The sequence below is a fragment of the Variovorax sp. Varisp46 genome (assembly GCF_059491885.1).
Genome location: NZ_CP168515.1, coordinates 2232443 through 2455188 on the forward strand (window position 1 = coordinate 2232443; position 222746 = coordinate 2455188).

212 protein-coding genes, 4 tRNA genes, 1 other RNA gene and 1 pseudogene (2 of these 218 running past the window's edge) are annotated in these 222746 nt (G+C 66.1%); 100 read left to right on the top strand and 118 right to left on the bottom strand.

Going from position 1 to position 222746, the window contains the following annotated elements:
- Both smpB and ACEN9N_RS10535 read left to right on the top strand, forming a co-directional pair.
- A protein-coding gene (gene smpB / locus ACEN9N_RS10530) for an SsrA-binding protein SmpB (RefSeq protein ID WP_007832247.1) crosses the window boundary here: on the top strand, nucleotides 1–408 show its 3' portion. 69 nt of this gene lie to the left of the window's left edge; 408 of the gene's 477 nt are visible here — the last part of the coding sequence; its start codon lies beyond the left edge, outside the window; the stop codon is at nucleotides 406–408.
- 178 nt (nucleotides 409–586) lie between these two features.
- Entirely contained in the window at nucleotides 587–982 is a 396-nt protein-coding gene (locus ACEN9N_RS10535; protein ID WP_007832248.1) for a COG4315 family predicted lipoprotein, read from the top strand.
- A 98-nt stretch (nucleotides 983–1080) separates the two neighbouring features.
- Here the strand turns inward: ACEN9N_RS10535 and ACEN9N_RS10540 are convergent, their stop codons facing one another.
- From ACEN9N_RS10540 to ACEN9N_RS10595, 12 genes are all read right to left on the bottom strand, one after another.
- Nucleotides 1081–1998: a DMT family transporter gene (locus ACEN9N_RS10540; protein WP_413311702.1), complete on the bottom strand. Its 918-nt coding sequence runs from the start codon at nucleotides 1996–1998 to the stop codon at nucleotides 1081–1083.
- Nucleotides 1999–2023: 25 nt separating this feature from the next.
- Nucleotides 2024–3862: a translational GTPase TypA gene (gene typA, locus ACEN9N_RS10545; RefSeq protein WP_007832252.1), complete on the bottom strand. Its 1839-nt coding sequence runs from the start codon at nucleotides 3860–3862 to the stop codon at nucleotides 2024–2026.
- Nucleotides 3859–4815, bottom strand: coding sequence for a tRNA pseudouridine(55) synthase TruB (gene truB, locus ACEN9N_RS10550; RefSeq protein WP_413311699.1), 957 nt, complete (start codon nucleotides 4813–4815; stop codon nucleotides 3859–3861). The genes typA and truB overlap by 4 nt, the downstream gene beginning before the upstream one ends.
- A 2-nt stretch (nucleotides 4816–4817) precedes the next feature.
- Nucleotides 4818–5189: a 30S ribosome-binding factor RbfA gene (rbfA, locus tag ACEN9N_RS10555; protein WP_007832256.1), complete on the bottom strand. Its 372-nt coding sequence runs from the start codon at nucleotides 5187–5189 to the stop codon at nucleotides 4818–4820.
- 21 nt (nucleotides 5190–5210) lie between these two features.
- Nucleotides 5211–8198, bottom strand: coding sequence for a translation initiation factor IF-2 (gene infB, locus ACEN9N_RS10560; RefSeq protein ID WP_413331717.1), 2988 nt, complete (start codon nucleotides 8196–8198; stop codon nucleotides 5211–5213).
- 24 nt (nucleotides 8199–8222) lie between these two features.
- A complete protein-coding gene (gene nusA / locus ACEN9N_RS10565; protein ID WP_056596656.1) occupies nucleotides 8223–9716 on the bottom strand; it encodes a transcription termination factor NusA in 1494 nt (497 codons plus the stop codon).
- 16 nt (nucleotides 9717–9732) lie between these two features.
- Nucleotides 9733–10380, bottom strand: a complete 648-nt coding sequence (gene rimP / locus ACEN9N_RS10570) for a ribosome maturation factor RimP (protein ID WP_042673195.1) — start codon at nucleotides 10378–10380, stop codon at nucleotides 9733–9735.
- 195 nt (nucleotides 10381–10575) lie between these two features.
- On the bottom strand, nucleotides 10576–11778 hold the full coding sequence (locus tag ACEN9N_RS10575; RefSeq protein ID WP_007832268.1) for a YbfB/YjiJ family MFS transporter: 1203 nt from the start codon (nucleotides 11776–11778) through the stop codon (nucleotides 10576–10578).
- A 16-nt stretch (nucleotides 11779–11794) separates the two neighbouring features.
- Entirely contained in the window at nucleotides 11795–13432 is a 1638-nt protein-coding gene (locus ACEN9N_RS10580) for an ABC transporter ATP-binding protein (RefSeq protein WP_495656035.1), read from the bottom strand.
- Nucleotides 13429–14448 carry an ABC transporter permease gene (locus tag ACEN9N_RS10585; protein ID WP_495656036.1) on the bottom strand — a complete coding sequence of 340 codons (1020 nt, stop codon included), beginning with the start codon at nucleotides 14446–14448 and terminating at the stop codon, nucleotides 13429–13431. Before ACEN9N_RS10585 ends, ACEN9N_RS10580 begins: the two co-directional genes overlap by 4 nt.
- A 16-nt stretch (nucleotides 14449–14464) precedes the next feature.
- Entirely contained in the window at nucleotides 14465–15499 is a 1035-nt protein-coding gene (locus ACEN9N_RS10590; RefSeq protein ID WP_413311690.1) for a microcin C ABC transporter permease YejB, read from the bottom strand.
- A gap of 27 nt (nucleotides 15500–15526) precedes the next feature.
- Nucleotides 15527–17326 carry an extracellular solute-binding protein gene (locus ACEN9N_RS10595; RefSeq protein WP_495656370.1) on the bottom strand — a complete coding sequence of 600 codons (1800 nt, stop codon included), beginning with the start codon at nucleotides 17324–17326 and terminating at the stop codon, nucleotides 15527–15529.
- 37 nt (nucleotides 17327–17363) lie between these two features.
- Here ACEN9N_RS10595 and fabI point away from each other — a divergent pair, with 37 nt between their 5' ends.
- Both fabI and ACEN9N_RS10605 read left to right on the top strand, forming a co-directional pair.
- Nucleotides 17364–18146 carry an enoyl-ACP reductase FabI gene (fabI, locus tag ACEN9N_RS10600; RefSeq protein ID WP_413311688.1) on the top strand — a complete coding sequence of 261 codons (783 nt, stop codon included), beginning with the start codon at nucleotides 17364–17366 and terminating at the stop codon, nucleotides 18144–18146.
- Between the two features lie 62 nt (nucleotides 18147–18208).
- The gene (locus ACEN9N_RS10605) at nucleotides 18209–19051 is read left to right on the top strand and encodes a DNA ligase (protein WP_495656037.1); all 843 of its coding nucleotides are present in this window, start codon (nucleotides 18209–18211) and stop codon (nucleotides 19049–19051) included.
- Nucleotides 19052–19079: 28 nt separating this feature from the next.
- Here ACEN9N_RS10605 and ACEN9N_RS10610 read toward each other — a convergent pair whose 3' ends face one another.
- Nucleotides 19080–21377: an Orn/Lys/Arg family decarboxylase gene (locus tag ACEN9N_RS10610; protein WP_413311685.1), complete on the bottom strand. Its 2298-nt coding sequence runs from the start codon at nucleotides 21375–21377 to the stop codon at nucleotides 19080–19082.
- A gap of 216 nt (nucleotides 21378–21593) precedes the next feature.
- Here ACEN9N_RS10610 and ACEN9N_RS10615 point away from each other — a divergent pair, with 216 nt between their 5' ends.
- The 5 genes from ACEN9N_RS10615 to ACEN9N_RS10635 all read left to right on the top strand — a co-directional run bounded on the left by ACEN9N_RS10615 (nucleotide 21594) and on the right by ACEN9N_RS10635 (nucleotide 24144).
- Nucleotides 21594–22019, top strand: coding sequence for an NfeD family protein (locus ACEN9N_RS10615; RefSeq protein WP_495656038.1), 426 nt, complete (start codon nucleotides 21594–21596; stop codon nucleotides 22017–22019).
- Nucleotides 22020–22055: 36 nt separating this feature from the next.
- Entirely contained in the window at nucleotides 22056–22985 is a 930-nt protein-coding gene (locus ACEN9N_RS10620) for an SPFH domain-containing protein (protein WP_007832284.1), read from the top strand.
- Between the two features lie 25 nt (nucleotides 22986–23010).
- Nucleotides 23011–23101 (top strand) — tRNA-Ser (locus tag ACEN9N_RS10625).
- 197 nt (nucleotides 23102–23298) lie between these two features.
- Nucleotides 23299–23655: a hypothetical protein gene (locus tag ACEN9N_RS10630; RefSeq protein ID WP_413311681.1), complete on the top strand. Its 357-nt coding sequence runs from the start codon at nucleotides 23299–23301 to the stop codon at nucleotides 23653–23655.
- 99 nt (nucleotides 23656–23754) lie between these two features.
- A complete protein-coding gene (locus ACEN9N_RS10635) occupies nucleotides 23755–24144 on the top strand; it encodes a response regulator (RefSeq protein WP_413311679.1) in 390 nt (129 codons plus the stop codon).
- Nucleotides 24145–24232: 88 nt separating this feature from the next.
- Here ACEN9N_RS10635 and ACEN9N_RS10640 read toward each other — a convergent pair whose 3' ends face one another.
- From ACEN9N_RS10640 to ACEN9N_RS10655, 4 genes are all read right to left on the bottom strand, one after another.
- Nucleotides 24233–25438 (bottom strand): branched-chain amino acid ABC transporter substrate-binding protein, encoded by a 1206-nt coding sequence (locus ACEN9N_RS10640; protein WP_007832287.1) that lies wholly within the window; start codon nucleotides 25436–25438, stop codon nucleotides 24233–24235.
- A gap of 136 nt (nucleotides 25439–25574) precedes the next feature.
- Nucleotides 25575–25970, bottom strand: coding sequence for a hypothetical protein (locus ACEN9N_RS10645; RefSeq protein ID WP_007832288.1), 396 nt, complete (start codon nucleotides 25968–25970; stop codon nucleotides 25575–25577).
- Nucleotide 25971: 1 nt separating this feature from the next.
- Nucleotides 25972–26412 (bottom strand): DNA polymerase III subunit chi, encoded by a 441-nt coding sequence (locus ACEN9N_RS10650; RefSeq protein WP_413311677.1) that lies wholly within the window; start codon nucleotides 26410–26412, stop codon nucleotides 25972–25974.
- Nucleotides 26409–27923: a leucyl aminopeptidase gene (locus tag ACEN9N_RS10655; RefSeq protein ID WP_495656039.1), complete on the bottom strand. Its 1515-nt coding sequence runs from the start codon at nucleotides 27921–27923 to the stop codon at nucleotides 26409–26411. Before ACEN9N_RS10655 ends, ACEN9N_RS10650 begins: the two co-directional genes overlap by 4 nt.
- A gap of 21 nt (nucleotides 27924–27944) precedes the next feature.
- Between ACEN9N_RS10655 and lptF the strand changes: the two genes are divergently transcribed.
- The 6 genes from lptF to ACEN9N_RS10685 all read left to right on the top strand — a co-directional run bounded on the left by lptF (nucleotide 27945) and on the right by ACEN9N_RS10685 (nucleotide 33019).
- Nucleotides 27945–29066 (top strand): LPS export ABC transporter permease LptF, encoded by a 1122-nt coding sequence (gene lptF / locus ACEN9N_RS10660; protein ID WP_007832293.1) that lies wholly within the window; start codon nucleotides 27945–27947, stop codon nucleotides 29064–29066.
- Nucleotides 29063–30172, top strand: a complete 1110-nt coding sequence (gene lptG, locus ACEN9N_RS10665) for an LPS export ABC transporter permease LptG (RefSeq protein WP_007832294.1) — start codon at nucleotides 29063–29065, stop codon at nucleotides 30170–30172. Before lptF ends, lptG begins: the two co-directional genes overlap by 4 nt.
- Nucleotides 30169–30531: a sirohydrochlorin chelatase gene (locus ACEN9N_RS10670; RefSeq protein WP_007832296.1), complete on the top strand. Its 363-nt coding sequence runs from the start codon at nucleotides 30169–30171 to the stop codon at nucleotides 30529–30531. Before lptG ends, ACEN9N_RS10670 begins: the two co-directional genes overlap by 4 nt.
- 63 nt (nucleotides 30532–30594) lie before the next feature.
- On the top strand, nucleotides 30595–31536 hold the full coding sequence (locus ACEN9N_RS10675; RefSeq protein WP_007832298.1) for a CysB family HTH-type transcriptional regulator: 942 nt from the start codon (nucleotides 30595–30597) through the stop codon (nucleotides 31534–31536).
- On the top strand, nucleotides 31533–32705 hold the full coding sequence (locus ACEN9N_RS10680; RefSeq protein ID WP_495656040.1) for a pyridoxal phosphate-dependent aminotransferase: 1173 nt from the start codon (nucleotides 31533–31535) through the stop codon (nucleotides 32703–32705). Before ACEN9N_RS10675 ends, ACEN9N_RS10680 begins: the two co-directional genes overlap by 4 nt.
- Before the next feature lie 155 nt (nucleotides 32706–32860).
- Nucleotides 32861–33019: a DUF3309 family protein gene (locus tag ACEN9N_RS10685; protein ID WP_082572211.1), complete on the top strand. Its 159-nt coding sequence runs from the start codon at nucleotides 32861–32863 to the stop codon at nucleotides 33017–33019.
- Between the two features lie 60 nt (nucleotides 33020–33079).
- On the opposite strand, the gene hrpA is transcribed toward ACEN9N_RS10685, so the two are convergent.
- Nucleotides 33080–36859, bottom strand: a complete 3780-nt coding sequence (hrpA, locus tag ACEN9N_RS10690; RefSeq protein WP_495656371.1) for an ATP-dependent RNA helicase HrpA — start codon at nucleotides 36857–36859, stop codon at nucleotides 33080–33082.
- A gap of 444 nt (nucleotides 36860–37303) precedes the next feature.
- Here hrpA and ACEN9N_RS10695 point away from each other — a divergent pair, with 444 nt between their 5' ends.
- The 10 genes from ACEN9N_RS10695 (at nucleotide 37304) to ACEN9N_RS10740 (ending at nucleotide 49473) form a co-directional block, all read left to right on the top strand.
- Complete coding sequence (locus tag ACEN9N_RS10695) at nucleotides 37304–39289, top strand: AAA family ATPase (protein WP_495656041.1); 1986 nt, start codon at nucleotides 37304–37306, stop codon at nucleotides 39287–39289.
- 49 nt (nucleotides 39290–39338) lie between these two features.
- Nucleotides 39339–40685, top strand: a complete 1347-nt coding sequence (gene argA / locus ACEN9N_RS10700; protein WP_007832305.1) for an amino-acid N-acetyltransferase — start codon at nucleotides 39339–39341, stop codon at nucleotides 40683–40685.
- 36 nt (nucleotides 40686–40721) lie between these two features.
- Nucleotides 40722–41363, top strand: coding sequence for a LysE family translocator (locus tag ACEN9N_RS10705; RefSeq protein WP_413311670.1), 642 nt, complete (start codon nucleotides 40722–40724; stop codon nucleotides 41361–41363).
- A 71-nt stretch (nucleotides 41364–41434) separates the two neighbouring features.
- On the top strand, nucleotides 41435–42664 hold the full coding sequence (gene dapC, locus ACEN9N_RS10710; protein WP_495656042.1) for a succinyldiaminopimelate transaminase: 1230 nt from the start codon (nucleotides 41435–41437) through the stop codon (nucleotides 42662–42664).
- A 40-nt stretch (nucleotides 42665–42704) separates the two neighbouring features.
- Nucleotides 42705–43529, top strand: coding sequence for a 2,3,4,5-tetrahydropyridine-2,6-dicarboxylate N-succinyltransferase (gene dapD / locus ACEN9N_RS10715; protein WP_495656043.1), 825 nt, complete (start codon nucleotides 42705–42707; stop codon nucleotides 43527–43529).
- A gap of 63 nt (nucleotides 43530–43592) precedes the next feature.
- Nucleotides 43593–44741: a PilT/PilU family type 4a pilus ATPase gene (locus ACEN9N_RS10720; protein WP_495656044.1), complete on the top strand. Its 1149-nt coding sequence runs from the start codon at nucleotides 43593–43595 to the stop codon at nucleotides 44739–44741.
- A gap of 16 nt (nucleotides 44742–44757) precedes the next feature.
- Nucleotides 44758–45936 (top strand): succinyl-diaminopimelate desuccinylase, encoded by a 1179-nt coding sequence (gene dapE / locus ACEN9N_RS10725; protein ID WP_413311665.1) that lies wholly within the window; start codon nucleotides 44758–44760, stop codon nucleotides 45934–45936.
- Nucleotides 45933–46820 carry a 50S ribosomal protein L3 N(5)-glutamine methyltransferase gene (gene prmB, locus ACEN9N_RS10730; protein ID WP_495656045.1) on the top strand — a complete coding sequence of 296 codons (888 nt, stop codon included), beginning with the start codon at nucleotides 45933–45935 and terminating at the stop codon, nucleotides 46818–46820. The genes dapE and prmB overlap by 4 nt, the downstream gene beginning before the upstream one ends.
- A gap of 126 nt (nucleotides 46821–46946) precedes the next feature.
- Entirely contained in the window at nucleotides 46947–48941 is a 1995-nt protein-coding gene (locus ACEN9N_RS10735; protein ID WP_495656046.1) for an ABC-F family ATP-binding cassette domain-containing protein, read from the top strand.
- A 28-nt stretch (nucleotides 48942–48969) separates the two neighbouring features.
- The gene (locus tag ACEN9N_RS10740) at nucleotides 48970–49473 is read left to right on the top strand and encodes a hypothetical protein (RefSeq protein ID WP_007832320.1); all 504 of its coding nucleotides are present in this window, start codon (nucleotides 48970–48972) and stop codon (nucleotides 49471–49473) included.
- A 187-nt stretch (nucleotides 49474–49660) separates the two neighbouring features.
- On the opposite strand, the gene ACEN9N_RS10745 is transcribed toward ACEN9N_RS10740, so the two are convergent.
- Nucleotides 49661–49894: a helix-turn-helix domain-containing protein gene (locus ACEN9N_RS10745; RefSeq protein WP_413311658.1), complete on the bottom strand. Its 234-nt coding sequence runs from the start codon at nucleotides 49892–49894 to the stop codon at nucleotides 49661–49663.
- A gap of 68 nt (nucleotides 49895–49962) precedes the next feature.
- On the opposite strand from ACEN9N_RS10745, the gene ACEN9N_RS10750 reads away from it, so the two are divergent.
- Entirely contained in the window at nucleotides 49963–50679 is a 717-nt protein-coding gene (locus ACEN9N_RS10750; RefSeq protein WP_007832324.1) for a helix-turn-helix domain-containing protein, read from the top strand.
- A 44-nt stretch (nucleotides 50680–50723) separates the two neighbouring features.
- Here the strand turns inward: ACEN9N_RS10750 and ACEN9N_RS10755 are convergent, their stop codons facing one another.
- The 10 genes from ACEN9N_RS10755 to tolB form a co-directional block, all read right to left on the bottom strand.
- On the bottom strand, nucleotides 50724–50915 hold the full coding sequence (locus ACEN9N_RS10755; RefSeq protein WP_495656047.1) for a hypothetical protein: 192 nt from the start codon (nucleotides 50913–50915) through the stop codon (nucleotides 50724–50726).
- 659 nt (nucleotides 50916–51574) lie between these two features.
- A complete protein-coding gene (locus ACEN9N_RS10760) occupies nucleotides 51575–51817 on the bottom strand; it encodes a hypothetical protein (protein WP_495656048.1) in 243 nt (80 codons plus the stop codon).
- Nucleotides 51814–52386: a hypothetical protein gene (locus ACEN9N_RS10765; RefSeq protein ID WP_495656049.1), complete on the bottom strand. Its 573-nt coding sequence runs from the start codon at nucleotides 52384–52386 to the stop codon at nucleotides 51814–51816. Before ACEN9N_RS10765 ends, ACEN9N_RS10760 begins: the two co-directional genes overlap by 4 nt.
- A 32-nt stretch (nucleotides 52387–52418) precedes the next feature.
- Complete coding sequence (locus ACEN9N_RS10770; RefSeq protein ID WP_495656050.1) at nucleotides 52419–53441, bottom strand: transglutaminase family protein; 1023 nt, start codon at nucleotides 53439–53441, stop codon at nucleotides 52419–52421.
- A gap of 181 nt (nucleotides 53442–53622) precedes the next feature.
- Nucleotides 53623–54063 (bottom strand): hypothetical protein, encoded by a 441-nt coding sequence (locus ACEN9N_RS10775; protein WP_495656051.1) that lies wholly within the window; start codon nucleotides 54061–54063, stop codon nucleotides 53623–53625.
- Between the two features lie 391 nt (nucleotides 54064–54454).
- A tRNA-Lys gene (locus tag ACEN9N_RS10780) sits at nucleotides 54455–54530 on the bottom strand.
- A 48-nt stretch (nucleotides 54531–54578) separates the two neighbouring features.
- Nucleotides 54579–55418 carry a tRNA threonylcarbamoyladenosine dehydratase gene (locus ACEN9N_RS10785; protein WP_495656372.1) on the bottom strand — a complete coding sequence of 280 codons (840 nt, stop codon included), beginning with the start codon at nucleotides 55416–55418 and terminating at the stop codon, nucleotides 54579–54581.
- Between the two features lie 34 nt (nucleotides 55419–55452).
- Nucleotides 55453–56202, bottom strand: a complete 750-nt coding sequence (ybgF, locus tag ACEN9N_RS10790; protein ID WP_042672779.1) for a tol-pal system protein YbgF — start codon at nucleotides 56200–56202, stop codon at nucleotides 55453–55455.
- Nucleotides 56202–56720 carry a peptidoglycan-associated lipoprotein Pal gene (gene pal, locus ACEN9N_RS10795; RefSeq protein WP_495656052.1) on the bottom strand — a complete coding sequence of 173 codons (519 nt, stop codon included), beginning with the start codon at nucleotides 56718–56720 and terminating at the stop codon, nucleotides 56202–56204. The genes ybgF and pal overlap by 1 nt, the downstream gene beginning before the upstream one ends.
- A 28-nt stretch (nucleotides 56721–56748) precedes the next feature.
- Complete coding sequence (tolB, locus tag ACEN9N_RS10800; protein WP_007829189.1) at nucleotides 56749–57975, bottom strand: Tol-Pal system beta propeller repeat protein TolB; 1227 nt, start codon at nucleotides 57973–57975, stop codon at nucleotides 56749–56751.
- A 254-nt stretch (nucleotides 57976–58229) separates the two neighbouring features.
- Between tolB and msbA the strand changes: the two genes are divergently transcribed.
- Nucleotides 58230–60014, top strand: a complete 1785-nt coding sequence (gene msbA / locus ACEN9N_RS10805) for a lipid A export permease/ATP-binding protein MsbA (protein WP_495656053.1) — start codon at nucleotides 58230–58232, stop codon at nucleotides 60012–60014.
- On the opposite strand, the gene rng is transcribed toward msbA, so the two are convergent.
- The 8 genes from rng to ACEN9N_RS10845 form a co-directional block, all read right to left on the bottom strand.
- The gene (gene rng, locus ACEN9N_RS10810; RefSeq protein WP_413331568.1) at nucleotides 60011–61537 is read right to left on the bottom strand and encodes a ribonuclease G; all 1527 of its coding nucleotides are present in this window, start codon (nucleotides 61535–61537) and stop codon (nucleotides 60011–60013) included. The two genes, msbA and rng, sit on opposite strands and share 4 nt — an antisense overlap.
- Nucleotides 61538–61544: 7 nt before the next feature.
- A complete protein-coding gene (locus ACEN9N_RS10815; protein ID WP_413331567.1) occupies nucleotides 61545–62147 on the bottom strand; it encodes a Maf family protein in 603 nt (200 codons plus the stop codon).
- A gap of 113 nt (nucleotides 62148–62260) precedes the next feature.
- Nucleotides 62261–62740 carry a 23S rRNA (pseudouridine(1915)-N(3))-methyltransferase RlmH gene (gene rlmH, locus ACEN9N_RS10820; RefSeq protein WP_056598898.1) on the bottom strand — a complete coding sequence of 160 codons (480 nt, stop codon included), beginning with the start codon at nucleotides 62738–62740 and terminating at the stop codon, nucleotides 62261–62263.
- Nucleotides 62737–63420 (bottom strand): ribosome silencing factor, encoded by a 684-nt coding sequence (gene rsfS / locus ACEN9N_RS10825; RefSeq protein WP_413311649.1) that lies wholly within the window; start codon nucleotides 63418–63420, stop codon nucleotides 62737–62739. The genes rlmH and rsfS overlap by 4 nt, the downstream gene beginning before the upstream one ends.
- Nucleotides 63420–64049, bottom strand: coding sequence for a nicotinate (nicotinamide) nucleotide adenylyltransferase (gene nadD, locus ACEN9N_RS10830; protein WP_413311647.1), 630 nt, complete (start codon nucleotides 64047–64049; stop codon nucleotides 63420–63422). Before nadD ends, rsfS begins: the two co-directional genes overlap by 1 nt.
- Nucleotides 64046–64963 (bottom strand): oxygen-dependent coproporphyrinogen oxidase, encoded by a 918-nt coding sequence (gene hemF, locus ACEN9N_RS10835; RefSeq protein WP_495656054.1) that lies wholly within the window; start codon nucleotides 64961–64963, stop codon nucleotides 64046–64048. The genes nadD and hemF overlap by 4 nt, the downstream gene beginning before the upstream one ends.
- On the bottom strand, nucleotides 64963–66261 hold the full coding sequence (gene purD / locus ACEN9N_RS10840) for a phosphoribosylamine--glycine ligase (protein WP_007829213.1): 1299 nt from the start codon (nucleotides 66259–66261) through the stop codon (nucleotides 64963–64965). Before purD ends, hemF begins: the two co-directional genes overlap by 1 nt.
- A 46-nt stretch (nucleotides 66262–66307) precedes the next feature.
- The gene (locus ACEN9N_RS10845) at nucleotides 66308–67033 is read right to left on the bottom strand and encodes a YebC/PmpR family DNA-binding transcriptional regulator (protein ID WP_007829214.1); all 726 of its coding nucleotides are present in this window, start codon (nucleotides 67031–67033) and stop codon (nucleotides 66308–66310) included.
- Nucleotides 67034–67150: 117 nt separating this feature from the next.
- On the opposite strand from ACEN9N_RS10845, the gene ACEN9N_RS10850 reads away from it, so the two are divergent.
- Genes ACEN9N_RS10850 through ACEN9N_RS10865 form a run of 4 tightly spaced genes read left to right on the top strand, consistent with a single transcriptional unit; the run spans nucleotide 67151 to nucleotide 70558 of the window.
- Nucleotides 67151–67939: a class I SAM-dependent methyltransferase gene (locus ACEN9N_RS10850; protein ID WP_413311640.1), complete on the top strand. Its 789-nt coding sequence runs from the start codon at nucleotides 67151–67153 to the stop codon at nucleotides 67937–67939.
- A gap of 2 nt (nucleotides 67940–67941) precedes the next feature.
- Complete coding sequence (locus ACEN9N_RS10855) at nucleotides 67942–68976, top strand: chorismate transformation FkbO/Hyg5 family protein (RefSeq protein ID WP_495656055.1); 1035 nt, start codon at nucleotides 67942–67944, stop codon at nucleotides 68974–68976.
- A 41-nt stretch (nucleotides 68977–69017) separates the two neighbouring features.
- Nucleotides 69018–69815: a lysophospholipid acyltransferase family protein gene (locus ACEN9N_RS10860; RefSeq protein WP_007829217.1), complete on the top strand. Its 798-nt coding sequence runs from the start codon at nucleotides 69018–69020 to the stop codon at nucleotides 69813–69815.
- Nucleotides 69782–70558 carry a glycosyltransferase family 2 protein gene (locus ACEN9N_RS10865; RefSeq protein ID WP_413311636.1) on the top strand — a complete coding sequence of 259 codons (777 nt, stop codon included), beginning with the start codon at nucleotides 69782–69784 and terminating at the stop codon, nucleotides 70556–70558. Before ACEN9N_RS10860 ends, ACEN9N_RS10865 begins: the two co-directional genes overlap by 34 nt.
- A gap of 51 nt (nucleotides 70559–70609) precedes the next feature.
- Here the strand turns inward: ACEN9N_RS10865 and ACEN9N_RS10870 are convergent, their stop codons facing one another.
- The 8 genes from ACEN9N_RS10870 to ACEN9N_RS10905 form a co-directional block, all read right to left on the bottom strand.
- The gene (locus ACEN9N_RS10870) at nucleotides 70610–71113 is read right to left on the bottom strand and encodes a disulfide bond formation protein B (RefSeq protein ID WP_413311635.1); all 504 of its coding nucleotides are present in this window, start codon (nucleotides 71111–71113) and stop codon (nucleotides 70610–70612) included.
- Nucleotides 71110–72207 carry a sulfate/molybdate ABC transporter ATP-binding protein gene (locus ACEN9N_RS10875; protein WP_413311633.1) on the bottom strand — a complete coding sequence of 366 codons (1098 nt, stop codon included), beginning with the start codon at nucleotides 72205–72207 and terminating at the stop codon, nucleotides 71110–71112. The genes ACEN9N_RS10870 and ACEN9N_RS10875 overlap by 4 nt, the downstream gene beginning before the upstream one ends.
- Before the next feature lie 21 nt (nucleotides 72208–72228).
- Entirely contained in the window at nucleotides 72229–73131 is a 903-nt protein-coding gene (gene cysW / locus ACEN9N_RS10880) for a sulfate ABC transporter permease subunit CysW (RefSeq protein WP_413311631.1), read from the bottom strand.
- Between the two features lies 1 nt (nucleotide 73132).
- Entirely contained in the window at nucleotides 73133–74023 is an 891-nt protein-coding gene (cysT, locus tag ACEN9N_RS10885) for a sulfate ABC transporter permease subunit CysT (RefSeq protein WP_413311630.1), read from the bottom strand.
- The gene (locus ACEN9N_RS10890; protein WP_007829223.1) at nucleotides 74023–75039 is read right to left on the bottom strand and encodes a sulfate ABC transporter substrate-binding protein; all 1017 of its coding nucleotides are present in this window, start codon (nucleotides 75037–75039) and stop codon (nucleotides 74023–74025) included. Before ACEN9N_RS10890 ends, cysT begins: the two co-directional genes overlap by 1 nt.
- Nucleotides 75036–75611 (bottom strand): RBBP9/YdeN family alpha/beta hydrolase, encoded by a 576-nt coding sequence (locus ACEN9N_RS10895; protein WP_413311628.1) that lies wholly within the window; start codon nucleotides 75609–75611, stop codon nucleotides 75036–75038. Before ACEN9N_RS10895 ends, ACEN9N_RS10890 begins: the two co-directional genes overlap by 4 nt.
- 139 nt (nucleotides 75612–75750) lie before the next feature.
- Entirely contained in the window at nucleotides 75751–76392 is a 642-nt protein-coding gene (locus ACEN9N_RS10900) for a peroxiredoxin (protein ID WP_007829225.1), read from the bottom strand.
- 154 nt (nucleotides 76393–76546) lie between these two features.
- Nucleotides 76547–77461 carry a LysR family transcriptional regulator gene (locus tag ACEN9N_RS10905; RefSeq protein WP_007829226.1) on the bottom strand — a complete coding sequence of 305 codons (915 nt, stop codon included), beginning with the start codon at nucleotides 77459–77461 and terminating at the stop codon, nucleotides 76547–76549.
- 136 nt (nucleotides 77462–77597) lie between these two features.
- Between ACEN9N_RS10905 and ACEN9N_RS10910 the strand changes: the two genes are divergently transcribed.
- Nucleotides 77598–78245, top strand: coding sequence for an FMN-dependent NADH-azoreductase (locus tag ACEN9N_RS10910; protein ID WP_007829228.1), 648 nt, complete (start codon nucleotides 77598–77600; stop codon nucleotides 78243–78245).
- Between the two features lie 71 nt (nucleotides 78246–78316).
- Here ACEN9N_RS10910 and ACEN9N_RS10915 read toward each other — a convergent pair whose 3' ends face one another.
- Complete coding sequence (locus tag ACEN9N_RS10915) at nucleotides 78317–78871, bottom strand: NADPH-dependent FMN reductase (protein WP_413311623.1); 555 nt, start codon at nucleotides 78869–78871, stop codon at nucleotides 78317–78319.
- Nucleotides 78872–79181: 310 nt separating this feature from the next.
- Here ACEN9N_RS10915 and panE point away from each other — a divergent pair, with 310 nt between their 5' ends.
- Both panE and ACEN9N_RS10925 read left to right on the top strand, forming a co-directional pair.
- A complete protein-coding gene (panE, locus tag ACEN9N_RS10920; RefSeq protein ID WP_495656056.1) occupies nucleotides 79182–80117 on the top strand; it encodes a 2-dehydropantoate 2-reductase in 936 nt (311 codons plus the stop codon).
- Nucleotides 80118–80121: 4 nt separating this feature from the next.
- Nucleotides 80122–80517 carry a hypothetical protein gene (locus ACEN9N_RS10925; RefSeq protein ID WP_495656057.1) on the top strand — a complete coding sequence of 132 codons (396 nt, stop codon included), beginning with the start codon at nucleotides 80122–80124 and terminating at the stop codon, nucleotides 80515–80517.
- On the opposite strand, the gene ACEN9N_RS10930 is transcribed toward ACEN9N_RS10925, so the two are convergent.
- Nucleotides 80504–81862, bottom strand: coding sequence for an NAD(P)/FAD-dependent oxidoreductase (locus ACEN9N_RS10930; protein WP_495656058.1), 1359 nt, complete (start codon nucleotides 81860–81862; stop codon nucleotides 80504–80506). The genes ACEN9N_RS10925 and ACEN9N_RS10930 overlap by 14 nt on opposite strands.
- 137 nt (nucleotides 81863–81999) lie before the next feature.
- On the opposite strand from ACEN9N_RS10930, the gene ACEN9N_RS10935 reads away from it, so the two are divergent.
- Entirely contained in the window at nucleotides 82000–82968 is a 969-nt protein-coding gene (locus tag ACEN9N_RS10935; protein WP_413331558.1) for an alpha/beta hydrolase family protein, read from the top strand.
- Between the two features lie 10 nt (nucleotides 82969–82978).
- Here the strand turns inward: ACEN9N_RS10935 and ACEN9N_RS10940 are convergent, their stop codons facing one another.
- The 15 genes from ACEN9N_RS10940 to ACEN9N_RS11010 form a co-directional block, all read right to left on the bottom strand.
- Nucleotides 82979–84838: a family 2A encapsulin nanocompartment cargo protein cysteine desulfurase gene (locus ACEN9N_RS10940; protein WP_495656373.1), complete on the bottom strand. Its 1860-nt coding sequence runs from the start codon at nucleotides 84836–84838 to the stop codon at nucleotides 82979–82981.
- Nucleotides 84839–84913: 75 nt separating this feature from the next.
- Nucleotides 84914–85846, bottom strand: coding sequence for a family 2A encapsulin nanocompartment shell protein (locus tag ACEN9N_RS10945; protein WP_056598965.1), 933 nt, complete (start codon nucleotides 85844–85846; stop codon nucleotides 84914–84916).
- 62 nt (nucleotides 85847–85908) lie between these two features.
- Nucleotides 85909–86178 (bottom strand): helix-turn-helix domain-containing protein, encoded by a 270-nt coding sequence (locus ACEN9N_RS10950; protein WP_007829247.1) that lies wholly within the window; start codon nucleotides 86176–86178, stop codon nucleotides 85909–85911.
- Complete coding sequence (gene epsC, locus ACEN9N_RS10955) at nucleotides 86175–87086, bottom strand: serine O-acetyltransferase EpsC (protein WP_413311611.1); 912 nt, start codon at nucleotides 87084–87086, stop codon at nucleotides 86175–86177. Before epsC ends, ACEN9N_RS10950 begins: the two co-directional genes overlap by 4 nt.
- 34 nt (nucleotides 87087–87120) lie before the next feature.
- Nucleotides 87121–87600, bottom strand: coding sequence for a rhodanese-like domain-containing protein (locus ACEN9N_RS10960; RefSeq protein ID WP_495656059.1), 480 nt, complete (start codon nucleotides 87598–87600; stop codon nucleotides 87121–87123).
- Between the two features lie 554 nt (nucleotides 87601–88154).
- A complete protein-coding gene (locus ACEN9N_RS10965) occupies nucleotides 88155–88370 on the bottom strand; it encodes a TOBE domain-containing protein (RefSeq protein WP_007829250.1) in 216 nt (71 codons plus the stop codon).
- Between the two features lie 62 nt (nucleotides 88371–88432).
- Nucleotides 88433–89719, bottom strand: a complete 1287-nt coding sequence (locus ACEN9N_RS10970; protein WP_413311604.1) for an O-acetylhomoserine aminocarboxypropyltransferase/cysteine synthase family protein — start codon at nucleotides 89717–89719, stop codon at nucleotides 88433–88435.
- 150 nt (nucleotides 89720–89869) lie between these two features.
- Nucleotides 89870–90700 carry an ATP-binding cassette domain-containing protein gene (locus tag ACEN9N_RS10975; protein ID WP_495656060.1) on the bottom strand — a complete coding sequence of 277 codons (831 nt, stop codon included), beginning with the start codon at nucleotides 90698–90700 and terminating at the stop codon, nucleotides 89870–89872.
- Nucleotides 90701–90703: 3 nt separating this feature from the next.
- On the bottom strand, nucleotides 90704–91675 hold the full coding sequence (locus ACEN9N_RS10980) for an aliphatic sulfonate ABC transporter substrate-binding protein (protein WP_495656061.1): 972 nt from the start codon (nucleotides 91673–91675) through the stop codon (nucleotides 90704–90706).
- Between the two features lie 10 nt (nucleotides 91676–91685).
- Nucleotides 91686–92531, bottom strand: coding sequence for an aliphatic sulfonate ABC transporter permease SsuC (gene ssuC / locus ACEN9N_RS10985; RefSeq protein ID WP_007829255.1), 846 nt, complete (start codon nucleotides 92529–92531; stop codon nucleotides 91686–91688).
- Nucleotides 92532–92652: 121 nt separating this feature from the next.
- Complete coding sequence (gene ssuD, locus ACEN9N_RS10990) at nucleotides 92653–93822, bottom strand: FMNH2-dependent alkanesulfonate monooxygenase (protein ID WP_495656062.1); 1170 nt, start codon at nucleotides 93820–93822, stop codon at nucleotides 92653–92655.
- Entirely contained in the window at nucleotides 93822–94784 is a 963-nt protein-coding gene (locus ACEN9N_RS10995) for a sulfonate ABC transporter substrate-binding protein (RefSeq protein ID WP_413311598.1), read from the bottom strand. Before ACEN9N_RS10995 ends, ssuD begins: the two co-directional genes overlap by 1 nt.
- Nucleotides 94785–94812: 28 nt before the next feature.
- Nucleotides 94813–94950: a hypothetical protein gene (locus tag ACEN9N_RS11000; protein WP_007829260.1), complete on the bottom strand. Its 138-nt coding sequence runs from the start codon at nucleotides 94948–94950 to the stop codon at nucleotides 94813–94815.
- 125 nt (nucleotides 94951–95075) lie between these two features.
- Complete coding sequence (gene ssuE / locus ACEN9N_RS11005) at nucleotides 95076–95660, bottom strand: NADPH-dependent FMN reductase (RefSeq protein WP_007829262.1); 585 nt, start codon at nucleotides 95658–95660, stop codon at nucleotides 95076–95078.
- Between the two features lie 101 nt (nucleotides 95661–95761).
- Nucleotides 95762–96814, bottom strand: a complete 1053-nt coding sequence (locus tag ACEN9N_RS11010; protein ID WP_495656063.1) for a sulfate ABC transporter substrate-binding protein — start codon at nucleotides 96812–96814, stop codon at nucleotides 95762–95764.
- 147 nt (nucleotides 96815–96961) lie between these two features.
- Here ACEN9N_RS11010 and ACEN9N_RS11015 point away from each other — a divergent pair, with 147 nt between their 5' ends.
- The 3 genes from ACEN9N_RS11015 (at nucleotide 96962) to ACEN9N_RS11025 (ending at nucleotide 100118) form a co-directional block, all read left to right on the top strand.
- Nucleotides 96962–97237, top strand: a complete 276-nt coding sequence (locus tag ACEN9N_RS11015) for an oxidative damage protection protein (protein ID WP_007829266.1) — start codon at nucleotides 96962–96964, stop codon at nucleotides 97235–97237.
- Nucleotides 97238–97253: 16 nt separating this feature from the next.
- A complete protein-coding gene (mnmC, locus tag ACEN9N_RS11020) occupies nucleotides 97254–99095 on the top strand; it encodes a bifunctional tRNA (5-methylaminomethyl-2-thiouridine)(34)-methyltransferase MnmC2/FAD-dependent 5-carboxymethylaminomethyl-2-thiouridine(34) oxidoreductase MnmC1 (protein WP_495656064.1) in 1842 nt (613 codons plus the stop codon).
- 123 nt (nucleotides 99096–99218) lie between these two features.
- Nucleotides 99219–100118: a transglutaminase family protein gene (locus tag ACEN9N_RS11025; protein WP_007829270.1), complete on the top strand. Its 900-nt coding sequence runs from the start codon at nucleotides 99219–99221 to the stop codon at nucleotides 100116–100118.
- 34 nt (nucleotides 100119–100152) lie between these two features.
- Here the strand turns inward: ACEN9N_RS11025 and ACEN9N_RS11030 are convergent, their stop codons facing one another.
- Complete coding sequence (locus ACEN9N_RS11030) at nucleotides 100153–101643, bottom strand: sensor histidine kinase (RefSeq protein ID WP_495656065.1); 1491 nt, start codon at nucleotides 101641–101643, stop codon at nucleotides 100153–100155.
- Complete coding sequence (locus tag ACEN9N_RS11035; protein WP_413747515.1) at nucleotides 101640–102365, bottom strand: response regulator transcription factor; 726 nt, start codon at nucleotides 102363–102365, stop codon at nucleotides 101640–101642. Before ACEN9N_RS11035 ends, ACEN9N_RS11030 begins: the two co-directional genes overlap by 4 nt.
- 97 nt (nucleotides 102366–102462) lie before the next feature.
- On the opposite strand from ACEN9N_RS11035, the pseudogene ACEN9N_RS11040 reads away from it, so the two are divergent.
- The 4 genes and pseudogenes from ACEN9N_RS11040 to msrA form a co-directional block, all read left to right on the top strand.
- Nucleotides 102463–103104, top strand: a pseudogene (locus tag ACEN9N_RS11040) (cytochrome b/b6 domain-containing protein); the annotation flags it as partial.
- Between the two features lie 145 nt (nucleotides 103105–103249).
- A complete protein-coding gene (locus tag ACEN9N_RS11045; protein WP_495656066.1) occupies nucleotides 103250–104041 on the top strand; it encodes a molybdopterin-dependent oxidoreductase in 792 nt (263 codons plus the stop codon).
- A 105-nt stretch (nucleotides 104042–104146) separates the two neighbouring features.
- Nucleotides 104147–104383: a pentapeptide MXKDX repeat protein gene (locus ACEN9N_RS11050; RefSeq protein ID WP_007839323.1), complete on the top strand. Its 237-nt coding sequence runs from the start codon at nucleotides 104147–104149 to the stop codon at nucleotides 104381–104383.
- Between the two features lie 95 nt (nucleotides 104384–104478).
- The gene (gene msrA, locus ACEN9N_RS11055; RefSeq protein ID WP_495656067.1) at nucleotides 104479–105180 is read left to right on the top strand and encodes a peptide-methionine (S)-S-oxide reductase MsrA; all 702 of its coding nucleotides are present in this window, start codon (nucleotides 104479–104481) and stop codon (nucleotides 105178–105180) included.
- 6 nt (nucleotides 105181–105186) lie between these two features.
- Here the strand turns inward: msrA and ACEN9N_RS11060 are convergent, their stop codons facing one another.
- The 3 genes from ACEN9N_RS11060 to ACEN9N_RS11070 are packed head-to-tail and all read right to left on the bottom strand — an operon-like array spanning nucleotide 105187 to nucleotide 108468.
- Nucleotides 105187–106200, bottom strand: coding sequence for a class I fructose-bisphosphate aldolase (locus ACEN9N_RS11060; protein WP_495656068.1), 1014 nt, complete (start codon nucleotides 106198–106200; stop codon nucleotides 105187–105189).
- A 48-nt stretch (nucleotides 106201–106248) separates the two neighbouring features.
- Entirely contained in the window at nucleotides 106249–107421 is a 1173-nt protein-coding gene (locus tag ACEN9N_RS11065; RefSeq protein ID WP_495656069.1) for an NAD(P)/FAD-dependent oxidoreductase, read from the bottom strand.
- 18 nt (nucleotides 107422–107439) lie between these two features.
- Nucleotides 107440–108468, bottom strand: coding sequence for an aldo/keto reductase (locus ACEN9N_RS11070; protein ID WP_495656070.1), 1029 nt, complete (start codon nucleotides 108466–108468; stop codon nucleotides 107440–107442).
- Between the two features lie 258 nt (nucleotides 108469–108726).
- On the opposite strand from ACEN9N_RS11070, the gene ACEN9N_RS11075 reads away from it, so the two are divergent.
- The 4 genes from ACEN9N_RS11075 (at nucleotide 108727) to ACEN9N_RS11090 (ending at nucleotide 111093) form a co-directional block, all read left to right on the top strand.
- Nucleotides 108727–109398 (top strand): peptidoglycan recognition protein family protein, encoded by a 672-nt coding sequence (locus ACEN9N_RS11075; protein WP_495656071.1) that lies wholly within the window; start codon nucleotides 108727–108729, stop codon nucleotides 109396–109398.
- On the top strand, nucleotides 109395–109949 hold the full coding sequence (locus tag ACEN9N_RS11080; protein WP_495656072.1) for a hypothetical protein: 555 nt from the start codon (nucleotides 109395–109397) through the stop codon (nucleotides 109947–109949). The genes ACEN9N_RS11075 and ACEN9N_RS11080 overlap by 4 nt, the downstream gene beginning before the upstream one ends.
- Before the next feature lie 110 nt (nucleotides 109950–110059).
- Nucleotides 110060–110533, top strand: coding sequence for a GNAT family N-acetyltransferase (locus ACEN9N_RS11085; protein ID WP_495656073.1), 474 nt, complete (start codon nucleotides 110060–110062; stop codon nucleotides 110531–110533).
- Between the two features lie 113 nt (nucleotides 110534–110646).
- Complete coding sequence (locus tag ACEN9N_RS11090) at nucleotides 110647–111093, top strand: SRPBCC family protein (protein ID WP_413331548.1); 447 nt, start codon at nucleotides 110647–110649, stop codon at nucleotides 111091–111093.
- 54 nt (nucleotides 111094–111147) lie between these two features.
- On the opposite strand, the gene ACEN9N_RS11095 is transcribed toward ACEN9N_RS11090, so the two are convergent.
- Nucleotides 111148–111597: a MerR family DNA-binding protein gene (locus ACEN9N_RS11095; RefSeq protein WP_495656074.1), complete on the bottom strand. Its 450-nt coding sequence runs from the start codon at nucleotides 111595–111597 to the stop codon at nucleotides 111148–111150.
- A gap of 335 nt (nucleotides 111598–111932) precedes the next feature.
- Between ACEN9N_RS11095 and ACEN9N_RS11100 the strand changes: the two genes are divergently transcribed.
- The 15 genes from ACEN9N_RS11100 (at nucleotide 111933) to ACEN9N_RS11170 (ending at nucleotide 128070) form a co-directional block, all read left to right on the top strand.
- The gene (locus ACEN9N_RS11100) at nucleotides 111933–112904 is read left to right on the top strand and encodes a MurR/RpiR family transcriptional regulator (protein ID WP_495656075.1); all 972 of its coding nucleotides are present in this window, start codon (nucleotides 111933–111935) and stop codon (nucleotides 112902–112904) included.
- The gene (locus tag ACEN9N_RS11105; protein ID WP_413311573.1) at nucleotides 112901–113860 is read left to right on the top strand and encodes an isoaspartyl peptidase/L-asparaginase family protein; all 960 of its coding nucleotides are present in this window, start codon (nucleotides 112901–112903) and stop codon (nucleotides 113858–113860) included. Before ACEN9N_RS11100 ends, ACEN9N_RS11105 begins: the two co-directional genes overlap by 4 nt.
- Nucleotides 113861–113900: 40 nt before the next feature.
- Nucleotides 113901–115778 carry a dipeptide ABC transporter ATP-binding protein gene (locus ACEN9N_RS11110; RefSeq protein ID WP_413331543.1) on the top strand — a complete coding sequence of 626 codons (1878 nt, stop codon included), beginning with the start codon at nucleotides 113901–113903 and terminating at the stop codon, nucleotides 115776–115778.
- A 56-nt stretch (nucleotides 115779–115834) separates the two neighbouring features.
- Entirely contained in the window at nucleotides 115835–117388 is a 1554-nt protein-coding gene (gsiB, locus tag ACEN9N_RS11115) for a glutathione ABC transporter substrate-binding protein GsiB (protein ID WP_495656076.1), read from the top strand.
- A 79-nt stretch (nucleotides 117389–117467) separates the two neighbouring features.
- Nucleotides 117468–118388 carry a glutathione ABC transporter permease GsiC gene (gene gsiC, locus ACEN9N_RS11120; protein ID WP_007839308.1) on the top strand — a complete coding sequence of 307 codons (921 nt, stop codon included), beginning with the start codon at nucleotides 117468–117470 and terminating at the stop codon, nucleotides 118386–118388.
- A gap of 10 nt (nucleotides 118389–118398) precedes the next feature.
- Entirely contained in the window at nucleotides 118399–119319 is a 921-nt protein-coding gene (gene gsiD / locus ACEN9N_RS11125) for a glutathione ABC transporter permease GsiD (RefSeq protein ID WP_413311567.1), read from the top strand.
- A 14-nt stretch (nucleotides 119320–119333) separates the two neighbouring features.
- A complete protein-coding gene (locus ACEN9N_RS11130; protein WP_007839306.1) occupies nucleotides 119334–120392 on the top strand; it encodes a P1 family peptidase in 1059 nt (352 codons plus the stop codon).
- Between the two features lie 16 nt (nucleotides 120393–120408).
- On the top strand, nucleotides 120409–121227 hold the full coding sequence (locus ACEN9N_RS11135; protein ID WP_495656077.1) for a M55 family metallopeptidase: 819 nt from the start codon (nucleotides 120409–120411) through the stop codon (nucleotides 121225–121227).
- Nucleotides 121228–121495: 268 nt separating this feature from the next.
- Nucleotides 121496–123274, top strand: a complete 1779-nt coding sequence (locus ACEN9N_RS11140; protein WP_007839304.1) for a nitrite/sulfite reductase — start codon at nucleotides 121496–121498, stop codon at nucleotides 123272–123274.
- Nucleotides 123271–123666 (top strand): DUF934 domain-containing protein, encoded by a 396-nt coding sequence (locus ACEN9N_RS11145; protein ID WP_056518187.1) that lies wholly within the window; start codon nucleotides 123271–123273, stop codon nucleotides 123664–123666. Before ACEN9N_RS11140 ends, ACEN9N_RS11145 begins: the two co-directional genes overlap by 4 nt.
- 20 nt (nucleotides 123667–123686) lie before the next feature.
- Complete coding sequence (locus tag ACEN9N_RS11150; protein ID WP_007839299.1) at nucleotides 123687–124307, top strand: phosphoadenosine phosphosulfate reductase domain-containing protein; 621 nt, start codon at nucleotides 123687–123689, stop codon at nucleotides 124305–124307.
- A 43-nt stretch (nucleotides 124308–124350) separates the two neighbouring features.
- Complete coding sequence (gene cysD, locus ACEN9N_RS11155) at nucleotides 124351–125304, top strand: sulfate adenylyltransferase subunit CysD (RefSeq protein WP_007839298.1); 954 nt, start codon at nucleotides 124351–124353, stop codon at nucleotides 125302–125304.
- Nucleotides 125304–126644 carry a sulfate adenylyltransferase subunit 1 gene (locus tag ACEN9N_RS11160; RefSeq protein ID WP_413311560.1) on the top strand — a complete coding sequence of 447 codons (1341 nt, stop codon included), beginning with the start codon at nucleotides 125304–125306 and terminating at the stop codon, nucleotides 126642–126644. Before cysD ends, ACEN9N_RS11160 begins: the two co-directional genes overlap by 1 nt.
- A gap of 41 nt (nucleotides 126645–126685) precedes the next feature.
- Nucleotides 126686–127015, top strand: coding sequence for a ferredoxin FdxA (gene fdxA, locus ACEN9N_RS11165; protein WP_007839295.1), 330 nt, complete (start codon nucleotides 126686–126688; stop codon nucleotides 127013–127015).
- Nucleotides 126973–128070 carry an NAD(P)/FAD-dependent oxidoreductase gene (locus tag ACEN9N_RS11170; protein WP_413311558.1) on the top strand — a complete coding sequence of 366 codons (1098 nt, stop codon included), beginning with the start codon at nucleotides 126973–126975 and terminating at the stop codon, nucleotides 128068–128070. Before fdxA ends, ACEN9N_RS11170 begins: the two co-directional genes overlap by 43 nt.
- Here the strand turns inward: ACEN9N_RS11170 and ACEN9N_RS11175 are convergent.
- Nucleotides 128030–129334 (bottom strand): aspartate aminotransferase family protein, encoded by a 1305-nt coding sequence (locus ACEN9N_RS11175; protein WP_495656078.1) that lies wholly within the window; start codon nucleotides 129332–129334, stop codon nucleotides 128030–128032. The two genes, ACEN9N_RS11170 and ACEN9N_RS11175, sit on opposite strands and share 41 nt — an antisense overlap.
- A 113-nt stretch (nucleotides 129335–129447) precedes the next feature.
- On the opposite strand from ACEN9N_RS11175, the gene ACEN9N_RS11180 reads away from it, so the two are divergent.
- Both ACEN9N_RS11180 and ACEN9N_RS11185 read left to right on the top strand, forming a co-directional pair.
- On the top strand, nucleotides 129448–130182 hold the full coding sequence (locus ACEN9N_RS11180; protein ID WP_495656079.1) for a TetR/AcrR family transcriptional regulator: 735 nt from the start codon (nucleotides 129448–129450) through the stop codon (nucleotides 130180–130182).
- A gap of 365 nt (nucleotides 130183–130547) precedes the next feature.
- The gene (locus ACEN9N_RS11185; protein ID WP_495656080.1) at nucleotides 130548–131885 is read left to right on the top strand and encodes a purine-cytosine permease family protein; all 1338 of its coding nucleotides are present in this window, start codon (nucleotides 130548–130550) and stop codon (nucleotides 131883–131885) included.
- On the opposite strand, the gene thiD is transcribed toward ACEN9N_RS11185, so the two are convergent.
- Nucleotides 131830–132678 (bottom strand): bifunctional hydroxymethylpyrimidine kinase/phosphomethylpyrimidine kinase, encoded by an 849-nt coding sequence (gene thiD / locus ACEN9N_RS11190; protein WP_413311554.1) that lies wholly within the window; start codon nucleotides 132676–132678, stop codon nucleotides 131830–131832. The two genes, ACEN9N_RS11185 and thiD, sit on opposite strands and share 56 nt — an antisense overlap.
- Before the next feature lie 134 nt (nucleotides 132679–132812).
- On the opposite strand from thiD, the gene ACEN9N_RS11195 reads away from it, so the two are divergent.
- The 9 genes from ACEN9N_RS11195 (at nucleotide 132813) to ACEN9N_RS11235 (ending at nucleotide 140234) form a co-directional block, all read left to right on the top strand.
- The gene (locus ACEN9N_RS11195; protein ID WP_495656081.1) at nucleotides 132813–133904 is read left to right on the top strand and encodes an FAD-dependent oxidoreductase; all 1092 of its coding nucleotides are present in this window, start codon (nucleotides 132813–132815) and stop codon (nucleotides 133902–133904) included.
- A complete protein-coding gene (gene thiS, locus ACEN9N_RS11200) occupies nucleotides 133901–134104 on the top strand; it encodes a sulfur carrier protein ThiS (RefSeq protein WP_007839285.1) in 204 nt (67 codons plus the stop codon). Before ACEN9N_RS11195 ends, thiS begins: the two co-directional genes overlap by 4 nt.
- 18 nt (nucleotides 134105–134122) lie before the next feature.
- Nucleotides 134123–134932 carry a thiazole synthase gene (locus ACEN9N_RS11205; RefSeq protein WP_007839284.1) on the top strand — a complete coding sequence of 270 codons (810 nt, stop codon included), beginning with the start codon at nucleotides 134123–134125 and terminating at the stop codon, nucleotides 134930–134932.
- Nucleotides 134929–135864 carry a thiamine phosphate synthase gene (locus tag ACEN9N_RS11210; RefSeq protein WP_495656082.1) on the top strand — a complete coding sequence of 312 codons (936 nt, stop codon included), beginning with the start codon at nucleotides 134929–134931 and terminating at the stop codon, nucleotides 135862–135864. Before ACEN9N_RS11205 ends, ACEN9N_RS11210 begins: the two co-directional genes overlap by 4 nt.
- Before the next feature lie 5 nt (nucleotides 135865–135869).
- Nucleotides 135870–138017 carry a TonB-dependent siderophore receptor gene (locus ACEN9N_RS11215; protein ID WP_495656083.1) on the top strand — a complete coding sequence of 716 codons (2148 nt, stop codon included), beginning with the start codon at nucleotides 135870–135872 and terminating at the stop codon, nucleotides 138015–138017.
- 50 nt (nucleotides 138018–138067) lie between these two features.
- A tRNA-Asn gene (locus ACEN9N_RS11220) sits at nucleotides 138068–138143 on the top strand.
- Between the two features lie 152 nt (nucleotides 138144–138295).
- Nucleotides 138296–138371 (top strand) — tRNA-Asn (locus ACEN9N_RS11225).
- A gap of 391 nt (nucleotides 138372–138762) precedes the next feature.
- The gene (locus ACEN9N_RS11230) at nucleotides 138763–139164 is read left to right on the top strand and encodes a GreA/GreB family elongation factor (protein WP_413316453.1); all 402 of its coding nucleotides are present in this window, start codon (nucleotides 138763–138765) and stop codon (nucleotides 139162–139164) included.
- A gap of 176 nt (nucleotides 139165–139340) precedes the next feature.
- Nucleotides 139341–140234 (top strand): CsgG/HfaB family protein, encoded by an 894-nt coding sequence (locus tag ACEN9N_RS11235; protein WP_495656084.1) that lies wholly within the window; start codon nucleotides 139341–139343, stop codon nucleotides 140232–140234.
- Between the two features lie 132 nt (nucleotides 140235–140366).
- On the opposite strand, the gene ACEN9N_RS11240 is transcribed toward ACEN9N_RS11235, so the two are convergent.
- The 4 genes from ACEN9N_RS11240 to ACEN9N_RS11255 all read right to left on the bottom strand — a co-directional run bounded on the left by ACEN9N_RS11240 (nucleotide 140367) and on the right by ACEN9N_RS11255 (nucleotide 144890).
- The gene (locus tag ACEN9N_RS11240) at nucleotides 140367–141851 is read right to left on the bottom strand and encodes a DegQ family serine endoprotease (protein ID WP_495656085.1); all 1485 of its coding nucleotides are present in this window, start codon (nucleotides 141849–141851) and stop codon (nucleotides 140367–140369) included.
- A 62-nt stretch (nucleotides 141852–141913) separates the two neighbouring features.
- The gene (locus ACEN9N_RS11245) at nucleotides 141914–143299 is read right to left on the bottom strand and encodes an ATP-binding protein (protein ID WP_495656086.1); all 1386 of its coding nucleotides are present in this window, start codon (nucleotides 143297–143299) and stop codon (nucleotides 141914–141916) included.
- 109 nt (nucleotides 143300–143408) lie between these two features.
- On the bottom strand, nucleotides 143409–144068 hold the full coding sequence (locus ACEN9N_RS11250; RefSeq protein WP_056518096.1) for a response regulator: 660 nt from the start codon (nucleotides 144066–144068) through the stop codon (nucleotides 143409–143411).
- 51 nt (nucleotides 144069–144119) lie between these two features.
- Nucleotides 144120–144890: an IclR family transcriptional regulator domain-containing protein gene (locus ACEN9N_RS11255; RefSeq protein WP_007834214.1), complete on the bottom strand. Its 771-nt coding sequence runs from the start codon at nucleotides 144888–144890 to the stop codon at nucleotides 144120–144122.
- Between the two features lie 132 nt (nucleotides 144891–145022).
- Between ACEN9N_RS11255 and pobA the strand changes: the two genes are divergently transcribed.
- Nucleotides 145023–146204 (top strand): 4-hydroxybenzoate 3-monooxygenase, encoded by a 1182-nt coding sequence (gene pobA / locus ACEN9N_RS11260; RefSeq protein WP_007834217.1) that lies wholly within the window; start codon nucleotides 145023–145025, stop codon nucleotides 146202–146204.
- Here the strand turns inward: pobA and ACEN9N_RS11265 are convergent.
- The 3 genes from ACEN9N_RS11265 to ACEN9N_RS11275 are packed head-to-tail and all read right to left on the bottom strand — an operon-like array spanning nucleotide 146201 to nucleotide 149878.
- Nucleotides 146201–146617 carry an SRPBCC family protein gene (locus ACEN9N_RS11265; protein ID WP_413313184.1) on the bottom strand — a complete coding sequence of 139 codons (417 nt, stop codon included), beginning with the start codon at nucleotides 146615–146617 and terminating at the stop codon, nucleotides 146201–146203. The genes pobA and ACEN9N_RS11265 overlap by 4 nt on opposite strands.
- A 13-nt stretch (nucleotides 146618–146630) precedes the next feature.
- Nucleotides 146631–147509, bottom strand: coding sequence for a helix-turn-helix domain-containing protein (locus ACEN9N_RS11270; RefSeq protein ID WP_495656087.1), 879 nt, complete (start codon nucleotides 147507–147509; stop codon nucleotides 146631–146633).
- Between the two features lie 35 nt (nucleotides 147510–147544).
- Entirely contained in the window at nucleotides 147545–149878 is a 2334-nt protein-coding gene (locus ACEN9N_RS11275; RefSeq protein WP_413313180.1) for a xanthine dehydrogenase family protein molybdopterin-binding subunit, read from the bottom strand.
- A 201-nt stretch (nucleotides 149879–150079) separates the two neighbouring features.
- Here ACEN9N_RS11275 and aat point away from each other — a divergent pair, with 201 nt between their 5' ends.
- The 3 genes from aat to ACEN9N_RS11290 are packed head-to-tail and all read left to right on the top strand — an operon-like array spanning nucleotide 150080 to nucleotide 152523.
- Nucleotides 150080–150835 (top strand): leucyl/phenylalanyl-tRNA--protein transferase, encoded by a 756-nt coding sequence (aat, locus tag ACEN9N_RS11280; protein ID WP_413313178.1) that lies wholly within the window; start codon nucleotides 150080–150082, stop codon nucleotides 150833–150835.
- Complete coding sequence (locus ACEN9N_RS11285; protein WP_413313177.1) at nucleotides 150832–151665, top strand: arginyltransferase; 834 nt, start codon at nucleotides 150832–150834, stop codon at nucleotides 151663–151665. Before aat ends, ACEN9N_RS11285 begins: the two co-directional genes overlap by 4 nt.
- A 30-nt stretch (nucleotides 151666–151695) precedes the next feature.
- Nucleotides 151696–152523 carry an IclR family transcriptional regulator gene (locus ACEN9N_RS11290; protein WP_413313176.1) on the top strand — a complete coding sequence of 276 codons (828 nt, stop codon included), beginning with the start codon at nucleotides 151696–151698 and terminating at the stop codon, nucleotides 152521–152523.
- An 86-nt stretch (nucleotides 152524–152609) separates the two neighbouring features.
- Here the strand turns inward: ACEN9N_RS11290 and ACEN9N_RS11295 are convergent, their stop codons facing one another.
- From ACEN9N_RS11295 to ACEN9N_RS11330, 8 genes are all read right to left on the bottom strand, one after another.
- The gene (locus ACEN9N_RS11295; RefSeq protein ID WP_007834226.1) at nucleotides 152610–153800 is read right to left on the bottom strand and encodes a serine hydrolase; all 1191 of its coding nucleotides are present in this window, start codon (nucleotides 153798–153800) and stop codon (nucleotides 152610–152612) included.
- A 116-nt stretch (nucleotides 153801–153916) separates the two neighbouring features.
- Entirely contained in the window at nucleotides 153917–155455 is a 1539-nt protein-coding gene (locus tag ACEN9N_RS11300; RefSeq protein WP_007834227.1) for a 2-isopropylmalate synthase, read from the bottom strand.
- A 43-nt stretch (nucleotides 155456–155498) separates the two neighbouring features.
- Nucleotides 155499–157202 carry a 2-isopropylmalate synthase gene (gene leuA / locus ACEN9N_RS11305; protein ID WP_413313171.1) on the bottom strand — a complete coding sequence of 568 codons (1704 nt, stop codon included), beginning with the start codon at nucleotides 157200–157202 and terminating at the stop codon, nucleotides 155499–155501.
- Between the two features lie 185 nt (nucleotides 157203–157387).
- The gene (pssA, locus tag ACEN9N_RS11310) at nucleotides 157388–158212 is read right to left on the bottom strand and encodes a CDP-diacylglycerol--serine O-phosphatidyltransferase (protein WP_007834231.1); all 825 of its coding nucleotides are present in this window, start codon (nucleotides 158210–158212) and stop codon (nucleotides 157388–157390) included.
- Between the two features lie 185 nt (nucleotides 158213–158397).
- Complete coding sequence (ilvC, locus tag ACEN9N_RS11315) at nucleotides 158398–159414, bottom strand: ketol-acid reductoisomerase (RefSeq protein WP_007834233.1); 1017 nt, start codon at nucleotides 159412–159414, stop codon at nucleotides 158398–158400.
- A 49-nt stretch (nucleotides 159415–159463) separates the two neighbouring features.
- Nucleotides 159464–159724 carry a DUF4282 domain-containing protein gene (locus ACEN9N_RS11320; protein WP_007834235.1) on the bottom strand — a complete coding sequence of 87 codons (261 nt, stop codon included), beginning with the start codon at nucleotides 159722–159724 and terminating at the stop codon, nucleotides 159464–159466.
- A 53-nt stretch (nucleotides 159725–159777) separates the two neighbouring features.
- Nucleotides 159778–160269, bottom strand: coding sequence for an acetolactate synthase small subunit (gene ilvN / locus ACEN9N_RS11325; RefSeq protein ID WP_007834236.1), 492 nt, complete (start codon nucleotides 160267–160269; stop codon nucleotides 159778–159780).
- A 110-nt stretch (nucleotides 160270–160379) separates the two neighbouring features.
- On the bottom strand, nucleotides 160380–162164 hold the full coding sequence (locus tag ACEN9N_RS11330; RefSeq protein WP_056599167.1) for an acetolactate synthase 3 catalytic subunit: 1785 nt from the start codon (nucleotides 162162–162164) through the stop codon (nucleotides 160380–160382).
- Nucleotides 162165–162458: 294 nt separating this feature from the next.
- On the opposite strand from ACEN9N_RS11330, the gene ACEN9N_RS11335 reads away from it, so the two are divergent.
- From ACEN9N_RS11335 to ACEN9N_RS11360, 6 genes are read left to right on the top strand one after another with little or no spacing between them, the layout of a single operon-like run.
- Nucleotides 162459–163025, top strand: a complete 567-nt coding sequence (locus ACEN9N_RS11335) for an RNA polymerase sigma factor (RefSeq protein ID WP_413331473.1) — start codon at nucleotides 162459–162461, stop codon at nucleotides 163023–163025.
- The gene (locus ACEN9N_RS11340; RefSeq protein WP_495656088.1) at nucleotides 163022–163447 is read left to right on the top strand and encodes a DUF3619 family protein; all 426 of its coding nucleotides are present in this window, start codon (nucleotides 163022–163024) and stop codon (nucleotides 163445–163447) included. Before ACEN9N_RS11335 ends, ACEN9N_RS11340 begins: the two co-directional genes overlap by 4 nt.
- Before the next feature lie 15 nt (nucleotides 163448–163462).
- The gene (locus tag ACEN9N_RS11345) at nucleotides 163463–164296 is read left to right on the top strand and encodes a DUF3106 domain-containing protein (RefSeq protein WP_495656089.1); all 834 of its coding nucleotides are present in this window, start codon (nucleotides 163463–163465) and stop codon (nucleotides 164294–164296) included.
- A 13-nt stretch (nucleotides 164297–164309) separates the two neighbouring features.
- Nucleotides 164310–164876, top strand: a complete 567-nt coding sequence (locus ACEN9N_RS11350) for an RDD family protein (RefSeq protein ID WP_495656090.1) — start codon at nucleotides 164310–164312, stop codon at nucleotides 164874–164876.
- Nucleotides 164873–165280: a diacylglycerol kinase gene (locus tag ACEN9N_RS11355; protein WP_495656091.1), complete on the top strand. Its 408-nt coding sequence runs from the start codon at nucleotides 164873–164875 to the stop codon at nucleotides 165278–165280. Before ACEN9N_RS11350 ends, ACEN9N_RS11355 begins: the two co-directional genes overlap by 4 nt.
- 31 nt (nucleotides 165281–165311) lie before the next feature.
- On the top strand, nucleotides 165312–165902 hold the full coding sequence (locus ACEN9N_RS11360) for an LOG family protein (RefSeq protein WP_007834248.1): 591 nt from the start codon (nucleotides 165312–165314) through the stop codon (nucleotides 165900–165902).
- A 44-nt stretch (nucleotides 165903–165946) separates the two neighbouring features.
- Here ACEN9N_RS11360 and ACEN9N_RS11365 read toward each other — a convergent pair whose 3' ends face one another.
- Both ACEN9N_RS11365 and ACEN9N_RS11370 read right to left on the bottom strand, forming a co-directional pair.
- Nucleotides 165947–166285 (bottom strand): P-II family nitrogen regulator, encoded by a 339-nt coding sequence (locus tag ACEN9N_RS11365; RefSeq protein WP_007834250.1) that lies wholly within the window; start codon nucleotides 166283–166285, stop codon nucleotides 165947–165949.
- Nucleotides 166282–167979: an NAD+ synthase gene (locus ACEN9N_RS11370; protein ID WP_495656092.1), complete on the bottom strand. Its 1698-nt coding sequence runs from the start codon at nucleotides 167977–167979 to the stop codon at nucleotides 166282–166284. The genes ACEN9N_RS11365 and ACEN9N_RS11370 overlap by 4 nt, the downstream gene beginning before the upstream one ends.
- Before the next feature lie 19 nt (nucleotides 167980–167998).
- On the opposite strand from ACEN9N_RS11370, the gene ACEN9N_RS11375 reads away from it, so the two are divergent.
- Nucleotides 167999–169171 carry a GNAT family N-acetyltransferase gene (locus ACEN9N_RS11375; protein ID WP_413313160.1) on the top strand — a complete coding sequence of 391 codons (1173 nt, stop codon included), beginning with the start codon at nucleotides 167999–168001 and terminating at the stop codon, nucleotides 169169–169171.
- A gap of 59 nt (nucleotides 169172–169230) precedes the next feature.
- Nucleotides 169231–169983 carry a hypothetical protein gene (locus ACEN9N_RS11380; RefSeq protein WP_413313158.1) on the top strand — a complete coding sequence of 251 codons (753 nt, stop codon included), beginning with the start codon at nucleotides 169231–169233 and terminating at the stop codon, nucleotides 169981–169983.
- Here ACEN9N_RS11380 and ppa read toward each other — a convergent pair whose 3' ends face one another.
- On the bottom strand, nucleotides 169984–170511 hold the full coding sequence (ppa, locus tag ACEN9N_RS11385; RefSeq protein WP_007834256.1) for an inorganic diphosphatase: 528 nt from the start codon (nucleotides 170509–170511) through the stop codon (nucleotides 169984–169986).
- A 254-nt stretch (nucleotides 170512–170765) separates the two neighbouring features.
- On the opposite strand from ppa, the gene ACEN9N_RS11390 reads away from it, so the two are divergent.
- Entirely contained in the window at nucleotides 170766–173309 is a 2544-nt protein-coding gene (locus ACEN9N_RS11390) for a sodium-translocating pyrophosphatase (protein ID WP_495656093.1), read from the top strand.
- Nucleotide 173310: 1 nt separating this feature from the next.
- A complete protein-coding gene (locus ACEN9N_RS11395; protein ID WP_413313154.1) occupies nucleotides 173311–173679 on the top strand; it encodes a nuclear transport factor 2 family protein in 369 nt (122 codons plus the stop codon).
- A 10-nt stretch (nucleotides 173680–173689) separates the two neighbouring features.
- On the opposite strand, the gene ACEN9N_RS11400 is transcribed toward ACEN9N_RS11395, so the two are convergent.
- Nucleotides 173690–174319, bottom strand: a complete 630-nt coding sequence (locus ACEN9N_RS11400) for a TetR/AcrR family transcriptional regulator (protein ID WP_495656094.1) — start codon at nucleotides 174317–174319, stop codon at nucleotides 173690–173692.
- A 125-nt stretch (nucleotides 174320–174444) separates the two neighbouring features.
- Here ACEN9N_RS11400 and ACEN9N_RS11405 point away from each other — a divergent pair, with 125 nt between their 5' ends.
- Entirely contained in the window at nucleotides 174445–175287 is an 843-nt protein-coding gene (locus ACEN9N_RS11405) for a metal-dependent hydrolase (RefSeq protein ID WP_413313152.1), read from the top strand.
- A 13-nt stretch (nucleotides 175288–175300) separates the two neighbouring features.
- Here the strand turns inward: ACEN9N_RS11405 and ACEN9N_RS11410 are convergent, their stop codons facing one another.
- From ACEN9N_RS11410 to ACEN9N_RS11445, 8 genes are all read right to left on the bottom strand, one after another.
- A complete protein-coding gene (locus ACEN9N_RS11410; RefSeq protein WP_007836715.1) occupies nucleotides 175301–175888 on the bottom strand; it encodes a hypothetical protein in 588 nt (195 codons plus the stop codon).
- A 254-nt stretch (nucleotides 175889–176142) separates the two neighbouring features.
- Complete coding sequence (locus ACEN9N_RS11415) at nucleotides 176143–176373, bottom strand: hypothetical protein (RefSeq protein WP_007836713.1); 231 nt, start codon at nucleotides 176371–176373, stop codon at nucleotides 176143–176145.
- On the bottom strand, nucleotides 176360–176731 hold the full coding sequence (locus ACEN9N_RS11420; RefSeq protein WP_413313150.1) for a hypothetical protein: 372 nt from the start codon (nucleotides 176729–176731) through the stop codon (nucleotides 176360–176362). Before ACEN9N_RS11420 ends, ACEN9N_RS11415 begins: the two co-directional genes overlap by 14 nt.
- A gap of 17 nt (nucleotides 176732–176748) precedes the next feature.
- Nucleotides 176749–177660 (bottom strand): DUF6999 family protein, encoded by a 912-nt coding sequence (locus tag ACEN9N_RS11425; protein ID WP_413313148.1) that lies wholly within the window; start codon nucleotides 177658–177660, stop codon nucleotides 176749–176751.
- Nucleotides 177644–179566, bottom strand: coding sequence for an iron-containing redox enzyme family protein (locus ACEN9N_RS11430; protein ID WP_495656095.1), 1923 nt, complete (start codon nucleotides 179564–179566; stop codon nucleotides 177644–177646). Before ACEN9N_RS11430 ends, ACEN9N_RS11425 begins: the two co-directional genes overlap by 17 nt.
- Nucleotides 179567–179569: 3 nt before the next feature.
- Nucleotides 179570–180511, bottom strand: coding sequence for a fatty acid desaturase (locus ACEN9N_RS11435; protein ID WP_413331465.1), 942 nt, complete (start codon nucleotides 180509–180511; stop codon nucleotides 179570–179572).
- On the bottom strand, nucleotides 180492–181265 hold the full coding sequence (locus ACEN9N_RS11440; RefSeq protein ID WP_007836695.1) for a sterol desaturase family protein: 774 nt from the start codon (nucleotides 181263–181265) through the stop codon (nucleotides 180492–180494). The genes ACEN9N_RS11435 and ACEN9N_RS11440 overlap by 20 nt, the downstream gene beginning before the upstream one ends.
- A 9-nt stretch (nucleotides 181266–181274) precedes the next feature.
- Nucleotides 181275–182849, bottom strand: coding sequence for a phospholipase D family protein (locus ACEN9N_RS11445; RefSeq protein WP_413313144.1), 1575 nt, complete (start codon nucleotides 182847–182849; stop codon nucleotides 181275–181277).
- A gap of 143 nt (nucleotides 182850–182992) precedes the next feature.
- Here ACEN9N_RS11445 and ACEN9N_RS11450 point away from each other — a divergent pair, with 143 nt between their 5' ends.
- Nucleotides 182993–183544 (top strand): peroxiredoxin, encoded by a 552-nt coding sequence (locus ACEN9N_RS11450; protein WP_478179680.1) that lies wholly within the window; start codon nucleotides 182993–182995, stop codon nucleotides 183542–183544.
- 19 nt (nucleotides 183545–183563) lie between these two features.
- Here ACEN9N_RS11450 and ACEN9N_RS11455 read toward each other — a convergent pair whose 3' ends face one another.
- The 3 genes from ACEN9N_RS11455 to ACEN9N_RS11465 form a co-directional block, all read right to left on the bottom strand.
- The gene (locus tag ACEN9N_RS11455) at nucleotides 183564–184991 is read right to left on the bottom strand and encodes an HlyD family type I secretion periplasmic adaptor subunit (RefSeq protein WP_478179681.1); all 1428 of its coding nucleotides are present in this window, start codon (nucleotides 184989–184991) and stop codon (nucleotides 183564–183566) included.
- Nucleotides 184988–187333: a peptidase domain-containing ABC transporter gene (locus ACEN9N_RS11460; protein ID WP_495656096.1), complete on the bottom strand. Its 2346-nt coding sequence runs from the start codon at nucleotides 187331–187333 to the stop codon at nucleotides 184988–184990. Before ACEN9N_RS11460 ends, ACEN9N_RS11455 begins: the two co-directional genes overlap by 4 nt.
- A 142-nt stretch (nucleotides 187334–187475) precedes the next feature.
- The gene (locus tag ACEN9N_RS11465) at nucleotides 187476–188987 is read right to left on the bottom strand and encodes a DUF4214 domain-containing protein (protein ID WP_495656097.1); all 1512 of its coding nucleotides are present in this window, start codon (nucleotides 188985–188987) and stop codon (nucleotides 187476–187478) included.
- A gap of 332 nt (nucleotides 188988–189319) precedes the next feature.
- Between ACEN9N_RS11465 and ACEN9N_RS11470 the strand changes: the two genes are divergently transcribed.
- The 4 genes from ACEN9N_RS11470 to moeA all read left to right on the top strand — a co-directional run bounded on the left by ACEN9N_RS11470 (nucleotide 189320) and on the right by moeA (nucleotide 194002).
- Entirely contained in the window at nucleotides 189320–190753 is a 1434-nt protein-coding gene (locus ACEN9N_RS11470; RefSeq protein WP_495656098.1) for an aldehyde dehydrogenase family protein, read from the top strand.
- Nucleotides 190754–190890: 137 nt separating this feature from the next.
- Nucleotides 190891–192042, top strand: coding sequence for a GTP 3',8-cyclase MoaA (gene moaA, locus ACEN9N_RS11475; RefSeq protein ID WP_495656099.1), 1152 nt, complete (start codon nucleotides 190891–190893; stop codon nucleotides 192040–192042).
- A 14-nt stretch (nucleotides 192043–192056) separates the two neighbouring features.
- Nucleotides 192057–192692 carry a molybdenum cofactor guanylyltransferase MobA gene (gene mobA, locus ACEN9N_RS11480; protein WP_495656100.1) on the top strand — a complete coding sequence of 212 codons (636 nt, stop codon included), beginning with the start codon at nucleotides 192057–192059 and terminating at the stop codon, nucleotides 192690–192692.
- Nucleotides 192689–194002 carry a molybdopterin molybdotransferase MoeA gene (moeA, locus tag ACEN9N_RS11485; protein WP_495656101.1) on the top strand — a complete coding sequence of 438 codons (1314 nt, stop codon included), beginning with the start codon at nucleotides 192689–192691 and terminating at the stop codon, nucleotides 194000–194002. The genes mobA and moeA overlap by 4 nt, the downstream gene beginning before the upstream one ends.
- Before the next feature lie 14 nt (nucleotides 194003–194016).
- Here the strand turns inward: moeA and rnhA are convergent, their stop codons facing one another.
- Complete coding sequence (gene rnhA, locus ACEN9N_RS11490; RefSeq protein WP_007836679.1) at nucleotides 194017–194466, bottom strand: ribonuclease HI; 450 nt, start codon at nucleotides 194464–194466, stop codon at nucleotides 194017–194019.
- Between the two features lie 42 nt (nucleotides 194467–194508).
- The gene (locus tag ACEN9N_RS11495; RefSeq protein WP_193386569.1) at nucleotides 194509–195279 is read right to left on the bottom strand and encodes a class I SAM-dependent methyltransferase; all 771 of its coding nucleotides are present in this window, start codon (nucleotides 195277–195279) and stop codon (nucleotides 194509–194511) included.
- On the opposite strand from ACEN9N_RS11495, the gene gloB reads away from it, so the two are divergent.
- Both gloB and ACEN9N_RS11505 read left to right on the top strand, forming a co-directional pair.
- Entirely contained in the window at nucleotides 195278–196066 is a 789-nt protein-coding gene (gene gloB / locus ACEN9N_RS11500) for a hydroxyacylglutathione hydrolase (RefSeq protein WP_413331457.1), read from the top strand. The genes ACEN9N_RS11495 and gloB overlap by 2 nt on opposite strands.
- Nucleotides 196063–197670, top strand: coding sequence for a transglycosylase SLT domain-containing protein (locus ACEN9N_RS11505; protein ID WP_495656102.1), 1608 nt, complete (start codon nucleotides 196063–196065; stop codon nucleotides 197668–197670). Before gloB ends, ACEN9N_RS11505 begins: the two co-directional genes overlap by 4 nt.
- A 33-nt stretch (nucleotides 197671–197703) precedes the next feature.
- On the opposite strand, the gene ACEN9N_RS11510 is transcribed toward ACEN9N_RS11505, so the two are convergent.
- The 8 genes from ACEN9N_RS11510 to dnaX all read right to left on the bottom strand — a co-directional run bounded on the left by ACEN9N_RS11510 (nucleotide 197704) and on the right by dnaX (nucleotide 205071).
- The gene (locus ACEN9N_RS11510) at nucleotides 197704–198888 is read right to left on the bottom strand and encodes a low temperature requirement protein A (RefSeq protein WP_413331455.1); all 1185 of its coding nucleotides are present in this window, start codon (nucleotides 198886–198888) and stop codon (nucleotides 197704–197706) included.
- A 70-nt stretch (nucleotides 198889–198958) separates the two neighbouring features.
- Nucleotides 198959–199795: an ABC transporter permease gene (locus tag ACEN9N_RS11515; protein WP_413313130.1), complete on the bottom strand. Its 837-nt coding sequence runs from the start codon at nucleotides 199793–199795 to the stop codon at nucleotides 198959–198961.
- The gene (locus ACEN9N_RS11520; RefSeq protein ID WP_413331454.1) at nucleotides 199795–200610 is read right to left on the bottom strand and encodes an ABC transporter ATP-binding protein; all 816 of its coding nucleotides are present in this window, start codon (nucleotides 200608–200610) and stop codon (nucleotides 199795–199797) included. The genes ACEN9N_RS11515 and ACEN9N_RS11520 overlap by 1 nt, the downstream gene beginning before the upstream one ends.
- 45 nt (nucleotides 200611–200655) lie before the next feature.
- Entirely contained in the window at nucleotides 200656–201693 is a 1038-nt protein-coding gene (locus tag ACEN9N_RS11525) for an ABC transporter substrate-binding protein (protein ID WP_007836672.1), read from the bottom strand.
- Nucleotides 201694–201830: 137 nt separating this feature from the next.
- Complete coding sequence (locus tag ACEN9N_RS11530; RefSeq protein ID WP_042673964.1) at nucleotides 201831–202223, bottom strand: MAPEG family protein; 393 nt, start codon at nucleotides 202221–202223, stop codon at nucleotides 201831–201833.
- Nucleotides 202224–202238: 15 nt separating this feature from the next.
- Nucleotides 202239–202829, bottom strand: a complete 591-nt coding sequence (gene recR / locus ACEN9N_RS11535) for a recombination mediator RecR (protein WP_007836670.1) — start codon at nucleotides 202827–202829, stop codon at nucleotides 202239–202241.
- A 9-nt stretch (nucleotides 202830–202838) separates the two neighbouring features.
- Nucleotides 202839–203171, bottom strand: a complete 333-nt coding sequence (locus tag ACEN9N_RS11540; RefSeq protein ID WP_007836669.1) for a YbaB/EbfC family nucleoid-associated protein — start codon at nucleotides 203169–203171, stop codon at nucleotides 202839–202841.
- Nucleotides 203172–203226: 55 nt separating this feature from the next.
- A complete protein-coding gene (gene dnaX / locus ACEN9N_RS11545; RefSeq protein WP_413313127.1) occupies nucleotides 203227–205071 on the bottom strand; it encodes a DNA polymerase III subunit gamma/tau in 1845 nt (614 codons plus the stop codon).
- Between the two features lie 181 nt (nucleotides 205072–205252).
- On the opposite strand from dnaX, the gene ffs reads away from it, so the two are divergent.
- Nucleotides 205253–205349, top strand: an RNA gene (gene ffs / locus ACEN9N_RS11550) — signal recognition particle sRNA small type.
- A gap of 59 nt (nucleotides 205350–205408) precedes the next feature.
- On the opposite strand, the gene ACEN9N_RS11555 is transcribed toward ffs, so the two are convergent.
- The 3 genes from ACEN9N_RS11555 to ACEN9N_RS11565 are packed head-to-tail and all read right to left on the bottom strand — an operon-like array spanning nucleotide 205409 to nucleotide 212483.
- Nucleotides 205409–206650 carry a TIGR03862 family flavoprotein gene (locus tag ACEN9N_RS11555; RefSeq protein WP_495656103.1) on the bottom strand — a complete coding sequence of 414 codons (1242 nt, stop codon included), beginning with the start codon at nucleotides 206648–206650 and terminating at the stop codon, nucleotides 205409–205411.
- On the bottom strand, nucleotides 206647–209907 hold the full coding sequence (locus tag ACEN9N_RS11560) for a UvrD-helicase domain-containing protein (protein WP_495656104.1): 3261 nt from the start codon (nucleotides 209905–209907) through the stop codon (nucleotides 206647–206649). The genes ACEN9N_RS11555 and ACEN9N_RS11560 overlap by 4 nt, the downstream gene beginning before the upstream one ends.
- On the bottom strand, nucleotides 209904–212483 hold the full coding sequence (locus ACEN9N_RS11565; protein ID WP_413313122.1) for a PD-(D/E)XK nuclease family protein: 2580 nt from the start codon (nucleotides 212481–212483) through the stop codon (nucleotides 209904–209906). Before ACEN9N_RS11565 ends, ACEN9N_RS11560 begins: the two co-directional genes overlap by 4 nt.
- 157 nt (nucleotides 212484–212640) lie before the next feature.
- On the opposite strand from ACEN9N_RS11565, the gene trxA reads away from it, so the two are divergent.
- Both trxA and rho read left to right on the top strand, forming a co-directional pair.
- On the top strand, nucleotides 212641–212973 hold the full coding sequence (gene trxA, locus ACEN9N_RS11570) for a thioredoxin TrxA (protein ID WP_019653039.1): 333 nt from the start codon (nucleotides 212641–212643) through the stop codon (nucleotides 212971–212973).
- 182 nt (nucleotides 212974–213155) lie between these two features.
- Nucleotides 213156–214421 (top strand): transcription termination factor Rho, encoded by a 1266-nt coding sequence (rho, locus tag ACEN9N_RS11575; RefSeq protein WP_007836663.1) that lies wholly within the window; start codon nucleotides 213156–213158, stop codon nucleotides 214419–214421.
- A 54-nt stretch (nucleotides 214422–214475) separates the two neighbouring features.
- Here the strand turns inward: rho and ACEN9N_RS11580 are convergent, their stop codons facing one another.
- The gene (locus ACEN9N_RS11580) at nucleotides 214476–215543 is read right to left on the bottom strand and encodes an oxidoreductase (protein ID WP_495656105.1); all 1068 of its coding nucleotides are present in this window, start codon (nucleotides 215541–215543) and stop codon (nucleotides 214476–214478) included.
- A 181-nt stretch (nucleotides 215544–215724) separates the two neighbouring features.
- Between ACEN9N_RS11580 and ACEN9N_RS11585 the strand changes: the two genes are divergently transcribed.
- The 3 genes from ACEN9N_RS11585 (at nucleotide 215725) to ACEN9N_RS11595 (ending at nucleotide 219149) form a co-directional block, all read left to right on the top strand.
- Nucleotides 215725–215994, top strand: a complete 270-nt coding sequence (locus ACEN9N_RS11585) for a type B 50S ribosomal protein L31 (protein WP_007836661.1) — start codon at nucleotides 215725–215727, stop codon at nucleotides 215992–215994.
- Between the two features lie 78 nt (nucleotides 215995–216072).
- On the top strand, nucleotides 216073–217809 hold the full coding sequence (locus ACEN9N_RS11590) for a hypothetical protein (RefSeq protein ID WP_007836658.1): 1737 nt from the start codon (nucleotides 216073–216075) through the stop codon (nucleotides 217807–217809).
- A complete protein-coding gene (locus ACEN9N_RS11595) occupies nucleotides 217806–219149 on the top strand; it encodes an MATE family efflux transporter (protein ID WP_007836656.1) in 1344 nt (447 codons plus the stop codon). The genes ACEN9N_RS11590 and ACEN9N_RS11595 overlap by 4 nt, the downstream gene beginning before the upstream one ends.
- A 13-nt stretch (nucleotides 219150–219162) precedes the next feature.
- Here the strand turns inward: ACEN9N_RS11595 and phoR are convergent, their stop codons facing one another.
- The 4 genes from phoR to pstB form a co-directional block, all read right to left on the bottom strand.
- Entirely contained in the window at nucleotides 219163–220500 is a 1338-nt protein-coding gene (phoR, locus tag ACEN9N_RS11600) for a phosphate regulon sensor histidine kinase PhoR (RefSeq protein ID WP_495656106.1), read from the bottom strand.
- Nucleotides 220501–220544: 44 nt separating this feature from the next.
- Nucleotides 220545–221237, bottom strand: coding sequence for a phosphate regulon transcriptional regulator PhoB (gene phoB, locus ACEN9N_RS11605; RefSeq protein ID WP_007836652.1), 693 nt, complete (start codon nucleotides 221235–221237; stop codon nucleotides 220545–220547).
- Between the two features lie 131 nt (nucleotides 221238–221368).
- Entirely contained in the window at nucleotides 221369–222070 is a 702-nt protein-coding gene (phoU, locus tag ACEN9N_RS11610; RefSeq protein ID WP_007836651.1) for a phosphate signaling complex protein PhoU, read from the bottom strand.
- A gap of 9 nt (nucleotides 222071–222079) precedes the next feature.
- Nucleotides 222080–222746 carry the 3' portion of a phosphate ABC transporter ATP-binding protein PstB gene (pstB, locus tag ACEN9N_RS11615; protein ID WP_007836650.1) on the bottom strand. The gene runs 116 nt beyond the window's last position, so 667 of the gene's 783 nt are visible here — the last part of the coding sequence; its start codon lies beyond the right edge, outside the window; it ends in the stop codon at nucleotides 222080–222082.

Below are 222746 nucleotides of genomic sequence, written 5' to 3' on the forward strand. Positions count from 1 at the left end.
TTCGAAGAGCGCTTCGAGGCCGGCATGGTCCTCGAAGGCTGGGAAGTCAAATCGCTGCGCGAAGGCAAGGTGCAGCTCACCGACGGCTACGTGGTGATCCGCAACGGCGAACTGTTCGTCGTCGGCTGCCAGATCAACCCGCTCAAGAGCGCGTCCACCCACGTCAATCCCGATTCGGTCCGCACCAAGAAGCTGCTTCTGAAGAAGGACGAAATCCGTCGCCTGATAGGCAAGGTCGAGCAAAAGGGCTACACGCTGGTGCCGCTCAACCTGCACTGGAAAGCCGGCAAGGTGAAGTGCGAGATCGCGCTCGCCAAGGGCAAGGCCGAGCACGACAAGCGCGACACCATCAAGGACCGCGAAGGCAAGCGCGAGGTCGAGCGCGCGATGAAGAACCGCAGCCGCTGAGTCTTTTCTGCAGGCGCCATCCACGGCAGGTTGCCGCACGACCCTTTTGCTCGAACTCGCGACCCCGGCCTACCGCAATTTGTCGTGCCGACCGCATAAACTGCCGGCTCGCGCAATCATCTCGCCTGGCCTGTCACCAAGCTTGTTGTCGCGATTTTTCAACTGAAGGAGAAACTGCATGAAATTGCTCAGCGCCTCGATCCTCGCGGCGGCCCTGCTCGCCGGCTGCGGCGGCATGTCCAACAAGACCGCCAGCGCGCCCGACACGCCCACCCGCACCGCTGACGGCGTGCTGGTCGGACCGAACGGGATGACGCTGTACACCTTCGCCAAGGACACCGCGGGCTCCGGCACCTCCGCCTGCAACGCCCAGTGCGCCACCAACTGGCCCCCGCTCGGCGTGGCCGACGCCGCCAAGCCCATCGGCGGCTACACCATCATCATTCGCGAAGACGGCAAGCGCCAGTGGGCCTACAAGGGCTGGCCGCTGTACTACTGGGCGAAGGATGCCAAGCCCGGCGACAAGACCGGCGATGGTGTCCTGAACGGCGCCTGGAAGGTTGCCCGTCCCTGATCCCCTGCGGATCTGACGCAAAAACGCCGGCATCTGCCGGCGTTTTTTTCTGGTTTCGCGGTACGGAGATCCGCACCGCACGCGGCAGAACCGCCTCCTCAGTGGGCACCCGGCACCGCGGTGTCGGCGATCGTGCTGCGCCGCCCACGCAATGCCAGCAGTTCGTTGAACACCAGCGCGCCGATGACCAACACCCCGCCGGTCAGCACGCTCGCTGCAGGCCGTTCTCCCGCGCCGATCCAGGCCAGCGCGATGCCGAAGATCACCTCCAGCAAGGCCAGCAACGCGACCTCAGGCGCCTTCAGCACCTGGGCGCACAGCACCGAGAGCACACAGGGAATGGCGAGCTGGAACACGCCCAGGAAAACCAGCAGCCCGAGATCATGCGCATTGGCCCTGAAGGGCCAGGCGAAGGGCAACGTGAACAGCGCCGAGAGCACCGCACCAATCAGCACGGCAGGTACCAGGTCGATCCTGCGACCCTTGGCTTGCGCGTGTTGAACCACGGTCCAGTTGGTCGCGCCGGCCAAAGGCACGCACAGCGCAACGAGCGTACCGGCCAGTGAACCGCCGCCGCCCTGCAGCAGTTGCGTGCCGTACATCCAGCCGATGCCGGCCCCCGCGACCACGATGGCCAGCCAGGTGCGCGCGGGCAGCCGATGCCCGATGAAAAAGCGCGCCGCCAACGCAGTGAACAGCGGCCCGAGCGACATCGTGACGAGCACGCTGGCCGTCGAAGCCAGCGTGAGCGCGACCATGAAGGCCGTGAACATCACGGCCCAGCACACGCCGGAGATCCAGAGCTCGCGCCCGGCATGACGCAGCTGCGAGAACACCGCACGCCCCCGCCAAAGCGGCAAGATCACCAGCAGCGCCAGCATCGTGAAGAAGCTGCGCCAGAAGGTGATCTCGAAACTGTGCGCCTGTGCGAGGTGCCGCGTAACGACGCCCGCCGTGCCCCACATCAGGGTCACGACGGCCATCAGCCAGACGGCGCTGCCGTGCGTCAGGCGCATGAAGGGGGCTGCAATCCGAAAGCGATCAGCCCTGCGACGTGTCGCGGCCTGCGCGCTTGCGCTCGTGTTCCTTCAGGTAGCGCTTGCGCAGGCGCACGCTCTTGGGCGTGATTTCGACCAGCTCGTCGTCCTCGATGAATTCCACGCCGTATTCGAGCGTGAGTTCGATCGGAGGCGTGATCTTGATCGCGTCTTCCTTGCCCGAGACGCGGAAGTTCGTCAGCTGCTTGGTGCGCGTGGCATTTACCACCAGGTCGTTGTCGCGGCTGTGGATGCCGACGATCATGCCTTCGTACACCGGGTCGTTCGCCTTCACGAACATGCGGCCGCGATCGTCGAGCTTGCCCAGGGCGTAGGTGAAGATTTCACCGTCGTCCATGGAGATCAGCACGCCGTTCTTGCGGCTGCCGATCTCGCCCTTGTGCGGCTCGTAGCTGTCGAAGATGTTGCTGATGAGGCCCGAACCGCGCGTCAGGTTCAGGAACTCGTTCGTGAAACCGATCAGGCCACGCGCCGGAATGCGGTACTCGAGGCGCACGCGGCCGCGGCCGTCCGGTTCCATGTTGACGAGTTCGCCCTTGCGCTCGCCCAGTGCCTGCATCACGCCGCCCTGGTGCTGCTCTTCGATGTCGGCTGTGACCAGCTCGATGGGCTCGTGCTTTTCGCCGTTGACGTTGCGGAACACCACGCGCGGCTTCGACACGGCCATTTCATAGCCTTCGCGACGCATGTTTTCCAGCAGGATGGTCAGGTGCAGTTCGCCGCGGCCCATGACTTCGAAGACGCCCTCCTCGTCGGTCTCGTTCACGCGCAGCGCCACGTTGTGCTGCAGTTCTTTCTGCAGGCGGTCCCAGATCTGGCGGCTGGTGACATACTTGCCTTCGCGGCCGGCCAGCGGGCTGGTGTTGACGCAGAAATTCATGGTCAGGGTCGGCTCGTCGACCTTGAGCATCGGCAGTGGCGCCGGGTTGGCGGCGTCGGTCACGGTGACGCCGATGCCGATGTCTGCGATGCCGTTGATCAGCACGATCTCGCCGGGGCCGGCTTCGGTCGCCTGCACGCGGTCCAGGCCCTGGAACGTCAGCACCTGGTTGACGCGGCCCTTCACGGCCTTGCCATCCGGACCTTCCATCACGATCACGTCCGTCATCGGCTTCAGCGTGCCCTGGCTGATGCGGCCCACGCCGATGCGGCCGACGAAGGTCGAGAAGTCGAGCGCGGAAATCTGCAGTTGCAGCGGCGCGGCGGGGTCGCCCTTTTGCGACGGCACGTGCTTCAGGATGGTGTTGAACAGGGCCGACATGTCAGGGCCCCACTGCTCGCCCTGTGCGCCTTCTTCCAGCGACGACCAGCCGTTGATGCCCGAGGCGTACACCACGGGGAAGTCCAGCTGCTCGTCGGTTGCGCCGAGCTTGTCGAACAGGTCGAAGGCGGCATTGACCACCTTGTCGGGGTTCGCGCCGGGCTTGTCGACCTTGTTCACCACGAGGATAGGCTTCAGGCCCAGGGCCAGCGCCTTCTTGGTCACGAAGCGCGTCTGCGGCATCGGGCCTTCCTGTGCATCGATCAGCAGCACCACGCCGTCGACCATCGACAGCGCGCGCTCCACTTCACCGCCGAAGTCCGCGTGGCCCGGGGTGTCGACGATGTTGATGTGCGTGCCTTCCCAGGTCACGGCGCAGTTCTTGGCCAGGATCGTGATGCCACGTTCCTTTTCGATGGCATTGTTGTCCATCACCGTGTCGACCACTTTCTCGTGCTCGGCGAAGGTGCCGGACTGGCGCAGCAGTTGGTCGACCATCGTGGTCTTGCCATGGTCCACGTGGGCAATGATGGCGATATTGCGGATTTGGTTGGTACTCATGGTGTCGCTTCGATCTGTTGTGCGTTCAAAAGAATTTGCTGGATTTCGATGGGGTTCAGCAAGCGCCCCGGTATCAGTTCGCCGGCCGTGACGTGGGCCGTGCCGAGGAAGGCAGGTGGCTCGGTGCCGAACACGGCCACCTCGCTCGCATCGGCCCAACTGCCGCGGCGGCGCAGGCCCGAGAGAAAACGTGCCGAATCTTCCGCGCCGAGCGTGACGCGGCTGTGGCCGTCCACCAGAGCTTCGGCAGGCAGGAGCCGTGCCAGTCGCCCTTCTTCGTCCAAGGCTTCGAGCGCCTCGAGCGTGATGCACTGGGCTTCGACGAAGCCGCCAGTGGCGGTGCGGCGCAACGAGGTCAGGTGCGCACCGCAGCCCAGCGCCTCGCCGATGTCTTCGCCGAGGGTGCGGATGTAGGTGCCCTTGCTGACGGCGGCAAGAATGCGGATCGTGTTGTCATCGATGGCGGCGAGTTCGAGCTTGTGTATCACCACGTCGCGCGGCGCGCGCTCGACTTCGATGCCTTCGCGGGCGTACTCGTACAGCGCCTTGCCGTCTTTCTTGAGTGCGCTGTGCATCGGGGGCACCTGGCGGATCGGGCCTGTGAACTGCGCTTCCACGCGCGCCAGGTCTTCCGGCGTGACGTGCACGGGCCGCTCGGCGATCACGTCGCCTTCGGCATCGCCGGTCGCGGTCTTGACGCCCAGACGGGCCGTGGCCGCGTAGGTCTTGTCGGCGTCAAGGTGAAGTTGGCTGAATTTGGTGGCCGCGCCAAAGCACAGCGGCAGGACTCCCGTGGCGAGCGGATCGAGCGTGCCGGTATGGCCCGCCTTTTCGGCGCGCAGCAACCACTTGGCCTTCTGCAAGGCCTGGTTGCTGGAGAGTCCCAGCGGCTTGTCGAGCAACAACACCCCATGCACAGGGCGCCGCTGCACCCGTGTGCGTGGCGCGTTCATGGCTAGTCGTCTTTCGAACGCGAAGCGACGGCCTGCGCGATGAGCGCGTTCATGTCGGCTGCACGCTCGGTGGTGCGGTCGAACAGGAAGTGCAGCGTGGGCACGGTGTGGATATGCAGGCGCTTGAACAGGCCGTTGCGCAGGAATCCCGCGGCCTGGTTCAACGCTTCGGTGGTCTCGTCCACGTCGCCCGTGAGCAGGCTGAAGAAGACCTTCGCATGCGCATAGTCCGGCGTGACCTCGACCGCCTGGATCGTGACCATGCCCACGCGCGGGTCCTTCAACTCGCGCGCGATCAGCTCCGTCAGATCGCGCTGGATCTGGTCGGCAACCTTGAACGCGCGGTTGGGGGCGGCGGCTTTTCTTTTCGGCATGGACTCTCTCGCTTCGAACGCTTACAGCGTCCGGGCGATTTCCTTGATTTCGAAGAACTCGAGCTGATCGCCTTCCTTGATGTCGTTGTAGTTCTTGAGCTTGATACCGCACTCAAAACCTTCGCGGACTTCGCGGACATCGTCCTTCATGCGCTTGATCGAGTCGACTTCGCCGGTGTAGATCACCACGTTGTCGCGCAGCAGGCGGAAGTGCGCACTGCGGTTGACCGAGCCCGAGGTGATGTACGAACCCGCGACCGTACCGATCTTCGAGGCCACGAACACCGTGCGGATCTCGGCCGAGCCGATGATTTCCTCGCGGCGCTCCGGCGCCAGCATGCCCGACATCGCGACCTTGATCTCGTCCACGGCGTCGTAAATGATGCTGTAGTAGTTCAGCTGCACGCCGTTGCCTTCGGCCAGCTTGCGCGCACCGGCATCGGCACGCACGTTGAAGCCGATCACGACCGCCTTGGAGGCGATGGCGAGGTTGATGTCGCTTTCGCTGATACCACCCACGCCCGCGTACACCACCTGCACCTTGACCTCGTCCGTCGCCAGCTTGAGCAGCGATTGCGCCAGCGCTTCCTGCGAGCCCTGCACGTCGGCCTTGATGATGATGCGCAGCGTCTGCACTTCGCCGGCCGACAGGTCGGTGAACATGTTCTGCAGGTTCGCGGCTTGCGCCTTCGCCAGCTTGGTGTTGCGGAACTTGCCGGCACGGTAGGTGGCGATTTCGCGCGCACGGCGCTCGTCGCTCATCACCATGAACTCGTCGCCCGCCTGCGGCACTTCGGTCAGGCCCTGGATCTCGACCGGGATCGAGGGGCCCGCGGCCTTGGTCGACTTGCCGTCTTCGTCCAGCATGGCGCGAACGCGGCCGTAAGTCGAGCCGGCCAGCACCACGTCGCCGGTCTTGAGCGTGCCGGACTGCACCAGCACGGTGGCGACCGGGCCGCGGCCCTTGTCGAGCTGGGCTTCGATGACCAGGCCCTTGGCGGCGGCATCCACCGGCGCCTTGAGTTCCAGCACTTCGGCCTGCAGCAGCACCTGCTCGAGCAGGTCGTCGATGCCCTGGCCCGTCTTGGCGGACACCGGCACAAACGGCACGTCGCCGCCGTACTCTTCGGGCACGACCTCTTCGGCCACCAGTTCCTGCTTCACACGGTCCGGGCTGGCATCGGGCTTGTCGATCTTGTTGATCGCAACCACGATCGGCACACCTGCCGCCTTCGCGTGCTTGATGGCTTCCTTGGTCTGGGGCATGACGCCGTCGTCGGCCGCCACCACCAGGATCACGATGTCGGTGGCCTGCGCACCGCGGGCACGCATGGCCGTGAAGGCCTCGTGACCCGGGGTGTCGAGGAAGGACACCATGCCGCGTTCGGTTTGCACGTGGTACGCGCCGATGTGCTGCGTGATGCCGCCGGCTTCGCCCGCGGCGACCTTGGCGCGGCGGATGTAGTCGAGCAGCGAGGTCTTGCCGTGGTCGACGTGGCCCATGACGGTCACGACCGGTGCGCGCGGCAGGGCTTCGGCTGTTTGCGCCGACACGTCCTCGTCGGTGAAGGCTTCCGGGTCGTCCAGCGCGGCAACCACGGCGTTGTGACCCATGTCCTCCACGATGATCATCGCGGTGTCCTGATCGAGCGACTGGTTGATGGTCGCCATCATGCCAAGCTTCATCAGCTGCTTGATGACTTCCTGCGCCTTGACGGCCATCTTGTGCGCGAGCTCGGCCACGGTGATGGTTTCGGGCACGTGCACTTCGAGCACGCGTGCCTCGACCGGTGCGGCCGGTGCGTGCTGCTCGTCATGACCGCCACGGTCGTTGCCGCGACGCCCACGCGGGCCTCCGCGCCAATTGCCGCGACCGACGCCGCCGCTGGCATCGCCGCGGGTCTTGATTTCCTTCTTCTTGGCGGGATCGCCAGCCCAGCTCGACGAGAGCTTCGCTGACTTGACTTCCTTGCCGGCACCTGCGGCACCGGGTGCTGCTGCGGCGCCGGGCGCGGCAGGCGCGCCTGGGCGCGCTGCGGGTGCAGCCGGCTTGTGCAGCGTGCCCTTGACCGCGGCCTTCTCGGGCTGCGGCTTCTCGGGCGCCTTGTGCGGCACCAGCACGCGGGCCGGTGCGTTCATCATGGCGCGGATGGCTTCGGCTTCGGCAAGGGCCTTGCGGCGCCGCTCGTCGAGGTCCTTGGCGCGCGCAGCTTCCTCGTCGGCACGGGCCTTCGATTCGGCCGCAGCCTTGGCCTTCGCGTCTTCCTTGGCCTGCATCGCAGCGGTCTGCGCGGCGAGCTTGGTGTCGGCAGCCTGTTGCTCCGCGGCGGCGGCAGCAGCATCAGCCGCTGTCGCTGCGGGCGCTGGCGCCACGGCCGGCGCGGCGGCTGACCTGGCGGCAGCGTTCACTGCCGCGGCCTCCGCGATGGCGGCAGCCTTCTTTTCGGCGGCGATACGAGCGGCTTCCTGCTCGGCCTGTTCGGCGCGTTCGGCTTTTTCAGCCTGTTCGCGTTCACGTGCTTCGGTTTCTTCACGCAGGCGGCGCTTTTCCGCCAGCTCTTCTTCCTGGCGGCGGATCAGCTCGGCCTGGCGGCGCGCTTCTTCCTCGCGGCGGGCCAGTTCGGCTTCGTCTACGCGGGGTGCGGCCGGTGCGGCTGCCGGGGCTTCGGCGGCCTGCTGCGCGTGTTCGGGCGTGGCCGGATGGCCATCCTCGCGCTGGATGAAGGTGCGCTTCTTCCGCACCTCCACCTGGATGGTGCGGGCGCGGCCGGTGGCGTCGGCCTGCTTGATCTCGCTGGTCGATTTCTTGGTCAGCGTGATCTTCTTGCGCTCGGGCTCGACAGTGCCGTGGCTGGCCTTCAGATGGCCGAGCAGGCGCTGCTTGTCGGCCTCGGTGAGTGCATCGGTGGCGGCCGCTTTGGGCACGCCTGCGCTCTTGAGCTGGTCAAGCAAGGTTTCGGGAGTCTTCTTGAGCTCGTTCGCGAACTCGGCGACAGTGGTACTGGACATATTGGTTTCGTGCCTCCATGACCGTCACTCTTGGCCGGCGAACCAGTGTTCGCGGGCTTTCAAGATGAGGGCTTTGGCGTCATCGGCGCTCTGGCCGGTGATCTCGGTGAGTTCATCGACCGCGAGGTCGGCAAGGTCGTCACGGGTGTTCACACCCGCTTCGGTCAGCTTGGGAATCAGCTCGGGGTCCAGGCCTTCGAGATCGTGCAGGTCTTGCGACACTGCCGATTGGGGCTCGACACCCTCTTCCTTGGCGATTTCCATTGTCAGCAGCGCATCCTTGGCACGCGAGCGCAGCTCATTGATGGTGTCTTCGTCGAAGGCCTCGATCTCCAGCATTTCTGAGATCGGCACGTAGGCCACCTCTTCGAGGCTGTTGAAGCCTTCGGAAATGAGGATGTCGGCGATCTCTTCGTCGACGTCGAGCTTTTCCATGAAGAGCTTACGGCTGGCGTCGGTTTCGCTCGCCTGCTTCTGGGCCGACTCGTTGGCGTCCATGATGTTGATCTTCCAACCGGTGAGGTCGGAAGCCAGGCGCACGTTCTGGCCGCCGCGGCCAATGGCGATCGCGAGGTTTTCCTCGTCGACCACCACGTCCATGGCGTGCTTTTCTTCGTCCACCACGATGGACGACACGTTGGCCGGGGCCAGCGCACCGATCACGAACTGGGCCGGATCTTCGCTCCACAACACGATGTCCACGCGCTCGCCGGCGAGCTCGTTGGTCACGGCGTTGACGCGGGTACCGCGCACGCCGACGCAGGTGCCGATCGGATCGACGCGCTTGTCGTGCGAGAGCACGGCGATCTTGGCGCGCGAACCGGGGTCGCGGGCACAGCTCTTGATTTCGAGCAGGCCTTGTTCGATCTCGGGCACTTCCTGGCGGAACAGCTCGATCATGAACTCGGGGGCCGAGCGCGAAAGAATGATGGGCGCGCCGCGCAGCGTCAGGTCGACTTCCATGATCATGGCGCGCACGCGGTCGCCATTGCGCAGGTTTTCCTTGGCGATCATCTCGCTGCGGCGCAGGCGGCCTTCGACGCGGCCTGCCTCGACGATGATGTCGCCCTTGTCCAGGCGCTTGACGGTGCCCACGAAGATCTTGTCGCCGCGCGACATGAAGTCGTTGAGCAGCATCTCGCGCTCGGCATCGCGAATCTTCTGCAGGATGACCTGCTTGGCGGCCATGGCGCCGATGCGGCCGATCGGCACCGAGTCCACCGCTTCTTCGATGTACTCGCCGACTTCGATGTCCGACATTTCTTCCTTGGCTTCGAACAGGAGGATTTCCTGGTCGGGCAGCTGCAGGCCGGCCTCGTCGGGCACGACATGCCAACGGCGGAAGGTCTCGTAGTCGCCGCTGTCGCGATCGACCGCGACGCGGATGTCCACGTCGCCCTGATGGAGCTTCTTGGTGGCTTGCGCCAGCGCGGATTCGACCGCGCCGAAGACGACGTCACGCTCGACGTTCTTCTCGCGCGAGATCGCATCCACCAACATCAACATTTCGCGATTCATGCCACCACTCCTCTGGTCAGTCCGGAACCTGCGTTCCGTCGTCAATATCCGAAAAACCCGGTTGGGTTTTGGCCTTGCGGCCCTTGAAATCCACAATGGGTGCGAGCCGCGCGTCGCGCAGCTCGTCCAGCACGAAGCCCAGCGCCTGCAGCGTTGCGGGCGCGCGCTTCTTGCTCACTTTTTGACCTGGCTTGGGCTCCGGCGCATCGCTCCAGACGATTTGCCAGCCCTGGGCGCCAGCGGCACCCTCTACCTTTGCGACCCGCTCCAGCGTGCCGCGAAACTTCTTGCGGTTGGCCGACACCTGGCCCGCCGCTGCCGCGCCCATGGGCGCCTTGAGCGTAATGTCGATCACCTCGCCCACGAAACGCTCGAAATCCTGCTCATTGCGCAGCGGACGGTCAATACCCGGCGAGGACACCTCGAGCCGCTTGTAATCGACACCATCGACCTCGAGCGCGAATTGCAATTGGCGCGTCACCTTCTCGCAGTCCTCAACCGTCACGAAGGGCTCGGGCACACCGGCAGCCACAGCTTCGGAGGTGGGGGCCGTCCAGGGCAAATCAATCGTCACGCGCAGCAATCCCCCGGCCGAGCGCTCGATCTCGACCAGGTCATAGCCGAGACCGGCCACGGTTTGTTCCACTATTTGCTGCAATGCCACGTGTTCGAATGCGCCTTTTGAGTAACTGGATTCATGCCACCCGCCCGCCACGGATGCCAAATCGCCATGAGCTCAGCCATGAATGCTCAGCCCAGAATGCATAGACCAAAAAAAACGGGCGGTTGGTACCCGCCCGTTTGGTCGTGAGCCTCGAATTATATGCTATTTGTGCAATATATGAAGGGGCTTTGCCCCTCAATCGGCTATTGCGCGACGCGATTTAGACCAAACCAACGCAAACAGGACCGCACCGAGTGCCAGCGCCGCCGCCGCGACGAGCAGCGGCAACTGAAAAGACCCGGTTCGCTGGGCCAGCGGCGCCGCAAACAGCGGCCCGATGATCTGCCCTACCCCATAGGAAGCCGTTGCATAGCCGATCAGCCCGGCCGCCGCATTGCCTCGCAGACGACGGGCATCCCGCATGGCGAAAAGCGTGATGGCGGTGAACGGCATGCCCAGCAGCAGGCTGCCGAGCGCAAATCCGGCGATGCTCGGCCACGCCACCGACAGAACGACACCGAGCGCCTGCAGCGCGTAGGCGCCAGCCAGCAGCAGCCGATTGTCCCAATGCGTTGGCGCGCGGGCTCCGATCAACGCCCCCGGAATGATGGCCAGCCCGAACAGCGGCCAGAAGAAATCGGGCCAGGGCGACCCCGGCAGCGCCTGCCGGGCGATCACCGGCAGGAAGGTGGCAGTGATGATGTAGCCAAAACCGGCCAGGCCATAGAGCGCGACCAGCCAGATGGCGTCGCTGCGGTCGGCCGCCGATCCGGCTTCGCGGGCCGCGGCAGCAGGCGCCGGCGCAGCCCCGCCGCCGACCGGTGCCCGCTCGCCGTCGTCGAAAACCCGCCAGATCACCGCGACCAGCACGATTGCCAGAATGCCCAGGCCGATCCACCCCGCCTCGGAACCCCAGCGCCCCAGCACCCCGCCGAGCAGGCCGGTCATGGCGATGCCGATGCCCGGCCCGGTGTAGATCACCCCGGCCAGCGTTGGCGCGTTCGTTTCCGACAGGCGGCGCAACCCCCAGCCCGAGGCAAAGACAAAAACCCAGGCGCTCATCACGCCCGCCGCCGTACGCAGCACGCCCCAGCTGGTAAAGCTGTGCAGCAACCCCATGCCGATCAGCAGGGCCGCCGTGGCCGCCAATCCGCCGCGCACCATGCTCGAAGCCTTGATGCCGATGGCCGCGCAGCTCAGCGCGCCGAGGAAATAACCCAGGTAGTTGAGCGACGCCAGCACCCCGCCCGCCGCGAGTTCCAGTTTTCCCTCGTGCAGCATGATGGGCAGCATGGGCGTGAAGGCGAAGCGCCCCAGGCCCATCGCCACCGCAAGGGTGACCATGCAGGCCAGCGCCGCGCGCCAGGCGCCGCGCCGGTCGCGTCCGATTTCCGACATTTCCTGCAATCTCCGTTTATTCCAGCAGCGCGGCGGCCACCAGCTTTTTTGTGTAGGGGTGATCGGGCGCGTCGAGCACTCGCTCGACCGGCCCGGTTTCGAGAATGGCACCGTCCTTCATCACGATGACGTGGTGCGCCATGGCACGGATCACCTCGACGTCGTGCGTGATCAGCAGATAGCTCAGCCCCCGCTCGCGCTGCAGGCGCTGCAGCAGGCTCAGCACCTGCTTCTGGATCGTCACGTCGAGCGCGCTGGTCGGCTCGTCGAGCACCAACAGTTGCGGATCGACGATCAGCGCGCGGGCGATCGCCAGGCGCTGCCGCTGGCCGCCCGAGAACTCGTGCGGATAGCGGTCGAGCAGCGAGGGGAACTGGGCCTCCGTCAGCCCGACGTCGGCCAGTGCGGCGAGCGCGCGGGCGCGGCGCGCTCCGATGTCGAGTTCGGGTGCATGCACGCGCAACCCCTCGCCCACGATCTGCTCCACCGTCATGCGCGGCGACAGCGAAGAGAACGGGTCCTGGAACACTACCTGCATGACGCGGCGCAAGCCGAGATCGGAGGCGCGATCGACCGCCCAGCCCTTGCCCGCGACCTCCAGTGCACCCTGGTGCTTCAAGAGCCCCAGCGCCGCCAGCGCAAGCGTCGACTTGCCTGAACCCGATTCACCCACCACGCCCAGCGTCTCGCCCGGCACGATGCGGAAATCCGCGCCCTGCACCGCCACGAACTCGCCCTTTCGGAACCAGCCGGCGATGCCGGGCCTCGGCACGGGGTAGATCACGCGCAGGGCCTTCGCCTCGATCACGGGCGTTGCGTCGGCACGCGCGGCAACGGCCGCCACATTGCGCTGCGGATGGCTGTCGATCAGCTTGCGCGTATAGGGATGCTGCGGGGCATCGAACACCGGCGCCACGGCGCCATGCTCGACGACGTGGCCGTTCTCCATGACCACCACGCGATCGGCGAAACGACGCACCAGGTTCAGGTCGTGCGTGATGAGCAGCACGGCCATGCCGTACTTGCGCTGCAGATCGGCCAGCAGTTCCAGGATCTGCGCGCGCACCGTGACGTCGAGCGCGGTGGTCGGTTCGTCGGCCAGCAGCAGGCGCGGCTTGCAGGCGAGCGCCATCGCGATCATCGCGCGCTGGCGCTGGCCGCCCGAGAGTTGGTGCGGAAACGCCCTCGCCCGCCGCGCCGGCTCGGGAATACCGGTATCGGCCAGCAACTGGACAGCGGCCGCCTGCGCGGCGCGAGCCGACAGGCCCTCATGCAGTTCGAGCACCTCCGCGATCTGGTCGCCGACGCTGTAGAGCGCATTCAGCGCGGTCATCGGCTCCTGGAAGATCATTGCGATCTCCTTGCCGCGGATGCCGCGCAGTTGGCGCTCCGGAATTGACAGCAGGTCGCGCACGCCTTGCGGCGCTGCGCCACCGAAGAGCCTTGCGACGCCGGTGACATCGGCGTTCTGCACCAGCCGCAGCAGCGACAGCGCCGTGACCGTCTTGCCCGAGCCCGACTCGCCGACCAGCGCGAGCTTTTCGCCGGCGGCCATCTGGAAGTCGATGCCGTGCACGACCTCCTTGCCGCCGAACGCGACACGCAGGCCTTTCACGTCCAGCAGGGCCTGCTTGAGTTGCGGATCGTTCATCATTTGTCGGCCTTGCGCGGATCGAGTGCGTCGCGCAGCGCGTCGCCCATGAATGTCAGCAGCATCAGGGTGACGACGAGCACGCCGAAAGTCGATATCGAGATCCACCAGGCATCGATGTTGGCCTTGCCCTGGCTGAGCAGTTCGCCGAGCGACGGCGTGCCCGGCGGCACGCCCAAGCCCAGGAAGTCGAGCGAGGTCAGCGCCAGGATGGCCGCGCTCATGCGAAACGGCAGGAAAGTGACGACCGGCACCATGCTGTTGGGCAGGATGTGGCGCCACATGATCTGCAGGTTGCCGACGCCCAGAGCGCGCGCGGCGCGCACATAGTCCATCTGGCGGTTGCGCAGGAACTCCGCGCGCACGTAATCGGCCAGGCCCATCCAGCCGAACAGGCTCAGCAGGATGAGCAGCAGTGCCACGCTGGGAGCGAAGATCGCGCTGAAGATGATCAGCAGGTACAACTCCGGCATGGAGCCCCAGATTTCGATGAAACGCTGGAACGCGAGATCGGTCTTGCCGGCGAAGTAACCCTGCACGGCACCGGCGACCACGCCCAGCACCGTGCCGATGGCGGTGAGCGCCAGGCCGAACAGCACGCTCACGCGGAAACCATAGATGAGCTGCGCCAGCAAGTCGCGACCTCGGTCATCGGTGCCGAAGAAGTTCTCGGCCGACGGCACCGCCGGGTTTGGCTGCGACGCAAAGTAGTTCAATGTGCGTGGACCGTAGCGGTTTGGCGCGTAGATCGCCCAGTTGGAGCCATCGGTGATGCGCTTGCGGATGAAGGGATCGAGGTAGTCGGCAGGCGTCTCGAAGTCGCCACCGAAGGTTTTCTCGGAATAGTCGCGCAGCACGGGGAAATAGGTCTGGCCCTCGTAGCGAACAACCAGCGGCTTGTCGGTCGACAGGACTTCGGCGAACAGACTCAGCACGACAAGGATCGAGAAAACGACCAGGCTCCAGAACCCCAGCGGATTGCGGCGAAAGCGGCGCCAGGCACGACGACCCGGGCTCATGGAAACAACAGTGGCGCTAATCAAACTTGACCCTCGGATCGACCCAGACGTAGCAGAGATCTGAAATCAGCTTGGTGACCAGACCGATCAGCGTGAACAGATAGAGCGTGCCCAGCACGACCGGATAGTCGCGCCGGATCACGCTCTCGTAGCTCAGCAGGCCCAGCCCGTCGAGCGTGAATAGCGTCTCGATCAACAGCGAGCCCGTAAAGAATGCGCCGATGAAGGCCGACGGAAAGCCCGTGATGATCGGGATCAGCGCATTCCGGAACACGTGCTTCCAGAGCACCTGACGCTCCGACAGGCCCTTGGCGCGCGCCGTCAGCACGTATTGCTTGCGAATCTCTTCGAGGAAGGAATTCTTCGTCAACATTGCAGTGACCGCAAAGCTGCCGAGCACCATCGAGGTCACGGGCAACGCGATGTGCCAGAGATAGTCGACGATGCGTGCGCCCCAGTTCATGCTCTCCCAGTTGGGTGAGGTGAGCCCGCGCAGGGGAAACCATTGCAGTTGCCCGCCGAAGATCACGAGCAGCGCCACGCCCAGCACGAAACCCGGGATGGCATAACCGATCAGCACGATCAACGTGGTGACGAAGTCGAAACGCGATCCGGCGCGCACCGCCTTGGCCACACCCAGTGGCACCGCGATCAGGTAGCTGATGAAGAAGGTCCAGAGCCCGAGGCTGATCGACACCGGCATCTTCTCCTTCACGAGCTGCCACACGTCCTTGCGCTGATAGAAGCTGGTGCCCAGATCGAAGCGCGCGAACGACTTCAGCATGGTCCACAGGCGCTCGTGCGCGGGCTTGTCGAAGCCGTAGAGCTTCTTGATCTCCTCGATGCGCTGCGCGTCGAGGCCCTGCCGGCCGCGGTATCCAGCACCGCTCGAAGCAGCACGCTCGCCGCCCGAGTCGCGCCCCTGCAATTGCGCCACCATCTGCTCGACCGGACCACCCGGCACGAACTGGATCACGCCGAAGGTGATGATGAGCACGCCCAGCAGCGTCGGGATCATCAGCAGCAGGCGCTTGAGGATGTAGCTGAACATTCGGCTTTTTGGTTCCGTGTGGCGGGGCTACTTGTTGGCGGGCGACGCCCACCACGTGGAAAGCGCCCAGTCGCCGACATCGTAGTACGGCGGAATGGTCGGCGGCAGCCCGAACGGCGCCGGTCGGTAGCCGACCAGGAAAGCGCTGCCGTAATACTGGGGAATGGAGTAATAGCCATGGGACAGCACACGATCGAGCACGCGCATCGCCGTGGCCAGCTCGGGTCGCGTGGTAGCGGCGAGCACCTTGCCGATCACTGCATCGACGGCAGGATCCGCAATGCCCCAGACATTGGCCGAACCCGGTGTTTCGGCAGATTTCGCCCCGAACAGCTCGAGCAGTTCACCTCCCGGCGCTGTATTGCCGGGCAAGCGCGACGACGTCATCTCGAAGTCGAAGGTTTGCATACGCTGCTGCGCCAATGAAAAGTCGACCGTGCGAAACGTCATCTCGATGCCGAGCTTGCGCAGCGTGGCCTGCAGGGGCGTCACGACGCGGATCAGGCCCGGCTGGTCGTTCAGGAACTCGATGGTGAAGGCCTCGCCCTTCGCGTTGCGCAACGCGCCATCGCGATAGGTCCATCCGGCTTGCTCCAGCAGCGCACGAGCCCAGCGCAGGTTCTCGCGCAGGCTGCCCGGCGGCGCGGTGCTCGGCGGGATCGGGGCCGCCCCAAACACTTCGGGTCTGAGCTTGCCGCGCAGCGGCTCCATGAGCGCCAGCTCATCCGGCTTGGGCAGTCCTTCGGCGTGGAACTCACTGTTGGGGAAGTAGCCTTGCACGCGGGTGTAGATGCCATAGAACAGCTGTTTGTTGAGCCATTCGAAGTCGAACGCGAGGCCGATGGCTTGACGCACGCGCGGGTCCTTGAACTTGTCCTTGCGGATATTGAAGACGTAGCCCTGAAAGTCGCCTGGATTGTGGTTCTCGAAGGCACGCTTGACGATCTCACCGCTGTCGAACTGCTTGCCCTTGTATTGGCGCGCCCAGTTGCGCGAAGTGAATTCGCGCATGAAATCGAACTCGCCCGCCTTCAGGCCCTCGAAGCGCGCGGTCTCGTCGAGGTAGACCTTGTAGGTCACGCGATCGAAGTTGTAGAGGCCCTTGCGCACGGGCAGGTCGGCGCCCCAGTAGTCGGCGCGGCGCACATAGGTGATATCGCGCCCCATGCGATCGCTGGCAGGTTTGTAGGGGCCCGAGCCGATGGGGACCTCGGTGATGATCTGGTCGAAAGGCTTGCCGCCACCCCAGTTGCGGCTGAACACCGCCATGCCGCCGACGACCAACGGCAACTCGCGGTTGGGGCTCGCGAAATCGAAGCGCACCGTGCGATCACCGATGGCCGTGGCCTTTTTGACCTCTGCGTAGATGGTGCGGTATTGCGGCGAAGCGAGCGGGCCATTCAGTGTGTTGAACGAATACACCACGTCGGCCGCAAGCACCGAGGAGCCGTCGTTGAAGCGTGCCTTGGGATTGATGCGAAATGTGGCCGAGAGCCGGTCCGGTGCCACCTCGACGTCCTCGGCCAGAAGTCCGTAGGCGGTCGTCGGTTCTTCGGAATTGCCCGTCAGCAGACTTTCGATCATCAAGGACCCGACGCCCGAGGGCGAGGTCCCACGCAGCGTAAAGGGATTGAACTTATCGAAGTTGGTGGGCCGGGTGGGCGGCACCAGCCGCATTTCGCCGCCCTTGGGGGCGTCGGGGTTCACATAGTCGAAGTGAGTGAAACCCGGGGGATATTTGATGTCGCCAAATTGGGCGTACGCATGCGCGGCCCACGAGGGAGCCGCCGAGAGAGCCAACACAACCGGAAGCAGCCAACCTCGCATGCGAGAATTCTGCCCAAGATTTTCACGAGGCAACTTCATGGGCTTTCTTTCCGGCAAAAAACTGTTGATCACCGGCGTGTTGAGCAATCGCTCCATTGCATATGGCATTGCCAAGGCCTGCCATGAGCAGGGCGCGGAGCTCGCCTTCAGCTATGTCGGCGAGCGATTCAAGGACCGTATCACCGAATATGCCGCAGACTTCGGCTCGAAGCTGATTTTCGATTGCGACGTGGGCGACGACGCGCAGATCGACAAGCTCTTCGCCGACCTCGCACAGACCTGGCCGAAGTTCGACGGCTTCGTGCACAGCATCGGCTTCGCGCCGCGCGAGTCCATCGCGGGCGACTTCCTCGACGGGCTCTCGCGTGAAGGATTCAAGATCGCGCACGACATCAGCGCCTACAGCTTTCCGGCCATGGCCAAGTCGGCCCTGCCCTACCTCAACGACAAGTCGTCCCTGCTCACGCTGACCTACCTGGGCGCCGAGCGTGCGCTGCCCAACTACAACACCATGGGCTTGGCCAAGGCCTCGCTCGAAGCTTCGGTGCGCTACACGGCCGCCTCGCTCGGCCCGAAGGGCATGCGCGTCAACGGTATCAGCGCGGGCCCCATCAAGACGCTGGCGGCCAGCGGGATCAAGGGCTTCGGCAAGATGCTGGCGGCGGTAGCCGACGCCTCGCCGATCCGCCGCAACGTGACCATCGAGGAAGTCGGCAACGTGGCCGCTTTCCTGCTGAGCGACCTGGCCAGCGGCGTGACTGCCGAGATCACCTATGTGGACGGCGGCTTCAGCAACGTCGTCGGCGGGATGGCCGAGTAGTCCTGCGCCAAACCCCGGCACGGCTGCCAAACGGCCCTGCTGCGCAACCCATTTCACACATCGTGCTGAATCGACGCTCCTTGCTGCTTGCCGCTTTCGGCGTGATCGTCGCGCCCTCCGCATTCGCGCGCGAGGCAGCGCCCTCGCTGATGCTGGCCGACGTCTACCGCCCCGGCATGTCGCTGAACGACTACTGGGTCAGCGAGAAGTACGACGGCGTGCGCGGCTACTGGGACGGCAAGCAGCTCTGGACGCGCGGCGGCGAGCGGATCATGGCGCCCGCATGGTTCACCGCCCCGCTGCCCAGGCAGCCGCTCGATGGCGAGCTGTGGGCCGGACGCGGCCGCTTCGCCCATGCGATGTCGACAGTGCGCAGCCAGACACCCAACGATGTCGCATGGCACGAGATGCGCTTCATGGTGTTCGACCTGCCCGCCCAGGGCGGCGACTTCACGACGCGGCTGGCCGCGCTGCGCAACCTGCTTCCCGTCACCGACGCTCCGTGGGTGGTGCCGGTGCCGCAGCAGCGCGCGACCACGCATGCAGAGCTGCAGGCGCTGCTCGACAAGACAATCAAGATGGGCGGAGAGGGGTTGATGCTCCACCGCGGCAGTTCCCGGTACCGCGGTGAGCGCAACAGCGACCTGCTGAAGGTCAAGCCCTATGAAGACGCCGAGGCCCGCGTGATCGAGTACGTGGCCGGCAAGGGCCGGCACAGCGCCCGGCTCGGCGCGCTGGTGGTCGAGACGTCCGCCGGCAAGCGCTTCAAGCTCGGCACCGGACTGACCGATGCCGAACGGGAGAACCCACCCGCCATCGGCAGTTGGGTGACCTACCGCTACAACGGCACCACCGCCAAGGGCCTGCCCCGCTTCGCGCGCTTCATGCGCGTTCGCGAGGGCTGACCACCCCTCGAACGACTTCGGCCGCGCCCTACTTCGCTTCCTTGACGCAGTCCGCGTAGTAGCGCTTTTTGCCCGTCTCGTCGATGCGCGCCACGAGGCCGTGGATGTCGGTCTCGAAGCCCGGGCACTGCGTATTGAACTCGCGCGAGAACTTGAGGTAGTCGACGATCTTCTTGTTGAACACTTCGCCAGGAATCAGCAGCGGAATGCCCGGCGGGTACGGCGTGATCAAGCTGGTGGTGATTCGGCCTTCGAGCTCGTCGATCTCCACGCGCTCGGTCTTGCGGTGCGCGATGTGGGCGAAGGCGTCGCTGGGCTTCATGGCCGGCGTCAGGTCGCTCAGGTACATCTCGGTCGTGAGGCGCGCCACGTCGAAACGCGCGTACAGCTGGTGGATGTGCTGGCACAGGTCGCGCAGGCCGAGGCGTTCGTAGCCCGGGTGTTGCTGGCAGAACTCGGGCAGGATGCGCCACATCGGCTGGTTGCGCGCGTAGTCGTCCTTGAACTGCTGCAACGCCGTGAGCAACGTGTTCCAGCGGCCCTTGGTGATGCCGATGGTGAACATGATGAAGAAGCTGTAGAGGCCCGTCTTCTCCACGATCACACCGTGCTCGGCGAGGAACTTGGTCACCACGCTCGCGGGAATGCCGGTCTCGGCGAAGTTGCCTTCGAGGTCGAGGCCCGGCGTGACGATGGTCGACTTGATCGGGTCGAGCATGTTGAAACCGTCGGCCAGCTCGCCGAATCCGTGCCAGTTGCGCGGCGACTTCTTGTTCTTCGGCTTGCCGCTCTTCTCCCCCTGCATGATCCAGTCTTCTGCGCGGCCGATGCCCTCGTCGACGAGCTTCTCGGGGCCCCAGACCTTGAACCACCACTCGTCCTTGCCGAACTCTTCTTCCACCTTGCGCATGGCGCGGCGGAAGTCCAGCGCTTCGAGGATGCTCTCTTCCACCAGTGCGGTGCCACCGGGTGGCTCCATCATGGCGGCGGCCACGTCGCAGCTCGCGATGATCGCGTACTGCGGGCTGGTCGACGAGTGCATCAGGTAGGCCTCGTTGAACAGGTCGCGGTCGAGCTGGCGGTTTTGCGAGTCCTGCACCAGCACGTGGCTGGCCTGGCTGATGCCGGCCAGCAGCTTGTGGGTGGATTGCGTAGCGAACACCAGCGATTCCTTCGGCCGCACGCGGCGCTTGCCCATCGCGTGGTAGGCACCATAGAACGGGTGGAAGGCCGCGTGCGGCAGCCACGCTTCGTCGAAATGCAGCGTGTCGACGTAGCCGTCGAGCATGTTCTTGATGGTCTCGGTGTTGTAGATCACGCCGTCGTAGGTCGATTGCGTGAGCGTCATCACGCGCGGCTTGACCTTGTCGGCGTCCACGTCGGCCAGCAGCGGATTGGCCTTGATCTTGGCCTTGATGGCGCTCTGCTCGAACTCGCTCTTCGGAATGGGGCCGATGATGCCGAAGTGGTTGCGCGTGGGCTTCATGAACACCGGGATCGCGCCGGTCATGATGATCGCGTGCAGGATCGACTTGTGGCAGTTGCGGTCGACCACCACCACGTCGCCCGGGGCCACCGTGTGGTGCCACACCATCTTGTTGCTGGTGCTGGTGCCGTTGGTCACGAAGAAGCAGTGGTCGGCATTGAAGATGCGCGCCGCGTTGCGCTCGCTGGCCGCCACCGGGCCAGTGTGGTCGAGCAGCTGGCCGAGTTCTTCCACCGCGTTGCAGACGTCGGCGCGCAGCATGTTCTCGCCGAAGAACTGGTGAAACATCTGGCCCACCGGGCTCTTCAGGAACGCCACGCCGCCCGAGTGACCCGGGCAGTGCCACGAGTAGGAGCCGTCTTCCGCGTAGTCGATGAGCGCCTTGAAGAACGGCGGCTGCACGCTCTCGAGGTAGCTCTTGGCCTCGCGGATGATGTGGCGCGCCACGAATTCCGGCGTGTCCTCGAACATGTGGATGAAGCCGTGCAGTTCGCGCAGGATGTCGTTCGGGATGTGGCGCGATGTCTTGGTCTCGCCGTAGATGTAGATCGGCACGTCGGCGTTCTTGCGCCGCACTTCGCCGATGAAGTTGCGCAGGTTCAGCACGGCCGGATCGAGGTCGGGGCCGATGGTGAATTCCTCGTCGTCGATCGACAGGATGAAGGCGCTGGCCCGGCTTTGCTGCTGTGCGAACTGGCTCAGGTCACCGTAGCTCGTGACGCCCAGCACCTCGAAGCCCTCCGTCTCGATGGCCTGCGCGAGCGCGCGGATGCCGAGGCCCGAGGTGTTCTCGGAGCGGAAGTCCTCGTCGATGATGACGATGGGAAAGCGGAATTTCATGAGCGGGGCTCCGGACAGGCAGACAGACAGGCAATGAGGCGAGGCGCGAAGTGTACGGAATTCGGATGACGAATCTGGTCAGGCTCGTGCAAGCCATTCGGGCCCGTCCGGCAAGGCCCATTCCTCCGGCTGCGGCGCAGTACCCCTACCCAGGGCAAGCGCTTGGGGCATATGCCTCAGAATGGCGCGCATCGAACAAGGAAAAGAGGAGTTGAAATGGCGAATTCCACCGTCTGGTGGCTGATTGCGGGGGCCGCCATCGTGGTCGAGTTGCTTTCGGGCACCGTCTACCTTTTGCTGCTGGCCGCAGGCTTTGCAGCCGCGGCGATCTCGGCGCACCTGGGCTTCGGCACCGTCACCCAGCTGATCGTGGCCTCGGTGATCGGCGTGGGGGCCGTGCTCACCTGGTACTCGATCCAGCGCAAGCGCCCTCCTGCCCCGCCCACCGAAGCCAACCGCGACGTGAACCTCGACATCGGCGAGAGCGTGCAGGTCGATGCGTGGAATGCCGACGGCACGGCGATCGTGCGCTACCGCGGCGCGCAGTGGACCGTGATCCAGCGCGCGGGCCGCACACCGTCGACCGGCGAGCACCGGGTGGTCGAGGTGATCGGCAGCCGGCTCGTCGTCGACAAGGTCTAGTCACAGTCCATAGAACTCAGAAAAAGGAAGCGCACCATGGAATTTTCGGTCCCTCTCATCATCCTGGTCATCGCGATCATCTTCATCAGCCAGTCGGTCAAGTTCGTGCCGCAGCAGAACGCCTGGGTGCGCGAGCGCCTGGGCAAGTACCACGGCACCATGACGCCCGGCCCCAACTTCCTGATTCCGTTCATCGACCGGGTGGCCTACAAGCACAGCCTGAAGGAAATCCCGCTCGACGTGCCGAGCCAGATCTGCATCACGCGCGACAACACGCAGCTGCAGGTCGACGGCATCCTGTACTTCCAGGTGACCGATCCGATGCGCGCGAGCTACGGTTCGTCGAACTACATCGTGGCCGTGACGCAGCTCGCGCAGACCTCGCTGCGCAGCGTGATCGGCAAGCTGGAGCTCGACAAGACCTTCGAGGAGCGCGACGTGATCAACGCCCAGGTGGTGGCCGCGATCGACGAGGCCGCGCTCAACTGGGGCGTGAAGGTGCTGCGCTACGAAATCAAGGACCTGACGCCGCCGAAGGAAATCTTGCTGGCCATGCAGGCGCAGATCACGGCCGAGCGCGGCAAGCGCGCGCTGATTGCGGCCTCCGAAGGCCGCCGCCAGGAGCAGATCAACATCGCCACCGGCGAACGCGAGGCCTTCATTGCCCGCTCCGAGGGCGAAAAGCAGGCGCAGATTAACAACGCACAGGGTGAAGCCGCCGCCATCACCGCGGTGGCCACCGCAACGGCAGACGCCATCGAACGCGTGGCAGCGGCCATCCGCCAGCCCGGCGGCGAGCAGGCCGTGCAGCTCAAGGTGGCCGAGCGCGCCGTCGACGCCTACGGCAAGGTGGCGGCCGATTCCAAGACCACGCTGATCGTGCCGAGCAACATGACCGAGACCGCCGCGCTCATCGCTTCGGCGATGCGCATGGTCCAGGCAGGCAAGCCGTCGAATCCGGCCTGAACTGACTGCTACAATCGTGGGCTCAGGAGCGGTGGATGAGCGGTTTAAGTCGCACGCCTGGAAAGCGTGTGAGGGTTAATAGCCCTCCGCGGGTTCGAATCCCGCCTGCTCCGCCAGAGATCGATTGTTCGTAACCGTTCACGAACATCAGACAACGCAAGAAGCCCAAGTTGCCACAAGCACTTGGGCTTTTTTGTCGTCCGGCTCACCAAGCAGTGCGTTGCTTTGCAACAACTGGATATCACCTGCCGGATCCTTTCATCTGGCGCTACGATCCGAATGTTTTAGTTTCAAAGCCTGCAAAGGAGCCTCGATGGCTGGACAACGAAAAAACGCGCCGCGCGGCAGGACCCCACTGGACCGCACCCTGGAAAAAAGCGAGCAGGTGGCTGCCGACGTGCAGCGGGCATCGGACAACCTCGCCGTGGTGAACACGGTACTCGAACAGGAGTTGCCCGAAGAAGTGCAGGTCGGCGAAGTGGCACAGGCCATCGAGCACACGAGCCAGCTGGAAGAAAAGCTGGCCAAGTCCGCCGAGAAGCTGGCTGAGGTCAACGCCGCACTGAGCGAGGAGATCGAGAAGCGCCTCGAAGCGGCGGCGGAGCGCGACGAAAGCCAGGCGCTGGCCAAGAAGCCCAAGGCAGAGATCCGCGCCGACGGCGACGACTGACCCCGGATTCGGCCACCGGCACTCCGTCCGTATCCTTTCTCCTACGCCGCGGCAACGCCAGGCACGCTACGCTATTCGTTCTCAAAGCGAAACCACGGCATGGCCCTCATCACGTTCCTCGTCGAGGACAACAAGACCATCAGGGATAACCTGGTCCCGGCACTCGAGGATTTGGTCAATGGCCGTGTGGTCGGCTTCGCCGAAACCGAGACAGAGGCCCTTGCATGGCTCGAGGTGCATCCCGACGGCTGGCAGCTCCTGATCGTCGACCTCTTCCTGAAGGAAGGTTCCGGCCTCGGCGTTCTGGGCGGCTGCAGGAACCGCAAGCCCAGCCAACGGGTGGTGGTGCTCAGCAACTACGTGACGGCCGACATACGCGCGCGTTGCATGGCTCTGGGTGCAGACGCGGTGTTCGACAAGTCGCGCGATCTCGACGCTTTCATCGAGTACTGCAACGCCAATCGCCCTTCAGGTCTTGCACCGCTCTGAACCGCGCCTGAAGCAGCCATGAAAAAAGGGCCCGAGGGCCCTTTTTCTTCTTGCGGACAACCGCGAAGGTTGCCGCTGCCGAAGCGAATCAGCGCACCACGGCGATCTGCGTGCGCGCACCACCCTTGTAGGTGTACAGCGTCAGGGCGCCGTTCTTGATGTCGCCCTTTTCGTCGAAGGCGATCGGGCCGGTCACGCCCTTGTATTGTGTCTTGCCGACTTCAGGCAGGTACTTGGCCGGGTCGGACGAGCCGGCCTTGACCATGGCTTCGGCCAGCACGTTGACCGCGTCGTACACGTACGGCGCGTAGATCTGCACTTCGACGCCGTTCTTGGTCTTGAACTTGGCCTTGAAGTCTTCCAGCGGCTGCTTGAAGTCGCCGTCCACGCCACCGGCTTCAGCGCACACCACCATTTCTTCGCCAATCGCATCGCCAGCCAGCTTCGGCAGTTCGCCGGTGCACAGGCCGTCGCCGCCCATGAACTTGACGTTCAGGCCGAGCTGCTTGACTTGCTTGAGCATCGGGCCGCCGACGGCATCCATGCCGCCAAAGAACAGCACGTCGGGCTTGGCAGCCTTGAGCTTGGTCAGGATGGCGTTGAAGTCGGTCGACTTGTCGGTGGTGAACTCGTGGCCCACGATGGTGGCGCCAGCGGCCTTTGCCGACTTCTCGAACTCTTCGGCAACGCCTTGGCCATAGGCCGTGCGGTCGTCGATCACGGCGATGTTCTTGCCCTTGAGCGTTTCGACCGCGTACTTGCCCAGCGTGCCGCCGAGCTGCGTGTCGTCGGCCACCACGCGGAACGTGGTCTTGAAGCCTTGGCGCGTGTACTTCGGATTGGTGGCCGAAGGCGAGATCTGCGGAATGCCGGCGTCGCTGTAGAGCTTCGAAGCGGGAATGGTGGTGCCCGAGTTCAGGTGACCCACCACGCCGTTGACCTTCTCGTCGACCAGCTTCTGGGCGACAGCGGTGCCCTGCTTCGGATCGCCAGCGTCGTCTTCTGCGACCAGTTCGAACTTGGCGACCTTGTCGCCGATCTTGAGGCCCTTTGCATTCAGGTCTTCGATGGCCATCTTGGCGCCGAACTCGTTGTCCTTGCCGAGGTGGGCAATGGGACCGCTCGTGGGCGCAACGTGGCCGATCTTGACGAGCAGGGTTTCTCCGGCAGGTGCAGCAGCCGGGGCCGCAGCCGTTGGCGCGGGCGCCGCAGCGGGAGCAGCAGCTTCTTCCTTCTTGCCGCAAGCCACCAGCGTGAGTGCAGCCAGTGCGACCGCAGTCCATTTCAATTGCATGAGAACCTCCAGAACTTGGATGAAAAGAATAAAAAACCGGTCGTGTGATCCGGGCGCACAGACCTCGCAAGTTTCGCGCCGCGGACCAGCGGCACCCTCACGCCCTTCCGACCTGCGGCGCAGTTTAGCCGAGGATTCAGGCGCCGGAAGCTGGCGTAGACCCTGTGTTTTCGCTGAGTTCCGCGGCCATTGCCTCGATCACCAGCGCACGCAGAACAGCTTCGATTTCATTGCGCAAACGCGGCACCATCGCGTCGAGCTGATGCTGAACGGCAGCTGACACGGTGTCGCTCAAACGCTCTTCCAGAGACAGGTCGACGCGCTGCAACACGCGGTGCAGCAACTGCTCTTCGAGGCTGACGATTTCCGCCTGCGAAAGCTGCACGGCCGGCGGCAATGCCATGACGCTCGCCGGGTCGGGTTGGAGCGCGGCCGCGGCCTGCGGCTCGGGACTCGCGGGCTCCGCCGGAACCTCGAGCACCGTGGTCAGCGTGGGAACGAACCGGGGCGGTGTGCGCAGCGTGCTGGCCATGTCAGGAACTCTTTGCGAAATCGTGTGGCTGGATGGTGTAGCCACGATCGGCATAGTGGCGCCAGCGCGAACGGCCGACCTGGCGATCGTTGGCCTCGTCGCTCACGATGTCGATCATGCGTTCATAGCGCTCGAAGCCTGCAGGCACTTCGAGTCCGAGATTCACCAGCATTTCGCGGTGCGGCAGCGAGGCCGCGTCGGCCCCCTCCGCCGAAAGAACGACGGGCGAACGCGCGACCACATGGGCCGGCGCATCGCCGCGGCAGTGCGCGACGAAGTCCACCGGTGACAGCTGCCAGAGCGCGGCGTCCATGGCTTCGAGCGCAAGCGCATCGCCGACGACCACCACGCGCAGGCCGCGTGCATTCACGGCCTTGCGAACCAGCCGGCAGGCGTAGTTCAGCTTGTCGGGCGCGTTGTAGTGAAAGCCGATTTCCGTCACTTCGCCGACCTGGCCTTTTTGGCCGGAGCTGCGGGGGTTTTGGTTTTGCTGGCCTTGCCCGATCCGTCTCCGCCGCTTGCGCGGGTCGTCAGGTACGACACCAGCAGGCCCACCGGCCGGCCGGTCGAGCCCTTGACCGCACCGCTCTTCCAGGCGGTGCCCGCGATGTCCAGGTGCGCCCAGGCGAAGTCGCCGGCAAAGCGCTGCAGGAACTTGGCGGCGGTGATGGCGCCGCCGGCGCGGCCGGCAATGTTGGCCACGTCGGCAAAGTTGCTCTTGAGGCCTTCGGCATAGTCGTCGTCCAGTGGCAGGCGCCAGCAGCGGTCCTGCGAGGCCTCGCCGGCAGCTTCGATCGCTGCGGCCAGCGTTTCGTCGCTGGTGAACAGACCGCTGCGCACGCCGCCCAGGGCCACCACGCAGGCGCCCGTCAGGGTCGCTATGTCGATCACGGCCGCCGGATCGAAGCGCTTGGCGTAGGTCAATGCGTCGCAAAGGATGAGCCGGCCCTCGGCATCGGTGTTGAGCACCTCGATGGTCTGGCCGCTCATGCTCGTCACCACGTCGCCCGGCTTCACGGCGCGACCGTCGTTCATGTTCTCGCACGAGGGAATGAGGCCGACGACGTTGATGGCGGGCTGGAGGTCGCCGAGCGCGCGGAAGGTGCCGAGCACACTTGCCGCGCCGCACATGTCGAACTTCATTTCGTCCATTTCGGCCGCGGGCTTGAGCGAGACACCGCCGGTATCGAAGGTGATGCCCTTGCCGACAAGCACCACGGGCGCCTCGTCCTTGGGCGCACCGTGGTAGCGCAGCACGATGAAGCGCAGCGGCTCCGCCGAACCTTGAGCCACGGCCGCGAAGGCACCCATGCCGAGCTTCTCGACTTCTTTCGGGCCCAGCACTTCGCACTTGATGTTCGGCAGCTTGGCCAGCCCCTTGGCGACCTCGGCCAGCATCGTGGGCGTGGCATGGTTGGCCGGCCGGTTGCCCCATTCCTTGGCCAGTTCGATGCCCTGGACAGTGGCGCGGGCGGTGTCGAAGGCGCCGGTGACGACGGCGGCATCGGCCACGCCGACGATCAGCTGGCGGATGCTGCGGGGCTCGGCCTTCGACTTGGTGGTCGTATAGACATAGCTGGCGTCGGCCGCCGCCGTGACGGCGCTCGCTACCGCCGCGCCGTCGGCGGGCTGCGCAAACACGATGGCCACGCGCTTGGGCCCCTGGGCCTTGACCGCGTTGACCGCCGCGATCACCCCGCTGCGCACCGAGGCGGGCTTGCCGTCGCCGATGGCGGCGAGCACCACGCGGGACGCGACCACGTCTTCCGGACGGTAGAGCCCCAGCTGCTTGCCAGCCTTGTCGGGCAGGTCGCCGGCCTTGCGGGCACTGGCGGCGAGCACCGACAACGGGTCTTTGGAGGTGAGCGGAGCGCTGCCCACGAGCACGATGAGGACGTCGGATTTCTCGGCTGCAGCCTGGGCGACGGTGAGGGTCTTGAGTTGAAAGTCCATAATCCTTTTTTTCCTCGAACGATGTTATTCCATTCTTCCCTACGCAAGGAGCTGTCCCGCAGCTTCGGAGCAACCCTCGTGGTCCTGGTCACCATCGTGATGACCATGATGCTCATCCGCACCCTGGGGCTCGCGTCCAAGGGCAGTGTGAACCCGCAGGAGGTGTTCCTGGTGATGACTTACACGGTGCTCGGCTACATGCCGACCATCCTGAGCCTGAGCCTGTTCATCGCCATCGTCGGCACCCTCTCGCGCATGTACCGCGACAGCGAGATGGTGATCTGGTTTTCCAGTGGGCGCGGCCTGATCGACTTCGTCAAGCCGCTGTTCCGCTTCGCCTGGCCAGTGCTGATCCTGATCGCGGTGATGGCGCTGGTGGGCTGGCCGTGGGCCAATTCGCAGACCATCGGCATGCGCAAGCAATACGAACAGCGCAGCGACATCGAGCGCGTGGCGCCGGGTGAGTTCCGCGAATCCGCAGGCCGGGTGCGCGTGTTCTTCATCGACAAGGAGACTGCGGACAACTCCAAGGCCACCAACGTCTTCATCTGGTCGATCGAGCGCAACATGCAGATCACGACCTCGGCGCGCAGCGGCAGCATCGAGAACATCGGCAATTCGCGCTACCTTTTGCTCAACAACGGACAGCGGCTCGAGCAGCCCATTGCCCAGACCGGCCTGAAGATCAGCGAATTCAAGACCTACGGCACCCGGGCTGGCGGCAACAACGGCCTGACCAACGACGCAACGCCGCCGCGCGCGCGCAACACGCTGTCCCTTCTGACCGATCCGAGCGACCCGAGCCGCGGCGAGCTGGCCTGGCGCATCGGGATGCTGCTGACGGCCGTCAACTTCGTGCTGCTGGCGCTGAATGTGTCGAGCGCCAACCCGCGCGTCGGCCGCAGCGGCAACCTGCTGCTGGCGCTGTTCGCTTTCGTCGTCTACTACAACATGCTCAACCTGGGGCAGAGCTGGATCAGTTCAGGCAAATACAGCCTGGGTGGCTTCATGGTGCTGCTGCATGGCGGCGTGCTGCTGATCAACTTGGCATGGCTCGGCATACGCCAGAACAACTGGGGACGGCCTGGCAAGCCACGTCCGTCCGCCGCCGCGCTGCCTACACCCAAGATCGAACCCACGTGAAAACGATAAGACGCCTGATCTACGTGGAGGTGCTGAAGGCCGTGGCGTTCGTGACGCTCGGCTTTCTGAGCCTCTTTTTCTTCTTCGACTTCGTCGATGAACTGCAATCCATCGGCAAGCCGGACAGCCTCAACTACGGGCCGGCGCAGGCGCTGGTCTACGTGACGCTGCTGATTCCGAGCCACCTCTACGAACTGCTGCCGATCACGGTGCTGATCGGCTCCATCTTCGTGATGGCCCGGCTGGCGCAGAGCTCCGAATACACGATCCTGCGCACCAGCGGCCTGGGGCCCTGGCGTGCGCTGCGCACCCTGCTGCTGCTGGGCATCGGTTTCGTCATGCTGACCTTTGCCATCGGCGACTATGTCGCACCGGCGTCGGAGCGCACGGGCCAGCTGCTCAAGGCCAAATACCAGGGCGTCTATTCCCTGGCCGGCAACACGGGCGCCTGGCTCAAGGAAAAACGGGGCAATGTGTCGTTCGCAGTGAACGTGCTGTCGATCGACCGCAAGGGCACGCTGAAGAGCCCGCGCATCTTCGAGTTCGATGACAACGGCTACATCAGCACCCAGATCGTCGCGAGCTCGGCCCGCATCGACAACGGGCACTGGATGCTCACCGACGTCGAAGAGCAGAAGTACGACACGCGCAGCTCGGCCGACCAGGCCCGCATTGCCACGACCAAGATTCCGCAGCTGAACTGGCCCACCACGCTGACCGCCGAAATGGTGTCGGTCGCGCTCCTGCGCCCCGACCGCATGGGCACGATCGACCTGTTCGACTACATCCGCCACCTCGACGCCAACGGCCAGACCGCGCAGCGCTACGAGATCGAGTTCTGGCGCAAGGTGTTCTATCCGCTCTCGTGCCTGGTGATGGTGGTGCTCGCCCTGCCCTTCGCCTATCTGCACTTCCGCCAGGCCGGCATCACCACCTACGTGTTCGGCGGCGTGATGATCGGCATCAGCTTCTTCCTGCTGAACAACGTGTTCGGCTATCTCGGCAACCTGAGCAACTGGTCGCCATGGCTCACGGCGGCGGCGCCGGGAATGATCTATTCGGTGATGTCGTTGACGGCCTTCAGCTGGCTGGTGCTGCGACGATGACCCAGGGCATCGTTTTACTGGCGCACGGTTCGCGCGACGAACGCTGGCGCCAGCCCATCGAAGCCGTGGCCGAGCGCGTGTGCAGGAACGAGCCCCGCGCCCGCGTAGCCTGCGCCTACATGGAACTGGCAACGCCCGACCTGCCCACGGCGACAGCGGCGCTGATTGCCGGCGGCGCCACCGCCATCCGCGTGGTCCCGCTGTTCCTCGGCATGGGCAAGCACGCGCGCGAAGACCTGCCGCACCAGCTCGAGGCGCTGCGCCAGCGCTGGCCCGACGTTGGCTTCTCGCTCGCCCGCATCGTTGGCGAGGAGCCCGAACTGGTCGATCTCCTGGCCAGAATTGCGGTCAAATCCTGAACATCCGGCAATTTCGATAGATTCCGAAGGCATAATAAATTCCGTAATAAGACGGAATTTGATATGAATCTGCACCAGTTCAAGTTTGTTCAGGAAGCCGTGCGGCGCAACCTGAATCTCACGGAGGCGGCCAAGGCGCTCCACACCTCGCAGCCCGGCGTTTCCAAGGCCATCATCGAGCTCGAGGAAGAACTGGGCGTTGAAATCTTCGCGCGCCATGGCAAACGACTGAAGCGCGTGACCGAGCCGGGCCAGCACGTCATCGCCAGCATCGAACTCATCATGCGCGAGGTGGGCAACCTCAAGCGCATCGGCGAACAGTTCAGCGCGCAGGACAGCGGCACCCTCTCCATCGCCACCACCCACACCCAGGCGCGCTACGTACTGCCGGTGCCCGTGGCCAATCTGCGCGAGGCGTACCCCAAGGTCAACGTGAGCCTGCACCAGGGCTCGCCCGACCAGGTGGCGCGCATGGTGATCGACGAGATCGCCGAGATCGGCATCGCCACCGAATCGCTCGACGGCTACGCCGAGCTCGTGACGCTGCCCTGCTATGAATGGCAGCACGTGCTGGTGCTGCCCAAGGACCATCCACTGGCCGCCAAGGAGCGCATCTCGCTCGAAGACCTGGCGAGCGAGCCGATCATCACGTATCACCCGTCGTTCACCGGACGCACGCGCATCGACCATGCGTTCGCGCAGAAGAAGCTCACGCCGCGCATCGCGCTCGAAGCCATCGACTCCGACGTGATCAAGACCTACGTGCGCCTCGGGCTGGGCGTGGGCATCGTGGCCGAGATGGCCGTGCGCGACGAATCGAACGCCGACCTCGTGGTGCGCCCGATGGGCCACGTGTTCGGCCAGAATATCGCGCGGGTCGCGTTCAAGCGCAGCGCCTACCTGCGCAACTTCGTCTTCAAGTTCGCCGAACTGCTGTCCGACCGCCTCGACCGCAACCTGATCGCCAAGGCCCTGAGCGGCCATCAACAAGACTACGAACTATGAGCACAGCTCAATCCCCACGCACGCCCGACATCGCCACCAAGCTGCCGGCTGTAGGCACCACCATCTTCACCGTGATGTCGGCGCTGGCCGCCGAGAAGAATGCGGTCAACCTCGGCCAGGGCTTTCCGGATTTCAACTGCGATCCGAAGCTGCTCGAAGACGTGACGGCCGCCATGGCCGCGGGCCACAACCAGTACCCGCCGATGCCCGGCATTCCGGCGCTGCGCGACGCCATCGCCGCGAAGATCTCGGCGCTGTACGGCCACGGCTACAGCGCGGCCACCGAGATCACCGTCACCGCCGGCGCCACGCAGGCCATCATCACGGCCATCCTCGCCGTGGTGCGCCCGGGCGACGAGGTGATCGTGCTCGAGCCCTGCTACGACAGCTACGTGCCCAACATCGATCTGGCCGGCGGCAGCGTGGTGCGCGTGCCGCTCGTGCCCGGCACCTTCCGCCCCGACTTCGACAAGATCGCCGCCGCGCTCACGCCGCGCACGCGCGCCATCATCATCAACACGCCGCACAACCCGAGCGCCACGATCTGGACCGCCGCCGAGATGCGCCAGCTCGAGGAACTGCTCGCGCCGACCGACGTGTTCGTAATCAGCGACGAGGTCTACGAGCACATGGTCTACGACGGCGCGCGCCACGAAAGCGTGGCGCGCTTCCCGGGCCTGGCCGCGCGCAGCTTCATCGTCAGCAGCTTCGGCAAGACCTACCACGTCACCGGCTGGAAGGTCGGCTTCGTGGCTGCGCCGGCTCCGCTGATGGCCGAGTTCCGCAAGGTGCATCAGTTCAACGTGTTCACCGTGAACACGCCGATGCAGCACGCGCTCGCGCAGTACATGGCCGAGCCGAAGCCGTACCTCGAGCTGCCTGCCTTCTACCAGCGCAAGCGCGACCTGTTCGCCGCCGGCCTGGCCGAGAAGACGCGCTTCAAGCTGCTGCGCAGCGAAGGCAGCTATTTCCAGTGCGTCGACATCTCGGCGGTGAGCGACCTGTCCGAAGCCGAGTTCTGCCTGTGGCTCACGCGCGAGATCGGCGTGGCGGCAATCCCGCTGTCGGCCTTCTATGGCAACGGCTTCGACCAGCGCGTGGTGCGCTTCTGCTTCGCCAAGAAAGACGAGACGCTGCTCGCCGCGCTGGAGCGGCTCGCCAGGCTCTGAGGACGCCCCTTCCGTCGCTTGCAGATACACCGGGCAAAACGCCGACGCGCGCGGTAGGACTGTCCTGACCACCGAAGGGGTGGCTCTCCGGCGCCGCGCCACCGCGAGGATGACCAGCATCGGGGTTCGTTGAAACAACGTCCCAGGAGCAAACCATGTCCCTCTCGTTCATTCTGCTGATCGTCCTGATCCTGCTGCTGATCGGCGCGCTTCCAAGCTGGGGCTATAGCCGGTCCTGGGGCTACGGGCCCAGCGGTGGCCTCGGCCTCGTGCTTGTGATCGTTGTCATCCTCGTGCTCATGGGGCGCATATGACCGGGCGGCGGCACCTTGTGCCGCCTTCGGCGAAGAGCCCGCCCCTTTCGGCGGGCTTTTTCATGCCTGCAGCTGAGCCCACGCCTTGTCGAGCCGCTTCACGCTCACCGGCTGCGGCGTGCGCAACTCCTGTGCGAAGAAGCTCACGCGAAGCTCCTCGAGCAGCCAGCGGAATTCGAGCATGCGCTCATCCACCACGCCCTTGCGCTCCGCCACCAGGCGCCAGTAGCGCTGCTCCTGAGGCTTGAGCTCGGCGAGCTTCGCGGCGTCGCGCGCGGGGTCCGCGCGCAGCTTGTCGAGCCGCAGCACGATGGCCTTGAGGTAGCGCGCGAAGTGCTGCAACTGCGTCCACGGTGCATCGGCGATGAAACGCTTGCCGACGAGACGCTGCAGCTGCTGCGCGGCATCCTGCACGGCATCGGGCTGGATCTTCGTGTCCTTGATCTTGCGCGCGGCCGCCGCGTATTCGACGAGGATGGCCGACGCCAGCCGGCCCACCTCGTTCGCAATCAGCGTGAGGCGGCCGCGCCCCTCTTCCAGCCGGCGCTTGAACGCGAACTCGTCGGTCGGCAGCGGCTCCTGAAGGAAGGCGCGGTCGATCGCCACATCGATGATCTGCGTGCGCAACTCCTCGGAGGTGCCGAGCGGCATGAACGCGACCGACATCTTCTGCAGATCGGGGATGTTCTTCTCGAGGTACTTGAGTGCATCCTTCAGCTGCAGTGCGAACAGGCGGCGCAGGCCGGCCCGGTGCTTGGCGGCCGCCACGGCAGGCTCGTCGAACACCTCGATGGTCACGGCGTCCCCCTCGTCGCGCAGCGCCGGAAAACCGATCAGCGATTGCGAGCCGCGGCGCACTTCCATCAGTTCGGGCAGCTCGCCGAAAGTCCAGCCCGTGTAGCGCTGGCCGGCGGGTAGCGCGGCGGGTGGGGGCGCGTCGGCCGCCTTCGCGGGCGCCTTCGAGCCTTCGTCCGTCGCCGTCTTCTTCTCCGGCGACGCCTTCACATTCAGCCCCGCGAGCGCCTGGAACGCGCCGCGCGCCTGCGCACCGAGTTCGGCCTTCAGCGCACCAAGGTTGCGCCCCATGCCCAGCTGCCGCCCGTGCTCGTCGATCACGCGCAGGTTCATGAACAGGTGCGGCGGCAGCATGTCGAGCTTGAAGTCGGCGCGCTTCACGTCGATGCTGGTCATGTCGCGCACGCGCTTGAGCAGCACGTCGGTCAGCGAGCCCGTGCCGAACAGCTCGGGCGCCGATAGTTCTTCCGCCAGCTTCGAAGCCGACTCGGGCAGCGGCACCAGCCGCGAGCGCGGGCGCTGCGGCAGGCTCTTGAGCAGCGCCTGGATCTTGTCCTTGAGCATGCCCGTCACCAGCCACTCGCAGCGTTCCTCGCTCACCTGGTTGAGCACGAACAGCGGCACGCTGACGGTGAGGCCGTCCTTCGCGTCGCCGGGCTCGTGCAGGTAGGTCGCAGCACAATCGACGCCGCCCAGCCGCAGCGTGGCCGGAAAAGACTGCGTCGTGATGCCAGCCGCCTGGTGGCGCATCAGTTCATCGCGCGTCAGGAACAAGAGACGTGGCTGCTCCTTCGAGGCATGGCGGTACCAGTTCTCGAAGGTGATGCCGCTGGCCACGTCGGCGGGCAACTGCGCGTCGTAGAAGGCGAAGATCAGTTCGTCGTCGACCAGCACGTCCTGCCGGCGCGACTTGTGCTCCAGCCCTTCGACCTCGCGCACCAGCTTGCGGTTGGCCGTGAGGAACGGGAACTTGCTCTCCCATTGCCCACCGACCAACGCCTCGCGGATGAAGATTTCGCGCGCCGCGACCGGATCGACCTTGGTGAAGTCGACGCGCCGCCCGCTGTATACGACAAGCCCGTACAACGTCGCGCGCTCCAGCGCCGACACCTGCGCGCCCTTCTTCTCCCAGTGCGGGTCGAGCAATTGCTTCTTCAGCAGATGCCCCGCCACCTGTTCGAGCCACTGTGGCTCGATGTTGGCGATGCCGCGCCCGAAGAGCCGCGTGGTCTCGACCAGTTCGGCCGCAACGATCCAGCGGCCGGGCTTCTTCTTCAGATGCGCACCCGGGTGCTTGTAGAACTTGATGCCGCGCGCGCCGAGATACGCCTCGTCATCTTCGAGCTTCCAGCCAATGTTGCCGAGCAGGCCCGCGAGCATCGACAGGTGCAGCGGCTCATAGCCAGCGGGCTCGGCGTTGAGGCGCCACTTGTGCTCGGTCACGACTGTGAGCAGCTGCGAGTGGATGTCGCGCCACTCGCGCACACGGCGGATGTTGATGAAGTTCTGGCGCAGCAGCTGCTCGTACTGGCGGTTGCTGAGCTTGTGCGTGTCTCCGTGGCCGCCGCGCGCGTCGGCGATCCACTTCCACAACCGCAGGTAGCCGCTGAACTCGCTCTTCTCGTCGTCGAATTTCGAATGCGCCTGGTCGGCCTGCTGCTGTGCGTCCATCGGGCGGTCGCGCACGTCCTGCACGCTGAGGGCCGAGGCGATGACCAGGACTTCTTCGAGCGCGCCGCGCGATCGGGCTTCCAGGATCATCCGGCCGACGCGCGGGTCGAGCGGCAGCCGCGACAGCTCGGCACCGGTTTGCGTCAGTTCGTTGGCGTCGTCGACCGCGCCGAGTTCGTTGAGCAGTTGGTAGCCATCGGCAATCGCGCGCGGCGATGGTGCCTCGAGGAACGGAAAGCGCGCCACGTCGCCCAGCCGCAGCGACTTCATTCGCAGGATCACGCCCGCGAGCGAGGAACGCAGGATTTCCGGATCGGTGAAGCGCGCCCTGCCTTCGAAATCCTTTTCGTCGTAGAGCCGGATGCAGATGCCGTTCGCCACCCGCCCGCACCGGCCCGCTCGCTGGTTGGCCGCGGCCTGGCTGATCGGCTCGACCAGCAACTGCTCAACCTTGCTGCGGAAGCTGTAGCGCTTGACGCGCGCCGTGCCGGTGTCGATCACGTAGCGGATGCCCGGCACGGTGAGCGAGGTCTCGGCCACGTTGGTGGCCAGCACGATGCGCCGGCCCGTGTGGCCGTCGAATATGCGGTCCTGCTCGGGACCCGACAGGCGCGCGAACAGCGGCAGCACCTCGGCGTTGCGCAGCAGCGGCTGGTGGCTCAGGTGGCGGCGCAGGTGGTCGGCCGCTTCACGGATCTCGCGCTCGCCGGGCAGGAAAACGAGGATGTCGCCGGCGTTGTGCGGGTCGCGCCAGAGTTCGTCGACACCATCGGCGATCGCATCGTTCAGGTCGTGCTCGCGCGACTCCTCGAACGGGCGGTAGCGCTGCTCCACCGGGAAAGTACGGCCGGAGACATAAATGATCGGCGCCGGCCCGTTCCTGGACGCGAAGTGCTGCGCGAAGCGGTCGGCATCGATGGTGGCCGAGGTGACGATCACCTTCAGGTCGGGCCGGCGCGGAAGAATCTCGCGCAGGTAGCCCAGCAGGAAGTCGATGTTCAGCGAGCGCTCGTGGGCCTCGTCGATGATCAGCGTGTCGTAGGCCTTCAGCAGCGGGTCGGTCTGCGTCTCGGCCAGCAGGATGCCGTCGGTCATCAGCTTGACCGAGGCGTCGCGGCTCAACCGGTCCTGAAAGCGCACCTTGAAGCCGACCACGTCGCCCAGCGGCGTCTTCAACTCTTCGGCGATGCGCTTGGCGACCGAGCTCGCAGCAATGCGGCGCGGCTGCGTGTGGCCGATGAGCCGGCCCTTGCCTGGCTCGGCGTTGAGCTTGCCTCGACCCAGCGCCAACGCGATCTTGGGCAGCTGCGTGGTCTTGCCCGAGCCCGTTTCGCCGCAGACGATAACGACCTGGTGCGCCGAGATGGCGGCCATGATTTCGTCGCGCCTGCCCGAGACAGGGAGCGATTCGGGAAATTCGATGCGAAGAGGTGTCGTGGTCGTCAAGGGAAGGCAGTCGTCGGGCTGGCGCGGCGGGCAAACCGTCGATTATCGGTGCGCACGGCGGTTGTTGCAGGGCACCCACAGTGCGCCACTCCATGGCAACACGTCGTGTAAATAGTCTTTACTCGACCATACCCTCTCGCTACGATCGCGTCCATGTCCTGCCTTGCCCCCACCACCTTGCGCCGTCGCTGCGCAAGCCGTGCGCCCACCGCGCATGGACGGGCCAAGTTGCCTCGCCCGGCCTGAAGCCGCGCTCCCGCGCGCTTCGAGCACAGAAGCGCCGCAACCGCTCCCACAGCGTCTGACTGCCGACTCCTTCGTGCGAAGGAGCGGCCGCTTTTCCGTACCTGTTCGATAAAAAAGAAAAACACCATGTCCAAAGACATCCATTCCCGCCTGCACGCCGAGCTGTCCGAACGCACGCGCCATCTGCAGACCGTCGCCGAGGCGCTGAAGGCCGAACTCTTCGGCATCGATGACATCATCGACCGCGTGATCGATTCGCTGCGCGCCTGGTACGTGCTGCCGCAGCTCATCAGCCGCCCCGTGGTCATCTGCCTCTGGGGCTTGACCGGCACCGGCAAGACACAGCTCGTGCGCCGCCTGGCCCAGCACCTGGGCTTCTACGACCGCTTCATCGAAGTGCAGATGGACGGCTTCAGCCACGGCTCGGGCTATCACAGCCGCGGCTCCATCTCGGCCATGCTGGCCGAATCGGGCATTGCCGAAAGCACGCCCGGCATCCTGGTGCTCGACGAGTTCCAGCGCTTCCGCACCGTCGATGGCAACGGCAACGAGGCCAAGGTCGAGCGCTACCAGGATGTGTGGGCGCTGCTGTCCGACGGCCGCCTGCCGCCCGCGCTGTCGATGCTGGGCGAGATCGAATCGTCGCTCGCGCAGGCCGAGTACGTGCAGGACCGCGACGGCCCGGCCGACAGGAAGAAGGACGACAAGAAGCGCAAGCTGCACCTCTCGCCCTGGGAGGCGCGCGAAGTGAAGCGCTGCCTGAAGCTCTCCGAGACCCTGCTGCAGATCATGGCCTGGAAGCCCGCCGAGGTGCACGCGCGCCTGCGCGCCTTCCGCGACGCGCAGCAAGACTGGGAGACCGACTACAGCAAGCTGCTGGTGTTCGTCTCGGGCAATCTCGACGAGATGTACGCCGAGACGGCCCGCCGCGTCGAGGACTGCGACACCGACGCCGACATCTTCCACACACTGACGAAGAAGCTCTCCGTCATCGACGTGAAGAAGGCGCTGGCCGAGCGTTTCCGCCCCGAGCAGATCGCGCGCCTGGGCAACAACCACGTGATCTACCCGTCGTTCAACCGTGCGACCTACGTGCGCCTGATCCTGTCGATCTGCGACCGCTACGTGGGCGAGATCCAGGAGAGCTCCGGCGTGCGCTTCGTGCTCGACGCGAGCGTGTACGAGCAGATCTACCTCAACGCCGTGTTCCCGGCGCAGGGCACGCGCCCGCTGTTCTCTTCGATCCACGCGATCCTGAGCGCCACGCTGGTCAATGCCGCGCTGTGGGCGCTGGAGCAAGGCGCCGACGGCGGCGAGCCGGTGTGGCTCACGCTGGATGCGGGCGCCTCCTGCATCCAGGCCAAGTACCGCAAGGTGCGCCGCCAGTTCCCGGTGTCGCTGGAGCTGAACCGCCTCAAGCAGCGTTCGAGCGAGGACTTCCGCGCCCTGCTCGCCGTGCACGAGGCCGGCCACGGCGTGGCCTACGGCCTGCTGTTCGGCCGCGCGCCGCAGGAGATCAAGATCAACGTGGCCTCGTTCGAGGGCGGCTACAACAGCTACGAGCAGCGCAAGGCCTGGTCGAAGGAGAACCTGCGCGACCGCATCTGCGTGAGCCTCGCGGGCCGTGCCGCCGAGCAGCTGGTGTTCGGCGAGCAGGCCTGCACCTCCGGCGCCGTGCAGGACTTCATGCAGGCTACCGCCTGCGCGGCACAGTACGTGCGCCACTTCGCCTTCGGCACGCGCCTGAGCCGCACCGACGTGGCGAACGACCCGGAGGACAACCGCAATACCGACGTCGATGCCACCAACCCCGAGATCGAGGCCCTGCTCGCGCAGGAGCATGCGCGCGCCCTCGCGCTGCTCGACGCGCACACGCCGGCGCTGGTGGCGGTGGTCGACGCGCTGATGCGCGAGGGTTCCATCGCGCCGGCCGAACTGGCGGCAATGCTCGGCCTGCCAACCGCTCGCACCGGAGAGCCGACCGACGCCTATGCGGCGCTGCTGGCGAGCTTCCGCGCCCGCCATGCCGACCTGCTGCCCCCGGCGCAACCAGAGGCCGCCGCGGCAGCCGTCCCCGCCAGCGCGGCCCGCGTGCTGCGGGCGATCGCCTGAATCGCCCGAGTCAGGCAAACGACGCTCCATGAATGCACAATCACGCCCCATGTCCACCGTTTTCAACTTCACCTTCGTGCCCTGGTTCCGCTCGGTCGCGCCCTATATCCACACGCACCGCGGCAAGACTTTCGTGGTCGCCCTGGCGGGCGAGGCGATCGCGGCGGGCAAGCTGCAGAACATCGCGCAGGACCTGGCCCTGATCCAGAGCATGGGCGTGAAGATCGTGCTGGTGCACGGCTTCCGTCCGCAGGTCAACGAGCAGCTCGCAGCCAAGGGCCACGAAGCTAAGTACTCGCACGGCATCCGCATCACCGACGAGGTGGCGCTCGACTCCGCGCAGGAAGCCGCGGGACAGCTGCGCTACGAGATCGAGGCCGCCTTCAGCCAGGGCCTGCCGAACACGCCGATGGCGGGCTCGACGGTGCGGGTGATCTCGGGCAACTTCATCACCGCGCGACCCGTTGGCGTTGTCGACGGGGTGGACTTCAAGCATTCGGGCCTGGTGCGCAAGGTCGACTCGGCCGGCATCCGCCGCACGCTCGATTTCGGTGCGATGGTGCTGATGTCGCCCTTCGGCTTCTCGCCCACGGGCGAGGCCTTCAACCTGACGATGGAAGAGGTGGCCACCAGCGTCGCCATCTCGATCCAGGCCGACAAGCTGATCTTCCTGACCGAGATCCCGGGCATCCGCATCGACAGCGAGTTGCCCGAGAGCGAGGACAACCCGATCGACACCGAGCTGCCGCTGGATGCCGCGGAAAAACTGCTCGCCTCGCTGCCACCGCCGCAGAAGCCGACTGACACGGCTTTCTACCTGCAGCACTGCGTGAAGGCCTGCAAGGCCGGCGTGGAGCGCAACCACATCCTGCCCTTCGCGCTCGACGGCTCGCTGCTGCTCGAGGTGTACGTGCACGATGGCGTCGGCACGATGGTGATCGACGAAAAGCTCGAGAGCCTGCGCGAAGCCTCGGTGGACGATATCGGCGGCATCCTCCAGCTGATCGAGCCCTTCGAGCGCGACGGCACGCTCGTGAAGCGCGACCGCACCGAGATCGAGCGCGACGTGGGCCACTATACGGTGATCGAGCACGACGGCGTGATCTTCGGCTGCGCGGCACTCTACCCATACCCCGAGGCGCGCACCGCCGAGATGGCCGCGCTCACGGTGTCGCCTCAATCGCAGTCGCAGGGCGACGGCGAACGCATCCTCAAGCGTGTCGAACACCGCGCCAAGGCGATGGGCCTGGACAGCATCTTCGTGCTCACCACGCGCACCATGCACTGGTTCCTCAAGCGCGGCTTCCAGCAGGTCAACCCCGACTGGCTGCCCGAGGCGCGCAAGCGCAAGTACAACTGGGACCGCAAGAGCCAGGTGCTGGTCAAGAAGATCTGACCGACTGCTGAAATCCCCGAGAAGGAGACTGCCCCAATGACGCTCGCCACAGCCCTGCTCTTCGCCATCGTGGCCTTCGCCGCCATCGCCACGCCCGGTCCTACCGTCCTGCTGGCGCTCAGCAACGGCTCGCGCCACGGCGTACGGCGAGCCTTGCCGGGCATGCTCGGCGCGGTGCTGTCGGACTTCGTGCTGGTCGGCGCCGTGGCCCTCGGCCTTGGCGCGCTGCTGGCCGCGTCCGAGTTCTGGTTCTCGATGCTGAAGTGGGTCGGCGCGGTGTACCTGGCGTATCTCGGCCTGCGCATGCTGCGCTCCAGGGGCGGCGGCTTCCATCTGCCTGCCGCCGACGGCGCGCCGTCGACCACGGCGGGCGAGAGCAAGCGCATCTTCTTCAAGTCCTTCCTCGTGGCGGTGACCAACCCCAAGGGCTACATCTTCTGCTCGGCGCTGTTGCCGCAGTTCATCGATCCCTCGGCCGCGCAGGCGCCGCAATACTTCGTCATCGCCCTGATCTTCGCGGGCCTGGACATGGCGGTGATGCTGGCCTACGCCTTCGTCGGCGCCCGCGCGATCCGGCTGCTGACCGTATCGGCCACGCGCTGGATCGACCGCGCCTGCGGCGGCATGCTGCTGGCGCTGGCCGGCTCGCTCGCCTTCTACCGGCGCGGCGCGGCCTGACGACGACACCTGTCGCCGGCCAGTAGCCGCTTCGCCAGGAGCGGTAACAGCTGTCACCGATAATCCCGGGCATGAATCCCCTGCTTTCCCGGTTGCAACCCTATCCCTTCGAGCGGCTGAAGCAACTGTTCGCGGGCGTCACGCCCAACCCCGAGTTTTCCGCCATCAGCCTGGGCATCGGCGAACCCAAGCACGCCACGCCGGGCTTCATCAAGGACGCCTTGAGCGCGAGCCTCGGCGCGCTGGCCGCCTACCCCGCCACCGCCGGCGACCTGGCGCTGCGCACCGCCTTCACCGACTGGCTGAAAACCCGCTACAGCCTCGCCCTCGACCCGGCCACGCAGGTGCTGCCCGTCAACGGCTCGCGCGAGGCGCTGTTCTCGCTGGCCCAGACCGTGGTCGACCCGACCGCCTCGCCGCAGCCGGTGGTGATGTCGCCCAACCCGTTCTATCAGATCTACGAGGGCGCGGCCCTGCTCTCGGGCGCCGAGCCGTACTACGTGGCCAGCGTGCCCGCGCGCAATTTCGCGGTCGACTGGGACAGCGTGCCCGATGACGTCTGGGCCCGTACGCAACTGGTGTTTGTCTGCTCGCCGGGCAACCCGACGGGCGCCGTGATGTCGCTGGACGAGTGGAAGAAACTCTTCGCACTGTCCGACCGCCACGGCTTCGTGATCGCCGCCGACGAGTGCTACAGCGAAATCTACTTCCGCGACGAGCCCCCGCTCAGCGGCCTCGAAGCCTCGGTGAAGCTCGGCCGGCCCGACTTCAGGAACCTGATCGCGCTGACCTCGCTGTCCAAGCGCAGCAACGTGCCCGGCCTGCGCAGCGGCTTCGTGGCGGGCGACGCGTCCATCATCAAGAAGTTCTTGCTCTACCGCACCTACCACGGCAGCGCCATGAGCGGCACCGTGGCCGCGGCCAGCATCGCGGCCTGGGGTGACGAGTCCCATGTGGTCGATAACCGCGCGCAGTACCGCGCCAAGTTCGCTGCCGTCACGCCGCTGCTCGAACCCGTGCTCGACGTGCGTCTGCCCGACGCCAGTTTCTACCTCTGGGCCGGCGTGCCCGAAGTGTGGGCTGGCGACGACGAAGCCTTCGCCCGCGCGCTCTACGCTCAATACAATGTGACGGTTTTGCCGGGCAGCTATCTGGCGCGCCATACGACATACGGGGCGCACAGCTCCAACCCCGGCCGGGGCCGCATCCGCATGGCGCTGGTGGCCGGAACGGCCGAGTGCGTCGAGGCCGCCGGACGCATCGTCCGCTTCTGCAACGAGGGCACGGACGCCCGCCGCTGATCCGCTTTCCCGCTCCCATTTTTCACCCGAGACCTTCTTCATGACCCAGCAACTGCAACAAATCATCGACGCCGCGTGGGAAGACCGCGCCAACATCTCGCCCTCCGCCTCGTCGGCCGAAGTGCGCGAGGCCGTCGAGCACGTCATCACCGAACTCAACAACGGCAAGCTGCGCGTGGCCACCCGTGAAAGCGTCGGCAAGTGGACCGTGCACCAGTGGATCAAGAAGGCCGTGCTGCTGTCGTTCCGCCTGAAGGACAACGAGCAGATGCAGGCCGGTTCGCTCGGCTTCTACGACAAGGTGCCGACCAAGTTCTCGCACCTGTCGGCCAACGAGCTGAAAGAGTCGGGCGTTCGCATCGTGCCCCCGGCCGTGGCCCGCCGCGGCAGCTACATCGCCAAGGGCGCGATCCTGATGCCCTCGTACGTGAACATCGGCGCCTACGTGGGCGAAGGCACCATGGTCGACACCTGGGCCACCGTGGGTTCGTGCGCGCAGATCGGCGCCAACGTGCACCTGTCGGGCGGCGTCGGCATCGGCGGCGTGCTCGAGCCGCTGCAGGCCGGCCCCACCATCATCGAAGACAACTGCTTCATCGGCGCGCGCTCCGAAGTGGTCGAAGGCGTGGTGGTCGAAGAAAACTCGGTGCTGTCGATGGGCGTGTTCATCGGCCAGAGCACCCCGATCTACGACCGCGCCACCGGCGAAACCCACTTCGGCCGCGTGCCCGCGGGCTCGGTCGTCGTGGCCGGCAGCCTGCCCAAGGACAACGGCCGCTACAGCATGTACGCCGCCATCATCGTGAAGAAGGTCGACGCCAAGACGCGTTCCACGACCTCGCTGAACGACCTGCTGCGCGACTGAACGGTCCCAGGACCAATCCCTTTTCCCCTTAGAGAAAACAACAGCACCCGAGGAGAGAGACCGATGAACATGATGGAGCGGATTCTTCGTTTGATGGCCGAGCGCAAGGCCTCCGACATCTACCTCTCGGCCCACTCCCCGGTGCTGATCCGCATCAACGGCATCTGCGTGCCGATCAACGCGCAAGTGCTGCCGGCCACCGCGCCGCTCGCGCTGCTGTCCGAGGTGGTGCCTCCCGCCCGCATCCAGGAGCTGGAAAGCACGGGCGAACTCAACATGGCCGTCGCTCTCGAAGGCGCCGGCAACTACCGCATCAGCGCCATGCGCCAGCGTGGCACCTACGCGGTGGTGGTGCGGCACATCGCCTCGACGATTCCGAGCTTTGCCGACCTGAACCTGCCCGACATCCTCAAAACGCTCATCATGGACAAGCGCGGGCTGATCCTGATGGTGGGCGCCACCGGCGCCGGCAAGACCACCACGCTGGCCTCGATGCTCGACTACCGCAACGAGCACGCCAGCGGCCACATCCTGACGGTGGAGGAACCCATCGAGTTCACCTACACCAACAAGAAATCGGTGGTGAACCAGCGCGACGTGGGCAGCGACACCACCTCGCTGCAGATGGCGCTGAAGAACGCGCTGCGCCAGGCGCCCGACGTGATCCAGATCGGCGAAATCCGCGACCGCGACACCATGACCGCCGCCATCGCCTACGCGCAGTCGGGCCACCTGTGCGTGGCCACGCTGCACGCCAACAACAGCTACCGCGCGCTGAACCGCATCCTGAGCTTCTTCCCGGTCGAAGTTCGGCCCACGCTCCTGGGCGACCTGGGTGGCGCGCTGCGCGCCATCGTTTCGCAGCGCCTGCTGCGCACGCCGACCGGCGGCCGCGTGCCGGCGCTCGAAGTCATGCTCAACACCGCGCTGGTGGCCGAGCTGATCGAAAAGGGCGACTTCTCGGGCGTCAAGGAAGCCATGGAAAAGTCGATGGCCGAAGGCTCGCAGACCTTCGAGGAAGACATCGCCCGCCTCATCATCGAAGAGCGCGTGACCCGCGAGGAAGGCCTGTCGCACGCCGATTCGCCCACCAACCTGATGTGGCGCCTGCAGAACCGCGCCGCGCCCAAGCAGCAGGTGGATGACCGCAATCTGACTGACCAGGTCGACGAACCCACCTTCACCGACATCACGCTCGACGTGAAGTTTTGAACCAAGCCTTTTCCCGATGTCCCGTACGCTCCAGCTCGCCGAACAACTCATCTCGCGCCCCTCCGTCACCCCCGACGATGCGGGCTGCCAACAGATCCTCGGCGAGCGGCTGGCGCCACTGGGCTTCACCCTGGAAACCATCGAGAGCGGCCCGGCCGACTTTCGGGTGACCAACCTCTGGGCGGTGCGCCGTCCCACCAACGCGGCTGCGACCAAAACGCTGGTGTTCGCCGGCCACACCGATGTGGTGCCCACCGGCCCTGTCGAGCAATGGACCAGCCACCCTTTCACCCCCACGCATCGCGACGGCAAGCTCTACGGCCGTGGCGCCTGCGACATGAAGACCTCGGTGGCCGCCTTCGTGACCTCGATCGAGGAATTCCTGCAGGCCGTGCCCGACCCGCAGCTCACGCTCGCGTTGCTGCTCACCAGCGATGAGGAAGGCCCCGGCGTCGACGGCACCGTCATCGTCTGCAACGCGCTGGCCGCGCGCGGCGAAGTCATCGACTACTGCATCGTCGGCGAGCCCACGGCGGTGGAGCGCTGCGGCGACATGATCAAGAACGGCCGCCGCGGCACCATGAGCGGCAAGCTCACCGTCAAGGGTGTGCAGGGCCACATCGCCTACCCGCACCTGGCGAAGAACCCCGTGCATTCGGTGGCGCCCGCGCTGGCCGAACTGGTGGCCATCAACACCGCGGGCGGCTGGGACACCGCGAGCAACCCCTACTTCCAGCCCACCAGCTGGCAGATCAGCAATTTCCATTCGGGCACCGGCGCAAGCAACGTGATTCCGGGCAGCGCAGTGATCGACTTCAACTTCCGTTTCTCGACCGAATCGACGCCCGAATCGCTGCAGCAGCGCGTGCACGCCGTGCTCGACGCGCACGGCATCGACTACACGCTGGCCTGGACCGTCGGCGGACTGCCCTTCCTGACGACGCCCGGCGAACTGGTCGCGGCCGTGCAGGGCGCGATCCGCGCAGAGACCGGCATCGAAACCGAGCTGTCGACGAGCGGCGGCACCAGCGACGCGCGCTTCATCGCCAAGATCTGCAGGCAGGTAGTCGAACTCGGCCCGGTGAACGCCAGCATCCACAAGATCGACGAGCACATCGACGTGGCCGAGATCGAGACGCTGAAGAACATCTACCTGCGCACGCTGAAGCAGCTCGATGCTGCACTCGCGGCATGAGCACCGTCATCGAGCTGATCGAGTCGGGCGCCAAGCGGCTCGAGGAAGCCGGCGTGGCTTTTGGCCACGGTACCGCCAACGCCTTCGACGAAGCCGCCTGGCTCGTGCTGTGGCGCCTGAAGCTGCCGCTGGACGACCTCGACAGCGTCGCCGACACGCCCGTGTCACCCGCAGAAGCCGGCAAGGTCGCCGCGCTGATCGAAGAACGCATCGCCACGCGCAAGCCCGCCGCCTACCTCACGAAAGAGGCGTGGCTGCAGGGCGTGCCCTTCTACGTGGACGAGCGCGCCATCGTGCCGCGCAGCTTCATCGCCGAGCTGATCGCCGACGGTTCCATCGACTACTGGCTCGGCGAGCACACGTGGCGCGTGCTCGACCTGTGCACTGGCAATGGCAGCCTCGCGGTGCTCGCGGCGCTGACCTATCCGGACGTGACCGTGGATGCGGCCGACCTGTCGGCCGAGGCCCTCGAAGTGGCGGCCATCAACGTCACCCGCCACGAGTTGGACGCGCGCGTCACGCTCATCGAATCGGACGGCCTGGCGAACACGCCCGGCCCGTACGACCTCGTGCTGTGCAACCCACCCTACGTGAACAGCGCCAGCATGGCCGCCCTGCCCGCCGAATACCGTGCCGAGCCCGAGCTCGCACTGGCCGGCGGCACCGACGGCATGGATTTCGTGCGCCAGCTGTTCGCCGACGCGCCTTCCTGCATGAGCGAGCGCGCCGTGCTGGTGCTGGAAATCGGCAACGAGCGCGACTACTTCGAGGCCGCCTTTCCGCAGCTCGAGGTCGTCTGGCTCGAAACCTCGGCGGGCGAGGACCAGGTCTTGCTGGTCACACGGGAGGCGCTGCTGAAATCGGACTTCCGGACGCAGAAGTAATACAAAACCGTTTTTTGGTTTTCCTTTTGCGCTCTCTGCGAAATCTTCGCGTCCTCTGCGTCCGGTAACCCGCATTCGCGGCCCCCTTCAGCCCACCCGGGATAATCCCGGCCTAGGCCCATTTTCATGATCACTCTCAAAAACGTCATTCTTCGCCGCAGCGCCAAGGTTCTGCTCGACGGCGCCACCGTCACCCTCAACCCCGGCGAGAAGGTCGGCCTGGTGGGGCGCAACGGCGCCGGCAAGTCGACCCTGTTCGCCCTGCTCAACGGCACGCTGCACGAAGACGGCGGCGACTTCTCGGTGCCCAAACACTGGCGCATGGCCCAGGTGGCGCAGAACATGCCCGAGACCGAGGAGTCGGCCACCGACTTCGTGGTGGGCGGCGACACCCGCCTGACCGAGCTGCGCGAGTCGCTGGCCGCCATCGAGGCCGCCTACACCGCGAACCCCGACGACCCCGACATCGGCATGGAGCTGGCCCACGCCTACACCGACCTGGCCGACGCAGGCGAGCACGACGCCGTGCCGCGCGCGCAGGCGCTCATCCTGGGCCTGGGCTTCAAGTCGCACGAGCTCGACGAGCCCGTCAACAGCTTCTCGGGCGGCTGGCGCATGCGCCTGCAGCTGGCCCGCGCCCTGATGTGCCCGAGCGACCTGCTGCTGCTCGACGAACCGACCAACCACCTGGACCTGGACGCCCTCGTCTGGCTCGAAGCCTGGCTGCAGAAGTACCCGGGCACCATGATCGTCATCAGCCACGACCGCGAGTTTCTCGACGCCGTGACCGACGTCACCCTGCACATCGCCAACGCCCAGCTCACGCGCTACGGCGGTAACTACAGCAAGTTCGAGGACATGCGCGCGCTGCAGATGGAGCAGCAGCAAGTGGCCTTCAGCAAGCAGCAGGACAAGATCGCCCACCTGCAGAAGTTCATCGACCGCTTCAAGGCCAAGGCCAGCAAGGCCAAGCAGGCGCAAAGCCGCGTCAAGGCGCTGGAGCGCATGGAAAAGGTGGCGCCGCTCCTGGCCGAGGCCGACTTCACCTTCGAGTTCAAGGAGCCGGGCAACATCCCCAATCCGATGCTGTCGATCAGCAACGCGAGCTTCGGGTACGAGATCGAGAACGAAGCGCCCAAGACCATCCTTCGCGGCGTGAGCCGTTCGGTGCTGGCGGGCCAGCGCATCGGCATCCTGGGCGCCAACGGCCAGGGCAAGTCGACGCTGGTGAAGACCATTGCGCGCGAAATGGGCGCGCTGGCCGGCCAGGTCACCGAAGGCAAGGGCCTCAACATCGGCTACTTCGCGCAGCAGGAACTCGACGTGCTGCGCCCGCAGGACACCCCGCTCGAGCACATGGTGCGCATGGCGCGCGAGCTCGGCAGCAGCGTCAAGGAGGCCACCGGCGAGCAGGCCCTGCGCGGCTTCCTCGGCAGCTTCAACTTCAGCGGCGACATGGTCAAGCAGCCCGTGGGCACCATGAGCGGCGGCGAAAAGGCCCGCCTCGTGCTCGCGATGATGGTGTGGCAGCGCCCCAACCTGCTGCTGCTCGACGAGCCTACCAACCACCTGGACCTGGCCACCCGCGAGGCCCTGGCCGTGGCGCTCAACGAGTTCGAAGGCACGCTGATGCTCGTGAGCCACGACCGTGCGTTGCTGCGTTCGGTGTGCGACGAGTTCTGGCTGGTGGGCCGCGGCGTGGTCGGCGACTTCGACGGCGACCTCGACGACTACCAGCGCTACCTGCTCGACGAGGCCAAGCGCCTGCGCGAAGAAGCGAAGATGGCGACGCGCGAAGCCGTCAGCATCGCCGCTGCTGCCGCAGCAGCCGCACCGGTGGCGGCGCCCGCCGCTGCGCAGCAACGCAAGCAGGACGCCCAGGAGCGCCAGCAGCGCAGCGACCAAGCCAAGCCGATCAAGCGCGAGATCGCGCAGATCGACGAGCGCATGGCCGCCGCCGGCACCGAACGCACCGCGCTCGAAGCGCGCCTGGCGCAGCCGCTGCCTCCTGCGGAGATTGCCGAAGCGGGCAAGCGGCTGAAGGCGCTCAACGATGAAATCGGCCGCCTCGAAGAGCGCTGGCTGGCCCTGTCGGACCAGCTCGAAGCCCTGGCGGCCTGACCTGGAACCAGGCAAGGGGAATCACCGGATGCCATCCGCCATCGACCTGGCCCGGGGTGACGAGAAACTCGTCGCCGCCGTGCACCGCAGCCGCCGGCTCATCACCCGCAAGGCCCTGATGGCCGCTGCCGCCAGCGCCGTGCCCCTGCCCGGCATCGATTGGATGGCCGACGCCGCCCTGCTCTCGCGGCTGGTGCCGCAGATCAGTGCCGAGTTTGGTCTCTCGGTCACTCAGGTCGAAAAGCTCGCGCCGCACCAGCGCGAGCGCATCCAGAAGGCGGCGACCACCGTCGGCGCCCTGCTGGTCGGCCGGCTCGTCACGCGCGACCTGCTGATCCGGCTGGCCAGGCACGCGGGCGTGCGCCTTACCGCCAAGCAGGCCACCAAGTACGTGCCCATCGCCGGGCAGATCGTGTCGGCCGCGCTCGGCTATGCGGCACTGCGCGCGCTCGGCGAGCAGCACATCAAGGACTGTGTGCGCGTCAGCACGACCCTCGCTCTCGCGCCGCCCGAACCGCACGCGAACGCCTGAGCGACTCGCGGTCGAACAGCACCTGCGCCGCCCAGCCTGCACACACCAGTCCGAAGCAACCGGCTCCCGCGACGGCGGGGCGCGCCGCCATCAGCCCGACGATCAGCCCCACAAGGGACAGCAGCGCCAGCAGCGCGCACAGCAGGCGATCCAGCCAAAGGCCCGACAGGCATCGTCTGAGCACGGTTTACTCATCGGCCGACGGTTGGCGCAAGGCCCGCGGAGCGGATTTGAGCGCCTCTTCCCGTACCTGCTGCTCGTAGGCAGCCAGCAGCGCAATGTAGTGGCGCGACATCACGTCGCTCACCCGTCCCAGGCCGATCTTGCTGATCGTCGGCTGCGGAATGCCTGTTCTCTGCTCGATCTGCTTCTGCGTGAGCCCCATGGCCCTCAGCGCCAGGACCAATTCGCGTGGCTTCATGGTTTTCTCCCTTTTTCTCATATTCTAAAGTCCAGGAAGAATATTCATCTGAGCTTAAATCCCGCTCGATGGAGACCATTGCCACACGCGCCTTGGCCGCGCGCAAATTCGCCAAGATGACGCAGAAGCAGGCAGAGGCAGCTTCCGGCGTCAAGCAGTCCAGCATTTCCAAGATCGAGCGGGGAGACACCAGCCGGTCGATGAGCGTGCTCGCGCTGGCGCGCGCCTACCGTGTCGACCCCAACTGGCTGGACACCGGCGACGGGCCGGCTCCATGGGACGAAGACCAGATCCGCCAGGCCCGCGACAAGGCCAACGAACCGCCTGGCCCCTATCGCGTGACGCGCACTCCGCCGTCGATCCCCTCGTTCAATCCCCGCACTCCCGGTACCGTGCCGCTCATCGCGTGGGCGGATGCCGCCAACTGGGACAGCCTCGAAGTTTCGCAGCAGCCCAGCGCCGAGCGCTGGATCCCCTGCATCGCCCATCACAGCCTTCATACCTATGCGCTGCGCGTGCGCGGCGACAGCATGACCGCGCCCAGCGGCCATCTGAAGAGCTATCCGGCGGAGTCGATCGTGTTTGTCGACACACAACTGAAGACACCCGATGACGGCGAACGCATCATCGCGAAACTCGACGACAGCGGCGAGATCACCTTCAAGGTGTTCAAGGAAGACGACGGGCGCCGCTGGCTGCTGCCGTTGAACCCGACGCACGAGCCGGTGCGCCAAGCCTTCACAGTGCTCGGCACCGTCATCGGCAAATGGGAAGACGAAGACTGAGGCCGTTGAAACGAGATTCCATCAAGGTCAGCTTCCATGCAGGTTCACAGGCGATAGTCATGGCTCTCCCTGTGGCCTGCATTCTCTGATCCTCCCTCCTCCAGCAGGTCACCTTCCAGCCCGCCTTCGTGCGGGCTGTTTTTTTGTTGTTCCAGGTGCGCGCGCTTCGCGTTACCTCGCCGGGCAACTTTGAACGCCGCAAATGAAAAAAGCCGCTGGAAGGCGGCCTTGATCAACGTGTTTTCAGAGGAGAAGGGTTCTGGTAGGACGTACTGGATTCGAACCAGTGACCAACGGATTAAAAGGCGTTCGCAAGCAAAATAAGCGCTCGAATGAGCAACCTTCGTCGATCGCTGTTGATTATGTAAGGCCTTGATTTAAAAGGCAAATCCTCGTTGATTGCTGTTGACCTTTGTGCACGACGGTTGAACCGATTGCACTTTTGAATGCACTGGAATTGCACCGGAGATCCGCCTTGCCTGTGCGAGTTCGCCGCAGCCCACGTCGGTCTCGTTTCGCTCTCGCGCTTGGCACACTCTTACTGCCTAGACTGACCAGTGGACAGCAACCACATGCTCAGCCAAGTTGAAAGCAGCGGCCAACCAGGCGCCCGACCGGGGACGGCTCCGCGGGGGTGTTCAACGAAAACCTAGGCCGCATCGAACGGCTCGCCAGCGAGCGCGCCAGATCCATTCGCATTTCTTGGACATGGCCCAGTCATCAGTTCCAGCGGCAGGTGCGCCCTCCGCCGCTGAAAGCATCAATGCATGTCTCCACAAGGGGCCATGCGTGGGGCGCTTTCGCGCTGCGACAAGGAATCAATCCATGCCGAAGATGAATCGCTTTGCTGAGAACGGGCGTCCGGCAGTGTGACTCTGCTGCGAGCGTCGTTCTGTCAACGTGCCTTACGACCAAAGGTCGCAAACTCAATGACGAGGACGACAAGCAAGGCTCCAAGCCAATAGGGCAGACTGGTAAAGGCGAAGCTGGCAATCTGGAAAGACAGCGCCTGTGTATAAACCTCATCCGTTGGCGGCTGGTTGCGTTGCTGTAGCACCGACCAAATCAAATGCCCCGCCATGCACACAAGCCAAACAACGACCGTCCACCTGTAAACGTTTTGCGGCTTTTTTGTCATGGCACATTCGGCGGATTGAAGGGCCTCAGTGCATCAACGACTCCGGGAGGAATCGGACCACCCTTGGGAATGTAGTAATCGGTGGCTCCGGGTGCTCGCATTGCATCACGCGCCACGCCACCAGGGAAGGGAGACATGTTCGTGTTCACGCCGCTGGCACGCAATGCAGTGTCCGTTCTGACTGCGCAGTTATCGAGCAGCCCAACACAGTTCCTACAGCCATTGCGCGACAAGTTGTCCAGGGCGGCCCTATCTTGCTCCGGCGTGCGCGGGATGATAGTCACCTGCTGATCACGGAACTGACTTTGTGACTCAAGGTAGCTCAATGGAGAGCTGCCTAGCGGGGTGTTATTGCCGTAGCTATAGACACCCGCCCCAGTGACACCAAGCGCGGTATGACCAAAAGGATTGGTGGCTTCGCGTCGACCGCCCGTGATCACTGCCACATCAAGACCAGTTGGGTCTACATAGTTCGCAGGATTGCCATCTGCATAGACGGCATGGGCGCCATTCAGCAGGCCAATCAATAGCGAGACAGCGATGCCCAGTTTCTTTGCCCAGTAGCTCACGATTCAGTCCTCCTTATTGTCAATCTTGCCCTCTATCGGCCGCTGCCGCCAGCCCTAGCGCGTTCGATTCTTTCGCGATACGCGGCCTCTGTGGCGGGGGGCGGGGCTTGGAAGCCCAGCGCTTTTGCCTTATTCCCCCAATACTGCCAACCGTTGTCCAACTGCTCGAACCGAGGCCGCAGGCTCACGGGTATGTCAGACGGTTGCGGGTACTTGTCGATAAACAGTCGTTGCCTCAAAGCTTTGTATCCAAGATAGGCATGGACCATGGCATCAATGTTTTTTGGGTAGTATTCAAGTGCGAGCATGGCCAGCCTGATGCGCGCTTCGTCAGCTTCGGTGCTCTTGTGGGCCTCATAGTCGCCCAGCAGTGAATCGATGATGACGGCTGCGGTTTCCTTCTTGGTGAGCGGCTGCATGTAGATGCCACTTGCGATGGCCTGAGGCGTAAGCGTTGGAAACTGCTTCTGTTGCCATGGGTCTTCAGCCCAGCCGCCGCCGTTGGTAGCTTCCACGCCAAACCAAAGTCCGTTGTCGCCACGGAACTTCACATAAAGATGCTGGGGCGCTGTAGTGATCGTGACGGGGATTCCGAGCTTCTGACCGAGGATGACGAACAGCAAGGGCATGGAGACGCAGTTGCCCTTGCGGGTGCCCAGATAGACGGAAAGCAGCTTAGCTTTTGGGTTGAGATCATCTGCAAGGTTGTACAGGAAGGGCTGCCGACCGCTGGTCAACGGCGGCCGGTACAGGTAATCGCGTAGGGTCTTGAACTTGTCCAAGTTGCTAGCGCTGATTGGAAAAGACGCCTTGACCTCCGAGACCATCGCATCGAGTTGCTTGAGCAATCCGGCCTTGTCGGTCGCTGGCTCGATCATTTGGTCGACGGTCACCTTGATGACTGCCAGATCCATCTGCGACTCGGGCTGCTCAAGAATCGCTTGAAGCGTCTTGTAGTGCGTCCCGTAGGCCTGTGTCGTGCGCTGCGCAACAGCCGCCGACGACAGCGTCGCCAGCGCCGAGCACAAAAACAGCCTCCCAAAGAACTGCGTCACAGACAGAACATGCATCTGGTTACTTTACCCGGCCGTAACGGACGCTTCTGTCAAAAATTTGGTTTCAAGAGAAATGCTGGCCCTGTCACGTCCCTACGCCATCGACAGCACGAATACGTGCCACGCGGAGCATGGCCGAGCCCAGACCTTGGTGAGTGCGCAGAAACTGCACCGAATATCGTCAACGCCAGACCCGAAGCGAGTGAGCGAGATGCACGCCGGCGCCGGCTTCATTGCCCTGCGCTTGGCCGCGGCGGCCAGGCCGTGGCCGGTGGGTCGCAACGGCGTACTCAGCAAGATTCAACGATGCGGACATGTGGTCTGCGGCTGGCTGAATCGCCCGAGCATTGCCTTCCTCGTCATCGCACATTGTGTAAACCACTGCCAAGGGGGACGCCATGAGCGCGTCTCCGACCTTGAGCTCGCTCAGCGCGCTCTGCATCCCGCTTGGCACCAGCTGCTCATTCAATTTGTCGAAACGCCTTGGGCCTTGAAGTGCATCGATCTGCGCGGCGTGCGCCGCAGCAGATTTGCGCAATTCAGAACCTCCCTTAACCATCGCTCGCCAGGCGCGCGCCAGTTCGGAAGGCGTCGACGCTGGCGGCGGGGGTGCCAGCAGCACGGCCCCCAGCTCCTGCAGTTCCTGATACCAGGCCTGGTCTTCTTCGGAGTCCAGAGGGGCGAGAATAAGCAGCTGGCAAAGGAGGTACGGTGTCCGCTTCGATCGCCCGTGCGATGCGATGCGCTTCCACTGACGTGTCGGCCGTGCCGAATCAGGCTGGCCAGCCTTTGCGCCGGATCTGGATCTTGTAGTTGCCCTCGCGGGTCTTTTGAATGCTTGCCAAGTGGTGGTCCTCTGGTCGATCGATGAAGCCCACAATGTCCAGTGCACTGAAATTGCACTGAAATGACAAATTCGGCGCCGATGCCTGCACTGCCCGCGCCATCCGAAAGGACAAAAAAAAACGGCCGGAACCCGCATAGATGCTGGGTTTCGACCGATTCAATGTTGGTGGTAGGACGTACTGGATTCGAACCAGTGACCAACGGATTAAAAGTCCGCTGCTCTACCAACTGAGCTAACGTCCCGGAACCATTTTTTCTTCTAGCCGGTATCGAATCCGGCAAAGCCTAAGATTATAGCGTGACGTTCGAGGCGATTTGGTCGAGAACCCAACCCGCTGCACATTGACCGAAGGTCGCAGTGACGCTGACCACCGATCCGTAGCCATGGCAGTTGAGCGAGCCGTCGCCTTCGATGGCGCATGACGCGTCGGGCGGCGCCACGCTTTCGCGGCTGAAGACGCAGGCAATGCCGATCTTGCGGCCTTCGCGCGGCGCGCCGTGTTCCTTGCGCAGGCGCTGGCGCAATTGCGCCAGCAAGGGGTCGTGCGTGACGAGCGACAGGTCGTCGATGTCGACCTTGTGCGCCTGCCGCTTGCCGCCCGCCGCGCCCACCGTGACGAACGCAGCGCGCGATGAAGAAGATGCACGCGCCCACGCGGCCATGGCCACCTTGGCCTTCACCTGGTCGCAGGCATCGATGACGGCCGTTGCCGGCCCGTTCGCGGCCTGCGCCGCATCGAGCAGCGATGTCCAGTTGCCGGGCTCGACGAAATCGTCGATCGCCTGCACCTTGCATCCGGGGTTGATCTGCGCGATGCGGTCGCGCATGGCTTCGACCTTGGCCTGTCCCACGGTGGCATCGAGCGCATGGATCTGGCGGTTGATGTTCGACTCCGACACGTGGTCGAGGTCGATCATCGTCAGCCGCCCCACCCCGCTGCGCGCCAGCGCCTCGACCGCCCATGAACCCACGCCGCCGATGCCGACGACCAGCACATGCGCGTTGCGGATGCGCGCGGCACCGGCAACGCCGTACAGCCGCTCGAGCCCGCCGAAGCGGCGCGCAAGATCGGGCGCCGCGGTGTCGGTGAGGACATCCGCGGCAGTGGGAGGAGTGGCGAAAGCGTCGATGACGATGGCACTCAAGCGCAAGGCTCCGCCGGCATCAACGCAGGCGCGAGAGGCGCTCGCGGCCGGCCTGCGCGGCTTCGGACTGCGGATAGGCCTTGGTCAGGTCTTCCAACGTGCGGCGCGCGGCGCGCGTGTCCTTCAGCTCGATCTGGCAGTTCGCGATCGACAGCACGGCCTCGGGGGCCTTGGCATGGTCGGGCGCGAGCGAGAGCATGGAGCGGAAGTTCGCGATGGCCTCGTTGTAGTTGCGCGTGGCGTACTGCGCATTGCCGAGCCAGAACAGCGCAGAAGCGTTGTAGCCGCTCTGCGGGTAGCGCTTGACGAATTCGGCGAACGCGGTCTGCGCCTGCGCGAACTGGCCCGAGCGGAACACGCCGAGGGCGGCGTCGAAGTCGGCCTTTTCCTTGGGATCGGCGGTGAACTCGCGGCCGTCCACCGATACCTTCGAGGGCTCGCTCTGCTTGAGCTTGTCGTCGATGGTGCTCTGGCGCGACTGCATCTCGCTCAGCGTGCGCGTGAGCTGCTCGTTCTGGCCGGTCATGCGGGCGAGGTCGCCGCGCATCTGCTCGATCTGGTTCTGCAGGTCGAGCAGGCTGCGGCGCAACTGACCGTTCTCGTCGGTCAGCCGCTGGTCGGTCTGCTGGCGCATGGCCTCGACGCGCTGGCGCAGATCGAGGATGGCGCGGCGAGCCTCGTCATCCTCGAACAGTGCGGCCTGCGACCCCATCGAGACGCAAAGCAGGGCGGCGGCCAGCGCCGCGCCCCGCATGAGAGCGCGTGGCATCACCGGGTGTAGCGGAGTTCGGCGCGGCGGTTCTGTGCCCATACTTCCTCACCCGAGCCCGGGACGGCAGGCTTTTCCTTGCCGAAGCTCACGGCCTCGATCTGGCCATCGCTCACGCCCAGCAGGGTCAGCGCGCGGCGGACGGCTTCGGCACGCTTCTGGCCGAGCGCCAGGTTGTATTCACGCCCGCCACGTTCGTCGGTGTGGCCTTCGATCGAGACGCGGCGCTGCGGATTGGCCTTGAGGAACCTGGCGTGGCCGTCGATCAGCGACTGGAATTCGGGCTTGACGGTGTAGCTGTCATAGTCGAAATAGACGATGCGCGCCACGCCAACCGGACCCTGCGCGGTGCCGGCGTTCTGATCGGCGTTGACTGGCGTCACGGTGCTGGCGCCGCCGCCCTGCTGGCCCGAGGTGCCGCGCCCGTCGGTCACGGGCGTGTCGGTGAGCTTGGTGCCCGACGAGCAACCGGCGATGAGAGCCACGATGGCCAGCGAATAAATCGTACGTTTCAACATTTTTTCAAACTCCTCAAATAAACCTTGGTCATTGCTTTTGAAACGGACCCCAGTCCGGTTCCCTGATGTCTCCCGCCTGTCCCGCAAGCCGTGCCTTTATTTTTCCATCGAGCGTGGTCGTCATGAGCGCTTCGCGGCCTTGCAGGTGCGTTGCGTAGACGATCAGCTTGCTGTTCGGGGCAAAGCTTGGACTTTCGTCCGCGGAGGTGTCGGTGATCGCGCTGACGTTGCCGGTTGCCAACTCCATCACATGGAGTTTGAAGGCACCGCCCACGCGGGAGATGTAGGCCAACCACCGGCCATCGCCGCTGACAGACGGAGAGATGTTGTAGGTGCCGCTGAAGGTCACCCGCGTCGGGTTGCCGCCGCTGGCACTCATCTTGTAGATCTGGGGCGCACCGCCGCGATCGCTCACGAAATAGATGGTGCCGCCGTCGGCCGAGTACACAGGCTCGGTGTCGATGCTTGCGCTTTGCGTCAGGCGACGCGGTTCGCCGCCACCGGCCGGGATGGAGAACAGCTGCGAGCCGCCGTCGCGGCTGAGCGTGACGGCGAGCGAATTGCCGTCGGGCGCCCAGGCCGGTGCGCTGTTGGAACCCTTGAAGTTCGCAAGCAGCCGGCGCTGGCCGCTGGCCACGTTGTGCACGTACACGACCGGCTTGCGCGATTCGAAGGACACGTATGCCAGCTGCTGGCCATTGGAGGACCAGCAGGGCGAGATGATGGGTTCGGGGCTGGCGAGCGCGGCTTGTGCGTTCTCGCCGTCGGCATCGGCCACCCACAGCGAGTAGCGGCTGCCACCCTTGGTGACGTAAGCGATGCGGGTCGAGAAGATGCCCTTTTCGCCGGTCAGCTTCTCGTAGACGTAGTCGGCAATGCGGTGCGAGGCAAGGCGCAGGTCGCCTTGCGGCACGGTGTAGCTCTGGCCACCGAGATCCTGCCCCTTCACCACATCCCACAGGCGGAACTTCACGTCGAAGCGGCCGTCGCCCAGCCGGGTGACGCTGCCCACCACGAGCGAGTCGGCGGTGCGCTGGCGCCACAGCGACAGGTCGGGACGGGAGGCTTCGTCCAGCGCCTGGCCCGAGGCATCCACGCCGCGGAACTGGCCGCTGCGTTCCAGGTCGGCCTGGACGATGTCCGAGATCTTCTGGGGCGAGCCTTCCTGGCCCTTGAAAGGAACGAGCGCGATCGGCAACTGCGTGAGCCCGACGCCCGACACCTCGACCCGGAACTGGGCCAGTGCAGGAATCATGGGGGTGGCAGCGAGGGCCGCAATGAGAGTGCGGCGTGCAAAAAGTGATGAAGAAGGAGTTGGAATTGGAGTTGGCAACGGCTTGTTCATGCGATTCGGAGAGGTTTCCGGGTAAAAAGTTCTCCCCGGCTTTGTCGGGCCACATGTTACACACTGGCTTGGGGCGGCCGTCACAAAACGTTTATCGAGCGGCGCGGTCCTACAGAAGCAACCGCGGCAAGCGCTGAACGAGGCCCCCCGTAGAATCCGCCGCCATGCAAGCATCCCCCGGCGGCGAGAACGCCCGCCCTCCCCTGATGCGCCGTCTGGCGCGACTCATGACCTGGTTTGGCGGTTCGCGCCAATGGTGGGCCCTCGGACTGAGCGGGGCGATGCTGGCTGCAATCACCGAGCCGCTGATGGCCGCGCTGTTGAAGCCACTGCTCGATCGCGGCTTCACGCGCGGCGAAATGCCCCTGTGGTTCGTGCCTGCCGCCGTGCTGCTGCTGTTCGCGGTGCGCGGCATCGCCCAGTTCATCTCCCAGTACGCCCTGTCGCGCATCGCCAACGAAGGCATGCAGAAGCTGCGACGGGTGCTGTTCGAGCACCTGCTCGGCGCCGAACTCGCGCTGTTCGCGCGCCAATCGGCCAGCACCCTGTCGAACACGGTGGTCTACGAAGTGCAGACCGGCGCAATGCTGCTGGTGCAGGCGCTGCTCGGCCTTTCGCGCGACGGCTTCACGCTCATCGCGCTGCTCGGCTATCTGGTTTACCTGAACTGGAAGCTCACCCTGATCGTCGCATTCCTCGTGCCCAGCATCTCCTGGATCATGAAGGTGTTCTCCAAGCGGCTGTACCGCCTCACCCAGCAAGGCCAGCAGGCCACCGACGAACTGGCCTACGTGGTCGAGGAGAACGTGCTCGCCCACCGCGTGGTGCGCCTGCACGGCGCGGAAGGCGCGCAAGGCCGCCGCTTCGAACAGCTGAGCCAGCGACTGAACCGCCTGGCCGTGAAGTCGACCATCGCGCAGGCGGCCACCACGCCGCTCACGCAGATGATGGCGTCTCTCGCGCTGTCGGTGGTGGTGATGATCGCGCTCTGGCAAAGCGGCAAGCAGGGCTTCACGGTGGGCGGCTTCGTTGCCTACATCACGGCCATGCTGATGCTGATTGCGCCGATCCGGCGCCTCGCCGAAGTGGCCGGCCCGATCACGCGCGGCCTCGCCGCACTGGAGCGCGGGCTGGTCCTGATCGACGACGTGGCACCGGAGTCGCAGGGCACGTTCCAGGTCGAACATGCGGAAGGACACATCGAGCTGCGCAATGTGCAGGTCAGCTACCGAGGCGAAGACGAACAACGCGCGCTCGACGGCGTGAGCCTGACCATCGAGCCCGGCCAGGTTGTCGCATTCGTCGGCCCCTCGGGTTCGGGCAAGACCACGCTGGTCAATCTGCTGCCCCGCTTCGTGCAGCCCAGCGGCGGCCAGGTGCTGCTCGATGGGCACGACACCAGCGAATGGCAACTGAAGAGCCTGCGCGCCCAGTTCGCCATGGTGAGCCAGGACGTCGTGATGCTCAACGAGACGCTGGCCGCCAACGTGGCGCTGGGCGCAGAGATCGACCGCGAGCGCGTGCTGCAGTGCATCGCGGCGGCCAACCTCAGTGCGCACGTCGAAAGCCTGCCCCAGGGCATGGACACGGTGCTCGGCCACAACGCCACACAGCTGTCGGGCGGCCAGCGCCAGCGCCTCGCCATTGCCCGCGCGCTGTACAAGAACGCCCCCGTGCTGCTGCTCGACGAAGCCACCTCGGCCCTCGACACCGAGTCCGAGCGGCTGGTTCAGGACGCCCTGCAGCGCCTGATGCAGAACCGCACGACGCTGATCGTGGCCCACCGCCTCTCGACCATCCAGCACGCCGACCGGATCATCGTGATGGAGCAAGGCCGCATCGTGGAGCAAGGCAGTCACGCACAGCTCATGGCGCTGGACGGGCTCTATGCGCGGCTGCAGACACTGGCCGTGCGCAGCGCCACGCCGGGGCAGGATCCGACGCTCTAAAGCAGCACGATGTCGTACTGCCCCTGCCCGATCGCGGGCTCGGACTGCAGCGAAATCGGCTTGCCGATGAAGTCGCTCAGCCCCGCCAGGTGCTGGCTTTCCTCATCGAGGAACAGTTCGATCACCTGCGGCGACGACACGATGCGGAACTCGCGCGGCGTGAACTGCCGCGCTTCGCGCAGGATTTCGCGCATCACGTCGTAGGCCACGCTGCGTGCGGTCTTCACGATGCCCTGCCCGCCACAGGCCACGCAGGGCTCGCACAGCATGTGCGCCAGCGATTCGCGGGTGCGCTTGCGTGTCATCTCGACCAGTCCGAGCTGCGAGAAACCGCCGGCCGTGGTCTTCACTCGGTCGCGCGCAAGCTGCTTGCGGAATTCCGCCAGCACCTGCTCGCGGTGGTCGTCGCGGCCCATGTCGATGAAGTCGACGATGATGATCCCGCCCAGGTTGCGCAGCCGCAGCTGCCGTGCGATGGCCTGTGCCGCCTCGAGGTTCGTCTTGAAGATGGTGTCGTCGAAGTTGCGCGCGCCGACGAAGCCGCCGGTGTTCACGTCCACCGTAGTCAGCGCCTCGGTCTGGTCGACCACCAGGTAGCCACCCGACTTGAGCTCGACGCGCCGGCCCAGCGCCTTCGCGATTTCCTCGTCGACCGAATACAGATCGAAGATCGGCCGCTCGCCCCTGTAGTGCTGCAGCTTGCCGGCCGCCTTGGGCATGAACTCGAGGCCGAACTTCAACAGCACCTCGAACTGCTCGCGCGAATCGATGCGGATGGTCTGCGTTTCCTCGCTGGTCATGTCGCGCAGCACGCGCTGCAGCAGGCTCAGGTCCTGGTGCAGCAGCGACATCGGCGGCATGCGCATCGATGCCTCGCGGATGCGCGACCAGGTCTTGCGCAGGTAGGCGATGTCTTCGGCCAGTTCGGGGTCGCTGGAATCTTCGCCGTTGGTGCGCAGGATGAAGCCGCCCGTGTTGACGGGCACCACGCCGCCGCTGTCGGCAGCCGCGGCCGCCTCGATCAGCGCGAGCATGCGGTTGCGCAGCGACTCGCGCTGGTCCGACGGAATCTTCTGCGAAACGCCGATGTGGTTGTCCTGCGGCAGGAACACCAGCAGTCGACCGGCAATGCTGATCTGCGTCGACAGCCGCGCGCCCTTGGTGCCGATGGGGTCCTTGATGACCTGCACCAGCAGCGACTGGCCTTCGAACACCTGCTTCTCGATCGGCACCATCGGGCCGCCGTTGCGATGGTCGCGCTCGGGCGCCGGTGCGCTGGGCCGCGAGCCCGGCGTGAACGGCGAGACGATATCGGCCACGTGCAGGAAGGCAGTGCGCTCCAGGCCGATGTCGATGAAGGCCGACTGCATGCCCGGCAGCACGCGCGACACCTTGCCGAGGTAGATGTTGCCGACGAGTCCGCGCTCGAGCGTGCGCTCGACGTGCAGCTCTTGCACCGCGCCGTGCTCGACCAGCGCCACACGGGTCTCCTGCGGAGACCAGTTGATCAGGATGTCTTGCATGGAATTCTCAGGTATTGAAACCGGCGCTTCGAAGCAGCTGCGCGGTCTCGAACATGGGGAGGCCCATGATGCCCGAATAGGACCCGCTGATGTGCTCGATGAACGCGGCCGCCGCACCCTGGATGGCATAGGCCCCGGCCTTGCCGAGTGGCTCGCCGCTGTCGGCGTAGCGGGCGATCTGCGCATCGGTGATGTCGGCGAAGCGCACGCGCGACACGCTGAGCGCCGCATGGCGCTGCGTGCCGTGCTGCAGCGCCACGGCCGTCAGCACGCGATGCGTGCTTCCTGACAGCATCCGCAACATGCGCGCGGCATCCTTCTCGTCCTCGGGCTTGCCGAGGATGGCGCGGCCGAGCGTAACCGTGGTGTCCGCGCAGAGCACCGGCGCCTCGGCCAGTCCGCGGCTCCGGAGCCGGGCCACGGCGGCATCGAGCTTCAGCGCCGTGACGCGCTGCACGTAAGTCGCCGGGGCCTCATTGGGCAGCACGGCTTCGAGCGATTCGGCGTCTTCGCCTGCATCGGCCAGCAGCAGTGCATGGCGAACGCCGAGCTGGCCGAGCAGTTGGGCGCGGCGGGGGCTTTGTGAAGCGAGGTAGATGAAATCCGACAAGGCTCAGTGCTCCTGAAGGGCCGAGCGGCGGCCGCCCGGGTCCGAAAAGAAAGTGAAGGGCTGCAAGGCCACCGATGAGGCATCGAGCCGCGCGGCCCGCCTGTCGGCGCTGGTCATTCGCGGTGGTAGGGATGACCTGCGTTGACCGACCACGCCCGATACAACTGCTCGACCAGCAGCACGCGCGCCATCGCGTGCGGCAGCGTCAGGTCGGACAGCCGGATGCGCTCGTGGGCCGCAGCCTTGAAGGCCGGGTCGAGGCCGTCGGGCCCGCCGATGACCAGGGCCACGTCATCGCCCTCGCCTTGCCAGGCCTGCAGCCGCGCGGCAAGCGCCTTGGTGGTCAGTGCCGTGCCGCGTTCGTCGAGCGCGACGATGCGCATGCCGCGCGCCGAGCTTTTGGCAATGGCGCCCTCGATGCGTTCGCGCTCGGCGGCATACAGCGTTTCCAGCGACTTGGAGCCACGCGGCTCGGTCTTGACGGCGCGCAGCTCGAGCTTGAGCTCGGGCGGGAAGCGCTTGGCGTAGTCGTCCCAGGCAGTCTGAGCCCAATCGGGCATGCGTTGCCCGACGGCGACCACCAGCAGCTTCATGCGCGGCGGGCTGGCGCCTTCTTGGCAGCCGCCGCCTTCTTCGCAGCGGGCTTCTTGGCGGCGGGCTTGCCGACGACCTTGACCGGCACGCGCGCGGTGGTTGTCTTCTTGGCAGGCGCCTTCTTCGCAGGCACCTTCTTCGCAGCCGTTTTCCTGGCCGGGGCCTTAGCGGCCTTGGCTTCCTGCTCGGCTGCGCGGATCGCGGTCTTGGAGGCGCTCGAGCGGCGCAGCGTGGGCTCCTTGCCGGCGGCCTTCTTCTTGCCTTCGGGTTCGTCCTTGACCGACGAGCTGGTCGCCATGGCAGGCTTGGCGCCGCCGAGCTTGGCGCGCACCGGCTTGTCGCCCCAGATCTCTTCGAGGTGGTAGTACTGGCGGATGGCGGGCTGCATGATGTGCGCCACGGCCGCGCCGCAGTCGACGATGATCCACTCGCCGTTGTCCTCGCCCTCGATGCGCGGCTTGCCGAAACCGGCTTCGCGCACCGCATCGCGCACGCTGGCGGCCAGCGCCTTGGTCTGGCGATTGGAGGTGCCCGACGCGACGATCACGCGCTCGAACAGCGGCGAAAGATGTTCTGTGTCGAATACCTGGATGTCCTGCGCCTTGACGTCTTCGAGACCATCGATGATGGCTCGCTGGAGTTTCTGGGTGTCTTTCTTGGCGGCGGCTTCAGTGGTCATCAGGCAGAGCGGTAGAGGTGGTGTTGGTCAATATAGCGTGCAACCGTGGGCGGAACCAGCGAGGAAATGTCCACGCCAAGCGCCGCGCACCGCCGGATCTCGGTGGCACTGGTGTCCATGGGTGGCAGTTCGAGCGCCTCGAAACGAGCGCCAGCCGGAAGGCCGGGCAGCATTTTCGGATCAAAACGAGCAGTGTCGCCCGTCGATAATGCGCGATACGCTACAGAAACAATAGCAATGCCGAGTATATCCTGCCAGCCGTGCCAGGTCGGCAATGCGCTCGCCTGGTCGGCGCCCATGATCAGGACCAGCTGTGCGCCGGGCTGCTCCCGCTGCAGTTCGTTCAGCGTGTCGAGGGTGTAGGTCGGGCCGTCGCGCAGCACTTCGCGGCTGTCGACGACGACGGTGCCCTTCAGGCCGGAGAAGGCCAGGCGCGTCATTGCGAGGCGGTCTTCCTTCGGCGTCAGCGCCCTGCTCTTGTGCCAGGCCTGCCCGGTGGGAATGACATGCAGTTCGGCAAGGTCCAGTTGAGCCAGCGCGGCTTCGGCAAGCGCCACATGGGCGTTGTGCGGCGGGTCGAACGCGCCACCGAAAACGCCGATGCGGGGAGCTTTGCCGGAAGGGTTCACAACCAGTCGCGCCGCACGATGAAGTCGCTGTACAGCGCGGCTTCGGGGCTGCCCGGTTCGGGCTGCTGCCGGTAGGCCCAGCTTGCCAGCGGCGGCATCGAGAGCAGGATCGATTCGGTGCGTCCGCCCGACTGGAGGCCGAAGTGCGTACCGCGGTCCCACACAAGGTTGAACTCCACGTACCGGCCGCGCCGGTAGAGCTGGAAGTTGCGCTCGCGCTCGGTGTAGGGCGTGGCGCGGCGGCGCTCCACGATGGGCAGGTAGGCCGGCAGGAAACCGTTGCCCACCGAACGGATCAGCGCGAAGCCGTTCTCGAAACCGCCCTCGGAAAAATCGTCGAAGAAAATGCCGCCGATGCCGCGCTGCTCGTTGCGGTGCTTCAGGAAGAAATACTCGTCGCACCACGTCTTGAAGCGCGGGTACTTATCGTCGCCGAAGGGCGCAAGCGCATCGCGGCACGCGGCGTGGAAGTGAACCGCGTCTTCCTGGAAACCGTAGCAAGGCGTGAGGTCCATGCCGCCGCCGAACCAGCAGACCGGCTCGCCGCCTTCGGGCAGGGCAGCCAGCATGCGCACGTTCATGTGAACGATGGGCACGTAGGGGTTGCGCGGGTGGAACACCAGCGACACACCCATCGCCTCGAAAGGCGCGCCCGCCAACTCGGGCCGGTTCTGCGTGGCCGAGGGTGGCAGCTTCGCTCCGCGCACCTGCGAGAAGCCGCAGCCCGCGCGCTCGAAGAGTTCGCCGCCTTCGAGGATGCAAGTCAGCCCGTGGCCGCGCAGCGGCTCATCCGCAGCCTTCTGCCAGGCGTCGCGCACACATGCACCGCCATCGGCCTTCTCGAGCGCCGCGATGATCGACTGCTGCAGCCCGCGAAGGTATTCGCCGACCGCTGCCGGGTTGGTTTGCAGCATCAGGCGCCGTGAGGGTTGCGCGCATGAACCGCGCGGAATCCGATGTCCTTGCGGTATTGCGCGCCGTCGAAGCTGACACGCGCCGCAACCTCATAGGCCCGTTGCTGCGCCTGCTTCACGCTGTCGGCCAGCACGGTCACGCAGAGCACGCGGCCGCCGCTGGTCTTGAGCTCGCCGTCCTGCAGCGTCGTGCCGGCGTGGAACACCACGGCGTCGGGCGCCTCGGCCGGAATGCCGGTGATGCGGTCGCCCTTGCGCGGCGACAGCGGGTAGCCGTGCGCGGCCATCACCACGCCCAGGGCCACGCGCCGGTCCCATTGGAGCTCGACCTGGTCGAGCGTGCCGTCGGTGGCATGCCAGAACACTTCGAAGAGGTCGGACTTGAGACGCATCATGATCGGCTGCGTCTCGGGGTCGCCCATGCGGCAGTTGAATTCGAGCGTCTTCGGATGGCCTGCGGCGTCGATCATCAGGCCGGCATAGAGGAAGCCGGTGAACGGAATGCCGTCTTTTTCCATGCCGCGGATGGTCGGCAGGATGATTTCGCGCATGGCACGCGCATGCACCTCGGCCGTGACCACCGGCGCGGGCGAGTACGCGCCCATGCCGCCGGTGTTGGGGCCTTCGTCATTGTCGAGCAGGCGCTTGTGGTCCTGGCTGGTGGCCAGCGCGGTCACGTTCTTGCCGTCGCACAGTACGATGAAGCTGGCTTCCTCTCCCTGCAGGAATTCTTCGATGACGACGCGCGCGCCGCCTTCGTTGTGCGACACCCCGAACTTGTTGTCCACCAGCATGAAGTCGACGGCCTCGTGCGCTTCCTGCGCGGTCATGGCCACCACCACGCCCTTGCCTGCCGCCAGGCCGTCGGCCTTGACGACGATGGGTGCACCCTTGGCATCGATGTACGCATGTGCCGCGGCGGCGTCGGTGAAGGCCTCGTATTCGGCCGTCGGTATTTTGTGGCGCTGCATGAACGCCTTGGAGAACGCCTTCGAGCTTTCGAGCTGCGCGGCCGCCTGCGTCGGGCCGAAGATGCGCAGGCCGTGCGCACGGAACTCGTCGACCACGCCCGCGGCGAGCGGCCCCTCCGGGCCGACCACGGTCAGCGCGATCTTTTCCTTGATGGCCCACTCGCGCAATGCGGCAGGCTCGGTGATGTCGATGCAGTCGTAGCGTTCGTCGCCCGCAGTGCCGCCGTTGCCCGGCGCCACGTACACGCGGCTCACCCGGGCAGCTTGCGCCAGGCGCCATGCCAGAGCGTGTTCACGGCCCCCGCCCCCAATTACCAGTACCTTCATTCGCGGGCCTTCATTTCTCGCAGTGATTCAACAAACAAACAGTCATTCATTCCGACAGCGAGGCGTTGTGATAAACGTCCTGCACGTCGTCCAGGTCCTCGAGCACGTCGAGCAATTTCTGCATTCTTGCGGCGTCCTCGCCGGTCACGTCCACGGTGTTCTCGGCGCGCATGGTGACTTCAGCCGCGTCGGGCTTCAGGCCCGCGGCTTCGAGCGCGTTCTTCACTGCTTCGAAGTCAGCCACGGCGGTGATTACCTCGATGGCGCCGTCGTCGTCGGTAACCACGTCCTCGGCGCCCGCTTCGAGCGCCACTTCCATCACCTTGTCTTCACTGGTGCCCGGCGCAAAGACGAACTGGCCGCAGTGCTTGAACTGGAAGGCCACCGAGCCTTCGGTGCCCATGTTGCCGCCGTGCTTGGAGAAGGCGTGGCGCACTTCGGCCACGGTGCGCACGCGGTTGTCGGTCATGGTGTCGACGATGATCGCCGCGCCGCCGATGCCGTACCCTTCGTAACGAATTTCTTCGTAATTGACGCCTTCGAGATTCCCCGTGGCCTTGTCGATGTTGCGCTTGATGGTGTCGATCGGCAGGTTCACCGCCTTGGCCTTTTCCACCGCCAGCCGCAGCCGGGGGTTGGAGCCCAGGTCGGCGCCGCCGGCGCGGGCGGCCACCGTGATTTCGCGAATGGCGCGGGTCCAGAGCTTGCCCCGCTTCTCGTCCTGGCGGCCCTTCCGGTGCTGAATGTTCGCCCACTTGCTATGTCCGGCCATGGCTTTCTATCTCGCTGTCTTGTGTTTTCAAAGCAAGCTCCGAGTTTACTGTCCGGCGCACACAACGCCCGTCGCGGGCCGGGAATTCGGGGTAGGGCTTTTGGTGATAATCGTTCGATGACGCCATCGCCTTCCGTCGGGCCCGGGAATCCCGACATCCTGCCGCCGCACGCTCCTTTGCCGCTGTACTACAAGACCGAGGCCGAGCATCAGGCGTTCCTGCTGCGCATCTTCGACAGCACGGCGGCGGACTACGACCGCATCGAGAGCGTGCTGGCCTTCGGCACCGGTCCGTCGTACCGCCGTGCGGCACTGCAGCAGGCCGGACTCTCGGCAGGCATGCAGGTGCTGGACGTGGGCATCGGCACCGGGCTCGTGGCCCGGGAGGCGCTCAAGCTCATTGGCTCCATGGGCCACCTCGTGGGCGTCGATCCCAGCGCCGGCATGATGAGCCAGGTCAAGCTGCCCGGCGTCGAGCTGGTGCGCGGCGTGGCCGAAGCCCTGCCCCGGCCCGACGCCAGCTGCGACTTCGTAAGCATGGGCTACGCCATGCGCCACATCAGCGACGTGGCGGCGGCCTTCGGCGAATTCCACCGCGTGCTGCGCCCCGGCGGGCGCGTGGCGGTGCTCGAAATCACCAAGCCCGAAGGCCGCGTCGCCACGGCGCTGCTCAAGGGCTACATGCGTGCCGTCGTGCCGCTGATCGCCCGCGTGGTCGGCCGCCAGCGCAACACTTCCGAACTGTGGCGTTACTACTGGGACACGATCGAGGCCTGCATTCCCCCCGAGCGGGTGATGCAGGCGCTGGCCACCGCGGGCTTTTGCGACGTGCGCCGGCATGCGAGCCTCGGCGTCTTCTCGTCCTATACCGCCACCAAACCCGAACATCCCGCCGAGGCCAGCTGACAGTGCGAGTTCAGGACGACACTTCTTCTTCCCATCTGCGCGTCGAGCGCTTGTCTCTGCCGGCCAGCCTTGCGCTGGCCACCGACGGCAAGGCGCCCTTCGCGGCGCTCGGCTATGGAACGCCGCACGGCGTGGCCTGGATGCCGACGGTCAACGCGCGCGTGCTGTCTGCCAACGGCGCCATGGCCGACGTGTGGCATGCAAGCGGCCCGAGCATCGAGTCGGGCACCACCGGCATTGCGCGCTGGCGCACCGACGGGCACTGGCTGCTCGGCGCCATCGATCTCGACGAGGCCAGAGAAAGGCAGGGCCTCGCCGAACTCGCGCACCGCGCCTACCGCGATCTCTTCAAGACGCTCGACCAGGCCGGCACACCGCACTTGCAGCGCATCTGGAACTACCTGCCGCAGATCAATGCCGATGGCGGCGGGCTGGAACGCTACCGCCAGTTCAACCTCGGCCGGCAGGAAGCGTTTCTCGAAGCCGGCCGTGCTGCCTTCGAAGGCGCGCCGGCGGCCTGCGCGCTGGGCATCCACCAGGGCGCCCTGTCGATCCGTTTCCTGGCCGGCCAGCAGGCGCCGCTGCCGGTCGAAAACCCGCGGCAGGTCTCGGCCTACCGCTATCCCGAAACCTACGGCCCGCGCTCGCCAACCTTCTCGCGCGCCGCGCTGGCAGACATCGGCAACGGGAACATCGCGCTCTTCATCTCGGGCACTGCGAGCATCGTCGGCCACGAGACCGTGCACCGCGGCAACCTGCCGGAGCAGACGCGCGAAACGCTGCGCAACCTGCAGGCCGTGATCGCGGCCGCCAACGAGCGCGGCACGGCGAAGTTCTCGCTGGCCGAACTCGACTGCGTGGTCTACGTGCGGCATCCGTCGGACACCGAGACGGTGCGCGGCATCATCGAGGACACGCTCGGCGCCGACGCGCCGATGGCGCGCCACGCGGTGTACCTCGAAGCCGACATCTGCCGCAGCGACCTCCTGGTCGAGATCGAGGCCCACACGGTCGCGGCCGGCGAGCTGCGGGCCTGACCGGTCGTTGTCCGGCACCCATCGTCCGATTGACTGATTCAATGACTCGCGTGCTGCGATTTCTCATGTCGATTCCGCTCGCGTTGATGCTCTACGCGCTGTTGCTGTTCCTGGGCCTGATCTCGTTGGTCTGGAACTTCGTTGCCATGCTGATCCACCCGGTGATGCCGGCCGCGCCAGCACGCGCTCTGGGCCGCATGACCATCGCCTTTGCGTACCGCATGTTCTGGTGGCTGGCATCGGTGACCGGCATGATGCGCATCGACGCCACCTGCCTCGACCCGATGCGCAAGGAGCCCGGCGTGATCTTCGTGGCCAACCACCCGACCATGCTCGATGCACTGCTGCTGGTGGCGCGCCTGCCGCGCAGCGCCTGCATCATGAAGGCCGACCTGATGGGCAACATCTTCCTGGGCGCGGGTGCGCGGCTGGCGCGCTACATCAGCAACAGGTCGGCGCGCACGATGGTGCGACTGGCCGTGAACGACCTGCGCAACGGCGGCCAGCTGGTGATCTTTCCAGAAGGCACACGCACGGTGACGCCGCCGCTCAACCCGTTCCGTCCCGGCACCACGCTGATCGCCAAGCTCGCGCAAGCGCCCATTCAAACAGTGTTCATCGACACCGATTCGCCCTACCTCAGCAAAGGCTGGCCGCTGTGGCGCGTGCCGCCATTGCCCATCGTCTTCACCTTGCGGCTCGGCAAACGCTTTGCGCCCACGCAGAACAGCGACGTGCTGCAGGCCGAGCTCGAACAATACTTCCGCCAAAACATGGAGCAGCGCGCCATCGACGCGTCCCCCGAATGCCAGACGCCTCGCGCACCCACCTTGTCCTGATCCCCAGCTACAACACCGGCGAACGCCTGTTCTCGACAGTCGCGGCGGCGCGCGCGCAATGGAACCCCGTGTGGGTAGTGGTCGACGGCAGCGACGACGGCACGGGCGAGCGGCTGCAGCAGATGGCCGCCAGCGATCCTGGCCTGCGCGTGTGGGTGCTGCCGCAGAACCAGGGCAAGGGTTCTGCCGTGCTGCACGGACTGCGCGCCGCGAAGGACGCGGGCTTCACGCATGCGCTGACGATGGACTCCGACGGGCAGCATCCGGCGGACCTGATCCCGGCATTCATGAAGGCATCGCTGACCCGACCCGAGACGATGGTGCTCGGGCGCCCGGTGTTCGACGCCAGCGCGCCGCTGCTGCGCGTACGCGGGCGGCGCGTGTCGAACGGATGGACGCAGCTGGAAACGCTGTTCGCCGGCGTGGGCGATTCACTCTACGGATTCCGCGTGTACCCGGTGGCCGACCTGATCGCCGTGATGGCACGCCAGCCGTGGATGCGGCGCTTCGACTTCGATACCGAAGCCGTCGTGCGGCTGGCATGGCGCGGCGTCAAGCCCGTGAACATCGATGCGCCCGTGAAATACCTGACGGCCGAAGAAGGCGGAGTCTCGCACTTCCGCTATGGGCGCGACAACGTGCTGCTGACGTGGATGCATGCACGGCTGATGGTCGAGTTCGTGTTGCGGCTGCCTGCGCTGGTGTTGCGCAAGCTGGCAAAGAAGCCGCCGTTCCAGGACTGATGTCTTGTCCCCTCCCCCTCCGGGAGAGGGTTGGGGTGAGGGGTGAGGGGTTCAGCGCGCGCGGCGCGAACGCAGCAGCAGCGTGACCAGCAGCAGCGAGAGAACGACGAAAGCAATGAACGACCAGTTCGCCAGCGTCAGGCCGAACAGCGTCCAGTCGACCTTGGAACAGTCACCGCCGCCGCGGAAGATCATCGGCAGTGCGCGTTTCAGCGGGAAGGTCTCGATCATCCCGTAGAGGTCGCGCCCGCAGGAGACGACCTCGGGCGGATACCACTGCAGCCAGCTTTGCGAGGCCGCCGTGTAGGCGCCGCCAACTGCTGCGATCAGCGCCAGCACTCCGCCCGCGACACGCAGGCCGACGTTGCGGAACACCCCGGCCAGCCCGGTGAACAGCGCCACCAGCACCAGCGCATAGCGCTGCACGATGCACATGGGACAAGGCTCGAGCCCGACCACGTGCTGCAGGTAGAGCCCGAAGGCCAGCATGAGAACGCAGGCCAGGCAGATCAGCGCGAACGCGCGGCGCGGCGCGCCGAAGTACCAATCGATCAAGGAGACACCCAATCTTCTTCTACGAACACCCTGGCCTTGCGCGGATTGGCGACGACGGTGTCGCCTTCCTTCAAGCCCAGTTCCCGGAACTGTTGCGCAGGGAGTTGCGCCTCGATGATGGTTCCGGAGCCCGGATTATCTGGATTCGTTTCGGTGGGTTCAAGTTCCAGCCGCGCGATGGGCCCGACCACGATGGCGCGCGCCAGCGTGGCGACGATGCCGGAGGCGCCAGGCACATAGCGTGTCACGTCGATGTCATGCGGGCGCACATAGGCGCGCGCCTTGGCGTCGCGCGCGCCGCTGTGCTCGGGCGAGTCGAGGCGCATGCCTTCGAGCTGCACCTGGCCGTTGTCGGCCCGTCCATGGAACAGGTTCACGTCGCCCAGGAAGCCGTAGACGAACGGGCTCGCGGGCTTGTCCCACACGTCCTGCGGCGAGCCGACCTGTTCGATCTGGCCCTTGTTGATGACCACCACGCGGTCGGCCACCTCGAGCGCCTCTTCCTGGTCGTGCGTGACGAAGATGGAAGTGACGTGCAGCTCGTCGTGCAGCCGGCGCAGCCAGCGGCGCAGTTCCTTGCGCACCTTGGCGTCGAGTGCGCCGAAGGGTTCGTCGAGCAGCAGCACCTTGGGCTCTACCGCCAGCGCGCGGGCCAGCGCAATGCGCTGGCGCTGGCCGCCGGAGAGCTGCGACGGATAGCGGTCGGCCAGCCAGTCGAGCTGCACCAGCTTGAGCAGCTCGGTCACCTTGGCCTTGATCTGCGCGTCGCTCGGGCGCTCCTTGCGTGGCTTCACGCGCAGGCCGAAGGCCACGTTCTCGAACACGGTCATGTGGCGGAACAGCGCGTAGTGCTGGAACACGAAGCCCACCTGCCGCTCGCGCACGTGCACGTCGGTGGTGTCCTCGCCCGAGAAAAGAATGCTGCCCGCGTCGGCCGTCTCCAGCCCCGCGATGATGCGCAGCAGCGTGGTCTTGCCGCAGCCCGAGGGGCCGAGCAGCGCGACCAGTTCGCCCGAATCGACGTCGAGGCTCACGTCGCGCAGTGCGCGGAAGTCGCCGAACTGCTTGCTGATGTTGCGGATTTCGATGCTCATGATTTCTTCTCTCTCACTCTCTCAGGCCGCGGTGGCTTCAGGGGGGCGTTCCGGGGGCAGCTCGGCAATGGCTTTCATCTCGCGCTCGTGGCGCCATTCGATCACCGACTTGATCACCAGCGTGACCAGCGCCAGGATCGCCAGCAGCGAGGCCACGGCGAAGGCGGCCACCGACTGGTATTCGTTGTAGAGCACTTCCACGTGCAGCGGCATGGTGTTGGTCTGCCCGCGGATGTGGCCCGACACCACCGACACCGCACCGAACTCGCCCATGGCACGCGCGTTGCACAGGATCACGCCGTACAGCAGGCCCCACTTGATGTTGGGCAGCGTCACGCGCCAGAAGGTCTGCCAGCCGGTCGCGCCGAGCACGATGGCCGCCTGCTCCTCGTCGGTGCCCTGCGCCTGCATCAGCGGTACGAGCTCGCGCGCGATGAACGGGAAGGTCACGAACACGGTCGCCAGCACGATGCCGGGCACGGCGAAGATGATCTTGATGTCGTGCTCGGCGAGCCACGGACCGAGCCAGCCCTGCGCGCCGAACACCAGCACATAAATCAGGCCCGCCACCACCGGCGACACCGCGAACGGCAGGTCCACCAGCGTGGTGAGGAAGGCCTTGCCGCGGAACTCGAACTTGGCGATGGCCCAGGCCGCCGCCACGCCGAACACGAGGTTCATCGGCACCGCGATGGCGGCCGTGATCAGCGTGAGGCGGATCGCGCTCCAGGCATCGGGCTCCTTCAGTGCTTCAAGATAAGCGCCAACGCCTTTGCGCAAGGCCTCGGTCGCCACTGCCGCGAGAGGCAGCACGAGGAACAGGAACATGAATACCAGCGCGAGGCCGATCAGCACCCAGCGCACCCAGGGCGACTCGGTGGTGCCGGCTTGCGCGCGGCGAATGACTTTGGAAGGGGCGCTCATCTCATGCTCCCGCGCGGCGGCGCTGCCAGGCTTGCAGGCCGTTGATGACCAGCAGCAAGAGGAACGAAATGACCAGCATCACGAGCGCAACAGCCGTGGCGCCCCCATAGTCGTACTGCTCCAGCTTCCCGATGATGATGAGCGGCGTGATCTCCGAGATCATCGGCATGTTGCCGGCGATGAAGATCACAGAGCCGTACTCGCCGATCGCCCGTGCGAAAGCCATGGCAAAGCCGGTGAGCAGCGCGGGCGCGATCGACGGAAAGATCACCTTGGTGAAGGTCTGCAGGCGCGTCGCGCCCAGCGAGGTGGCGGCTTCTTCCAGCTCCTTCTCGGTGTCTTCGAGCACCGGCTGCACCGTGCGCACCACGAACGGCAGCCCGATGAAGATCAGCGCGATCACGATGCCCGCCGGCGTGAACGCCAGCTTGATGCCGTGCGGCTCCAGCAGTTGCCCGACCCAGCCGTTGCCCGCGAGCAGCGCGGTCAGCGAGATGCCGGCCACGGCCGTCGGCAGCGCGAACGGCAGGTCGACCAGTGCATCGACGATGCGCTTGCCCGGGAACTTGTAGCGCACCAGCACCCAGGCCACCAGCAGGCCGAACACCGCGTTCACGATGGCCGCGATCAGCGAGGCGCCGAAGGTCAGCCGGTACGAGGCCATCACGCGCGGCGCGGTCACGGCCACCCAGAACTGCTCCCAGGTCAGCGTGAATGTCTTGAAGACCAGCGCCGACAGCGGGATCAGCACGATCAGGCTGAGGTAAAGAATCGAGAAGCCGAGCGTGATGTGGAAACCGGGCAGCACGCGCTTGGCGCCCCCGGCACGGTTGCCAGCACGCGAAAAAGGCGCTCCCGCTGACGGGAGCGCCGAAGAAACAGCGCCGCTCATTACCTGCCGCCGGGGGTGTACAACTTGTCGAACTGGCCGCCGTCGTTGAAGTGCACCTTCTGTGCTTCGCCGAGGCTGCCGAACAATTCCTGCACCGTGAACAGCTGCAGCGGCTTGAAGGTCGATGCGTACTTCTTGAGCACAGCCTGCGAGCGCGGGCGCAGCGCATGCTTGGCCGCGATTTCCTGCGCTTCGTCGGAGTACAGCCAATCAAGATAAGCCTTGGCCAGTTCGCCCGTGCCCTTCTTGTTGACGGTGCGTTCCACCACGGCCACCGGGTTCTCGGCCACGATGCTGATCGACGGGTATACCGAGTCGACCTTGCCGGTGCCGAATTCACGGTCGATGGACACCACTTCCGATTCGAAGGTGATCAGCGCATCGCCGATGTTGCGCTGCAGGAAGGCGGTGGTCGCGTCGCGGCCGCCGCGCGCCAGCACCGGCACGTTCTTGAACAGCTTGCCGACGAACTCGGCGGCCTGGGCGTCGGTGCCGCCCTTCTTCTTGATGTAGCCCCAGGCGGCCAGGTAGGCGTAGCGGCCGTTGCCGCCGGTCTTGGGGTTGACGATCACGACCTGCACGCCCGGCTTGACCAGGTCGTCCCAGTCCTTGATGCCCTTGGGGTTGCCGTTGCGCACCAGGAACAGCATGGTCGACGTGGTCGGCGATGCGTTGTCGGGGAATTTCTTGTTCCAGTCCTTCGCGACCACGCCGGCGTTGGCGAGGAAGTCGATGTCGGTGGAGGTGTTCATCGTCACCACGTCGGCGTCGAGGCCGTCGGCCACCGCGCGGGCCTGCGCGCTGGAGCCGCCGTGCGACTGGTCGATCTTCACGTCCTTGCCGGTGGCCTTCTTGTAGTGCGCCACGAAGGCCGCGTTGTAGTCCTTGTAGAACTCGCGCGCCACGTCGTACGAGGCGTTCAGCAGCCCGGTGCCCTGGGCAAAGGCGCTGCTGCCGGCGAGTGCGGAAGACGCCAGCGCGAGCACGGCGACGAAGGTCTTGATTCTGGAAGTCATGTGGTTGCCAGGTTTTCTGAAAATTCACGGCCCGCCGACCAGGCGGCGGGCTCGTCGGTCAAGGACTGAAGCAAGGCAAGGCCCAGCGGCCAGTCCCCGTGCCCCGAATCGATGTTGATGTGGCCCGCATTCTGCATCCGCACGAACTCGCTGCCCCAGGCGCGCGAATAGGCGCCCGCCAGGCGGATCGGACAGTACGGATCGTTGCTGCTGGCCACCACGATGCTGCGGTACGGCAGCGCGGCGTACGGCACGGGCGCGAAGTCGGACAGCACGGCGCGGCGTTCGGGGTCCGCAGGCGCCACCAGCAGCGCGCCCTGGACGCGGCCAGCGGCTTCGGCCGGCAGGTGCGCCGTGGCGATGCAGCCCAGGCTGTGCGCTGCGATCACCACCGGGCCGGGGCTGTCGAGCACCAGCTTCGCCAGCGTCGACACCCATGCATCGCGCTTGGGCGAGGCCCAATCGTCCTGCACCACCCGCGCCGCGCCGGGGATGCGCTCCTGCCACAGGCTCTGCCAGTGGCCGGGCCCGGAGTCGCGCCAACCTGGCACGATGATGACGCGGGTGTTCATGAGCACTCCCCCAGGCTTCGCGCACTTCGTGTCGCTTCGCCTCCCCCCTCGCCGGGGGCAACACCAGCGGCCCGGCAAAGCCGGTTCCGCGGTGTTCCACGAAGGAGCGTCGATGCTTTCACCGCCTGCTGTTCCGCTCTTACTTGTTCGGCTGCGGCGTGATGCGCAGGTAAGGCTTGACGGCCTTGAAGCCCTTGGGGAAGCGCTGGGCCAGTTCGGCCGGGTCCTGGATGCTCGGGATGATGACCACATCGTCGCCGTCTTTCCAGTTCACGGGCGTGGCCACCTTGTGGCTGTCGGTGAGTTGCAGCGAGTCGATCACGCGCAGGATCTCGTCGAAGTTGCGGCCGGTCGAGGCCGGGTAGGTGATGGTCGCGCGGATGACCTTCTTCGGGTCGATGATGTAGACGCTGCGCACCGTGGCCGTGGCCGAGGCGTTGGGGTGGATCAGGTCGTACAGGTCGGCCACCTTGCGGTCTGCGTCCGCAATGATCGGGAAGTTGACCGTGGTGTTCTGCGTCTCGTTGATGTCGCCGATCCATTCCTTGTGCTTGTCGGCCGGATCGACGCTCAACGCGATGGGCTTCACGCCGCGCTTGGCGAACTCGCCCGACAGCGCCGCGGTCTTGCCGAGTTCGGTGGTGCACACGGGCGTGAAGTCGGCCGGGTGCGAGAAGAACACCACCCACGAATCGCCGGCCCATTGGTAGAAGTCGAGGGGGCCTTCGCTGGAATCCTGGGTGAAATTGGGGGCTGTATCGCCGAGTCGCAGAGTCGCCATGGTCGCTCCTGGGATGGATGGGAGCTTCGGATTGTGCGAACCATTGCTTCAATGCCAAACGAATATCTGCTTGTTTGGATATGGCGTTTTCCGCATAACGAAGACATGGCGGGGGAATTTGGCGCTCATCTTTTCACAGCAAGCCGCGGCCCCCTCAGTACATCCGCATCTCCACGCCCTGCATATGCTCGACGAGGAAATCGATCAGCCGCCGCACTGCCGGCACCAGCGCGCGCCGCGGTGGAAACACCATGTGCGCGATGACCGTCGACGGCCCCCAGTCGCACAACACCTTCACGAGCCGGCCCGCATCGAGATCGGGGCGGCACATGTAGTCGGGCAGCAGCGTGGCGCCGATGCCGGCGAGCGCGGCCGCCTGCAGGGTCGCGATGTCGTCCGCCACGTAGCGCGGCGTGTGCGAATGCAGGTGGATCTCGCCATTCGGGCCTTCGAGGCGCCATTCGCTGCGGCCCTCGCCGTTGGCCGACATCGCCAGCGTCGGCAGCCGCGCCAGGTCGGCCGGCGCCTGGACCGGCCCCTGGCGCTGCATCAGCTCGGGGCTGGCTACCAGCACGCCACGGCTGGTGCCCAGGACTTTGGCCACCAGCGCCGTGCTGTCCTCGATGCTGGGCCGCACGCGCAGCGCGATGTCGATGCCCTCCTCGATCAGGTCCACCGGTCGGTTGATGACCCGCACGTCGACCCGCACCGCCGGGTAGCGCTCCATGAACTGAGGCAGCAGATGGGCGAGCCCGCTGTAGGCGATGGTGACGGGGCAGCTCAGCCGCACCAGCCCGCTCGGCTCGGTCTGCACCTGCGCCACCGCCTCGGCCGCCGCCTGCGCCGCATCGCGCATGGCGGACGAATGCCGCAAGTAGATCTCGCCGGCCGGCGTGAGCGACAGGCGCCGCGTGCTGCGCTGCATCAGTTGCACGCCGAGCCGCTCCTCCAGATCCGCCACGCGGCGAGACAGGCGCGATTTGGGAATGCCGAGCGCCCGGCTGGCTGCCGCGAAGCCGCCGCGCTCAGCCACTTCGGCGAAGAAAACCATGTCGTTGAGGTCTTGCATGGCGTCGATTGTCCTGCAAACAGGACGATCTAGGCAATTTTTGGCTACTTATCGAAAACTCGATACAAAAATAGAATTCTCCCATCCGCCGGCCACCTTGAGCGCCGACAGCCAACACAGAAAGTGATTGATTGACATGAAGCTGCTCCACATCGACTCCAGCATCCTCGGTACCAACTCCACCTCGCGCCTGCTCTCGGCCGAGGTCGTGACCGCGTGGCGCGCCGCCCACCCCGACACCGCCGTCGAATACCTCGACCTGGCCGTCGACACCCCCTCGCACTTCAGCGCCGATGCGCTGGGCATCAAGACCGGCGTGCAAGCACAGCCCACGGAAGCACAACAGCGTGAAAACGCCCTGTCCGAAAAGCTCGTGAGCCAGTTCCTGGCCTCGGACGTGATCGTCATCGGCACGCCCTTCTACAACTTCTCGATCCCGACGCAACTGAAGGCCTGGATCGACCGCCTCGCGCAGATCGGCCGCACCTTCAAGTACACCGACAAGGGCCCCGTGGGCCTGGCCGGCGGCAAGACCGTCATCGTGGCCTCGACCCGCGGCGGCATCTACTCGACCAGCGAAGGCGGCCAGGCAATGGAACACCAGGAGAGCTACCTCAAGGTGATCTTCGGCTTCTTCGGCATCACCGACGTGCGCTTCGTGCGCGCCGAGGGCGTGGCGATGGGCGACGAAGCCAGGGGCAAGGCCCTGGCCGCGGCCCGCGCCGACATCCTGGTGGCGACGGCCGAAGCCGCGAACCAGCGCGATGCCGCCATCGCAGCCTGAGTTCGCTCCCGCACCATGAAAAAAGCCGCCCGGCAGGGCGGCTTTTTTCGCTTTGCGCGGAGCAGATCAGATCAGGCTGCGTGGTTCTTGACCCAGGCCACGTACTTGTCCATCCAGCTCTGCAGGAACTTCTTCGAGCCTTCGTTGCCGATGTGGCCCTTGTCGTCGAACAGGTCGTCCTTGGCTTGCAGGAACACTTCGGGCGTGCCCATCGTGGGCACATCGAGGTAGGCCAGGATGTTGCGCAGATGCTGCTGCGCCAGCGCGGTGCCGATGGCACCCACCGAAATGCCGAGCACGCCGGCCGGCTTGCCCGCCCATGCGCTCTGGCCATAGGGGCGCGACGCATGGTCGATGGCGTTCTTCAGCACGCCGGGCACCGAACGGTTGTATTCGGGCGTGACAAACAGCAGGCCCTGAGCCGCCGCGATCTCGGTCTTGATGCGCTTCACCGCCGGCGCCTGGTTGCCGTCGTCGTCCTGGTTGTACAGCGGCAGGTCGTCGATGCGCAGGTTCTCGAAAGTGAAGTCCGCGGGTGCGAGGTGCGCCAGCGCGAGGGCCAGCTTGTGGTTGTACGAATCCTTGCGCAGGCTGCCGACAATGACGGCGATCCGGGTCTGGGCCATGGACGAAACTCCTTGTGTGAGGGGTTGGAATGACGGACACGATTATGCGAAGCGCCCAAGACCTTATCTGGAAAAGCCCATGCGGTGCCGGGCGTACGGCGTCGAATTGAACCGCATTCCGCCAACCCCATCAAGGCGCAGGACGCTCCCGTGACCCGGTCCTCTTCTTCGCACTGCGCCCCCAAGGCGCACGCCTGATGCGGCCCTTTGCCCGCCAGCGACTGCTGGAGAAGGCGACGGCGCAAAGCAGCCTCGCGCGAACGAAGGCATCATCGCTTCCGATCTTTTTTTGGCTCAGGAGCGACACGCGATGAGATTTCTGGTGGTGGGTGCCGGCGCACTCGGTGGTTATTTCGGCGGCCGTCTGCTGGAGGCGGGGCGAGACGTCACCTTCCTGCTGCGCCCGCGCCGTGCGGCACAGCTCGCAAAAACCGGGCTGGTGGTGCAGAGTCCCTTCGGCAACCTGCAGCTGCCCGCACCCAGGCACGTGCTGGCCGGCGGCATCGACGGCCCCTACGATGTGGTCGTGGTCGGCAGCAAGGCCTACGACCTCGATTCGACGATGGACTCCTTCGCGCCGGCGGTCGGCCCCGACACCGTGATCCTTCCGCTGCTCAATGGCATGAGCCACCTCGACCGCCTGGCCGAACGCTTCGGCAGCGAGCGTGTGCTGGGCGGCCTGTGCATGATCTCGGCCACGCTCGACGACGAGGGCCACGTGCTGCACCTCAACGACATGCATGGGCTGAGCTACGGCGAGCGCGCCGGCGGCCGCTCGGCCCGCGTAGATGCCATCGCGGCACAGTTCGCGGGTGCGAAATTCGATGCCACGGCCAGCGAGAGCATCTCGCAGGACATGTGGGAAAAGTGGGTCTTCATCGCTTCGGCAGCAGGCCTCACGAGCTTGATGCGCGCGTCCATTGGCGACATCGTGAGCGCCGGCGGGCAGGACGTGGCGCTGTCGATCTTCGACGAGTGCTGCGCCATCGCCGCGCACAACGGCTTTGCGCCCCGCCCCGCCGCCGTGCAGCGCGGGCGCGCCATCATGACGGCCGCCGGCTCGCCGATGACGGCGTCGATGTACAAGGACATGGTGCGCGGCGCGGCGGTCGAGGCGGATCACATCGTCGGCGACCTGCTGAGCCGCGCGGCGCCAAATAATTCGCCAGTGCCGACGGTGCTGCGCACCGCATACGTCCACCTCAAGGCCTACGAAGCGCAACGCGCCCGCACGGCGAGCGCCTGAGGCCATGCGCGACGCGCTGGCGTTCCTGCACACGGCACAGGTGCATGTGCCGACCTTCGAGCGGCTGGCGAGCGAGATCGCGCCCGCCCTGCGCGTGCGGCATTCGGTGCGGGAGGACCTGCTGGCCGATGCGCGCGTGGTGGGCCTCGATGACTCGGGGCTCGTGACACGCGTTCACGACGCCATGCGCGAAGCCGCATCCGGCGGTGCTGCGGCCGTCGTCTGCACCTGCTCGACCATTGGCACCATCGCGGAACGAACAGCTCCGAGCGGTGCGTTCAAGGCCATGCGCATCGATCGCGCCATGGCCGCCCTGCTCGCGGACCTCGGCATCGACGTACTCAGCAGCCCCGCACTGGGCGTTGAACGCGCAGCAGCGCTGGCGGCTACTCCGACTTGAGGATCGTCTCCCCCTTCAACATGCCCATGTCCCGGATGTTGAAGCGATGCCGCTTCCAGCCCTCCCAGGTCCGCCGCATGTGCGTGACCGAGATGAAGTAGTACAGAACCTTGAACATGCCGAGCGGCCCCCGCATCGGCGTGCCGCGGTAGATGTCGCCGGCCAGCAGCGACATCAGCCCCTCCTTCACGCGGAAGGGGTTGCCCGGATGCATGAACATGTCGCGGATGGTCGGGTTGGTCACGCGGTAGATGAACCACGAGTACTCGCGCGGGCCCTTGCGCATCATGGCCTCGAAGTCCTTGCGTGCGGCCGCCAGCTCGGTGGGCCGATCGAGCGCCTTTGCCACCAGTTCGGCGCCGTCGAAGGCGCTGTGCATCGCGAGGTACACGCCCGACGAGAACATCGGATCGATGAAGGTGAAGGCATCGCCCAGCATCAGGTAGCGATCACCCGTGGCGTGCGAACTCGAATACGAGAAATTGCCGGTGGCATGCACCGCATCGTCGACCAGCGTGGCGTTCTTCAGGCGTTCCACCAGCACCGGACAGGTCGCGATGGTGTCGTAGAAGAACTCCTTCAGCGGCTTGTCGCGCGTCTTCAGGTAGTACGGCCAGCACACCGCGCCCACGCTGGTGGTGCCGTCGGCCAGCGGAATGAACCAGAACCAGCCATGCGGAAACCAGCAGATGCTGATGTTGCCTTCCTTCTTACCCTCCAGCCGCTCGGCGTTCGTGAAGTGGCCGAACAGCGCGGTGCTGTTGTGGTCCGGGTTCTTTTCCTTGCAGCGGAATTTGTTGGCCAGCAGCGTGTCGCGGCCGGTGGCATCGACCACGAAGCGGGCGCGCCAGCTGCGGCGTGCGCCGTCGTCCATCTCGGCTCGCACCGTGGCGCCGTCGGCATCGAAGGCCACGTCGCGCACCTTGCAGCCTTCGATCGTCTGCGCGCCGCGCGCGGCCGCGTTGCGGAACAGCAGCTCGTCGAGCTCCGAACGGCGCACCTGCCAGGCGGAGTCGAGCGACTTGTCCATCCCTTCGGCAAAGTCCACGTAGCTGCGGTGCTCGTGCTCGGGCGAGACGAACTCGATGCCGAACTTGGGCATGCCGATCTTCTCGACCTGGTCGCGCACGCCGAGCTTGTCGAACAATTCGACGTTCGCGGGCAGCAGCGATTCGCCGATGTGAAAACGCGGATGGTGTTCCTTCTCGACCAGCACCACCTTGCGGCCCTGCTGCGTCAGCAGCGCCGAAATCGTCGACCCGGCGGGGCCGCCGCCGATCACGAACACGTCGCAGGATTCTGGAGAACTGGAAACGCCGGGGGAGGAAACCTGGGGCTGGGACATGCGAAGACAAGCTGCGTTGTTGACAGCGACAGAGCATAGCGCGCTCGCATCGCCCGAAGCAAAACGGGCTGGTCGCATGGGTCGGGAGACGGCACACTTGTGCCCCACCATCCCTTGCCCTTGAGGCATTGCACGCCATGTTCCTGCATCGCCTTGCCTTGGCTGCCGCGCTCTGCCTGACTGCCGCATGGAGCCATGCGGCGGGCTTCAGCTTCATCGAAGTCCCGGCCGACAAGGACGGGCCGGCCTTGCGTGGCGCGGTGTGGACACCTTGCGAGACGGCGCCCGGCGAGATCGCGTTCGGACTGATCGCCATTTCGGCCGCCAGGGACTGCCCCATCGCCGGCACGAAGCTCCCGCTGGTGCTGATGTCGCACGGCTCGGGTGGCTCGTTCCTGGGTCACCACGACACGGCGGCCGCGCTGGCCGATGCCGGCTTCGTGGTCGCCGCCATCAACCACCCGAACGACAACTTCCAGGATCTCGAGCGCCGGGGCCATCTCTCGACGCTGGCCGCGCGGCCGGTCGACATGCGGCGGCTGACCGACCACATGCTCGGCGCATGGCCCGCGCGCGAGAAGCTCGCCGCCGACCAGGTCGGCTTCTTCGGCTTCTCCCGCGGTGGCTTCACCGGCCTCGTGGCGACGGGCGCGGTGCCTGACTTCAGGCTCGGCCTGCGCTTTTGCACGCCGACATCGAAGATTCCGTTCTGCGGACAGATCCAGCGCCAGGAGCTGCCTGCGCCTCCGGTGCGCGATGCGCGCATCAAGGCCGCCGTCATCGTCGATCCGCTGAGCTTCTTCGACGCCGAGGGGTTGAATCAGGTCGCGGTGCCCGTCCAGCTTTGGGCCTCTGCCCGTGGCGGCGACGGGGTGACTCCGGACGACGTGGAAGCCATCCGCCGCAACCTTCCCGTGCCGCCGGACTGGCACGTGGCCGCGAACGCCGGGCACTTCGCGTTCTTGGCGCCCTGCGCGCCCGCCATGGCCAAGGCCCTGCCGGAGATCTGCAACGACGGCGCCGGCTTCGACCGCTCCGCCTTCCATGCGGACTTCAATGCGAGGGTGCTCGCCTTTTTCAGGCAGCACCTCACATCGAAGCCCTGATCCGGCCGCGCTACCGCGTGCGCCGCTGGCCGGCCAGTCGCCGTACCACCGCCACCAGCCGGTCGATTTCGTCGAAGGTGTTGTAGAACGCCAGCGACGGCCGCACTGTGGTCTCGACGCCGAAGCGCCGCAGGATCGGCTGCGCGCAGTGGTGCCCCGTGCGCACCGCAATGCCCTCGTCGTTGAGCGCGTGGCCCACCTCCTCGGTGCTGTAGCCGTCGAGCACGAAGGACATCACGCTGGCCTTGTCGGCCGCCGTGCCGATCAGCCGCACACCCGCAATCGCACCGAGCTGCGCCATGCCGTACAGCAGCAGGTCGTGTTCGTAGCGCGCGATGTTCTCGATACCGACCTTGTTGACATAGTCGATGGCGGCGCCCAGCCCCACGGCGTCGGCAATGTTGCCGGTGCCGGCCTCGAACTTGTTCGGGATCGGCTGGAACACGGTCTTCTCGAAGGTCACGTCGGCAATCATGTTGCCGCCGCCCTGCCAGGGCGGCATGTCTTCGAGCACCTCGCGCTTGCCCCAGACCACGCCGATGCCGGTGGGGCCGAAGACCTTATGGCCCGAGAACACGAAGAAGTCGGCTCCGATGTCCTGCACGTCCACGCGCATGTGCGACACCGATTGCGCGCCGTCGACCAGCGCCTTCGCGCCCGCGCGGTGCGCCAGCTCGACGATCTCCTTCACCGGCACCACGGTGCCCAGCGCATTCGAGACCTGCGTGACTGCCACGATCTTCGTGCGGTCGTTCAGCAGCTTGCGGTATTCGTCGAGCAGCACCTGGCCCGAGTCGTCCACCGGGATCACGCGCAGCTTCGCGCCCTTGGCGGCGGCGAGCTGCTGCCAAGGGACGATGTTGGCGTGGTGTTCGAGGTTCGACACGATGATCTCGTCGCCCTCGCCCACGTGCTGGCCACCCCAGCTCTTGGCTACGAGGTTGATGGCCTCGGTGGTGCCGCGCACGAAGATCACCTCTTCGACTTCGGGTGCGTTGATGAAGCGGCGCACCCGTTCGCGCGCGCCTTCGTAGGCGTCGGTAGCGCGCGCGGCCAGCTCATGGGCTGCGCGGTGGATGTTCGAGTTCTCGTGCTCGTAGAAGTACGCGATGCGGTCGATGACCGATTGCGGCTTGTGCGTGGTGGCGGCGTTGTCGAACCACACGATCTGCTTGCCGTTCACACGCTCCTGCAGGATCGGGAAGTCGCGCCGCACGGCATTCACGTCGAACGGCGGGTGCTGGCCGCGGCCGGCCAGTGGCACTGCATCGGGCCTGCGCGGATCAGCCTTTGCCGGCGTAACGAAGCCGTTGGGCAAACGCACCGCATCGACAAAATAGAACTGTGGCTCACTCCCTCGCCCCTCTGGGAAGAGGATTGGGCTGAAAGGTTGCCCCGCCCCCTGATACGGCTGCTGGCCCTCACCCCAGTCCTCTTCCGGAGGGAGAGGGGGCAAGACTCCAGCGGTCGCGCCGGCCGGTGGATGCCCGTAGCTGTTGCCCACGAAGTAGAACGGCGAGGCCCCGGCCTGCCGTGCAACGGGTGCGGCAGGCGCATTCGCCTGCTGCGGCACGCCCAGCACCGCACCGCCCGAGCGCGGCTCGAACGCCGGCGCCACCGACAGCACGCTGTCCGGCACGCCATTGCCTGCCACCGCATGCGGCCGCAAGGCCGGCGCGCGGTTCGCGAGCGAGGGCAGTTGCGTGGGTGATGCCGGCAGCAAGTTGGCGCCCGGAATCTGCCCTTGCGGAACCGGCGTGCCCGGCACGCTCGGCCCGAAGCCCGCAGGGCTTGCCAGCGGCGAACCCGGTGGCGCGACGTTGGGGGGAAACTGCGCGCCCGGCACCTCGGAGAACATGGCGCTCGCCATGCGCGCGAGGATGGCCGGGTCGAACGGCGCGTCGGGCGCCTCGCCCGGAATCGATGGAGTGCTGCTCACCGCGGCTTACTTGTAGGTGTCGGGATAGTCGTGGTACTTGCCGATCTCGACGTCGTCGAGCACGGCCAGCGCGTCGGTGGTCAGCACCGCGAGCGAGCAGTACAGCGAGATCAGGTAAGACGCGATCGCGTGGTTGTTGATGCCCATGAAGCGCACCGACAGCCCCGGGCCCTGCTCGCCCGACAGACCCGGCTGGAACAGGCCCACCACGCCCTGGCGCTTGTCGCCCACGCGCAGCAGCAGGATCTTGCTCTTGCCGTCGGCCACCGGCACCTTGTTCGACGGAATCAGCGGAATGCCGCGCCAGGTGATGAACTGCGAACCGAACAGGCTCACAGTCGGCGGCGGCGTGCCGCGGCGCGTGGCTTCGCGCCCGAAAGCGGCGATGGCCAGCGGGTGCGTGAGGAAGAATGCCGGCTCCTTCCACACCTTGGTCAACAGCTCGTCGAGGTCATCAGGCGTGGGCGCACCGGTCAGCGGGAAGATGCGCTGCTCTTCCGTCACTTGCGCCAGCAGGCCGTAGTCAGGGTTGTTGATGAGCTCGCTCTCCTGGTTCTCCTTGATCGTCTCGATCGTGAGGCGCAGCTGCTCCTTGATCTGGTCGTGCGGGCTGCTGTAGAGGTCGGAGATGCGGGTGTGCACGTCGAGCACGGTGCTCACGGCATTGAGGTAGTGCTCGCGCGGGCTTTCTTCGTAGTCGACGAAGGTGCGCGGCAGCTGGTTTTCTTCTTCGCGCGAGGTGCAGGTGACCTTGATCGATTCGGGATTCTTGACCTTGTTCACGCGGTAGATGCCGGCCTCCACCGGCACCCATTGCAGCAGGTGCGTCAGCCAGCGCGGGCTGATGGTTTCGAGCTGGGGGACTGTCTTGGTGGCATTGGCCAGCTGGCGTGCGGCGTTGTCGCCAAGGGCGGTGATACCACCGACTGTTGCGCTCATGAATCAAGGCTCCGTGTTGAGAAGAAAGTGGCCGCCAGTGTCCGGTAGCCACGGGTTTGCCCTCAACAGGCTATAGCCGCCAAGTTGATCCTTCGCGCAAGACGCGATTGTTCCAACTGCTCGCAGCGCATGAGCAGGCCGACCATGTTGATGCCGAGCGCGGTGGCCAGCTTCTGCGCGGTAACGATCGACGGGATGACGCGGCCGCGTTCGATCTCGCCCACGTAGGAGCGGTTCAGATCGGAGCGCTCGGCCAACTCCTCCTGCGACCAGCCCTCGCCTTCGCGCAGCTGGCGGATGGTCACGCCGAAGTCTTCGACGAATGCTTTCATGCGCCACCCTTCGGTGCGTTCTGCAGGCTGGCCTGCGTGACGCTCGCACCCGGTTTCACGTCGTCGGTGATCCAGACGTTGCCGCCGATGACCGCGCCCTTGCCAAGCGTGACGCGGCCGAGAATGGTCGCGCCCGCGTAGATGACCACGTCGTCTTCCACCACCGGATGCCGCGGCAGCCCCTTCTGCAGGTTGCCCTCGGTGTCGATCGGAAAACGCTTGGCACCGAGCGTCACGGCCTGGTACAGCCGCACACGCTTGCCGATGACCGCCGTCTCGCCGATCACGACGCCAGTGCCGTGGTCGATGAAGAAGCCCGCGTCGATCTGCGCGCCCGGGTGGATGTCGATGCCCGTCTGCCCGTGCGCCAACTCGGCCACGATGCGTGCCAGCAGCGGCAGGCCGAGCTTGTAGAGTTCGTGCGCAAGGCGATGGTGGATCATCGCGAGCACGCCGGGGTAGCACAGCAGCACCTCGTCGACGCTGCGCGCAGCCGGGTCGCCCTGGTAGGCCGCGAGCACGTCGCTGTCGAGCAGGCGGCGCAGTCCAGGCAGTGCGTTCGCGAACCGGCGCACGGCCTCGGTGGCAATGTCATCGACCTCGTGCGCGGGGCGCGGCTCGTGGCGCGCGTTGTAGTTGAGTTCAAGCCGTGCCTGCGCCAGCAGCGCCTGCAGCGCCGCATCGAGTGTGTGGCCGACGTAGAAGTCTTCACTCTCGTGGCGCAGGTCCGGCGGGCCCAGCCGCATCGGAAAGAGCGCGCCTTTCAGCGACTCGACGGTCTGCGCAAGCGCATCGCGCGACGGAAACTCGCGTGCGCCGGGCTCGCGCGAGCGGCGCTGCGAGTCGCGCCACTCGTCGCGCACGCTGTGCAGCGCACGCACGATGTCGCTCACTTCGAAATGGGCCATGTGTGTTTCTCCCTGGAAGATGTGCCTGGTGCGCTCAGTCCTGCACCCACGGCAGGCCGTGGAAGCGCCAACCGTCGGAGCCGCCGCGATGCTGCTGCGCATCGATCTCGCCCTCGAAGCCTTCGAGCACGTTGAACACCTGCGTGAAACCCGCCTTGGCAGCGGCCTCGGCCGCCAGCGCGGACCGCTTGCCGCTGCGGCACAACAGCAGCACCACGGCCTCCTTGCCGCCGTCCTTCGCAAGCCTGGCTTCGAGTTCGCGCACGAAGCGGGGGTTGCGCGTGAGCGCCGTACCGGTGGCCCACGCCACGTGCAGGCTCTCGGGCACATGGCCGACGAACTTGCGTTCTTCACCCGAGCGCACATCGACCAGCACGGCCAGGCCCTTCTGCACCAACTCCCAGGCCACCGGTGGCGTCACGCCGCCGGCGTAAGGTAAATTGCTTTCGGTGGCCTTGGCGCGCGCCTGTTCCCGTGCTTCGGGCAAGACGAGTTCTTCAACTTCCACTGACATGCTGTGCGGCTCCTGTTATGCGTTGGATTCGCCTTGATGGCGATGGCCACCACTGTAGGAGCCCGGGGCGCAAGCTCAAACAACCGAAAAGTCGGTTCCTAACAACCAGACGTTGTATAGCCGCATGTCAGGCAGCGGCTCCCGCGGTGGCGGCGCGCACGGCCGGCGCGGTCTGATCCACGCTCTGCTTTCAGGAACACCGCCAGGTTCGAGTTGGGCGTTCGCCTCGAAGATGTTGATCCTCCCTGTGCGCTCGACTCCGATGACGATGATCTTTCCATTTCTGAAAGTCACGGAAGCGTCACCTGAACACGACATCGGAGCAATCCAGGAGATCCTTGTTCTCCCACACAGACCCACTGGAGGGTTCGACGACTTCGATCTTCTTTACTGAATCAAGCGGATACCGCTTGTCAGCCGCGTGGACCAGGGCGCCTGTTGCAGCTGCAACCAACGCCGCCATGCCCCGCAGATCGCTGCAAGCACACACCCTCGAAAACGAAAAAACCCGGCGCCAAAGCGGCGCCGGGTCATCGCAGATGCCCGAGGGTCCGTCAGAGCTTCGCGATCGAAACCTCGGTCGACTTCACGAGCGCGACCACGTCGGAGCCCACCTTCAGCTGCAGCTCGTCGACCGAGCGCGTGGTGATGACCGAGGTGACGATGCCCCAGGCGGTCTCGACGTCGACTTCGGAGACGACGTCGCCGCGGATGATCTCGCGGACCTTGCCCTTGAACTGGTTGCGCACGTTGATGGCTTGGATGGACATGATGTTTCTTTCTCTTTCAGGTTGAAGGAATGATCGGGATGGGTAAAACAGGAGCGATGCGATCACCTGGCTGCGGCCAAGGCCTGTTCGAGGTCGGCGATCAGGTCGTCGATGTGCTCGATGCCGACCGACAGGCGAACTGTGTCCTCCGTGACGCCGGCCTTGGCAAGCTCTTCGGGCGACAACTGCCGGTGCGTGGTCGATGCGGGGTGCGTGGCCAGCGAGCGCACGTCGCCGATGTTCACGAGGCGCGTGAAGAGCTTCAGCGCATCGAGGAACTTCGCCCCGCCCTCGCGACCGGCGCCGATGCCGAAGGTCAGCACGCCGCTGGAACGGCCGCCGAAGTACTTCTTCGCCAGCGCATGATCGGCATGGTCTTCGAGCGCAGCGTAGTTCACCCAGTTGACGGCCTTGCTCTGCTTGAGGTGCTGCGCCACCGCCAGTGCATTGCTGCTGATGCGGTCCATGCGCAGCGCCAGCGTCTCGATGCCCTGCAGGATCAGGAAGGCGTTGAACGGCGAGATGGCCGCGCCCGTGTTGCGCAGCGGCACCACGCGTGCGCGGCCGATGTAGGCGGCCGCGCCCAGCGCCTCGGTGTAGACCACGCCGTGATAGCTCACGTCGGGTTCGTTCAAGCGCCTGAAGCGCTGCTTGTGCTCCGCCCACGGGAACTTGCCCGAATCGACGATGGCGCCGCCGATGCTGGTGCCGTGGCCCCCCAGGTACTTGGTGAGCGAATGCACCACGATGTCGGCGCCGTGCTCGATGGGCCGGCTCAGGTACGGCGACGGCACCGTGTTGTCGACGATCAGCGGCACGCCGTGGCGGTGCGCGATCTCGGCGATGGCCGCGATGTCGGTCACGTTGCCGGCCGGGTTGCCCAACGATTCGACGAACACCGCCTTGGTCTTCTCGTCGAACAGCTTATCGAAACTCGACGGATCGCGGTGGTCCGCGAAGCGCGTGGTAATGCCGAATTGCGGCAGCGTGTGGGCGAACAGGTTGTAGGTGCCGCCATACAGCGCGGTGCTGCTGATGATGTTGTCGCCCGCCTCCGCGATGGTCTGGATCGCATAGGTCACGGCCGCCTGGCCCGAGGCCAGCGCGAGCGCGGCGATGCCGCCTTCCAGCGCGGCCACGCGCTGCTCAAGCACATCCTGCGTCGGGTTGTTGATGCGGGTGTAGATGTTGCCCGGCACCTTCAGGTCGAACAGGTCGGCGCCGTGCTGCGCGCTGTCGAAGGCGTAGGCCACCGTCTGGTAGATCGGCGGCGCCACGGCGCGGGTGGTCGGCTCGGGCGAATAGCCGGCGTGCACCGACAGGGTTTCGAATTTCCAGTTCTGCGACATGCGGATCACCTTTCAGAGTTGAAGGAAAAAGCGAGCTGGCGGATTGAATTCATCCAGGAATACCGCGGAACCGGCTCTGCCGGCCGCTGGTATTGCCCCCAGCGAGGGGGTTGGCGGCCACACGAAGTGGGCAAGCCTGGGGGGTGAACATCAAATTGCCCAGCGCAGGGCATGGGCCGGGGGCGTAAGCCAACTGGCATCGGTGCTTTGCGCGTCGGTCTCTTCGGACTTCTGCAGCACCCTGTCGAGGATTCGTTTTTCAATCGCCGCAAAGGCAGGGTCGCCCTGCGAGCGCGGACGGGCCAGCGCGATGTTCTCGTCGAGTGCGATCCGGCCGTCTTCAATCAGGATCACGCGATCGGCCAGCGCAACGGCTTCCTGCACGTCGTGCGTCACCAGCAGCGCGGTGAAGCGGTGGTGCTGCCACAGGTTCTCGATGAGGCGGTGCATCTCGATGCGCGTCAACGCATCCAGCGCGCCCAGCGGCTCGTCGAGCAGCAGCAGGCGCGGGTGGTGCACCAGCGCGCGCGCCAGTGCCACACGCTGGCGCTGCCCGCCCGACAGGCGTGCAGGCCATTCGTTCTCGCGGTCGGCCAACCCGACTTGCGCGAGCACTTCCTTGCCGCGCGCCTTCGCCTCGTTCGACAGGCCCAGCGTCACGTTGTCGAGCACGCGGCGCCAGGGAAGAAGGCGCGCCTCCTGGAACATGATGCGGGTGTCGTCGTGCAGGCCGTTCACAGCCTTGCCGTCGGTGTAGAGCCCGCCAGAGCTCGGTTCCTCCAGGCCCGCGACGAGCCGCAGCAGCGTGCTCTTGCCGCAGCCGCTGCGCCCGACGATGGCGATGAACTGGCCCGGCTCGATGGTCAACCGGGTGTTGCGCAGCACTTCGCGCGCGCCATAGCGCTTGTGCAGGCCGCGCGCTTCGAGGCGCACGCCACCGGCGATGGCCTGGGGTTGGATGTCTTTCAGAACGGCACTCATGGGTCAGGCTCCAGGCTTGAACAGCGCCACATTCAGCGCATCGATCTTTCGGGGCAGCAGCTTTTCGGCGAAAAAGGCGTCGGCGATACGCTGCTGTTCGACCAGACCCTCGGGCGCCACCGGGCGCACCGCGTAGCTGCGGCGGGCGTTGGCCTGTTCGATGGTCGCGGCGTCGAGGCCCCACACCGGGGACAGCAATGCGGCCGCCTCCTTCGGGTTCTGCTTGACCCACCGGCCGGTCTTCTCCAGTTCGGCATAGACCACGCGCAGCACGTCGGGTCGCGCCTTCGCGAACCTGGTGCGCGCCAGGTAGTAGCGCTGGTACGACGCGATGCCCGTGCCGTCGGCCAACGCGCGCACCTTCGACTGGCGCTGCGCGGCGGCGAGGAACGGATCCCACACCACCCAGGCGTCGATCGCGCCCTTCTCGAAGGCTGCACGGCCGTCGGCAGGCGTAAGGTAGGCGGGCTCGATGTCCTTGAACGACAGACCGGCATTGTCGAGCGCGGCGATCAGCAGGTAGTGCGCACCAGCCGCCTTGGCAAAACCGACCTTCTTGCCCTTCAGGTCGGCCACGATCTTGAGCGGCGAATCTTCACGCACGACGATGGCCTGCGCGGCGGGCGACGGCGCTTCCTGAGCGATGAAGGTCAGGTCGGCGCCTGCCGCCTGTGCGAACACGGGCACGGTGTCGGCCACGTCGGCGCTGATATCGAGGTTGTCGAGGTTCAGCGCTTCGAGCAGCGGCAGGCCGCTGGTGAACTCGTGCCAGCTCAGCGCGGCGTTGAGCGGCGCGAGCTGCTTCTCGAGCGCGCCCTGTGCCCTGAGCACGGCGATCAACGTCGACGACTTCTGGTAGCCGAGCCGCACGATGACCGGCCGCGCGGCCACGCCCTGTGCAAGCACCGTGCCGGCCCCCATTGCGCCCAGCGCGGCGATGGCCGCGCGTCGGGAGATGATGGACGAATGTGTCATGCCCCGGTCCTCACTTCGCCTTCTTCTGGTAGCCGGGGTGCCAGCGCAGCCACCATTGCTCCAGCCCGCGCGCGAACAGGTCGGCCAGCTTGCCGAGCAGCGCGTACAGCAGGATGCCCACCAGCACGATGTCGGTCTGCAGAAACTCGCGGGCGTTCATCGTGAGGTAGCCGATACCGGCCTGCGCCGAGATGGTCTCGGCCACGATCAGGATCACCCACATCAGGCCGAGCGAGAAGCGCAGGCCCACCAGGATCGACGACAGCGCCCCCGGCAGGATCACCTCGCGGTACAGCTGCCATCGCGACAGGCCATAGGTGCGGCCCATCTCGATCAGCTGCGGATCGACGTTGCGGATGCCGTGGAAGGTGTTGAGATAGATCGGGAAGAACACCGACACCGAGATCAGGAACAGCTTGGCCGATTCGTCGATGCCGAACCACAGGATCACCAGCGGGATCAGCGCGAGCGCCGGAATGTTGCGCACCATCTGGATGGTGGAGTCGAGCAGCGTCTCGGCGAACTTCACCGAGCCCGTCAGCAGGCCCAGCGCGAGCCCTGCCCCGCCGCCGATGGCGAGCCCCGCGAGCGCGCGGCCCGCGCTGACCTTCACGTGTGTCCACAGCTCGCCCGAGGCCGTGAGCGTCCATGCGGCCTTGACCACGTCGACCGGCGCCGGCAGCACGCGGGTGCTGAGCCAGCCCAGCGACGACGCGATCTGCCAGAACACGATGAGCCCGACGGGCACGAGCCACGGCACCAGCCGCTTCGCGACGTTGACGGCGAACCCTGCGAGCGTGCTGCCGGTGTTTTCCACCGGCGCCACGGCCGGCAGCTCCTGAACTTGTTCGGTCATGTGATTCCCTCTTTTCAAGAAACACCGTGGAGCCGGCTTTGCCGGGCCGCTGGTGTTGCCCCCTGCAAGGGGGTTGGCGAAGCGACACGAAGTGCGCGAAGACTGGGGATGTGCGTCATTTCTAGCTTTGGGAAGCGAGGCGCGAGGGCGCGTCGAGATTGGCAACGACTTCGCCGAACGGGCCGCTCAGCGAGCCGCCGGCCAGCTGCGTCTTCGCCTTGCGCGAGAGCAGCGGGAACACCAGCTCGGCGAAGCGGTAAGCCTCTTCGAGGTGCGGATAGCCCGAGAGAATGAACTTGTCGAGGCCGAGCGCTGCGTACTCCTCGATGCGCGCCGCGACGGTCTTCGGGTCGCCCACCAGCGCGGTGCCGGCGCCACCGCGCACGAGGCCCACGCCGGCCCAGAGGTTGGGCGAAATCTCCAGTTCTGCACGCGAGCGCCTGGCGCCGCCCGCATGCAGCGCGGCCATGCGGCGCTGGCCTTCGGAGTCCATGCGCGCAAAGGCGGCCTGGGCGCGAATGACCGTCTCGTCGTCGACGCGGCTGATCAGTTCCTCGGCAGCCTTCCATGCGGCGTCTTCGGTCTCGCGCACGATCACGTGCAGGCGAATGCCGAACTCCACCGTCCGCCCTTTGCGCGCGGCACGGTTGCGCACGTCGGCGATCTTCCTGGCCACCTCCGCGGGCGGTTCGCCCCATGTGAGATAGGCATCGACCTGCTCGGCCGCAAGCTCGTGCGCGGCGGCCGACGAGCCGCCGAACCACACCGGTGGATGAGGGTTCTGCACCGGCGGATAGAGCAGCTTCGCGCCCTTCACGCTCAGGTGCCGGCCCTCGTAGTCGAAGGCCTGCCCGCCGTGGCTGCGCGCAAGAATCTCGCGCCAGATGCGGATGAACTCGGCCGACTGCTCGTAGCGCGATGCATGGTCGAGGTAGACACCATCGCCTTCGAGCTCGGCCTGGTCGCCGCCGGTCACGAGGTTCACGAGCACACGCCCGCCCGAGAGCCGGTCGAAGGTCGCGGCCATGCGCGCGGCCAGGCTGGGCTGATGCAGGCCGGGGCGCACCGCGACCAGGAACTTGAGCTTCTTCGTCGAGCCGATCAGGCTGGAGGCGATGACCCAAGGGTCTTCGCACGAACGGCCCGTCGGGATCAGCACGCCTTCGTAGCCGAGGTTGTCGGCCGCGCCGGCAATCTGCTGCAGGTAGGCCAGGTCGACGGGGCGCGCGCCTTCGCTCGTGCCGAGGTAGCGGCTGTCGCCGTGCGTGGGGAGGAACCAGAAGATCTGCATCACGCGATCCCCGCGCCGGCGGCTTCGAGCACGTTGATCTTTTTGGGGATCAGCTTCAGCGCGAAGAAGGTGTCGGCAATTTTTTGCTGCTCGCCCAGAATGGCCTTGGTGATGGGCGAGGTGCCGAAGGCCGTGCGGCCCTGCGCGAGGTCGGCCACTGGCTTGGGCAGGCCCCAGAGCGCGGCCAGCTCGGTGGCCAGTTCGTCCTTGTGGGCGGCGCCCCAGGTGTCGACCTTGTTGACTTCCTCGATTGCGATCGCGAGCACGTCGGCGTTCTTCGCGACGTAGTCGAGCGACGAGAAGTAGTAGCCGCGGTTGCCGACCACGCCGGTGGCGTCGGCCAGGATGCGCGCGTCGAGCGACTTCTGGGCCGCGGCCAGGAACGGATCCCAGATGACCCATGCGTCGACCGAGCCCTTCTCGAACGCGGCGCGCGCATCGGCCGGCGGCAGGTAGACCAGGTTGAGGTCCGCGTATGCGAGGCCGTGCTTTTCGGCCAGCTTGACGATGAAGTAGTGAACGTTCGAGCCCTTGTTGAGCACGATCTTCCTGCCCTTCAGATCTGCCACGGTCTTGATGGCAGAGCCCTTGGGCACCAGCACCGCCTCGGCCTGCGGACGCGGCACCGTCGCACCCACGTAGGCCAGCGGCGCACCGGCGGCCTGCGCGAAGATGGGCGGCGCCTCGCCCACGTCGCCGAAATCGATCGAGCCGACGTTCAGTGCTTCGAGCTGCACGGGGCCGGCCGTGAACTCGGTCCACTTCACGCTCACGCCGAGCGGTGCCAGGCGCTTCTCGAGCGTGCCGCGGCCCTTGAGCAACGTGAGATAGCCCTTCTGGTGGCCGATGCGGAACTGGCGCGCGGGCGCCTGCGCCAATGCGGCGAACGAGGAAGGCAGCGCGATGGCGGCGGCAGCGCCCTGGATCAGGCGGCGGCGGGGAGCAGAAATCTGTTGTGTCATGGCAAGGCTTGTGTGGAATGCGCCGCGCTCAGGCGGCGGCAATGAAGCTCACGATCAGCGCGATGGCGCTGACGACGACGACGCTCACGGCGAGATCGCCCAGCGCGTGCCAGAGGGAGCGCGGCGTCGTGTCGAGCACGGAGTCTTCGGTGGCAACGGGGTTCATGCGGAGATTCCTTGGTGTTGCAAAACGTCGGGCAAAGGCTGTCCCGCACCGCGCGCAGGCGGTTCTCAAAACAGCGGGAATGAAGGGCGAGGTCGAGAAGCCGGACTCGCGACGAGTCCGCGCTTTCAGACGCTACATCGCACTCGGGAGAACGGCACCGGCTCGAAGCCGTGGGTCGCGGGCAGCTTCAGGCCTTCCGTGGCCAGCACCTCTGTGGCCTCGTTGAGCCGTTCGGCCAGGTCGGGGTGCACCTGGTAGGCGTTCTCGGGCGTCAGCGCAATCTGCGATTCGCTGGCGTAGACGCCCGGCAGGATGTGACGCGCCGCCAGCGACTGCAGCACGGGCCGCAATGCGTAGTCGAGCGCGAGCATGTGGTGCGGGCTGCCGCCAGTGGCCAGCGGCAGCACCGTCTTGCCCTTGAGCGCGTTCTGCGAGAGCAGGTCGAGGAAGACCTTGAGCACACCGCTGTAGGCCGCCTTGTAGACCGGCGTGGCCACCACGACAACGCGGGCCTCGGCCACCTTGGCAATCGCGTTCACGATGGCCGGATGGTTCCAGTCGGCCAGCAGCAGCGCCTGCGCCGGCAACTCGCGGATGGCGAGCCGCTCGATCCGCGCATGGCGCTGGGCCAGGCGCTCGCCCACCGCGTCGAGCAAGGCGGTGGAGCGGGACGGGGTCGAGGGACTGCCGGCAATCAGGAGAACGGACACGGGAAGCTTTCGTTTTTGATCTTCGGAAATTCAGGGCGAGCCGGGCCACGGCGCACGTCGAACGGCGCCCTGCACTGCCGGCCTGGCAGCGGGTTGGCTTCTTACTTCTGCCTGGTCGTATAGATCTGGTCGAAGGAGCCGCCGTCAGCGAAATGCTCCTTGTCGGCTTTCGCCCAGCCACCGAAGGCCTGGTCGATGGTCACCAGCGTGAGCTTGGGGAACTGCTTGTCGTACTTGGCCTTCGCCTTGTCCGACGTCGGGCGGTAGAAGTTGCGGCCGGCGATGTCCTGGCCTTCGTCGGAGTAAAGGTATTTCAGGTATTCCTCGGCCACGGCACGCGTGCCCTTCTTGTCGACGACCTTGTCGACCACCGACACGCTGGGCTCGGCCAGGATGGAGATCGACGGCACGACGATCTCGAACTTCTCGGGGCCGAATTCCTTCAGCGCCAGGAAGGCTTCGTTTTCCCAGGCCAGCAGCACGTCGCCCACGCCGCGCTGCACGAAGGTAATGGTCGAGCCGCGCGCACCGGTGTCGAGCACAGGCACGTTCTTGAACAGGCTGCCGATGTATTCCTTGGCCTTGGCGTCGCCGCCGTACTTGCGCTTGGCGAACTCCCACGCGGCCAGGTAGTTCCAGCGGGCGCCGCCCGAGGTCTTGGGGTTGGGGGTGATCACCTGTACGCCGGGCTTGATCAGGTCGTCCCAGTCCTTCAGGCCCTTGGGGTTGCCCTTCTTCACCAGGAACACGATGGTCGAGGTATAGGGAGCCGAGTTGTGCGGCAGGCGCTTCTGCCAGTCCGCATTGACGAGGCCGCCATGCTTGACGATGGCATCGATGTCGCCGCCCAGCGCCAGCGTGGCCACGTCGGCGTCGATGCCGTCGATGATCGAGCGCGCCTGCTTGCCCGAGCCGCCGTGCGACTGCTTGACCGACACATCCTGGCCGGTCTTGGCCTTCCAGTACTTGGCGAAGGCCTGGTTGTAGTCCACGTAGAGCTCGCGCGTCGGGTCGTACGACACGTTCAGCAGCGTCACCGGACCCTTGGCCGCGGCAGGAACCTGCTGCGTGAACGCCGGCAACGCCGACAGGGCCATGGCACCGGCCGCACCGGCACCCAGGGAAAGCTTGATAAAGTCGCGGCGAAGGCTCATGGTGTCTTGCTCTAAAAAGGCATATCAATGAAGCTGCGTATTCTCAATACGACATATAGAAACTGGAACAACCAAGTTTTCAGTTCTAAATAGCCAAATCAACTAAGCAACCGCTTTCCCCACTTTTCCCGTTCAAAGGCAATCGAAATGGCACGCATGGTTCAGTGCATCAAGCTCGGCAAAGAGGCCGAAGGGCTCGACTTCCCGCCCTACCCAGGCGATCTGGGCAAGCGCCTGTGGGAAAACGTCAGCAAGGAAGCCTGGGCCGCCTGGCTCAAGCAGCAGACCATGCTGGTCAATGAAAACCGGCTGAACCTGGCCGACCTGCGCGCCCGCCAGTACCTGGCGCGGCAGATGGAAAAGCATTTCTTCGGCGAAGGCGCCGACGTGGCCCAGGGTTACGTACCCCCGTCGGGAAGCTGATCGCCGCCGCTGCGTCGTGAACGCAGAACCGGTGGCCTGGCGCGCCGACGGCGTGCCCCGAAGCGAACGCTTCGACGACATCTACCACACCGAAACCGGGGCCCTGGCGCAATCGCGCCATGTGTTCCTGGGTGGCTGCGGCCTGCCCGAAGCGTGGGCCGGACAGCCGCAATGGCTGATTCTCGAAACCGGCTTCGGGCTGGGCCTCAATTTCCTGACAACCTGGCAGGCGTGGCGCTCGGATTCGGCGCGGCCGCGCATGCTGCACTTCGTCTCGGTCGAGGCGCATCCGGTTTCACCCGACGATCTGCTGCGCGCGGCCGGCGCGTATCCCGAACTGGCGTCCCTTGCCGGCGAACTGGCTGCGCAGTGGCATGGGCTGCTGCCCGGCTTTCACCGGCTGGCGTTCGATGAGGGCCGCGTGCTGCTCACCCTCTGCATCGGCGACGTGCAGCCGATGCTGCGCGCTCAGCGCTTCGAGGCCGACAGCATCTTTCTGGACGGCTTCAGCCCGCAGCAGAACCCTGCAATGTGGTCGGAAGACACGCTCAAAGCGGTGTCTCGCTTCGCGCGGCAGGGCACGCGCATCGCCACCTGGACCATCGCACGGGCGGTGCGTGATGCGCTCGTGCAGTTCGGGTTCACGGTCGAGAAGCGCCAGGGCCTGCCGCCCAAGCGCGATTGCCTGCACGGCGTGTTCGCGCCCGCCTGGACGGTGCGCCGCCGCGGCCCCATGCCCGAGCGAATCGGCACGCCAGACCATTGCGCCGTCATTGGTGCCGGGCTTGCGGGCGCGGCCGTGGCGGCCAGCCTGGCGCGGCGCGGCTGGCAGGTCTCGGTGCTGGATGCCGCCGAGCGGCCCGCATCAGGCGCTTCGGGGCTGCCCGTGGGCATGCTGGCGCCGCACGTGTCGCCTGACGACTCCCTGCTCTCGCGCCTCACGCGTGCCGGCATCCGCGCCACGTGGATCGAGCTGACGCGGCTGCTCGAAGAAGGCCGCGACTGGCGCGCCAGCGGCGTGCTGGAGCGCCGGCCCGATGGCGATGTGCGCGTTCCGGCCGGCTGGAACGACGACGGGCCCAACGAATCGTGGCCCGCGAATGGGGCGCAGTTGGCGGCGGTTGGCCTGCCGGTCGATGTGCCCGCCCTCTGGCACGCACGCGCCGCCTGGGTGCGGCCGCACCGGCTGATCGCCGCATGGCTGCGCCAGCCGGGCGTCGAGTTTCGCGGCGGATGCCAGGTGGCACGCCTGGAGCGCCGTGCGAACAGCTGGCAATTGTTCGACCCGGCCGGTGAGTTGCTGACAGACGCCGACCGCGTGGTCATTTGCGCAGGCTTCGAATCGGACCGCTTCGCCCCCAAGCTGCCCCTGCAGCCGGTGCGCGGCCAGGTCGCCTGGGGCTACATGGCCGACGGCATCGAATTGCCCGCCACCCCCCTGAACGGCGACGGCCATCTGGTCGCACGCGTGCCCGATGCCGAAGGCACCCCGATCTGGCTGGCCGGCGCGACCTTCGATCGCGACAGCACGGACCTCGCCCCGACCGCGGCCGACAGCGACTCCAACCGGGAGCGCCTTGCGCGGCTGCACCCGGCGTCGGCCGCTGCGCTGGCTCCTTCGTTCGCGCACGGCAAGGTCCGCAGCTGGGTTGGCATCCGCTGTGCTTCGGGCGACCGGCGCCCGCTGGTCGGCCCGATCGGCGCGGAAGCACCGGGCCTCTGGGCCTGCACCGCATTGGGTTCGCGCGGCCTGAGCTTCGCTGCGCTGTGCGCCGAACTGCTGGCTGCGCAGTGGCATGCCGAGCCGCTGCCCCTGCCGGCCACGCTGGCCAAGGCGCTTGGAACGCAGCGGCTCTAGCCAGCGCCCTGCCCCGAAACTGCCCGCTGTGGTCGATCCGGCAGTCCCCATAGGTGCGCCGATTTTGTGGCATACGCCAGCGCAATCACCGCTTTGCCACGCGAACGCGTGAGAATGCGGCGCATGGCCATCCAGTACGACATCAAGCACACCACCGTCTACCGCTACAAGAAGCCGGTCACCTTCGGCCAGCACCGTGTGATGTTCCGCCCGCGCGACAGCCATGACCTGCGCGTGCTGGCCACCGACCTGCAGGTGAGCCCGCAGGCCTTCACCCGGCTCATTCAAGATCCGCATTCCAACTCCGTGGCGCTGGTGCAGCCGATGGGCGAGGCGACCGAGTTGCGCATCGTCTGCTCGTTCACCATCGAGCAGGTGCCGGCGCAGCAGGACCAGCTGGCGCTCGACCCGGCCGCCGAATTCCTGCCCTTTGCCTACTCGGTGCAGGAGCGTCTCGACCTCGAGCACTACCTGCGCCCGCACCACGACGACGACGCCCAGGGCACGCTGATCCGCTGGGCCCACCAGTTCCTGCACACCGACAAGCCCAACAGCACGCGCGAGGTGCTCGCACGCATGAACGCGCACATCGGCCAGAGTCTCGAATACAAGGCACGCGACGAGGAAGGCACGCAAACGCCGCTCGTCACGCTGGCGCTCGGCAGCGGCAGTTGCCGCGACTACGCGCTGCTGATGATGGAAGCCGCGCGGCGCCTGGGCATCGCGACGCGTTTCGTCTCGGGCTACATCTATGACGCCGCGCTCGACAACGCCGCGCAGGCCCAGGGCGAATCGATGACCGGCGCCGGCACCACGCATGCCTGGCTGCAGGCCTACCTGCCGGGCATCGGCTGGCTGGCCTTCGACCCGACCAACAATCTGATGGGCAGCGGCCAACTGATCCGCGTGGGCGTCACGCGCGACCCGGCGCAGGCGGCGCCGATCTCGGGCAGCTGGTATGGGGATGCCGAGGCCTATGAGGGCCTCGAAGCGACGGTGGTCGTCACGCGCCGCAAGGACTGAACGGGCATCGCCGGGGGCCGCCGGCGCTTGGGCCTCAGCCCCCCGCCGCCCCGCCCAACTGGAACCGGAACACCGCGCCCTTGTCGGGCTGCTGCACCAGCCGGATGTCGCTGCCGTGCAGCTGCAGGATTCGCTTCACGATCACGAGGCCCAGCCCGCCGCTGCTGGCGCTGTCGGTGCGCGAACCGTTCATGAACACCGGGCGCATGAACAGGGCCTTCTGCAGTTCACCCGGAATGCCCGGGCCCGTGTCGCTCACCTGCACCGTCACGCCCGCGTTCTCCGCCCGCAGCTGCACCACGATCTCGCCGCCCTCGGGCGTGTGGCGGATGGCGTTGTCCAGCAGGTTGGTCAGCACGCGCTCGATCATCCCGAGGTCGGCCGACACCACCGGCAGGCCCGGTGCGATGTCGGGCTCGAGGCGTTGATGGCGCGCTTCGGCCGCCAGCTCGAACTTCTGGAACACGTCCTGCACGAGGTCGGCCAGCGCGAAGTTCTCTTTCTCGGGCTTGACCACGCCGTATTCGAGCCGCGCCAGCTCGAACACCTCTTGCGCGAGCCGGCCGACCTTGCGGCTCTGGCCTAGCGCGATCTCCAGGTAGCGCCGTCGCTCCGACTCGTCGAGCGTGCCCGCCTTGAGCAGCAGGGTCTCGAGGTAGCCATGCAACGAAGTGAGCGGCGTGCGAAGGTCGTGCGAGATGTTGGCGAACAGCTCGCGGCGCTGCTGGTCCTGCAGCGTGAGCTCGCGCCATTGCTCTGCGATGCGGCGCGTCATCTGCGTGAAGGCCTGGCCCAGCTGGGCGATTTCGTCAGTGCCGTGGGAGAGGCGCTCCAGCGTGGGCGCTTCGCTTTCGAGTGAAGCGATGCCCTCGGTCTCGAAGCGCTTCACCGCCGCCGTCAGCTCGCGCAACGGCCGCGTGATGAGGCGAAAGGCCGCGAGGCCCGCGAGCAGCCCGAGCAGCGCCACCAGCCCCATCGACCAGAGCGTGGTGCGCAGCACGTTGTCGGCGCCCACGTTGGCGACCAGCGCGTCGTGGTCCTCGCCCTGCAGCACCACGTAGACGTAACCCGCATCGCGCCCGCCCATGCGCAGCGGCGCGGCGCTGAATACCTTGGAGGCTGTGAGGCTGCGCGGGTCGTCGCCCGCGATCGGCAGTGGCGCGCCCGACAGCAGCTTGCGGATCGGCCCCAGCGCGACCCTGTCGCGCTTCAGGTGCCCGGCCGGTGCGGCCTGCGCCTCGATGCGGCCGTCGAGCCCCAGCAGGTAGACCTCCACGCTCGGGTTGACGGCCATCAGCTTGTCGAACAGGTCCTTTACCGCTTCCTGGTCGAGGCCGCCCGGCTTCATCAGCTCGGAGTTTTCCGCGATGTGCGCCGCCAGCCCGGTCGACAGGCGCTGGACGACCTCCTGCTCGTGCATGCCGTTGGAGCGCACCTGCAGCCACACCGAGGCACCGCAGCACACCAGCAGCAGCACCGCGAACACGGCCGACAGCCGCCGCGACAGGGTGGCCCAGGCGATCACGCCACGTCCTCCCCGCTCCCGGTGGCTGACAACTTGTAGCCGCGCCCCCACACCGTGAGGATGCGCCGTGGCTCTGCCGGGTCGGCCTCCACCTTGGTGCGCAGCCGGTTGATGTGCGTGTTCACCGTGTGCTCGTAGCCATCGTGCTGGTAGCCCCAGACCTGATTGAGCAGATCGAGCCGCGAGAACACCTTGCCCGGGTTGCGCGCGAAGAAGTACAGCAGGTCGAACTCGCGCGGCGTGAGCTCGATGAGCCTGCCGTCCACGCGCACCTCGCGCGCCAGCGGCTCGATGCCGAGGTTGCCGAGCGTGAGGCTGCCGGACTCCATGCGTGCGTTGCGCGCCAGCGCATCGGTGCGCCGCAGCAGCGCCTTTACGCGGGCCACCAGCTCCAGCACCGAGAAAGGCTTGGCCAGGTAGTCGTCGGCGCCCAGTTCCAGCCCGAGGATGCGGTGCACCTCGCTCGACCGCGCGCTGATGATGATGATGGGCGTGTAACGCGTCATGGCGCGGGCACGGCGGCAGATTTCGAGGCCGTCGATGCCGGGCAGCATCAGGTCGAGCACCAGCGCGTCCCAGCTGCCGCGCTCCAGCTCGCGCAGGCCGGCATGGCCGTCGGCGGCGTGCTCGACCGCATAGCCTTCGTCGCGCAGGTGCATGCGCAGGAGTTCGGCGATATGGGCGTCGTCCTCGACGATCAGCACGCGTTTGGGGGTGTCCATGGCCTCGATTGTCCCGCCATCCGGGTTCTGGAGTTATCACGATTAATTGAACTTTGCGTGATGAATCGGCCATGGGGTGCGCCCAACAATCCACCCCATGAACAGCTCAGCCATCGCCCCTCCTGCCGACCCGGCCGCGGCGTCCGATCGCCGCCCGATCCATCCGCTGTGGATGCGCATCACGCACTGGCTCAACGCGCTGGCCGTGATGATCCTGGCGACGAGCGGCTGGCGCATCTACGACGCGTCTCCGTTCTTCCCGTTCACCATTCCGGCCGCCATCACGCTCGGCGGCTGGCTCGGCGGTGCGCTGCAGTGGCACTTCGCGGCGATGTGGCTGCTGGTGTTCAACGGCTTCGTGTACCTCGCCATCAATATCGCCAGCGGACGGCTGGCGCGCAAGTTCTTTCCCGTGACGCCCCGCGGCGTCTGGCACGACGCGCTGGCCGCACTGAAAGGCCAGCTCTCGCATGCCGACCCGCGCCACTACAACAGCGTGCAGAAGCTGGCCTACCTGTTCGTGATGCTCGACCTGATCGTCATCGTGCTGTCGGGCTTGGTGCTGTGGAAGTCGGTGCAGTTCCCCGTGCTGCGCGAACTGATGGGCGGCTACGAGTTCGCGCGCCGCATCCATTTCTTCGCGATGGCGGCCATCGTCGCCTTCGTCGCCGTGCACCTCGTGATGGTCGCCCTGGTGCCCCGAACCCTGCTCACCATGATCCGCGGCCGCGCGCCGAAAACGGAGCTCTCCCCCAGCCTTCGCGCACTTCGTGTCGATCCGTCAACCCCCTTCCGGGGGCAACACCAGCGGCCCGGCAAAGCCGGTTCCGCGGTGTCCCACGAAGAGACCGCGCAACTTACGCAACACAGCGCAGGAAAGTGACGTGAAGATCTTCAAAGCCCCCACCCTGAGCGGCATCGACGGTGACGCCGTGCTGCGCGAAGCCCGCACACTGATCGCGAAGCAGCTCGACCAGCCCTCGCGCCGCGCCTTCCTGCAGCGCTCGCTGACGCTCGGCGGCCTCTCGCTGCTCACGGGTTGCAGCCTCAGCGACAACGCGCAGGTGGAAGCCGCGCTCACGAAGATCTCGCGCTTCAACGACAAGGTGCAGGGCCTGATCTTCAGCCCGACGCAGCTTGCGCTGACCTACTCGGAAGCAGAGATCACGCGCCCCTTCCCCTTCAACGCCTACTACGGCGAGGACGAGGTGCGCGAAGTGGACGAGGCCAGCTACAAGCTCGAAGTGACCGGCATGGTTGCCGACAAGCACGCCTGGACGCTCGCCGAACTGCGCGCCATGCCGCAGCAAGACCAGATCACCCGCCACATCTGCGTGGAAGGCTGGAGCGCCATCGGCAAATGGGGCGGCGTGCGCTTTGCCGACTTCCTGCGCCACATCGGCGCCGACACCACTGCCAAGTACGTCGGCTTCAAGTGCGCCGACGACTACTACACCAGCATCGACATGCCCACCGCGCTGCATCCGCAGACCTTGCTGACCCTGACCTACGACGGACAGCCCCTGCCGCCCAAGTACGGCTTTCCGATGAAACTGCGCATGCCGACGAAGCTTGGCTACAAGAACCCGAAGCACATCAAGGCGATGTTCGTCACCAACACCTATTCCGGCGGCTACTGGGAAGACCAGGGCTACAACTGGTTCGGAGGGAGCTGAGGGGCTGCTGAAGCCGCTCGACTGCCGAAGAAAGCGCGAGGCCGTGTTCATTGAACCGAGCCGATCCTGAAAACGAAACTTCATCAACCACTAGGAAAATTCCAAATGAACAAGCTCACCGCAACCCTGCTCGCAACCTGCATGGCCTTCGCCGGCGCCTCGGCATTCGCCGCGGACGAAATGGTGAAAGACGGCATGGCCAAGGACGGCATGAAGAAAGACGCCATGTCGAAGGACGGCATGAAGAAGGACTCGATGGCCAAGGATTCGATGTCGAAGGACGGCATGAAGAAGGACGCCATGAAAAAGGACAGCATGGACAAGGACGAGATGAAGAAGTAAGCGCCTTCGCAACCGCCATTGACGCCCGGCAGATTCGGCGTCAATGTCGCGTCGGCCGGTTTCCCAGCCACTGAAAGCTCTCTCAAGGAACCCTCATGAAATCCCTTGCACTCACTGCCGGCACGCTGGCGGCTGCCGCCCTGGTCTGGTACGCGGTGCCCTCGTTCGCCGAAACCGCCCGCCGCGTGCCCGCGCCCACGGCCGACCTCGTGGCGCCGCCGGCCGCCAAGACCGAAACCGCCGTGTTCGCCGGTGGCTGCTTCTGGGGCGTGCAGGGCGTGTTCCAGCGCGTCAAGGGCGTGAGCAATGCGGTGTCGGGCTATGCCGGCGGCGATGCGAAGACGGCGCGCTACGACGAGGTCGGCTCCGGGCGCACCGGCCATGCCGAATCGGTGCGCATCACCTACGACCCGCAGCAGATCAGCTACGGCAAGCTGCTGCAGATCTACTTCTCGGTGGCGCACGACCCGACCGAGCTCAACCGGCAGGGGCCCGACACCGGCACGCAATACCGCTCCACCGTGTTCGCCGAGAACGCCGAGCAGGCCCGCATTGCCAGCGCCTACATCGCGCAGCTGAACCAGGCCAAGACCTTCGGCAAGCCGCTGGCCACCACCGTCGAGATGGCCAAGCCCTTCTACGCGGCCGAGGACTATCACCAGGACTACCTGACGCTGCATCCGAGCCAGCCCTACATCGCGATCAACGACATGCCGAAGATCGACGAGCTGAAGAAGCTGTTCCCCGAGAGCTACAAAGCTACGCCTGCACTGGTGAAGGCGGCCAAGGCCAGCTAAGGCCGATTAAGGCGTTGTGGCCAGTGCCCCGCGGCGCGCGGCCTGGTTGGATCGAGTGCGAAGCACCAGCGCCTGCTGCGCAGCGGACGCGTTGGCGGCATCGCCCTTCCATGCGTCGAGCGCGGGCTGCTGCACCGCACGGGAGAAAGAGAAGGCCAGCGCCCACGGCACGCGCGGCCTGAACCGGGCGTTCATTTCATTGAGGCGGGCGGAAGCCAGCTGCGCCGGCTGGCCACCCGAGAGAAACGCCACGCCGGGCACAGCGGCGGGCACGGTGCGCAGCAGGCAGGCGACCGTGGCCTCGGCCACCGCTTCGACCGAATCCTGCGTGGGCGCCTTCAGTCCAGGCAGCACCATGTTCGGCTTCAGCAGCATGCCTTCGAGCAGCACGCCCTGCGCGCGCAACTCGGCGAAGGTCCGGTGCAGCACCTCTTCGGTCACCTCGGCACATTGCGCCAAGGCATGGCCACCGTCCATCAGCACCTCCGGCTCGACGATGGGCACCAGCCCGGCCTCCTGGCACAGCGCCGCATAGCGTGCAAGGGCATGCGCGTTGACGTCGATGCATGCGCGCGTCGGCAAGCCGTCGCCGATGGCGATCACGCCGCGCCACTTGGCAAAGCGCGCACCCATGCCAGCGTATTCGGCGAGGCGCTCGCGCAGGCCGTCGAGCCCTTCCGTAACCGTTTCGCCGGGATGTCCGGCCAGCGGCTTCGCTCCGGTGTCGACCTTGATGCCGGGGACGATGCCAGCGTCGGACAGCGCCTTCGCGAAGGGCACACCCGCATGGGTCTGCTGACGGATCGTCTCGTCGAACAGGATCGCGCCGCTGATGCTGTCGGCCAGGCCCGGCGCGGTGACGATCAGTTCGCGCCATTCGCGCCGCGCCGCCTCGGTTTGCGGGATGCCGAGCGTGGCAAAGCGCTTGTTGCAGGTGGCGTTGCTCTCGTCCATCGCGAGCAGGCCCTTGTCGCTGGCGACGAGCGCGCGGGCGGTATCGATCAGCGTCTGTGCGGTCATGGGGCACCTCTTTTGCGGAAGATCGTACGCCCCTCCCCCGGGCTCCGCCTAGATCACGTTCTTCTCCAGCAGCGGCCGGTTCTCCAGGATGCGCGCGAAAGACACCGGCGATAGATCGAGGCTGCGGTACTCGCCGAAGCGGATCAGTTCCGCAATGCCGCGCCCCGCGGCCGGGCACTGCTGCAGCCCATGGCCCGAGAAGCCATTGGCGAAGTACAGGTTGTCGCACTCCGGGTGCAGGCCGAGGATGGCGTTGTGGTCGAACACGTTCATCTCGTAGTAGCCGGCCCACGCACCGGTCATGCGAATGGCCTCGAAGGCCGGCACGCGCTCGGCCAATGACGGCCAGATGAAGCTGTCGAAGGCTTCGTACTCGACGTCGAGCGGAACGCCGTCGTGGTCCTGGTCTTCGGGCGGCGCGAAGCCGCAGATGAACTGGCGGCCTTCGGGGCGCAGCCAGATGCCGGAGGTGTCGATCACCAGCGGGCAGCCCGGCAATGTCTCGGGGCACGAGAAGCTGAACACGCTGCGGCGGCGGCCGCGCACCGGAAGATCGATGCCGGCCCACCCGGCAACCTGGGCGGCCCATGCGCCCGCGGCGTTGACGACAACCTCGGATTCCAGGGTCTCGCCACGGTCCAGCTGCACACCCGTCACGGCGCGGCCGTTGCGGCGCAAGCCCGTTGCATGGGCCTGCACATAACGCGTGCCTTGAGAGGCGGCCTTCTTGCGAAAGGCCTGCAGCAGGCTGTAGCCGTCGTACCAGCCCTCGCCCGAGAGGCCCAGCGACGCGAGCGCAATGCCCTCGGTCGAAATCCATGGAAAACGCGCCTTCAGTTCGCCGGGCGTCATCAGCGCCACGTCCACCGCGTGCGCCTTCTGCATCGCATGGTTCTCGCGCAGCACGTCGACGCCAGCCGGCGAGGCCAGGTACAGGTAGCCGGGCTCGACCAGGCCGATGTCGGGCACGTCGTCGCCCACGCGCAGGGTCTCGCCGAGCGCGCGGAAAAAGTCGATGCCGAAGAGCGACATCTCGATGTTGATGGCGGTCGAGAACTGCTGCCGTATCGAGCTCGCGGACAAGGCCGAGGACGCCTGCTTGTAAGAGAAGTCGCGCTCGACCACCGTGACCTCGAAGGGCTCCTCCTTCGGGTCCCGGGTCAGGAAATAGGCGATGGCGGAGCCGATCGCCCCGCCTCCGATGATCACCACACGACGCATACGGGGCCTCATGCCGGCCTAGACCGGATTCGGATTGCGCTCAAGAAAGCCCTGCTGATGCCAGTACGGATAAGCCCGCGTCGTCGCGCTGGCCGCGTCGAGTTCCGCAACCTGCGCGGGTGTGAGGTTCCAGCCCACGGCGCCGAGGTTCTGGCGCAACTGCGCCCCGTCGCGCGCGCCCACCACCACGCTCGACACCGTCGGTCGCTGCAGCAGCCAGTTCAGCGCGACCTGCGGCACGGTCTTGCCCACTTCGGCGCCAACCTTTTCCAACGCCTCGACCACGCGGTAAAGCAGTTCGTCCGGCACCGGCGGGCCCATGTCCGCAGTGACATGCAGGCGGCTTTTGGCGGGCAGCGGCTGGCCGCGGCGGATCTTGCCCGTGAGCCGGCCCCATCCGAGCGGGCTCCACACCACGGCACCAACGCCCTGGTCTTGCGCGAGAGGCATCAGCTCCCATTCGTAGTCGCGGCCGACCAGCGAGTAGTAAGCCTGGTTCGCGACATAGCGCGCGAGGCCGTAGCGCTCTGAAGTGGCCAGCGATTTCATCAGGTGCCAGCCCGAGAAGTTCGACACGCCGATGTAGCGCAGCTTGCCCGCGCGCACGAGGTCGTCGAGCGTCGAAAGCGTTTCTTCCACCGGTGTGCTCGCGTCGAAGCCGTGCAGCTGGTAGAGGTCGATGTAGTCCGTGCCCAAGCGCTTGAGCGCGCCATCGACGGCCTGCACGAGATGGTGGCGCGACGAGCCCACGTCGTTCGGCCCTTCGCCGCTGCGGAAGGTGGCCTTGGTAGAGATCAGCAGCCGGTCGCGCGGCCGGCCCTTGATCGCCTCGCCGAGCACCGATTCGGCGGCGCCGCCCGAGTAGACGTCGGCGCTGTCGAACATGTTGACGCCGGCGTCGATGCAGATGTCGATCAACTTGCGCGCCTCGGCCACGTCGGTGCTTCCCCAGGCGCTGAATAGCTCGCCCTTGCCTCCGAAGGTGCCGGTGCCAAAGCTCAACACGGGGACCTTGAGGCCCGATTTACCCAGATGACGGTATTCCAAAGTACTGCTCCTTCGTGTTTGCGGATTCGGGGAGAAAACCGACAAGCCGACCGGCTTGTCGTCACGCCATTCTTGGACGAAGCAGTGAACCCTGCAGGCCGGCGGACTTTGTGGAAATCGATCGGAATAAGTTGACAACCGTCACTGAATTCCCTGCTGTAGCATGCGCCGCGAAGCCGTGATCTGGGCCGTGAATTGATGGAAAGACACGCCCTGGTGGAAATCGATAACTAAATAATTATTTTCAGGAGGAGCCGCATGCTTGTCGAAATTGACGCGAACGGAATGATCAATCACGCGCGAGTCAGAAGTGCTCGCAGCCCCGAAATCGAAAGAGGCAGGCGGACCGGTGCGATCACCGGCATCGTCGTTCATCAAACCGATGCCGACACATCGGCATCTTCACTGAACAGCTACAAGCGGCCGAAGGCGAATGGCGCGCACTTTCTCATCGATACGGATGGGACCATCTATCAGACGGCGGCGATTTATCAGCGTACGAATCATGTGGGGCCGCTGAAGGCGAGATGCTTGGCCGTAGGGGCCGCAATGCCGTGCGCCCTGCGCGACTATGCGAAGGCGGGAATGGAAGGAATGCATCGCATTGAAATGCGCAAGCCGCCCAGCGATCGTTATCCGAGCAACATGGAGGCCGTCGGAATTGAATTGGTCGGCAGGGCAAGGCTGCCGGTAGGGTTCAAGCCAATCGGTGAAGCAGCAAAGTGGCCGCTCGAAAAACAACGAGGTGAGTACGGCATATTCGATACCCCGACTGCGGCTCAAAATCTATCTCTCTCGTGGCTTGTCAAGGCGCTTGAAGATTCCATGCAGATTTCTTCGAGTGAAGTCTTTCCTCATCCCGCAGTCAGCAGAAAGAATCCAACGGAAGCCCGGGGCGCGAACTGGAATCTGCCCATACCAACGCCATGAACAAGACCCACATTTTTGTGACCGTGGCGGCGCTGATCTTGGCCGCGGTCGCATGTCCGGCGCAGGCAGCCGACAGGCGCTATCGCCTCGCATATGTGCAGAAAGTGAAGGTCATAGAACCTTCAGGCCGAACTGCCTGGGAAAACAAGGATATCCTGGACTGCGACGACGTCGTGTTGACAGAAGAGGATGTCCGCTATGCCTTGCAGCACATGCGCAGGGTTTCATGGAAGGCCTACGACCCCGAAAACACCGACACCACGGGGTGTAAAGGGAGCGCACTCGTTACCTTCCAGAACGGGAAAATCCTCGCCATGGGCATTGAGCCTACGGGGCGGATCAGCACCCAAGAGTATGACGCCAAGATGAAGCTCACGGCGAGTCCACCGGGCTTCTACGATTGCGCTCCTTGCGGCAAACGCAAGATGGCACTCCTGAAGGACGCGCTGTATCGAGCGCACGAGCGAGCGCTGAGGAAACTGGCGGCTGAAGGGAAGTTTCCGCCTGACGAGGTGGAGCGCCGGCTGAAGTGGTTCCGGGACAGCCGCTAACGGCCCTGACGCGCCCGCCAGGGCAACGACTCTCCCACCCCGCTGCGGCGGGGTTCTCCTTTTGGCCTCAGGGACACCATAAGATCCGGCGACCCAACGAAATCCTCCGCATGAACATTGCCCTCGAGCGCCCCGACCAGCCCGACGTCATCCAGCTCATCGACGACCTCGATGCGTACCAGAAGCCGCTGTATTCGCCCGAGAGCCACCATGGCATCGACATTGCGGCACTGTCGGCGATGCACGTGCTGTTCGCGGTGGCGCGCGACGAAGCGGGCACGGCCATCAGCTGCGGCGCCCTCGTCATGAACCCCGGCTACGGCGAACTCAAGCGCATGTATGTGCGCCCGCAAAACCGCGGGCAAGGCGTTGCGGCGAAGATGCTGAGCTTTCTCGAAGGCGAAGCCGCGGCGCGCGGTTGCACCCTGTTCCGGCTGGAGACGGGCGTGAGCCAGCCAGAGGCGCTCGCGTTCTATGCGCGCGCGGGGTATGCGCGGCGCGAGCGCTTCGGTGACTATCCCGACGATCCGTTGAGCGTGTTCATGCAAAAGACGACGAATCGTGGCGCACGGTTCATCGATTGAGGCGTGAGGCGTTGACCCAGGGTTCTTCCTAGTTTTGGGGCATGTCGAATCGCAACGGGCTCATCCGACGTAACCACAGAGGGTCGTCCTCTGTTCTTCAGGAGTAAGCAACCATGGCTACCAACATTGTTCGTCTGCACCGCGTCCTGCGCACCTCCCCCGACCGGCTCTATCGTGCCTTCGTGGAGGCCGGCGCGTTCGAGCGCTGGCTGCCGCCCTTCGGCTTCACCGGCAAGGTCCACACCATGGAGCCCGTGGTGGGCGGCGCCTGGCGCATGTCCTTCACCAACTTCGGCACCGGCCACAGCCACTCGTTCGGCGGCAAGTATCTGGAACTCGTTCCCGGCCAGCGCATTGCCTACGACGCCAGCTTCGACGATCCCCATCTTCCAGGCACGATGAAGACCACCGTGACCCTGACCGCGGTGTCCTGCGGCACGGACATGTCCGTCGTGCAGGAAGGCATCCCCGACGTGATTCCCGCCGAGATGTGCTACCTGGGCTGGCAGGAATCGCTGATTGCGCTGGCCCAACTGGTCGAGCCGAACATTCCGGGTTGAGGCACTTGCGCTTCGAAAACGTTTGAAGGGCGGCGCGGCGTGCCCGCGCCGGCGTCACCCATGCCGCGCCTCACAGCCGGCAAACCCCTCGAGCCCGGCCAGTTCTTCCAGGATGGGGCACTCGGGACGCTCGTCACCTTCGCAGCAGTGGGCCAGGCGCTCCAGCAGGCGCTTCATGTGTGCGAGTTCTTCGATCCGCTGGGCCAGCTCCTCGGCTCGTTCGAGCGCGACGCGCTTCACATCGAAACTCGCGCGGCGCCCGTCTTGCCACAGCGCATGCAGCTCGACGACTTCCGCTGTGTCGAAGCCCAGCGTGTGCGCCCGTCGTACGAAGCGCAGTGTCGACACGGTGTGCTCGTCGTAGAGACGGCCGTCCGCGTCGGTGCCGTCGAGCAGCCCGAGCGATTCGCAGTCGTGCAGCAGTTGCGCGGACGCACCGGAGCGGGCAACCACGTCGACAAGGGATAGGTGCGCCGCAGCAGTCGGCGCCGTGGGGTGTCCCATGGAGTTCTCCTTCGAACCAAAACGCAAAAGTCTCAGCCTTCACACCATGGCAGAGTCAAGCCGCCGCATGACCTTGGCGCGCAAGGGGGTCAGGCTCGCTGAGTTCACTGCGAGTCGGGTTGAATTGCTCCGTTTCGCTTGCTTCAAGCGGCACGATGAGTTTTTCGAGACCCGCCCGCCTGGTTTGTCCATCCCGGGTAAACCCCCGAATGCCCCCTCTCTTCTGGCCCGGTATTTGCGTCTACGATCGGAAATGACAGAAAATTTTCTTATCTGTCATATATTTGTAAATTCATTTTCATCGTCTGCACCCTTCGAGGTGCATCGCCTGCCCCATGAGCACCAACGTCGACATCCCAGGCACCACAGTGGCCCAGCGCATCGCGCAGGCGCTGCCGCGGCTGACGCGTTCGCACCGGCAGGTGGCCGACTTCGTGCTCGAGCACCCGCTGCAGGTTGCGACGCTGCCCATCGACGAGCTGGCAACCGCGGCGGGCGTATCGGTCGCCACGGCCAACCGCTTCGCGCGGGCGTTGGATTTCGACGGCTACGCCACCTTCCGCGCCGAACTCGTGCGCGGCTTCGAGTCGCTGGTGGCGCCGGTCGAACGGCTGCGCGGCAACCTGGAGCGCCCGACCACGGTCGCCGAGGTGTTCGCCACGGCGCTCGACGAGAGCCGCCGCAACATCGAGGCCACGCGCCAGTCGCTGGACTACGCGGCTTGCGAGGCCGCGGTGCAGCGCATCCTGAAGGCACGCTCGATCTACATCGGCGGCTTCGGCGCCAGCGCCTGGCTCGCGGGGCTGCTGCAACACGGCCTCGATGGCTCGTGCAGCGACGTGCGCATGCTCTCCAGCGTGAGCGGCATCACCCATGCGGCGCGCACGCTGATGCACGCGGGGCCGCAAGACCTGTTCATCGGCCTGACCTTTCCGCGCTACCTCACCGACACGGTGGCGCTGGCGCAGATCGCGCGCGGCCAGGGCTGCGCGGTGCTCGCGCTGACCGACCGCCCCAGCTCACCGCTCGCGCCGCTGGCCGACGTGGTGCTGTATTGCCAGACCGAAACCAGCTACCGCCCCAACTGCGAAACCAGCGTGCTCGCGCTGATCGAAGCGCTGACCAGCGCGGTCGCCCTGCGCGCGCCGGGCGCGGCGCAATCGGCCGGCCGCATCCTGCAGGCAGTGCGCCCGTGGCTGCACGGCGGACTGGGCCAGGGCCATGTGCGCGGCGAGGTCTCCATGCCATCCCTGCCTGCCGCCGTCGCTTCCGACGCCGGCAGGAAAAAGAAGAAAGCTTCCCGATGAAGAACATCACGCCCGTCATCGCCATCCACGGCGGCGCCGGCACCATCAGCGCCTCGACGACCAACCCCGAGCAGGCGCAGGCCTACCACGACGCGCTGCAGGCCATCGTGCGCGCCGCGCAGGCCGCGCTGCTCAAGGGCATGTCCGCGCTCGACGCCACCTGCCTGGCGGTCGAGATGCTCGAAGACTGCCCGCTCTTCAATGCCGGCTACGGCGCGGTGTTCACGCACGAGGAAACGCACGAGCTCGACGCGGCTGTGATGGACGGCGCCACGCTCGCCGCCGGCGCCATCGCCGGCGTGAGCCACGTGCGCCGCCCGGTGCGCGCCGCGCGCGCCGTGCTCGAGGACGGCGCCCACGTGCTGCTGGCCGGTGCGGGCGCCGAGGCCTTCGCGCGCGACCGCGGCCTGGAGATGGTCGAGCCCTTCTTCTTCTCGACCGACGCGCGCCGCCAGCAGCTGTACCGCGTGCGCGACACGGGCCGCGTGGTCACCGACCACGAAGGCGCCGCCATGACCAAGCCGCCGCTGGACGAAGACAAGAAGTTCGGCACCGTCGGCGCCGTGGCGCTCGACATCCACGGCCACCTGGCCGCCGCCACCTCGACCGGCGGCATGACCAACAAGCGCGTGGGCCGCGTCGGCGATACGCCGCTCATCGGCTCCGGCACCTACGCTGACGACCGCACGGCCGCTATTTCGTGCACCGGCAGCGGCGAAATGTTCATCCGCGTCGCAGCCGCGTACGACATCTGCGCGCGCATGGCCTACGGCGGCGCCACGCTCGAAGCGGCCACGCACGCCGTGGTGCACCAGTCGCTGCCCGCCATCGGCGGCACCGGCGGGCTGATCGCCGTCGACCGCCACGGCAACCTGAGCCTGGCCTTCAACACCGAAGGCATGTACCGAGGCCACGCGCGCGGCGACGAAGCGCCCCATACGGCCATCTTCGCCTGACGACGCACCAACGTACGCCCCCATTTTTCTTCGCACTCCCATGTCCACCCCTGTCCTCGCCCTGCCGGACGGCCGCGTTCTCGCCGTCGACGACCTCACCGTTCGCTTCTCGACCTCCGAGCGCACGGTTGATGCCGTCAAGAAGCTGTCCTTCCACGTCGACCACGGCGAAACGCTCGCGGTAGTGGGCGAATCGGGCTCGGGCAAGTCGGTCACCTCGCTCGCGCTGATGCGGCTCGTGGAGCATGGCGGTGGGCGCATCCTCGATGGGCGCATGACCTTCCGCCGCCGCAACGGCGAAGTGCTCGACCTCGCGCAGGCACGCGACACCACGATGCGCAACATCCGCGGCGCGGACATCGCGATGATCTTCCAGGAGCCGATGACATCGCTGAACCCGGTGTTCACGGCCGGCGAGCAGATTGCAGAGGCCATCCGCATCCACCAGGGCAAGAGCGACTCGGCCGCGCGCGCGGAAGCCTTGCGCATGCTGGAGCTGGTGCGCATTCCTGAAGCGCGCAATGTGCTCGACCGCTTTCCGCACCAGCTGTCGGGCGGCATGCGCCAGCGCGTGATGATCGCAATGGCGCTGTCGTGCAAGCCACAGCTGCTGATTGCCGACGAGCCCACCACCGCGCTCGACGTGACGATCCAGGCGCAGATCCTCCAGCTCATCCGCGAGCTGCAGAAGGAGATGCGCATGGGCGTGCTCTTCATCACGCACGACATGGGCGTGGTCGCCGAAATCGCCGACCGCGTGCTCGTGATGTACCGCGGCGACAAGGTGGAAGCCGGCAGTTCCGACACCGTGTTCGCGGCACCGCAGCACCCCTACACCAAAGCGCTGCTGTCGGCCGTGCCCAAGCTCGGCGCAATGCAGGGCACCGACCTGCCGGCCAAGTTCGAACTGCTGCGCACCGAGGCCAACGCCGACACCGTGCCCGCCGAAGCGCCCACGCAGCAAGACACGGTGCGCCAGGACACCGGCCCCATTCTCCGCGTGCGCGACCTCGTCACGCGCTTCGACGTGCGCAGCGGCATCTTCGGCCGCGTGAAGCGCCGAGTGCATGCGGTGGAAAAGATCAGCTTCGACCTGTACCCCGGCGAGACGCTGGCGCTGGTCGGCGAATCGGGCTGCGGCAAGTCGACCACTGGCCGCTCGCTGCTGCGCCTGGTCGAAAGCCAGAGCGGCGCGATCGAGTTCGGCGGCAAGAACATCCGCGAGCTGCCCACGCGCGAGCTGCAGGCGCTGCGCCGCAATATCCAGTTCATCTTCCAGGACCCGTTCGCCTCGCTCGATCCGCGCGTGACGGTGGGCTTCTCGATCATGGAGCCGCTGCTCATCCACGGCATTGCCAAGGGCGCCGAGGCGCAGCAGCGCGTCGACTGGCTGCTGCAGAAGGTCGGCCTGCCGCCCGAGGTGGCGCAGCGCTATCCGCACGAGTTCTCGGGCGGCCAGCGGCAGCGCATTGCGATTGCACGCGCGCTCGCGCTCAACCCCAAGGTGGTGGTGGCCGACGAATCGGTGTCGGCGCTGGACGTGTCGATCCAGGCGCAGATCGTCAACCTGATGCTCGACCTGCAGCGCGAGTTGGGCGTGGCCTTCCTTTTCATCTCGCACGACATGGCGGTGGTGGAGCGCATCAGCCACCGCGTGGCCGTGATGTACCTGGGCCAGATCGTCGAGATCGGCCCTCGCCGCGCCGTCTTCGAGGCGCCGCAGCACGCCTACACCCGCAAGCTGATGGCAGCGGTACCGGTGGCCGACCCGTCGCGCCGTCACAAGCCGCGCGCCCTGCTCGAAGGCGAGATCCCCAGCCCGATCCGCGCGGTGGGCGACGAGCCCGAGGTGCCGCCGCTGGTGCAGGTCGCGCCCGGCCACTTCGTCGCACGGCACGCCATCGGCGGCGCTTTCTGATTTTTCAACCCGCAGGCCCTCCTGCTTTTTTCCTCGAACCGACTGGAGTTCTTTCCATGAAGCAATCTTCTTCCTCTCTGCGATGGGCATCGGCATTGCTGGGCCTGGCCGCGTTGGCCGCATCGGGCACGGCACTGGCCGCGAAAGACGTGGTGCTGTCGATCGGCTACCAGCCGGAAACGCTGGACCCGTACAACACCAACACCACCATCACCACGGCCGTGACCAAGACCTTCTATGAAGGCCTGTTCCAGTTCGACAAGGACCTGAAGGTGCAGAACGTGCTCGCCGAGAGCTACGACGTCTCGAAAGACGGCCTGGTCTACACCATCAAGCTGCGCACCGGTGTCAAGTTCCACGACGGCACCGACTTCAACGCCGACGCGGTGAAGTTCACGCTCGACCGCGTGCTGAACCAGGACAACAAGCTGCTGCGCTACAACCAGTTCAACCGCGTGAGCAAGGTCGAGGTGGTGAACCCCAGCACCGTGCGCATCACGCTGAAGGAGCCCTTCGGTCCCTTCATCAACTCGCTGGCCCACGCATCGGCCGCCATGATCTCGCCCACCGCGCTGAAGAAGTGGGGCAACAAGGACATCGCCTTCCACCCCGTGGGCACCGGCCCCTTCGAATTCGTCGAGTGGAAGCAGACCGAAGCCGTCAAGGCCAAGAAGTTCGACGGCTACTGGAAGAAGGGCTACCCGAAGGTCGACAACGTCTCGTGGAAACCTGTGCTCGAGAACAACACGCGCGCCGCGATGCTGCAGACCGGCGAGGCCGACTTCGCATTCCCCATACCCTATGAGCAAGCCGACCTGCTGAAGAAGAGCGAGAAGCTCGAAGTGGTGGCAACGCCCTCGATCATCACGCGCTTCCTGGCATTCAACATGCTGCAGAAGCCCTACGACAACCCGAAGGTGCGCGAAGCCATTGGCTACGCCATCAACAAGGAAGCGCTGGCCAAGGTCGCGTTCGGCGGCTATGCCTTCCCCGCTCAGGGCGTGCTGCCCCAGGGCGTGAAGTACGCTGAGAAGATGGCTCCCATTCCCTACGATCTGAAGAAAGCCAAGGAGCTGATGAAGGAAGCCGGCTACCCCGACGGCTTCGAGTCGGTGCTGTGGAGCGCCTACAACAACACGACCAGCCAGAAGACGATCCAGTTCGTGCAGCAGCAGCTCGCGCAGATCGGCATCAAGCTGCAGGTGCAGGCGCTCGAAGTGGGCCAGCGCACCGAGCAGGTGGATGCATGGCCCGATCCGAAGACGGCCAAGGTCCGCATGTACTACACCGGCTGGTCGTCGTCGACCGGTGAAGCCGACTGGGGCCTGCGCCCGCTGTTCGCCTCGGAAGCCTGGGCTCCGAAGCTGAACAACATGTCGTTCTACAAGAGCGAGGTGGTGGACAACGCGCTGGCCAAGGCGCTGGTGACCACGGACGAGAAGGAACGCACTGCGCTGTACAAGACCGCGCAGGAAGAGATCCGCAAGGACCTGCCGCGCGTGCCGATGATCACCGAGCAGAACCTGTCGGCGCACGCCAAGCGTCTCTCGGGCGTGTTCGTGATGCCTGACGGCAACATCAACATCGACGCGATCGCTGTATCGAACTGATCCCGGCTTCTAGTTTCCTGACTGACTGCCCGGCGGGCGGTGGCATGCCGCCATCGCCCGCCCGCGGCAACCGCACCCCATGCTGAATTACTTCCTCAAACGACTGTTGGGCCTGATCCCCACGCTGCTCATCGTGGCGGTGCTGGTGTTCCTGTTCGTCCACATGCTGCCCGGCGACCCGGCGCGACTCGCCGCCGGCCAGGACGCCGACGAGCAGACCGTGGCCATGGTCCGCGCGGAGCTCGGGCTGGACAAGCCGCTGCCGCAGCAGTTCGTGAACTTCTTCTCCCACATGCTGCAGGGCGACTTCGGCACCTCCATCCGCACCCGGCGGCCGGTGTCGGCGGAGATCGGCGAACGCTTCTTCCCGACGGTGATGCTGACCATCACCAGCATGGTGTGGGCGGTGATCTTCGGCATGGGCATCGGCATCGTGTCTGCCGTGTACCGCAACAAATGGCCGGACCGGCTGGGCATGACGCTCGCGGTGTCGGGCATCTCTTTCCCCGCATTTGCACTCGGCATGCTGCTGATGCAGATCTTCTCGGTCCAGCTCGGCTGGCTGCCCACGGTGGGGGCCAGCAGCTGGAAGCACTACATCCTGCCCTCGATCACGCTGGGCGCGGCCGTGGCGGCCGTGATGGCGCGCTTCACGCGGGCCTCCTTCGTCGAGGTGATCCAGGAAGACTTCGTGCGCACCGCGCGCGCCAAGGGCGTGCACGAATCCAGCGTGGTGTTCAAGCACACGCTGCGCAACGCGCTGATCCCGGTGGTCACGATGATGGGCCTGCAGTTCGGCTTCCTGCTGGGCGGCTCGATCCTGGTCGAGGCCGTCTTCAACTGGCCGGGCCTCGGGCGCCTGCTGGTCGATGCCGTGCAGATGCGCGACTACCCCGTGATCCAGACGCTGGTGCTGCTGTTCTCGCTCGAATTCATTTTGATCAACCTGGTGGTGGACGTGCTCTACGGCTACATCAACCCCACCATCCGCTACAAGTGAGGCAGCCGACATGACGCAAGCCACCGGCGTGACCGCCGAATCGATCACTCCGCCCGTGGTGGCGGTTCAAACCGCGGGCAAGGTCCGCACGCCCTGGGGCGAATGCTGGCGCCGCTTCAAGAAGCAACCTGTGGGCATCGTCGCCGCGGTGTTCGTGCTGCTGCTGGTGTTCGTCGCGGTGTTCGCACCCTGGATCGTGCCCTTCGATCCGGAGAACTTCTTCGACTACGACATGCTCAACACCGGCCCCTCGGCCGCGCACTGGTTCGGCGTCGATCCACTCGGGCGCGACATCTTCAGCCGAATCCTGGCCGGCGCGCGCATCTCGCTGATGGCGGGCTTCCTGTCGGTGGTGCTGGGCGGCATCATCGGCACCGCCTTCGGCCTGCTGGCCGGCTACTACGAAGGCTGGTGGGACCGCATCGTGATGCGCATCTCCGACGTGCTGTTCGCCTTCCCCGGCATTCTTCTCGCGCTCGGCGTGGTCGCCATCCTGGGCAGCAGCATGACCAACGTGGTGGTGGCCGTGTCGGTGTTCAGCGTGCCGGCGTTCGCGCGGCTCGTGCGCGGCAACACGCTGGTGCTCAAGCAGCAGACCTACATCGAGGCCGAGCGCAGCATCGGCGCATCCGACTGGACCATCATCGTGCGGCACATCCTGCCGGGCACCATCTCCTCGATCGTGGTGTATTTCTCGATGCGCGTCGGCACGTCGATCATCACGGCGGCCAGCCTCTCCTTCCTGGGCATGGGCGCACAGCCGCCGACGCCCGAATGGGGCGCAATGCTCAGCGAGGCCCGCGCCGACATGGTGACCTCGCCGCACGTGGCGCTGTTCCCCAGCCTGGCCATCTTCTTCACCGTGCTCGCCTTCAACCTGCTCGGCGATGCGCTTCGCGACGCGCTCGATCCGAAGATCGACCGCCAGTAGCTCGTTTTTTCTTCATGCCATCGACGACCTCCCTGCCCTTCATCGGCAATCTGCTCCAGGGCGCGCGCAATGCAATCACCGACGTCGCGGGCGTCACCGTGGGTCACCAGACGCTCAGCGACGGTGCCGTGCAGACCGGCGTGACGGTGATCCGGCCCCACGCGGGAGACCCGTTCCGCGACAAGGTGCCCGCGGCCGCCGTGGTGCTCAACGGCTTCGGCAAGAGCGTGGGGCTGGTGCAACTCGCCGAACTCGGCGTGCTCGAGACGCCAATCGCGCTGACCAACACCTTCTCGGTCGGCACGGTGGCCACGGCGCAGATCCGGCATTGCGTTGCGGCGAACCCCGAGAGCGGCCGGTCGCTGCCGACGGTGAACCCGCTGGTCTTCGAGTGCAACGACGGCTTCCTCAACGACATCCAACGGCTGGCTGTGACCGAGTCGGACTACCTGCGTGCGCTCGGCAACGCCGGCGTCGACTTCGCGCAAGGCTCGGTCGGCGCGGGACGCGGCATGTCGAGCTTCCAGCTCAAGGGCGGCATCGGGAGCGCATCGCGCCGCGTCTCGGCCCCCGACAGCGCGGTGCACACCGTCGGCGCACTGGTGCTGGCGAACTATGGGCGACAGCCGCAACTGGTGCTGGCGGGGCATGCGGTCGGCGAGCGATTGGCGACGCAAGGCTCGGCCGAATGCAAGGAGCCTGAAAAGGGCTCGATCATCATCGTCGTCGCCACCGACGCGCCGCTCGATACGCGCCAGTTGCGCCGTCTCGCGCTGCGCGCGGGCGCGGGGCTGGCCCGCACGGGCTCAGTCTTCGGGCACGGCAGCGGCGACATCGTGCTGGCTTTTTCCACCGCCTACACCGTGCCCGACCAGGTCGAGCGGCCGATGCCGGTCCTGGCAATGCTGCACGACGGGCTGCTCGACGGCCTCTTCCAGGCCGCGGCCGACAGCACCGAGCAGGCGATCATCCATGCGCTGTGGCGCGCCGAGGCCGTGACCGGCCGTGACGGCAATCACCGCGCCGCGCTGAGCGAACTCCTGCCCGCGGCCACCTTTTCTTCTCGAGCCTGACCTGATCGCACCGCCCATGAAAGTCCTGATCTCCACCGACATCGAAGGCGTCGCCGGCGTCTATCACTCCGAGCAAGTGCGCGCGGGCAACCCCGAGTACGAGCGTGCGCGCCTGTTGATGGCGCAGGAGGCCAACGCGGCGATTGCCGGTGCCTTCGACGCGGGTGCCACCGAAGTGCTGGTGAACGACTCGCACGGCGGCTTTCGCAACATGCCGCCCGACGTGCTCGACGCGCGCGCCCGCGTGGTGCAGGGCAAGCCGCGCTACCTGAGCATGGTGGCCGGCGTCGAGGAAGGCGTCGACGCGGTCTGCATGGTGGGCTATCACTCGCGCGCGCAGGGGCGCGGCATCCTGGCGCACACGATCAACAGCTTTGCCTTTGCAAGCATCTCGCTCGGCGGGCAGGAGTTGGGCGAAGCCGGGCTCTACGGCGCGCTGGCCGGGGAATATGGCGTGCCTGTAGTGATGGGCAGTGGAGACGACGTGTTCATTGCCGAGAACCGGCCGCTCTTTCCGCACGCGACCTTCGTCGAAACCAAGAAGGCCACGGGGTGCAACAGTGGCGTATCGCTGTCACCCGAGCAATCCCGACGAGCAATTCGCGCGGGCGTGGAAGAAGCGCTGGCCGCCCGCTCCCGGGCGAAGCCGCTCGTCTTCGAGGGCCCGCAGACCGTGACGCTGCGCGCCCAGTCGCCCGCGCTGGCCGACCTGTTCTGCCAGTGGCCGGCTTTCGAGCGCGTGGACGGCGTCACGCTTCGTTTCATCGCCGAGACGGTCGAAGCCGCGGTGCGCATGCTGAATTGCTGCTCGGCCATGTCATCGATGCTGCGCTAAAGCATTACGCCCTCTTCCAGGGCGAACAGGAAAACAGGCCCGGGGACATCCCGGCCTCGCCGCGGGGCTTATCCTTGCCCATGCAGGGCACCCGCGCCCTTATCCGGAATAAGCATCCAACCGTCCCGCAACCCGCATGGATGCTGGGGAATAAGCTTATCCGCATAAGGCGCGAACCAAAAAATAGTTTGTTTCCATAAGGCCGGCTTTCAGAATCTCGGCTTCTTGCTGGGGCGATGGACGCACTGCACTTCAAGACACACGCACGATGTACCAATACACAGAATTCGACCGACAGTTCGTTCATCAACGAGCCGCCCAATTCCGAGACCAGCTCGAGCGCTGGCAAAAAGGCCGTCTTCACGAGGACGAGTTCCGCCCCCTTCGGCTGCAAAACGGCTGGTATGTCCAGCGCTACGCGCCGATGCTGCGCGTGGCCGTGCCTTACGGCGAGCTCTCCAGCCGCCAGATCCGCGTGCTGGCCCGCATCGCCCGGGAGTACGACGAGCCCGAAGCCGAGGTCTACAAAAAGGCCGTCGAGACGCAGGGCCTGCTCGGCAGCCACAAGCTCCCGACCCACTACGCCCATTTCTCGACGCGCCAGAACGTCCAGTACAACTGGATTCCGCTCGCCAAATCGGCCGACGTGATGGACCTGCTGGCTTCGGTCGACATGCACGGCATCCAGACCAGCGGCAACTGCATCCGCAACATCACGAGCGACGAGCGCGCCGGCATTGCCGTCGACGAAATCGCCGATCCGCGTCCGTTCGCGGAAATCATGCGGCAGTGGAGCACGCTGCACCCCGAGTTCGCGTTCCTGCCGCGCAAGTTCAAGATCGCCATCACCGGCGCCACCGAAGACCGCGCCGCGACCGGCTGGCACGACGTGGGCCTGCACATCGTGAAGAACGAGGCCGGCGAAATCGGCTTCCGCGTGCAGGTGGGCGGCGGCATGGGCCGCACCCCCATCATCGGCACCGTGCTGCGCGAGTTCCTGCCGTGGCAGCAGATCATGAATTACCTCGAAGCGGTGATTCGTGTGTACAACCGCTATGGCCGCCGCGACAACATCTACAAGGCGCGCATCAAGATCCTGGTGAAGGCCGAGGGCCAGCGCTACATCGACGACGTCGACGCCGAGTACAAGCAGATCCTCGAGCACGACGGCGCGCCGCACACCATCACGCAGGAAGAGTACGACCGCGTGGCCGCATCCTTCGTTCCGCCGACGCTCGCCACCCGCGTGCTGCAAAGCGCCGAGAAGACCGACGCCGAGCTGCGCGCCCAGGCCGCCGACGACGTCATGTTCGCCCGCTGGCTGGCGCGCAACGTGGCGCCACACAAGAACCCCGCGCTGCGCGCCGTGACGCTGTCGTTCAAGCGCCTGAAACAGGCGCCCGGCGATGCCTCGGCCGACCAGCTCGACACGCTCGCGCAATTGGCCGACCGCTTCTCGGCCGGCGAAGCCCGCGTGACGCACGACCAGAACGTCGTGCTGCCCTGGGTGCATGCCGAAGACCTGCATGCGCTGTGGCTTGCCGCCCGCGCTGCCGGCTTTGCCAGCGCCAACGTGCACCTGCTGACCGACATGATCGCCTGCCCCGGCGGCGACTTCTGCGCGCTGGCCAATGCGCGCTCCATTCCCATCGCCGAAGCGATCACCGAGCGCTATCAGGACCTCGACGAGCTCGACGACCTGGGCGAGATCGACCTGCACATCAGCGGCTGCATCAACTCGTGCGGCCACCACCACAGCGGCCACATCGGCATCCTGGGCGTCGACAAGGACGGCAAGGAGTGGTACCAGGTCACCCTCGGCGGCTCCGACGGCTCCGCGCTCAGCGGTACGCCGCAGGCCGGCAAGGCGGTCGGCCCCTCGTTCTCGGCGGCAGAAGTGCCGGGCGTGATCGAGGCCGTGCTCACCGCGTACCGCGACACCCGCGAGAGCGGCGAGAACTTCATCGACACGCTGCGCCGTGTGGGCCATGACCCGTTCAAGGCCGCGGCCAACGGTGCGCGTTTCAAGGTGGAGGAAGCAGCATGAAGAAGAACCTGAACATCCTGGCCGCCGAAGAACATGTGGACGACGGCGACCCGAAAGTGCTGCAGTTGCCGAACGACGCAGACCCGCTCGCCATCGAGGTGTGCCTGGAAGACATCGAGCGCATCGACCTGAACTTTCCGAAGTTCACCGACGGCCGCGCCTACAGCCAGGCCTTCCTGCTGCGCCGCCGCCTGGGCTTCAAGGGCGACATCCGCGCCACCGGCGACGTGCTGATCGACCAGCTGGTGCAGATGGAACGCACCGGCTTTTCCAGCGCCGTGCTCAAGGAAGGCGTGGACGCCTCCGACGCGCAGCGCCAGTTCGACCGCTTCGCCGCGTTCTACCAGGGCGATGCGGTGAAGACCGCGCCGCACTTCGTGGCCGGCACCTGAGCCCCGAGAGACCTTCAGCCATGAGCATGGACCTCACCAAAATCAACGCCGAACTCGGCCGCAACGCCGAGGGCCTGGTGGACTGGGCGATCGGCCTGGGGCAGCCCACCATCGTCACCACCAACTTCCGCCCGTTCGAGGCGGTGATCCTGCACATGGTCACGCGCGCCAAGCGGGATGTTCCCGTGGTCTGGATGGACAACGGCTACAACACCGAGGCCACCTACCGCTTTGCCGACGAGGTGACGAAGCAACTGGGCCTGGACCTGCACATCTACCTGCCGCGCCGCTCGCGTGCGCATCGCGAAGCGGTGGAGGGCCCGACGCCGGCGCTCGACGATCCGCGCCATGCTGCCTTCACGGAAGAAGTGAAGCTCGAGCCCTTTGCCCGCGCGCTGCGCGAGACGGCGCCCAAGGTCTGGTTCACCGCGCTGCGGGCCACCGACACGGCCGTGCGTGCGCAGATGGACCCGGTCAGCGTCAATCCGGACGGCCTCATCAAGGTCGCGCCGCTGCTGCACTGGTCGTCCAAGGAGCTGTACGAGTACTGCGAGGCGCATGGCCTGCCGAACAACTTCGATTACGTGGACCCGACCAAGGGCGAAGACAACCGCGAGTGCGGATTGCATCTTGCGCACTGAGAGCCAAGGTCTCACCGATTCACCGCATCCAGCATCCCCTCCGATGAACGCCCGTACCGAAACCGAACTGCTGCAGCCGCCCATGCACTCTCCCGCGCGCCTGTCCAACACGCACCTCGATGCACTCGAAGAAGAAACCGTCTTCATCCTGCGCGAGGTCGCGGCCGCCTTCGAGCGTCCCACCCTGCTGTTCTCGGGCGGCAAGGATTCGCTGGTGCTGCTGAAGTGCGCGGAAAAGGCCTTCGGCGCCGGCCGCATTCCCTATCCGCTGCTGATGATCGACACCGGCCACAACTTCCCCGAAGTGACCGACTACCGCGACCAGCGCGCGAAGGAGCTGGGCGCCGAACTGATCGTGCGCAGCGTCGAAGACTCGATGAAGCGCGGCACCGTGCGCCTCGCGCACCCCGGCGAATCGCGCAATGCGCACCAGTCGGTGACGCTGCTCGAAGCCATCGAGGAGTTCCGCTTCGACGCGCTGATCGGCGGCGCCCGTCGCGACGAGGAAAAGGCCCGCGCCAAGGAGCGCATCTTTTCGCACCGCGACTCCTTCGGCCAATGGCAGCCCAAGGACCAGCGCCCCGAGCTGTGGACGCTGTTCAACACGCGCCTCGCTCCCGGCGAGCACTTCCGCGTGTTCCCGATCTCGAATTGGACCGAGCTCGATGTGTGGCAATACATCGAGCGCGAACACGTCGGCCTGCCGTCGATCTACTACACGCACAAGCGTGAAGTGGTCGAGCGCCGCGGCCTGCTGGTGCCGGTGACCGGGCTGACCCCGGCGCGCGACGGCGAAACCGTGCAGGTGCGCGACGTGCGCTTCCGCACCGTGGGCGACATCACGACCACCTGCCCGGTCGAGAGCCTCGCGGCCGATGCGGGCGACGTGGTGCTCGAAACACTGTCGGTCGACGTGAGCGAACGCGGCGCCACCCGGATGGACGACATGACCTCCGAAGCATCCATGGAAAAACGCAAGAAAGACGGTTACTTCTGATGAGCGCGACGACGACAGCCTCCCCCCAAGAACTCGCCGCTCACGGCGACACCGGCACCGCTCTGCGCTTCATCACCTGCGGCTCGGTCGACGACGGCAAGAGCACGCTGATCGGCCGCCTCCTGGTCGACAGCAAGACCGTGCTGCAGGACCAGCTCGCCGGCGTGCAGCGCGGCGGCGAAACCGACCTCGCCCTCCTGACCGACGGCCTCTCGGCCGAGCGCGAACAGGGCATCACGATCGACGTGGCCTACCGCTACTTCTCGACCGCCAAACGCAAGTTCATCATCGGCGACGCGCCGGGCCATGAGCAGTACACGCGCAACATGGTCACGGCCGCCTCGGCCGCCGACGCCGCCGTGGTGCTGGTCGATGCGACCAAGCTGGCCTGGGCCGCCGAGGTCGAAGACGGCACGGTCGTCAAGCGCGAGCTGCTGCCGCAGACGCGCCGCCACTCGCTGCTGTGCCACCTGCTGCGCGTTCAGTCGATCGTGTTCGCGGTCAACAAGCTCGACGCCATCGACGACGCCGGACTCGCCTTCGAGCGCATCTCGGCCGCGCTGAACGCTTTTGCCGAAGCGGCCGGCGTGCAGGTCGCGGCCATCGTGCCGATCTCCGCGCTCAAGGGCTGGAACGTGGCCACGCGCCATGCCGACTGGGTCGGCTACGAAGGTCCGAGCCTGCTGGAGCTGCTCGAGGAACTGCCCGTGACGGCGCAGGACGAGGCCGTGCCTTTCGCCTTTCCGGTGCAGTGGGTCGAGAAGTTCTCGGCCTCCGCCGACACCTCGCAAGGCCGCCGCGTGTTCTGGGGCCGCGTCGCCTCGGGCCATGTGGAACCCGGACAGCGCGTGACCGTGCTGCCGAGCAACCAGACCGCCACGGTCGCGCAGGTGCTGAGCCATACGCGCCAGCCGAAGTCGGTGCATGCGGGCCACAGCGCCGGCATCGTGCTCGACCGCGAGGTCGACGTGTCGCGCGGCGACTGGCTGCTGGCGCCCGAGGCCTTCGAGCCGGTGCGCGAGATCACGGCCACCGTGGCCTGGCTCGACGACGAGCCGCTGGTCGCGGGCCGTGTGTACTGGGCGCTGCAGGGCCACCGCTGGGTCAAGGCCAAGGTGGCGCGCATCGTCGATCGCGTGAACATCACGACGCTCGAATCGGAGCCGGCAACGCAGCTGGAAGCCAACGCCATCGGCGACGTGGTGCTCGCGCTGCAGCAGCCGCTGGCCGTGCTGCCCTTCACGCAATCGCGTGCACTGGGCTCGCTGGTGCTGGTCGATACCGCCTCCCACAAGACCGCTGCTGCCGTGCTCGTGCAGCCTGCCGCCGCAAAGGCCTAAAATCAGGGGTTTTCCCCGATCAAACTGACGTTAAAAGACAAATGACCCACGTCGTCTCCGAAGCCTGCATCCGCTGCAAATACACCGACTGCGTGGACGTTTGCCCCGTCGACTGCTTCCGCGAAGGTCCCAACATGCTGGTGATCGATCCGGACGAGTGCATCGACTGCGCGGTCTGCATCCCCGAGTGCCCGGTCAACGCGATCTACGCCGAGGAAGATCTGCCGGCCAACCAGATCGCCTTCATCAAGATCAACGCCGAGCTGGCCCTGGCCGACGGCTGGAAGAGCATCACCAAGCGCAAGCCGGCGCTGCCTGACGCTGAAGAGTGGAAAGACAAGACCGACAAGGTCGGGGAGCTGGTGCGCTGAGCACGCAAGCCGCCCCGATCGAAACCGACGCCCTCATCATCGGCGCCGGTCCGGTCGGGCTGTTCCAGGCCTTCCAGCTCGGCCTGCTCGAGATCTCCTGCCACATCGTCGATGCGCTGCCCGCCGCAGGCGGCCAGTGCGTGACGCTCTACGGCAACAAGCCGATCTACGACATTCCCGGCACGCCGGTCACCAGCGGCCGCGGCCTCGCGCAATCGCTGCTGGAGCAGATTGCGCCCTTCAAGCCCCAATTCCATTTCGGCGAGCAGGTGGCCACGCTCGAAAGGCAGGCCGACGAGCGGCTGCTGCTGACCACCTCGGCGGGCAGCGCTTTCCTGGCCAAGACAGTGTTCATCGCGGCCGGCGTGGGGGCCTTCGTGCCCAAGCGCATCGCCGTCGAGGGCATTGCGCAATTCGAGGGCGCATCGCTTTTCTATCACCCCGATTCGCTGGAGCGCTTTGGCGGCCAGACCGTGGTGGTCAACGGCGGTGACGACATTGCGCTCGAAACCGCCATCGCGCTCACGGCCGTTGCGAAGCAGGTCACGCTGGTCCACCGCCGCGATGGCTTCCAGGCCGACGAAACCACCGTTGCCTCAATGCGAGCCCTCGTGGCCGCGGGCAAGCTGGCCTTCCAGGTCGGCCAACCGACCGCGTTCGACGGCAAGCAACTGCAGATCACCACGCCTGATGCAACGACCGTCGATCTGCCGCTCGACGCGCTGATCGCCTGCCTGGGCATCTCGCCGCGCCTCGGCCCCATCGCCGACTGGGGCCTGGAACTCGAGCGCAAGCAGGTGCCCGTCGACACCGAGAAGTACGAAACCCGCGAGCGCGGCGTGTTCGCGGTGGGCGACATCAACACCTACCCGGGCAAGAAAAAGCTCATCGTCTGCGGCTTCCACGAAGCCACGCTGGCGGCCTGGGGCGCCACGGCCATCGTCTTTCCGGGCAAAGCCGTGCCGCTGCAGTACACGACCACCAGCACGCGGCTGCACGAGCTGCTGGGCGTGGCTACTGCCCGCGAGGCAACAGCGCGCGGTATTCGCCGATGAAGCTGCCGATGGCGGCAACGTAGCGGTCGATGTCCGCATCGGTCAAGGGCAGCGACAGCACGACAAAGCCGCGCGGCGAGGCATAGATGCCCTGCTCCAGCAGGTGGAAGAACAGCAGCTGCCGAAGCCGTCCGTCGACCGCCGCCAGGTCGTCCACGCGGCGCACCTCGCCGCGCAGGAAATGCGCGTTCATCAGCGACCCCACGCCGGTGAACTGCATGGCCACATCCTCCGCCGCGCACAACGCATTGAGCCGCGCGCGCATCGCCTCGCCGCGCCCGGCCAGCGCGGCTGCAGCCTGGGGCGTGAACAGCTTCGTAAGCCCGGCATGGCCGGCCGCCATCGTCATCACGTTGTTGTTGAAGGTGCCCGAATGCGAGAGCGGTCCGGTGCGCGGGTCGAACGGCGCCATCACGTCGGCCCGCCCGCCGAAGGCGCCGAAGGACATGCCGCCGCCGATGTACTTGCCCAGCGTGGTCAGGTCCGACCGGATGCCCAGCCTGTTCGCCAGTCCGTGCGGCGCGAGGCGCGAGGTCATCACCTCGTCGAAGACCAGCAATGCGCCGACGCGCGTGGCCGACTCACGCAATGCCTGCAGGAAGTCGAGACGCCCCGGAATACAGCCGCTCGCCCCCTGCATCGGCTCGGCCAGAACAGCGGCGATCTCGGTGCCGTGCCTTTCGATCTGCTCGCGCGCTGCCTGCGTGTCGTTGTAGGGCAGCACCAGGAAGTCGAACGGCACGGTGGTCGGCAACGGCCTGGCGCCGAAACCCAGTACGCCGCCGTGGTAGCCGCCCGAGAACACCACGATCTTGCGGCGTCCCGTGAAATGCAGAGCCGCCGTCAACGCCATCAGGTTCGCTTCGGTTCCCGAATTGGTGAAGCGCAGCTGCTCGATCTGCGGAAAGCGCTCGCAGATGAGCCTTGCGAGCCGGCCTTCGAGCAGGTTGTGGCCCGTAAGGTTGATGCCGCTTTGCATCGCCTCGACGACGGCGTCGCGTATCTCGGGCGCCGAATGGCCATAGACGCCTGCCGTGTACTCGGCGATGAAGTCGGCATAGCGGTGGCCGTCGGCATCCCACAGCGCCGCGCCCTCGCCCCGGGCAATGGTGAGCGGAAACGGCGCATAGAACAGCACCGAGCGGCTATTGGCACCGGGCATGTAGCGCGCCTGTTCCTCGAACTGGCTGCGGCTGGCCGGGTTGCTGTCGGTGAAGCGCTGGTGCGCCCCTGCAAGGGCGCGGTCGGTGGCGGCATGGGTCATGGCAATGTCCTTCGGATGGCGAGGCTCTCGCCTCTTGCAGCGAATTTAATTGATCAATGCTCAATTAATATTGTTTATACAGTCAACCAAGCTGCAGCACAATGGCTGCAGCCATGACGAAGAAATCGCCACCCAAGCCGCGCACCGCCGGCCGCCCCGCCGGCGGTGGCGGCCTGACGAAGCAACGCATCGCCGAGGAGGCACTGGCGCAGATCGACGAATTCGGCCTCGGCGCCTTCAGCATGCGAGAGGTTGCGGCGCGGCTCGATGTCTACCCGGCCACGGTGCACTGGCACGTAAGCACGCGCGAGGCGCTGCTGGCCGAAGTGGCGGCCATCGTCATGGCCGAAGTCGCGCCGCCGCCCGGCAAGCTGGCCTGGAAGGACTGGATCGCCGAACTGTTCCGGCGCTGCCGCGCCGCCGTGCGCCGCCATCCGAACGTGGCGCAGCTGCTGGGCGCGCAGCTGGTGTCGAACGGCAGCCTGCCGATGGCGTTGGTCGAGGGCGTGCTGGCCGCGCTGACCGAAGCCGGCTTCGAGGGCGAGCCGCTGCTGGAGGCCTACAACTGCGTGATCGCGGCGATGCTGGGTTTCCTCACGATGGAGTTCTCGCCCCTGCCCGCCGACAACACACAGGCCTGGGCCGAGGAGTTGCGCGAGCGCGTGCACACGATCCGCCCGCTCGACCATCCGGTGCTCACGCGCAACCTGCCGCTGCTGGCCAACAAGGCGTTCATCGTGCGATGGGACAACGGCACGGCGGTGCCGCTCGACGGCAGCTTCGAGCGCCACATCCAGATCACCATCGACGGGCTCGAGGCCTTCGCGCGGCGGATCGAGGCGGCGTAGGCCCCGCGGTTCGCGCAGCGCCTCAACGATGGCGGTGGCATGCGACCGGCGCTTCTGCGGGTTTACCCCCTGGAATGGCACGCCCGTCGTCGCGGGCTTCCCCGCAGCGGATAAACTCCGCCCTGCGCCGCGGCTCGCCACGGTGCAATTGCTAGGGGTGCTGGGCGGCTTGCCGTCCGGCTGAGAAAGTCCCTTTGAACCTGTCCGGTGGTTTCACCGGGGGTCCGCATCGTTTCCGACGACGCGGGCTCGAGGCAATCCTCGCGCAGGGAAGCTGGTCCGGTGGCCTCTCACGTTCTCTCGCGTGACGGCTGCGCCGCTCGGGCCCCGCCCACCTGCCAAACCTTTTGCACTGGAGCAAATGGATGGCAAACGATGACACCGCTACCGGCGCCAACGAAGCGCTGACGCCGCTGCCCGCATCCCAGCGCGTGTTCGGCTGGCACGACCACGCCTCGCTCTGGTTCAGCCTCGGCGTGGGCCTGCTGGTGATGCAGATCGGCGCCTACCTGGTGCCGGCCGTGGGCACGCGCGACGCGGCCATTGCCATCGTGCTCGGCTCCTGCGTCGGCGCCGGCCTGCTGGCCTGGACCGCGCGGCTGGGCTGCGAGAGCGGCCTAGCCAGCGCCGGCCTGATGCACGCCACCTACGGCAGCGCCTTCGCGCGGCTGCCGGTGCTGCTCAACATCGTGCAGCTGGTGGGCTGGACCACTTTCGAACTCGTCGTCATGCGCGAAGGCACGCAGGCCATCGGCCAGTCGGTGGTCGGCCCTTCGCTCGGCACCGCCTGGGGCGGCGTGCTGACCACGCTGCTCTGGGGCGCGGTGCTGCTGGCGCTGCTTGCAGGGTCGATGGTCAAGCTGGTGCGGCGCTTCGTGAGCCGCTTCGGCCTGCCGCTGGTGGTGCTGTCGCTGATCTGGCTCACATGGCAATTCGCGACGCGGTTACAGGCCAAGGGCCTGGACGCCTTCTGGGCACGCCCGGGTGACGGCACGATGGGCATGTTCGGCGCGCTCGACCTGGTGATCGCGATGCCGGTCTCGTGGCTGCCGCTGGTGGCCGATTACGCGCGGCACGGCCGGCGCAGTGCGACCGGCAAGGGCGGCCTGGGCAGCGCCTTCAGCGGCACCTGGATCGGCTATGCGCTCGCCAACATCTGGTGCTACGCACTGGGCGTGATGGTGGTGAGCGTGGCCGAGCCCGGCACGGGTCTGGTCACCGCGCTGCTGCTGGCACAGGGCGGGCTGGTGGCGCTGGGGCTGATCCTGATCGATGAACTCGACAACGCGTATGGCGATGTCTATTCGGGCTCGGTCTCCACGCACAGCCTGCTGCCGCGTTGGAGCGTGAAACACTGGGGCCTGCTGCTGGCCGCGCTGTGCATCGCATTGGCTCTGGTGCTGCCAATGCACACGCTGGAGCCCTTCCTGCTGCTGTTGAGCTCGGTGTTCGTGCCGCTCTACGGCGTGATCATAGGGCGGCTGGGCGGCGGCCAGTCGGTGTCGCCGGCCGGCACGCGGCAGATCGATTTCGGCGCGGCGCTGATCTGGATCGCGGGCATCGCGGCGTACCACGCGCTGGCCAGGTGGGCGCCGCAGTTCGGCTCTGCGCTGCCCACGCTGGCGGCGACTTTTGTTCTCGCCTGGCTCAGCCGGCCTTCACAGGCAAACGGTGCGTCGGCACTGGCGCAAAGCCGTGGTTGAGGGGGCCATGACCCGCACCGACCTTCACGTTCGCACCGGCGGCCATCGCGCCGAGGATGTAGGCACGCGCCTGTTCGACCGCCTCGGGCAGCGCCGCGCCCAATGCAAGATGCGCGGCGATGGCGGAAGACAGCGTGCACCCCGTGCCATGCAGGTTGCGGCTGGCAATGCGCCGGGAGGCCAGCCGCTTGCGCTCGCCGCCGGTTTGCAGCAGCACGTCGACCACGTCTTCGCCCGGCAGATGGCCGCCCTTGAGCAGCACGGCCTTTGCACCGAGCGCGAGCAGTTCGTCGGCGGCGCCGTCGAGCGCATCGACGCCATCGATGGCATGGCCGATCAGCAAGGCGGCTTCATCAAGGTTGGGCGTGACGACCACGGCGCGCGGAAACAGTTCGCGCACCAGCACCTGCACCGTCTCGGCCGCGATCAGGCGGTCGCCGCTGGTGGCCACCATCACGGGGTCGAGCACCACGTTCTTCAATTGATAGCGGTCGATGGCCCAGGCCACCACCTCGACCACCTCGGGTGCATGCAGCATGCCGAGCTTGACGGCATCGACGCCGATGTCTTCCACCACCGCCTGGATCTGCGCCTTGAGGAAATCGGGCGGCACGCCGTGGATGCCCGAGACGCCGAGCGTGTTCTGTGCGGTGAGCGCGGTGATGGCCGTCATGCCGTAGCAGCCGAGCGCCGCGAAGGTCTTGAGGTCGGCCTGGATGCCGGCGCCGCCGCCGCTGTCGGAGCCGGCGATGGAGAGCACGCGTGCGTAGCGCTGGGTGGGTGCGGGGGTCATGCCGAAAATTATCGGCGACTCTTCTTCTCCCTCCCCTTCCGGGGGAGGGCCGGGGTGGGGGCACGCGGCGTATCCATTGGGGGCTCTGCCTGCCCCCATCCCAGCCTTCCCCCAGAGGGGGAAGGAGCAAGACCATGAGCCTTCCTTTTCAATCGGCTGCCATTCTCGGCGCAGGCCTCATGGGCCGGCTGCTGGCGGTGACGCTCGCGCAGGCCGGCTGCAAGGTCGATCTGTTCGAAGCCGGCAGTCCCGATGCCGAAGGCGCCGCCGCGCGCGTGGCTGCGGCGATGCTCGCCCCGTTGGCCGAATCGGCCGTGGCACCTTTGTCAGTCGTGCGCATGGGGCAGTATGCGCTGTCGCGCTGGCCCGAACTGCTTGCCTCGCTCGCTCAGCCCGTGTTCTTCCAGCGCGAAGGCACACTGGTGCTCTGGCATCGGCAGGACGCCGCCGAAGCCACACGGCTTGCGCGCGTGCTTGCGAACACCGGCACGCAGGTGCCTGAGCTCGCGCCGATGCAGACACTCGGCGCGCAAGCGATTGCCGCGCTCGAGCCTTCACTGGGCCAGCGTTTCGCGCAGGGCCTGTTCCTGCCGGGCGAAGGCCAGCTCGACAACCGCGCGTTGCTGGCTTCGTTGCTCGCCACGCTGCAGGCCAGCCCGCGCGTCACGCTGCACTGGCAATCGCCGCGCGCACCCTCGGACTTTTCGCCCGGTGCGACGGGCCAGCCCGACTGGTTGATCGACTGCCGCGGTCTCGGCGCCAAGCCCCAATGGAACGCGCTGCGCGGCGTGCGTGGCGAGGTGATCCGCGTGCACGCGCCCGAGGTGAGCCTGAAGCGCCCCACCCGCCTCGTGCATCCGCGCTACCCGCTCTACATCGCACCCAAGCCCGGCAAGCTGTTCGTGATCGGCGCGACCGAGATCGAATCGGACGACATGTCGCCCGCCAGCGTTCGCTCCACGCTCGAACTGCTGAGCGCCGCCTATGCCGTGCACAGCGGCTTCGCCGAGGCGCGCATCGTCGAGATCGCCACGCAGTGCCGCCCTACGCTGCCCGACAACCTGCCCGCCATTCGCCAGCCGCAGCCGCGCGTGCTGCAGATCAACGGCCTGTACCGCCACGGTTTCATGATCGCGCCCGCCCTGCTCGACGCCGCGATGGAACTGCTTGCGCATGGCCACTCGGTCCTCGCAAGGAGCTTCGGCATGGAGACCTCCGACACATGACGATGAACATCCTGATCAACGACAAGCCCTTCACGCTGCCGGACCACGCCAGTCTGACCGACGCTCTGGCGGCATTGAACGCCACGCCGCCTTTCGCGGTGGCCGTGAACCGCGAGTTCGTGCCGCGCTCGGCATACGCTGCGCGCACGCTCCAACCCGACGACCGCATCGAAGTGATCCGCCCCGTGACCGGCGGCTGAATGATGGAGACAAAGAACATGACAACGAACGACCCCTTGGTGCTCTACGGCGAGACCTTCCAGAGCCGCCTGCTGCTGGGCACCGCGCGCTACCCCTCGCCCGACCTGCTCGAAGCCGCGGTGAAACGCGCAAGGCCCGCGATGCTGACCGCCTCGCTGCGCCGCCAGACCGCCAGCCAGGGCTCGGGCAACAGCGAGCTCGGCAACGGCTTCTGGGAGCTGCTGCGCAAACTCGCGGTGCCGGTGCTGCCCAACACCGCCGGCTGCCACAGCGTGCAGGAGGTGATCGCCACCGCGCAGATGGCGCGCGAGCTGTTCGACACGCCGTGGATCAAGCTCGAGCTGATCGGCGACGACTACACGCTGCAGCCCGACACGCTGAACCTCGTCGATGCCGCTTCGCAGCTGATCCGCGACGGCTTCAAGGTGCTGCCCTACTGCACCGAAGACCTCGTGCTGTGCCAGCGGCTGGTCGACGTCGGTTGCCAGGCCGTGATGCCCTGGGCTGCGCCCATCGGTACCGGCCGCGGGCCGATCAACCCCTACGCGCTGCAGGTGCTGCGCGACCGCCTGAAGGTGCCGATGCTGGTCGACGCGGGCCTTGGGCTGCCCTCGCATGCCTGCCAGGTAATGGAGTGGGGGTACGACGGCGTGCTGCTCAACACCGCCGTTGCGCTGGCGCAGGACCCGGTCGCGATGGCCGGTGCTTTCGCCGACGCGGTGCAGGCCGGCCGCACCGCATACCGTGCCGGCGCCATGGCCGCGCAAGACGCAGCACAGCCCAGCACGCCTGTGCTCGGCACGCCCTTCTGGCATCACGCACCATGACCGCCGCGACCGACGCCCGCGCCATCGCGCACGCCATCGTCGCGGCCCACGGGTTGCGCTTTGGCGCCATCACCTCCGCGCCCGTGGCCGCGCCCAGCTTCTCTTCCGACGACCCCGTCTACCGCGGCGCCAAGCAGGCCTGCACCGCTCTCGGCTTCATCGAGATCGATGCCGAATGCCTGGCCCATGCGTGGCGCGCCCAGACGCAGCGCCTGGGCAGCTTCGACGCCGTGCTGTGGCCCGCCGCACCCGAAGATTTCGGCATGCGGCCGTTTCCACCGGCCGGGCGCGGCGACGCGTTCCCGCCCTGCCCCGAACGGCTCGGCCTGTATGCCGTGCTGCCCGATGCGCAATGGGTCGGCCGCATGGCGCGCGCTGGCGTACCGACGGTGCAGTTGCGCTTCAAGTCCGGTGACGCAGCGGCCGTCGAACACGAAGTGCAGGCGGCCGTCGAAGCGGTGCAAGGTACCGGCGCCCTGCTCTTCATCAACGACCACTGGCGGGTCGCCATCGCGGCCGGCGCCTACGGCATCCACCTCGGCCAGGAAGACCTCGACGCGCTCTCGCCCGACGAGCTGGCGCAACTGCGCGCCTCGGGTCTTCGCCTGGGTGTCAGCACGCATGGCTACGCCGAGATGGTCCGCGCCGACAGGGTGAGCCCGAGCTACATCGCCATGGGCGCGGTGTACCCGACCACGCTCAAGAAGATGGCGACCGCACCGCAGGGCGTGGCCCGGCTTGGCGCCTATGCACGGCTGCTGCACGGCTATCCGCAGGTCGGCATCGGCGGCATCGACGCCGTGCGGCTGCCCGAAGTGCTCGCCACCGGCGTCGGCTCCGTCGCCGTGGTACGCGCGCTGGTCGCGGCCGAAGACCCCGAGGCCACGGCCGCGCAGTGGATGGCGGCCATAGGCGCCACAGCGGGCAACTGAACAGAATGAACCACAAGCTCACCTCCTCCCCTGGCTGGCCACTCTCGCCCGTTTCGCGTGCACTGGCCGTCGTTCTTTTCACCACTGCCTTCGGCGCGCATGCGCAACAAGGCACGTTGCGCGAAGTCACAGTCACCGAAGGCGCCGCCGCACCGCAAGCCGACATCAGCGGCTTCGGCGACGTGCCGCTGCGCGAGTTGCCGCTCTCGGCCACGGTGATCGACGGCAAGCAGTTGCGCGACAGCGGCGCGCGCCGGCTCGCCGACCTCACGCAATTCGATGCCTCGGTCACCGACGCCTACAACTCCGCGGGCTACTGGGACTACCTCACGGTGCGCGGCTTCGTGCTCGACAACCGCTTCAACTACCGGCGCGAGGGCCTGCCGATCAGCGCGGAGACATCGATCCCGCTCGACAACAAGGAGCGCGTCGAGATCCTGCGCGGCACCAGCGGCATCCAGGCCGGCACCAGCGCGCCGGGCGGGCTGGTCAACTACGTCGTGAAGCGGCCCACCGAACAGGACCTGCGCACGGTGCGAATCGAGACCACGAGCCGCGGCAGCACGCTCGGCGCCATCGACCTGGGCGGGCGCTTCGGCGCGGACCGCCAGTTCGGCTATCGGATCAACGTGGCGAGCGAAAACCTCAAGCCGCTCACGCACAACCTCGACGGCAACCGCAACCTGTTCTCGCTCGCGGCCGACTGGCGCATCTCGCGCGACTCGGTGCTGGAGTTCGAGATCGAGCAAAGCCGCAAGACGCAGCCGAGCCAGAACGGCTACAGCCTGCTGGGCAGCGCGCTGCCTGCGCCGGTCGATCCGCGCATCAACCTCAACAACCAACCGTGGTCGCAGCCCTCGGTGTTCAAGGCGCTGACGGGCACGGTGCGATTCAGCCAGGCGTTGAACGCCGACTGGCGCTGGAGCGCGCAGATCGGCCAGCAGCGCCTGAAGAGCGACGACCGGCTGGCCTACGCCTTCGGCTGCGGCGCCGAAGGCAACTACGACCGCTACTGCTCCGACGGCACCTTCGACTTCTACGACTTCCGCAGCGAGAACGAGCGCCGCACGCAGACCGCGGGCAGCCTCAACCTCAAGGGCAACGTGACGACGGGCAGCGTGCGGCATGAGCTCGGCTTCGGCCTGCTGCAGAGCCGCGTGCGCAACCGCTTCGACAACCAGGCCTACAACTACGCGGGCACCGGCAACGTCTGGGGCACGGCCATCGTGCCGCCGAGCCCCGATGCCATCACGCCGCAGACCAACCGCGACGAACGCTCGACCGAGCTGTCGGTGCAGGACGCGATACGCTGGAACGACCGCTTCACCACCTGGCTCGGCGTGCGCCACACGCGGCTCGATCGCAGCAGCATCGGCAACGATGGCTCGAGCCCGACCGGCTACAAGCAGGACGTGACCACGCCGTGGATCGCGGCGAGCTACGCCATCCAGCCGGGGCTGCTGGCCTATGCGAGCTGGGGCAAGGGCGTCGAATCGCAGGTCGTGCCGAACAGGATCTCGCAGTACAGCAATGCGGGGCAGGCGCTGCCCGCGTTGACCTCGCGCCAATGGGAACTGGGCCTGAAGGGCGGCAGCGAAGCATTCAGCTGGCAGGTCGCGTGGTTCGACATCTCGCGGCCGATGACCAACCTCGACCTGTGCGGCGCCTACTGCGAAGTGCGCAACGACGGGCGCGCGGTGCATCGCGGCCTGGAGGCCGGCGCGCAATGGAGCCAGGGTCCGTGGCGCATCGGCGGCAGCATCGCGGTGATCGATGCCAAGCGGCGCGGGAGCACCGCGAATCCGGCGCTCAATGGAGAGTCGCCGACCAACGTGCCCAAGGAGGTGCTGCGGGCGCAGGCCGCGTACCGCGTCGCATCGGTGCCGGGCCTCGAAGTCGCGGGGCAGCTTTCGTACGAAGGCCGCCGCAACGTGTTGCCCGACGGCTCGGTCACGTTGCCTTCGTGGACCCGCGTCGATGCGGTGCTGCGCTACGACACCAAGGTACGGGGCGTGAACACCAGCTGGACGCTGGCCGTCGATAACCTGTTCGATCGCCGCTACTGGAAGGAATCGCCCTATCAGTTCAGCCACGTCTACCTGTTCCCCGGGGCGCCGCGCACGCTGCGCCTCGGGGTAAGTGTTGCGCTTTGAACGCGGCCGGGCAAGCACCGTCAAAAATCACGCTATAATCTAAGGCTTGTTCCTCGATAGCTCAGTCGGTAGAGCGCCGGACTGTTAATCCGTAGGTCCCTGGTTCGAGCCCAGGTCGAGGAGCCATTACAAAGCCGCAAGGCCTCTGGATGCCCCGCTACTCACAAGGTAGCGGGGCATTTTCATTTGCACTGTCGCGCCGGGTGCTCGGCGTCACGCAAAAAATCGGGGATGGCCGGCGAGATCGGCGAATCCATTGCATATAATTTAAGGCTTGTTCCTCGATAGCTCAGTCGGTAGAGCGCCGGACTGTTAATCCGTAGGTCCCTGGTTCGAGCCCAGGTCGAGGAGCCACCACAAGCCGCAAGGCCTCTGGAAAGCCCGCTGTCTTTTTGGACAGCGGGCTTTTTCTTTGCCCGGTACATGCTTAACGGCAAGGCAGGTGAGGCCATTGCTTGATGGCCTCGCGGCACGTCCTACACTCGGGCGCATGGTCCCCTTGTCCGTGTTCCGCAAACACCCTGCACGCGCAGCCCTGCCCCAGGCAGTGGCTGGCCGCCGCACGTGTGCTGCCCTTGCGGCGACCACGGCGATCTTGCGACGCACCCGCGCACTTTCCTGAGCCCGGCGGTCCGCTACCCTCCTTCCTGATGCGCGAACCATTGACCGCCGGGCACCCGCCGCGCGGCAGCGACGCCGTTCGTTCTTCCATCCAGAACGGCGCCGCAATCAACTGGAGTGCTTCATGCTTGCAACCATTCACGGGGAGCGCACGCTCACTGAACTCGACTTCGTCCGCCTCGGCAAACTGACGGGCCACCAGCTTCCGCCCGTACTCGCCGAACTCCTCGATGCGGCGGACGTGCTGCCCTCGCGCGAGGTCCCGGAGGACATCGTGACGATGAACTCCCAGGTGGAGGTCGAAGACCCCGTGACGCGGCAGCGCCAGAAGATCACCCTCTGCTACCCCGGTGACGCGCAGCCGGGCGCAGGCTTCGTCTCGGTGCTGTCGCCCGTCGGCATCGGCCTGCTGGGCATGAAGACGGGCACGCTTGCCCGCTGGCAGATGCCCAATGGCGCGGAAGGCGCCGCGCACGTGGTCGCGGTGCTGTTCCAGCCGGAGGCCAGCGGCGACTACACGCGCTGAGATCGCTCGTGACTTTCGGCACTGGCGCGCCGTAGTGCCGGGGTCGTATCGTCGCGCGGCCGCCGGCGGCGCGTCGAATCGGGAGGCCGTACAGGCCATGGCAATTCCAACTTCGGTCCTGACGAGTGACGCCTGCCACGGGCGCAGCATCCTTCTTCTCACTCGACAGATCGAACATGGCTTTTTTCAAACTCTCTCTCGCAAGCGCACTCACCGGCCTGCTGGCCCTTTCAGGTTGCCAGACCATGGATATGCAGATGGGCAGCCAGTCGGCCAAGACCATGGCCACCGGCAGCGCCGCAGGCAGCGCCACCGCCGGCGAAAGCAGCCAGCTCGAGCGCTGCGATTCACCGCTCGGCACGGTGTCACTGATCGAGAACGTGAATGCAGGCTGGTACACCATCCTTACCGGCGAATACCGCCTGCCGTCCACGGCCAACCTGCTGCGCCTGCTGGTGCAGCAATCGAACTGCTTCATCGTGGTCGAGCGCGGCGCGGCTGGCATGAACGCGATGACGCGCGAGCGCGCGCTGATGCAATCGGGTGAAATGCGCGGCGGCAGCAACTTCGGTCGTGGGCAAATGGTGGCCTCCGACTACGGCCTGTCGCCCGAGATCGTGTTCAGCAACAGCGACGCGGGCGGCATCGGCGGGGCGCTGGGCGGGCTGGTGGGTGGCGGCCGTGGCCGCGCACTGGCGGCCATCGGCGGCAACATGCAGACCAAGGAAGCCAGCGCCCTGCTGACACTGATCGACAACCGCTCGGGCGTGCAGGTCGCGGCCTCCGAAGGCAGCGCCTCCAAGACCGATTTCGGCGCCTTCGGCGCGCTGGCCGGCCGCAGCGCGGGCGGCGGCCTCGGCGGCTATACCAACACCGCGCAGGGCAAGGTGATTGCCGCAGCCTTCATGGACGCCTTCAACCAGATGGTGCGTTCGCTGCGCAACTACAAGGCGCAGACGGTGCGCGGCCAAGGGCTCGGCGGCGGCGGCCGGTTGGGCGTGGATGGCGGTGCGGCGCCGTCGCAGACCTCCGCGCCAGAAGCGGCTGCTGCGCAGCGCCGCCGCAAGTAGGGGCGCATCGCCGGCCCATCCGCCTCGCTCAGAGGTAGCGCGTCTCGGCCGGCGACTCGAACCAGTTGTTGTTGGACGGGCAGCCCCAGGGCCGCCCGCCTGCTGCGCAATCCCGGTTGGCTTTCTTGAGCCTCACCCGATCCGCACGGGCACGAAGATCTTGTCTTCACCGCGCTGGATCAGCAGCGCCACCGACTTGTTGGTCGCCTTCGCCACCACCTCGCGCACCTGCTCCACGCTCTGCGCCGGCGTGCCGTTGATGGCCAGCAGCACGTCGCCCGCCTGCACCCCGGCCTGCGCCGAAGGACCGCCGACATCCTCGATCAGAAGACCGCTCTCGACCGAGGCCTGGCGTTTTTCCTGCGGCTGCAGCTGACGCAGCGCCAGGCCCAGCTTGCCCTGTCCCACGTCGGCATCGGCCTTCGCGACCTTGGCGGGCTTGTCGCTCGCATCGCCCAGTTTGGCCTGCAGCTCCTTGCGTTCGCCCTGGCGCCACACTTCGAGCACGACCTTCTTGCCCGGCGCTTGCTGGCCGATCACCGCGGGCAGGTCGCCCGAAGAGACGATGGCCTGGCCATCGACCTTGCGGATCACGTCGCCCGCCTTCAGGCCCGCCTTGTCGCCGGGGCCGCCCTTCTCGATGTTGGAGACCAGCGCGCCTTCGGGCTTGTCGAGCTTGAACGAATCGGCAAAGGCCTGGTTCACTTCCTGCACCGCCACACCGAGCCGGCCGTGCGTGGCCTTGCCGGTCGCGACGATCTGGTCCTTCACCTGGATCGCCACGTCGATCGGGATCGCGAACGACACGCCCTGGTAGCCACCGCTGCGGCTGTAGATCTGCGAGTTGATGCCGACCACCTCGCCGCGCGTGTTGAGCAGCGGACCGCCGGAGTTGCCGGGGTTCACGGCCACGTCGGTCTGGATGAAGGGCACGTAGCTGTCGTCAGGCAGCGAGCGGCCCTTGGCGCTCACCACGCCGGCCGTCACGGTGTTCTCGAAGCCGAAGGGCGAGCCGATGGCCAGCACCCATTCGCCGACCTTCAGGTCCTTGGTGTTGCCCAGCGCGAGCACGGGCAGGCTCTTCGCATCGATCTTGAGCACCGCGATGTCGGTCTTGGCGTCGGCACCGAGTACCTTGGCGCGGAACTCGCGGCGGTCGGTCAGCTTGACGGTGACCTCCTTCGCGTCCTTCACGACGTGGGCGTTGGTGATGATGATGCCGCTGGGGTCGACGATGAAGCCCGAGCCTTGGGCGCGCACCGGCACGTCGCGCTGCTGTTGCTGCTGGCCGCGCGGGTTGATCTGGCCCTGGAAGCGGCGGAAGAACTGGAACATCGGGTCTTCGGGGTCGATGCCCTGCATCTCGGCCGCCTCGTCGTCGGACGCCTTCATCGTGCCCGTCACGCTGATGTTGACCACGGCCGGGCCGTCGCGCGAGGTGATGGTCGAGAAGTCGGGCAGCGTGACCATGGCCGCGGGCGTCGCGGCGGTGGCGTTGGTGGTCGGCGCGCTCACGGCACGGGCACTGGTGTAGGCACCGGCACCGACGGCACCGATCACGCCCGCGCTCGCCAGGGCAATCACCAGGGCGCGGGGCGAAGTCAGACGGGAGTTCATTTGTCGGTTCCTTTCAGGGCGTATGGACGCCAATGCGATGAAAGGAATGTCGCCCCCCCGACTTAAGCGCCGCTTAAACCGGGTCCACCCCCCGGTTCGAGCCCTCTCCCCCTGGGAGAAGGAGCGAAGACGACGCGTACCCGCAGGCCGCCCAGGCTCGGAGATTGATCGAGTGCCACCGTTGCCCCATGCAGGTCGGCAATCGACTTGACGATGGCCAGTCCGAGGCCGCTGCCGGATGCCTGCGTTTCACCGGAGCGGTAGAAACGGTCGAGCACGCGCTCGCGCTCGGCCGGAGGCAGACCCGGGCCGCTGTCGTCCACGGTGAGCTCGACCGAGTCGCCTTGCCGGGCGATGCCGATGTCGACGCGGCCCTCCAGCGGCGTGTACTTGATCGCGTTCTCGAGCAGGTTGCGCAGCAGCATGCGCAAGGCCTCAGGCTGGCCGTCGACCACGGCCGCATCGGCATGCGCGATGCCGATGTCGATGCCGCGCGCCTGGGCCGCCGCCACCGCGTCGGACACCGCGAGGCGCGCCACCTCGGACAGGTCGACCGGCTCCGGCTTCGCGCCGGCCGCCATGCTGGCCTCGTGCCGCGCCAGCGCGAGCATCTGCTCGACCAGCCGTGTCGCGCGATCGATGCCCGCCACCAGGCGGCTCACGGCCAGGTCGCGCGACGCACCGTCGGGCGCGCGCTGCAGGCCCTGCACCTGCAGCTTCAGCGCGGCCAGGGGCGAGCGCAACTCATGCGCGGCATCGGCGACGAAGTGCTTCTGCGCATCGAAGGCGTGGCGCACGCGGTCGAACAGCAGGTTCAACTCCTGCACCAGCGGGCGCACCTCCTCGGGCAACCCCTCCTCGCTCACCGGCGACAGGTCGTCGGCTTGCCGCGACGCCACCTGCTTGCGCACGCGCGCCACCGGCGCGAGCGAACGGCTCACCACCCACCAGACGACCAGCATCAGCAGCGGCGCCATCAGCGCGACCGGTGCGATGGTGCGCAGGGCCAGCGTGCCGGCCATGTGGCGCCGCGCCGCCATGTCCTGCGCCACCTGGATCACCAGTCCGCGCGTCTGCATCGAGAACACGCGGTAGGTGGTGCCGCGCGCATGCACGTCGGCGAAGCCCAGCACCGCGAGCTGCGGCAGTGCGGCCTCCTCCGCGGACTCGAAGATGCGCACGCCGTCGGCGGTCCACACCTGCACGACGAAATCGAAGTTCTGTTCACCGGTGCCGATGCCGCCCACCGCCGCGCTCGGCGGCAGGCCGGCGCGCAGCGAGAGGGCCATCTGCTGCATGTGGTAATCGAAGATGTCGTCGGCCTCGGCCAGCACCGTGCGGTAGGCGACGAGCGCTTGCGCCCCCGCGGCGAGCACGATCGCCACCAGCAGGAACCAAAGCAGCCGTGCGCGCAGCGAGCCGGTCAATGAGCTCCAAACCTTTTTCATGCGCACTCCGTTCGTGGGACGACATGGAACCGGCTCAGCCGGGCCGCAGGCGTCGCCCCCGGCCGGGGGTAGGCGAAGCGACACGAAGTGCGCGAAGCCTGGGGGCGAGTCACAGCTTCGGCACCATGTAGCCAACGCCGCGCACATTGCGGATGAGTTCGGCACCGAGCTTCTTGCGCAGGCCGTGCACGTAGACCTCGACCGCGTTGCTGCTGATCTCGTCCTTCCAGCTATAGAGCTTTTCCTCGAGCTGGGCGCGCGACAGGACCATGCCGGGCCTCGCCAGCAAGGGCTCCAGCACCGCCCACTCGCGCGCAGACAAAACCACCGGCTGGCCCGCCACCGTCACCTCCCGCGTCGCGGGGTTGATGCTCACGCCCATGTGCTCGTACACCGGCTCGGCGCGCCCGGCCGCGCGGCGCAGCAAGGCGCGGATGCGAGCCAGCAGCTCGTCGAGGTCGTAGGGCTTGAGCACGTAGTCGTCGGCGCCAGCATCCAGGCCTTCGATGCGCTGCTGCACCGAGTCGCGCGCGGTGGCGATCAGCACGGGCATGCGCTGCTTGCGCGCGCGCAGGTTGCGCAGCACCTCGAGGCCGTCGCGGCGCGGCACGCCGAGGTCGAGCATCACGAGATCGTATTGCTGGGTGCGCAGGGCCGACTCGGCGGCCTCGCCGTCTTTCACCCAGTCCACCGCGTACTGCTCTGCGCGCAGCAGGTCGAGCACGGCTTCGCCGATCATCACGTCGTCTTCGAGGAGGAGGAGTCGCATGGGTGTGTCCGTTCTCGGGATTCGAGGCCGCGGCGGCGCCGAAAGTTCAGATCAGAGGAGCGAGCGGACTTCGCGCGCCGCCTCGAACAGCAGCGGCAGCATCTCGCGCTGCAGCGTCTCTTCCTGGTAGCGGGTGCCGGACAGCACCACGTTGAGCGCGGCCACTGTGTGGCCCTGCATGTCGCGCAGCGGCACCGCCAGCGCCTGCACGCCGAGTTCGTGCTCTTCGCTGGCAAAGCAATAGTCGTTCTTGCGCACCTGCGCCACCAGCTGCCGCAGGCCCCGCGCCTGCGTCACGGTGTGGGGCGTGAGCCGTGCGAGGTGGCGGCCCTTGAGCCACTGCGTGAACTGGGTCGGCGCCATCGCTGCCAGCAGGACCCGGCCGGTGGAGGTGGCATGCGCGGGCAGCCGTGCACCGAGGTGCAGGCCGTAGGCCAGCACGCGCGTCGGCGTGCCGTAGCTGCCGCTGCGCGCAACGATGACCGCCTCTTCGCCGTCGAGCACCACGGCCGAGAAGGACTCCCCGGTCTGCGCCGCCAGCCGGTTCAGCGTGGGCTGCAGCGCGCGTGGCAGCCGCGACGAAGCGAGGTAGCTGCCCGAGAAGCGCAGCACCTTCGGCGCCATCCAGAAATAGCTGCCATCGGTTTCCAGGTAGCCCAGGTGGGCCAGCGTCAGCAGGTGCCGGCGGGCCGCGGCACGCGTGAGGCCGGCGCGCTCGGCGGCCAGCGTGGCATTCAGGCGCTGGCGTTCGGTGTCGAAGCTTTCGAGCACCGCCATTCCCTTGGCGATGCCCTCGATGAAGTCGGCTCTGGCGATGGTCATTCGTCGTCTGTGGTCGAGTTGTTGCGCGATGATCGCGCACGCATTCGCATGATCGCACAGAGCCTCGCGCAGCGTCCCCACAGACCACCGAGTGCGCCCTACGCTCCACGAAACCCTCTCGGAGACACGAACATGCGCACACAAGTCGCGATCATCGGCGCCGGCCCAGCCGGCCTACTGCTCGGGCAGCTCCTGCACAAGGCAGGTATCGACAACATCATCGTCGAGCGCCAGAGCGGCGACTACGTGCTGGGCCGCATCCGCGCCGGCGTGCTGGAGCAGGTCACGATGGACCTGCTGGCCCGCGCGGGTGTCGACAGCCGCGCCAAGACCGAGGGGCTCCCGCACGAAGGCATCGAACTGCTGTTCAAGGGCGCGCGCCACCGCATCGACATGCACAGCCTCACGGGCGGCAAGCAGGTGACGGTGTACGGCCAGACCGAGGTGACGCGCGACCTGATGGAAGCGCGCACCGCGGAAGGCCTCACGACGATCTACAGCGCCGCGAACGTGAGCCTGCACGACTTCGATTCGGGCAAGCCGCGCGTGCGCTACGAGAAGGACGGCCGGACGCACGAGATCGAATGCGACTTCATCGCCGGCTGCGACGGCTACCACGGCGTGAGCCGCGCGAGCGTGCCGGCGGATGCGATCCAGACCTACGAGAAGATCTATCCCTTCGGCTGGCTCGGCGTGCTGGCCGACGTGCCGCCGGTGTCGCACGAACTGATCTATGCCAACACCGAACGCGGCTTCGCGCTGTGCAGCATGCGCAGCGCCACGCGCAGCCGCTACTACGTGCAGGTGCCGACCGAAGAGCGCGTGGAAAACTGGAGCGACGAAGCCTTCTGGAACGAACTGCGCGCGCGCCTCGATCCCGAAGCTCGCGCGCATTTGGTGACGGGGCCTTCGCTCGAGAAAAGCATTGCGCCCTTGCGCAGCTTCGTCGCCGAGCCGATGCGCTTCGGCTCGCTGTTCCTCGCGGGCGATGCAGCCCACATCGTGCCGCCTACCGGTGCCAAGGGGCTGAACCTGGCGACTGCCGACGTGGGCTACCTGTCGCGCGCGTTCGAGATCTTCTACGCAGAGAAGTCGGCCTCGGCACTGGATCGCTACTCGGACCTGTGCCTGCGTCGCGTCTGGAAGGCCGAGCGCTTCTCGTGGTGGTTCACCTCGCTGATGCATCGCTTTCCGGAGACGGGCGCCTTCGGCCAGAAGATCCAGGAGGCCGAACTCGACTACCTCGTGCACTCGACCGCCGCCTCTACCTCGCTGGCGGAGAACTACGTCGGCCTGCCGCTCGAAGACTTCTAGGCGGCTGCCGAAGCGGAGCGGCCCTCGAGTGCGGCCTTCATGGCCATCCCACCCTGCGCCATCATCGGCTCGATGTAGGCCGCGATGGCGTCGGGCAGCACGTCGGTGATCCAGACGAAGCGAGAACGGCCTTCTCCCTCGGTGAAAACCTGCGCGGAAGCATGGTGATGGGCGGCCTGCCCGCCGGTGACGGTGTAGGCCAGCCGCCGATGGGCGTCGTCGATGCCGACCAGCATTTCGCGCGCGACAAGACCGTTGGCGAAAGTGAGGATGCGGGCGCCTTCGGCGTCGATCGTGCAGCCGGTGAGAAAACCCGGTGCCAGCCGCGTGTGCACCGCCTTGAAGTCGCGCAGCGCATCCCATACCCGGGCAGCATCCGCCTCGACGATGAATTCCTTGTAGACCGTGGCCATGGCAAACCTCGCTTCAGGGGTTGATCAGGCGGTCATCATCGAGGAGCGCGGCGATGCGGTCTTGGAAAATCCTGCGGTCGCCCCGGGCCGCCTTGCGAAAGCCCCCCGGCGACACGCCGGCAGCGCGGCGGAAGGTGCGCACGAAGTTGCTGAGGTCGGCAAAGCCCACGTCGAGCGCCACCTCGGTCACGGGCCGGCTGCCGTCGTCGGCCAGCAGGCGCGCGGCATGCCGCAGGCGCGAGCGCACGAGGTACTGGTGCGGCGTGACGCCCAGCACCTGAGAGAAGAGCCGCAGGAAGTGGAACGAACTCAAGCCGGTTTCGGCGGCGGCGCCATCGAGGCCGATGTCGTGCTGCGAGTGCGCGTCGATCCACATCGCGGCATCGACCGCGCGGCGGCGGTCGCGCGGTACGGCCGTGGACGCGGAGCCGGACTTGGCTCGGTCGGACACGACTTCGACGAAGCGGCTCGCGAACCACATGCCGAGTTCGTCCAGGCCCACGTCGCTGTGCCCATCGGCCGCGGCCTGTGCGAGTTCGCCGATCACCACGAGTTCGGCCAGGGGCGGCAATCCGCCGGTGCGCCAGGTCTTCCGGTCGCCGCCGATCAGGTCGACAAAGCCCGGCGACAGGTGGAAGGCCAGGCACTCGTCGCCGCAGACATGGTGGTCGTGCGTGCAGACGTACTCGTCGCCCGGGCAGCCGACCAGCACCGATCCGGCGACCAGTTCGTAGGCTTGGCCGCGCGTGCGGTAGCCGAAGCTGCCCTTGCGCACATACGAGACCGAATAGCCTTCATGCAGTTCGGCGAAGGGCTGCGCATCGGGCCCCGCGTCGCAGCGGTAGCTGGCGACGCGGATCGGGTCGGTCTGCAGTTCGGTGGTGACGAGCATGGCTTACGCCTTTCAGGTCCACCGCACCGCAATGCTCAGTCGATGGTCTGCATGGCCTGCCACACGCGCGCCGGGCTCAGCGGCATGTGCAGGCGCGGCGCGCGCGTGGCGAGGCCATTGCGTGCAAAGGCATCGGCCACCGCATTGACGATGGCCGGCGTGGCGCCGATGGTGCCGAGCTCGCCCACGCCCTTCACGCCCAGCGGGTTGTTCTTGCACGGCGTCGATTCGTCCATCTCCATCTGGAACATCGTGTCGACGATGTCGGCGCGCGGGGCCGCGTAGTCCATCAGGCTGCCGGTGACGGGCTGGCCGGTTTCGTTGTCGTACACCACCTGCTCGTACAGCGCCTGCCCGATACCCTGCACCGCGCCGCCCTCGAGTTGGCCGCGCACGATCATCGGATTGATGACCCGGCCCACGTCGTTGACCGAGCTGTAGGCCACCACGCTGATCTCGCCGGTGGGCGGATCGATCTCGATCTCGCAGATGTGGCAGCCGTTGGGCCAGGTCGGGCCGGCCACGGTGCTGGTGGAGTCGACGAAGATCTCGCGCCCCGGCTGCTTCGCCGCGAGCGTGAAGAGGTCGAGCTCGAGGTCGGTGCCGGCCACGTTGAAGACGCCGCGGCTGTAGACGATGTCGTCGATGGAGGCCTCGAACTCCTGCGCGGCGAGCTCGCGCGCCTTGTCGATGGTGCGCTCGGCACCGACGCGCACGGCCGAACCGCCGGTGAACAGCGAGCGAGAACCGGCGCTGCCGAAGCCATCGCCGCGGTCGGTATCGCCGAGCACCACGCGCACCTTCTCGATGGGCACGCCGAAAGCATCGACCGCGAGTTGCGCAAGCGAAGTGGCAATGCCCTGCCCCATGGCGTTGACGGCGGAAAACACCTCGATCACGCCATCGGCCTGCACCGAGACCGTGACACGCTCCTCGAACACATTGCCGCCTGTCCATTCGAGGAAGGTGGCGATGCCCAGGCCGCGGTGCCTGCCCTTGCTGGCCGAGTTGGCCGCGCGGGTCTCGAAGCCCTCCCAGTCAGCGAGCGTCAGCGCCTGGTCCATCACCGACTCGAAGTTGCCGGTGTCGTAGGTCTGCGCCATCGGGTTCTTGTACGGCATCTGCTCGGGGCGGATGAAATTGCGGCGGCGCAGCGCGATGCGGTCGATGCCGGTCTGGCGCGCGGCCTCGTCCATCAGCCGCTCGATGGTGAAGATGGCCTCGGGGCGCCCTGCTCCGCGATAGGCGCCGGTGGGCGCAGTGTTGGTGAGCACCGCCTTGAAATGGAAGTCGATGGTCTGGATGTCGTAGACACTGGTCTGCACCCAGGGGCCGATCAGCAGTTGGATCGCGACGCCGGTGCCCGTGGCGTAGGCGCCCACGTTGGCCAGCGTCTTGATGCGCAGGGCCAGGATCTTGCCGTCGGCGTCGAGCGCCATTTCGGCGCGCGCCTCGATGTCGCGCCCGTGCGCACTCGACAGGAACTCCTCGCTGCGCTCGGCCACCCACTTCACCGGCCGGTCCACCTGCAGCGCGGCGAAGGCGACCGCAATGTCTTCAGGGTAGGCACCGGTCTTCATGCCGAAGCCGCCACCGACGTCGCCAACCACCACGCGCACCTTTTCCTTTGGAAGGCCGATGGCGGCACAGACGGAATCGCGTACGCCGGAGGGCATCTGCGTGCTCATGCGGATCGTGAGGCGGCCGGTTTCGGGGTCGCGCGCCGCCAGCACGGAACGCGGCTCGATCGTCAGGGCGACCACACGCTGGTTGTGCACGTCGAGCGCCACCACATGGGCGGCCTTGGCGAAGGCCGCGGTCGCGGCCTCGCTGCTGCCGTGGCGCATTTCGGCGGCGATGTTGCCCGACGCTTCTTCGCACAACAGCGGTGCATCGCTGGCGGTGGCACTCTCGAGGTCGACCACCATGGGCAGGTCTTCGTAGTCGACCATGATGGCCTCGGCGGCATCGCGGGCCTGCTGCACCGTATCGGCCACCACGGCGGCCACGACTTCGCCGACGAAGCGTGCGCGCTCGTGCGCGATGGCATAGCGCGGCGGGCTGGCGCTGTCGCTGCCGTCCGCCCGCTTGAAGCCCGCGGCGCCCGGCAGAGGCTTGACGCCGGCCTCGGCCATCTCGGCACCTGTAATCACGCGCAGCACACCGGGCATGGCGGCAGCGGCGCTGGTGTCGATGGAGAGAATGCGCGCGTGCGGATAGGAGGATCGCAGGAAGACGAGATGCGCCTGCTCGGGAAGCGTGACGTCGTCGGTGTAGCGTCCGGCGCCTGACAGCAGGCTTTCGTCCTCGAGGCGGCGCACCGCCTGGCCGCTGCCGAAGCGCGTGGGGTTGGGTTCAGTGGTCAACATGGTCCTCTTGTGCTCATCCCCGGCGTGTGCGCGGGCCTGCCTGATCTGCTTGTGGAAGCTGCGATTGCAAGCTGTGGACTATAGGGTTTTCGGCGGGTTTTGTGGTGCCGCAGCGTGAGGGCCGACCCTTGTGGCGTGTCAGCAGTGTGCGATTTTCACCCGGCTGGATTCGGTTTCGCGAAGCCGTGTATACCTATGCCCATGCGACAACTGCCTTGGCTCGAACCCGGAGACGCCCTGCCCGACCCTGCCTCTGCCTGGGGCGTGGCCGACCCCGTCCCCGGGCTGCTGGCGGCCGGTGGGGCGCTCGATGTCGATACTTTGATGCAGGCCTATGGCAACTGCGTCTTCCCCTGGTTCAGCGAAGACCAGCCGATTCTGTGGTGGAGCCCGGACCCCCGCATGGTCCTGCAGGTGGCGGAGTTCAAGCTGCACCGGTCGCTACGCAAGACGCTGTTGCGCTTCATGGAGACACCTGGATGCGAGGTGCGCATCGACCATGACTTCGCGGCCGTCATCAAGGCCTGTTCGGCCTCGCCGCGCGTCGGCCAGTCGGGCACCTGGATCGTGCCGGACATGGTCAGGGCCTATACGGATTTGCACGACGCCGGCCATGCCCACAGCGTCGAGACCTGGATCGACGGCAGGCTCGCGGGCGGACTCTACTGCGTAGCCCTGGGCCGCGCGGTGTTCGGCGAGTCGATGTTCACCCGCCGGCCGGACGCCTCGAAGATCGCGCTGGCCGCGCTCGTGTCGCTGTGCCGGCATGCCGGCGTCCAGATGATCGACTGCCAGCAGAACACCTCCCATCTCGCGAGCCTCGGCGCCCACGAGATGGCGCGCAAACGCTTCGTCGCACACGTGGCGCGGGTACGGCAACAGGAGGGCCCACGCTGGCGATTCGACCCCGTATACTGGTCCGAACTCCTTTCCGCGCGACCTCTTTCACCGACGTGACGCACCTCAAGGACCTTCCGCTTCACACGCTGCAGTTCTACGCAACGGCGCCCTACCCCTGCAGCTATCTGCCGGACCGGCAGGCCCGCTCGCAGGTGGCCACGCCCAGCCACCTGATCCACAACGACGCCTATTCAGACCTGGTGCTCAGCGGCTTCCGGCGCAGCGGCATGTTCACCTACCGCCCCTATTGCGACGGCTGCCGGGCCTGCATTCCGCTGCGGGTGCTGGCCAGCAGTTTCCGGCCCACGCGCAGCCAGCGCCGCGCGCTCAAACAGCATGCCGGCCTGCAGGCGCGCGTGCTCAAGCTGTGCTTCATGCCCGAGCACTACCAGCTCTACCTGCGCTACCAGACCGGCCGCCACGCGGGCGGCGGCATGGACCACGACAGCATCGACCAGTACACCCAGTTCCTGCTGCAGAGCCGTGTGAACTCCCGGCTGGTGGAGTTCCGCGAAACGCTGCCCGACGGCAGTGCGGGCGCGCTCAGGATGGTGTCCATCCTCGACGTGCTGAACGACGGCATCTCGGCCGTCTACACCTTCTACGAGCCCGATACCCGCGCCGCGCCGGGCCGTCCCGAGCAAGCGGACGGCCCCCAGGGGGGGCAGCGAGAACACGAAGGGTCGAGCGTGGGGGCAATCTCCACCGGCTACGGCACCTACAGCGTGCTCTGGCAGATCGAGCAGGCCCGCAAGCTGGGGCTGCCGCACGTCTACCTCGGGTACTGGATCGAACACAGCCCGAAAATGAGCTACAAGGCGCGTTTCTCCCCGCACGAAGTATTGGTGGATGGACACTGGCAGGCGCCGGGCGATTTCACAAGGTAAAATGGCGCCCGGTCATCACCGCAGAGCGCCATGAGAAAAAACCAATCCGACATTCCCGCCGTTCCCGTGATCCAGGTGATCGAGCGCATGTTCGCGCTGATCGATGTCCTGGCATCCCGCGAGGAGGCGATTTCGCTGAAGGAAATCAGCGAAAAGACCGGGCTTCATCCCTCAACCACGCACCGTATCCTCAACGACCTGGCGGTCGGCCGCTTCGTCGACCGGCCCGAAGCCGGAAGCTACCGGCTGGGCATGCGCCTGCTGGAACTGGGCAACCTGGTGAAGGGCCGGCTCAACGTGCGCGATGCAGCACTCGGCCCGATGCGCGAGTTGCACAAGCTGACGCAGCAGCCCGTCAACCTCAGCATGCGCCAGGGCGACGAAATCGTGTACATCGAGCGCTCCTACAGCGAGCGCTCGGGCATGCAGGTGGTGCGGGCCATCGGCGGACGGGCCGCCCTGCACCTGACCTCGACGGGCAAGCTGTTCCTGGCGGCGGACGATCCGCAGCGGGTGCGCAGCTATGCCACGCGCACGGGCCTGGCGGGCCACACGCGCAACAGCATCACCCAATTGCCGGCGCTGGAGCGTGAGCTGTCGAAGGCGCGCCAGTACGGCATCGCCCGCGACAACGAGGAACTGGAACTGGGCGTGCGCTGCATGGCTGCCGGCATCTACGACGATCAGGGCAAGCTGGTGGCGGGCCTGTCGATCTCGGCGCCGGCCGACCGGCTGGACGAAGGCTGGCTGCCCAAGCTGCAGGCCACGGCCAATGAAATCTCGGGCGCGCTGGGCTTCAAGGACGGGATGGCCGTCACGCCCTCGCCCGCAAGCAGCAGCACCCCGCCGGCAGGCTGACCCGAAGAAGAAGGCCTGCCTCAAAAGCAAACAGGCCCTGCGAAGGGCCTGTTTTCATTGTGGTCTGGCGGACTGTTGCGAATCGATCAGCCGGCCACCTGGTAGCTGGTATTGCGCGAAGAAGCGGCTGGGGTCCCGTTGGCATGGGTGGCCTCCACCCAGCGGCGAACCCGCTCGGCGTCGGCGATGCGGCTGAACTTGCCGGCCGAATCCAGGAACACCATGATCAGCTTGCGCCCGGCCACCCGGGCCTGCATCACGAGGCACTGGCCGGCTTCGGAGATGTAGCCGGTCTTCTGCACGCCGATTTCCCAATCGGGGCTCTTCACGAGGCGGTTGGTCGTGTTGAACTGCAGCACGCGGTTGCCGACCTCGACCTGGTACTCAGGCGAAGTGGACAGGGAACGCACCGTGGCATCGGAGTAGGCAGCATTGACCAGCAGCGCCAGGTCTTGCGCGCTCGACTGATTGCGGCTCGACAGGCCGGTGGGCTCCACGTAGCGCGTGTCCTTCATGCCGAGCATCTTGGCCTTGGCATTCATGATGCTCACGAAGGTCGTCAGGCCACCCGGGTAGGTGCGGCCCAGCGCGTGCGCGGCGCGGTTTTCGCTCGACATCAGCGCCAGGTGCAGCAGTTCGCCGCGCGAGAGCGTGGTGCCGACCGTCAGGCGCGAACTGCTGCGCTTTTCGGTGTCGACGTCGTCCTGCGTGATGGTGATGAGTTCGTCGTTCGGCAGATGGGCCTCGCTGATGAGCAGGCCGGTCATGAGCTTGGTGAGCGATGCAATCGGCAGCACGGCATGGTCGTTCTTGCTGAACAGCACTTCGTGCGTGTCCTGGTCGACGACCAGCGCGACGCTCGACTTCAGGTCGAGCACGTCCTCGGTGCCATGCAGGCCGGCCATCTGGCCGAAAGATTGGCGCGGCGCCTCTGTGACGCGAACCACCGAGCGGCGCTGCACGGCCACTACAGTCTTGCCGTTCCTCTTGCGGATGGTGGCCACGACATTGCGGCCGCCACGAACCACCTTGTCCGCTTTTTCGTTGTTCTCGGCCCGTCCGGCACGCGCCGTCTTGGACGATGCGCTGCGCTTGACCTCGACCGGCACCGGCCCCTTCGCCTTCTTGGCGACGGCGGCTTTGGCAACAGGCTTTTCTTTCTTCGCGGCCTGGGCGCCAGGCAGCAAAAACGCCGCGGCGCACAGCGCAACGGCGAGCATTTTGAGTGCGGGTAGAAACCGCTGGCTGGAAACTCGGCGGAGACGGGCTTCAGACATTTATAAATCTCCAGCGGCGACAAACGAGGACCGCAGTGTATCGAAATCAAAAAAGGCACGCAATATCAGTTACTTGCGTCCTCTTCTTCAATCGAAAATCAAGGACCGCCTAAAACCTAACCCTGTGCCGCAACTCTCTCAGCTTGGCTCTGTAACTTGTTGAGCGCGCTCAAATAAGCCTTTGCTGAAGCGACCACGATGTCCGGGTCTGCACCCACACCGTTGACCACCCGCCCTGCGTTTTGTAACCGAACTGTAACCTCCCCTTGGCTTTCCGTCGAGCCACTGATGGCATTGACAGAGTAAAGAACCATTTCAGCGCCGCTCTTGACGTGCGACTCGATGGCTTTCAGGGAAGCATCAACCGGGCCATTCCCGTCGGATTCGCCGGTGACTTCCTTGCCCTGGACGGTGAACACGACCTTCGCCTGGGGGCGCTCGCCGGTTTCGCTGTGCTGAGAGAGAGAAACGAAAGCAAACTGCTCACCAACGTTCGACACCTCTTCCGCGCTGACGAGCGCGAGGATGTCCTCGTCGAAAATTTCCGACTTGCGGTCGGCCAGCTCCTTGAACCGGAGGAACGCGGCATTGATGTCGCCCTCGCTTTCCATGGCCACGCCCAGCTCCTGCAGTCGCTGCTTGAAGGCGTTGCGGCCGCTGAGCTTGCCAAGCACGATCTTGTTGGCCGCCCATCCCACGTCCTCGGCGCGCATGATCTCGTAGGTGTCGCGCGCCTTGAGCACGCCGTCCTGGTGAATGCCCGAGGCGTGCGCGAAGGCGTTGGCCCCCACCACCGCCTTGTTGGGCTGCACCACGAAGCCGGTGGTCTGGCTGACCATGCGGCTCGCGGCCACGATGTGCTGCGTGTCGATGCGCAGGTCGAGCCCGAAATAATCCTTGCGGGTCTTCACCGCCATGACCACTTCCTCGAGCGAGCAGTTGCCCGCGCGCTCGCCCAGCCCGTTGATGGTGCATTCCACCTGGCGCGCGCCGCCAATCTTCACGCCCGCCAGCGAATTCGCCACGGCCATGCCGAGGTCGTTGTGGCAGTGCACCGACCAGATCGCCTTGTCGCTGTTGGGAATGCGCTCGCGCAGCATCTTGATGAAGTTGCCGTAGAGCTCGGGAACGGCGTAGCCGACAGTGTCCGGCACGTTGATGGTGGTGGCACCTTCGTTGATCACGGTTTCGAGCACCCGGCACAGGAAGTCCGGGTCGCTGCGATAGCCGTCTTCGGGGCTGAACTCCACGTCCGCCAGCTGGTTGCGCGCGAAACGCACTGCCAGCTTGGCCTGCTCGTGCACTTCGTCGGGCGACATGCGCAGCTTCTTCTCCATGTGAAGCGGCGAGGTCGCGATGAAGGTGTGGATGCGCCCCCGGGCCGCGCCCTTGAGGGCCTCGGCCGCGCGCGCAATGTCGCGGTCGTTGGCGCGCGAAAGGCCGCACACCGTCGAGTCCTTGATCGCATTGGCAATCGCCTTTACGGCCTCGAAGTCGCCGTTCGAGCTGGCGGGAAAGCCGGCTTCGATGACGTCGACCTTCAGCCGCTCCAGCAGCTTGGCGATGCGCATCTTTTCATCGCGCGTCATCGAGGCGCCGGGCGACTGCTCCCCGTCGCGCAGGGTGGTGTCGAAAATAATGAGTTGGTCGGTCATCGTGGATCTCCTGTGTTCGTTCCCACCTTGCGCGTCGGCAGCGTCAGGCGGCTTCAACCACCGATTGTGCGCCGTGTGCGCCCAGGGCACGAGCACGCTGCACGCCCGAGACAATTGCCTTCAGCGACGCCGTGATCACGTTCGCGTCGATGCCCACGCCGAACAGCGTGCGGCTTTCGTCGACGCGCAGTTCGAGGTAAGCCACGGACTTCGCATCGGCGCCGGCGCCGATGGCATGCTGGTGGTAGTCCATCACGCGTACCGTATGGCCGGTGGCCTGGCTCAGTGCTTGCGTGAAGGCGTCGATGGGGCCGTTGCCGCGGCCTTCGATGGCATGGGTTTCACCGTTCCACGACAGGTCGCCGCGCAGGACCACGGAGGCGTTGGCGCCCTCGCCTTCTTCCTCGATCACGCGGTGCTGCAGTGCCTGAGCGGTCTCGATGCCGTACTCGCGCACGAACAACTGCCAGAGGTCGGCGGCGGTGAGCTCCTTGCCGGCAACGTCCATCACGCGTTGCACGGTCTGCATGAATTCCATCTGCAGGCGGCGCGGCATCTCGAGGCCATATTCGCTCTCGAGCAGGTAGGCCATGCCCCCCTTGCCGGACTGGCTGTTGACGCGGATCACGGCTTCATAGCTGCGGCCCACATCCTTCGGGTCGATGGGGAGATAAGGCATGTCCCAGATGTCGCCTTCCTTACGCGCGGCGAAGGCCTTCTTGATCGCGTCCTGGTGCGAGCCCGAGAACGAGGTGTAGACGAGGTCGCCCACATACGGATGGCGCGGGTGCACGGGAATCTGGTTGCAGTGCTCGACGGTGGCACGGATCTCGTCGATATTCGAAAAATCGAGCTCGGGCGAAACGCCCTGCGTGTAGAGGTTGAGCGCGACGTTCACGAGATCAAGGTTGCCGGTGCGCTCGCCATTGCCGAACAGACAGCCCTCAATGCGCTCGGCGCCGGCCATCAAGGCCAGTTCGCCGGCCGCGGTGCCGGTGCCGCGGTCGTTGTGCGGATGCACGCACAGCACGATCGAATCGCGGCGCGCAAGGTTGCGGTGCATCCACTCGATCATGTCGGCGAAGATGTTCGGCGTTGAATGCTCCACCGTCGTGGGCAGGTTCACGATGCATTTGCGCTGCGGCGTCGGTGCCCAGACCTCGGTTACCGCATCGACCACGCGCTTCGAGAACATGACGTCGGTGCCGGAGAACATCTCGGGCGAGTACTGGAAGGTCCACTGCGTGTTCGGCTGCCTGGCGGCGAACTCGTTGAACATGCGGGCATGGCTGCTGGCCAGCTCGACGATCTGGTCTTCGTCCATGCCGAGCACCACGCGGCGCATCACGGGCGCCACGGCGTTGTAGAGGTGCACGATGGCGCGCGGTGCGCCCTGCAGCGATTCGAAGGTGCGTTCGATGAGATGGTCGCGCGCCTGCGTCAGCACCTGGATCGTCACGTCGTCGGGAATGCGGTCTTCCTCGATGAGCTTGCGCACGAAGTCGAATTCGACCTGCGAGGCAGAGGGAAAGCCGACTTCGATTTCCTTGAAGCCGATGGCCACGAGGGTTTCGAACATGCGCATCTTGCGCGCGATGTCCATGGGCTCGACCAGCGCCTGGTTGCCATCACGCAGGTCGGTCGACAGCCAGATCGGCGCCTTGGTCAGCACGGCATCGGGCCAGGTGCGGTCCTTGAGGCCGATCGGGGCGAATGCGCGGTATTTGCTTTGAGGTTGCTTGAGCATGTCGATTTCTCTGAGATGGTTGGTAATCAACCAGCAACCCCAAAAACAAACGGCCCGTTGCTGGTGCGAACGGGCCGTGGTGAGGGATTTGCGCGTGCGCTACCGTCTCCGCCCGTGAGGGAGGGCTAGTAGGGCCAGCAGCGAAATCTTGGTCATGAGGGCTGTGAATGTAGCACAAGCCGCCGTCAGTTATGCAAGCCCCGTTCGTCCGGCTCTTCGGTCGAGGTGCTGATCACGCTCGCCGGCTGCCCCTTGGCCTTGCGCCACGCGTAGACCACGTAGCCACTCAGGCCGTACATGACGAAAAGGCCGAACAGCACGGTGGGCGGATGGATGTTGATGACCGCGATCCCGAGCGCGATGAGCACGATTGCGGCAAAGGGCACGCTCTTCTTCATCTGGATGTCCTTGAAGCTGTAGAACGGCGCATTGGTGACCATCGTGAGGCCCGCATACAGCGTGAAGGCAAAGGTGACCCAGGTGATCTGCGTCCACGAGAGATACAGCACCTCCCCGCCGCGCTTGCCCCATTCGTCCACGAGCCAGATGAAGCCTGCCACCAGTGCAGCAGCCGCGGGCGACGGCAGCCCCTGGAACCAGCGCTTGTCGACCACGCCGGTGTTCACGTTGAAGCGCGCGAGCCGCAGCGCCGCGCAGGCGCAATACACGAAGGCGGCGATCCAGCCCCAGCGGCCCAGGCCCTTGAGCGACCACTCGTAGGCGATGAGCGCCGGCGCGGCGCCAAACGACACCATGTCGGACAGCGAATCCATCTGCTCGCCGAACGCGCTTTGCGTGTTGGTCATGCGGGCCACGCGCCCGTCCAGGCTGTCGAGAATCATCGCGGCGAACACACCGAGCGCCGCGAGGTCGAATCGCGCATTCATGGCCATCACGACCGAGTAGAAACCGCCGAACAACGCCGCGAGCGTGAACAGGTTCGGCAGGATGTAGATGCCCTTGCGGCGCTTGCGCGGCTGCACGTCGTCGGGAATCGTATCGTCATGCATTGGAATGGCCTCCATCGCTCGCGGGCGCTGCGCGGTCAGCTATCCATTCGATAGCATCTATGTCTGTGAGTCGCATGGCTTGCAGTGTAGTTCAGGGGACCTCTTCGGCCCCTGCAAACAAAAGGGCCACCGCGACGGGTGGCCCTTGGGAAACGGGTGCCGAAAGCACCCTCTCGCTGGGAAGATCAGTTGCGGGTCTGATCGACCAGCTTGTTCTTCTTGATCCAGGGCATCATCGCGCGCAGCTTTTCGCCGACGACTTCGATCTGGTGCTCTGCATTCAGGCGGCGGCGGCTGATCAGCGCAGGCTGGCCGGCAGCGGCTTCGAGCACGAAGCTCTTGGCGTATTCGCCGGTCTGGATGTCGCGCAGCACTTGCTTCATGACCTTCTTGGTCTCGTCGGTCACGATGCGCGGGCCCGTGACGTACTCGCCGTATTCGGCGTTGTTCGAGATCGAGTAGTTCATGTTGGCGATGCCGCCTTCATAGATCAGGTCGACGATCAGCTTGAGTTCGTGCAGGCATTCGAAGTAGGCCATTTCGGGCGCGTAGCCGGCTTCCACCAGCGTTTCGAAGCCGGCCTTGATCAGCTCGACCGTACCGCCGCACAGAACCGCTTGTTCGCCGAACAGGTCGGTCTCGGTTTCTTCGCGGAAGTTGGTCTCGATGATGCCGGCCTTGCCGCCACCGTTGGCGGTGGCGTAGCTCAGCGCGAGGTCACGCGCCTTGCCGGTCTTGTCCTGGTGCACGGCCACGAGGTGGGGCACGCCGCCGCCTTGGGTGTAGGTGCTGCGCACCGTGTGGCCGGGGGCCTTGGGAGCCACCATCCACACGTCGAGGTCGGCGCGCGGCTGAACGAAGCCGTAGTGCACGTTGAAGCCGTGCGCGAAGACGAGCGAAGCGCCTTCCTTGATGTGCGGGGCCACGTCGTTCTTGTAGACGTTGGCGATCTGCTCGTCAGGCAACAGGATCATGACCACGTCGGCCGCCTTCACGGCGTCGGCGACTTCGGCGACCTGCAGGCCGGCCTTGCCGACCTTGTCCCACGAAGCACCGCCCTTGCGCAGGCCGACCACGACCTTGACGCCGCTGTCGTTCAGGTTCTGCGCGTGCGCATGGCCTTGCGAGCCGTAACCGATGATTGCCACCGTCTTGCCCTTGATGAGGCTCAGGTCCGCGTCTTTGTCGTAGTAAACCTTCATGTATTTCTCCTAAAAAATCTCAAGCACCCGCAGAGCGGGTGAATTTCACTCAGAGGCCGGAGGAATTCCGGTCCTTCATTTGCTGGTTGATGGACACGAGGCTGTCGTGGATGCGGAACAGCACGATGAGCAGTTCGCTGTAGATGCGAACACCGATGGCACCGAAGATCAGGAACGTGAAGGCCGGCAGGTACTGGCGCTGGTAGAGCGCCGCCCCCGCAAGGACAATCACGCCCAGCAGGCCGAGAAAGTAGAGCACCCGGACGATCGCGGGAGTCACCATCCTGTCGAAACCGAGCAGACCTCGCATCACTTTTGCCTCATGTGTGGATGAACGGATGAACTGAGGGCGCCTTCACCCTCCTACACGCGCAGAATGCGCTCGCCGCGGCCGATGCCGCTGGCACCGGTACGGACAGTCTCGAGGATAGCGCTACGTTCGATCGCTTCCAGAAAAGCGTCGTTCTTGCCATGGTCGCCAGTGAGTTCGATGGTGTAGCTCTTGTCGGTCACGTCGATGATGCGGCCGCGAAAAATTTCAGCCATGCGCATCATTTCCTCGCGCTCCTTGCCGACCGCGCGCACCTTCACCATCATGAGCTCGCGCTCGGTGTAGGCGCCTTCGGTCAGGTCGACGACCTTCACGACTTCGATCAGGCGGTTCAGGTGCTTGGTGATCTGCTCGATCACGTCGTCGGAACCGGTCGTGACGATGGTCATGCGCGAGAGGCTCGCGTCCTCCGTGGGTGCGACCGTCAGCGATTCGATGTTGTAGCCACGGGCCGAGAACAGGCCCACCACGCGGGAAAGAGCACCCGGCTCGTTTTCCAGCAGCACTGCAATGATGTGTTTCATGTTTGCGTGACTCCTCTTTTCGCCGCCCTCCCCCGCGCACGGTAATGCGCGGGCTTGGCGGGCAATAGATTCGTCAGTAAAGGTTGAGCGAGAGAAAAATGCCCCGCGGATCAGAGATCCTCGGAACCCATCAGCATCTCGGTGATGCCCATGCCGGCCTTCACCATCGGGAACACGTTCTCGGTGGGGTCGGTGCGGAAGTCCATGAACACCGTGCGGTCCTTGAGCTTGCGTGCTTCGCGCAACGCGGGCTCCACGTCTTGCGGACGCTCGATCAGCATGCCGACATGGCCATAGGCCTCGGCGAGCTTCACGAAGTTGGGCAGTGCGTCCATGTAGCTGTGGCTGTAGCGGCCGGAGTATTCGATCTCCTGCCACTGGCGCACCATGCCCAGGTAGCGGTTGTTGAGCGAGCAGATCTTGATCGGCGTGTTGTATTGCAGGCAGGTGGAGAGTTCCTGGATGCACATCTGCACCGAGCCTTCGCCGGTGATGGTGAACACTTCCGAATCGGGCTTCGCGAGCTTGATGCCCATGGCGTAGGGAATGCCCACACCCATGGTGCCCAGGCCACCCGAGTTGATCCAGCGGCGCGGCTCGTCGAAGCGATAGTACTGGGCAGCCCACATCTGGTGCTGGCCCACGTCCGACGTGATGTACGCGTCGGCGTCCTTGGTCATGTTCCAGAGGGTCTCGACCACGTACTGCGGCTTGATCACGTCCTTGTTGCCGCGGTCGTACTTGAGGCAGTCGCGCGAGCGCCAGGCTTCGATGGTCTTCCACCAGTCGGCCAGCGCGCCGGCGTCGGGCTTGGTGGTGCTCTCGCGGATCATCGAGATCAGCTCGGTGAGCACGTCCTTCACGTCACCAACGATCGGGATGTCGACCTTCACGCGCTTGGAAATGCTCGACGGGTCGATGTCGACGTGGATGATCTTGCGTTCGTTCTGCGCGAAGTGCTTGGGGTTGCCGATCACGCGGTCGTCGAAGCGCGCGCCCACGGCCAGCAGCACGTCGCAGTTCTGCATCGCGTTGTTGGCTTCGATGGTGCCGTGCATACCCAGCATGCCGAGGAACTTGCGGTCGCTCGCCGGATAGGCGCCCAGGCCCATAAGCGTATTCGTGACCGGATAGCCGAGCATGTCGACCAGCGTGCGCAGCTCGTTGGTGGCATTGCCCAGCAGCACGCCACCGCCGGTGTAGATGTAGGGACGCTTCGCGGCCAGCAGCAATTGCAGCGCCTTGCGGATCTGTCCGCCGTGGCCTTTGCGGACCGGGTTGTACGAGCGCATCTCGACCTTGTCGGGATAGCCTGCGTAAGGCGTTTTCTTGAACGAAACGTCCTTGGGCACGTCCACCACCACCGGACCGGGACGGCCGCTGCGTGCGATGTGGAAGGCTTTCTTCATCGTCATGGCCAGATCCTTGGGATCCTTGACGAGGAAGTTGTGCTTGACGATGGGACGGGTGATGCCGACCGTGTCGCATTCCTGGAAGGCGTCGAGGCCGATGGCGGCCGTCGGCACCTGGCCCGAGATGATCACCATCGGGATCGAATCCATGTACGCCGTCGCGATGCCGGTAACCGCATTGGTCAGGCCGGGACCGGAGGTGACCAGCGCCACGCCGACGTCGCCGGTGGCGCGCGCATAGCCGTCGGCCGCGTGGACGGCAGCCTGCTCGTGGCGTACCAGCACGTGCTGGATGGTGTCCTGCTTGTAGAACGCGTCGTAGATGTAGAGAACCGCGCCGCCCGGGTAGCCCCAGACGTACTGGACGCCTTCGGCCTGCAGTGCCTTGACCAGCACTTCAGCGCCCATGAGTTCTTGCGTCGGGTTACCTGCGCCTGAGGACGCGGCTGCTGCGGAAGCGATTTCCGCCTTGGAGATTTCCATGATCAACCTTTGTGTTATTTCGGGAACGAAATACCTTGGGTGCCCCTTGCCAACCCTTGTGAGGCCGCGCCAGGACTTGAGGCCAAAGCCATGGGCGGACTGATGTTCCGCCGGACCGTGACCCGTTTGCCTTTTGACTTGCAAGGCGGATTATGACATTTCCGGGCGTTCAGATTCGCTTCAGCTGCCCTGTAAAGCCACAAAGGCATAATCCGCGGCGATAAACACACATGCGACTTACGCAATCGCCAGACCCCTTTTCCCATGCGGCGCGCCTTTCGCGCCCCCTCTCGCTTGGCCACTGAACAAGAACTCTCCGACTTCCTGAAAAGCGTCGAACGGCGCGCTTTCAAGCGCTCGGTCTACCACGTGCGGGATGAAGAAGCTGCGCTCGATATCGTGCAGGACAGCATGATGAAGCTGGCGCAGCACTACGGTGACAAGCCGCCGGCCGAGTTGCCGATGCTGTTCCAGCGCATCCTGTCGAACTGCACGCTCGACTGGTTCCGCCGCCAGAAAACCCGGCGTGCCCTGTTCTCCAACCTCAGCGATTTCGAATCGGTCGACGACGACGGAGATTTCGACCTGCTGGAGAACTTCGTCTCGCCGACCGACTCTAGGGAATCGGAGAGCGCCGAAGACACGACCCGCCGCGCCCAGGTCTTCCACGAAATCGAGGAACAGATCGCGGCACTGCCGGGTCGTCAACGCGAGGCTTTCCTGATGCGTTACTGGGAGGAAATGGACGTCGCAGAGACGGCCGCTGCGATGGGCTGCTCCGAGGGCAGCGTCAAAACCCATTGTTCGCGAGCCGTTCACGCTCTGAGCAAGGCGCTCAAGGCCAAGGGAATATCGCTATGAACACTAAGGTTCCAACATCAACTTCCAGCATCGCCGAAGACCAGTTCGGTCAGCGCGTGATTGCCCGCCTTTCGGCCGGCAATCGGGAGTTGCCGCACGACATCGGCGAGCGGCTTCGCGTGGCGCGCGCACAGGCCGTGGCCGCGCGCAAGCTACCTCCGCAGCTGCGAACCGCGACTGTGGCGGTGCAGTCGGGCCATACGCTCACGATGGGTGGCAGCTGGTGGACCCGCATCGGCTCCGTGGTGCCGCTGATCGCACTCGTGGCCGGCCTGATCGCCATCAGCGCGATGCAGGAGGACGATCGCGCCAGCGAACTGGCCGAAGTGGATTCCGCGCTGCTGACGGGCGACCTGCCGCCCGCCGCCTACACCGACCCCGGTTTCGCTCAATTCCTGAAGGCCGACAGCGCCTCCGACTGAACCCTCACCAACCGAATGCGACGCCGCTCCATCTCCAGCGCGAACACTACCCATCCGTTGCGCCCGCTCCAGGCGGGCGTAGTCGTTTGGGCGGGTGCGCTTGCGGTCGCAGCCTTCGGCCTGACGCTCGCCAACGCCCAGCCCCCCACCGAGGCGGCGGTCAAGGGCTCGACCCCGGCAAGTTCCGCGTCTGCCACCAGCCCGAAGGCCGTCTCGACCACAAGGCCACTCTGGAGTGAACTCACGGCCGAGCAGCAGCAGGCCCTCAAGCCGCTCAGCGTTCACTGGAACACGCTGAACGTCGGCCAGAAAAGGAAATGGCTGGCGCTGTCTCGCAACTACGCGAGCATGTCGGCCGAAGATCAATCCACCCTGCACAGCCGCATGATCGAATGGGCTGCCCTGAGCAACCAGCAACGTGCGCAGGCTCGCCTGAACTTCGCCGAGGTCAAGCGCATTTCACCCGACGAGCGCAAAGTCAAATGGGAGCAGTACCAAGCCTTGAGCGAGGAAGAAAAGCGCAAGCTTGCGGAACGCGCCCCACCCAAGCCACGCGGGGCAGCCATTCCCGTTCGGCCGGTTTCGTCCCAGAAGCTCGTGCCGGTGCCGGCCGTCACGCCTGCAGGGCAGCACACGCCCAGAATCCTGCTGGCACCGCCGCCCCCGGCCGTGCCAGCAACGATCCTGGTGGCCTCGCCGCCGGAGCGAGCCCCCGCGGTCACGACGCCGGCGGCTTCCGTCACGCCTGCGCCCCCGGCGCCAGCTAGCGCCACGTCCGCGCCGGTTCCGGCGGAAGCCCAGGTACCAGCGCCGTCTTCTGGGGCCGAGGCACCTCCCTCTGCCCCCTGATCCCAAGGCTCCGATGGTTTCCAGCTCCCCCGAGGCGTCGGGCTCCGATCAGGCCGCCTCGCAGATTCCTCCAGCAACCCACGCTCCTGTTTCGATAGTGCCGGGCCTCTGGCGCCGCATGGCCTGCTGGCTCTATGAGGGCATGCTGCTGTTCGCCGTGGTGTTCGTTTCAGGCTGGCTCTTCAGCACGCTGGGCCAGATGCGCGACGCCATGGATTCACGGCGCCATCTTTTTCAGGCTTTTCTCTTCGTGGTGTTCGGCGTGTACTTCGTCTGGTTCTGGACCAAGGGCCAGACCCTCGCCATGAAGACCTGGAACATCCGCATCGTCGATGCACACGGACGGCCTGTCAGCCAGCGCCGGGCGCTGGCGCGCTACCTGCTGAGCTGGGTCTGGTTTCTGCCGCCGCTGGCCGCCGTTGCGCCGTTCAAGCTGTCGGGCGGCGAATCGACCGTCCTGATTTTCGGCTGGGTCGCCGTCTGGGCGCTGCTGGCGCGTTTTCACCCCGAGCGCCAGTTCTGGCACGACGCCTGGGCCGGTACACGGCTCATCACCTCCAAACCGATGAGTCGCCGATGAGTGCCTTGCCCAAGCTCCCCGATCCCGCCGTCAATCCGCAGAAAGCCCGCAAGGGCCTCGAACGGGTCTGGCATGCCGCGCTGATTTCTCTGCACGGCCTGCGCGCCGGCTGGAGCGAGCCCGCTTTCCGCCAGGAAGCCATCATGTCGATCGTGATGATCCCGGCCGCCTTCTGGCTCGGACGCGGCTGGACCGAGGTGGCGCTGCTCGCGGGCAGCGCGATCCTGGTGATGATCGTCGAGCTGCTCAACACCGCCGTCGAAGCAGCCATCGACCGCATCGGGCCCGAGTGGCACGACCTCTCCAAGCGCGCCAAGGACATGGGCAGCGCCGCGGTGTTGCTTTCGCTCGCGCTTTGCGGGGGCATCTGGGCGGCGGCGTTGTGGCAACGATTCGTGTCATGAGCAGGCCTGCGGGCTGCGGCATGATGGCAGGATGAATCCTGAATTTTCGATTTGCGTGTATTGCGGCTCGCGCCCCGGCGAGCGCCCCGAGTTTTCCCAGGCCGCGCAAGCGGTCGGCCAATGGATCGGCCGGCATGGCGGCCAACTGGTCTATGGCGGCGGCCGCACCGGCCTGATGGGCACGGTGGCCGAGGCCACCCGCCTCGCCGGCGGCCGCGTGGTCGGCATCATCCCCAAGGCACTGGTCGACAAAGAACTGGCCAACCCGCTGTGCGATGAACTGCATGTGGTCGACACCATGCACGAGCGCAAGGCCATGATGGGCGAGCGCGCCGACGCCTTTGTCGCCCTGCCGGGCGGCATCGGCACCTTCGAGGAACTGTTCGAGATCTGGACCTGGCGCCAGCTCGGCTATCACGACAAGCCGACCGGCATCCTCAACACCGCCGGCTATTACGACGGCCTGCTGGGCTTCCTGGCGCACAGCGTGCGCGAAGGCTTCATGGGCGAATGGCAGATGGAACTGATCCGCACCGGTACCGACGTGCCCGAACTGCTCACGGCGCTGCGCGCCGAAGTGCCGCTCCACCCGCGCGAAGACAGGCTGTCGGAAAACCTCTGAGGCGCGCGGTTCGAAAAAAGCCCCCGTTGCCGGAGGCTTTTGCTTCAGACTGCGTTCTCGTTTTCTTCGCCGGTGCGGATCCGCACGATGCGCTCCACGTCCGTCACGAAAATCTTCCCGTCGCCAATCTTCCCGGTGCGCGCCGAGCTGACGATGGCCTCGATGCAGCGTTCCACATCGGCCTCGTTGACGACAACTTCCACCTTCATCTTGGGCAGGAAGTCGACCACGTATTCGGCGCCGCGGTAGAGCTCGGTGTGCCCCTTCTGGCGGCCGAAGCCCTTGACCTCGGTGACGGTCAGTCCGGTAACGCCCACTTCGGCCAAGGCCTCGCGCACGTCCTCGAGCTTGAAGGGTTTGACGATGGCGGTGATCTGCTTCATGGTTTTTGCGCTCCGGCGGTTTCGTTGAATTTGCTGGTGATAGGGTAACGCCAATCCTTGCCGAAGCTTCGGTGGGTGACCCGGATGCCTACCGGCGCCTGACGCCGCTTGTATTCGTTGATCCTGATGAGCCGCGCAACCCGCTCGACCACCGCGCGGTCGTAGCCCGCGGCAATGATCTCGTCGATGCCTTCGTCGTCCTGCATGTAGCGTGCCAGGATGCCGTCAAGGATGTCGTAGGGCGGCAGGCTGTCCTGGTCGGTCTGATCGGGGCGCAGCTCGGCGCTGGGAGGCCGCGTGATGATCCGCTCGGGGATCGGCGCCGCCCCCGTGCCGTACGGATCGTGGGCATTGCGCCAGCGCGCCAGCGCAAACACGGTGGTCTTGAGCAGGTCCTTGATGACCGCGAAACCGCCCGCCATGTCGCCGTAGAGTGTGCAGTAGCCGGTGGCCATCTCGCTCTTGTTGCCCGTGGTGAGCACGATGGCGCCGAACTTGTTCGACAGCCCCATCAGCAGCGTGCCGCGGATGCGGGCCTGGATATTTTCCTCCGCCGTGTCTTCGGGCCGGCCCTTGAATTCCTCTGCCAGCGCATCCTTGAAGGATTCGAAGGTGTGCTTGATCGAAATCTCGTCGTAGCGCACGCCCAGGCGACCGGCCATGTCGCGCGCATCGATCCAGCTGATGTCGGCGGTATAAGGCGAAGGCATCATCACCGCGCGAACCTTGTCCTTGCCCAGTGCATCGACCGCGATCGCAAGCACCAATGCGGAGTCGATACCGCCCGAAAGCCCCAGGATGGCGCCTGGAAAACCGTTCTTGCCGACGTAGTCGCGCACGCCCAGCACCAGTGCGTCCCAGAGCTGTGCTTCGGCGTCGCGCGGGGGTGCGATGGCAGCCGGCTCGGCCACGAAGCCGGCGCCGCCCCGGGGCGTGCGCTCCAGCTGCGCGAAGATCAGCTTCTCCCGGAAGCTCTCCGCCTGCATGGCGGTGGTGCCATCGGCCTGCAGCGCGAACGAAGCGCCATCGAACACCACCTCGTCCTGCCCGCCGACCAGGTGCGCGTACACCAGCGGCAGCCCCACGGCACGCGCTCGGTCGGCCATGCGCGCGACGCGCTCGCCCTCCTTGCCCACGTGATAAGGCGAGGCGTTGAGCACGGCCAGCACCTCGGCGCCGGCGTCGCGGGCCAGCTCGGCCGGCTGGTCGAACCAGGCGTCCTCGCAGATCAGCAGTCCAACGGAAACCCCGCCCGCCTCGAACACGCAGGTGCCCTGCCCCGGCGTGAAATAGCGGCGCTCGTCGAACACCTGGTAGTTCGGCAGTTCGCGCTTGGCGTAGGTTTCGAGGATGCGGCCTTCCTTGATGACGCTGGCCGCGTTGTGGCGCATCTGCACGGCCACCGAGCGACTGCGCAGGCTGCCGCCGGTTGGATGCCCCACCACCACGACCATGTCTTTGAGGTCGGCCAGAGCGGCGGCAATGCCTTTCACGGCATCATCACAGGCTTCGGTGAAGGCGGGGCGGAGGAACAGGTCCTCCGCCGCATAGCCGGCAATCGAGAGTTCGGGCGTCAACAAGAGACGCGCGCCCTGTGCATGGGCCTGGCGCGCGGCGTCGACGATCTTTTTCGCGTTGCCGGCGAGGTCGCCCACCACAAAATTGAGTTGCGCGATGGCGAGCTTGAGCGTCATACAGAAGGAAGAAAAAGGCTTGAACGATTATGTCATTCGGGTTCTGTCGTCGCCGTCGGACGTGAGCCCGGAAGCATGGAACGCGCTGCTGGCCGCCGAGGCCGAGCCCTCGCCTTTCATGCGCCACGAATACCTTGCGGCGCTGAATGACAGCCGTAGCGCCTCGCCGGACAGCGGATGGGTGCCGCAGTTCGTCACGCTGTGGCAAGGTGAGCAGTTGCAGGCGGCGTGCCCGTTCTACATCAAGGACCATTCGTACGGCGAGTACGTGTTCGACTGGGCCTGGGCCAACGCCTACGAGCAGCACGGGCTGGCCTACTACCCGAAGGCCGTGGTTGCAGTGCCTTTCACGCCCGTGCCCGGCGCGCGGCTGCTGGCGCGCGATGCGCAGAGCCGCACATTGCTGGTGCAAGGGCTCGTCGCGCTGTGCAAACAGGAGGAACTGTCGTCGCTGCACCTGCTGTTCGGCGCCGAGGCGGACATCGCCGCCTGCGCCGAAGCCGGCCTGATGCTGCGCAACACCGTGCAATTCCACTGGACGAACACGGCACCCTCGGCCGGCACCGGCTACGCGGACTTCGACGCCTTCCTCGCCAGCCTCTCCCACGACAAGCGCAAGAAGATCCGCCAGGAGCGCCGCAAGGTGGCCGACGCGGGCGTGAGCTTCCGCTGGTCGCGCGGCGCCGACATCTCGAAGGCCGATTGGGACTTTTTCTACCGCTGCTACGAACGCACCTACCGCGAGCATGGCAACCCGCCCTACCTCACGCGCGACTTCTTCCGGCGCATGGCCGGCACCATGCCCGAAGCCTGGCTGCTGTTCATCGCCGAGCGCAACGGCAAGCCGATGGCCGCCAGCCTGATCGCCCTCTCGACGCAGTCCGACAGGCCGTTGGTCGCCTATGGCCGCTACTGGGGTGCGCTGGAGCGCGTCGACTGCCTGCATTTCGAGGCCTGCTACTACCAGCCGCTGGCCTGGTGCATCGAACATGGCGCCCAGCGCTTCGAGGGCGGCGCCCAGGGCGAGCACAAGATGGCGCGCGCACTGATGCCGGTGAAGACCACCAGTGCCCACTGGCTGGCGCATCCCTCGTTCGCCGATGCAGTCGAGCGCTTCCTGGAGCGCGAGGGTGCGGGCATCGAGAACTACATGGACCACCTGGGCGAGCGCAGCCCCTTCAGGTCCGCCTGAGTTGTGCCATTCGGGGCTGCTATAAAGGCGCCCGATTCGACAACAACACAAAGAAACCAATGCCATTCTTCGGACTGGGGCTGCACGTCCTCATTGCGCTGTTCTTTGCCGTGCATGCGATGCGCCACGGCAAGCAGATGTACTGGCTCATCATCCTTTTCAGCTTCCCGCTGCTGGGCAGCATCGTGTACTTCATGGTCGAGTACCTGCCCGCTTCGCGCATGCAGCGCACCGCGGGGAAGGTGGCGAACGCGGCCATCGGCTTCATCGATCCCGAGCGCGAATACCGCGCGGCCACCGAGGCCTACGACCTCGCGCCCACGGCGCAGAACAAGCTGCGCCTTGCCAAGGCCGCGCTCGACAAGGGCCAGGCCGCCGATGCCGTCGGCCACTACCGCGACGCGCTGAAGGGTCCGCTCGCCTCCGATCCCGAATTGCAGTTCGGCCTCGCCAGCGCGCTGATGGCCGCCGGCGGCCCTTCGGCCGGTCGTGATGCACTGCAGGCCTTGCAGACCCTGCGCAGTACGCGCGACGATTACCGCAACGACGAAGTCGCCGTGCTGACGGCCCGCGCACTGGCGGCCGACGGGCGCAACACGGAAGCGCGCGAAGCCTTCGAAGCCGCATTGAGCAAATACAACACGGTCGAGGCGCGCGCAAGCTATGTGGTCTGGCTGGCGCAGCAAGGCGACGCCGCTGCGGCGCAGCGCCAATGGGACGAACTCCAGCAGGCCGCGCGCCACTGGAACTCGCACGCCAGGTCGGTCAACCGCGAGTGGATGCGGCAGGCTGGCGATGCGGTCCGGGGCTGATTACTTCTTGTAGGCGGCGATGCCGTCCAGGACTTCCTTCTTGGCGGCGTCGATGCCTTCCCAGCCCAGCACCTTGACCCACTTGCCGGCTTCCAGGTCCTTGTAGTGCTCGAAGAAGTGGCTGATGGCCTTCAGGCGCATCGGGTTCACGTCGTCGACTGACTTCCAGTGGCTGTAGATCGGCAGCACCTTGTCGGTGGGCACGGCCAGCACCTTGCCGTCGACGCCGGCCTCGTCTTCCATCATCAGGATGCCCAAGGGGCGGCACGGCACCACCACGCCCGGCAGCAGTGGGTATGGGGCAATCACCAGCACGTCCACCGGGTCGCCATCGCCCGACAGGGTCTGCGGCACGTAGCCGTAGTTGGCCGGGTAGTACATGGCCGTCGTCATGAAGCGGTCGACGAAGATCGCGCCGGATTCCTTGTCGACTTCGTACTTGATCGGATCGGCGTTCATCGGGATTTCGATCACGACGTTGAAGGCATCGGGGACGTTCTTGCCGGGGGAAACTTTGTCGAAGGACATGACGTTTTTCGAGTAGTTGAAAAGTATGAGAGGGATGGGGACAAACCCGGAGTTTACTTTCCGCGTCACCGACCCGTCGCACGCACGCTCGTTTTTGCCTGTAAATTGCAACCGTTGGCCAATCGGCTCCGCACCCCAGGTGCTGCGAGCTTCGAGGAAGCAACGCGGCGGAAAACATGGTCCCGTACGCGTTGCACGCAGGGCCCATGCTGTCCGTCTCCACAAGTCACAACGAACGAATGGAGAAGCAAAGCATGATCGGCAACACCCCCCTGATACTGGCCATCGTCTGCGGCCTCGTGGCCGTGGCCTACGGTTTCTGGGCCCGAAGTTGGATTCTCGCGAAGGACCCGGGCAACGCCCGCATGCAGGAGATCGCGGCGGCCATCCAGGCCGGCGCCTCTGCCTACCTCGCCAAGCAGTACAGCACCATCGCCGTCGTCGGCGTGGTGCTCGCCATCCTCATCGCCATCTTCCTCGACCTGACCACGGCGGTCGGCTTCATCGTGGGCGCGGTGCTCTCGGGTGCCTGCGGCTTCATCGGCATGAACGTATCGGTGCGCGCCAATGTGCGCACGGCACAGGCGGCCACGCACGGGATCGGCCCGGCGCTCGACGTGGCATTCCGCGGCGGCGCCATCACCGGCATGCTGGTGGTGGGGCTGGGCCTGCTGGGCGTGTCGGTCTTCTACTGGGTGCTGTCCGCTGGCGGCATTCCGGCCGGGGCCCACGGCCTCTCGGCCATCCTCAATCCGCTGATCGGCTTTGCCTTCGGCTCCTCGCTGATCTCGATCTTCGCGCGCCTGGGCGGCGGCATCTTCACCAAGGGCGCCGACGTCGGCGCTGACCTGGTGGGAAAGGTCGAGGCCGGCATTCCCGAAGACGACCCGCGCAATCCGGCGGTGATCGCGGACAACGTGGGCGACAACGTCGGCGACTGCGCCGGCATGGCTGCCGATCTGTTCGAGACCTACGCCGTGACGCTCATCGCCACCATGGTGCTGGGCGCGCTGATGGTCACGGCGGCGCCGACCAACGCGGTGCTGTATCCGCTGGCGCTGGGCGGCGTGTCGATCATCGCGTCGATCATCGGCTGCTTCTTCGTGAAGGCATCGCCGGGCATGGTCAACGTGATGCCGGCCCTCTACAAGGGCCTGGCCGTGGCGGGCGTGCTGTCGCTGGTCGCGTTCTGGTTCGTCACCAGCTGGCTGATTCCCGACAACGCCATTGCACCGAGCGGCAGCCAGCTCAAGCTGTTCGGCGCCTGCTTCGTCGGCCTTGCGCTGACGGCCGCCCTGGTGTGGATCACCGAGTACTACACCGGCACCCAGTACAAGCCCGTGCAGCACATCGCGCAGGCCTCGACCACTGGCCACGGCACCAACATCATCGCGGGCCTCGGCGTGTCGATGCGCTCGACGGCGTGGCCGGTGATCTTCGTGTGCATCGCGATCCTGGCGTCCTATTCGCTGGCGGGCCTGTTCGGCATCGCAGTGGCGGCCACCTCGATGCTGAGCATGGCCGGCATCGTGGTCGCGCTCGACGCCTACGGCCCTATCACCGACAACGCCGGCGGCATCGCCGAGATGAGCGAGTTGCCCGACAGCGTGCGCGCCGTGACCGATCCGCTCGACGCGGTCGGCAATACCACCAAGGCTGTGACCAAGGGCTACGCCATCGGCTCGGCCGGCCTCGCCTCGCTGGTGCTCTTTGCCGACTACACGCACAAGCTCGAGAGCTTCGGGCTGAACATCAGCTTCAACCTGAGCGACCCGATGGTGATCGTCGGCCTCTTCATCGGCGGCCTGATCCCTTACCTGTTCGGCGCGATGGCGATGGAAGCCGTGGGCCGTGCGGCCGGCGCGGTGGTGGAAGAAGTGCGCCGCCAGTTCCGCGAGATCCCCGGCATCATGGAAGGCACCGGCAAGCCCGAGTACGGCAAGGCCGTGGGCATGCTGACCGGCGCGGCCATCAAGGAAATGATGATCCCGTCACTGCTGCCGGTGTTGGTGCCGATCATCGTGGGCCTGGTGCTCGGGCCGAAGGCGCTGGGCGGGCTGCTGATGGGCACCATCGTCACGGGCCTGTTCGTCGCCATCAGCATGTGCACCGGCGGCGGCGCCTGGGACAACGCCAAGAAGTACATCGAGGACGGCCACTTCGGCGGCAAGGGCAGCGAGACGCACAAGGCCGCCGTCACCGGCGACACCGTGGGCGACCCCTACAAGGACACTGCCGGCCCGGCGGTGAATCCGCTGATCAAGATCATCAACATCGTGGCGCTGCTGATCGTGCCGCTGGTGGTGAAGTTCCATGCCGGCGATGCGGCGGCGGCGGTACCGACGAAGGTCGAGCAGCCGCCGGCCTCCACGGCGCCCGCTGCCTCGCCCGCTGCCTCGCCCGCCGCCGCTGCCACGCCGTCGACGCCTGCGGCCGTGGTGGCTTCGGGCGCCGTGTCGGCCGCCAAAGCCGCCGCCGTGAAGGTCGAGAACGGCGTGGTCAAGTTCTACTTCGCGAGCGCCAGCGCCGAAGTGGCGCCCAACGCCAGGGAAGCGCTGACCGACGTGATCAAGGCCGTGCAGAGCGGCAGCACCGTGCTCGTGAGCGGTTACCACGATGCGAGCGGCGACCCGGCCAAGAACGCCGAACTTGCCAAGCAGCGCGCGGTGGCCGTGAGCGATGCGCTCAAGGCGGCCGGTGCGCCCGAAGACAAGATCGAGCTCGCCAAGCCCGAGCAATCCCAAGCCGACGGGCCGCCCTCCGAAGCGCGCCGCGTCGAGGTCAAGATAAAGTCCTGAGATGCCCACACCCGCACGACTCGAATCCTTCATCGCCGCCGTCGAAGGCGGCGCGCATGCCAAAGCCATCGAGGACTACTACACGGAAGACGCCACCATGCGCGAGAACCAGGCCGAGCCACGGCGCGGCCGCAGCACGCTGGTGGCGCAGGAGACGGCCGTGCTCGATCGCACCGAAACCGTCACCTCCACCTGCGTGCGTCCGGTGCTCGTGAACGGCGACCATGTGGCGATCCACTGGATCTTCGAGTTCACGTTCAAGGGTGGCGCCAGCATGCGCATGGAGGAAATCGCCTGGCAGCGCTGGGAGGGCGATCGCATCGCCGAAGAGCAATTCTTCTACGACCCGGCGCAGCGAAAGCCGGGCTGAATCTCGGCTTCTAGCGCCGGCTCTCGGCCGCCACGGCCCGCACCAGCCGGGTGGCTGGCGCTACCAGCTCCCGCAGGTCCGCAGCGCGATCCTGCTCGATGGCTTGCAGAACGAGTTCATTGATGCCGCCGACCACCGTCATCGCCATCTGGCTCGTCAGATGCACTGCGAGGCCTTCCGCGTCGCCGCTGCTGTTGATCGCCACCTGGATGAAGTTGGCGATCTCGTCGTTCACCCGGCGCCGCACCGCGAGGCCCGGCATGCCCAGGCCGAGGATCTCGACAAACAGCGTGCGCAGCAGCACCGGGTCCTGGGCGAGGTAATCGAAATACGCCGCCATGGCCTGCTCCACCTGCGCATGCCACGGTTGCGCGGGGTCGAAAGCCTCGCTCACCGCCTGCAGCGCGAGCCGGCTGGCGGTTTGGTAGAGCGCGATCAGGCACTCGGTCTTGGTGCTGAAGTGCTCGTAGAAGGTGCGGCGCGACACGGCCGCCTCGCGCACGATGTCGGCAATGGTGGTTTCGGCGTAGCCCTTTGCTGCCACGGCATGCGCCATGCCTTGCAGCAGGCGCGTGTAGTGCTCGCTTCCGGTGCCATCGTCTGACTTGGAAGGCACGGCTGTTTCGACGGCTTCACTCATGAACGGCACATTTTCCTACGTCATGGTACTTGACAGTACCAACTTGCGATTGCACCATGGAGGCAAGTCGGTACGAAGATGTACCAACCATTTCAGTTCCGTGCTTTTTTCGAGGCTTGTTTTTCATGACTGATCTCGTGGTCCGCCGCCTTCTGATCGATTTGCAATCGCCCTTTGCCCGCGACTGGTGCGGCGGCGACGCATTCTCGACCGCTTTCTTCAACGCCCTGTCGATGAGCTTCCCCTTCGGCGAACAATTCTTCATCGACGCGGTTCGCGATGCCGTCGCCACGTTGCCGACGGAAGTGCAGGAAAAGCATCGCGCCGACGTGCGCGGTTTCATCGGGCAGGAAGCCACGCACCGGCGCATTCATTCGCTCTTCAACAACCACCTCGAAAGCCAGGGCCTGGTGGATGGCTGGACGGCGCGCGCGGGCAAGCGCCTGACGCTGATGGAAGACGCCGACCCGCGCCACGCGCTGGCGGTGACGGCGGCCACCGAGCACTTCACGGCGCTGTTCGCCGAATGGCTGCTGGCCCACCCCGAGATCCTCGACGGCGCCGAGCCCCGGCTGCGCACCATGTGGCTGTGGCACAGCGCCGAAGAACTGGAACACAAGAGCGTGGCCTTCGACATCTACAAGGCCGCAGGCGGCTCCGACGAATGGCGCAAGCGTTGGTTCCGCCGCGTCACGATCATGTTCCTGGGCGACCTGATGCATCAGACCATCGACAACCTGCGCCACGAAAAGCAGCTGTGGAAATGGTCGACCTGGAAGAGCGCCGTGCGCATCCTGCTGAGCCGCGACGGTCTGCTGCGCGGCAACCTGGCCGGCTGGCGCGGCTACCTGCGCCCGGACTTCCATCCGATGCAGCAGGACAGCAGCCTCTCGGTGCGCTGGCTGGAGGACAACCGCGCACAGTACGCACCCGTGGGCGCGACACCCGAGGCAGCGGCCGCGGGTTGACCGGCAAGAAAGCTCAGTAGAAGTTGGCGCGTTGCGGCGCACCGCCGCCGGCCTGCTGGTGTTCGGGGCGCAGCGCCAGGTCGTGCAGGGTGTCGAAATCGGACGGAGCATCCGGCACGCGCATCACCACTTCCAGCTCGTGCATCGAAGTGACCCAACGGCCGGCCGGCGATTCGGCAGGCTCGTCGTTGGCGAAAACGCCGTCGCGGATGTAGAGGGTCTCGCCCTCGGGGCGCTCGGCATGCAGCTCGATCAGACGGGCGATGGAGAAGTTGTACGTCACGAGCTTTTCGCGCGTCTTGCGGTCCTTGCCGCCGCAATTGAACGAGCCTTCCGCGGCAATGACGATACAGGAGCCGTCCACGCCTCCGTCCATCTCGATCTCATTGCCCGAGCGCCAGATGGCGTTGGGCAGGCGCACGCGCACCTTGTCGATCACGAGGTCGCGCTGCTTGTTCAGGCTGCCAAGAGGCGGCACCAGCGAGCGCAATTGGCGCAGGCGCTCGGCGAAGTTGTCGTCCATCAGGAATTCGACATGGTGCGTGGCGCTGCCGGAGGAGCGCTTGACCACCTGAATGACCACGTGGCGCGACTTAGCCATGGCAGAACCCCTTTGCAAGCGTTGAATTCCATGTCCCGCGAGGGGCGTCGACGGCGTGGCTGCAATTCATTGGAAATCGGCTACAAATTAGAACTTTTGAATTCATGCAATCACTTGCATCATTTGTTTCTAACTGTATAACGATTGGCGGCAATGGGGAAGGCCAATTCGTGACTTATGCACGCGGAAATGTCTCCAAAGTGCCTCCCTGATGTGCTAGCAGGGTGTCCTTAACGGACTGACTTGGTCAAGGCCTACTCAAGGGATTCGTCGAGCGCCTTGCACGAAGGCGCGCAGACGGTCTGGGACTTGCCCAGCACCTGGCGGGTGCGCAACTGCGAGCGCACGCGGTGCTTGCCGCACATGAAGCACGACATGGTCGCGCCACTGAACGACGCCGAGGCGCGAAACGGCGAGCCGGGCGTCTTCGATTTGTAACGCAGGCCGTCCGCCACCACTGCCGTCTTCACTTCACCCTTCGCCATGCGTCTTGTCCTTGCTATTCGGTTCGGCACGGCGCATCGCGCGTGCAATGGCTTCCCGGGCACTGGTTTCAGCCGCCAGGGAAGCGTCCAACGCCGAGCGGCAAAGCCCGGCGTACTGATAGTTGAGGTTCTCATACACCTCGGCCGCGGCCGGATAGGCATCGAGCAGGCGGCCGAGCTCGGCGCCCTGCTCGACATCCTCGAACTCATGCACGAGGTGTTCGACCACGGAACGGTACTGCTCTGCGCCGACGGGCACAGCGCTGTGTTCAAGCTTTTCCAGCAGTTGCGCCAACACGTGGGTCACTGCCAGATCGGTCTTGGGAGACGGATTATCGGTCGTGTTCATGGTTTGCATCTGGGGGCAGCATACGCCTATGCAAGTGGCTGCTCGCACGGGGAGGTCTCTGGCGCCCCGGTTTCCTGGGCCGCCTGCATCCGCTGGAGCAGGCTGTGCAGCATCTCGGTGGACAGCCCGTGGATCACCAGCCGATGCCCCGCCCGCAGTGTCGACAAGGGCACGAGCGGGTGCTTGTTGTTGACCAGAATGAGGTGTTCGGGCGCGGCCAGGATCGTGGCCGCGTAGATGCCGATGGTTTCGTCCAGCTGCAGGGAGTTGGCGGCACGCCAGAAATCGTTGTCCGTCAGCATCAGCTGGTAAAGCGGCGTAAAAAGCTCGATGGCGCTTTGCAGATCGAGAAAATTGAGCTTTCCCTGGGGCATGTCTTCCAGCCGCGGGCCGGGCTCCCTGATCATGGAGAAATCGACCTGCTCCGCCTTGCGCAGCGCCACGCCCTTGTCGCGCAGCGCCTTGTTCAGCCGGATCACGAAATTGAACAGGTTCAGGTCGTGCTTCAGGAACATCTCGTCCTTCAGCGCGTCGATGCCGGCCGGCTCCAGCGGGCTCGTCGCTACCGGGGCCGGCGAGTTTCGCCCGATGAAGGCCAGCACCTGCGAGCCCAGGTGAAAGTGCCGCAGGATCAGCCAATTGGCCTCCGGCGAAACAAAGCGCTTCAGCCCCCACGCGAGAAGTCGGTGCAGCAGCATCGAATGCGACCAGTTGCGCGGCACGAACACCTTCACGATCTGGATCAGGATGATCGTCAGCCGCGCGATCGGCCGCAGGAACGGCAGCAGGTACTGGCGCGACGCCGAACTCGAATCGGCCAGCCACGCGGCTTTGACGTCGTCGGGCAGCGGCGTGCTCTGGTCGAGGTACAGCGCCAGCCAGGGGCTGGGGTCGCGCTCGTCGTGCGCCTGGGTCAGGAAATCAGGTGTTCGGTCCATGGGGCCTGCGTTCGGTGATGTGCTGGAACTGCATCAGGTACAGCGCGGCCGTATGGCGCGCGGTGTCGGCTATCTGTCGGGCGGCGCGCGCGTGCCCCTCTACGGCCATGACCATCTCGACCGCCGTGAGCCAGCGGCTCAGGTGATGCTCGTCGTTGTGGCCGTGGTATTCGAGGAAGCGGAAGGCATCGGGTGGCAGCTTCAGGCCGGACTTGAGCAGCGGCAGCAGCGCCGGCACGATGCGCTGGCCCGTGCCCTCGATGATGTAGATCGCGCCCAGCAATCCGATCGGGTCGCGCGTGGCGGCCAGGCCATGCAGGTAGGCGTTGAGCGCCTCGCCGCCGGGGTTGCGGCGCAGGTCTTCGATGTTCTCGACCATGCCGCCGGCCTTGCGGTAGTCGCTGAAGAGGATGTTGAAGTCGTTTTGCTCCTCCCCCGCGTGCACACCGATCAGCGAGGCCAGCATCTGGTACGGCTCGCTCAGCGAGGCGGCGCCTTCGCGCATCCACAGGCTGCCTTCGCGAACCTGGGGCACCCATTGCTCCATCCAGTTCAGGTAGTCGGGCACGGTAAAGCGGCGCTCGCGGATCTGGCGGATCAGCGGCGTGCGCCAGACCCGGGAGCGGTAGTCGTGCCAGATGGCGGCCAGTTCGGTCAACAAGGCACCGAGGCCCTCGGGCGCGGCGGCCGGGTCGTGCGGGGGTGCGATCACGAGGTCGTCGTCAGGCGCCGCTGCCGCCGCCGCGCGCGATGCGGCAACCACCGGCACGGCATCGACGGACTCCACTTCGAGCAGCATGTACGCCGCCATGAATCGCCCCGACTCTGGCACGTAGCAGAAGATCTGCTCGCCGGGCTTCAGCGCCTTGGTGTGCAGGAATTCGGCCAGCATCACGAGGATCGACGCGGCCCCGGTGTTGCCGCGCCAGGCCAGGTTGCTCCACCAGCGCTCGCGCGGGATCGACAGGTCGGCCTTGGCCATCAGGTCCTCGACCACCGGGATGAATTTTTCCGACGAGTAGTGGCAGAGAAAGTGATCGACCCGCTTCGGATCGACCCAGCCGTCGCGCACGAGACCCGCGTACTCGTGGATGCCGATGTCGAACAGGTGCGGCAGCAGACGGATGTCCTGGCGCAGCGACAGCGCGCCGGCAGCTTCGGCCTCGGCCCAGGAACCGAAATCGAGGTGGCCGCGTGTCCGGTCTTCGGTCAGCCCGAGCTGCATGCACACCGGATAGTCGCCCGAGAAAGCGCGCTGGTGCACCCACTTCAGCTTCAGCCGCAACCCCGGTGCACCGGCCAGTGCGGGCGTACCGTCGGACAGCAGCAAGGCGCCCGCGCCATCGGACAGCATCCAGCGCAGGAAGTGAGAGTCGAAGTCTGTCTCGTAGCCGCGCGCCGCGAAGCGCGAGCGCTTGAAGAGGCGCGACGGCATCTCGCTGGCCACCGCCACCGCCGAGCGGTGCGCCCCCAGCTCGATGCCCTGCGCGGCCGTCTGGATCGCCGACACGCCCGCCGCGCAGATGCCGTGCACCGAATGCGTCTCCATCGGCTGCGCCGTCAGCTCGCCCTGGATCATGTTGGCAAAGCCTGGCATCAGCGTGTCGCCGCCCGACGAGCCGCTGGCCAGCAGCGACACGCGCGACAGCTCCGCGCCGCCCCGCCGCAGGCAGTCGCGGATCGCACCTGCCGCCAGCTGCGCATTGGTGTGGCGGGTCACGCCTTCCTCGTCGATGGCGTAGTGCCGCGTGAGGATGCCGTTCTCCGCCAGGATGCGCCGCTTGATGCGCTCCGACATGCGGTTGAGCGGCGCGATGTAGGCGTCCATGCGGTCGTTGGGAATGGGCTCGCCCGGCATGAAGTAGCCGGCGCTTTCGAGGTAGACGCGTTGAAATGAGACGGGCATGGTTCAGTTGATGGGTGAATCGGGAGGCATCAGCGGGCGGCTGCGAAAACGCGGCCACACGGCCCCCAGCAGGAACACCCGCACCATGTACGGCACCAGCCCGCCCTCGTTGAGCGCAGGGTCCACCTGCGCGCGGTAGCGCGTGCGATGCAGGCGGGTGAGCTCGGACCAATGGGCATGCGAGTTTTCGTGGTGTGCGGTGTGCAGGCCGATGTTGAACAGCAAGGGGTTCACCAGCCCCTCGAAATTGCGGGCGTAGTTCAGCCGGCTACCCGGGGTATCGCCCTGCGCCTCCTTGCGAGGCGCCTTCCGGCCGTCGGCGTGGGCATGCTGCAGGTAATTGGTCGCCAGCAGCCAGTGCAGGCCGTGCAGTTGCGGCACGATGACGAAGACCAGCGCCTTGCGCCAGTCGAGCCCCAGCAGCACCGCCCAGCTGGCCAGCCACAGCGCGTACTGCGCCATGCAGTAGCGCCACGCGCCTCGCCTATGCAGCCGCAGCCGAGCAAGCCAGGCGAAGAACACCGGCATCAACACCCACACCGCCTGGAACGGATGCAGCAGGTAACCCCGCAGATGGTTGGTGTCGCCGCCGAAGCGGTAGGTGCGCGCCACGTCCTTCGAGCCATGCCGGTGGCGATGGTGGTTGGCCACGTGCGCAGGCCAGAACACGAAGGTCGGGTGTCCCTGCAGCAACGTGATCCAGAAGTCCGTCAACCGGTTCATGCCCCGCCCGCGCCACATGCGCAGATGCACATGGTTGTGATGGATCACGCCGACGCCGAGCGTCAGGAACAGCGTCATCCCATATAGCAGGACATCGAAGCCATGGAACCACTGCCACGCAGCCAGCCCAGGCAACGCGACGAGATAGGCAAGGCTCTGCCAGTCGCGCCGGTGACGCAGCCGCGGCAGGTGGCGGCTCGCGTCAGGCCGTGGTCGCGCCATGCTTCTTGCGGAAGGCCTGGAGAACCGGCTCGGCTGCATCGGCCGCGACGCGCGTTCCGAACAGCCGGTCCATGAACGTGAATTGAAAACCGTAGTTGCCGTTGTGCACGGCATGGTGCAGATGGTGCCGGCGGCTCGCCGCGAACCAGTGGCTGTACGACACGCCCGTGAAGAAGTCGTAGTTCGAATGCCCGATGCAGTTGAAGAACAGGCTGAACACCGGCACCGCCGCGAGCGACCAGAAGCTGAAGTCGTGCACCACCATCGGCAGCAGGATCACGTTGCCGAGCATCAGCGCCTCGACGGGGTGAAAGCTGTAGGTGGCCCACGGGGTGGTCACGAACGAGCGGTGATGCGGCCCGTGAAAGCGCCGCAGCCAGCGCGTATGCAAAAGCCGGTGATTGATCCAGAAATGCACGTCGTTCCAAAAGGCGAGCGCGAGGATCTCGACCGCGACTTGCCGCCAACCCGCATCGCCGTCGAGCCGCGCCCAGCCCAGCTGCAGCAGCCCCCATGGAAACACCATGCCCAGCCCGAAGATCAGCACCGACACCCCCGACTGCCCCAGTTCGCGCCGCAGCTGCCCCGGCTGCAGCGGCCGCGGATCGAGTTCGCGCCCGATGCCCAGCGCCGGCAGCGCGCGCTTCGTCAGCAGCCACGTGAGGCCGCCAAAACAGAGATAGATGCCGCCGAAAAAAAGCACGCCCCACAGCATGACCTGCGGGGCGGACAACGAGGTGAAGGTCTGCGCCATCCCCCGAGGCTACAACAGCATCTCGGGAACGATCGGCGCGATGAGCATGTTGTAGAAGCGCTGGAAGAAGCCCGACTCCGGCTCCGAGGTCAGGATCATCTCTTTCTCGCCGTCGTTCGTCAGCCATTGCAGCGTGCCGGTGTCCTTAGCCAGCCGCAGCCGGTAGGAATTCTGCAGCTTGCTGATGTTGATGACGCGCAACATCTCGCGCGCCAGTTGCGGGCTGTCGACCACCACCCCCATCTCGGTGTTCTGGCTGGCCGAGCGCGGGTCGAGATTCATCGAGCCGATGAAGATGCGCGTCCTGTCGATCGCAGCGGTCTTGGAGTGCAGCCGCCCCAGCGACTTGCCGAACATGCCGAAGCGCTCGCCCGCGCTGGTACGCTGCGGGCTCAGTTCGTAGAGGTCGGCGCCGCTTTCGAGCAGCCGCTGGCGGTAGCGCGCATAGCCGGTGTGCACCAGCGGCTCGTCGTTGGCCGCCAAGGAATTGGTCAGCAGCGTGAGCTTGACCTTGCGCCTGGCCAGGTCCTCGAAAGCCTCCATGCCGCGCTCGCCCGGCACAAGGTACGGCGAGGTCAGGTCGACCTCGGTCTTGGCGTCGAGCAACAGCGCCCAGACCTTCATCGTCACGCTGGTGGCGATGGCCTCGTCGGCGGACATGGTCGCGGGCTTGGTGGGCGGGTCGGCGATGGCGCGGGCTTCGCCCCACAGCAGGCCCATGCGGCCGCCGTCGAGCTCCTCGGCAATGGGCCCGTAGCCGAGGATGTCGGACGGTGGCAGCACGATCTTCGGTGGTGGCGCGGCCATGCCCACCCAACTGTCGAAATCGGCGCCGTTCGGCCTGCGGCCGCCCTCGCCCGTCACGATGTCGGCAATCGGCCAGACCTGCACGCTGTTCCAGTAGGCGTCGAAGATCGATTCGAGCTGCGGCACCACCTTGCCGATCACCAGCGCATCCATGTCGATGAAGTTCTGCGCCTCGCTCAGCACGAAATACTCTTCGGCGATGTTGCGCCCGCCCACCACCGCCATCACGCCGTCGGCGATGAAGAGCTTGTTGTGCATGCGGTGGTTGAGCCGCGAAATCTCCCACGGCGACGCCGCGAAGCGCGACAGGAAGCCGTTGCGCCCGCAGCAGAACGGGTTGAACAGGCGCACGTCCACGTTGGGCGTCTCCGACAGCGCCAGCAGCAGCTGCTGGCTCTTGACGGTATACAGGTCGTCCACCAACACCCGCACCTTCACGCCGCGCATCGCCGCCTCGCGCAGCGTGCGCAGCAGCAGGCGGCCGACGGCGTCGTTCTCGAGCTGGTAATACTGCACCACCAGCGAGCGCTGGGCCCGCTGGGCGAGTTGGATGCGCGCGTCGAGCGAGTACACGCCCAGCGGCATCAGCCGGAAGCCCGAGTGCTCGCCGGGCGGCGTGGATGCGGCGGCAATCTTCGCGAGCGTGGTCGACGGGTCGGCGGAGGCGGCAAATTCGGCGGGCCGTTCCCGTGCCGGCGGCAGCGAACCGCAGGCGCCGAGTGCCGCGATCAGGGCGCCAGCGAGCGCGAGGCGCAGAAGCAAGAGGCAGGCGTTCATGATGGTGCTTCCATGGCGTGGTTCTTCCCCGTCGCTTCTTCAATTGTTCTGCTCAATACGCGGGCCGGCCTGCACCGGTTTCAAGGGCCCCTTTTGGGGACGCCCGGCCTAGAATTCGGCCCACATCGCTGCGGAGTTACATCATGGCCCGTTCGCACCTCCATCGCATCGCCTGGATGACGGTTTTTTCAGCCCTGGCGCATCCCGCCTGGGCCGCGCTAGACATCGGCGACCCCGTCCCCAGGTTCACCGCCACCGCGGCCCTGGGCGGCAAGACCTTCCGCTACTCGCTGGCCGACGCTCTCGCGAAGGGGCCGGTGGTGCTGTACTTCTTTCCAGCGGCCGATTCCAACGACTGCTCGATCGAGGCCCACGCCTTCGCCGAGGCCGTGGACCAGTTCGCCGCACTGGGCGCCAGCGTGATCGGCGTTTCGGCGGACGACATCGGCACCTTGTCGAAGTTCTCGGTCAAGTCCTGCCAGAGCCGCTTTCCGGTGGCGTCGGACGAGGGCAAGACCGTGATCCAGGGTTTCGACGCGCTGATGCAGACGCGGCCCGACTTCGCCAACCGCCTGTCGTACGTGATCTCGCCGGACGGCAAGGTCGCCTACTACTACCAGAACCTGAATCCGGACAAGCATGTGGAGCGCACGCTGAATGCGGTGAAGGCGCTGCCGAGATCCACGGCAAAGTAAGCAAAGGGCCAGGCCCGCTCTATCGAACCCGGACGCCCTCGTTCCAGCCCTTTTCCAGCGGATTCAGCACCAGCTGGATCAACCGGCGCCTATCGGTCTGGATGTCCGCCTGAAGGCTCATGCCGGATTGCAGGGCCTGGGGGCGCCCTTTGACCCAGATGCTGGCATCGGGCCCCGCGAGCGCAATCTGCACGCGGTAGGCAAGGCCGTTTGTTCGCTGGTCCGAATTGCTGCTGTCGAAGTTGCGATTGCCGGATGCGGACTGGCCCGTGCCCGTCTGCTTGTCGAGCGCCTGCGGATTCTGGAACTCCGCGTCCGCACTGACCCATTTCACCCTGCCGGCCACGGCCCCGTATTGCGTGAAGGGAAAGCTGTCGAGCTTGACCTCGACGGGCTGGCCGATCTTGACGTAGCCGATGTCGTTGTTGCTGAGGAAGACTTCGGCGATCAACGGTGTATTCTCGGGAACAATCGTCAGGAGCGGCTGATTGGCCGCCACCGCGCTCCCCAGTGTCGTGACCCCGAGGCTCTGGACCACACCGGACACTGGCGCACGCAAGGTCTTCAGGCCATTGAGTTGCTGGGCCTTTTCGAACTCGGCCTGGAGACTCGCGCCCTCCCGGCTTGCCTGCTCGACCTCCGCAAGGATCTGCACCTTGCGCTCCTGCTCCACGGCCGCTTGACGGAAGCGCGCCTCCTGGAGCCCAGCAGCAAGCTGCGCCAGCGTCTGGCTTTGCGCCGCCAGGTCATGCTCCAGGCCTACCACTTCCTGCTCTTGTTTGAGGCGCTCGCCTTCGCTGAAGAAGCCTTCCTTTACGAGTGCCAGGCTCTGCTGGTAGCGCTTAGTCGCGAGCCCGAGATTCAAGCGCAATTTCGTGTGCGTCGACTCGGCCGCCCTGAGGGCCTTCGTCTTTTCGTCGACCGATGCCCTGGCTTCCGCTAGCTTGGCTTCGAATGCCGCTTCGCGGGCTTGGATCGTCGCCATCTGGTCGGGCGTCAACGCCAGCGTTCTCGCCGCGCCGGAACCGCCGCCCGGCACCGACATAGGCAGGTGCTGCCCCTTCATCTCCACCATGAGCCGCGCCATCTGCTGCTGATTCTGCTGCAGCCGTTGCTGGCTGCTGGAGAGATCGGCCTGGGACAAGGTTGGATCTAGTTCGATCAGGAGATCGCCTTCCTTGACGCGTTGACCTTCGCGCACGTGGATGACGCGCACGAGGGCCGGCTCGATCGTCTGCATGACCTTCACACGCCCATCGGGAATCAGCCTGCCGGGCGCCGTCGCCACGATCTCGATCTCTCCGATACACGCCCAGGCAATGGCGCCGAGCAACAACACCGCCAGCGCCCACATCAGGCCACTGGCAAATGGCGCAGGAGGCGCTTCCTCGATGGCGAGCGCCGGGCTGTGAAACGCTCGCTCCTTCGGGGACAGCACGACGCTCATGCTTCCGTCTCCGCGGGGTTGCCGCGCCGTTCGGGACGATGCGCTGCATGGGGCTTGCGGACACCAGTCAGCGGCTCGTGCTGCTGCATGGCCCAGAGCCTCGCAAACTCGCCTTGCTGCGCAATGAGTTCCTGCAACCCGCCCTGCTCCACCACCTTGCCGCTGTCGAGCACGACGATGCGGCTGCAATGCCGCAGCGTGGAGAGCCGGTGGGCAATCATGATGACCGTGCGGCCACGGCAGATCTGCGCCATGTTGGCCTGGATGGCCTGCTCGCTCTCAACGTCCAGCGCACTGGTAGCCTCGTCCAGGATCAGGATACGCGGGTCTCCCGTCAGTGCCCGGGCGATCGCGATGCGCTGGCGCTGCCCGCCGGACAAAAGGGCACCGCGTTCGCCGACCGGCGTGTGGTAGCCCTGCGGCAAAGCCGTGATGAATTCGTGCGCCCCCGCCTGCTGCGCCGCGAAGACGATGCGGTCAAAGGACATCCCCGGGTGGGCGACTGCAATGTTTTCCGCAATCGTCCCGCTGAACAGGAAACTGTCTTGCAGCACGACGCCGATCTGCCTACGCAACTGCTGGGGATCGGCATGCGCGATGTCGTGGCCATCGACCAGCACGCGCCCGGCCTCCACGCCGTACAGCCGCTGAATGAGTTTGGTGAGCGTCGACTTGCCGCATCCGGAGCGCCCCACGATGCCCACCACTTCGCCCGGTTCCAGCAGAAGGCTTACATCGTTCAGCACCAGCGGCGTTTCTGGCTGGTAGCGGAAGTGGATCGAACGCAACTCGACGCGGCCCTTCAATGGCGGCATGGCCTGGACACCTGCGTTGGTGGGTTCCGGCTGCGCATTCATGAGGTCGCCCATGCGGTCGACCGAAAGCTTGACCTGCTGGAAGTTCTGCCACAGCCCCACCAGCCGGGACACCGGCTGCAACACCTGTCCAGCGAGCATCTGGAAGGCAATAAGCCCCCCGACGGTGAGATCGTTGTTCATCACCAGCGTAGTGCCGACCCAGAGCACCGCCAGTGTCAGCATCCGCTGGACTGCCTGCGAAATGCTCTGCGCCGCATTGCCCAACTTGCTGACATCGAACCCGGCTGCCACCTGCCGCGCGGCCAGCAGGTCCCATTTGCGCTGCCACATGGGCGCCAGCGCGAGGCTCTTCAGCGTATGGATGCCCTGGATGCTCTCGACCATGAAGCTGCCGGCCTCCGCGCTGCGATCGAACTTCGTCTGCAGCGCCTTCGCAAAGATGGGCTGGGCCACCAGCGTCACGAGGGCAAGAATCGGTAGGCCGATGAGCGTGACGATGGTCAGCTTGATACTGTAGAGCAGCATCACCGCGATGAAGATGCCGATGAAGAGGCCATCGACCAATGTCGTCAGTGCGCCGCCCGTGAAGAAACTGCGGATGTTTTCGAGCTCGCGCGTGCGGGCCAGCGTGTCGCCGGCCTGGCGCTGTTCGAAATATCGGATGGGCAGGCTGAGCAGATGGCGGAACAGGTCGCTCGACAGGCCGGCGTCGAGGCGAGCAGACGTATGCGCGAGCATATATCCGCGCAACGTGTTGGTCACGGCTTCGAAGACGATCAGGCCCGCCATGCCGATGCCGAGAACATGCAGGGTCGACAGGCTCTTGTGCATCAGGACCTTGTCGATGATGACCTGGCTGAACAGGGGCGTCGTCAACGCGACCAGTTGGAGCAGAAATGCGCCGAGCAGCACCTGCCCCAGCGGCTTGCGATAGCGCCACAGCACTGGCGCGAACCACCCGAGGCCAAAGCGGCGGGAGCCCGAGCCGCCGATTGCGCCGAGTTGCAGGGGTTGGCGGAAGCAAATGACGGCAAGAGCGCCCCTTTCCCCATGGCTCTCGACGAGCTCTGCCATCGAAACCCATTTGAATTTGGAGGTCTGGGGTATCCAGAGGAGGAGTTCCCCCGAAACCTGTGCCGGATCGACTGCAGATTCGTCCGCAACACCAGGGTGCCGACCGGTGGAAGGCCCGCGCTTTTCGCGCCGAGCAACCACAGTGACCACGTTTCCATCGGCACCAACGATCACGCAAGGGATGGGGAGCGAGCGCGCCCCACCGCGCTGTTTGAGTAGCCGCCATTTGCGTGACGGGCGTTCCTGGATCCGCAGGGGTTTCGACACGAGCCCCAGGTGCTGCGCCGCATGTTGCAGCTCTTGTGCGCCGATGGGGGTTTCAGGACGCCAGCCCATCGCCTCGCCGAGCGCCTGTACGCTCATTTCCAGAGAGAAAAAAGCAATCACGGGCTGCAATGCGGCGAGACCTTGAAGCGCACGAAAAGAGGCGCCGCCAACCTCAGTAGGCATTTTTTGACCGCCAGAATTTATGGGAGGCTGCGGATAAATCACGCTCCGCTCTCCATTTTTCAATTTGGTCCAGGCGCTTCATCCAACCCAAGTCTCAACCATGCAAAGGCTGCGGCGACACGAGAGCGACAGGCCGCTCACTTCACGCTGTCAACAAGAAATTGACTTGCGATAGTTGCGCCAGCGTAGCGTGATGGAATGTGATGTTTTGGGCCCCGTCAGCGAAAACTACATCTTGGCCGCTTTGCGTCATATGACCAAGTATATCGGCGCTACCGCTATATCCAAACCCAACGAATTTCAATTGATCTACATTTTCCAATCCAAATACCTGGTCGTTTCCAGGCCGAAGGGAATCAAACGTGAAGACGTCTGCACCACGACCACCAATTAACGTATTGCCGCCTTGTCCACCGAGCAACTCATCGCTCCAGCTTCCAAAGCTTGAAGCCATGAAATTTGCCTGCCCAGACATGGTGTTCGCGCGAAACTCCGTTGAATCCGAAAATCCAACTACAGCATCGGCACGTGACATTCCATGATCGAGCGCATTGACCCAGGCGGCCAACCCAGCCTGATCAGGTTCTCGCCCTAAAACATTTTTATAAAGGAGCGTCGCAAACTGATTATTGTTAAGCGCTCCGTAGGTATTTTGAAACTCGACCGATCCAACGAAACCCTGCGCAACCGATTTGATCGTTTGCGCACCAGCATCCAGTGCATTGACCCAATTAACAAAACCAGTTCCATCTGGCTCTCTGTTTAGAGTAGCCTTGTAAAGGCGAAAAACCTCGCCTTGGTGCTCATTGCTGAATCGCGCCGTCATATAGGCATCAACGTCTGTCGCACTATTATTTTTGAATTCCGTTGACTCAGAAAAACCCACCACCACATTGGCTCTGGAATTTCCGGCATCGAGAGATTGAACCCATGCAGAAAGGCCGTTACTATCAGGAGTCCGCCCAAGGACATTCTTATAGAGCAAAGTCACGAATTGCGTATTGTTGAGGGCCCCGTAATTTGCTTGAAATTCCGTAGAATTTACAAAGGTTGCCGCAGCGGCCCCTACGGTCATTCCACTTTTCAATGCAGTCACCCATTCTTGAAAGCCACCAATATCGGGCTCCCTCCCCAATGTCGCTTGGTATAGCCGATAAGCGCTCCCATACCAAGAATTGGAGGCTCCGGTTATGCCATCGCCGCCGTCGATCGTGTCGTTGCCGCTTCCCCCGACCAACGCATCGTTGCCCCACCCGCCAGTGATCTTGTCGTCACCACTGCCACCGTTGAGGTAGACAGAACTCGTGGCCCCCCAGGCCGTGAGGGTGTCATTGAAGTCAGAGCCAACGACTGCATAGATCTGCGAAAGCGTGTCGCGATTGCCCCAGCCATCCGTCGCGGTACCCGACCGGAGATCGACGCTGACACCGGCGGGACCATCGTTGTAGTGAACTATGACCGCGCCGGTGTTGTTCCCGGTGATGAAGTCGTTGCCTTGTCCGCCCCAGATGTCGTCGTTCCCTTCATCACTGAAGATGGAATCGTTGCCTGCGCCGCCGTCGATGAGATCATTTCCGGCACCGCCGTGGATGATGTCTGAATCTGAGGTTCCAACCAAAGTATCGTTTCCGGGGGTGCCGTCGATGATCGCCACAGTACGTTCCTTCGTTTTTAAGTAAGACCTACCAACGCTTGTAGCGCTCCTCGCTGCCGATACAAGCGCTCCAGGGTCATGGGCTTCGCCCCCTTCCCCCTTAAACCAGCACTGCTGGTCTACAGGTATCGTATCTGCTTGTATCTATATTTCGTCAATGAAACACGCGCCCAGCTCGTGCTTTTTCCACGGATGACTGGCTTTTCGCGGCGCCCTTTGAGAGAGCAATACTTAAATACTAAGTAATTTTTTAGGTAACGTTTCCCTGATCGGCGCTCCAGGACAGGAGCGGCCGGACAGAGATGTTTTCGGTCCGCGCAAAATCCAACCCCATGCAGCTCAACTACATCGCCAACGCGCACGTCCCGTCCTCCTCCGGCCGCACCCTGCCCGTCATCGACCCTTCCGACGGCCAGGTTTTCGACGAAATCCAGCGCAGCAACGCAGCCGATATCGACTCCGCCGTGCGCGCCGCGCGCGACTGCTTCGAGGGTGTCTGGCACAAGGTCAGCGCGGCCGACCGCAGCCGCCTGCTCTACAAGCTCTCACAGAAGATCGCCGAGCACGTCGACGAGCTCGCGCTGATCGAGCAGCGCGACTGCGGCAAGCCGGTGAAGCAGGCGCGCGCCGACGCTGTGGCACTGGTTCGCTATTTCGAGTTCTATGCCGGCGCCTGCGACAAGCTGCACGGCGAGACCATCCCCTACCAGGACGGCTACAGCGTCTTCACCTGGCGCGAGCCGCACGGCGTCACCGGCCACATCATTCCGTGGAACTACCCGATGCAGATCTTCGGACGCAGCGTGGGCGGCGCCCTGGCGGCCGGCAACGTGTGCGTGGTCAAGCCGGCCGAGGACGCCTGCCTCTCGCTGATCCGCGTGGCGCAGCTCGCGGCCGAAGTCGGCTTTCCGGCCGGCACGCTCAATATCGTGACGGGCTACGGCCATGAAGTGGGGGACGCGCTCGCTCGGCACGAGGGCATCGACCACATCAGCTTCACCGGCAGCCCGAAGATCGGCACGCTGATCCAGCAGGTAGCGGCCGAGCGGCACTGCCCGGTCACGCTGGAGCTGGGTGGCAAGAGTCCGCAGATCATCTTCGCGGACGCTGACCTGGACGCGGCCATTCCCGTGGTCATCAATGCCATCGTGCAGAACGCCGGGCAGACCTGCTCGGCCGGCTCGCGGGTGCTGATCCAGCGCGACATCTACGAACCGCTGCTGGAGCGCCTGGGCCACGCTTTCGAGGCGCTGCGCGTCGGCCCCGCGGCCATGGATCTCGACGTGGGCCCGCTGATCCGCCAGACGCAGCAGCAGCGCGTGTGGGACTTCTTGAGCGATGCGCAACATGCCGGCATCCCGATGGTGGCGCAGGGCATCGTGGTCGACGAAGCGCCCGAGACCGGCTTCTACCAGGCGCCCACCCTGCTGCGCGACGTGCCGGTGAATCACCGGCTCGCACAGGAAGAGGTGTTCGGCCCGGTGCTGGCGGCCATGGTCTTCGCCGACGAAGACGAAGCCGTGGCGCTTGCCAACGCCACGCAGTTCGGGCTGGTCGCCGGCGTGTGGACCACCGACGGATCGCGCCAGTTCCGCATGGCCAGGCGCGTGAGGAGCGGCCAGGTGTTCATCAACAACTATGGCGCGGGCGGGGGCGTCGAGCTGCCGTTCGGCGGCGTGAAGTCCTCAGGCTACGGCCGCGAGAAGGGTTTCGAGGCCCTCTACGGCTTCACCACGCTCAAGACCGTCGCCGTCAAGCACGGCTGAGGCCAAGGGCCGGCCCGGCAGCCGCCCAAACAGAGCGCATTCCAGAACATTGACCTGGGACATGGTTTACGCGGCGGCGATCAAGTAGCCTGAGGTTCACAGGCCCTTGGGCCGTGGCGCAAAATCGGACCCGCTTCATGAAAAACAGCAGCAATATCGTCATTCCGATCTCCACGATCGGCCGCGCACGTCCCGCCGTGGCCGTGCCGGAGGTCGCCGTGCCCGCCACGGGGGTGCTGCTCGACCGCCTCGGCCGGCCCATGACCGACCTGCGCATCAGCGTGACCGACCGGTGCAACTTTCGCTGCAGCTACTGCATGCCGAAGGACGTGTTCGACAAGGACTACAAGTACCTGCCGCACAGCGCGCTGCTGAGTTTTGAAGAAATGACGCGGCTGGCCCGCCTGTTCGCTGCGCACGGCGTGCGCAAGATCCGCCTGACCGGCGGTGAGCCGTTGCTGCGCAAGAACATCGAAGGCCTCATCGAACAACTCGCCGGGATCCGCTCGCCCGCCGGCGAGCCGCTGGCGCTGACGCTCACCACCAACGGCTCGTTGCTCGCGCGCAAGGCCGCCGGGCTGCGGGCTGCAGGCCTGCAGCGCGTGACCGTGAGCCTCGACAGCCTCGACGACGCCGTGTTCCGCCACATGAACGACGTCGACTTTCCGGTGGCCGATGTGCTGGCCGGCATCGACGCGGCGCTGGTCGCCGGCCTCGGTCCCATCAAGGTCAACATGGTGGTCAAGCGCGGTACCAACGAGCAGGAAATACTGCCGATGGCCCGCTACTTCCGCACGCACCTCGGCGGCAAGGTGGTGCTGCGCTTCATCGAGTACATGGACGTGGGCGCCACCAACGGCTGGCGCATGGACGAGGTGCTGCCCTCGGCCGACGTCATCGCTCGCATCCATGCCGAATTTCCGCTGGTGCCGCTGGAAGCCGCCACGCCCGGCGAGACCGCCCAGCGCTGGGCCTATGCCGACGGCAGCGGCGAGATCGGCGTGATCAGCAGCGTCACGCAGGCCTTCTGCCACGACTGCAGCCGCGCGCGCCTGTCGACCGAAGGCAAGCTGTACCTCTGCCTCTTCGCCAGCGCCGGCCACGACCTGCGCCCGCTGCTGCGCGGCACCGCCAGCGACGACGACATCGCCTCGGCCATCGGCCACATTTGGCAGGGCCGTGCCGACCGCTACTCCGAGCTGCGCGCCCTGCTTGGGCCTGACAACGACAGCGGCGATGCCGGCGACAAGGCGCCGCGCCGCGTCGAGATGAGCTACATCGGCGGATGACGCAGGCGGCCGCCATGCCCGCGCACGCTTTCATCGCGGCCGCCGACATCACGGGGCTTCTGCTGGCCGGCGGACGCGGCTCTCGCATGGGCGGGGTCGACAAGGGACTGCAGCTTTTCAACGGCGAGCCGCTGGCTCTGCATGCGATCCGGCGGCTGGGGTCGCAGGTCGGCCAGCTCATCGTCAATGCCAACCGCAACCTCGCCGACTACGAAGCCTTCGGCGTGCCGGTATGGCCCGACAGCCTCGCGGACTATCCGGGGCCGCTCGCGGGCTTTCTCACCGGGTTGGAGCACTGCACGACACCCTGGCTGTTGACCGTACCTTGCGACACACCGCTATTTCCGCCAGACCTCGCCGTCCGGCTTGCCGAAGCGGTGGCCGCCGAAAATGCAGAGATCGCGATGGTCAACGCACCCGAAATCTCCGAAGGCGAGGTGGTGCTGCGCCTCCAACCCGTCTTCTGCCTGCTGCGCGCCGACCTGCGCGAGAGCCTGCGGCGCTACACCGAAGCCGGCGGCCGCAAGGTCCACGCATGGACCGCACAGCACCGCACAGTGCACGTGCCCTTCAACCGCCCCGGCGACGCGCCCGACGCTTTCTTCAACGCCAACACCCTGGCCGAACTGCACGCCCTCGAAAACCGATGAGCCGCATCGCAGACATCGCCTCCGCCCTTTCGGGCTACGACGCAGCCATCGACCTGAGCGTCGAGGCCGTCCACGCTTTTCTCTCGCAACTCACGGCCTCGGCGGTCGTCACGCAACGGGAGACCGTCTCCCTGGTCGACGCGCTCGGCCGCGTGCTGGCCGAAGACATCGTCTCGCCCATCAGCGTGCCGCCGCACGACAACTCCGCCATGGACGGCTACGCCTTCGACGGCGCGGTGCTGCCGCGGGACGCACCCATCGACGTCTCGGTCACGCTGCGCGTGGCGGGAACGGCGCTGGCCGGCGCCGCCTGGCGTGGCACGCTGGGTCCAGGCGATGCGGTGCGCATCATGACCGGCGCCATGATGCCGGCGGGCCTCGACACCGTCGTGCCGCAGGAGTTCTGCAAGGTCGATGGCGACCGCGTGTGTTTCCCGGCCAGGGTGCTGCGCCGCGGCGACAACCGCCGCCTTGCGGGCGAAGACCTGATGCAGGGCCAGACCGCGCTGCGCAAGGGCGAACGCCTGTCGCCCGCCGCGCTCGGCATGGTCGCGAGCCTCGGCCTGCCGGACGTGCCCGCGCTGCGGCGGCTGCGGGTGGCCTACTTCTCGACCGGCGATGAGATCCTGAGCCTCGGCGACGCGCCGCGCGAAGGCGCCGTGTACGACAGCAATCGCTACACCGTGTTCGGCATGCTCGCACGGCTGGGCTGCGAGGTGATCGACCTCGGCCTCGTGCGCGACGATCCGGCCACGCTCGCCGCCGCAATGCGGCGCGCCGCGCACGAGGCCGATGCCATCGTCACCAGCGGCGGTGTCAGCGCCGGTGCGGCCGACCACACGCGCGACGTGATGCAGCAACTGGGCGACATGGCGTTCTGGCGCGTGGCCATGCGCCCGGGCCGGCCGCTGGCGGTGGGGTTGATCCCGCGCGAGGCGTCGCCGCAGCCAGCGGTGCTGTTCGGACTGCCGGGCAATCCGGTGGCCGTGATGGTGACCTTCCTGGCCTTCGTGCGGCCTGCGCTGCTGCGCCTGATGGGCTGCCACGACGCGGCAGCCGCGCCACCGCCCTTGCTGCGTGCACGCTGCACAGGCCCGATCCGCAAGAAGCCGGGCCGCACCGAATACCAGCGCGGCTTCGTGAAGACCATGCCGGACGCGTTGCCTGAGGTGTGCGTCGCGAGCCACCAGGGCTCGGGGGTGCTCAGCTCGATGGTCGAAGCCAACGGGCTCGTGGTGCTGCACCACGAGCAGGGCAATGTCGCGGCGGGCGGCGAAGTCGACGTGATGATGTTCGACGGCAACATCTAAGGCGCCCCGAACGGTCAGATCCGGCCCAAGGCCTTGTCCACGCCCTTGTTGGCCAGCATGTCGGCGCGCTCGTTGCCCGGGTCTCCCGAGTGGCCCTTGACCCAGCGCCACTCGATCTGGTGGCCGCCCTCGCTCACCAGCTTGTCGAGCCGCTGCCAGAGTTCGACGTTCTTCACGGGCTGCTTGCTGGCTGTCATCCAGCCCTTGGTCTTCCAGCCGCGGATCCACTCGGTGATGCCCTTGCGCACGTACTGGCTGTCCAGGTAAAGCAGCACCTTGCAGGGCCGCTTGAGCGCGGCCAGGCCTTCGATGACGGCAGTCAGCTCCATGCGGTTGTTGGTGGTGTCGAGTTCACCGCCGAACAGGTCTTTCTCGGTGGAGCCCGACTTGAGCCACGCGCCCCAGCCGCCAGGGCCGGGGTTTCCCTTGCACGCGCCATCGGTGTAGATCACGACTTCGTTCAAACCGGCTTTTCCTTCTTCATCATCATTCGTTTTCGTTCATTCTCAATTCTTGCCGACCTCGTTGCGGTGCACCTTGCCCGCGATGGGCACTGGCGCCGTGGCGCGGGCGCCCGAGCGGCGCCACTCGGCGCTCAGCAGGCGCATGCCGCGCACCCGCTTCACGGCGACCAGGAAGTAGGCTGCGCCAAAGATCGGCCACCAGCGCTCGCCGGCGGCATCCATCCAGCGCGAGCGCTCCAGCCAGGCTTCGCTGCGCACCGCAGGCCGGTAGACGCCGAAGCGGCCCGACTCCACCTCGAAGCTCAGGAGCCGCAGCCAGTCGCGCATGCGCCAGTAGCCGATGAACTCCCCGCCTTCGGGCAGGTACAGGTCGCCGATGCCGAGCCGGCGATAGAGGTGTGCGCGTCGCTGCCGCATGCCCCAGAGGCTGGCCGGGTTGAACCCGCAGATCACCACGCGGCCCTCGGGCACCAGCACCCGCTCCACCTCGCGCAGGGTGGCGTGCGGATCGGGGCTCAGTTCGAGCGCGTGCGGCATCACCACCAGGTCGAGGCTGTTGGCTGCAAACGGCAATGCCGCGAAGTCGGTCAGGAGCGTCGCCCTGCCGCCTCGGGCGGGGTCGTCCAGCGCCAGCCAGCGGTGCGGCATGCGGTTGGCGCGCAAGCCGTCGACCTCGGCCGCACCCAGCTGCAGCGCGTGATAGCCGAACACGTCGGCCACCGCCTGATCGAACTGGGCCTGCTCCCAAGCCAGAAGGTAGCGCCCCGGGGGGGTCGCGAACCAATCCTGCAAACCTATAATTTGACCGCTCATGACCCTTGTTCCGCTGCCCGCCTTCGCTGACAACTACATCTGGATGCTGCACGACGGGTCCCACGCCATCGTGGTGGATCCGGGCGACGCCCAACCGGTGTTCGACGCGCTGGCGCGCCACAAGCTGCAGCTGGCCGCGATTCTAGTCACGCACCACCATCCCGATCACACAGGGGGCGTGGCCGCGCTGCACGAGGCCACCGGCGCACCCGTGTGGGGGCCGGCGCGCGAGCGCATTCCCGAGCCGTTCACGCCGCTGGCGCAAGGCGACATTGCCGAGGTGCTCGGCCTGCGCTTCGAGGTCATCGACGTGCCGGGCCATACGGCCGGCCACATCGCGTACTTTCTGCCTGCGGCGCAAACGGCGGGTGGCGATGCGCCGCTGCTGTTCTGCGGCGACACGCTGTTCTCCGGCGGCTGCGGGCGCCTGTTCGAAGGCACCCCCGCGCAGATGCTGGCTTCGCTCGATGCGCTTGCCGCATTGCCGGGCGACACGCGTGTCTGCTGTGCGCACGAATACACACTTTCTAACCTGCGTTTTGCCCAGGCGGTGGAACCGGGCAACGCCGAACTAGATCACTACAACGCGCGCTGCGAAAGCCTGCGCGCGCAGGGGCAGCCCACGCTGCCGTCGCAACTGGCAATCGAACGCCAGGTCAACCCCTTTCTTCGCAGCCGCGAAGCCACTGTCCTTCGAGCGGTGCGTGCCCACGCCGAGCTGGCTGCCGATGCAGTCGAGGCCGACGTGTTCGCCGCACTGCGCCAATGGAAAAACGACTTCCGATGAAACTGATCGCTGCCACCTGCCTTGCAGGTTCACTGGTGCTCGCGGGCTGCGCGGGCACGAGCAACAACAACAGCTCCTCCCCCTCTTCTTCGTCGGTCGGCGGCACCGGCGCCAAGGCCACGGGTAGTGCGGCACCCATCTACCCACGCGACTCTCTATCGCCCCTCGCCACCGGACAGGCCCAATCGCAGAGCGTGGTCACGCTCGCGCCACCGGTCGACATGTGGGACCGCATCCGCCGCGGCTTCAAGATGCCCAACCTCGACAGCGACCTGGTGCGCGATCGCGAGCAGTGGTATTCCAGCCGGCCCGACTACATCCAGCGCATGACGGAGCGCTCGAACAAGTACATCTTCCACATCGTCGAGGAGCTCGAGCGGCGCAACATGCCGACCGAACTCGCACTGCTGCCCTACATCGAGAGCGCGTTCAATCCACAGGCCATCTCCAGCGCGCGCGCCGCGGGCATGTGGCAGTTCATGCCGGCCACCGGCACCGACTTCGACCTGAAGCAGAACATCTTCCGCGACGACCGCCGCGACGTGGTGGCCTCCACCCGCGCCGCGCTCGACTACCTGCAGAAGCTCTATGGCATGTTCGGCGACTGGCAACTGGCCCTGGCCGCCTACAACTGGGGCGAAGGCAGCGTGAGCCGCGCCATCGCCAAGAACCAGCGCCTGGGCCTGCCCACCACCTACAGCGACCTCACGATGCCCGCCGAGACGCGGCTCTACGTGCCCAAGCTGCAGGCCGTGAAGAACATCGTGGCGAATCCGCAGGCCTTCAACACCGAGCTGCCGTTGATCGCCAACCACCCGTACTTCCAGACCGTCACGCTCACGCGTGACCTTGACGTGGAACTCGCGGCCAAGCTTGCCGACGTGCGGCTCGAAGACTTCCGCGCGCTCAACCCCGCTGCGCACAAACCGGTGCTGATCGCAGCCGGCACGCCGCAGATCCTGCTGCCGTGGGACAACGCGGCCGTGTTCCAGCGCAACTTCGATGCCTATTCGCAGGGTCAGTACGCCAGCTGGACCGCCTGGGTCGTGCCCAACACCATGACCGTTGCCGACGCGGCCCAGCGCTCCGGCATGAGCGAAAGCGACCTGCGCGCCATCAACAACGTGCCGCCTCGCATGCTCATCAAGGCCGGCTCGACGCTGATTGTGCCGCGCGGCGCCCGCGTGAAGGAAGACGTGGCGGCCGTGGTGGCCGACGGCGGCCACCTGAGTTTCCAGCCCGAAATCGTCACCCACCGCACGACGGTGAAGGCCGGCCGCGCGGACAGCGTCGCCAGCATTGCGCGCCGCTACAACCTCAAGCCCGCCAACGTGGCCGAGTGGAACGACGTGAAGCCCAACCACGCCTTCAAGCGCGGCTTCAGCGTGGTGGTGTACCTGCCGATCCGCGCCACAGTGGCGGCGCGCGCCGGCACCGGCGTGGCGGTCGCGCGCGGACACGCGGTGGCGGTATCTGCGAAGCGCGGCGCACCGGTGAAGGTTTCGGCGCCGCGGGGCACCAATGTTGTCAAGGTGCCTGCCAGCAGCAAGCAGCAGGTGGTGCGCGAGAAGCGCGGCGGCATGCCGGCCAAGAAAAAACGCTGAAACGGCGCTCTTCCTGCTTCGGCCTCTGGAGGTTCAGCGGGCCGCTGCCGCAGCCCATGCCCTGCGGCGCACCACGGCTTCGAGTGCGGCCACCGCGATCATGACAAGCGTCGTGAGCGTGCCCACCACCATCACCGAGAGGTGCGGAGCAAAGACTGCGAGCACGGCCAACAGGCCCAGGCCGTAAAGGTGCGACTGCGGCAGGAAACCGCGCACCACACGCTTGAACAGCGCATTGCCGAACAGGTACAGCGCCGGCCCACCGATGAGTGCGCCGAGATACTTGAGCTCGGCATGGTGCGAGCCCTCGTTGATCGTGAGCTCGTCCGCCACCGCGCACACGATGATGCCCGCCACCAGGATCACGTGCGTGTAGTGGAACTTGGCGCCGATGCCACCGGGGTCGGGCGAATGCTCGATGGCATGGGTCGCCTCCCTCGCGCTGGTGTCGAAGTACATCCACCACATCGCGAGGCTGCCCGAGAAACCCACGAGCAGCGCGAACAGGTCGATGCCGTGCCATTCAGTGTGCTGGCCGAAGGCGATGCCGGTGGCCAGCACCGACTCGCCCAGCGCGACGATCACGAACAACTGGCAGCGTTCGGCGAGGTGCCCGCCGTCAATGGTCCAGTCGGCGGTCGTGGAGCGGCCCAGTCCCGGAAAGCGCAGCCCGATCATCGGCGCGATGTATTCGCACAGCACGCCGACGAACCACAGCGCGAGGCGCGCCTGCCCTTCGGCCACGCCGCCCGCGATCCAGAACGCTCCGGCCAGGCAGTTCCATGCCAGCAGCCGGCGAAAATTGGGTGTGAGCGGATCGTTCGAGCCGATGGCGATCAGCATGCAGAACGTGCGCCCCGCTTGGATGCCCACGAAGCACAGCGCGAACACCAGCCCGCGCTCTGCGAAGGCGCCGGGCAGCGCCGAGGCCATCACCATGGCCAGCAGCATGATGGCGAACAGCACGCCTCGAATGCGTAGCGCGCCAGGGTTGAACCAGTTGGTGGTCCATGCCGTGTACTGCCAGCCCAGCCATACCGCGAACCACATCACCAGCGTCTGGAACGCGCCCGACAGCGTGAGGTGATCCAGCAGATAGTGGGAGAGTTGCGTGACCGAAAACGCATAGACCAGATCGAAGAACAGCTCTTCGTTCGAGACCCTGGCAGCCTCGTTGCGCGAGCGCAAGGTCGTGGCCCGCTTGTTGTCGTGGCTCATTGGCTTACTACCCCCGTGAATTCGTTGCCGCGCTCTCCGGAGCGTCGCGCAAGATCATCGCATGAGGGAGCTACAGCTTCTCGGTTTCGCCGGTCTTGGGCTGCCACTTCATGAGCCGCTTCTCGATCAGCCCCACGATGCCGTCGAGCACCAGCGCAAAAGCCGTGAGCACCACGATGCCGGCGAACACGGTGTTGACGTCGAAGGTGCCTTCGGCCTGCAGGATCAGGTAGCCCACGCCGCGCGCCGAGCCCAGGTATTCGCCCACCACCGCGCCCACGAAGGCCAGCCCGACCGAGGTGTGCAGGCTGGAGAACACCCAGCTCGTTGCGCTCGGCAGGTACACCGTGCGCAGCAGCTGCCGCTGGTTCGCGCCGAGCATCTTCGCGTTGGCCAGCACCACCGGGCTCACCTCGCGCACGCCCTGGTAGACGTTGAAGAACACGATGAAGAACACCAGCGTGACGGCCAACGCCACCTTGCTCCAGATGCCCAGGCCGAACCACAGCGCGAAGATGGGCGCGAGGATCACCCGCGGCATCGAGTTGGCGGCCTTGATGTAGGGGTCGAGGATCAGGCTCGCCGTGGGCGCGAGCGCCAGCCACAGCCCGCAACCCAGGCCGAGCACCGTGCCGATGCCGAAGGCCAGCACCGTCTCCAGCAGCGTGGTTCCCAGGTGCAGGTAGATGTCGGCGTTGCCCTTGAGCCCGTCAGGGAACAGCGCATTGGGCGGCACCTCGAACGGCAGGAACCAGCTCCAGATGCGGCCCGCCACCTGGATCGGCTCGCCGACGAAAAAGGCGAACTGCTGGTTGCGCGAGGCAATGTGCCACGCCACCAGGATCACTACCAGCAACGCCAGCTGCCAGAAGCGCGCGTTGCGCTCGTTGAGCCCGAGGCGGGGCATCACGCGGCCTTCCTCAGCTGCTGCGCGTAGCCCTTCAACACCTCGTCGCGCAGCACCTCCCAGATCTGGGTGTGCAGCTCCACGAAGCGCGGCTGCGTGCGCACCTCGGCAACGTCGCGCGGACGCGACAGGTCGATGGCGAACTCGCCGATGGGGTGCGTTGCCGGGCCGGCCGACAGCACCACCACGCGGTCGCTCATGGCAATGGCCTCGTCGAGATCGTGCGTGATGAAGAGCACAGCCTTCTTCCTTGCGCTCCAGAGGTCGAGCACTTCGTTCTCCATCAGTTGGCGCGTCTGGATGTCGAGCGCGCTGAAGGGTTCGTCCATGAGGATGATGTCGGGGTCGAGCACCAGCGTCTGTGCCAGCGCCACGCGCTTGCGCATGCCGCCGGAGAGCTGGTGCGGGTAGCGGTCGCCGAAGCCTGATAGGCCCACGCGCGAGAGCCATGCCTCGGCCTGCTGGCGCGCTTCGGCATCGGACACACCGCGGTACTGCAGGCCCACCATGACGTTGTCGATGGCGCTGCGCCAGGGCATCAGCGCCTCGGTCTGGAACATGTAGCCGGCGCGCGTGTTGATGCCCGCGAGCGTCTGGCCGAAGACCTTCACGGTGCCCGAAGAAGGTTCGAGCAAACCCGCACCAACGTTCAGCAGCGTCGATTTGCCGCAGCCCGTGGGACCGACCACCGAGACGAACTCCCCCGCCTTGATGCGCAGCGTGGTGTCGGCCACCGCGGTGTAGCGCTGGCCTGGATCGTCCTTCGAATGGAAGGTGCAACTGATGGAGAGAAGTTCGAGTGCGTGGTCGGACATGGCGTAAAAAACCCGGCCTGAGCCGGGTCGCGGGGCCGTTCGAAATCAGGCTTTGAACCTGTCTTTCGCGCGCCGAGCAAAATCGTTGGTGTAGGTCTTTGCGAGGTCGATCCTGTCGGCCTTCACGGTGGTGTCGAAGCTGGCGATCGCGGTCAGCGCGGTCTTGGGGCCGTCGACCGGCACGAGGCCGTCGGTGGCGATCGACTCGCGCACCTTGTCGAAGGACGCGAGGTACAGCGCCCGGTCGCCGAGCAGATAGGTCTCCGGCACCGTCTTGATGATGTCGCCGGGCCCCGCCGTCTGCAGCCACTTGAGCCCGTGCACGATGGCATTCGCCAGCGCCTGGCAGGTGTTGGGATTCTTCTGGATGAACTCGCTCGACGCATACAGGCAGGCTGCCGGCATCGGGCCGCCGAACACTTGCTGCGTGCCCTGGAGCGTGCGCGTGTCGCTGATGATCTTCACGTCGCCCTTCTGTTCGAGCATCGTCATCACCGGGTCGGTGTTGCTGATCGCGTCGATCTGGCCCGAGCGCAGCGCGGTGAGCGCGCCGGCCGCCACGCCGACGCCGATGTAGCTCACGTCGCTGGCCTTGAGGCCGCCCCGCGACAGCACGAGGTTGGCGACCATGTTGGTCGACGAGCCTGGCGCCGAGACGCCGATCTTCTTGCCCTTGAGGTCGGGAATGCCGGTGTAGCCCGCCATGTTCTTCGTCGACACGCCCACGGCGATCTGCGGTGCGCGGCCCTGCAGCACGAAGGCCTGGAAGAACTGGTTCTTGGCTTGCAGGTTGATGGTGTGTTCGTAGGCGCCCGAGCAGACATCGGCCGAACCGCCGACCACCGCCTGCAGTGCGCGCGCGCCGCCCGCGAAATCGGAAATCTCCACATCGAGCCCCTCGGCCTTGAAGTAGCCGAGCTGTTCGGAGATGGTGAGCGGCAGGTAGTAGAACGCCGCCTTGCCACCCACCGCGATGGAGATCCTGGTTTTTTCCAGCTTCGCCTGCTGCGCAAAGACACGCGGCAACGCGATGGTTGCGGCAGCGATGGCGGAAGCTGAAATGAGGGTTCGGCGATGGAGCATGAAACGGTGCCTGCGGGCTCGGTGATTCCTGGGACTGAATCGAGCTTAGGGGCCGCATCAGGCGACGGCATCGGGGTGATCCCGTGCGGGTTTTCACGTAATCATGAAGGCCTCGCCGCGAAGCCCGCGCCGAAGCGTCAGCGCGCCAGGAAAAGTATCGCGACGTTGACCATGAACCCGAGCGCCCAGACAGCACTGCGCGCGCTGCCCAGGCCCTTGATGTAGAGCACGATGTAGATCGCGCGCAGCACCACGTAGGCCGCGGCGAGCATGTCCAGGCGCGCCTGTGCCGCGCCGAGCTGGTGCGCGATGATCACCGCGCCGATGAAGAACGGCAGGCCTTCGAAGCTGTTCGCCTGCGCGCTGTTGGCGCGCGCGCGCCATCCGCCCTGCTTCGCGGCCCAGTCGCGCGGATGCTGGTTGTCGCGCGGGCCGAAGCTTCCAGCCTTGGCGATCCACGCCGCGAAATACGGCAAGCCGCAGGCGATGAAAACGCACCAGTAGGCGATGGTGAGCAAGGAAAAAGTCATGCTCGCATGCGCGTGCTACCTGCGATCCACCAGGGCATGCGCGATGGTGCCGAGATCGACGTATTCGAGTTCGCTGCCGGCCGGCACGCCGCGCGCAAGGCGCGTCACCGTGAGGCCATGCTGCTTCAGCGCCTCGCCGATCACGTGCGCGGTGGCTTCGCCCTCGGCGGTGAAGTTCGTGGCCAGGATGACCTCGCTCACCGTGCCGTCGCGCGCGCGGTCGAAGAGCTTCTGCAGTCCGATGTCCTTCGGCCCGATGCCGTCGAGCGGACTGAGCTTGCCCATCAGCACGAAGTAATAGCCGCGGAACGCGCCGGTGCGCTCGAGTGCGGCCTGGTCGGCCGGCGTCTCGACCACGCAAAGCTTGGTTCCGTCGCGCCGCGAGTCCATGCAGACGCTGCAGATCGGCGCCTCGGTGAAGGTGTTGCAAAGCTCGCAATGCCGAACGTGACCCGCGGCCTGCTGCAGCGCGCGCGCGAGCAGCTGCGCACCCTCGCGGTCGTGCTGCAGCAGATGGAACGCCATGCGCGAGGCCGACTTGACGCCGACACCGGGCAGGCGGCGCAGCGCATCGATCAATGCGTCGAGCGAACCGGCGTCTGCCATCTCGGCCGCTTAGAACGGCAGTTTCATGCCGGGCGGGAGACCAGGCATGCCGGCCGTGAGCTTGCCCATCTTCTGCTCGCTGGTTTCCTCGGCCTTGCGCACGGCGGCGTTGAAGGCGGCCGCCACGAGGTCTTCGAGCATGTCCTTGTCGTCCGCCAGCAGGCTGGGGTCGATGGTGATGCGCTTGACGTCGTGCTTGCAGGTCATGACGACCTTGACGAGGCCGGCGCCGGATTCGCCTTCGACCTCGATGTGGGCGAGTTCTTCCTGGGCCTTCTTGAGGTTGTCCTGCATTGCCTGCGCCTGCTTCATGAGGCCGGCCAGTTGTCCTTTGTTGAACATCGTTGGTCCTGGTTGTTGGGTTGAAAAGTGGGTGAAGGATAAGAGAGATGGGAGCTCAGGCCGGTTTCAGGGTTCCGGGAACGATCTTCGCGTCGAAGTCGCGCATCAGCGCCTGCACTTCAGGGTCGCTCATGATGGCCTCTTCGGCCACGCGCTGGCGCTCGTCGGCGGCCTGCTTGTTGCGGCGCGCGGGGCTGTCGACCACGCCGCCGATCTCGATGGCGAGCTTGATGTTGTGGCCGAGGTTGTTCAGCGCAGCTGTCAGCTTTTCGCGGCTCGACGGCTGGTTGAGCGTCTCGCGCTCGATGCGCAGCAGCCACTGGTCCGTGTCGCGGCCCACCAGCTGCGACTGCAGCGCCAGTTCGCGTGCAAGGGCCGTGATGGCCTCGGCCGCGACCAGTTCGGAGACCGTGGCGTACCAGAAATCGCCGTCTTCGCTGGTCGGAATGGGGGTGAATGTGCTGCGCGGCTCATCGGGGCGCGGCGTGTCCCGGACACTTGGTGGAGGCTGCACGCGAATGGGCACGCCGACGACCCTGGCGGTCGTATCGCTGGCCTCGGGGCGGGATTCGGCCTGTCGGGGTTCGTCGACCACCGCGAGGCGATGGCCCGCCGGGACCGGGGCGGCATGGGCGGGCGCCGCAGCAGGCGCTTCAGCTTCAATCGGAGCGCGAACGACCGGCATGGGTGCCGGAGCGGGGGCTGCGGCACGCACCGGAACCTGCGGCGCCGCGGCCGCAGCTTCATTCAGAGTTTTTTTTTCCGTGGAGGCCGTCGAAGCAGCCGCGTTGGAGGGTTTGAAGGCCAGTAGCCGCAACAGCACCATGGTCAGCGCGGCGTACTCGTCCGGGGCCAGGCCCAGTTCGCCGCGGCCGTGCAGGCACAGGCTGTAGAGCAGTTGCGTCTCGTCGGCCGGCATCAGCGCAGCGAGGCGCGCGGTGTCGGCCGCGTCGGGATCGGTGGCGGCATCGGCCGACTCCGCCCGCGAGGGCACGGCCTGCAGCACGGCCATGGCCTGCAGCACAGCCGTCATTTCTTCCAGCGTGGAGGCGGCGGACATGCCGTCGACGCGCAGCGCCTCGGAGGTTTCGACCACCGTCTTGCCGTCGCCCTGCGCGAGCGCCTCGATCAGGCGGAACACATGCCCTCGATCGACGCTGCCGAGCATCTGGCGCACGCCCGCTTCCACGAGTTCGCCGTTGCCGAAGGCGATGGCCTGGTCGGTAAGCGACAGCGCGTCGCGCATCGAGCCGCGCGCCGCGCGCGCCAGGAGGCGAAGCGCCTGCGGCTCGGCCGGAACATTCTCGGTGTGCAGCACGCCGGTGAGGTGTTCGAGCACCGTCTCAGGTGCCATCGGCCGCAGGTTGAACTGCAGGCAGCGCGACAGCACCGTGACCGGCACCTTCTGCGGATCGGTCGTGGCCAGCACGAATTTGAGGTACTCGGGCGGTTCCTCGAGCGTCTTCAGCATCGCGTTGAACGCGGTGTTTGTGAGCATGTGCACTTCGTCGATCATGAAGACCTTGAAGCGCCCCTGCACCGGCTTGTAGACGGCTTGCTCGAGCAGCGACTGCACCTCGTCCACGCCGCGGTTCGAGGCCGCGTCGAGCTCGGTGTAATCCACGAAGCGGCCCGAATCGATGTCGCGGCAGGCCTGGCACACACCGCACGGCGTGGCCGTGATGCCGCCCTGCCCGTCCGGGCCCTGGCAGTTGAGCGACTTCGCCAGAATCCGCGAAACAGTGGTCTTGCCGACACCGCGGGTGCCGGTGAAAAGATAGGCGTGATGCAGACGCTGCGTGGTCAACGCGTTCTCGAGCGCCTGCACCACGTGCCCCTGGCCGACCATCTCACCGAAGGTTTTCGGACGGAACTTGCGAGCGAGCACGAGATAAGACATTGGGGGCATTCTAAAAGGCGCGAGGCGCCGATCCGGCCCCGGTCGCAAGAAAGGAGAGGCTTCTCTGCCCCGCTCCGGAGGAGCGCCGCGCACGGCCGCCCGAAGCGGCCGCCCCGCCTCCTGGAAGGGGGTTGGCGAAGCGACACGAAGTGCGCGAAAACTGGGGGTTAGAATCCAGGCTGACGGGCCTCCCTGCATGGTGAAGTGGCCAACCGGGTCAGGTGGGGAACCAAGCAGCCCTAACTGCGTAGTCAGTGCCAGGGGTAAGGCTCGTCAACCTCTTCAGCAGCTTCGTTTCATTCCGTGCGAAATGAAACGAGGCTTGCAACAATCACTCTCAGCCCAGACCCAGGCGACGAATCGCGCCGCGCGCCGCGGCCGCGCCGCTGGCCATCGACGCTGTCAGCAGGTAGCCGCCGGTCGGCGCCTCCCAGTCGAGCATCTCTCCTGCCGCAAACACGCCGGGCAGCGCGTTCGACATCAGCTGCGCATCCAGCGCGTCGAAGCGCACGCCGCCTGCCGTGCTGATCGCCTCGTCGACCGGCCGCGTCGCGATGAGCTTCAAGGGCACCGCCTTGATCGTCGCGGCCAGTTGCGCCGCGTCCTGCATCGCTTCGCGGCTCAAGGCCTCGTGCAGCACCCCCGCCTTGATGCCCTCGAGCCCCAGCCGGCTCTTGAGATGGCTGCTGAGCGAACGCGCGCCGCGAGGGTGCGCCACTGCGGCCAATACCTGTTCGGCACTGCGGTCGGGCAGCAGATCCAGCAACAGCGTCGCGCTGCCCTTCGCGGCAATCTCGTCGCGCAGCAGCGCCGACGCCGCATAGATCAGGCTGCCTTCGATCCCCTTGGCCGTCGCGACGAACTCGCCCTTGCGCGCAAAGTGCCTCCCCTGGCTGTCGGTGAACGAGATCGCGACCGACTTGAAGGGCTGCCCGGCAAAGCGGCTGGAGAAATGCTCGCTCCAGCCGGTGCCGTCGAAGCCTGAATTGGCCGCCAGCAGCGGCGCCACTTCCACACCCTGCGCCTGAAGCCACGGCACCCACGCGCCATCGGAGCCGAGACGAGCCCAGCTTGCGCCGCCGAGCGCCAGCACTACCGCATCGGCCTTTGCTGCAATGCCGCCGGCAGGCGTCGCGAACCGCAGCGACGCCGTGTCGAAAACCCCATCGCCCATCCAACGATGCCGCATATGAAACTGCACACCCGCCGCGCGCAAACGATGCAACCACGCGCGCAGCAGCGGCGCGGCCTTCATGTCGGTCGGAAACACGCGCCCCGACGTACCGACGAAGGTCTCGATGCCCAGGCCGCTCGCCCATTCGCGCATCTGCTGCGGTCCGAACAGCGCCAGCATCGGTTCGAGCTGCGCGCGGCGCTCGCCGAAGCGGGTCATGAACACATCGAAGGGCTCCGAGTGCGTGAGGTTCAGCCCGCCACGGCCGGCCAGCAGGAACTTGCGGCCGACCGAAGGCATCGCGTCATACACATGCACCTGTGCGCCGGAAGCGCTCAGGACTTCAGCCGCCATCAGGCCGGCAGGTCCGCCGCCGATGACGGCGACGGTAGGGGAAACAGTCATTCGAGATTTACCAGTTCGCCCTGCCCGGTGAGGAACGCGACGCGCACCGTGGCACCGGGATAGGCATGTTGCACCGCTGCGCGATAGCGCTGCATCTGTGCGATCAGCGCAGCGTCCCGTTCGGGGCGCGCCGCAGATTTGTAGTCGAGGATCCACCAGGCGCCGCTGTCGCGCTCGCGCACCAGACGGTCGATGCGCAAGGTCTCGCCTTCATGCACCAGCGTGACTTCGTTGCCATGCCAGTCGACCCTGCGATCGTCCCACACCCAGGCGCCCTCGCCCGCGCGGATGCGCTGCGCCAGCGCGGCGGCACCGCGCGCCTGCTGCGCATCGAGCATGAATTCGCGTGCTGCAGCGCGCACGTGGGCCGCAGGCAGTGGCTCGCCAGGGACAGCCCATTCGAGCAGGCGGTGCATGGCCTGGCCGAAGGCGGCGGCGCGCGCGTCAACGGTGGTGTCTGGCGCTTTCTTGGTGGCAGGTTGTTCGACCAACACGGGCGCCGCAGGCATGCGCTTCATCGAGAAGCTGCCCGCACCGGAGTCGGTCGGCAAGGCGACCAGCGGCTCGTCGGCCTCGGTAGGCTCGCACAGCGGCTCCAATCGCGCCCACCAGCTGCCTTCGTTGGCGCGCGCCGGGCGCACCGACGACAGCACCAGCCGCTCGCGTGCCCGCGTGGTCGCGACGTAAAGGCCGTTGAGCTCTTCACGATGGCGCGCGCGCTGCTCCTCTTCGAGCAATGCCGCCGTGCAGGCCGGCGGCGTCTTCTCGCTCGCAAGGAACACGAAGCGCGTCGGCGCGCTGTCGCTGCCCTTCCATTCGACCAGCACGCCCATGGTCTGGGCGCGCGGTGGTGCCGCGTCGCAGTCGAGCATGAGAACGGTATCGGCCTCCAGTCCCTTCGCGCCATGCACGGTCAGCAGTTGCACCGCATCGGGCGCGGCAACGGCCGGGGCGCGCACGCCGCCAGCGCGCAACGCACGCACCAGTGCATACGGTGTCGCGAAACGTGCGCCGTCAATCTCGAGCGATGCGGACAGCAGGCCGCGCAGATTGGCCAGCGCGCTCTGGCGCATCGCGGCGGGAACTGCGGCGCCGAATTTCGCGAGCAGATCGCCATCGTGAAAGATCGCGTCTAGCGCGTCGTGGGGCGGCAGTGTCATCAGCCAGCGCTGCCACTTCCTGAGCTTTGTGCCCGCCTCGATCAACGCCGGCGGCAGGCTTTCGTCCTTCAGGATCAGCGCGAACCAGCTCACCGGGCCGCGCTCGCGCTGGCGCAGCGCAAGCTGCACCAGCGCCGCGTCACCGATGCCGAACACCGGCGACTTCAGCGCCCGCGCCAGCGAAAGATCGTGCGCGGGCGACACCAGCGCGTCGATCAGCGCGACCACGTCCTGCACTTCGGGTGCGTCGTGCAGATCGTTCTTCTCTGGCTGCTGCACGGGAATGTGGCGCTGGCGCAATGCGTCCTGCATGGCCGAGAGCCGGCTGCGGCGGCGCGCCAGCACCATGATCTGGCGCGGCGGCGTGCCGTCGGCGATGCGCTGCGCCACCCATTGCGCGGCCTGTTCGCATTCCTTCTGCAGCAGCTGTTCTTCGGGCAGCACGCGCGGTGTGACGAGGCTGTCGCGCCAGTGCAGCATGCCGCCGTCGGCCGGTGCCGCGTCGGACGCATCGCCGAGTGCGTCGCGGTCGATGGCCGGCAGCTTGAGCAGTTCGCCTTCGTCGCCGCGCTCGGTGGTGTGGGCGCGGTAGCCATCGAACTCACCGGCCTCTTGCGCCGCCAGCATCGCCGTATTGACCAGCCCGACCACGGCCCGCGCATTGCGGTGGGTGTGGTCGCAGTTAAGCAACTCGCCGTCGAGCCCTTCGCGCACGAACTTCTTCGCGGCGATGAACACCTGCGGCTCGGCGCGGCGGAAGCGGTAGATGCTCTGCTTCGGGTCGCCCACGATGAACACGCGCGGCGCGCGGCCCTGCGCTCCGGTGTACGCGCTGAGCCAGCCGTACAGCGCCTGCCACTGCAGCGGGTTGGTGTCCTGGAATTCGTCGATCAGCAGGTGCGCAATGCGCGCGTCGAGCCGCTCCTGCACCCAGCCCGACAGCGCCGACTGGCCGAGCAGCAGTTGCGCGGCCTGCTCGACGTCGTTCATGTCGACCCAGCCGTGGGCACGCTTCACATCGGCAAAGGCTGCGATCAGCAGGCGTGTGAGGCGCGTCATGCGCTGCTGGTAGAGCCATGCGGCGTGCTGGGCCTGCGCGCCGCACAGCACCTGCAGCTCGGCCTCGGCTTCCTGCGCGGCGGGGAACTTCTGCAGGTTCTTGTTGAGGCGATCTTCGGTGGCGACGAAGAAGTTCTTACGCAGGTGCGCGAGCGCGGCCGCCAGCGAATCGGCTGGAGGCTCGCCCATGCCGAACACGTCGATGATGGCCTCGGCCGCCTTCTGCGGCGTCTTGTTGCTCTCGCGGCCGAGCGCGGCGGCGCGGTCAAGCCAACGGCGGCGCACCGGCTCGCCGAGCAAGGCCTCGGTCGGTTCGTCAAGGCCTTCGAGCGACGGAAAGAACACGCTGAAATGCTGGACGGCATTCTCTGCATCGGCCAGTGAGAACTCGACGCGCTTCGAGAGCGCCTCGCTCAGGGCCTTGGCCGTCTGCGAGCGGCCGTGCGTCGCGACGACGGCGTAGTAATCGGCCAGCGCATTCTTGTCGGTGGTGACGGCCTCGAAGAAGGGCCGCCACGTGTGGCCGCGCGCCTCGGCGTCGTCTTCGAGCAGTTCGTAGTTCGACGGCAGGCCCAGCTCGCGCAGCACCGCGAGCGGCGCATTGCGCAGCAGGCCCGCGAACCAGGCGTGGAAGGTGCGGAACTGCACCGGCCTGCCGCCTTCGAGCAGGCGCCTGTAAAGGCCCTTCAGGCGCGGCACGGCGGCCAATGCGGCCGCCGGCTCGACGCCGCGCATCACGAGCTGGCCGACCAGTTCTTCCGGCGTCCGTTCGGCAAAATCCTCGAGCCACTGGTCGAGCCGCTCGCGCATCTCGCCGGCCGCCTTCTTCGTGAAGGTGATGGCCAGGATCTCATGCGGCTCGCAGGCAGACTCGCCTTCTTCGAGCAGCGCGCGCAGGATGCGCGACACCAGCATCCAGGTCTTGCCCGCGCCCGCACAGGCTTCGACGGCGACCGAGCGGCGCGGGTCGCAGGCGACGGTATAGAAGGCCTCGCGCGTGACGTGCCGGCCGTTGTGTTCGTAGGCAGCGCCGTTCATTTCGCAATGCCCCCGGGCCGGGGGACCTCGTTGCCCCAGAAGTCCTTGCGGCAAAGGCCGCGTGCGGCGCAGTAGTCGCAGACGGCGCCCTCCCCTAATGGCGGCAGTGCTGCCCCCTGCGCAATGCGCGTGAAGTCGTCGATGATGCCGGCCACCAGCGCATCCCGCGCCTCGACCACGGCGGGCTGCTCGACGGTCTGCGTGCCGGAGGACTTTTCACCGACGTTCACATAGGCCGCACGCAAGGTGTCGTCGGCCACCAGCGCGGCATAGAAGGCCAGTTGCGTGTCTTCGGTCGGGTCTTTCACGCGCTCCTTGCTGACGGCGGCGGACTCGGTCTTGTAGTCGATCACGAAAGCCTGGCCGTCTGGCATGCGGTCGATGCGATCGAGCCGGCCGATCAGCCGCAGCGTGCCCAGGGACTGCTCCTTCCAGGGCTCGGCTTCGACGAAAACCGCGCCGCCCGCCTCGTGCCCCGTCAACCAGTTGAGGTAGCCGTCGCGCACCGCGGGCCAGGCCGCGGCGAAAGGCAGGAACTCGGCTGCGGACAGGCTGAGCTCCTGCGTCGCGCGCCGGGCGGCCTCTTCGATGAGCGCGGTGCGTTCCTGGGCGTCCTGCGTCGCAGCCTCAGCCAGCGTCTCGTGGAAGTGACCAAGCACGGCATGCAGCCAGTTGCCGAAGTCGCGCTTGTCGATCTCGGCATCGAGCTCGTCGGCGCTGCGCAGGCCCAACTGCCGCAACGCGAAGAAGCGGTAGGGGCAGCGGCGCAGGTCTTCGTACACGCTGGTCGAGATGTTCTCCAGTGGCAGGAGCGCGCCGGAAGGGGTCGGATATTCGGTTGGCTGCACGGTCACGTCGCGCGGCGTGCGCGGATCGGCCGAGGGCTGCAGCGCGTGATCGAGCTGCAGCGCCTGCACCAGCGGACTGGGCCGTACCGGCTCGCCGCTGGCGTCGGACTGGCGCCAGATCAACTCGCACGACGAGTTGTGCAGGGCCGCGGCCCAGGCCGCGCGTTGCGCAGCTTCGAGCGTTTCACGCGACGCCAGGCCCAGTTCGAGTCGTTGGGCGGCGCTCCAGTTGCCGGGCGGCTCGGGCGACGCAGGCAGGCGCCGGTCGTCGCAGCCGGGGATGACCACGGCGCCGAACGCACGGCCCAGCAATTGGTACAGCGGCAGCACGACGACCTTAGGTGCCTGGTCGCCCGCGGGGGGCACGAAGCTCGCGTCTTCCAGCACGTCGCGGACCCAGGCGGTGAATTCGGCCAGCGTGTGGCGCCCGCCGGGGAAATCGTCGTCGTCGCCATGCGCGCCGGCATCGAGCCACAGGGCGCCGATCACTTTGCCGCCCGCGAGGTCTTCGTCGAGCAGCGCCCATTGGCCGCTGGCTTCCAGCAGCTCGCGCAACGCGCGCAGCCAGTCGGCCAGGGGGCGGGACCGGGCCATGGGCGCGCGTCGCGCCTCGATGGCCCCGGTGAAGGACAGCAACGTGGCGTCCTGTGCTTTCTCGCTGCGCGCCACCAAGGCACACCAGGCCAACCAGTCGCGCAGGCCCTCGCGGCGCAAGCGGGCTTCGAGCAGTTGCACAGCCGGTGCATCGCCATCGGCGCCGCTCTTGAGCCATTCGAGCACCTGGTCGCTGGCGGCGTCGTGGGCGCAGGCGCGCAGCGCGCTCATCAGCGTGGCGGCAGCGCGCGTGGTCGACAGCTTCCAGCCCGTTTCGTCGTGCGTGACGATACCTTGCGCACTCAGCTGGGCGCTGATGCGGCGCGTGAGGGCGCGGTCGGTTGCGATCAAGGCGACCGGTGCGCGGTCTTCGGCGAGGTGGCGCAGCACGCAGGCGGCGGCGAGTTCGGCTTCGTCTTCGGGGTCGAGGGCGACGTGCGAAACCGCAGCCTGCGTGGGCGCGCCCGAAGGCACGAGCGAGAGATGAAGAGCGCGGTCGCCCCACAGCTTGCAGAGCGACTGCGTGAGCGGATCGGCCAGGAAGCCCTCGAGCACGATCAGCGCGTCGACCTGCGCGCGCGTGCTGTCGCGCAGGAGCACGTCGGTGGCATAGCCCGAGGTCGAGGCCCACGCGACGGCGATGCGGATCAGCGCGCTCTCGATGCGAAACCATTCCGACTCGCTGCCCGCCTCGGCCACGCCCGCCGCGCGTTGCGCCCATTCGCCGCCCCGCTCTTCGGGACTCACGGCAGCTGCAAGAGGGGCCAGTTGATACGCCAGTTCGACGACGCGGCCGGCAAGGGCGAAGCGCTCGGCGCTGAAACCGGCTTGCGACAGCAGCGCCTGCGCCGTGACCAAGTCGCGCGCCATGTCGTGCGCGATGTCGTAGCCGGCCGGCACGAAGCCGCCCGCGCTGCGGGCCCAGTTATGGGTGGTCTCGAAGCGCGGCACGAAGCCTGGGCTGCCGCAGCGGGCCCACATGGCGCGCGCCACGGCCATCAACTGCGCGTAGGGCACCAGCACCACGGTGCGGGCGGCATGCAGCTGGCGATCGGCCAGCGCGCGGACGATCCGCGCAACGACGCCATTGGCGGGATCGCACCACAGGGCCTGGACAGGGAGGCCTTCGTTCATGTTCTATCGAGGGGTTGGAGAGCGCGTGGACGTGACGCACAAGGGCTTTTGGCTATCGCCGCCATAGCGTCCCCGCACGGCACGCCACCCCTTGGTTTCTGTCACAATGACCAGCACTTTAGCTGCACCGAAACTCTCTGCGCACAAGGACCCACACATGGCCAGCGAACTCATCAAACACATCTCCGATTCCTCCTTCGAGGCCGACGTGCTCAAGTCCAGCCAGCCCGTGCTGGTCGATTACTGGGCCGAATGGTGCGGTCCCTGCAAGATGATCGCCCCGATCCTCGACGAAGTGTCGACCGCCTACGAAGGCAAGCTGAAGATCGCCAAGCTGAACGTGGACGAGAACCGCGACATTCCCGCCAAGTTCGGCATTCGCGGCATCCCCACGCTGATGCTGTTCAAGGACGGCCAGTTGGCCGCCACCAAGGTCGGCGCCATGAGCAAGGCGCAACTCACGGCCTTCATCGACCAGCAGCTCGCCTGAGCGATTTCCACCGGCCAGCGCGCAATGCGTTGGCCGGCGCGTTTTTCCTGTCATAATCTCCCACAGATCACCGGCCCTTTATCCAGGCAACCGGTTCGAGTTCCCCGGTTGGTGAGGCACCTCTCGCTTCACACCCAACCTCCCCCCGTTTTCCGTTCGATTACCCCGCGAGGGGTCATTCCATGCACTTAAACGAACTCAAGGCACTCCACGTGTCTGAAGTCCTCAAGCAAGCCGAAGCGCTTGAGATCGAAAACGTCGGCCGCATGCGCAAGCAGGAGTTGATGTTCGCGATCATCAAGAAGCGCGCCAAGGCCGGCGAACAGGTCTTCGCCGACGGCGTGCTCGAAATACTGCCCGACGGCTTCGGCTTCCTGCGCAGCCCAGACACCAGCTTCACGGCCAGCACGGACGACATCTACATCTCGCCGAGCCAGGTGCGCCGCTTCAACCTGCACACCGGCGACATGATCGAAGGCGAGGTGCGCACGCCCAAGGATGGCGAGCGCTATTTCGCGCTGACCAAGCTCGACAAGGTCAACGACGGTCCGCCCGAGCAGAACAAGCACAAGGTGATGTTCGAAAACCTGACGCCGCTGTTCCCCAAGGAGCAGATGAAGCTCGAGCGCGACGGCATCAAGGGCGACGAGAACATCACGGGCCGCATCATCGACATCATCGCTCCCATCGGCAAGGGCCAGCGCGCCCTGCTCGTGGCGCCGCCCAAGAGCGGCAAGACGGTGATGATGCAGCACATCGCCCACGCGATCAGCGCCAACTACCCCGACGTCCACATGATGGTGCTGCTCGTCGACGAGCGCCCTGAAGAAGTGACCGAAATGCAGCGCACGGTGAAGGGCGAAGTCATTGCTTCGACCTTCGACGAGCCCGCAGCGCGCCACGTGCACGTCGCCGAAATGGTGATCGAGCGCGCCAAGCGCCTGGTCGAACTGAAGAAGGACGTGGTGATCCTGCTCGACTCGATCACCCGCCTCGCCCGCGCCTACAACAACGTCGTGCCCTCGTCGGGCAAGGTGCTGACCGGCGGTGTGGATTCGAATGCGCTGCAGCGTCCCAAGCGCTTCCTGGGCGCCGCGCGCAACGTGGAAGAAGGCGGCTCGCTGACCATCATCGGCACCGCGCTGATCGACACCGGCAGCCGCATGGACGAAGTGATCTTCGAAGAGTTCAAGGGCACCGGCAACTCCGAAATCCACCTCGACCGCCGCCTCTACGAAAAGCGCGTGTTCCCCTCGATCCAGCTCAACCGCAGCGGCACCCGCCGCGAAGAATTGCTGCTGGCACCGGAGATCCTGCAGAAGACCCGCATCCTGCGCCAGCTCATGTACAACATGGACGAGATCGAGTCGATGGAGCTGATGCTCAAGAACATGAAGGCGACGAAGACGAATGTCGAGTTCTTCGACATGATGCGTCGCGGCGGCTGAGCACCACGCTCTTCCGCAAAAGCGCGTTGGCCCTCAAGGGCCGACGCGCTTTTTTCATGGTCGCTCGATGCGGATGGCGCGGCCTTCGACGGCGCTCTGGCGGCCGATGTCGAGCAACTCCATCAGCGCGACGGCCTGCTCGGGCGGCACGGGGTTCGGGCCGTGGCCGAGGATCGCGTCGCGGACCGCAGCGTAGTAGTCGACGTAGTTGCCTGGCCGCGTCGGCAAGGCGCGAAAGTGCGGCGCCCCATCGCTGCCGATCAGCGTGAGCTCGCCATCGAGCGGATCGGCGCCCCACCCCACGGCCGGCGGCCGCTGCCCGGCGCGCAGCGCATCCTCCTGGGTATCGACGCCGTGCTTGACGTAGCTGCCACGCGTGCCGTGCACGATGTAGCGCGGCGCCGCATGGGCGGCGAGCGTCGTCGAATGCAGCACCACGCGCAGCGGCGCATGCGGCCCCAGCTCGTAGCGCAGCACGGCATGAAAGTAGTCTTCGACCACAGCACCGTCGCGCAGCACGGCGGTGTCGAGCTGGATCGTGTCGGGCCGGCCGAAAAGCTGCACCGCCTGATCGACCAGATGGGCGCCCAGGTCCACCCACAGGCCCGACCCCGGCACGGCCTGCTCGCGCCAGCGCGCCTTCACCTCGGGCCGGAAGCGGTCGAAATGCGACTCCAGGTACACCGGCCGGCCCAATTCGCCGGACGCCAGGACATCCTTGAGGGTCAGGAAATCGGCATCGAAACGCCGGTTCTGATACACCGCCAAGACAAGGTTGTTGCGCTTGGACAACGCCTCGAGCTCCCGCGCCTCAGCCACATCGAGCGTGAAAGGCTTGTCCACCACCACGTGCTTGCCGGCCTCCAGCGCTGCCTTGGCGACCGGATGGTGCTGTGCATTGGGCGTCGCGACCACGACGAGGTCGATGTCGGCGCGGGCCACCAGCGCCGCCACGTCGGGCACCACGGGCACACCGGGCCAGTCGGCGTGCACTTTGTGCGGCTGCGAACTCACCACTGCGGCCAGTTCGAGCCCCGGAACGGCCGAAAGCACCGGCGCATGGAAGGTCTGGCCGGCAAAACCGTAGCCGACGAGGCCGGCGCGCAAAGGTGCGGAGGTCATGGAAGGGTTCCGTTTGCTCGAAAATAGGGCAGTATGCGATAATCGTGGGCTCCGCGAAAAGTGCGGCTGGGCAGCTTCGCCCGGCCTCCTGGATTTCCCAGGGCAGCGCGCCAGACCATTGGCACGCTGGTGGCTCTCGCATCGACCGCGCATTGATTCCAACAGCGCAAAAGGAAAAACCATGGCAAAAGAAGGCATCCACCCGAATTACCGCGAAATCCTGTTCGTCGACATGTCGAACGGCTTCAAGTTCGTGACCCGTTCGTGCGCGAACACCAAGGAAATGGGCAAGACCGACGACGGTCGCGAGCTCCCCCTGTTCAAGCTCGACACCACCAGCGAATCGCACCCGTTCTACACCGGCACGCAGAAGTCGGTCGACAACATGGGCGGCCGCGTCGAGAAGTTCCGCAACCGTTTCGGCAAGACCACCGGCGCTGCTTCGAAGTAAGGCACGCGCTTTCGCGTCGAGGGCAGCCCGGTTTACCGCGCTGCCCTTTTTCTTTCTGAATTCCGCCTCTTTCGCCACTTGAACCAGCCCACCCCCGCGATCGTTGCCCAGAGTGCCGTGCGCCGGCTGCCGCGCATCGCGTTGCTTCTGCTGTGCGCGGCCTACCTGCTGCCGGGCCTGGTCGGCCGAGGCCCCTGGAAGAGCGCGGACATCACGGCCTTCGGCTACATGGCCGAACTGGCCCGCAGCACCGAAGGCATCGCGCGCTGGTTCGATCCTCTCCTGCTGGGCCTGCGCCCCGAAACGCCCGCGCTGATCCCGTACTGGATCGGCGCCCTGGCGATCAAGATCGCGCCGTCGTGGCTGAACCCCGACCTGGCCGTGCGAATCGCATTCGCGTTCCTGCTCTGGGGCACCTTCACGGCCAGCTGGTATGCGGTGTACTACCTGGCCCGCACGGCGCGTGCCCAGCCCGTGGCCTTCGCCTTCGGCGGGGAGGCACGGCCGACCGACTACGCACGCGCGATTGCCGACGGCGGCCTGCTGGCACTGATCGCCTGCCTCGGCCTCGCCCAGCTTGGCCACGAGACCACGCCCGCGCTGGCACAGCTGTTCTTTGCCTCGCACCTGTTCTACGGCGTGGCCGCACTGCCCTATCGCCGTGCGGGCCCGTTGATCGCACTGACGGTGGGCACCATCGGCATCACGCTGAGCGGTGCGCCCACCGTGGGGCTCGCGCTGGCCGTCGGCAGCGTGCTGTACATCGCCTACGAGCGCCGGCTCGCCATGCAGTCCGAGCGCGAGAACATCAACGACGAAGACAACGGCCCCGGCTACACGCGAGGCGCCCTCCTCGCGATGACTGGCATTACCGCGCTGGCGGCGGTGCTCGTGTTCGGGCTGAAGCTGCCGACATGGAAGATCACCGTGCTCGGCGGTTCGCTGCTCGGCGACGCACGCAGCCAGGCCAAGCTGCTGCTGTGGTTCACTTGGCCGGTCTGGCCGCTTGCCATCTGGACGCTCTGGCGCTGGCGGCGGCAGCTCACGGCACGCCACGTCGCGCTGCCCTTCTGGTTCGCGCTGGTGCCGCTGGCGGCCACCTGGACCACCGACTACTCCGACCGCTCGCTGCTGCTGGCGCTACCCGCGTTCGCCACGCTGGCCGCCTTCGCCCTGCCCACCTTCAGGCGCAGCGCAGCGGCGCTGATCGACTGGTTCAACGTGCTGTTCTTCAGCGGCCTGGCCGTGCTCGGCTGGATCTACTGGGTCGCCATGCAGACCGGCGTGCCGCCCAAGCCCGCCGCCAGCGTGGCGCGGCTGGTGCCCGGCTTCGTGCCCGAGTTTTCTCCCATTGCCGTGGCTCTCGCGGCGGCCGCGACCATTGCCTGGTGCTGGCTGGTGCGCTGGCGCACGGGGCGGCACCGTGCCGCGCTCTGGAAGACGCTGGTGCTGCCGGCCGGCGGTACGGCGCTGTGCTGGATGCTGCTGATGACGCTGTGGCTGCCGCCCATCGACTACGCGCGCAGCTACGTGCCGCAGGTGCGGGCCGTGGCCGAACGTGTCGGCCAGCCGCGCTGCATCGCGGAACTCGCGCTCAGCCGCCCGCACATCGCGGCCCTGCGCCACCACGGCAACTTCAACGTGCAACCGCTGCTGCTGGGCACCGATTGCCCATGGTTGCTGGCGAGCCCAGAGACCATCGAGCGCCTGCACACCATCATTCCCTTCGACCAGTGGCGCTTTGCCGGCACGCTGCGCCGACCCAGCAGCGCAGCCGACGACCTCCTGCTCTACCAGAAGATCACGCCACAGTGAGGGGCGGCGAACGGGCCCTGATCGCGCGGCACGCGGGCACCGTGCTCGCCGGGCAGCTGGCCGTGATGGCTTTCGGCGTGGCCGACACCATCATCGCCGGGCGCTACTCCGAACAAGCACTGGCCGCCCTGTCGGTCGGCGCCGCCATCTTCGTCAGCGTGTACGTCTCGCTGATGGGAGTCCTGCAGGCACTGCTGCCGGTCTGGGCCGAACTGCATGGCGGCGGCCGCGCCGGCGAGGTGGGCCGCTCGGTGCGGCAATCGCTCTACCTGGCCGCCATTGCCATCGTGGCCGGCATGGCGATCCTGCTGCTGCCCGACGCGGCGCTGCGGTGGACCCAGGTGCCGGCTGCAATGCGCGGCGAAGTCGAGGCCTATCTGGCGGTGCTGGCCTTTGCACTGGCGCCGGCCCTGCTCTTTCGCCTATTCAGCACGCTCAACCAGAGCCTGGGCAAGCCCCAGCTCGTGACATGGCTGCAGCTCGGTTCGCTGGCCGTGAAGCTGCCGCTGTCGATCTGGTTCACCTTCGGTGGCGCGGGCCTGCCGGCCATGGGCCTCGTGGGCTGCGGCTGGGCCACGCTGTGCGTGAACTGGGCGATGCTGGGCTGCGCCATCTGGCTGTTGCGCAACCGCGCGTTTTATCGCGACTACGGGCTCTGGAAGCGCATCGAGGCGCCCGACTGGCAGCAGATCCGCAAGTTCGCGCGGCTCGGCGTGCCAGGCGGCTTGGCGGTGCTGGTCGAAGTGACCTCGTTCACGCTGATGGCCTTGTTCATCGCCCGCCTTGGCACGGCGGCCGCGGCGGCGCACCAGATCGCGTCGAACCTGCTGGCCGTGGCCTACATGACCCCGCTGTCGCTGGCCATCGCGACCAGCGCGCGCGTGAGCTTCTGGCTCGGTGCCGGGGATGCGGCCAGGGCCCGGCACGCCTGTCGCCTGGGCTTCGAGCTGACCGCGCTGTGCGCTTTGTTCTACGCCGCCGCCATGGCTGCGCTGCGCTACGAGCTCGCCAACGTGTATTCAGACAACCCCGCTGTGATCGCGATGGCCGGCGCACTGCTGCTGGCGGTGGCCATGTATCACTTCGCCGATGCGGTGCAGACCTTCTGCGTGTTCGTGCTGCGGTGCTACCGGGTCACGCTGGCGCCGCTGGTGATCTATTGCGCGATGCTGTGGGGACTGGGCCTCGGCGGAAGCTACCTGCTGGCGTACCGCGGACTTGGCCCCTGGGCGGCCATGCAATCGCCGCTGGCGTTCTGGATCATGAGCGCCTTCGCGCTGGCGCTGACGGCCCTGCTGTTCGGCGCGCTGCTGCGTTGGACGATGCGCCAGCGCGCTTGACAAGAGCTGCCTGCTACCTGGCCAGCACGCGCGCTTCCCGCACGCGCACTGCGGGAAACACCAGCGCAAAGCGCGAACCCTTGCCCACCGTGCTTTCGATGCGCAGCTCGGTGCCGTGCCGCTGTGCAATGTGCTTGACGATGGCCAGCCCCAGCCCCGTGCCGCCTGTCTCGCGCGAACGGCTGCGGTCGATGCGGTAGAAGCGCTCGGTCAGCCGGGGAATGTGCTCGGCGGCAATGCCGGGACCCGTGTCTTTCACCGCGTATTCGCCACGCCCGTCAGGCAGCACCCGCCAGCTCACCGCCACCTCGCCGCCGCCTGGCGTGTAGCGGATGGCATTGCTCAGCAGGTTCGACATCGCGCTCTGCAGCTCGGTCGGTGCGCCCGACACTTCGGACTCGGCTTCGATGGTGAACGACAGCCGGTGTCCCTGCGGCGCCACACGGCCCGACAGCCCGCGGCCCTCGTCTTCGCACTGTGCGAGCAGCGCACGAATGCGGATCCACTGGTTGCCCGAAGGCGCCGCGCTGCCTTCCAGCCGCGACAGCGTCAGCAGGTCGTTCACCAGCGTTTCCATGCGGTGCGACTGCTGCCCCATCAGCGACAGGTAGCGCATGCGTTCGTCCGCGTCGAGCGGCAGGTTCTGCAGCGTCTCGACGAAGCCCGCCAGCACCGTCAGCGGCGTGCGGATTTCGTGCGACACGTTCGCCACGAAATCACGCCGCATCGCCTCGGCCTGCTCCAGCGCCGTGATGTCGCGCGTCAGAAGCATGCGGCGGTTGCCGGCATAGGGATGCACCTGCACCGACAGCCGCACCAGGTGGGGGCGCTGATGCGAGTGGCCGGGTCCGGAGGCGTCGATGACCACGTCGCGGCTGTAGTTCCACGATGCAAGGTAGGCGACGAAGGCCGGATCGCGCACGAGGTTCGCCAGATGCTGCGCAAGGTCGCGCTCGGCATCGATGCCGAACTGGCTGGCGGCCGTCTGGTTGCACCATTCGATGCGGCCCTGCTCGTCGAGCAGCACCACGCCATTGGGTGAGGCCTGGATGGCCGCGAGGAACTCCTGCAGCCGCTCTTCGGCTTGCCGCGTCTGCTGCTCGCGGTCGCGCAGCAGCTTGCGGATGCGCTCCGACAGCTCGCCCCACACGCCCGCTCCCCTCGTCGGCAGGCCCGCCGCGTCGTTGCGCAGCACCCGCATCAGCCGCTCGGCGCGCCAGGCATCGAGCACCAGCCAGAGCACCGCGCCCAGCCACGCGCCCAGCCATCCGAACTTCCAGCCAAAAATCGCGACAGCGCCCGCTCCTATTGCAAGGGACGCTATTAAAAAAGTAGCTATGCGAAAAGGCATGGCGGGCGATTATCCGCGCCCGCGGCCAAGGGACGCCACTGCGGTCAAACCGTGACTTGGGCGGTCAGCCGGTAGCCCGCTCCGCGGACGGTTTCGACCATCGGCGCCGCCGCACCCAGCGATTCGCGCAGGCGCTTGACGTGCACGTCGACCGTGCGCTCCTCGATGTAGACGTGGTCGCCCCACACCTTGTCGAGCAGCTGCGCGCGGCTGTGCACGCGCTCGGCATGCTGCATCAGGTAGGCCAGCAGCTTGAACTCGGTCGGCCCGACCTTCAGCGCGCCGCCCTGCCAGGTCACGCGGTGGGTGGAGGTGTCGAGCGCCAGTTCGCCGATCTCGACGCGCTCCGTCACCACTTCCGGCGCCCGACGACGCAGCACCGCACGGATGCGGGCCAGCATCTCCTGGGTGGAGAAAGGCTTGGTGATGTAGTCGTCGGCACCGGCATCGAGGCCGGCCACCTTGTCGGGCTCGTCGCCGCGCGCGGTCAGCATCAGGATCGGGATGGCCTTGGTGCGCGGGTCCTTGCGCCACTGGCGCGCGAGTTGCAGGCCGCTCTGGCCCGGCAGCATCCAGTCGAGCAGGATCAGGTCCGGCAGGAAGGCGTCGATCTCGCGTTGTGCTGCCGCACCGTCTTCAGACCAGATCGGCTCGAAGCCGTTGTGGCGCAGGTTGACGGCGATCAGCTCGGCGATCGAGGACTCGTCTTCGACGATCAGGACTCGGGGTTTCTTCATGTTATCTGCTCACTTGATGGTCGCCCCGGTCCCTTCCAGCGAACGTCGCGGAACCGGCTTTGCCGGGCCGCTGGCGTTGCCCCCTGCAAGGGGATTGGCGGCCACACGAAGTGGGCAAGCCTGGGGGTTTGTCATTGAAGCGCGGACTCGATTTCCTGCATCGAAGTGTGCCGCACATCGGCGCCCTTGACGATGTAGATGATGAACTCGGCAATGTTCTTGGCGTGGTCGCCGATGCGTTCGATGGCCTTGGCCAGGAACAACAGGTCCAGGCTGGCGGAGATGGTGCGCGGGTCTTCCATCATGTAGGTGACCAGCTTGCGCACGAAACCGTCGAACTCCTTGTCGATCAGGTCGTCGTCCTTCAGGATCGACAGTGCCGCGGCCGTGTCCAGGCGCGCGAAGGCGTCCAGCGCGGTGCGCAGCAGGCCCGAGGCCAGGTCGGCCGCGATGCGCAGCTCGGTCGTCGGCAGCTGGCGGGCCGCACCGCTCTCGATGATCGACTTGACCATGCGCGCGATCTTGTTGGCCTCGTCGCCCACGCGCTCGAGGTTGGCGGTGGTCTTGCTGATGGCGATCAGCAGGCGCAGGTCGCGGGCGGTCGGCTGGCGGCGCGCGATGATGGACGACAGCTCGCGGTCGATGTCGATTTCCATCGCATTGACGCGGTGCTCGGTCTCCATCACGCGGTCGGCGGCTTCGGTATCGAACTGCAGCAGCGCGTACACAGCCTGGTGAATCTGCGACTCGACCATGCCGCCGAGCTCCATCACGCGCGACGAGACGCCGTTGAGTTCGCTGTCGAACTGGCTGGAAAGGTGTTTCTCGGTCATGGTGTCTCCTTAGCCGAAACGGCCGGTGATGTAGTCCTCGGTTTCTTTGCGCTGCGGCTTGAAGAACATCTGTTCCGTCGCACCGAATTCGATCAGGTCGCCGAGGTACATGTAGGCGGTGTAGTCGCTGCAGCGGGCGGCCTGCTGCATGTTATGCGTCACGATGACCACTGTGTATTCATTCTTCAGCTCGGCGATCAGTTCCTCGATCTTCGCGGTGGAGATCGGGTCGAGCGCGGAGCACGGTTCGTCGAGCAGCAGCACTTCGGGCTTGATCGCGATGCCGCGCGCAATGCACAGGCGCTGCTGCTGGCCGCCCGAGAGGCCCGAGCCGCTTTGCTGCAGCTTGTCGCGCACTTCGGTCCACAGGGCGGCCTTCTTCAGGGCCCACTCGACGCGGTCGTCCATTTCGCTGGCCGAGAGATTCTCGAACAGCTTCACGCCGAAGGCGATGTTGTCGTAGATCGACATCGGGAACGGCGTGGGCTTCTGGAACACCATGCCGACCTTGGCGCGGATCAGCGCCACGTCCTGCTTGGAGGTAAGCAGGTTCTCGCCGTCCAGGGCGATGGTGCCTTCGGCACGCTGCTCCGGGTAGAGCTCGAACATGCGGTTGAAGGTCCGCAGCAGAGTCGACTTGCCGCAGCCCGAGGGGCCGATGAAAGCGGTGACCTTG

Bases quoted from the DNA above. Each gene is read 5' to 3' on its own strand.
- ACEN9N_RS10535 (WP_007832248.1), top strand. From the start codon at position 587: ATGAAATTGCTCAGCGCCTCGATCCTCGCGGCGGCCCTGCTCGCCGGC.
- ACEN9N_RS10540 (WP_413311702.1), bottom strand. From the start codon at position 1,998: ATGCGCCTGACGCACGGCAGCGCCGTCTGGCTGATGGCCGTCGTGACC.
- typA (WP_007832252.1), bottom strand. From the start codon at position 3,862: ATGAGTACCAACCAAATCCGCAATATCGCCATCATTGCCCACGTGGAC.
- truB (WP_413311699.1), bottom strand. From the start codon at position 4,815: ATGAACGCGCCACGCACACGGGTGCAGCGGCGCCCTGTGCATGGGGTG.
- rbfA (WP_007832256.1), bottom strand. From the start codon at position 5,189: ATGCCGAAAAGAAAAGCCGCCGCCCCCAACCGCGCGTTCAAGGTTGCC.
- infB (WP_413331717.1), bottom strand. From the start codon at position 8,198: ATGTCCAGTACCACTGTCGCCGAGTTCGCGAACGAGCTCAAGAAGACT.
- nusA (WP_056596656.1), bottom strand. From the start codon at position 9,716: ATGAATCGCGAAATGTTGATGTTGGTGGATGCGATCTCGCGCGAGAAG.
- ACEN9N_RS10575 (WP_007832268.1), bottom strand. From the start codon at position 11,778: ATGTCGGAAATCGGACGCGACCGGCGCGGCGCCTGGCGCGCGGCGCTG.
- ACEN9N_RS10580 (WP_495656035.1), bottom strand. From the start codon at position 13,432: ATGATGAACGATCCGCAACTCAAGCAGGCCCTGCTGGACGTGAAAGGC.
- ACEN9N_RS10585 (WP_495656036.1), bottom strand. From the start codon at position 14,448: ATGAGCCCGGGTCGTCGTGCCTGGCGCCGCTTTCGCCGCAATCCGCTG.
- ACEN9N_RS10590 (WP_413311690.1), bottom strand. From the start codon at position 15,499: ATGTTCAGCTACATCCTCAAGCGCCTGCTGCTGATGATCCCGACGCTG.
- ACEN9N_RS10595 (WP_495656370.1), bottom strand. From the start codon at position 17,326: ATGCGAGGTTGGCTGCTTCCGGTTGTGTTGGCTCTCTCGGCGGCTCCC.
- fabI (WP_413311688.1), top strand. From the start codon at position 17,364: ATGGGCTTTCTTTCCGGCAAAAAACTGTTGATCACCGGCGTGTTGAGC.
- ACEN9N_RS10610 (WP_413311685.1), bottom strand. From the start codon at position 21,377: ATGAAATTCCGCTTTCCCATCGTCATCATCGACGAGGACTTCCGCTCC.
- ACEN9N_RS10615 (WP_495656038.1), top strand. From the start codon at position 21,594: ATGGCGAATTCCACCGTCTGGTGGCTGATTGCGGGGGCCGCCATCGTG.
- ACEN9N_RS10620 (WP_007832284.1), top strand. From the start codon at position 22,056: ATGGAATTTTCGGTCCCTCTCATCATCCTGGTCATCGCGATCATCTTC.
- ACEN9N_RS10630 (WP_413311681.1), top strand. From the start codon at position 23,299: ATGGCTGGACAACGAAAAAACGCGCCGCGCGGCAGGACCCCACTGGAC.
- ACEN9N_RS10635 (WP_413311679.1), top strand. From the start codon at position 23,755: ATGGCCCTCATCACGTTCCTCGTCGAGGACAACAAGACCATCAGGGAT.
- ACEN9N_RS10640 (WP_007832287.1), bottom strand. From the start codon at position 25,438: ATGCAATTGAAATGGACTGCGGTCGCACTGGCTGCACTCACGCTGGTG.
- ACEN9N_RS10645 (WP_007832288.1), bottom strand. From the start codon at position 25,970: ATGGCCAGCACGCTGCGCACACCGCCCCGGTTCGTTCCCACGCTGACC.
- ACEN9N_RS10655 (WP_495656039.1), bottom strand. From the start codon at position 27,923: ATGGACTTTCAACTCAAGACCCTCACCGTCGCCCAGGCTGCAGCCGAG.
- lptF (WP_007832293.1), top strand. From the start codon at position 27,945: ATGTTATTCCATTCTTCCCTACGCAAGGAGCTGTCCCGCAGCTTCGGA.
- ACEN9N_RS10670 (WP_007832296.1), top strand. From the start codon at position 30,169: ATGACCCAGGGCATCGTTTTACTGGCGCACGGTTCGCGCGACGAACGC.
- ACEN9N_RS10675 (WP_007832298.1), top strand. From the start codon at position 30,595: ATGAATCTGCACCAGTTCAAGTTTGTTCAGGAAGCCGTGCGGCGCAAC.
- ACEN9N_RS10680 (WP_495656040.1), top strand. From the start codon at position 31,533: ATGAGCACAGCTCAATCCCCACGCACGCCCGACATCGCCACCAAGCTG.
- ACEN9N_RS10685 (WP_082572211.1), top strand. From the start codon at position 32,861: ATGTCCCTCTCGTTCATTCTGCTGATCGTCCTGATCCTGCTGCTGATC.
- hrpA (WP_495656371.1), bottom strand. From the start codon at position 36,859: ATGGCCGCCATCTCGGCGCACCAGGTCGTTATCGTCTGCGGCGAAACG.
- ACEN9N_RS10695 (WP_495656041.1), top strand. From the start codon at position 37,304: ATGTCCAAAGACATCCATTCCCGCCTGCACGCCGAGCTGTCCGAACGC.
- argA (WP_007832305.1), top strand. From the start codon at position 39,339: ATGTCCACCGTTTTCAACTTCACCTTCGTGCCCTGGTTCCGCTCGGTC.
- ACEN9N_RS10705 (WP_413311670.1), top strand. From the start codon at position 40,722: ATGACGCTCGCCACAGCCCTGCTCTTCGCCATCGTGGCCTTCGCCGCC.
- dapC (WP_495656042.1), top strand. From the start codon at position 41,435: ATGAATCCCCTGCTTTCCCGGTTGCAACCCTATCCCTTCGAGCGGCTG.
- dapD (WP_495656043.1), top strand. From the start codon at position 42,705: ATGACCCAGCAACTGCAACAAATCATCGACGCCGCGTGGGAAGACCGC.
- ACEN9N_RS10720 (WP_495656044.1), top strand. From the start codon at position 43,593: ATGAACATGATGGAGCGGATTCTTCGTTTGATGGCCGAGCGCAAGGCC.
- dapE (WP_413311665.1), top strand. From the start codon at position 44,758: ATGTCCCGTACGCTCCAGCTCGCCGAACAACTCATCTCGCGCCCCTCC.
- prmB (WP_495656045.1), top strand. From the start codon at position 45,933: ATGAGCACCGTCATCGAGCTGATCGAGTCGGGCGCCAAGCGGCTCGAG.
- ACEN9N_RS10735 (WP_495656046.1), top strand. From the start codon at position 46,947: ATGATCACTCTCAAAAACGTCATTCTTCGCCGCAGCGCCAAGGTTCTG.
- ACEN9N_RS10740 (WP_007832320.1), top strand. From the start codon at position 48,970: ATGCCATCCGCCATCGACCTGGCCCGGGGTGACGAGAAACTCGTCGCC.
- ACEN9N_RS10745 (WP_413311658.1), bottom strand. From the start codon at position 49,894: ATGAAGCCACGCGAATTGGTCCTGGCGCTGAGGGCCATGGGGCTCACG.
- ACEN9N_RS10750 (WP_007832324.1), top strand. From the start codon at position 49,963: ATGGAGACCATTGCCACACGCGCCTTGGCCGCGCGCAAATTCGCCAAG.
- ACEN9N_RS10760 (WP_495656048.1), bottom strand. From the start codon at position 51,817: ATGACAAAAAAGCCGCAAAACGTTTACAGGTGGACGGTCGTTGTTTGG.
- ybgF (WP_042672779.1), bottom strand. From the start codon at position 56,202: ATGCCACGCGCTCTCATGCGGGGCGCGGCGCTGGCCGCCGCCCTGCTT.
- pal (WP_495656052.1), bottom strand. From the start codon at position 56,720: ATGTTGAAACGTACGATTTATTCGCTGGCCATCGTGGCTCTCATCGCC.
- tolB (WP_007829189.1), bottom strand. From the start codon at position 57,975: ATGATTCCTGCACTGGCCCAGTTCCGGGTCGAGGTGTCGGGCGTCGGG.
- msbA (WP_495656053.1), top strand. From the start codon at position 58,230: ATGCAAGCATCCCCCGGCGGCGAGAACGCCCGCCCTCCCCTGATGCGC.
- rng (WP_413331568.1), bottom strand. From the start codon at position 61,537: ATGCAAGACATCCTGATCAACTGGTCTCCGCAGGAGACCCGTGTGGCG.
- rlmH (WP_056598898.1), bottom strand. From the start codon at position 62,740: ATGAAGCTGCTGGTGGTCGCCGTCGGGCAACGCATGCCCGATTGGGCT.
- rsfS (WP_413311649.1), bottom strand. From the start codon at position 63,420: ATGACCACTGAAGCCGCCGCCAAGAAAGACACCCAGAAACTCCAGCGA.
- hemF (WP_495656054.1), bottom strand. From the start codon at position 64,963: ATGCTGCAAACCAACCCGGCAGCGGTCGGCGAATACCTTCGCGGGCTG.
- purD (WP_007829213.1), bottom strand. From the start codon at position 66,261: ATGAAGGTACTGGTAATTGGGGGCGGGGGCCGTGAACACGCTCTGGCA.
- ACEN9N_RS10845 (WP_007829214.1), bottom strand. From the start codon at position 67,033: ATGGCCGGACATAGCAAGTGGGCGAACATTCAGCACCGGAAGGGCCGC.
- ACEN9N_RS10850 (WP_413311640.1), top strand. From the start codon at position 67,151: ATGACGCCATCGCCTTCCGTCGGGCCCGGGAATCCCGACATCCTGCCG.
- ACEN9N_RS10860 (WP_007829217.1), top strand. From the start codon at position 69,018: ATGACTCGCGTGCTGCGATTTCTCATGTCGATTCCGCTCGCGTTGATG.
- ACEN9N_RS10865 (WP_413311636.1), top strand. From the start codon at position 69,782: ATGCCAGACGCCTCGCGCACCCACCTTGTCCTGATCCCCAGCTACAAC.
- ACEN9N_RS10875 (WP_413311633.1), bottom strand. From the start codon at position 72,207: ATGAGCATCGAAATCCGCAACATCAGCAAGCAGTTCGGCGACTTCCGC.
- cysW (WP_413311631.1), bottom strand. From the start codon at position 73,131: ATGAGCGCCCCTTCCAAAGTCATTCGCCGCGCGCAAGCCGGCACCACC.
- cysT (WP_413311630.1), bottom strand. From the start codon at position 74,023: ATGAGCGGCGCTGTTTCTTCGGCGCTCCCGTCAGCGGGAGCGCCTTTT.
- ACEN9N_RS10890 (WP_007829223.1), bottom strand. From the start codon at position 75,039: ATGACTTCCAGAATCAAGACCTTCGTCGCCGTGCTCGCGCTGGCGTCT.
- ACEN9N_RS10895 (WP_413311628.1), bottom strand. From the start codon at position 75,611: ATGAACACCCGCGTCATCATCGTGCCAGGTTGGCGCGACTCCGGGCCC.
- ACEN9N_RS10900 (WP_007829225.1), bottom strand. From the start codon at position 76,392: ATGGCGACTCTGCGACTCGGCGATACAGCCCCCAATTTCACCCAGGAT.
- ACEN9N_RS10905 (WP_007829226.1), bottom strand. From the start codon at position 77,461: ATGCAAGACCTCAACGACATGGTTTTCTTCGCCGAAGTGGCTGAGCGC.
- ACEN9N_RS10910 (WP_007829228.1), top strand. From the start codon at position 77,598: ATGAAGCTGCTCCACATCGACTCCAGCATCCTCGGTACCAACTCCACC.
- ACEN9N_RS10915 (WP_413311623.1), bottom strand. From the start codon at position 78,871: ATGGCCCAGACCCGGATCGCCGTCATTGTCGGCAGCCTGCGCAAGGAT.
- panE (WP_495656056.1), top strand. From the start codon at position 79,182: ATGAGATTTCTGGTGGTGGGTGCCGGCGCACTCGGTGGTTATTTCGGC.
- ACEN9N_RS10925 (WP_495656057.1), top strand. From the start codon at position 80,122: ATGCGCGACGCGCTGGCGTTCCTGCACACGGCACAGGTGCATGTGCCG.
- ACEN9N_RS10930 (WP_495656058.1), bottom strand. From the start codon at position 81,862: ATGTCCCAGCCCCAGGTTTCCTCCCCCGGCGTTTCCAGTTCTCCAGAA.
- ACEN9N_RS10935 (WP_413331558.1), top strand. From the start codon at position 82,000: ATGTTCCTGCATCGCCTTGCCTTGGCTGCCGCGCTCTGCCTGACTGCC.
- ACEN9N_RS10940 (WP_495656373.1), bottom strand. From the start codon at position 84,838: ATGGCGAGCGCCATGTTCTCCGAGGTGCCGGGCGCGCAGTTTCCCCCC.
- ACEN9N_RS10945 (WP_056598965.1), bottom strand. From the start codon at position 85,846: ATGAGCGCAACAGTCGGTGGTATCACCGCCCTTGGCGACAACGCCGCA.
- ACEN9N_RS10950 (WP_007829247.1), bottom strand. From the start codon at position 86,178: ATGAAAGCATTCGTCGAAGACTTCGGCGTGACCATCCGCCAGCTGCGC.
- epsC (WP_413311611.1), bottom strand. From the start codon at position 87,086: ATGGCCCATTTCGAAGTGAGCGACATCGTGCGTGCGCTGCACAGCGTG.
- ACEN9N_RS10960 (WP_495656059.1), bottom strand. From the start codon at position 87,600: ATGTCAGTGGAAGTTGAAGAACTCGTCTTGCCCGAAGCACGGGAACAG.
- ACEN9N_RS10965 (WP_007829250.1), bottom strand. From the start codon at position 88,370: ATGTCCATCCAAGCCATCAACGTGCGCAACCAGTTCAAGGGCAAGGTC.
- ACEN9N_RS10970 (WP_413311604.1), bottom strand. From the start codon at position 89,719: ATGTCGCAGAACTGGAAATTCGAAACCCTGTCGGTGCACGCCGGCTAT.
- ACEN9N_RS10975 (WP_495656060.1), bottom strand. From the start codon at position 90,700: ATGAGTGCCGTTCTGAAAGACATCCAACCCCAGGCCATCGCCGGTGGC.
- ACEN9N_RS10980 (WP_495656061.1), bottom strand. From the start codon at position 91,675: ATGACACATTCGTCCATCATCTCCCGACGCGCGGCCATCGCCGCGCTG.
- ssuC (WP_007829255.1), bottom strand. From the start codon at position 92,531: ATGACCGAACAAGTTCAGGAGCTGCCGGCCGTGGCGCCGGTGGAAAAC.
- ssuD (WP_495656062.1), bottom strand. From the start codon at position 93,822: ATGCAGATCTTCTGGTTCCTCCCCACGCACGGCGACAGCCGCTACCTC.
- ACEN9N_RS10995 (WP_413311598.1), bottom strand. From the start codon at position 94,784: ATGACACAACAGATTTCTGCTCCCCGCCGCCGCCTGATCCAGGGCGCT.
- ACEN9N_RS11000 (WP_007829260.1), bottom strand. From the start codon at position 94,950: ATGAACCCCGTTGCCACCGAAGACTCCGTGCTCGACACGACGCCGCGC.
- ACEN9N_RS11010 (WP_495656063.1), bottom strand. From the start codon at position 96,814: ATGAGCCTTCGCCGCGACTTTATCAAGCTTTCCCTGGGTGCCGGTGCG.
- ACEN9N_RS11015 (WP_007829266.1), top strand. From the start codon at position 96,962: ATGGCACGCATGGTTCAGTGCATCAAGCTCGGCAAAGAGGCCGAAGGG.
- ACEN9N_RS11025 (WP_007829270.1), top strand. From the start codon at position 99,219: ATGGCCATCCAGTACGACATCAAGCACACCACCGTCTACCGCTACAAG.
- ACEN9N_RS11035 (WP_413747515.1), bottom strand. From the start codon at position 102,365: ATGGACACCCCCAAACGCGTGCTGATCGTCGAGGACGACGCCCATATC.
- ACEN9N_RS11050 (WP_007839323.1), top strand. From the start codon at position 104,147: ATGAACAAGCTCACCGCAACCCTGCTCGCAACCTGCATGGCCTTCGCC.
- msrA (WP_495656067.1), top strand. From the start codon at position 104,479: ATGAAATCCCTTGCACTCACTGCCGGCACGCTGGCGGCTGCCGCCCTG.
- ACEN9N_RS11060 (WP_495656068.1), bottom strand. From the start codon at position 106,200: ATGACCGCACAGACGCTGATCGATACCGCCCGCGCGCTCGTCGCCAGC.
- ACEN9N_RS11065 (WP_495656069.1), bottom strand. From the start codon at position 107,421: ATGCGTCGTGTGGTGATCATCGGAGGCGGGGCGATCGGCTCCGCCATC.
- ACEN9N_RS11075 (WP_495656071.1), top strand. From the start codon at position 108,727: ATGCTTGTCGAAATTGACGCGAACGGAATGATCAATCACGCGCGAGTC.
- ACEN9N_RS11080 (WP_495656072.1), top strand. From the start codon at position 109,395: ATGAACAAGACCCACATTTTTGTGACCGTGGCGGCGCTGATCTTGGCC.
- ACEN9N_RS11085 (WP_495656073.1), top strand. From the start codon at position 110,060: ATGAACATTGCCCTCGAGCGCCCCGACCAGCCCGACGTCATCCAGCTC.
- ACEN9N_RS11090 (WP_413331548.1), top strand. From the start codon at position 110,647: ATGGCTACCAACATTGTTCGTCTGCACCGCGTCCTGCGCACCTCCCCC.
- ACEN9N_RS11095 (WP_495656074.1), bottom strand. From the start codon at position 111,597: ATGGGACACCCCACGGCGCCGACTGCTGCGGCGCACCTATCCCTTGTC.
- ACEN9N_RS11100 (WP_495656075.1), top strand. From the start codon at position 111,933: ATGAGCACCAACGTCGACATCCCAGGCACCACAGTGGCCCAGCGCATC.
- ACEN9N_RS11105 (WP_413311573.1), top strand. From the start codon at position 112,901: ATGAAGAACATCACGCCCGTCATCGCCATCCACGGCGGCGCCGGCACC.
- ACEN9N_RS11110 (WP_413331543.1), top strand. From the start codon at position 113,901: ATGTCCACCCCTGTCCTCGCCCTGCCGGACGGCCGCGTTCTCGCCGTC.
- gsiB (WP_495656076.1), top strand. From the start codon at position 115,835: ATGAAGCAATCTTCTTCCTCTCTGCGATGGGCATCGGCATTGCTGGGC.
- gsiC (WP_007839308.1), top strand. From the start codon at position 117,468: ATGCTGAATTACTTCCTCAAACGACTGTTGGGCCTGATCCCCACGCTG.
- gsiD (WP_413311567.1), top strand. From the start codon at position 118,399: ATGACGCAAGCCACCGGCGTGACCGCCGAATCGATCACTCCGCCCGTG.
- ACEN9N_RS11130 (WP_007839306.1), top strand. From the start codon at position 119,334: ATGCCATCGACGACCTCCCTGCCCTTCATCGGCAATCTGCTCCAGGGC.
- ACEN9N_RS11135 (WP_495656077.1), top strand. From the start codon at position 120,409: ATGAAAGTCCTGATCTCCACCGACATCGAAGGCGTCGCCGGCGTCTAT.
- ACEN9N_RS11140 (WP_007839304.1), top strand. From the start codon at position 121,496: ATGTACCAATACACAGAATTCGACCGACAGTTCGTTCATCAACGAGCC.
- ACEN9N_RS11145 (WP_056518187.1), top strand. From the start codon at position 123,271: ATGAAGAAGAACCTGAACATCCTGGCCGCCGAAGAACATGTGGACGAC.
- ACEN9N_RS11150 (WP_007839299.1), top strand. From the start codon at position 123,687: ATGAGCATGGACCTCACCAAAATCAACGCCGAACTCGGCCGCAACGCC.
- cysD (WP_007839298.1), top strand. From the start codon at position 124,351: ATGAACGCCCGTACCGAAACCGAACTGCTGCAGCCGCCCATGCACTCT.
- ACEN9N_RS11160 (WP_413311560.1), top strand. From the start codon at position 125,304: ATGAGCGCGACGACGACAGCCTCCCCCCAAGAACTCGCCGCTCACGGC.
- fdxA (WP_007839295.1), top strand. From the start codon at position 126,686: ATGACCCACGTCGTCTCCGAAGCCTGCATCCGCTGCAAATACACCGAC.
- ACEN9N_RS11175 (WP_495656078.1), bottom strand. From the start codon at position 129,334: ATGACCCATGCCGCCACCGACCGCGCCCTTGCAGGGGCGCACCAGCGC.
- ACEN9N_RS11180 (WP_495656079.1), top strand. From the start codon at position 129,448: ATGACGAAGAAATCGCCACCCAAGCCGCGCACCGCCGGCCGCCCCGCC.
- ACEN9N_RS11185 (WP_495656080.1), top strand. From the start codon at position 130,548: ATGGCAAACGATGACACCGCTACCGGCGCCAACGAAGCGCTGACGCCG.
- thiD (WP_413311554.1), bottom strand. From the start codon at position 132,678: ATGACCCCCGCACCCACCCAGCGCTACGCACGCGTGCTCTCCATCGCC.
- ACEN9N_RS11195 (WP_495656081.1), top strand. From the start codon at position 132,813: ATGAGCCTTCCTTTTCAATCGGCTGCCATTCTCGGCGCAGGCCTCATG.
- thiS (WP_007839285.1), top strand. From the start codon at position 133,901: ATGACGATGAACATCCTGATCAACGACAAGCCCTTCACGCTGCCGGAC.
- ACEN9N_RS11205 (WP_007839284.1), top strand. From the start codon at position 134,123: ATGACAACGAACGACCCCTTGGTGCTCTACGGCGAGACCTTCCAGAGC.
- ACEN9N_RS11210 (WP_495656082.1), top strand. From the start codon at position 134,929: ATGACCGCCGCGACCGACGCCCGCGCCATCGCGCACGCCATCGTCGCG.
- ACEN9N_RS11215 (WP_495656083.1), top strand. From the start codon at position 135,870: ATGAACCACAAGCTCACCTCCTCCCCTGGCTGGCCACTCTCGCCCGTT.
- ACEN9N_RS11230 (WP_413316453.1), top strand. From the start codon at position 138,763: ATGCTTGCAACCATTCACGGGGAGCGCACGCTCACTGAACTCGACTTC.
- ACEN9N_RS11235 (WP_495656084.1), top strand. From the start codon at position 139,341: ATGGCTTTTTTCAAACTCTCTCTCGCAAGCGCACTCACCGGCCTGCTG.
- ACEN9N_RS11240 (WP_495656085.1), bottom strand. From the start codon at position 141,851: ATGAACTCCCGTCTGACTTCGCCCCGCGCCCTGGTGATTGCCCTGGCG.
- ACEN9N_RS11245 (WP_495656086.1), bottom strand. From the start codon at position 143,299: ATGAAAAAGGTTTGGAGCTCATTGACCGGCTCGCTGCGCGCACGGCTG.
- ACEN9N_RS11250 (WP_056518096.1), bottom strand. From the start codon at position 144,068: ATGCGACTCCTCCTCCTCGAAGACGACGTGATGATCGGCGAAGCCGTG.
- ACEN9N_RS11255 (WP_007834214.1), bottom strand. From the start codon at position 144,890: ATGACCATCGCCAGAGCCGACTTCATCGAGGGCATCGCCAAGGGAATG.
- pobA (WP_007834217.1), top strand. From the start codon at position 145,023: ATGCGCACACAAGTCGCGATCATCGGCGCCGGCCCAGCCGGCCTACTG.
- ACEN9N_RS11265 (WP_413313184.1), bottom strand. From the start codon at position 146,617: ATGGCCACGGTCTACAAGGAATTCATCGTCGAGGCGGATGCTGCCCGG.
- ACEN9N_RS11270 (WP_495656087.1), bottom strand. From the start codon at position 147,509: ATGCTCGTCACCACCGAACTGCAGACCGACCCGATCCGCGTCGCCAGC.
- ACEN9N_RS11275 (WP_413313180.1), bottom strand. From the start codon at position 149,878: ATGTTGACCACTGAACCCAACCCCACGCGCTTCGGCAGCGGCCAGGCG.
- aat (WP_413313178.1), top strand. From the start codon at position 150,080: ATGCGACAACTGCCTTGGCTCGAACCCGGAGACGCCCTGCCCGACCCT.
- ACEN9N_RS11290 (WP_413313176.1), top strand. From the start codon at position 151,696: ATGAGAAAAAACCAATCCGACATTCCCGCCGTTCCCGTGATCCAGGTG.
- ACEN9N_RS11295 (WP_007834226.1), bottom strand. From the start codon at position 153,800: ATGTCTGAAGCCCGTCTCCGCCGAGTTTCCAGCCAGCGGTTTCTACCC.
- ACEN9N_RS11300 (WP_007834227.1), bottom strand. From the start codon at position 155,455: ATGACCGACCAACTCATTATTTTCGACACCACCCTGCGCGACGGGGAG.
- leuA (WP_413313171.1), bottom strand. From the start codon at position 157,202: ATGCTCAAGCAACCTCAAAGCAAATACCGCGCATTCGCCCCGATCGGC.
- pssA (WP_007834231.1), bottom strand. From the start codon at position 158,212: ATGCATGACGATACGATTCCCGACGACGTGCAGCCGCGCAAGCGCCGC.
- ilvC (WP_007834233.1), bottom strand. From the start codon at position 159,414: ATGAAGGTTTACTACGACAAAGACGCGGACCTGAGCCTCATCAAGGGC.
- ACEN9N_RS11320 (WP_007834235.1), bottom strand. From the start codon at position 159,724: ATGCGAGGTCTGCTCGGTTTCGACAGGATGGTGACTCCCGCGATCGTC.
- ilvN (WP_007834236.1), bottom strand. From the start codon at position 160,269: ATGAAACACATCATTGCAGTGCTGCTGGAAAACGAGCCGGGTGCTCTT.
- ACEN9N_RS11330 (WP_056599167.1), bottom strand. From the start codon at position 162,164: ATGGAAATCTCCAAGGCGGAAATCGCTTCCGCAGCAGCCGCGTCCTCA.
- ACEN9N_RS11340 (WP_495656088.1), top strand. From the start codon at position 163,022: ATGAACACTAAGGTTCCAACATCAACTTCCAGCATCGCCGAAGACCAG.
- ACEN9N_RS11345 (WP_495656089.1), top strand. From the start codon at position 163,463: ATGCGACGCCGCTCCATCTCCAGCGCGAACACTACCCATCCGTTGCGC.
- ACEN9N_RS11350 (WP_495656090.1), top strand. From the start codon at position 164,310: ATGGTTTCCAGCTCCCCCGAGGCGTCGGGCTCCGATCAGGCCGCCTCG.
- ACEN9N_RS11355 (WP_495656091.1), top strand. From the start codon at position 164,873: ATGAGTGCCTTGCCCAAGCTCCCCGATCCCGCCGTCAATCCGCAGAAA.
- ACEN9N_RS11360 (WP_007834248.1), top strand. From the start codon at position 165,312: ATGAATCCTGAATTTTCGATTTGCGTGTATTGCGGCTCGCGCCCCGGC.
- ACEN9N_RS11365 (WP_007834250.1), bottom strand. From the start codon at position 166,285: ATGAAGCAGATCACCGCCATCGTCAAACCCTTCAAGCTCGAGGACGTG.
- ACEN9N_RS11370 (WP_495656092.1), bottom strand. From the start codon at position 167,979: ATGACGCTCAAGCTCGCCATCGCGCAACTCAATTTTGTGGTGGGCGAC.
- ACEN9N_RS11380 (WP_413313158.1), top strand. From the start codon at position 169,231: ATGCCATTCTTCGGACTGGGGCTGCACGTCCTCATTGCGCTGTTCTTT.
- ppa (WP_007834256.1), bottom strand. From the start codon at position 170,511: ATGTCCTTCGACAAAGTTTCCCCCGGCAAGAACGTCCCCGATGCCTTC.
- ACEN9N_RS11390 (WP_495656093.1), top strand. From the start codon at position 170,766: ATGATCGGCAACACCCCCCTGATACTGGCCATCGTCTGCGGCCTCGTG.
- ACEN9N_RS11395 (WP_413313154.1), top strand. From the start codon at position 173,311: ATGCCCACACCCGCACGACTCGAATCCTTCATCGCCGCCGTCGAAGGC.
- ACEN9N_RS11400 (WP_495656094.1), bottom strand. From the start codon at position 174,319: ATGAGTGAAGCCGTCGAAACAGCCGTGCCTTCCAAGTCAGACGATGGC.
- ACEN9N_RS11405 (WP_413313152.1), top strand. From the start codon at position 174,445: ATGACTGATCTCGTGGTCCGCCGCCTTCTGATCGATTTGCAATCGCCC.
- ACEN9N_RS11410 (WP_007836715.1), bottom strand. From the start codon at position 175,888: ATGGCTAAGTCGCGCCACGTGGTCATTCAGGTGGTCAAGCGCTCCTCC.
- ACEN9N_RS11415 (WP_007836713.1), bottom strand. From the start codon at position 176,373: ATGGCGAAGGGTGAAGTGAAGACGGCAGTGGTGGCGGACGGCCTGCGT.
- ACEN9N_RS11420 (WP_413313150.1), bottom strand. From the start codon at position 176,731: ATGCAAACCATGAACACGACCGATAATCCGTCTCCCAAGACCGATCTG.
- ACEN9N_RS11425 (WP_413313148.1), bottom strand. From the start codon at position 177,660: ATGGACCGAACACCTGATTTCCTGACCCAGGCGCACGACGAGCGCGAC.
- ACEN9N_RS11430 (WP_495656095.1), bottom strand. From the start codon at position 179,566: ATGCCCGTCTCATTTCAACGCGTCTACCTCGAAAGCGCCGGCTACTTC.
- ACEN9N_RS11435 (WP_413331465.1), bottom strand. From the start codon at position 180,511: ATGGCGCGACCACGGCCTGACGCGAGCCGCCACCTGCCGCGGCTGCGT.
- ACEN9N_RS11440 (WP_007836695.1), bottom strand. From the start codon at position 181,265: ATGGCGCAGACCTTCACCTCGTTGTCCGCCCCGCAGGTCATGCTGTGG.
- ACEN9N_RS11445 (WP_413313144.1), bottom strand. From the start codon at position 182,849: ATGAACGCCTGCCTCTTGCTTCTGCGCCTCGCGCTCGCTGGCGCCCTG.
- ACEN9N_RS11450 (WP_478179680.1), top strand. From the start codon at position 182,993: ATGGCCCGTTCGCACCTCCATCGCATCGCCTGGATGACGGTTTTTTCA.
- ACEN9N_RS11455 (WP_478179681.1), bottom strand. From the start codon at position 184,991: ATGAGCGTCGTGCTGTCCCCGAAGGAGCGAGCGTTTCACAGCCCGGCG.
- ACEN9N_RS11460 (WP_495656096.1), bottom strand. From the start codon at position 187,333: ATGCCTACTGAGGTTGGCGGCGCCTCTTTTCGTGCGCTTCAAGGTCTC.
- ACEN9N_RS11470 (WP_495656098.1), top strand. From the start codon at position 189,320: ATGCAGCTCAACTACATCGCCAACGCGCACGTCCCGTCCTCCTCCGGC.
- moaA (WP_495656099.1), top strand. From the start codon at position 190,891: ATGAAAAACAGCAGCAATATCGTCATTCCGATCTCCACGATCGGCCGC.
- mobA (WP_495656100.1), top strand. From the start codon at position 192,057: ATGCCCGCGCACGCTTTCATCGCGGCCGCCGACATCACGGGGCTTCTG.
- moeA (WP_495656101.1), top strand. From the start codon at position 192,689: ATGAGCCGCATCGCAGACATCGCCTCCGCCCTTTCGGGCTACGACGCA.
- gloB (WP_413331457.1), top strand. From the start codon at position 195,278: ATGACCCTTGTTCCGCTGCCCGCCTTCGCTGACAACTACATCTGGATG.
- ACEN9N_RS11495 (WP_193386569.1), bottom strand. From the start codon at position 195,279: ATGAGCGGTCAAATTATAGGTTTGCAGGATTGGTTCGCGACCCCCCCG.
- ACEN9N_RS11505 (WP_495656102.1), top strand. From the start codon at position 196,063: ATGAAACTGATCGCTGCCACCTGCCTTGCAGGTTCACTGGTGCTCGCG.
- ACEN9N_RS11510 (WP_413331455.1), bottom strand. From the start codon at position 198,888: ATGAGCCACGACAACAAGCGGGCCACGACCTTGCGCTCGCGCAACGAG.
- ACEN9N_RS11515 (WP_413313130.1), bottom strand. From the start codon at position 199,795: ATGCCCCGCCTCGGGCTCAACGAGCGCAACGCGCGCTTCTGGCAGCTG.
- ACEN9N_RS11520 (WP_413331454.1), bottom strand. From the start codon at position 200,610: ATGTCCGACCACGCACTCGAACTTCTCTCCATCAGTTGCACCTTCCAT.
- ACEN9N_RS11525 (WP_007836672.1), bottom strand. From the start codon at position 201,693: ATGCTCCATCGCCGAACCCTCATTTCAGCTTCCGCCATCGCTGCCGCA.
- ACEN9N_RS11530 (WP_042673964.1), bottom strand. From the start codon at position 202,223: ATGACTTTTTCCTTGCTCACCATCGCCTACTGGTGCGTTTTCATCGCC.
- recR (WP_007836670.1), bottom strand. From the start codon at position 202,829: ATGGCAGACGCCGGTTCGCTCGACGCATTGATCGATGCGCTGCGCCGC.
- ACEN9N_RS11540 (WP_007836669.1), bottom strand. From the start codon at position 203,171: ATGTTCAACAAAGGACAACTGGCCGGCCTCATGAAGCAGGCGCAGGCA.
- dnaX (WP_413313127.1), bottom strand. From the start codon at position 205,071: ATGTCTTATCTCGTGCTCGCTCGCAAGTTCCGTCCGAAAACCTTCGGT.
- ACEN9N_RS11555 (WP_495656103.1), bottom strand. From the start codon at position 206,650: ATGACTGTTTCCCCTACCGTCGCCGTCATCGGCGGCGGACCTGCCGGC.
- ACEN9N_RS11560 (WP_495656104.1), bottom strand. From the start codon at position 209,907: ATGAACGGCGCTGCCTACGAACACAACGGCCGGCACGTCACGCGCGAG.
- ACEN9N_RS11565 (WP_413313122.1), bottom strand. From the start codon at position 212,483: ATGAACGAAGGCCTCCCTGTCCAGGCCCTGTGGTGCGATCCCGCCAAT.
- trxA (WP_019653039.1), top strand. From the start codon at position 212,641: ATGGCCAGCGAACTCATCAAACACATCTCCGATTCCTCCTTCGAGGCC.
- rho (WP_007836663.1), top strand. From the start codon at position 213,156: ATGCACTTAAACGAACTCAAGGCACTCCACGTGTCTGAAGTCCTCAAG.
- ACEN9N_RS11580 (WP_495656105.1), bottom strand. From the start codon at position 215,543: ATGACCTCCGCACCTTTGCGCGCCGGCCTCGTCGGCTACGGTTTTGCC.
- ACEN9N_RS11585 (WP_007836661.1), top strand. From the start codon at position 215,725: ATGGCAAAAGAAGGCATCCACCCGAATTACCGCGAAATCCTGTTCGTC.
- phoR (WP_495656106.1), bottom strand. From the start codon at position 220,500: ATGCCTTTTCGCATAGCTACTTTTTTAATAGCGTCCCTTGCAATAGGA.
- phoB (WP_007836652.1), bottom strand. From the start codon at position 221,237: ATGAAGAAACCCCGAGTCCTGATCGTCGAAGACGAGTCCTCGATCGCC.
- phoU (WP_007836651.1), bottom strand. From the start codon at position 222,070: ATGACCGAGAAACACCTTTCCAGCCAGTTCGACAGCGAACTCAACGGC.